A 230,686-nucleotide genomic window follows, 5' to 3' on the forward strand; every position below is an offset into this window, starting at 1 on the left:
ACAGAGGCCACGAAAACTATCGAGGACGATAAAACGCTGGGATTGATTCATACAAATTTCGGTCAATTTAACGCGGTGGCACACAACAATGGCGCCATTGTAGGCGTAAAGTAGCGCAACAGGTAAGCAATCCAAAAAGGGTGGTTTGTAAACTGATCAATGGTGTATGCATGCTATGCGGTTCGACTGGTTTTACAGCACGAGGAACTAGGCGGAATAAAGCGCGCAATAATCGAGTGAGATTTTAGTTTTGCAGTAGGTATATTGATAAAAACAATATAAATAAATGCTTATGGAGCTATACCCCGTCAAAATTTAGGTGTGTGCTGTTCGGCTCAGCGGTGTTGTTTTTTGTGGATTTTCTTTCTTAATAATGACAAGTGATTTAACGCGTATCGAAGAAGAGCTATGCTATGAATCTATGAATCGCTAGCACACAGCAAGGAAGCTTCGATGACCCGCTCTACGCGTTCTAATGTTCCGTTTTATATCCACATCAGCTATTTATTTATCGCTCTATTGCTTGGTTTTGCGCTGATTAGTGGCTGGAATCAATACCGCGCGACCAGTGTGATTTTAAAGCAGTCGGCGGATCAGCAATTTGGTTTGGCGGTCAAAGGTGCGGAAGATGAATTGCGGCTGGTTTTCAATAGCGGGATGCGTTCGGTGCAATTATTGGCACAGCAACGCGTGATGAATGCCCAAACCTTGGATGAGCGGCTAGATAGCCTTAGTTTTATTACTGCTGCGCTTAAGCATGATCCTGTCATTTCCTCGCTCTATATTGGTTACGACACGGGGGACTTTTTTTTAGTTCGCCGTTACTTGGGAAACCCAAAAGTTCAGCAGCGTTTTAATCCCCCACCCAAAACCCAATGGATTGTGCAAAGCATCACCTATCCGCAAGGGCAAATGCGGGGGGAGTATTTGTTTTACAGCGCCGATTTGCAGCTGCTTGAACATCGTGCTGATCCACAATATCAATACGATCCACGACAACGTAATTGGTATCAAGCCAAAGAAAAGCCTAATCAGGTCAGCATTACCGCGCCTTATTCGTTTGCATCGGATGGTTTGGCTGGGCTGACTTTTTCGCAGCAGACGGCGAATCAAAAAGGCGTAGTGGGGGGCGATATTCAATTAGGGCGCTTGAATGATTTTTTAGTACGTCATCGCATTACACCTGATACCCGGCTTGCATTTATCACGTCCCAAGGGCGGGTGTTGGCTAGCCACCAAGGTCAGCCAGCTTTGGTGAAGGAGGCCGATGGCAAGGAGTACCTACCGAAACTGGAAGCGTTCGACGCCCCCGTGTTGAAAAAACTGATGGGGGTAGAGCAGGGCAAACAGGGGAATGCCAGTACTTTTTCGTCTGAGGACGGTGAGCACTGGGAAGGGATGGTGAGCAAAATAGCCTTGGGCCCGCACGTTTATCTGACCTTGGCGATGGCAACGCCGCATGGGGAGTTGCTCTCCGCAGCCATTGCCGAGCGTAATCAATCGATGTGGATCTCGCTGATTTTGATTGCGTTGGGGATGCTGGTTGCCATTTGGTTATCACGTCGCGCCTCCAAGCCGATAAATGCCTTAACCGAAGAAGTGCAAAAAATTGAACAATTTCAATTTGACGCACCCGTTGCCGTACATTCAAAAATTCAAGAAATCGATCGTCTTGCCACTGGCTTGGGGGGGATGAAGCAAACGATTTCGCGCTTTATGTCGCTCTCGCAGGCCTTGGCGGCAGAAAAGAATTTTGATCGTCTGTTGGCCAAAATTTTGGATGAGCTCGGTGCAGTCAGCCATGCAGAGGGTGGGGTCATTTATATTACCCACGGCGCAAATGGGGCGGACTATTTAGAATCGGCACAATACTTCTGGCACAGCCCCGCACAAGCCGCGCGGCCAGAGGATAGGTTGCCCATTGATCTACAGGGCGAACACGTAGTGGCCACCGCGCTGCGAGATGATGTGGCCTTACGAAACTTATCGGCGGCCGAATTTGCCACCAACTTTCCGCTCTTGCCCAAGATTGAACAGACCTTAACTCAGCTGACGCTACCTCTGCGCAATCGTGATGGCACCTTGGTGGGCGCGTTGGCCTTGGCAATTGATGAAAACAAAAAGCCAAGTGCGGATTTGCTGGCCTTTGTGCAAACCATTGCGGCCACAGCCGCCGTGGCTGTTGATACGCAGCGTTTGATTAACGAGCAAAAAATTCTGCTTGAAGCGTTTATTCAGCTGATTGCAGGTGCGATTGACTCGAAAAGCCCGTATACCGGTGGCCATTGCCAGCGCGTTCCAGAGCTGACCAAAATGCTTGCCCGCGCCGCAGAGCAGCAAACTGAAGGGCCGTTTGCCGATTTCAAACTGAATGAAGAGCAATGGGAAGAGCTGCATATTGCGGCGTGGCTGCACGATTGCGGCAAGGTGACAACGCCCGAATATGTGGTTGATAAAGCGACCAAACTCGAAACGCTGTACGACCGCATCCATGAAGTGCGGATGCGTTTTGAAGTGCTGAAACGCGACGCGGAAATTGCTTGCTGGCAAGCGATTGCGGCTGGTGGTAATGCCGATGAACTGCGGGCGCAATTGGCCGCGAATTTGCAGGAACTCGACGACGATTTTGCTTTTATTGCCGCTTGCAATGAAGGCGGTGAATTTATGGCGCCAGAAAAAATCGAGCGACTGAAACAAATTGCTGCGCGCACGTGGCAGCGCACTTTATCTGATCGCATCGGTATTGCGCACGAAGAAAAAGAGCGCAAACAGCGCACGCCCGAACCACAATTACCCACCACCGAAGCATTGTTGGCTGATAAACCAGAGCATATCTTGGTCCGCGCCGAGCGCGATAAACTGGCTGACGATAATCCGTGGGGCTTTAAGGTGAAAGTGCCTGAGCACATGTATAACCGTGGAGAGCTTTATAATCTTGGCGTAGCGCGAGGTACCCTGTCAGAAGAAGAACGCTATAAAATTAATGAGCACATTATCCAAACCATTATCATGCTGGAAAAACTGCCGTTCCCACGGCATTTACAGCGCGTACCGGAAATTGCGGGCGGGCATCATGAAAAAATGGACGGCACCGGTTATCCTAAACGCCTGACGCGTGATCAAATGAGCCCAGCGGCGCGTATGATGGCAATTGCCGATATTTTTGAAGCGCTCACCGCAGTCGATCGGCCGTATAAAAAAGGCAAAACGCTGTCGGAGGCGATCAAAATCATGGGCTTTATGGTCAAAGATCAGCACATCGACGTTGAATTATTCCGCCTCTTTTTACAACAAGGTTTGCACCTCGAATATGCGCATCGCTTTATGAAACCAGAGCAAATTGATGACGTTGATCTTAGCCCGTATCTGGCTTAAAGCCACGCAAGCGCATGCTTAAGCTAGGACGATTGCGCAACCCCCTCATAGCCTTGGGCGTGGGGGTGTTGTTGTTATGGCAAGTGATCGCGCCCGCATGGTCGGGTTGGGATTTCAATCAATTGATTAAACTCGCGCAGCAACGTTATGGCGCGAATGCCGCCAAATTAATGAATGATGCGCAGCAAGTGATCAGTGGGGCAAAAACCCTCCCTGAAGCGGATAAACTCAAGCGCGTGAACGAGTTTTTCAATCGCCGCGTGCAGTTTCAAGACGATAGCCAGATCTGGCAGCAAAATGATTACTGGGCCTCGCCACTCGAAATGATCGGCAAGGGCGCAGGCGACTGCGAAGACTTTGCCATCATCAAATACATGGCGCTTAAAGAGCTGGGCGTCCCAGCCGAAAAACTGCGCCTGAGCTATGTGAAGGCCAAAATTGGCGGCAGCAATAGCACCGTGACGCAAGCGCATATGGTGCTGACGTATTACCCTAGTCCAGACGCCGAGCCCTTGATTTTAGATAATCTGATTACCGACATTCGCCCCGCCAGCCGCCGCCCCGATTTAACGCCGGTGTTTAGCTTTAATAGCGAGGGGATTTTTGCCGGCGGTGGTAATCAGCCATCGGCGTCGGTTGATCGTTTATCGCGCTGGAAAGATGTACTGCTGCGGATGAAAAGCGACGGCATCGAATTTTAAGGAAGATTTACCCATGTCATTATTTCGCCAAGTTTGGCTTATGATTCTTTGCTCTGCTTTGATGGCGTTTATCGTTGCGCTGTTAGTTAGCACGATCAATGCGCGCGATTATTTGCAAACTCAGCTCTATACGCAAAGCAGCGATAACGCCTCGTCGCTGGCGCTGTCGATTTCGCAGCAGGCGGATGATCCGGCGATGATTGAGTTGATGAGTAATGCGCTCTTTGATTCTGGCCATTTCGCGCTGATTCGCATTAGCGACCCGCACGGCAAGGTGATTCATGAGTTGCGCAATAAAGACCTCCCCAGCCAAGTACCCGCGTGGTTTATTGCGCAGTTTCCAATTACGGTGAGCCCCGGCACCGCGCTAATTAGTAATGGCTGGAAGCAGGCCGGCAAGGTGGAAATCCAAGCGCATTCGCGCTTTGCGTATGAATCATTGTGGAAAAGCGCTAAGCGTTTGTTATTGTGGATGCTGCTGGGGGGTATTATTACTGGTGCTTTGATGCAAATGTTGCTTAGGCATATACGTAAGCCTATCTTGCAAATGATGGAGCAAGCCGCAGCGATCAGCGAGCGCCGTTTTATCAATGTGCCACCGCCACGCTATATCGAATTACGCCCGATGGCCGATGCGATGAATAGCATGGTGAACCGCGTGAAAGCCATGCTGGATGAACAATCAGCACACATCGAGGCACTGAATCGCGACGCCAATCGCGATCCTGTCACGGGCTTGGCGAACCGTAGCTTCTTCTTAGGCAATGTGGCCAATGCCCTAAGTGATGAAGAAAGCTTGCCTAATGGGGCTTTGTATATGCTGCGCCTGAATGATTTGGCCAGCATCAACCGCGATTTGGGTCGTGCAGCCACCGATAAATTACTCACTGAATTAGCAACCGTGCTTGCTCACTGGGCCGATCAATACCCCGGCTGGCAAGCAGCTCGGTTAAACGGTGCCGATTTTGCCCTGTTTGCCCCAGGCCAAGCGCCAGATTTGGCGTTTGCCGAGCAACTGCTCGCCGATATTGCCGATTTAGCGCCAAGTATCAGCAAATTGTTGTCGATCGGCTATAGCGCGTATCAGCAGGGCGAGAGTGTTGGCGCTTTACTAAGCCGCACCGATGCGGCACTCGCACAGGCCGAGTTACAACCCCACAATGCCGTCGCCGGTGGCGCGCACACTGCGATCAAAGCCAGCCGACCCAATTCGGAATGGCTGCACATACTGCAAACGGCGATCGATCAGCAGCAGTTTGTGGCCGCCAGCTTTGCGGTGCTCGATTTTAACGGCCAGCTACTGCACAAAGAGCTGATGCTACGGCTACCCGACCGCGTCTCGGGTGAATTGCAATCGGCGGGTGTGTTTATGCCGTTTGCCACACGCTTTAATTTGTTGCCGGCGATTGATTTGGCTGCGGTACGGCTAGGCTTGGATTTATTGGCGCAGGAATCCGCTGACGTGGCGGTTAATATTGCCTCGCAATCGGTGTCGAATGTGCCATTTAGGCGCGATTTAGCCGCGCTACTAGCGCAGCAAACGCCTGAAACTTTAGCGCGCTTATGGCTGGAAGTGACCGAAAACGCCTTAGTGGAAGATCTAGAATCTTTGTCGACGTTTATTACCGAAATGCGCAAATTAGGCATCAAAGTGGGGGTTGAACATTTTGGCCGCCAAATTGGCAGCATGCCCAAGCTCTACGATTTACCGTTGGCCTATTTGAAAATAGACAGCAGTTATATTCACGAAATTGATCAACAGCCGGGCAATCAGCAGTTGATCAAAGCCGTGCTGGCGGTGACCAATACGCTGAATATCCGCAGTATCGCTGAATTGGTCCGCACCGAAGGTGAGTGGCAAACGCTGCAACAATTGGGGCTGACTGGTGCAACGGGGCCTTATACGAGTCAGGTGTTGCAACAATAGACTGCACTGCTGTGTTGCGGTGAAGGGCCATCTGGCCTTGCCGCAGCTGATTATGCCTGCCATGCTGCATAATAGATTGAGTGTGGAGAGCAGACATGAAGTGGCTTCTGAGTCTTTGCTGCCTTATTGTTTATCCTGCATTGGCGCTCGAGCCACTGCGCGTTGGCATTGGTGAAACCAAGCTACCTTATGTGTCATCCGAGACGCAATCGGGCATCGAGTACGAAATCATCCAGCAAGCGTTTAAGTTGGCTGGGATTCCGATTCGGTTTGAGCACATGCCCAATAAGCGAGCGCAATTGCTCCTGAGCCTCAACCAGCTCGACGCGGCGATTAATACCAAGGGCCAGATTGTTTCCGAACCCTATATCGTTTACCAAAATATGGCGATTAGCCGCTGCGCGAGCCAATTCAATATCCAGCAGGTGAGTGATCTACAGGGCAAATCAGTCGTGGCCTTTCACAATGCCAACCAGTTTTTGGGTGAAGAATTTGCCCAACTGGCACGGGATAAAGCGCATTACCAAGAAATCTCTCCGCAGCAATTGATGAATCGCATGCTGCTGTCCGAACGTGTGGACGTTGTGATCAGCGACATCAATATTTTCCGCCATTTCAACCTAGAGCTTGATCCAAAAGGCAGCCAAAAAATCTGCCCCTTTGCCATTTTCCCGCCTACGCGGTATCGCTTGGAATTTAACGATGCCGTGATACGTGATCGCTTTAATCTAGCGTTGCAGCAACTTAGCCAAAATGGCTTCTATGAAAAAATGGCACAAAAATATTTACCTTCCTTCTCTGGCAACACCGCTAAAAAGCCATCGTTTCAACCCTAATGGTAGGCAGAGCAGCGATGCGCGTTGCGACATTGAGCTTCTCCTTGGCTACAGCAAGGTGGGGTTATTCTGTAACGGATTGACGAAAAAAAGCTGAAATAATTCCTTGTCTGTTATTTCTTGTGTAGTAAGATTGGTGGCATAAAATTTGCACAATCTACTGAAATTGCATAAGGAACCATCATGCGTATCGTCCAAATTATCATCGCTAGTGTCTGCGCTCTTGCCTTAACCCAGCCCGCGCTGGCGGGATGTAAAAAAGAAATCAAAGAAACACGCGAATTGATTGAGCGTGATAAAGACCAATACACCCTAGTTGCCAGAAATAAAGCTTTGGCCGATTTATTAAGCGCCGAAGCTAAACTGATCGACTTAAACCCATTGCTTGATTTGGATTGCCTAAAAATGGTTCGCAAAGCGAAAGCTGAGTTACGCAAAGGTAAGAAAAAGTGAGTTAGTTGTATGCATAGCCTGCTGGCGCAGGCGGTGAACCGGTGGCTTCGTCCGCCGGACGACGTGATGGAGCGTGCCTGATTGACGCGAAACCCCGTCCAACAATTGGAAGGGCGCCGCAAGACTCGCTGCGCTAGCTTGGGTTTTATCCGGCTACGCCGCGATGTTTGAATGCGCGTTCCGCCGCGCTACCCTCAGTCGGTCGTGAGCCAAACAAAAAACTGTTTGTCTCACTCCACTCCCTCGGCGATGGGCGACAGGGGATTTAAGCCCCAGACCAACGAGCGCGTACAAGATGGATATTGGGTATATCCGCCAAAGCCAGTTGAGATATAGTTTTTAGGGCAACACCAAGGCATGTATTTCCTGAAATCGTTGGGCTGCACCAATTCCCCTACGTCTGCGCCGAGCGAGGAACAAGCGGCAAGGGAATTCGGCGGGCTCTGTTTTGTTAAAGCCCGCCGCCTTGCCGATTGTCCGCAGTCGAGGCGTGACGGAGCTTGGCAGCTTGCTGCCTTAGCGTAGGCCGTGGCCTAAGGCCAGCATCGGCGTAGCCGACGCAGATGTGGGGTCGCCTTCCTTTGCTTACTTTCCTTGGCGAGGCAAGGAAAGTAAGTGCAGCGGCGCATAGCCGCTAATCCGTGGTGGATGGCACATTGCAGGTAAAGAAAAACACCGTAGGGCGTGGTTAGCCGAAGGCGTAACCCGCCAATTAGGTTGTGAATCAACAAACATTGCTCAGCGCGGGTCAAGACCCGCCCTACACGGCTTTGCTTACTTTCCTTGGCGAAGCAAGGAAAGTGAGTGCCGCGGCGCACAGCCGCCAATCCGTGGTGGATGACGTATTACAGGCAAAGAAAAACCGCCATAGTTGGCGGTTTTGGAGTTTGTAGCATGCGGCGTAATGCCTTCGGCGATTACGCCCTACCGTACTGGCACATCGATGCCGTATTAGGAGAAAGAAGTCCATCCGATTGCCCTACATTGCTAATATAAAAGGTTTGGATTTCTTGATAGATAATCTTGCGCCCAAACCGATAAACGATAGCCATGCTTTTGGTCTTGTCTAATGGTCCCTGTTGGGTACATTAATTTGCATGCGGTCAACCAATCAATACTTGTATCTTTGGGGTTAAAAAAATATTCATTTGATTGTTCAAGGATAAATTTACTCAGAATTAATTTATCAGAAGGCTTCAAGATTTTTAAAATTCGGATTACTTTCTTTTTTTGCAAACTCTCTGATATAGAAGCCTTAGCCCATTGCGAAATGTCTTTGCAGGTGTCGTAAAGAGATCCTGCTAGAAGTATTGCATAAAACAAAACCCAGTAAGTGTAATTGTTTGAAATGTAAATCGATAGTTTTTTATCGATATTAATTAAATAAAAAAACCAAATGATAGTGGTTAGGAGTAATAAAAATTGGCAGGATAACTTTACGTATTTCATTGCGAGAAAATCTCTTGGAGAAGAATGATTTAATTTCGTGTTAGGTTGATTTTAGAATCTGGGCTTGTGGCCTAAATCTGCCCAGTCCCAATTATGGGCTGTGTTGATACTTTTAATTGGGCCACACAACTATGTTGATCGCTAATAGATATATTACAGTTGCCAGCCAAACATCAGACAATCCTAATGCCTAGCCGTCGTGCACTTGCAACAGTGCGATAAGGCGTAATCGCCATAGGTATTACGCCGCAAGTGACGATGTGCATTTCATTCGGCGTATTGCCGCTTAGCGGCAATACGCCCTACCTAATTAATGCGCCTCTTCCCAATTTTCCCCAACCCCCACTTCCGCCAATAACGGCACTTTCAGCGTCGCTACATTGCCCATAATCTCCGGCAATTTAGCTTTCACCAATTCCAGCTCCCCCTCGGGTACTTCCAAAATCAATTCATCATGCACCTGCAACAGCAGCCGACTCTGCAATTTTTCCGCAATCAGCCAATTATTCACCGCCACCATCGCTAGCTTGATGAGGTCAGCTGCCGTGCCCTGCATCGGCGCATTGATCGCTGCGCGCTCGGCGCCGGCGCGTTGCGCGCCGTTGGATGATTTGATCGCCGGCAACCACAGGCGGCGCCCGAACACGGTTTCTACATAGCCCGCATCACGCGCGGCGGCGCGGGTGACTTCCATGTATTCGGCGACGCCGGGGAAGCGATTGAAGTAGCGTTCGATAAAGGTTTTCGCCGCTTCGCGAGTAATTTCGAGCTGGGCGGCGAGGCCAAACGCGCTCATGCCGTAGATCAGGCCAAAGTTAATGCTCTTGGCGTAGCGGCGCTGCTCGCTGGTCACTTCATCCAGACCCACGCCAAACACTTCGGCGGCGGTGGCTTTGTGAATGTCGAGACCCTGCTCAAAGGCGCGGATCAGCGCGGCATCGCCCGATAGATGCGCCATGATGCGCAGCTCGATCTGCGAGTAATCGGCTGACACAATTTTGCTGCCGGCGGGCGCGATAAAGGCTTCGCGGATTTTGCGGCCTTCCGGCGTGCGCACCGGGATGTTTTGCAGGTTCGGGTCGGACGAGCTCAGGCGGCCTGTGACCGCCACGGTCTGGTTAAAGCTGGTGTGCACGCGGCCGGTGGCGGCGTTGATCATCAGCGGCAGCTTGTCGGTGTAGGTGGATTTGAGTTTGGCGAGGCTACGGTGTTCGAGCAGCACTTTCGGTAGCGGGTAGTCTTTCGCCAATTCGCTAAGTACTTCTTCGTCGGTCGATGGCGCGCCTTTTGGCGTTTTTTTGATCACCGGCAGTTTCAATTTGTCGAAAAAAATCTCGCCAAGCTGTTTCGGTGAACCGAGGTTAAACGGTTGGCCGGCCAGCTCGTAGGCTTGCTGTTCCAACTCGATCAGGCGCAGGCCGATGTCGTGGCTCTGGCGGTTCAGCTTATTGGCGTCGACCAAAATACCGTTGCGTTCCATCACGTACAGCACTTGGCGCGACGGCATTTCGATCTCGCGGTAAACGTAATTTAGCCCCGCATTGGCTTGCAAGCGCGGCAACAGGGTATGGGCTAGGCGGCCAGTAATATCCGCGTCTTCCGCTGCATACGCGGTGGCGGTATCCAGATCAACCTCGGCAAAGCCAATTTGCTTGGCGCCTTTGCCGCAAATGTCTTCGTATTTAATCGTCGTTTCACCGAGCTCGCGCGCGGCTTGGTCGTCCATATTGTGCTTTTCGTGGCTGGCCAGTACATACGACATTAGCAGCGTATCGTCTTCGATTCCCGCCAAATTAATGCCTAAATTCGCCAAAACGTGCTGATCGTATTTTAGATTTTGGCCGACTTTTTTATGCTCGGCGGATTCCAGCCACGGTTTTAGTTGCAGCAGCGTAGCGTCAAACGGCAGCTGCTCAGGGGTATCAGCACCGTGGTGCGCCAGCGGCAAATAGGCGGCTTCGCCCGCTTGCACCGAGAACGACATACCGACCAAGCGCGCCTGCATTTGATCGAGGCTATCGGTTTCGGTGTCGAACGCCGTCATTGCTGCGGCGTTGATTTTATCTATCCACTTGGCGAGCAATTCGGGCGTGTTAATGCATTCGTAATGGCGCTCAACCGGTGCGGCGGGTTCGCTTGATACTGCGGCAGGTATTGCTGCGGGAGCTTCTTCTGCAAATAGGTCTGAGGTAATACCCTTGGGTGCTTCGGGTTTGGCCGCTTGGCCGACTTTGCCTTCCATCTCGCGCACCCAAGTGCGGAAATTAAAGCGGGTAAACAGCTGCAATAGCGTCGCGCTGTCCTCGTCTTTCGGCGCCAGATCGCTTAGGCCATTGGGCAGCTCGGCCGAGAGATCAACGTCGCATTTGATCGTTACCAGCTCTTTCGCGGTGGGTAGCCATTGCAAAGTATCGCGCAGATTTTGCCCGACCACGCCTTTGATGGATTCGGCGTTGGCGACCAGATTATCGAGGTTGCCGTATTCGGCCAGCCATTTGGCGGCGGTTTTTGGGCCGCATTTGGGCACACCCGGCACGTTGTCAACGGTGTCGCCGATCAGCGCGAGGTAATCGACAATCTGCTCGGGCCAGACGTTGAATTTGGCAAACACGCCATCACGGTCGAGTACTTCTTCGGTCATGCTGTTTTCAATGCGCGCATGTTCGTCCACGAGCTGCGACATGTCTTTATCGCCGGTCGACATAATTGTCGTGATGCCTTGCGCGGAGGCTTGCCGCGCCAGCGTGCCGATCACATCGTCGGCTTCGACGCCTTCGAGCATCAAAATCGGAATACCAAACGCGGCGACGGCTTGGTGGATCGGTTCGATTTGCACGCGCAGCTCGTCTGGCATTGGCGGGCGCTGCGCTTTGTATTGCGGGTAAATGTCGTCGCGGAAGGTTTTACCTTTAGCATCGAACACGCACGCGATATAATCAGCGTGAGTGTGTTGGCGCAGCTTTTTGAGCATGTTCACAAAGCCAAATAGCGCATTGCTCGGCGTGCCGTCGGGTGCGGATAGCTCTCGAATGGCGTGAAAGGCGCGGTAAAGATACGATGAACCGTCGATTAAAAGCAGCGTCGCCATGCGGGAGTTCTCTATACTGTGATTGGGTGTGCCGCCCATTATAAACGAGCAATGAACCTGTTAAGGGAGTGAACCATGCGCCATTTATTGATTGCGATGTTGCTCGGTGCGGCAATAGCACCAACTTATGCCGAGGTGGTGGCTGATATGCCGCCGCCAATGCCAACCGAAGATACCCCTGCTGCGGTTGAGCCTGGCGCCCCAGAAGTGCGCATTATCCAAAAAAGCGATGCCACGATTGCCGAATACCGTTTACACGGCAAGTTGTACCAAGTGAAAGTTACGCCGAAAGTGGGTAAGCCCTACTATCTGATTGATCCAACTGGCAAAGGCGAATTTATGCGCCGCGAAATTGGCGACAATATCGCCGTCCCAACTTGGGTATTGCTGGAATTTTGAGATAAGTGAATGTCTGTTTTTACAACTGTAAGTAGCGAAGATTTAATTCCATTTTTACAGCGCTATTCTTTGGGTCAGCTGGTGGATATTAAGGGTATTGCCGCAGGAGTCACGAATACCAACTATTTCGTGACCACTACCCACGGGAAGTATGTGCTGACGCTGTTTGAAACGCTGCGCGCGGATGAGCTGCCGTATTACGTGAATTTAATGGTGCACTTGGGCCAGCACGGCATCGCGATAGCCGCGCCGATTGCTAATTTAAATGGCGAATACATTGACGAGTTGAACGGCAAGCCGACGCTACTGGTGCCTTGCCTGCCTGGCGCGGTGACCGATAGCCCGAATGCTGAGCAGTGCAAACAAGTGGGCGAAATGCTGGCGCAAATGCACCGCGCCGCAGCGAGCTACGCTGGCGTGATGAGCAACCCGCGCGGACCGCAATGGTGGTCGGCCACGGCGCAAGAGATGTACCCATTTATGGGTGAAGCGGAAGCGGCATTGTTGCACGCCGAGGTCAAACTTCAGTCGGAACACAAATTCGATCAATTACCGAAGGGCGTGATCCACGCTGATTTATTCCGTGATAACGCCTTGATGAACGGCGATCAGGTTGGCGGATTTATCGATTTTTACTACGCGTGCAACGATATTTTGCTGTACGACTTGGCGATTACATTGAATGACTGGTGCGTGCTGGACAACGGCGATATTGACGCTGAACGTGCCAAAGCGATGCTGGCAGGTTATCAATCGGTGCGCCCACTCACTGATGACGAAGTGGCCGACTGGCCAATTATGCTGCGTGCTGCAGCGCTGCGTTTCTGGGTATCGCGGCTGCTCGATTTCCACAAGCCAGCCGCAGGCGAAATGACTTTTGCCAAAGATCCAGGTCATTTCCAGCGTGTGATCGAGCATCATCAGCAGCGGACGGATTTCTGGCTGTAGTCCAGACTCAAGGTGCTGTCGTCTTGGGTTTTGCGGACTGCGTTTGTACGTCTTTTGCCCTGAGGCAAGGCATGAAGTGCGCCGCATAGTCATTCTATGCCAGCGCTTAATAACGCAGCATCAGGGCAAAAGACGACAAACCGAGCCTTTGGTAGCAAAAATTCGGCTGGGCGCCTTTTTCAGCCACTCGGCGTTACGACAGGCTGACATAGAACGACTATGTTGCGCCTGCCGCGCCTTGATTGGCTGAAAAATGCGCTCCAGCGCAACCGTAAAACTCAAGACGACAGCACCTAGGATTTTGAATGAGTTTTTTACAGCAATTGCAGCAATGGCAAGCTTCGCATGCCATCCTATTTGGCGCCGATACGGCGCCTTATTGTTTGGATCAACGCCGCCGTTACCAAGGCCAAGCCTTGGCAGTGGCGCGCCCAAATTCGACTGAACAAGTTCAGCAATTGGTGCGCTTGTGCGCCGAGCATGGCGTAGCAATCGTGCCGCAAGGCGGCAATACCAGCTTGTGTGGCGCCGCAACGCCGCTGAATGACGGCCAATCGCTGATTATCTCGCTCGAGCGGATGAAATCCATCGTGCAGGTCGATGCGGATAACAACACGATCACGGTGCAAGCGGGCGTGACCTTGGCGCAGGTGCAGCAAGCGGCACTGAACGTGAAACGCTTGTTCCCCGCCAACTGGGCCGCAGCGCAAAGCTGCCAAATTGGTGGTGCGCTGGCAACCAATGCTGGCGGCGTCAATGTGCTGCGCTACGGTAATATGCGCGAGCTAACGCTGGGGCTGGAGGTGGTTCTTGCGAGTGGCGAAGTGTGGGATGGCCTGCGCGGTTTGCGTAAAGACAACACGGGCTACGATCTAAAACAACTATTTGTTGGCTCGGAAGGAACGCTCGGTTTGATCACGCAAGCGGTGCTGCGCCTGTATCCGCTGCCCACCGCGCATGCCACAGCCTTGGTGGCGCTGGAGAACCCCGCTGCCGCTGTGGAATTATTACGTGGCTTGCAGGCCGAGGTGGGTGATAGGGTCACCTCATTCGAGCTGATTTCTGCGCCGTGTCTGGCCCTGCTCAAGCAACACTTTCCGCGCTTGGCGCAGCCGTTTGATGTGCTGCCAACTTGGTGCGTGTTGATTGAGTTGTCGGATGGTGGTGATTCAGACGCGCTAACTGATCGCTTGGCGCAATATTTGTTTGATCATGGTTGCATGGATGCTTATGTGGCGCAAAACATGAGTGAAGCGGCTGATTTTTGGGCTCTGCGAGAGTCAATCCCTGAGGCGCAACGCATTGATGGCGTAAGTATTAAACACGACATCAGTTTGCCCATTGGGGCAATACCTGACTTTCTTGAAAAGTGCGATACTGAGATGCTGTCGTCATTTGCTGGTGCGAAAATTGTCGCTTTTGGCCATTTGGGCGATGGTAATTTGCACTACAACTTGTTCTTGGCCGATAAAAGCGCGGCGGTGTATCAGCAGGAACATGCTGTGAACGAGTTGGTTTATCGGCATGTGGCGTCCTACAACGGCAGCATCAGTGCCGAACATGGTATAGGCCAATTGAAGCGTGAAACTTTGCAATCGGTACGTTCTGAGCTTGAATTGAATTTAATGCGGCAAATCAAGCAAACATTAGATCCTCAAGGTTTGTTAAACCCCGGCAAGGTACTCAGCCCGTAATAAAGTGTGAATCGAGTTATTTCATCGTTTAAGGTTTTTCATGACGCAATCGAATTTAGCCCAAGCAAATCACGAATTTGGTTGGCATGTTTCAGAAAGTCAGGTCCATTTTGACTCCTTACTTGATTGCTTGGTGGAAATTACGCGTTTGCATGGCGAGCCTTGGACTGCGCAGGCCTTAGCCGCTGGTTTGCCGCTAGTAGATAACCGCCTAACTCCCTCTTTATTAAGCCGTGCAGCTGGGCGCGCTGGCTTATCTTCCCGCGTTTTGCGCCAGACACTGGGGCAAATTCCGGTCCGTCTGTATCCAACCATTTTATTGCTGCATGATCAGCGTGCTTGTGTGCTGCTAGAAAAACTCGACGATGGCCGCTATCGGGTACGTTTGCCGGAGGCTGGAGAGGCGGTTGAAATTTTCACCGAGGATGAGCTAGCCGCCCAGTATGCTGGGATTGCAATTATTGTTCGCCCACGATTTCGCTTTGATCAGCGCACGCCAGAGTTGGGGCAAGTGCGTGAGCGCCACTGGTTTTGGGGCGCGATGTATGACAATTGGCGCCTGTACCGCGATGCGCTGATTGCAGCTTTATTGATCAATATTTTCGCCTTGGCGATTCCGCTATTTTCGATGAATGTGTACGACCGGGTCGTGCCGAATCATGCGCTGGAAACCTTGTGGGTTTTGGCGCTGGGTGCGGGTTTGATTCTCGGTTTTGATTTTGTGCTGCGCACCGCGCGTGGTTACATCTTGGATGTGGCGTCCAAACGCATTGATGTCTCACTTTCTGCGCTGATTATGGAGCGAGTATTGGGCGTGAAAATGAGCGCAAAACCGGCTTCGGTCGGCTCATTTACCGCCAATTTGCGTGCGTTTGAATCGGTGCGCGATTTTATCGCGTCGGCGTCGATCACGACTTTGGTCGATTTACCGTTTGTGCTGATTTTCTTTTTGGTGCTGATCTGGATTTCGCCGTGGCTGGTGCTGCCGCCTTTGATTGGCGCGATTTTAATTGTTGGTTTTTCGTGGCTGGCGCAGGCCAAGATGAACCAAATGGTTGAATTAACGCAGCGTGCAGCAGCACAACGCAATTCAACCTTGGTTGAGAGCATGGTTGGCCTTGAAACGATCAAGATTATGGGCGCAGAAGGCGAGATGCAGCGCCGCTATGAACGTGCTACGCGCTTTTTGGCGCAAATTGGCGGCCGCTTAAAACTGCTATCGACGACGACGGTCAATTTTGCTCAAGCTATATCGCAATTGGTATCGATTGTGATCGTGATTGTCGGCGTGTATTTACTCGTTGATGGGCAAATGACGATGGGTGGCATTATTGCTGCGTCGATGCTGGCGGGGCGTGCAATGGCACCATTGGGCCAAGTGGCCGGCTTATTGATGCAATATCAAAATGCCAAAACATCGCTGAGCGCGGTAGAAAGCCATATGCAGTTGCCCGTTGAGCGCCCTGCAAACAACTCCTTTTTGCACCGCGAGTCATTCCGTGGCGAAATCGAGTTTCGCAATGTCACTTTTAAATACCCAGATCGGGATGATATTGCGCTCAATAATGTTAGCTTCAAGCTACGTGCCGGCGAAAAGCTCGGCATAATTGGCCGAGTGGGATCAGGCAAAACAACGATAGAAAAACTAATTTTGGGGCTGTATCAGCCGGACGAGGGCGCTGTGCTTGTCGATGGGGTCGATACCCGCCAAATCGACCCGGCCGAGCTGCGTCGTGCGATTGGTTTTGTGCCGCAAGATCCGTTGCTGTTTTATGGCACGCTCAAACAGAATATTGCCTTAGGAAATGCCGCTGCCGACGACGCGCAAGTGCTGGCTGCGGCTGAATTGGCGGGAATTGCCGAGTTTGCCAACGCCAACCCACGTGGTTTTGATATGCAAATCGGTGAGCGTGGTGAGTCGCTATCGGGAGGTCAGCGCCAAGCCGTATCGATTGCACGCGCCGTGTTGAATGATCCACCGATGATGATTTTGGATGAGCCAAGTAGTGCGATGGATCATCAAAGCGAAGAGCAGTTGAAACAACGTTTGCGCACTTATCTAGCGGGTAAAACGATGTTACTGGTGACGCACCGCACCTCATTGCTAGAGCTGGTGGATCGCTTGATTGTGATCGACCAAGGCCAAATCATGGCCGATGGCCCGAAAGCGCAGGTTGTTGAGGCTTTGCAGCAAGGCCGAATTAATAAAGCAGGAGGTGCGGCATAATGAATCAGCCATCAACAGCTCCTCGCAAGCCTAATCTATTTCAGCGTATTTGGACGCGTATCAGTGACGCGTTTAATCTTTTCTTTGATCGCTTTATCTTCTTTGCCGACGAAAAAGATCTCATTGATGATCGTGATTATATCGCTGATGCCAATTTAACGATTGTCGAACAAAGTCCGCACGGCGCTCGCGTATTGATTCGCGTGGCTGCGCTGGCGGTCGTCGTACTCTTACTATGGGCGGCGTTTGCTGAGCTCGATGAAGTCACCAAGGGTGAAGGGCGCGTTGTGCCATCAAGCCAGTTACAGGTAATTCAGAGTTTGGACGGCGGTAGCGTGCAGCAAATTTTTGTTCGTGAAGGCCAGCAGGTCAAAAAAGGACAATTATTGCTCAAAATTGACTCGACTCGCTTTGTCTCAACGCTCAAAGAAAGTCGCGCCCAGTATTTATCGCTGAAAGCTAAGGCCGCCCGTTTGGATGCGCTGGCAAACGGCAAAGCATTTACCGTACCCGATGATGTACTCAAAGAAGCGCCCGATATCGCCAACCAAGAGCAGATGCTGTACGAGTCGAAGATGTCTGAGTTGGATGCCAGCGTAGGGGTGGCTCGCCAGCAAATGAATCAACGTAGCCAAGAATTAAACGAAATTCGTGCGCGTCGTGAGCAGGCCGCACAAAGCTATGAATTAACTAAAAAAGAGCTGGATGCGACGCGGCCTTTGCTGAAAAGCGGTGCGGTGTCTGATGTGGAGGTATTGCGTTTGGAGCGCGATGTGTCGCGTTATCTAGGCGAGCGCAACAGTGCTAGCGCCCAAATTCCTCGCGTTCAGGCTTCGATTTCTGAAGCTAGCCGCAAAATCCAAGAAGTTGAATTGGTTTTCCGCAATCAAGCGCGTACCGAGCTGGCTGAAACCAGCGGCAAGCTCAGCTCGCTGTCTGAGGGTAGCGTGGGTTTGGCTGATCGCGTGAAGCAATCGGAAATTCGCTCGCCAATGGATGGCACGGTGAAGCAATTGTTTGCCAACACCGTTGGTGGCGTGGTGCAGCCAGGCAAGGACATTATCGAGATCGTGCCATCGGGCGAGAGCTTGGTGCTGGAAGTGAAAATCCAGCCGCGTGATATTGCCTTTTTAAGCCCCAAACAGCCCGCGACGGTGAAATTCACCGCCTATGATTTTTCGGTGTATGGTGGGCTTGACGCCGAAGTCGTGCAAATCGGTGCTGACACCGTTAAGGATGAAAAAGGTAATGTGTTTTATTTGGTGCGGGTCCGTACCCAAGAGGGGTTCTTGCAAAAAGATGGCAAACGTTTGCCGATTATTCCGGGTATGGTCGCCGAAGTGGATGTGTTGACTGGCAAAAAGACCGTTCTCTCATATTTGTTAAAACCGGTATTGCGCGCTAAATCGAGCGCATTGAGCGAGCGTTAATCAGAGTGATTTATTTAATTACGCAAGACAATCAAGTCCGCGCGCACTGGCAAGCCGCATTACACGGTAGTGAGCTGCAAAATGATTGGCCGACCGCAAAGAATGCGCTGATCTTGTTGGATGAGCAGGCGCAAGATTGGAGCGCTTTGCTGGGGTGCGCGCAGCTGGCAGAACAGCGCGTTGTTTTGGCCAGCTCAACGCCGAATGATGAGCAAGGCTATCGTGCTTTGCAGGGCGGTTTTAGCGGCTATTGTCATGCGTATGCGCCAGAAGCTTTGCTCAGACAAGTGATCGACGTGGTACGCGCAGGCGAGATCTGGGCGGGGCGCTCTTTGGTGCAGCGCTTGGTCAGCGCGGTCAATCGTTTGCCTAGCCAAGCGCCAGTGCTGCAGTCTTTGTCCGAGCGCGAAGCGCAAGTGGCGCAACTGACCGCCAAAGGGCTGAGCAATAAAGAAATCGCTCGGCAACTGGAAATTACCGAGCGTACGGTGAAAGCGCATTTAACGCTGATTTTTGAAAAACTGGGTGTCAGCGATCGCGTGCAGCTGGTGCTGCGCGTCAATGGTTTGGCTTAAGTTATTTCTTTGGTGTTTTAAGCTGCTCGGCGATGCGCTGGCGCGCTTCGGCGCTGAGCGTGTGATCGGCCTGCGCGACTTCATGCTGCGCTTCTTGATCGAGCCAATCGCGCATTTGGCGCAATTGGCGGCGATGACGGCGGCAGTTATGGCAAATCGCCAAATGCAATGTGACCGCAACTTGCCGATACGCGTTTAAGGGTTGTTCGGTTTCCAGCGTTAGAAGCCGCGTTACTTCACGACATTTCAGCATGACGACCTCCTTCGCTTAAACACAAGCGCAAACCTTGGCGCGCCCGATACAGCAATTGATACAAATTGGCGCTGCTAATACCCAATTGATCGCAAACCTGTTCGGCTGGCTCGTCGTTCAATTCGCGCAGCCAGAAAATTTGCGCCATGCGGCGCGGTAGCCGCGCCAAACATTCATCGATTTGGCGGCGCAATTGTTTGCTGTCGAGTAAACGCGCCGGGTCTTGCCATTCCACCGGGGGCACCGCCCAATGGCCGGTGTCGTCGAATAAATCATCTTCGCGTATCGCACCCATTTCCAGCTGATCGTCGTCCAGTTGCGTGGTTTTTTGTTGGGCGCGAAATAGATCGATAATTTTGAATTTCAAAATGCCAATCAGCCAAGTGCGCGGACTCGATTGCCCGCCAAAGCCAGCCGGGTTTTCCAGCGCGGCAAGAAGCGTGTTTTGCACCGCTTCTTCGGCCAAATGTGGGTCGCGCAAACGGCGCAGCGCAAAGCTATACAGCACATCACCATGCTCGCTGAGCCAATCCAGTGCTTGAGTCATTACACTTACCTTGCTGCGTTAAGATTGGGGCTCATCTTCGCAAACTGCGTCGCTGCGGTCTGCCTTCAGCAGTAAATCTTGGCTAAATAACCACAACAACACTTGATTCACATTGGTGTCGGCTTCAACCATTAGGGCAGCATCAAGCGCCGCGTTGACCGTCGCCCCTTGCACCAGCGCGTTCAATAGGGCCCATTGGCCGCTGCTGATCGCTTGCCATTGGTTGCGGCTAATCAGTAATTGCTGTCCGCCGGTATTCAGATCGGCCGCTGCTCCACCTTGATGCATCGCCAAAATATCGGCCAGCGGCCACCGGCTGGATTGCACTAATTGCAGCGACGGATGCGGCGTGAGGCGATAAGCGCCAAAATCGTCTTCGGCCAGCGTGGCTAAATCGCTGATTTGCAGCGCCTGAACATCGTCGGCCAAATGCGCCAGCCAGCGCGCCCAATCGAGGCGGGCGACATCGCTTAAAAAGGGTAGCGACTCGGAGGGGGCAAATTGCGCAATAAACGCAGCAAAATCATCGCCCATGGCGTGTAAATTGGCCGAACTTGCTGGCGTGTCGTCCACGTATTCGCGCGCCATCGCGCGAAAGAATTCGTCGCCAACTAGTTGGTTCACGGTGCTGAAGGTGGCTTGTAGCGCGGCGATGCGGTTGAGGCGGCAATTGGCGCGGTAATGGCGCATGCGTTCAGCGTACCGCAGTTGCTCGTGGCTGGCGGTTTCATCGACTAAATAATGCGCAAATTGCGCGATGGCGTCGGCGTAACTCATGCATACACCTTGCTGGTATTGCCCTGAAGAGTATTCATATATTGATCTAGCGACCGATACTCATGGTATAGATCGGCAAAGCTGCTGAGATTGGTATCGCGTTCCAGCAATACTGGTTTGGCGCCCCATTGGCGCTGCGCTTGTTGCAGCAGTGCAAAAACTTCGGCACTGATCGGCGCGCCATGCGTATCGACCGCGGTGCCGTCAAACCACTCAAAGCCCGCGACGTGAATTTCCTCAACGTATTGGCCGGGAATCTGCGCTAGCTCAGCAGCGGCATCCAGCCCCAGATTGAGTGTATTGACGTGAAAATTGTTTAAATCCACCAAGAGGCCACAGCCGGTACGGCGCGCCAACTCGACCATTAATTGCGCTTCGCTGAGCATTTCATCGGCAAAGCCGACGTAGGCTGAAACGTTTTCGATCAAGATCGGCCGTTGCAGGGCGGTTTGGACTTGATCAATGCGCGTAGCTAAATGCTCGATCACGCCTTCAACGCGCGGTACGGGGAGTAAATCGTTGAAATGGCGTTGCGCAAAGTGATTCCACGCCAAATGTTCGGACACTGCGGCCGGTTCAATCCGTGCAACGAGTTGCTTCAGCTGCGCCAAATGCGCGGGATCGAGCGGATCTAAACGCCCTAAACCCATACCAACGCCGTGCAGGCTAATCGGATAATCTTGGCGTAATTGCGTTAAGGCCGTGATGGCGGCGCCGCCGGTTAGTTCGCGCGACGGCGTCGCGCCGCCCGAGACGGCAAAGTAATTTTCGCTATGCACTTCCCACCATGCCACCGCTGGGCGTTCAGCCAAAACGGTTTCGATATGCGGGGCGCGCAGGCCAAGGCCACAAGCAGTAGGTAGGGCGGTTTTCATGGGTATTGTGTTCAGGTGTATTGCTAATATGCTTTGGGGGGCAATACCAGGGAGAGTATTGCCCCTCCACAGTATTACATCGGTTTGAGCGTGCCTTTCATTTCTTCGCAAGTGCCTTTGGCTACGTATTTCCATTCTTTGCCATGGTGATCAACCTTAGCTTGACCTGCACAAGCATGGCCATTGGCCGCGCAATCATTTTTACCCGCCATCGCTACGCCGTAGCATTTTTCTTTTTCGGCAGCGACAACCGTACCAGAAACACCAGCAGCCAAAACAGCAGTTAATGCAGAAGTCAAAATGAGTTGCTTATTCATGATCGAATCTCCGTAGTTTGAGTGTGATGTTGTGTTCAACATCTAAACCTTAGTCGTCTTGCCGCGGGCAATCTAACAAAACAATGGCTTATTTTCTTTGCTGGTTATTTAAGTGTTTGATATTGAAACAAATATTATTTTTGATGAGTCGTTTTTGGTGATGTGGCAATGAAAAAGTCCTGTGTGATCTAGGACACTGTACTTCGGTACAGTCGCTATTGATATGCCATTCAAGTAAATTCAGCCATTAGGAAAATCTTATCTTGTTGGAGTAGGGCTCATGGCTGAAACGATCATCACTGGCAGCGATACACAGAAAGGCAACAACACCATCGTCGTTGTTGCGGGCGAAGCGTTTATTCGCGATGCCAGCGGTAAAGTCACCCCCATCGCAGCCGGAGATCAACTCCAAGAAGGCCAAGTGATTTTCACCTCCGCCACCGGCCACGTCACGCTAATGCTGCCCAACGGCCAAGTGATAGAACTGGGCGCAGATCGCAATTTATTGCTCGATGGTGATTTAGCCGGCACGCAAGCGACCGATGCAACAGAAGCCAAAGTGGCCAATGCCGCGGAAAGCGCAGACCAAATCATCAATGCGCTGAACCAAGGTAAAGATCTTTCCGACGAACTCGAAGCCACTGCCGCCGGTTTGAACGGCGCAGGCGGTGAAGGCGAAGGCAGCGGTTTTGTGCGCCTGCTGCGGATTGCTGAAAATGTTGACCCAGTTAGTTTTGAGTTTGCCAGTGCCGCAGAGCCAATTGATCCATTCGTGCCTGTGGTGGCCGAAGCCGCGCCACAAATCGATGAGCCAGTGGCGAATCAGAAACCCGATTTTGTGGGAAGTAATGGCAGCCCATTGGGTGACAATGTTAGCGTCACCACGCCAGAAGATACGCCGGTCAGCGGTCGCCTGGCGGCAGTCGACGCCGATGGCGATACGCTGACCTTTGGCAAAGTAAGTGAGCCTATTCATGGCAGTGTCAGCGTACAAGCCGATGGCAGCTGGACCTATACGCCCAATAAAGATTACAACGGCAGCGATAGCTTTAAAGTACAGGTCTCTGATGGTAAAGGCGGTGTGGATACGCTGACCGTCAATATTGGTGTAACGCCAGTCAATGATGCACCCGATGCAATCGATGACAGCACCAATACCAATATCAATACCCCAGTAGTGAATATCAATGTACTCGGCAACGACAAAGACATTGACGGCGATACCCTCTCTGTTACTCGTGCCGAACTGCAAGACCCAAGCAAAGGCAGCGTGAGCATTAACGCAGATGGCACGCTTAACTTTACCCCTGCGACCAATGTACTCGGCCCAGTGGTGATTAACTACACCATTAGCGACGGTAAAGGCGGTACCGATACCGCCCAACTCACCATCAATGTGAGCGATGTGCCTACGCCACCGATTTCAAAAATCGAAGTAGGACAACCAGGGCCACAAGACGATAGCGTTGTTGAAGGCAATAAACTGGTATTTAACGTTACAATCAGTGCCGCAAGCCCGAAAGCAGAGAGCTACAGCTTTAACTTGGGTGGTGGCAGCGCCGCCGAAGTTGATTTCGAACGTGTGAATCTAAGCTTTAGCAACGGCGTTACTTATGATGCAGCAACAGGCAAAATTACTGTACCTGCTGGTGTAACGAGCTTCAGTGTCACGCTCCCGACTGTCGATGACACCTTGGTCGAAAGTGGAGAAACTGTACCTCTGAATATTGGGGGTATCTCAGCCACCGGCAACATCGTTGACAACGACACGCAAGGCATCACGATTGTGGGCGCAGGCAACGGCACAGGCACCGGTGACACCGTGGTCTTTGAAGGCAGCGCAGCGGTCTTCACCGTGAAACTGGATGCGGCCGCCAGCAGCGACACCACCGTCAAACTGAGCCTGACCACCGCGGGTGGCGCAGGCCAAGCCAGCGCAGGCGACGTGGGCGCACTCGAATACTTCAACGGCAGCAGCTGGACGCCGGTGGTGAATGGTCAAGTGACGATTCCAGCCGGCAGTACCAGCGTCCAAGTACGCGTACCGACCACGGTAGACAGCGTATTTGAAGGTGCAGAAAACTTCACGCTGAACGCCACCGTAACGGGTGTCGGCGCAGCAAGCGGCACGGGCACGATCGTCGACGACGGCCGCACGGGCCCAACGCCACCGACCGGCACGCCAGACGACGACCGTCCACACGTGAGCATCACGGGTGTGAGCGATGGTAAAGAAGCGGGTCAAGTGGGCATTGTGTACAGCCTGAAACTGGATCACATGAGCACGACCGCCACGACGGTCACGCTCGACCTTAAGAATGGCAGCGCGACTTTGGGCACCGACACCGGTGCAGTGGAAGTGAGCTTCGACGGCGGCAAGACGTATGTTGCGGTCAGCGGCAACAGCATTAGCGTGCCAGCCAATACCACCGATGTCTTGGTGCGAGTGGCGGTGACGGACGACGCGCTGGTTGAAGGAACAGAAAACATTACCCTGGCGGTAAAAGGCCAATACGACAGCGCCTTCACAGCGCCAGTGAGCGGCAACATCGTTGACAACGACACGCAAGGCATCACGATTGTGGGCGCAGGCAACGGCACAGGCACCGGTGACACCGTGGTCTTTGAAGGCAGCGCAGCGGTCTTCACCGTGAAACTGGATGCGGCCGCCAGCAGCGACACCACCGTCAAACTGAGCCTGACCACCGCGGGTGGCGCAGGCCAAGCCAGCGCAGGCGACGTGGGCGCACTCGAATACTTCAACGGCAGCAGCTGGACGCCGGTGGTGAATGGTCAAGTGACGATTCCAGCCGGCAGTACCAGCGTCCAAGTACGCGTACCGACCACGGTAGACAGCGTATTTGAAGGTGCAGAAAACTTCACGCTGAACGCCACCGTAACGGGTGTCGGCGCAGCAAGCGGCACGGGCACGATCGTCGACGACGGCCGCACGGGCCCAACGCCACCGACCGGCACGCCAGACGACGACCGTCCACACGTGAGCATCACGGGTGTGAGCGATGGTAAAGAAGCGGGTCAAGTGGGCATTGTGTACAGCCTGAAACTGGATCACATGAGCACGACCGCCACGACGGTCACGCTCGACCTTAAGAATGGCAGCGCGACTTTGGGCACCGACACCGGTGCAGTGGAAGTGAGCTTCGACGGCGGCAAGACGTATGTTGCGGTCAGCGGCAACAGCATTAGCGTGCCAGCCAATACCACCGATGTCTTGGTGCGAGTGGCGGTGACGGACGACGCGCTGGTTGAAGGAACAGAAAACATTACCCTGGCGGTAAAAGGCCAATACGACAGCGCCTTCACAGCGCCAGTGAGCGGCAACATCGTTGACAACGACACGCAAGGCATCACGATTGTGGGCGCAGGCAACGGCACAGGCACCGGTGACACCGTGGTCTTTGAAGGCAGCGCAGCGGTCTTCACCGTGAAACTGGATGCGGCCGCCAGCAGCGACACCACCGTCAAACTGAGCCTGACCACCGCGGGTGGCGCAGGCCAAGCCAGCGCAGGCGACGTGGGCGCACTCGAATACTTCAACGGCAGCAGCTGGACGCCGGTGGTGAATGGTCAAGTGACGATTCCAGCCGGCAGTACCAGCGTCCAAGTACGCGTACCGACCACGGTAGACAGCGTATTTGAAGGTGCAGAAAACTTCACGCTGAACGCCACCGTAACGGGTGTCGGCGCAGCAAGCGGCACGGGCACGATCGTCGACGACGGCCGCACGGGCCCAACGCCACCGACCGGCACGCCAGACGACGACCGTCCACACGTGAGCATCACGGGTGTGAGCGATGGTAAAGAAGCGGGTCAAGTGGGCATTGTGTACAGCCTGAAACTGGATCACATGAGCACGACCGCCACGACGGTCACGCTCGACCTTAAGAATGGCAGCGCGACTTTGGGCACCGACACCGGTGCAGTGGAAGTGAGCTTCGACGGCGGCAAGACGTATGTTGCGGTCAGCGGCAACAGCATTAGCGTGCCAGCCAATACCACCGATGTCTTGGTGCGAGTGGCGGTGACGGACGACGCGCTGGTTGAAGGAACAGAAAACATTACCCTGGCGGTAAAAGGCCAATACGACAGCGCCTTCACAGCGCCAGTGAGCGGCAACATCGTTGACAACGACACGCAAGGCATCACGATTGTGGGCGCAGGCAACGGCACAGGCACCGGTGACACCGTGGTCTTTGAAGGCAGCGCAGCGGTCTTCACCGTGAAACTGGATGCGGCCGCCAGCAGCGACACCACCGTCAAACTGAGCCTGACCACCGCGGGTGGCGCAGGCCAAGCCAGCGCAGGCGACGTGGGCGCACTCGAATACTTCAACGGCAGCAGCTGGACGCCGGTGGTGAATGGTCAAGTGACGATTCCAGCCGGCAGTACCAGCGTCCAAGTACGCGTACCGACCACGGTAGACAGCGTATTTGAAGGTGCAGAAAACTTCACGCTGAACGCCACCGTAACGGGTGTCGGCGCAGCAAGCGGCACGGGCACGATCGTCGACGACGGCCGCACGGGCCCAACGCCACCGACCGGCACGCCAGACGACGACCGTCCACACGTGAGCATCACGGGTGTGAGCGATGGTAAAGAAGCGGGTCAAGTGGGCATTGTGTACAGCCTGAAACTGGATCACATGAGCACGACCGCCACGACGGTCACGCTCGACCTTAAGAATGGCAGCGCGACTTTGGGCACCGACACCGGTGCAGTGGAAGTGAGCTTCGACGGCGGCAAGACGTATGTTGCGGTCAGCGGCAACAGCATTAGCGTGCCAGCCAATACCACCGATGTCTTGGTGCGAGTGGCGGTGACGGACGACGCGCTGGTTGAAGGAACAGAAAACATTACCCTGGCGGTAAAAGGCCAATACGACAGCGCCTTCACAGCGCCAGTGAGCGGCAACATCGTTGACAACGACACGCAAGGCATCACGATTGTGGGCGCAGGCAACGGCACAGGCACCGGTGACACCGTGGTCTTTGAAGGCAGCGCAGCGGTCTTCACCGTGAAACTGGATGCGGCCGCCAGCAGCGACACCACCGTCAAACTGAGCCTGACCACCGCGGGTGGCGCAGGCCAAGCCAGCGCAGGCGACGTGGGCGCACTCGAATACTTCAACGGCAGCAGCTGGACGCCGGTGGTGAATGGTCAAGTGACGATTCCAGCCGGCAGTACCAGCGTCCAAGTACGCGTACCGACCACGGTAGACAGCGTATTTGAAGGTGCAGAAAACTTCACGCTGAACGCCACCGTAACGGGTGTCGGCGCAGCAAGCGGCACGGGCACGATCGTCGACGACGGCCGCACGGGCCCAACGCCACCGACCGGCACGCCAGACGACGACCGTCCACACGTGAGCATCACGGGTGTGAGCGATGGTAAAGAAGCGGGTCAAGTGGGCATTGTGTACAGCCTGAAACTGGATCACATGAGCACGACCGCCACGACGGTCACGCTCGACCTTAAGAATGGCAGCGCGACTTTGGGCACCGACACCGGTGCAGTGGAAGTGAGCTTCGACGGCGGCAAGACGTATGTTGCGGTCAGCGGCAACAGCATTAGCGTGCCAGCCAATACCACCGATGTCTTGGTGCGAGTGGCGGTGACGGACGACGCGCTGGTTGAAGGAACAGAAAACATTACCCTGGCGGTAAAAGGCCAATACGACAGCGCCTTCACAGCGCCAGTGAGCGGCAACATCGTTGACAACGACACGCAAGGCATCACGATTGTGGGCGCAGGCAACGGCACAGGCACCGGTGACACCGTGGTCTTTGAAGGCAGCGCAGCGGTCTTCACCGTGAAACTGGATGCGGCCGCCAGCAGCGACACCACCGTCAAACTGAGCCTGACCACCGCGGGTGGCGCAGGCCAAGCCAGCGCAGGCGACGTGGGCGCACTCGAATACTTCAACGGCAGCAGCTGGACGCCGGTGGTGAATGGTCAAGTGACGATTCCAGCCGGCAGTACCAGCGTCCAAGTACGCGTACCGACCACGGTAGACAGCGTATTTGAAGGTGCAGAAAACTTCACGCTGAACGCCACCGTAACGGGTGTCGGCGCAGCAAGCGGCACGGGCACGATCGTCGACGACGGCCGCACGGGCCCAACGCCACCGACCGGCACGCCAGACGACGACCGTCCACACGTGAGCATCACGGGTGTGAGCGATGGTAAAGAAGCGGGTCAAGTGGGCATTGTGTACAGCCTGAAACTGGATCACATGAGCACGACCGCCACGACGGTCACGCTCGACCTTAAGAATGGCAGCGCGACTTTGGGCACCGACACCGGTGCAGTGGAAGTGAGCTTCGACGGCGGCAAGACGTATGTTGCGGTCAGCGGCAACAGCATTAGCGTGCCAGCCAATACCACCGATGTCTTGGTGCGAGTGGCGGTGACGGACGACGCGCTGGTTGAAGGAACAGAAAACATTACCCTGGCGGTAAAAGGCCAATACGACAGCGCCTTCACAGCGCCAGTGAGCGGCAACATCGTTGACAACGACACGCAAGGCATCACGATTGTGGGCGCAGGCAACGGCACAGGCACCGGTGACACCGTGGTCTTTGAAGGCAGCGCAGCGGTCTTCACCGTGAAACTGGATGCGGCCGCCAGCAGCGACACCACCGTCAAACTGAGCCTGACCACCGCGGGTGGCGCAGGCCAAGCCAGCGCAGGCGACGTGGGCGCACTCGAATACTTCAACGGCAGCAGCTGGACGCCGGTGGTGAATGGTCAAGTGACGATTCCAGCCGGCAGTACCAGCGTCCAAGTACGCGTACCGACCACGGTAGACAGCGTATTTGAAGGTGCAGAAAACTTCACGCTGAACGCCACCGTAACGGGTGTCGGCGCAGCAAGCGGCACGGGCACGATCGTCGACGACGGCCGCACGGGCCCAACGCCACCGACCGGCACGCCAGACGACGACCGTCCACACGTGAGCATCACGGGTGTGAGCGATGGTAAAGAAGCGGGTCAAGTGGGCATTGTGTACAGCCTGAAACTGGATCACATGAGCACGACCGCCACGACGGTCACGCTCGACCTTAAGAATGGCAGCGCGACTTTGGGCACCGACACCGGTGCAGTGGAAGTGAGCTTCGACGGCGGCAAGACGTATGTTGCGGTCAGCGGCAACAGCATTAGCGTGCCAGCCAATACCACCGATGTCTTGGTGCGAGTGGCGGTGACGGACGACGCGCTGGTTGAAGGAACAGAAAACATTACCCTGGCGGTAAAAGGCCAATACGACAGCGCCTTCACAGCGCCAGTGAGCGGCAACATCGTTGACAACGACACGCAAGGCATCACGATTGTGGGCGCAGGCAACGGCACAGGCACCGGTGACACCGTGGTCTTTGAAGGCAGCGCAGCGGTCTTCACCGTGAAACTGGATGCGGCCGCCAGCAGCGACACCACCGTCAAACTGAGCCTGACCACCGCGGGTGGCGCAGGCCAAGCCAGCGCAGGCGACGTGGGCGCACTCGAATACTTCAACGGCAGCAGCTGGACGCCGGTGGTGAATGGTCAAGTGACGATTCCAGCCGGCAGTACCAGCGTCCAAGTACGCGTACCGACCACGGTAGACAGCGTATTTGAAGGTGCAGAAAACTTCACGCTGAACGCCACCGTAACGGGTGTCGGCGCAGCAAGCGGCACGGGCACGATCGTCGACGACGGCCGCACGGGCCCAACGCCACCGACCGGCACGCCAGACGACGACCGTCCACACGTGAGCATCACGGGTGTGAGCGATGGTAAAGAAGCGGGTCAAGTGGGCATTGTGTACAGCCTGAAACTGGATCACATGAGCACGACCGCCACGACGGTCACGCTCGACCTTAAGAATGGCAGCGCGACTTTGGGCACCGACACCGGTGCAGTGGAAGTGAGCTTCGACGGCGGCAAGACGTATGTTGCGGTCAGCGGCAACAGCATTAGCGTGCCAGCCAATACCACCGATGTCTTGGTGCGAGTGGCGGTGACGGACGACGCGCTGGTTGAAGGAACAGAAAACATTACCCTGGCGGTAAAAGGCCAATACGACAGCGCCTTCACAGCGCCAGTGAGCGGCAACATCGTTGACAACGACACGCAAGGCATCACGATTGTGGGCGCAGGCAACGGCACAGGCACCGGTGACACCGTGGTCTTTGAAGGCAGCGCAGCGGTCTTCACCGTGAAACTGGATGCGGCCGCCAGCAGCGACACCACCGTCAAACTGAGCCTGACCACCGCGGGTGGCGCAGGCCAAGCCAGCGCAGGCGACGTGGGCGCACTCGAATACTTCAACGGCAGCAGCTGGACGCCGGTGGTGAATGGTCAAGTGACGATTCCAGCCGGCAGTACCAGCGTCCAAGTACGCGTACCGACCACGGTAGACAGCGTATTTGAAGGTGCAGAAAACTTCACGCTGAACGCCACCGTAACGGGTGTCGGCGCAGCAAGCGGCACGGGCACGATCGTCGACGACGGCCGCACGGGCCCAACGCCACCGACCGGCACGCCAGACGACGACCGTCCACACGTGAGCATCACGGGTGTGAGCGATGGTAAAGAAGCGGGTCAAGTGGGCATTGTGTACAGCCTGAAACTGGATCACATGAGCACGACCGCCACGACGGTCACGCTCGACCTTAAGAATGGCAGCGCGACTTTGGGCACCGACACCGGTGCAGTGGAAGTGAGCTTCGACGGCGGCAAGACGTATGTTGCGGTCAGCGGCAACAGCATTAGCGTGCCAGCCAATACCACCGATGTCTTGGTGCGAGTGGCGGTGACGGACGACGCGCTGGTTGAAGGAACAGAAAACATTACCCTGGCGGTAAAAGGCCAATACGACAGCGCCTTCACAGCGCCAGTGAGCGGCAACATCGTTGACAACGACACGCAAGGCATCACGATTGTGGGCGCAGGCAACGGCACAGGCACCGGTGACACCGTGGTCTTTGAAGGCAGCGCAGCGGTCTTCACCGTGAAACTGGATGCGGCCGCCAGCAGCGACACCACCGTCAAACTGAGCCTGACCACCGCGGGTGGCGCAGGCCAAGCCAGCGCAGGCGACGTGGGCGCACTCGAATACTTCAACGGCAGCAGCTGGACGCCGGTGGTGAATGGTCAAGTGACGATTCCAGCCGGCAGTACCAGCGTCCAAGTACGCGTACCGACCACGGTAGACAGCGTATTTGAAGGTGCAGAAAACTTCACGCTGAACGCCACCGTAACGGGTGTCGGCGCAGCAAGCGGCACGGGCACGATCGTCGACGACGGCCGCACGGGCCCAACGCCACCGACCGGCACGCCAGACGACGACCGTCCACACGTGAGCATCACGGGTGTGAGCGATGGTAAAGAAGCGGGTCAAGTGGGCATTGTGTACAGCCTGAAACTGGATCACATGAGCACGACCGCCACGACGGTCACGCTCGACCTTAAGAATGGCAGCGCGACTTTGGGCACCGACACCGGTGCAGTGGAAGTGAGCTTCGACGGCGGCAAGACGTATGTTGCGGTCAGCGGCAACAGCATTAGCGTGCCAGCCAATACCACCGATGTCTTGGTGCGAGTGGCGGTGACGGACGACGCGCTGGTTGAAGGAACAGAAAACATTACCCTGGCGGTAAAAGGCCAATACGACAGCGCCTTCACAGCGCCAGTGAGCGGCAACATCGTTGACAACGACACGCAAGGCATCACGATTGTGGGCGCAGGCAACGGCACAGGCACCGGTGACACCGTGGTCTTTGAAGGCAGCGCAGCGGTCTTCACCGTGAAACTGGATGCGGCCGCCAGCAGCGACACCACCGTCAAACTGAGCCTGACCACCGCGGGTGGCGCAGGCCAAGCCAGCGCAGGCGACGTGGGCGCACTCGAATACTTCAACGGCAGCAGCTGGACGCCGGTGGTGAATGGTCAAGTGACGATTCCAGCCGGCAGTACCAGCGTCCAAGTACGCGTACCGACCACGGTAGACAGCGTATTTGAAGGTGCAGAAAACTTCACGCTGAACGCCACCGTAACGGGTGTCGGCGCAGCAAGCGGCACGGGCACGATCGTCGACGACGGCCGCACGGGCCCAACGCCACCGACCGGCACGCCAGACGACGACCGTCCACACGTGAGCATCACGGGTGTGAGCGATGGTAAAGAAGCGGGTCAAGTGGGCATTGTGTACAGCCTGAAACTGGATCACATGAGCACGACCGCCACGACGGTCACGCTCGACCTTAAGAATGGCAGCGCGACTTTGGGCACCGACACCGGTGCAGTGGAAGTGAGCTTCGACGGCGGCAAGACGTATGTTGCGGTCAGCGGCAACAGCATTAGCGTGCCAGCCAATACCACCGATGTCTTGGTGCGAGTGGCGGTGACGGACGACGCGCTGGTTGAAGGAACAGAAAACATTACCCTGGCGGTAAAAGGCCAATACGACAGCGCCTTCACAGCGCCAGTGAGCGGCAACATCGTTGACAACGACACGCAAGGCATCACGATTGTGGGCGCAGGCAACGGCACAGGCACCGGTGACACCGTGGTCTTTGAAGGCAGCGCAGCGGTCTTCACCGTGAAACTGGATGCGGCCGCCAGCAGCGACACCACCGTCAAACTGAGCCTGACCACCGCGGGTGGCGCAGGCCAAGCCAGCGCAGGCGACGTGGGCGCACTCGAATACTTCAACGGCAGCAGCTGGACGCCGGTGGTGAATGGTCAAGTGACGATTCCAGCCGGCAGTACCAGCGTCCAAGTACGCGTACCGACCACGGTAGACAGCGTATTTGAAGGTGCAGAAAACTTCACGCTGAACGCCACCGTAACGGGTGTCGGCGCAGCAAGCGGCACGGGCACGATCGTCGACGACGGCCGCACGGGCCCAACGCCACCGACCGGCACGCCAGACGACGACCGTCCACACGTGAGCATCACGGGTGTGAGCGATGGTAAAGAAGCGGGTCAAGTGGGCATTGTGTACAGCCTGAAACTGGATCACATGAGCACGACCGCCACGACGGTCACGCTCGACCTTAAGAATGGCAGCGCGACTTTGGGCACCGACACCGGTGCAGTGGAAGTGAGCTTCGACGGCGGCAAGACGTATGTTGCGGTCAGCGGCAACAGCATTAGCGTGCCAGCCAATACCACCGATGTCTTGGTGCGAGTGGCGGTGACGGACGACGCGCTGGTTGAAGGAACAGAAAACATTACCCTGGCGGTAAAAGGCCAATACGACAGCGCCTTCACAGCGCCAGTGAGCGGCAACATCGTTGACAACGACACGCAAGGCATCACGATTGTGGGCGCAGGCAACGGCACAGGCACCGGTGACACCGTGGTCTTTGAAGGCAGCGCAGCGGTCTTCACCGTGAAACTGGATGCGGCCGCCAGCAGCGACACCACCGTCAAACTGAGCCTGACCACCGCGGGTGGCGCAGGCCAAGCCAGCGCAGGCGACGTGGGCGCACTCGAATACTTCAACGGCAGCAGCTGGACGCCGGTGGTGAATGGTCAAGTGACGATTCCAGCCGGCAGTACCAGCGTCCAAGTACGCGTACCGACCACGGTAGACAGCGTATTTGAAGGTGCAGAAAACTTCACGCTGAACGCCACCGTAACGGGTGTCGGCGCAGCAAGCGGCACGGGCACGATCGTCGACGACGGCCGCACGGGCCCAACGCCACCGACCGGCACGCCAGACGACGACCGTCCACACGTGAGCATCACGGGTGTGAGCGATGGTAAAGAAGCGGGTCAAGTGGGCATTGTGTACAGCCTGAAACTGGATCACATGAGCACGACCGCCACGACGGTCACGCTCGACCTTAAGAATGGCAGCGCGACTTTGGGCACCGACACCGGTGCAGTGGAAGTGAGCTTCGACGGCGGCAAGACGTATGTTGCGGTCAGCGGCAACAGCATTAGCGTGCCAGCCAATACCACCGATGTCTTGGTGCGAGTGGCGGTGACGGACGACGCGCTGGTTGAAGGAACAGAAAACATTACCCTGGCGGTAAAAGGCCAATACGACAGCGCCTTCACAGCGCCAGTGAGCGGCAACATCGTTGACAACGACACGCAAGGCATCACGATTGTGGGCGCAGGCAACGGCACAGGCACCGGTGACACCGTGGTCTTTGAAGGCAGCGCAGCGGTCTTCACCGTGAAACTGGATGCGGCCGCCAGCAGCGACACCACCGTCAAACTGAGCCTGACCACCGCGGGTGGCGCAGGCCAAGCCAGCGCAGGCGACGTGGGCGCACTCGAATACTTCAACGGCAGCAGCTGGACGCCGGTGGTGAATGGTCAAGTGACGATTCCAGCCGGCAGTACCAGCGTCCAAGTACGCGTACCGACCACGGTAGACAGCGTATTTGAAGGTGCAGAAAACTTCACGCTGAACGCCACCGTAACGGGTGTCGGCGCAGCAAGCGGCACGGGCACGATCGTCGACGACGGCCGCACGGGCCCAACGCCACCGACCGGCACGCCAGACGACGACCGTCCACACGTGAGCATCACGGGTGTGAGCGATGGTAAAGAAGCGGGTCAAGTGGGCATTGTGTACAGCCTGAAACTGGATCACATGAGCACGACCGCCACGACGGTCACGCTCGACCTTAAGAATGGCAGCGCGACTTTGGGCACCGACACCGGTGCAGTGGAAGTGAGCTTCGACGGCGGCAAGACGTATGTTGCGGTCAGCGGCAACAGCATTAGCGTGCCAGCCAATACCACCGATGTCTTGGTGCGAGTGGCGGTGACGGACGACGCGCTGGTTGAAGGAACAGAAAACATTACCCTGGCGGTAAAAGGCCAATACGACAGCGCCTTCACAGCGCCAGTGAGCGGCAACATCGTTGACAACGACACGCAAGGCATCACGATTGTGGGCGCAGGCAACGGCACAGGCACCGGTGACACCGTGGTCTTTGAAGGCAGCGCAGCGGTCTTCACCGTGAAACTGGATGCGGCCGCCAGCAGCGACACCACCGTCAAACTGAGCCTGACCACCGCGGGTGGCGCAGGCCAAGCCAGCGCAGGCGACGTGGGCGCACTCGAATACTTCAACGGCAGCAGCTGGACGCCGGTGGTGAATGGTCAAGTGACGATTCCAGCCGGCAGTACCAGCGTCCAAGTACGCGTACCGACCACGGTAGACAGCGTATTTGAAGGTGCAGAAAACTTCACGCTGAACGCCACCGTAACGGGTGTCGGCGCAGCAAGCGGCACGGGCACGATCGTCGACGACGGCCGCACGGGCCCAACGCCACCGACCGGCACGCCAGACGACGACCGTCCACACGTGAGCATCACGGGTGTGAGCGATGGTAAAGAAGCGGGTCAAGTGGGCATTGTGTACAGCCTGAAACTGGATCACATGAGCACGACCGCCACGACGGTCACGCTCGACCTTAAGAATGGCAGCGCGACTTTGGGCACCGACACCGGTGCAGTGGAAGTGAGCTTCGACGGCGGCAAGACGTATGTTGCGGTCAGCGGCAACAGCATTAGCGTGCCAGCCAATACCACCGATGTCTTGGTGCGAGTGGCGGTGACGGACGACGCGCTGGTTGAAGGAACAGAAAACATTACCCTGGCGGTAAAAGGCCAATACGACAGCGCCTTCACAGCGCCAGTGAGCGGCAACATCGTTGACAACGACACGCAAGGCATCACGATTGTGGGCGCAGGCAACGGCACAGGCACCGGTGACACCGTGGTCTTTGAAGGCAGCGCAGCGGTCTTCACCGTGAAACTGGATGCGGCCGCCAGCAGCGACACCACCGTCAAACTGAGCCTGACCACCGCGGGTGGCGCAGGCCAAGCCAGCGCAGGCGACGTGGGCGCACTCGAATACTTCAACGGCAGCAGCTGGACGCCGGTGGTGAATGGTCAAGTGACGATTCCAGCCGGCAGTACCAGCGTCCAAGTACGCGTACCGACCACGGTAGACAGCGTATTTGAAGGTGCAGAAAACTTCACGCTGAACGCCACCGTAACGGGTGTCGGCGCAGCAAGCGGCACGGGCACGATCGTCGACGACGGCCGCACGGGCCCAACGCCACCGACCGGCACGCCAGACGACGACCGTCCACACGTGAGCATCACGGGTGTGAGCGATGGTAAAGAAGCGGGTCAAGTGGGCATTGTGTACAGCCTGAAACTGGATCACATGAGCACGACCGCCACGACGGTCACGCTCGACCTTAAGAATGGCAGCGCGACTTTGGGCACCGACACCGGTGCAGTGGAAGTGAGCTTCGACGGCGGCAAGACGTATGTTGCGGTCAGCGGCAACAGCATTAGCGTGCCAGCCAATACCACCGATGTCTTGGTGCGAGTGGCGGTGACGGACGACGCGCTGGTTGAAGGAACAGAAAACATTACCCTGGCGGTAAAAGGCCAATACGACAGCGCCTTCACAGCGCCAGTGAGCGGCAACATCGTTGACAACGATGCAGCGAATAAGCCGACCATCACACTCGACGCCAATATCTCCGCGGATGACATCATCAATGCGGCGGAAGCAGCGCAAACGATTGCAGTGACAGGTCGCGTTGGCGGTGATGCCAAAGTGGGTGACACGGTCACACTGACGATCAATAACAAAACCTTCACGGGGCTGGTAACGACAGGCAATGTGTTTAGCATCAATGTACCGGGCTCGGATCTGGCGGCGGATGCAGATCGCACGATTGATGCCGCGGTGACGACGACCGATGCGGCGGGTAATACGGGTTCAGCCAGCGACACAGAAGGTTATGCCGTCGATACAGCAGCACCGACCGTGGTGGTGGATATTGTATCGGGTAGTCTCAAAGCGGGTCAGACCAGTGAAGTGACCTTCACCTTCAGCGAAAAAGTGATGGGTTTTGATGCCAGCGACCTAACAGTAACAGGCGGCGCAATTAGCGGCATGGTGACGGCCGACGGTGGTAAAACGTGGACGGCCACATTCACACCGACAGTGGGCTTTGAAGGGACTGGCAGCGTTGCAGTGAAAGATAAGTCATACACAGACTTAGCAGGCAATGCGGGTGGACCGGGTAGCGACAACGTGCCGGTAGATACGAAGGCGCCAGTACCAACCATCACACTCGATGCCAATATCACCGCGGATGACATCATCAATGCGGCGGAAGCAGCACAGACGATTGTGGTGACAGGTCGCGTTGGTGGTGATGCCAAAGTGGGTGACACGGTCACACTGACGATCAATAACAAAACCTTCACCGGTCTGGTAACGACAGGCAATGTGTTTAGCATCAACGTACCGGGCGCGGATTTGGCGGCGGATGCAGATCGCACGATTGATGCCTCGGTGACGACGACTGATGCGGCGGGCAATACGGGTTCAGCCAGCGACACAGAAGGTTATGCCGTAAATCTTAATGTGCCGACAGTAAGTAATGGCTCGGCAACAGTGTCTGAAGAAGGCTTGAGTAATGGTTTGAAAGACACCAGCGGTACTTCGGATACCACGGACTTGGTGTCGCGCTCTGGCACGATTGCTATGGCGGATGCAGATGGCAATTCACTCTCTGTGACTTTGCTGCAGCCAACTGAAGCGTTAACTTCCAATGGTCAGGCTATCACGTGGTCAGGTAATGGGACGCAGACTTTGGTGGGCTCTGTCGGAGGTACAGTTATCGCTACCATTACGATCAATAATTCAGGTCAGTACAATGTGACTTTGTCAGGCCCAATTGATCATGCGAACGCAGGTGTTGAAGATGTTAAATCCTTCAATGTGGGTGTAAGAGCTTCTGATGGTGTGAATATTGGAAGTGGTACTCTGACTGTGAATGTAGAGGATGATGCGCCAGTCAGTGTTAGTCAGACTGTTGATGTTCAGATGCCATATATCAGCACCAATCTCGTACTGACGCTGGATATCTCTGCAAGCATGACCGATTCTAGCGGAATTTCAGGCAAGACACGTCTGCAGGTGGCTAAAGAGGCGCTGACCCAGTTGATCAATGATTATGACAATGTGGGCGACGTTAAAGTTATGCTGGTCACGTTTAGCAGCAATGCCACTGTTAGAGGAAACTCAACCTGGATCAGTGCAACAGAGGCCAAAACCCTGCTTGCAGGTCTAACTGCAGGTGGCAATACTGACTACGATGCCGCATTGCAGCAAGTGACCAGTCGTTTTGATGACGCAGGTAAATTGCAAGGGGGGCAGAATGTTGCGTACTTCTTCTCTGATGGCGTACCTACTGAGAACAACGGAACCGGTAGCAATGGTATTGTAGGAAGCGAAATTACTGCTTGGACTAACTTCCTCAATAGCAAGGATATCAATTCGTTGGCAATTGGTTTGGGTTCTGGTGTGTCTGGTAGCAATCTGGATCCAATTGCTTATAACGGCGCTGGTACAGGCAGTGAGGCCAATTCGATTATTGTCACTGACTTGTCTCAATTGCCGCCGATTTTGCGTGATACAGTCTTGACGCCATCTTCAGGTCAGATCGCGGTAAGTGGTAGTGCATCTAGCTTGTTTGGTGCCGATGGTGGACATATTAACGATGTATCGGTCGATGGTTTCAAATTCACGTTTGATACCAGCAGCAATTCGATTTTGACTTCTGCTCCAGGAACAAAATTCACGTTTGATGCTGTCACGCATGTACTCAAAATCAATACAGCGTTGGGTGGCCTTTTTGTCGTAGACATGGATGATGGTAAATACACGTATACGCCGCCGACTAACCTAACAGCCAATGCGCAGGAGAAATTTGGCTATACACTGATTGATAATGATGGCGACAAAGATACGTCAAATAGCGTATTAACGCTAAATGTAATCCCACCGCGCTATAACACGGCGCCAATTGCAGTGGATGACTACACCTACGCGCGCGTAGGGCAGGCGGTTACGTTTAACGTCATGGGCAATGATACTGATTTGCAGGGCGACAAGTTGAGCATTTCAGGTGTACCGACCGCCAGCAATGGCACGGTGAAAGTCAATGCCGACGGATCGCTGACCTTTACACCGACTGCAGGTTTTGTGGGGACCGCAAAAGTGACTTACACCATCTCTGATGGATATGGCGGCTTTGATACAGCTGATTGGTACATTCAAGTTGTACCTGCAAAAGATGTGATTGGTGGCAGTGATTTGAACGACCAAATTACCGTGATGTGGGGTGAGAGTCAGGCTGGGAAGACGATTTATGCATCCTTGCAGGCTGGAGATTCCGTTAAAGATATGTATGGCAATGTTGTTAGCAAGCCAACGGCCAGCCTTGTGGATACTGAAAGTACTAGCCAAGTGTTCTTTGCTGGTGCCTCCAATGATCACGTTGAGGGTGGCGCTGGTAACGATCTTATCTATATGGGTGAAACGCTACCTAATAGTGCCAATCCAAGTGTGACTCAAGCTACCTTGCTGGGCTTGACCGTGATGACGACCGATAGTGAAAGTGCGTTGGTCGACACCTCAAATACCAGCCTGACATCTATTTCGACGCCAACACAGAATATCGCCGATTATTCTAATGCGGGTTCTGGTGATGATGTGGTGTTTGGTGAAGGCGGCACCGACGTGCTGTATGGTAATTCGGGCGATGATAAGCTTTTTGGTGGCTTGGATAACGATGCATTGCGTGGCGGAGATGGCAAAGATCTACTGGTCGGCGGTGCTGGCAATGATGTGTTGCGTGGCGATGCGGGTTCGGATGTATTTAAATGGACCTTGGGCGACCAAGGTACGGCCGGAGCTCCTGCCCGTGACATCATTATGGATTTCAATAATGCGAAGTCCGGCAATGCTGCAGGCGAGGTAGATTCGCTAGATTTGCGTGACCTACTCCAAGGCGAAAACAGCGGAACCTTGACGCAATACTTGCATTTTGAAAAATCAGGTAGCGATACCATTGTGCATATCAGCAGCAAGGGTGAGTTTAGCGGTAGCAATTGGACGACAAAAGAAGATCAGGTTATTACCCTGCAAGGCGTTGATTTAACGACTGCAGGAAATGATCAGGCGATCATTGCGGATCTGCTCAAAAATGGCAAATTAATTACCGATTAATGGCCTTATAGCGTCAACTAGCAGACTTACCTCAGTATTCTGAGGTAAGTCAGCATGATGGCTATGCCAATTGGGCAAAAACAAGATACACTTGCGCGCTAAAAGTAGTTTTAATGAAAAATATCGTTAATATTCTGTAATTTAGCGCGTTCTAATGAAGGTTCAGGATGAAAATTAAACACCTAGTTCTAATGATGTTGGCAGCGACGACTTCTGCTAGCTTTGCTGCAACCAGCATGAAAGATGCGGTTGAACAAACCATCCTTAAAAACCCTGAAGTTCGTGCCAAATGGTTGCAGTACAAAGCCTCTGGCGAAGAACAAAATGCGGCTAAAGGCAATTACTACCCACGCGTTGATTTGAATGGGTATACCGGCTTAGAGAAGCAAGAGCGCCCATTTCCGAATAAAGGCGATACCTCTTTTAATCATTACGGGGTGAATTTAGAACTGCGCCAAATGCTGTTTGATGGCTTTGCAACGCAAAGCGAAGTGCGCCGTTTAGGTTATGGCAAACTCACTCGGTATTACGAATTACTTGCAGCCAGCGATATGGCAGCGCTGGAAACGGTGAACGCTTATCTTGATGTGCTGCGTTATCGCGAGCTGGTGAGCTTGGCCAAAGAAAACTATGCCATCCACAAAGAAACTTACGATCAAATCGCCGAGCGCGTGAACGCGGGTGTTGGTCGCCGAGTCGATTTGGAAACGGCAACCGGTCGTTTGGCGTTGGCTGAATCAAATTGGCTAACGCAAGCGTCGAATCTGCACGATGTTTCGGCGCGTTACGAGCGCTTAACTGGCGCTGTGCCAGACGCGGAAATGAGCAAGCCCGCTGGCTTTGCCCGCAATATGCCTGCTGATGCGGCGGCATTGAAATCGCAATTGGGCAATAATCCGCAATTTAAAGCTAGCGTCTTTAATATTCGCGCTGCGCGGGCCGATGCTGAAAACAAGAAAAGCGATTACTACCCCACGTTTGAATTGCGTGCTAGCCAAGGCTTAGATTGGAATCGCGACAATATCGACGGCAGCTACAAAGACGGCGCGGTGCAGTTGGTGATGAATTACAACCTGTTCCGTGGTGGTGCGACCAAAGCGCGTGCCAGCCAATACGCCGAGCAATTAAATATTGCGTATGAAATGCGCGATAAAACCTGTCGTGATATTCGCCAAACCACGCAAATTGCGTGGAATGATACGTTCCGCTTGAAAGAACAGTTGGGTTACTTGGATCAACACGCGCTGGCAACCGAAAAATCGCGCGATGCCTTCCGCCGCCAGTTTGATATCGGCCAACGTTCATTGCTCGATGTGCTCGATACTGAAAACGAGTTGTTTGAAGCCAAAATCGCAGTGGTAAAAGGCGATTACGATTATTTGCTGTCGCACGCCCGCGTGCTGGCGCAAACGCATCAATTGCTTGCGGCCCTGCAACTCGCACCGCTGGAGAGCACTGGTCCAGAAGACGATCTTGGTGACAACATCACCGATGACGAGCGCATTGCGTGTTCAGGAGCCATGATCGAAAGCGTCAAACTTGACCGTGATGCGGCAATGGCTGCTCGACCACCGCGTGCGGCTACTCCAGTGCCAACACCAGAAGTCACCCCGGCACCAACTGCTGGCACATGCGATAAAGCGATTACCGATTTGGTCGGCAACTGGTCAGCGGCTTGGTCAGGCAAACAGCTTGATACCTATTTGGGATTCTACGCGCAGAAATTCGAAGCCAGCGGTGGCCGCACCCGTTCCGATTGGGAAGCGAAACGTCGTAGCCGTGTGAGCAAAGAAGGCGCGATCACGTTGAAACTGGAAAACCAAACTTGCGCGATGAGTGGCAAAGAGCGCGGTGAAGTGACATTTACCCAGCACTACACGTCGAAAGACTACAGCGACACGGTGCAAAAAACCTTGGAGCTGGTGCAAGAAGGCGGCAAGTGGAAAATCGGCCGCGAACGCGTTACCAGTGGCCGTACTGAATAATACCTGCTAGGTATTGCTCGATGGGTTAGCTAATAATTAATTAATAGAGATATACCCATTAATGGCTCACCGCTCAGGTGAGCCATTTTTATTTTGCTGTGCGCATTCTGTTACCATCGCTATCACTGCATCCAGACCATTTGCTATGAAACTGAATATCATCGCCGTCGGCCACAAAATGCCCGATTGGATTTCTGAAGGCTACAACGAATTTGCCAAGCGCATGCCGCGCGATTTTGCGCTGACGCTGACCGAGCTCAAGCCTGATAAACGCATCAGCGCACGCACGCCGCAGCAGGTGATGGCCGAAGAAGCCGAGCGTATTTTGGCCGCGATCCCTCATGATGCGCGCGTATTGGCGATGGATGAGCGCGGCGCGAACTGGACGACGATGAAGCTGGCTGAAAACATGAAGCAATGGCAAATCGACGGCCGCGAAACGGTGTTTATCATCGGCGGCACCGACGGGCTCGACCCAAAAATCAAGCAGCGTGCCGATCAATTGCTGCAACTGTCGGCGATGACGCTGCCGCACGGCATGGTGCGCGTGATGCTGGCCGAGCAGCTGTATCGGGCGGTATCTATTCTCAATAACCATCCCTATCACCGCGAATAAAGCGGCTGCAAAGTTCGAATACGGCGTTAAAAAATCATTCAAAATCCTCATTTACTTGATGTAAATTCCGGTTTTTCATGATTTTTTGCCTTGTCTTCGATCTTTTCGCTACGCTTTATTGCGAGCGCAATCGTGCTAAGGACTAACATGACCCAACTCTATCTGGCTTCCGGCAGCCCACGCCGTAAAGAATTGCTGGCGCAAACCGGCGTGATTTTCGAGCGCATTGCCGCGCCGATTGATGAAACGCCGTTGACCAATGAAAACCCACGCGATTATGTGATCCGCATGGCGGTCGAAAAAGCAGAATCGGGCTGGCGCCATTTGCAGGACATGGGCTTGGCACTGAAACCGGTGTTGGCTTCCGACACGTCGGTGGTGTTGGGCGATGAAATTTTAGGCAAACCGCTCGACGCCGCCGACGCGACGGCAATGCTGCAAAAGCTCTCGGGCCGCACGCATGAAGTGATGACGAGCTTGGCGCTGCGCACTGAAAGCGGCGTTGAGACGATGCTTAATATCAGCCGCGTGACGTTTGCACCTTTAAGCGCGGCGCAAATCGCAGCCTACGTTGCTAGCGGCGAGCCGATGGATAAGGCCGGCGCGTACGGTATTCAAGGCGTTGGCGGTTTGTTTGTCGCGCATCTGGAAGGCAGCTACACCGGCGTGATGGGCTTGCCGCTGTATGAAACGGCGCAATTGATCGCTAAGCAAGGGTTGGGCTTGATGGCGGTCTAATTTGCCCCTATACCCAAGCTTGTATCTTATTAAAAGCCTTTCTGATAAAGGCTTGTGTTTATATACCCTTAAGGAGGCAAAATGGCTAAGCATGTTTTTGAATTACGCCACGAACACATCGCGCTGTGCGATTTACTGAAAGCCGTTGCCATCGCGCCGTCGGGCGGCATCGCGAAAATGATGATTGCCGCAGGTGACGTGCAGGTCGATGGCCAAGTTGATACGCGCAAAACCGCCAAAATCCGCGCTGGCATGGTCGTTTCTGCCTTGGGTGAAACGATTGAAGTGGTGCAAGCAAAATAAGTAATCCGCGGCGATTTGCTTAGGGCTGTTTTGCGATGTCGAGTGATGGCCAATTTTTTAGGTAATTGGCCATTGCGTCGCCCATGGCAAACTGAGGATTCGATGGGCGGATGCCAGCTAGGCTTTCGCGCCTTTTGATCTTGCGAGTGGTATCTAGGTAAATCGCAGACCAGTCGATGGGTTGCGAAAAGTCGCGATCATCCAGAAATTCGCGGCCAAAATACGTGTATTTATAGCCAAAGCCGCAGCCAAATGATGTATTTTCGGCGTCAGCCGCGGTCATGATCAGTGTTTTGTCGCCTTTCAGGCTGTCGTGATAAACACCTGAATAGCAGGCCGAAACAAATACCGCGCGCCATTGCACGCCAGCCTGCTCAAACGCATCTTGCAAGCCTACAACTTCCGACAATACGGGTTGATCTGTTCCGCGTTTTAGCGCGAGGCCTTGTTTGGAACCGTGTGAAACGAGGTAAATGGCAAATAAATCCTCGTCTAAATTCATTTTGTTAGCCAGCTTTTGAATGGCTAGCTTGAGCATAAATGGGCTGACCTGTGGCAGTGTCTCCGCATCTTTACGATTATTGCTCAAGCGCAGAATGCGATTTTGCACATTAAACGCGCCACCAATTTTTGTTGCGGCTAAATGCAGCTCATTACTAAAAACAGCGGGTTCATCAAAACCTGCGACAACGAGTAAGAAGGCCTCTTTTTTGCCCGCAACCCCTTCCGGAATCTGCGCTAATTGTTGATCAATCAGTTTTTCCATTTGCGAAACGCTTTGTGGCGGAATGCTGGCGCAAGCGCTCAGTAGGCACAAAGATGCGAGGCTAAGGCATTTTTTCATTATCGTGACCCGTTGAATTTTTCATATTCTAACGCCACAAGTAAGCAAATATTAAATTATTTTTCATCGAATTATTGTTTGGAAAAACCTGACGATTGCTTCGAGTAAGCCGAATAGTCCTCTTTAAACCATTGGCATAGACTGATCTTCGTGGCCGACGCACTGGGCGGCACGCAGACAATCAAAATGCTAGGAGAGGAAAATGAACGGATTACGCGATATTCGTATCGTTGGTGGTGTTGCCGCGCTGGTCGGTTTGGGTTTTGCCGTGAATGCTTTTGTGGCTTCGGTGGCGGCAAACCATGTGGGCGTTGAATTTAACCGCATCGACGGCAAGGTGGAGCCGGTGCCCTTATCCAGCGGTTGGCATATTATCGGCATCGGTACCAGCGTCGTCGAATTTCCGACGTTTACGCAAACCTACACGTGGACGCAATCAAAATCGGAAGGCTCGCCAACCGATGAGTCGATGAATTTTCAGGTCGCGTCGGGTGTCGTGATCAACGCGGATATCAGTATTTCGTACAGCATTGATTCGAGCAAAGCGCCAGTGCTGTACCAGAAATACAAACGTGGTTACGAGGAAATCACCAGCCAGATTATCCGCAATGCGATTCGTAACGCGCTCAATAGTTACGGCACAGCGTACGATGCGGAAGGTTTACTTGCCGGCGGTAAGATACGCCTAGCCGAACAAGTGCGCGGCAAGATTAATCAGGAAATGAATCAGTACGGCATCGTCGTTGAGCAATTTGGTTTTGTAAACGAAATGCGCTTGCCGCCGAATATTCAAAGTGCGATCAACGCCAAGATTCAAGCCACGCAAGAAGCACTGCAATCAGAAGCCTTGCTGCGCAAAAACCAAGCCGATGCAGCCAACGCGGTAGCGGTAGCGAAAGGTAAGGCCGAGGCGAAAATCGCCGAGGCGGAAGGTGACGCCAAAGCGCTGGAAGTCGTTGGTGAGGCGATTAAAAAATACGGCGCCGAAGCCGCGCAAGTGAAAAACCAAACGTTGTGGATCGAGAAATGGAATGGCCAATTGCCTACGACGAGTTTGGGCAATAACACCACGGCGATGGTGGGCGTGAAATAAATCTGGTTGTGTCAATTTCAAATGACCCCTGCCGTCAATATCGGTAGGGGTATTTCTATTTGGACCTTGATGAGGTTAGGCTTTGTCTATATACCCATGATATAGGCTATGAGCGAATGGTGTTGGCAATGTGCGCAGATCCTACGGTCAAACCGCAATACGTATCCTGATCAATTTCGCGAATTTCTGTCCGCAATTGGGTGCTGATGGTCGCGCTCCAATCGTTATGTGATGCCAATGTTTGGAGCAGGCCCTCAGATAATTCGCGCCGCGTTTCAACGCTTCTGCCGCGCAAAATCGACAGCGTAGCATGAACAAAAGCGCTGTTTTGCGCAGACCCGCCAATCCGAAAATCGTGCAAGGCGATTGCGCGGCTTTTGATTTCAATTTCTTTAAATAGGCCAGTCTCAATCAGGTATTGATTCAGGCTGGCCAGATTTTTGACCGCGTCAAAATCGCTGAGGTTCGCGGTGTATTCAAGCGTTAAATTAGGCATCTTGCTAGTCGCTAAGGCTATTCCAGAATTCCCTCGTCCACATTCGCCCACGGGCTATCTTCCACATACACCTGCTCGCCTTTAAATTTTAATTTCAGGCTGTAGTGCGTGTATTCCTCAGGGGGGAAGTGTTCGATCAACAGCGTCGTTTGATCTAGCCATTGCATCCGCGATGCGTATTGGCTGTTGGGTGCCGACTTGCGCCATTCATCGTTGACTGGATATTGATAGGTGGAGTATTTCCAATCACCTGCAAAACCAGTTGAAATTTTTTCGCTATCTTGTGGCGTCTCTCTGTTGCGATATTCAATGACTGCTTGGTCTTTATCCAGCGTGAATTTGATTTTAGATAGCCAGAAATCATTAAAGCGGATCGATTTATTGTGCAATTTCTTTTCCAGCGGTGAGCGCAAAGTGCTTGCCGCAGTGCCTTTTTCAAATTGGCTGATCTGCTGTGCTAATTGTTGCTTGGCTGCTGGATCGCTGGCGGCTGATGCATCGCTTTGTAAAAAGCGCTGATGCAGCTGATCAAGCCCGATCGCATTCATTTCATTGAGCTGGTTTTTGGCCGTCATCACCATGGTGATGTTTTCTTTCGGAAAGACCGCAATCGTTTGCCCACCCCAGCCCATCGCGGCATACCAACCATTACCCACCCACCATTGTGCGCCGTAGGCTGGAATAAACGAAAACTTACTGCCAGTGCCGACCCGTTTTTCGGTGCTATAGGCTACCCATTGCTGAGGAATAATTTGCTTACCCTGCCATTGACCTTGTTGGCGATAGAGCTCGCCAAATTTCAACATATCGCGCGGCAAGATATACAAGCCGCGCCCGCCACCGTAGCGACCATCGCGCAATTGCACCCAGCGCGTGTTCTTGATCGCCAGCGGCTTAAACAGTTTGGCTTCGGCGTAGTCGGCCAATGGCATACCCGTCGCGGCGCTAATCAATGCGCCGAGCAGATCTGATTCGGCGCTGTTGTAGTTAAATTGACCGACTTTATCGGGATTAATCGGGTAGCTTAAATACGCTTTGATCCAATCGTCCGCCTCGCGCACTTTGCCCCAGTCGTTCAAACCGCCAAAGAATTCGCTGTCCCACTCAACGCCGGTCGACATGCTGGCCAATTTCTCAACTGTTAGGGTTTTGCCATTTGGCAAATTCGCATACTGCGGCAGGATGTCGGCGACTGTGTTGCTCAATTTCAATTTACCCTCGCCAATCGCAATCCCGAGCAAGGCCGACATCACACTTTTTGTTACTGAATTGACCTGATGCACGATGTCGCCGCGGTTGGGCGCGGCGTAGGTTTCCAGCACGATCTGGCCGTTGCGGGCGACGATGACGCTATCGACATTGGTGCCCGGCGTCTGCAAATAAGTCAGCATTTTGGCCAATTTGGCCGAGCTAAGCCCTTGGCTTTCTGGGCTGACTTGATCGACTGATGCGGCAAAAATAGGCTGTGCGTACAGCAGTGAAAACGCGCTCGCAATCAGGAAGGGCTTCATCGGCAAAGGCTCTTTGGCTGTCATTAAAATTTCACAGGTATTTTGCTGTGTTTAATATTAATCAGCAATCGCCGAGTTTAAATTCATCGCTAAGTGCTTGATCAAGCGCGTAATAGTACATTGTGAACTAAATATCTATTTGGTCTAATTGGAAGGGTAATCATTACAAATTGTTATATTTGATGTACTGCCCAAATGTCTTGTTTGGGCAGGCATCTGATTTTTTTATTCATAATCAAATGGCTAGCCTCTGCCGATAGGGCACAGGCTATCGAATCAATTATGAAATGCAATTAGCTCTTATTGCGATCTCACTCTACAGTAAACCCATCACAGTTCTAGTGCAGGAGTAGCAAAATGACTCAAGAATCTAAATGCCCATTCGCCCACGGTGGCGTTAAAAATGTTCAGGCCGCAGCGCCGTCCAACGCCGATTGGTGGCCGAATCAACTCAAGCTCAATATCTTGCATCAACACTCTAGCCAATCCAATCCAATGGGCGAGAGCTTTAACTATGCCGAAGAATTTAAAACGCTGGATCTGGACGCGCTAACGAAAGATCTGCGCGAATTGATGACCGATTCGCAAGACTGGTGGCCAGCCGATTGGGGCCATTATGGTGGCTTGATGATCCGCATGGCGTGGCACTCGGCCGGTACTTACCGCACTAGCGATGGCCGTGGTGGTGGCGGTACCGGCAACCAGCGTTTTGCGCCACTCAATAGCTGGCCCGATAACGGTAACTTGGATAAAGCGCGCCGCTTGCTGTGGCCAATTAAACAAAAATACGGCCGTAAAATTTCTTGGGCCGATTTGATGATTTTGGCGGGCAATGTTGCGCTCGAATCAATGGGCTTTAAAACCTTTGGCTTTGCCGGCGGTCGCGAAGACATTTGGGCGCCAGAAGAAGACATTTACTGGGGCGTAGAAAAAACTTGGTTGGGGGATGAGCGCTATTCAGGCGATCGCCAACTGGAAAATCCGCTGGCCGCAGTGCAAATGGGCTTGATCTATGTAAATCCAGAAGGTCCGAACGGCAACCCAGACCCAGTCGCTTCAGGCCGTGACGTGCGCGATACTTTCGCACGCATGGCGATGAACGACGAAGAAACCGTCGCCTTGGTTGCGGGTGGTCACACCTTTGGTAAAGCACACGGCGCGGGCGACCCAACTTTGGTCGGCCCAGAGCCAGAAGCTGCGCCGATTGAAGCGCAAGGCTTGGGCTGGATCAACCAATTGGGCAGCGGCAAAGGCGTACACACGACGACCAGCGGGATCGAAGGCGCGTGGAAACCCAACCCAACGACTTGGGATAATGGCTACTTTGATATGCTGTTCGGCTACGAATGGGCGTTGACGAAGAGCCCAGCGGGCGCACATCAATGGGTGGCGCAGAACGTGAAACCAGAACACATGATTCCGGATGCGCACGATCCAAGCAAAAAACATCCACCGATGATGACAACGGCAGATTTGTCGCTGCGCTTTGACCCAGCATTTGAAAAAATTTCGCGTCGTTTCCACCAAGACCCACAAGCATTTGCCGATGCCTTTGCCCGTGCTTGGTTTAAATTAACGCACCGCGATATGGGCCCACGTGCGCGTTACTTGGGCGCATTGGTGCCGAAAGAAGAATTGATCTGGCAAGACCCGATTCCAGCCGTTAACCACGCATTGGTCGACGACGCAGACATCGCGCAACTGAAAGCCAAAGTATTGGCATCGGGTTTGAGCGTGTCGCAATTGGTTGCCACTGCTTGGGCTTCGGCGTCGACTTTCCGCGGCAGCGATAAACGCGGCGGCGCGAATGGTGCGCGGATTCGCTTGGCGCCGCAAAAAGATTGGGCGGCGAACCAAGGCACGCAAGTGGTTATCGCCAAACTCGAAGCGATTGCGAATGAATTTAACGCGGCGCAAACGTCGGGCAAAAAAGTATCGTTGGCCGATTTGATCGTGTTGGCGGGTGGTGCGGCGATTGAAACGGCGGCGCAAAAAGCGGGTCACAGCATTACGGTGCCATTTAGCGCCGGCCGGATGGATGCGTCTGCCGAGCAAACCGACGTTGAATCATTTGCCGTACTCGAGCCCAAAGCCGATGGTTTCCGTAATTACGCCCAAGCAGGTTTGGAAGCGTACGCGGCCGAACTATTGATCGACAAAGCGCAATTGTTGACCCTGAGCGCGCCAGAAATGACGGTGCTGATCGGTGGTTTGCGTGCCTTGAATATCGGCCAAAATGCGCACGGCGTATTCACGCAGCAAGCTGGCGTATTGAGCAATGATTTCTTTGTGAATCTGCTCGATATGAATACGCAATGGAAAAAATCGGACGCCGCCGGTGTGCTAGTCGGTACAGATCGCAAAACCGGCCAGCAAAAATGGACTGCCACGACGGTTGATCTGGTGTTCGGTTCAAACTCGCAATTACGCGCCTTGGCCGAAGTGTACGCAGCAAGCGACGCGCAACAAAAATTCGTCAATGATTTCGTCGCCGCTTGGGTCAAAGTAATGAACTTGGATCGCTTCGATTTGCGCTAAACACTACTTAAAGTTTGCTGCATTAAAAAAGGGCTGCATTTGCAGCCCTTTTTATTTTGACTTTGAATCAGACTCGATGCTCAAGGCGTGACGGTAAACCATTCCTTGGCTAGTTTTTGGGTTTCGCCTTTGCGCTCTAATTGCGATAGTGCATTTTCTAGCGCTTTTTGTCGCTCCAGCGAAATGTGCTTGCCAACTAGGAGGTAAAACGGCACCGAATCAAGCGGTGGATAAATAATGCGCAGCTCATTTTGGAGTTGCATGTCTTTCATCGTTTTAAGTGCCACCCGATGAGCGTGAAAGGTGTAACGACCGCGATGAGCCATGAGTTTGCGAAAATTAGCCTCAATATCAATCGCTTCGGAATCCACATGCGTGACGCCTATTTTTTGTAAATAGCTAACAAAAGGACCGTCCCGATTTAATAAAATAATGGCATCTTTACCCATTGCTTTGATTTCATCCCAAGATTTGGGCGATACGGGATCATCTCGACGGGCAACGAGCACATAATCTTGGCGATAAATTGGGATATTAATAAAGCTATAGCTCTGCTCTCTGGCTTCTGTTTTTGCCAGACCACACATTAAGTCGAGCTCACCCGATTTGATCCAGTATTCGATGCGTTTCTGGGGCACAAATTCGGGTACATATTCAATGGTTTGGCCTTCTTTATTTAATAAAGCAAATAAAGCTGGGCAAAAACCTTCCTTTGGTGTTTTCCACTTTAAGATGGAGTCTTCTTCTGCGGCTGTGCGCCAAGTTGGCCCCGTTGCAGAGGTGTGCAGCGAAACAATTAAACCAATGAGCAGAACCAAATAGCGCATGATGATCCCTCTCTATCCGCATCTAACTCTAGTTTATAGTTGCTAAGCTTATACTCACCTTGGGTGATTGCTTAGCAGGACGCGTTTTTCGGATTGGCGGTTGTGTTATTGAATGCGGGGGTTTAGCTTGTTGAATCAGCCATCGGGATAAATGCGTTGACCCACGCTCATCCCGATATGCACGGCGATTAAACCGCAGAGCTTACACGACCGAGCGAAGCAATCATGCTGGAGCGCTTTTGTTGAGTATTTTAAAAGGGCTGCTTGCTATGCAACCCTTTATGTATATGTCTGAACACTAGATAATATCTAGCCTACAACGTTATACACCTGCCCAGTTTGTTGGCCTTCTACGCTTTTGCTAAAGGCGCGCGCTACTTTGGCGGCGGCGACGGGTTCAAAACCGCGGAAGTATGGGCCGTAGCTGGGGAGCGATTCGATCAAAACGCTGGGGCTAATCGCGTTGATGCGCAAGCCACGCGGCAATTCGATCGCCGCTGCACGCACAAAGCTTTCAAGCCCGCCGTTAACGAGGCTGGCATTGCTACCGTACACGATGGGGTCGTGAGTCAGTACGCCAGTAATCAGCGTGAAACTGCCTCCATCATTGAGTAGGTGTTGGCCTGCCAATACCAAATTCACTTGCCCCATTAATTTATCAGCCAAACCGATGCCCATTAGCTCGGGGCTCATGTCGGCGAGCGTACCAAAATGCACATTGCCCGCGGCGGAAATCACCGCATCCACCGCCCCGGCTTGGGCATACATCGCCTGCACGCTGGCAAAGTCTTTTAAATCCACTCGAATATCGCCGCTATTGCGCCCAGCGGTAATGATGTCGTGCCGCGCTGCGAGTTCTTGGTGTACCGCTTGGCCTATGGTTCCATTGGCGCCGATCAGTAGAATTTTCATGGTGTAGCTCCTTGCTCCGTGTTATTCATGAATCAATGGTAATGCGGTGCAATTTGGCGATAAACTAGCTAGAAATGGACTCATTGTTTACCTATTGGAAACAATATGACGGACTGGCTACAACTGCAGCAACATTGGCCGTGGGCAATGGCTTTTGCCGCCGTGATGCAGCACGGCAGTTTCACCAAGGCGGCCCAAGCGTTGGGCGTTTCAAAAGCCTTGCTGAGCAAACAAATTCAGCAACTGGAACACGCGCTGGGTACGCAATTGTTGTATCGCACCACGCGGCGTCTTCATTTGACCGAAGCGGGCAAGCTGTATCTGGCGCATTGCCAAGATTGGCAGGCGCGGCTGCAAGCGGCGCAATTGGAATTGGCCGAACAGCGGCAAACGATCGCGGGGCATTTGCGCATCACGGTGCCGACCAGTTTTGGTGGGGTGTTTATGGCCAAGGCTTTACTGGCATTTCGTGCGCAATATTCGCTGCTCAGTATTGAATTGGATTTATCCACCGTGCCGCGCGACTTAGAAGCCGAAGGCTACGATTTAGCAATCCGCGCCAATTTGCCGCCACCTGAGCGGCTTATTTGTCGCCCTTTGGCGATGGTGCACGATTGGTTGGTGGCAACGCCTGAATGTTTGGCAGCGCAGCCGCCGCTAGCGCAAGTGGCCGATTTGGCGCAGGTACCGTGCTTACTCAATAGCCATTTCGCGCAGGCGCAAGTGTGGGAGATGACGCGCGATGGGCAACTGTTTAGCGTGACTGTTTCTGCGCCATTTCAGGCCAATGATTACGCCTTGATTCGCAATTTTGCTTTGCTCGGCGCAGGTGTGGCGCGTTTGCCGGGCTATTTAGTGGCAGGCGACGTGGCCGCGGGGCGACTGATACGTGTATTGCCCGAGTATCAATTGCGCGGATTGCCGATGTATATGATTTATCCGCAACGTTTGCCACAACCGGCGAAGGTGAAGGCCTTGGTCGACTTTCTCGCTCATTGGTTTGCTGCGCCCGAGCAAAGCCAAATGCTTAATTAAGCCCAAGCCCAATCAGACAAAAGCCAGACAAGGCACGCTGTGCGCTGTCTGGCTTTTGGAGATGCAGTGAATAGGGGTTGCGACTATTCAACCATCTCTTTGTACGCATACCAAGTGGCGTGCCCCAAGAGCGGGAAGATCACGACGAGGCCAATTAAATAGGTAGCAAAACCAATCGCGGTGAGGGTAACGATCAAGGCTGCCCACACGACCATGGTGCCGATGTTTTCGGCCACGGCGCGCAAGCTGGTCATCATGGCGGTGACGCTATCTACTTCGCGATCGGCCAGCATCGGGATCGAGACGGCAGACAATGCAAATACAAAGCAAGCCAGCACAAAACCCGCGGCGACCCAAACCAAGGTGAAGTTGAGGTATTCGCCTGTCAGTGCGCTGATAATTGATGTTCCGGCAGGTACTTGCCCACCGTATAGCAGAGCAAATAAAATCGCCGAAACGCGTTCCCACGCAATCGCCACCATGCCCAGAATCACACCCAAAAATGCAATCTGGCTCAGGTTTTTACCCATATCGTGCAATGACTGCATAAATGAAGTTTCACGACCTTCTTCGCGCTCGCTCGTTAGCTCGTAAATCCCCGCCGCAGCCAGTGGCGACAATAATAAAAAGCCGGTAACCAAGGTTGCGAAAAAGTGCCCGTTCGGGTCGACCATGGAAAGCATCAACCAACCCACCACGGTAACGATGCCGCCGTAGGTGAGGCTAGGGCCCGGGTGTTGCAATAAATCGGCCATTCCCATTTTTAGCCAAGCGATAGGCCGATCTGCGCCGACTTTGCGCGTCTTTGGAATCGTAAAGTGTTGATCCAATTCGGAAAGGTGCATGTCCATGATCCTTCTCCCTGAAAGGATGGTAATAGTTCTTGTTAGACTGTTTTGGCATTTATTGGATTGTTGATCCGATAGACGGCTTTGTTGCGACGCACAATTTTAGTCTTTATAAATCAATAACTTGGAATCCTTGAGAAAGCTGAAAAGTTTGCTAGCGTAAAGAAACACAGTGGCTAGCGGGGTGCAGCGATGCTGGGAAGAGCAAGACTAGGGTTAATCGGTTTGGCGGGCTGCACGCAGCTGGCCAAAGCGGAAGGGGAGTTTTGGACTTTCCAACCCCCAGCCAGCCAGATTGCTTGGCAAATTGAAGGGCTGCACAGCTATTTAATGATCATTATTTTGATCATTTTTGTGGTCGTTTTTGGCTTTATGTTTTACGCGATTTTACGCCACCGCAAATCGCTAGGGCACGATGCCAAACCCTTTCATGAAAACACCACCGTTGAAATTTTATGGACCTTGATCCCCGCGCTGATTTTGCTCGGCATGGCCTGGCCTGCCGCGAGTGTGGTGCTGGCGCAAAAAGACAGCCGTGGCGCGGCGATGACGATTAAAGCGACCGGTTTTCAATGGTTTTGGGCGTATGAATACCTCGATTATGGCTTCGGTTTTAAAAGCAAACTTGCCACGCCGCAGGCGCAAATTGATAACCACAATGGCCAAGAAAGTAGCAAGAACGAGCATTATTTACTCGAAGTTGATCATCAACTCGTCGTCCCCGTCGGGCAAAAAATTCGCATTTTAACAACGGCAAACGATGTGATTCATAGCTGGGGCGTGCCCGCGTTTGGCGTGAAGCAAGACGCGATTCCCGGCTTTATTCGTGATACTTGGTTTAAGGCCGACAAAATTGGGACTTATCGTGGCCAATGCGTTGAGCTGTGCGGTAAAGGCCATGCGTTTATGCCGATTGTGGTGAAAGTGGTCAGCGAAACCGATTTCAAACAATGGATTGCCGAGCAGCAAGCGCGCGCCAAAGCGCAGCAGGACGACCCAAATAAAGTGTGGAGCGACGCCGATTTAATCACGCGTGGCCGCCAAGTGTATGAAGCCAATTGCCAAACTTGCCACCAAGCCGATGGCAAAGGCAGCGGCCCATTCCCGGCGCTGGCGGGGTCGAAAATCGCCAGCGGCAACAAGGCTAATCATTTGCACATCGTGCTCAACGGCAAAAATGCGATGCCAGCGTGGACCAGCTTATCGGACGTTGAAATCGCCGCCGTGATTAGCTACGAGCGCAATAGCTGGGGCAATAAGGCCGATGTCGTTCACCCGCAAGAAGTTAAAACAGCACGAGGCGCCAAATGATGACTAGCCTTGCACACCCACATACCCATAGTGAGCATAGCGCTGAACATCATGCTGGATGGGCGCGCTGGCTATATGCCACCAATCATAAAGACATCGGCACGCTGTATTTATGGTTTGCTTTTGCGATGTTTATTACCGGCGGCGTGATGGCGCTATGCATTCGCGCCGAACTGTTTCATCCCGGAATGCAGTATTGGCAGCCGGAGTTTTTTAACCAGCTCACCACCTTGCACGGCATCATTATGGTGTTTGGTGCGATCATGCCCGCGTTCACTGGCTTGGCCAATTGGATGTTGCCGCTGATGCTCGGCGCGCCCGATATGGCGTTTGCGCGGATGAATAACTGGAGCTTTTGGCTGCTGCCGCCCGCAGCGGCTTTGCTGTTAATTTCGCTATTTGTACCTGGCGGCGCACCAGCTGGCGGTTGGACTTTATACCCGCCATTGTCGGCGCAAGCGGGGATGGGGATGGATTTGGCGATTTTCAGTATTCACTTGCTCGGTTTGAGCTCGATTATGGGCTCGATCAATATCATCACGACGATTTTGAATATGCGCGCGCCGGGCATGACGATGCTGAAAATGCCGCTCTTCGCGTGGACGTCTTTGGTCACCGCGTATTTGCTGATTGCCGTAGCTCCGGTGCTGGCGGGCGCGGTGACGATGCTGCTGACCGATCGGCATTTCGGCACGCATTTCTTTAACGCGGCAGGTGGCGGCGATCCGGTGCTGTTCCAGCATATTTTCTGGTTTTTTGGCCACCCCGAGGTCTACATCATGGCGCTGCCCGCGTTCGGGATTGTTAGCCAAATTATTCCGACTTTTGCCCGCAAGCCGCTGTTTGGCTATGTGTCTATGGTTTACGCAACCTGCTCGATCGCGATTTTGTCCTTCATGGTCTGGGGCCACCATATGTTTGCCGTCGGTATGCCAGCGACGGCGCAGCTGTTTTTTATGTTTTTAACCATGCTGATCGCCGTGCCGACCGGCGTGAAAGTCTTTAACTGGATCGCTACGATGTGGCAGGGCAGTATGACGTTTGAAACGCCAATGCTGTTTGCAATTGGCTTTGTCTGCCTATTTACCGTCGGCGGCTTTTCGGGGCTGGTGCTGTCGATTGCGCCGATTGATACGCAAATGCAGGATACGTATTACGTTGTGGCGCATTTTCACTATGTGCTCGTCGCCGGCGCGCTATTTAGCCTGTTTGCCGCCGTGTATTACTGGCTGCCGAAATGGACTGGATTTATGTACCACGAAGGGCGCGGCAAACTGCATTTTTGGTGGTCGATCGTGTGGTTCAACGTGACGTTTTTCCCAATGCATTTCTTGGGCCTGGCCGGTATGCCGCGCCGGATACCTGATTACGCGCTGCAATTTACCGACTTTAACGCGGTGGCCAGCGTTGGTGCATTTTGCTTTGGCCTTGGCCAGCTACTGTTTTTTTATAACGTCATCCACACGATACGCGGTGGCGTTGGGCCCGCACCAGATAAACCTTGGGAAGGCGGCAATACTTTGGAGTGGGAAGTGGCTTCACCAGCGCCGCACCACACGTGGGAATCGCCACCTGATATCGAGCTAGTGCGTCGGGGTCTGATTGCGCAGGCCGTTGAGCACGAAGAGGAGGGCGATGCGCGATGAGCCAAAACCTAAAAACCGCGCTGAAATTATTGCTATTGGCCTTGGTGTTTTTTGTATTTGCCATCTTTCGGCAGTTATGGGTATCTGTTTGAAGGTTAATAGATAAATTGCTTACTAGGCGATACATGGATGGGTATATGGAAAGCCGCGTAATTTCAATGCAGCAAAAAAACCAGCGCCTTGCGCTTAAATTGGCATTGGCGGCCTTGCTGATGTTTGGTTTTGGCTATGCCCTCTCGCCTTTTTATGCCGCGTTTTGCCAGTTTCTGGGCATCGATCGCGCCAACGCCAGCTTAACCAGTGCAGGCGCGGCTTTGCGGGTTGAGTTTGACGTCAATGTTGCGCCCGAAATACCGGTGACGATGCAGGCTTTAGACGGCGTACAGGTCGCGCATGCGGGCGGGCAGGTCAGGGCACGGTTTTTATTGCGTAATGAATCGGATCAAACGGTTTATTTGCGCGCCCTACCCAGTTTTGCGCCGGTACGCGCAGCGGGTTTATTGCAAAAACTGGAATGTTTTTGTTTTAACGCGATGAGTTTGGCAGGCAATGAGCAGCGCGAAGTGACTGTGGTGCTGATGGTGGCCAATCAATTGCCACCGGAAATGGGCGCGGCCACTTTGTCGTACAGCTTGCAAAAAATCGACCCTGGTCAGCTGCGGGCGATGTAAATGTTACGCGCGATTTTGGCTGTGTTTGCCGCATTTTTTGGCGTGCGCAGCCGCAAAAATGCGCTACAGCGCGTGAAATTGTGGCAAATCGTTGTGGCGGGATTGCTGTGTGCTGCGGTATTGACTGCGCTGGTCGGTTTGCTAGTTCGCTATTTGGTCTCTGTGCCGTAGTGGGGAGGTGAATGATGAATGTTGAAAACGGAGTTCATGATGCGCATTATTTTGTGCCATCTCCTTCACGCTGGCCGATTGTGGGATCGGTGGCGCTGTTTTGTATGGGGCTAGGTGCTGCGCTGAGCATCAATAATGTGAGCGGTGGGGTTTGGGTGCTGATTGCTGGATTTGCGATTTTGCTGTGGATGATGAGCGGCTGGTTTGGCGATGTGGTGCGCGAGTCCGAGCGCGGCAATTATGGCCAGCAGGTGGATTACTCGTTCCGCTGGGGGATGAGCTGGTTTATCTTTTCTGAGGTAATGTTCTTCGCGGCATTTTTCGGTGCGCTGTTTTATACGCGGCTAATTTCGGTGCCTGAATTGGGTTTGCCCAGCGATACGCAATTTCATTTGTGGCCCAATTTTCAAGCCGAATGGCCGATCTCTACCGGGCCTAAGTCCCCCGATTATCAATCGATGCACGCCTTTGGCCTGCCAGCGATCAATACCGCTCTGTTGTTAACGTCTGGCGCGACGCTAACTTGGGCGCATTGGGGTTTATTGCAGCAAAACCGGCGTGTTTTAAGCCGAGGCTTGGCTGCGACCATTGCTTTGGGCGCGCTGTTTTTAAGCCTGCAAGCGTATGAATATCACCACGCGTGGACGAGTTTAAATCTGACGTTAGCTTCCGGCGCGTATGGCGCGACGTTTTACTTGTTAACTGGCTTTCACGGCCTGCATGTGCTGGTAGGTACGCTGATTCTGATCACGATGTGGCTGCGCGTGCAGCGCGGGCATTTTACGCCGCTGCACCATTTTGGCTTTGAAGCGGCGGCGTGGTATTGGCATTTTGTCGATGTGGTGTGGTTGATGCTGTTCTTATTTGTGTATGTGATTTAACCGTCCGTTGAAAACTACTACGAGACTCAAATACGGCGTTAAAAAATGGCTCAAACTCCTCATTTACTAGCGGTAAACTCCGAGTTTTCGCCATTTTTTGCCTTGTCTTAGAGTCTCTCGCTACCTTTTCAACGGACTGTTAAACGCGCTTTGCTACGGTGTTTACCTTAGTCAATTTGTGAGCTGCACCAGTTAAATCCGCACTATAAAAAAGTATGCGTGCTAGCTCTGCCAACGGGTGCACAGCAGCACGATAAACAAAGTAATTGATAGGCCGACGCGCCAGGCCAGCATTTTCCACATCGGCTGTGATGCGCCACGAATCAGACTAAGCAAGGCCTGCGCTAGCGAGAACAGCAAGGCGAGTAGCAGGATGCCGCTGAGAAGGAGCAATAAAGTGGCAACGATATTCATACCCAACCCTCCACATCACCAGCCTAGTCATCATTGGGCGCTTTTGCGCGAAAAACACGCGCGGGGTGCGTTAATGCTAATGGCGCTGATCGCTTTGACGGTATTTTTAGGCGTTTGGCAGCTGTGGCGCGCACAGCAAAAAAGCCAATTATTGGCCGAAATCGCCCAGCAGCAAGCTTTGCCGCCACTCGCTTGGTCGCATGGTGTGCCGCCTGCGTGGCGGCGCGTGCAATTGCAGGGGCAGTGGCTTAATCAATACGAAATTTGGCTCGATCATCGTATTCACGAGGGCCAAGTCGGCTATCAGATCGTGACGCCATTTCGACTTAAAGACGGCTCAATCATTATGGTGAATCGCGGTTGGTGGGCGGCAGGAGAGCAAAAACTGCCTCTGCCAGCCAAGCAAGCGCCTATGGTGCAAGTACAAGCATGGCCGCGTTATTTGTCGTTGGGTAGTAGCGCGGTCGATGGGCGGATTTTTCAAAATATGGACCCGGGCCGTTTTGCTGCGTGGGCATATTTGCCGCTACCTAGCGCATATGCCATCGCGATGCAGAACGACACCGGTTTAGCTGCCATCGAAGCAGAAAGGCCCTTTGGTGTAGAGCGGCATCTAGCGTACGCGCTATCGTGGTTTTTGATGGCGATGTGCGGCTGGTTTTTACTGCGACGATACTATTTAAAGGCCTAGGTATGTTGGCAAAAAGCAATCCCCGGTTGGTGCTGGTGGCAATACTCTCTATCTGTATTCTGCCATTGCTGCTGGCGCAAGCCGCGTGGCAGTGGGCGAGGCCACAAGGCGGCCAAAGCTATGGCCAATTGATTGCTGAGCCACTACTCGCTCCTGATGCGGTTGCGAAATGGCAGTTGCTGCCGCATACCGCGAGTACGTGTTCGGATCGCGATGCTGAGTTCGCACAATTGCTGCAATCAGCCCAGCATTTGCAACGCGCGCAAGGGCGCGATCAAACACGGCTCATCGTTAATTCATGCCCAGTTTTTAGCAAAACCATGCCCAATGGACTGTACCTGATCGACCCGCACGGCAATGCGGTGCTGCGTTACTCCTTGGCTCAGCTGCAAGACGCGAAAGGGCGGCAAACCGCGCTGCGGGAAATCGGCAAAATCCTCAAAAATAATCAAGGATTGGGTTAATGCGCTTTAGCCAACGTTTGCTCATCGTCGCCATCATTTGGACCGCCTTGTTGATGACTTTGGGCGCGTATGTGCGTTTGCAGGATGCCGGTTTGGGCTGTCCAGATTGGCCTGGCTGCTACGGCCATTTCACCGTGCCCGATGAGCACCACGAAATCCGCCATGCCGAGCAGCATTTTGGCCTTGCAGTCGATGTGGCCAAAGGCTGGAAGGAAATGATTCATCGCTATGTGGCTTCAGGCCTAGGCGTGCTGATCATCGTGTTGAGCCTTGTACTTTGGCGTGAACGGTGGCGCGCTGGTCGTAATCCTTGGCTTGCATTATTGCCCTTAGTGGTGATTTTGCTGCAGGGCGCTTTTGGTATGTGGACGGTGACGCTCAAATTAATGCCCGCTGTCGTCACCGGCCATTTAATCGGTGGGATGAGCTTATTGATCTGCTTAATTGTGCTGCTGGCGCGCGAACAGCAGCCTTGCGTGCTCGATGTGCGTTGGCGAGGATTGTGGCGTTTGGCGATCGCCTGCGTGGTGGCGCAAATTATTTTGGGCGGCTGGGTGTCGACCAATTATGCCGCGCTCGCTTGCAATGGCTTTCCGCAGTGCCAGGGCAGTTGGGCTATGCCATCGGGCTTGAGCGAGGCTTTACGCCCTGATCGTGAGCTGGGTTTGAGTGCCAACGGCGTGGCGCTGAATATTGAGCATTTGGCTGCGATTCATTATCTGCACCGCATCGGCGCCATGCTGGTGCTGGCTGTAGTTGGCGCGCTGGCTTGGTGTCTACGCCATCGCCTGCCTTTGTTTGCCTGCACCTTGGCGGCCGCTTTGCTGCTGCAAATTGCTTTGGGAATTAGCAATGTGTTGTTGTCGCTGCCTTTGCCCTTGGCGCTGGCACATCATGCCGGCGCAGCATTCTTATTGAGCTGTTTGGTGTATTCCTACTCGCGTTCAAGCTTTGTAGTGCAAACGCGCGCGATGCCAAATTTCAATCCGCAATTGCCTGCTGCCAGCACCATGGCAAAAGACAGTATTTAACGGGGGCATGCTCGATGCAAACTCTAATTTTAAGTAGCCCGCCACATTGGCGAGAACTCTACCGCTTGGGCAAACCGCGCGTGGTGATGCTGATTGTGTTTTGTGCATGGATAGGGATGTTGTTGGCAGGCGTGAACCAGCAAAACTGGCCGACGATGCTGGCCGCGGTACTGGGAATTGCGCTGATCGCCAGCGGAGCCGCGGCGGCCAATTGTTTGTTTGAAGCTGATCGTGATGCTCAGATGCTACGCACGCATTTACGCCCGCTGGCGCGCGGCAGCGTTACCCCGCAATGGGCCGCGCTGTATGCGATGAGTTTAACGCTGTTCGGTGCCATGCTGTTGGCTGTCTTCGTAAATACACTCTCCCTGTATTTAACGCTAGCTACCTTTATTGCTTATGCTGTGGTGTATACCCGTTGGTTAAAACCAGCTAGCCCGCAAAATATTGTGATCGGTGGTGCTGCGGGGGCGATGCCGCCAGTGCTGGGTTGGGCTGCGATGAGCGGCGGTGTTTCCGCTGAAGCGGCTTGTTTGTTTTTGATTATTTACGCGTGGACCCCGCCGCATTTTTGGGCGCTGGCTTTGTATCGCATTGATGATTATCGCAAAGTGGGGCTGCCGATGTTGCCTGTAACGCATGGGCGATCATTTACGCGCTTGGCGATTTGGTTGTATAGCTGGATTTTGGTGGCGACGACTTATCTGCCCGTGGCGTTAACATTCTCAGGGCTGATTTATGCGCTTGCCGCGACGGCGCTTAATGTGTGGTTTTTGTCCGCGGCTTGGCGCGTGTATCGGCACAGCGCTGACGATCTGGCCGATCAAGCAGCGCGGCGTTTATTTCGGGTTTCGATTGCGTATTTAGCGTATTTATTTGCCGCGTTATTGCTTGATCATTATGCTGCGGTCTTGGCTAGAACAAGCTAATCATTTCTTGGCAGGCTTCGTCCATTTCAGCGCGCAAATCAGTGTATTTAGCGTATTGCAGTTCTTCAGGCTCGACGAGGTCGGGAATGTCGAGCAATTTCATTTCATCAAAGCCACCAGCAAATAAATTGGCAACATAAATGACATCGCCTAAGTTGCGTGGATTTTCAACAAAGGCGCGCGGGTGGTCGATTTCAGTGACAGCCTCGACAATTTCGCTGGGTAAACCTAAAGAATCAAGCAAGATGGTGCCGATGCTTTCGTGCCACTGCCCAACCAGAAATTCAACCGTTTTGGGGCGCTCGGATAATTCTGCATAGCGGCCAGCACGATCGAGCATAAAGAAAGCACCTAGATCGTGTACCAGACCCGCTAGCATGGCGACTTCGGGGTTGACCCGAGTCAGCCGTCGGGCGATGACCCGTGCAATCATCGACGTTTTCAAGCTATGCAGCCACAGGCGGTTTGATATGTCTTCAAACGCAGTTAAATCGCGAGAGCGAATTAATTGCTGCATCGCGCAGGCCAGCGCTACCGAGCGTGCTGTTTCCATTCCGACTCGAGTTAGAGCCGCGTTTAAATCAGAAATGGTTTTTCCCATCGGGTTGTACACAACCGAGTTCGCTAATTTAAGCAGCTTAGCCGTGATTAAGGGGTCTTTTTGAATCTCATGCGCGACGCGTTGTAACGATGCGGTTTTGCTTTTCATCACCGTGCTAATTTGCACCGATGCATCAAAGCAAATCGGGAAAATCACATCGCCTTCGAGTTCTTTGGCGATATCAACCAGCATGGCAAGGCGTTCGTCATGTAGCTGATCTGCGGTTTTGTTGGCAAATTGCAAAATAGACATGGTGTTCAAACAAAGGCCGACGACTTATTAAGCATAGGCGATGGTTTGAACTAGTTCAAAGCCGCATTATTGAATGGGGAAAATGATCTTGTTTGACTGCGCGAAGAATCAAGACACCGCCGAAATAGGACATGTATTTCGGCGGCTATACTTTAGGCGGGAATCGTTTCGATATGATGGCAAGCAATCATGCGATTGGCCAGTGGGCGCAATTGCGGTACTTCGGCTTTACAGCGCTCGTTTGCGTACGGGCAGCGTGTGCTAAACGCGCAGCCGGTTGGCGGATTCAGTGGTGATGGCAATTCGCCGGTGAGTTTAATTTTGGCGCGCCGATCTTCCTGGCGAATCGCTGGTGTTGCCGACATTAAGGCGCGGGTGTACGGGTGTAGCGGCTGGGCAAAAATCGTCGCTTTATCGCCGTATTCAACGGTGCTGCCAAAGTACATCACCATCACATCGTCGGCGATGTGTTCAACCACGGCCAGATTATGGCTAACAAACACGTAGGCCGTTCCCAGCTCGTCTTGCAAATCCATAAACAGATTCAAAATCTGTGCTTGAATCGACACATCGAGCGCCGAAGTCGGCTCATCGGCAACCAAAATCGCTGGTTTGAGCATCATCGCGCGGGCAATCGCAATCCGTTGGCGCTGACCGCCGGAAAACATATGCGGATAGCGATGATAATGCTCAGGACGCAAACCGACGATTTTTAGCATCTCGCGCACGCGCGCTTCGCGTTGCTCGGCGTTTAAATCAGTGTTGAGCAACAGCGGCTCGGCGAGCATGGTGCCGATTTGTTTGCGCGGATTAAGGCTGGCGAATGGGTTTTGAAACACCATTTGCACTTTTGGGCGTAGCGATTTGAGCGTGGCTGAATCGGCTTTTGCTGTATCGACACCATCAATCAGTAAGTGACCAGCGCTAGGCTCTTCGATCAAAGTCAGCTGGCGCGCCAGCGTTGATTTACCACAGCCCGATTCGCCAACGACGGCCAGCGTTTTACCCGCAGCCAGTTTGAACGACACGTCGTTCAAGGCTTTGACCGTCGCGTGGCCTTTCAAAAAGCCTTTGCTCACGGCGTAATGGCGCGACAGCGATTGCGCCTCTAGGATGGTTTTTTCTGCTACTTGATTATTCATGAGTAGGTATCCCGTTGGCGTCCAATGGAGTAAAGCAACGTACGCTTGTACTGCCTATGGGTAATAGGGCGGGTTTGCTACTGCGACAGGTGTCGGTCGCGTAAGGACAACGTGGGCTGAGCAAGCATCCGTGTGGTCGATCGTATTGCCCTGGCACGACACCAGCCAGCGTCGACAGGCGACGCGCGCCTTTGCTGTGCTCAGGAATCGACGACAGCAGCGCTTGCGTGTACGGGTGGTGCGGGCGGGCAAACAGCTCGTCGGTATTGCTGCTTTCAACGACTTCACCGGCGTACATCACGACCACGCGCTGCGCAACTTCGGCGACGACAGCCAAATCGTGCGTAATCAAAATCAGCGCCATATCGTTCTGCTTTTGCAGATTGACGAGCAACTCCATGATCTGCGCCTGCACCGTTACGTCGAGCGCAGTGGTTGGCTCGTCGGCGATCAGTAGTTTGGGTTCACAGGCGATTGCCATCGCGATCATCACACGTTGACTCATCCCGCCCGACAGTTGGTGCGGATAAGCGTCGAGCCGTGATTTGGCATCTGGGATTTCAACTTGCTCAAGTAATTCCAGCGCGCGGCGTTTGAGTGCTGCGCCACGCAGGGGGGTATGCAGCCGCAGCGTTTCCATTAATTGGAACCCAACGGTATACGCTGGGTTTAAGCTGGTAAGGGCGTCTTGGAATATCATCGAAATATCACGGCCAATAATTTGGCGCTTTTGTGATGATTTCATCGTCAGTAAATCTTGGTCGTTAAACTGCAATTGATCGGCAGTTACGCGGCCCGGCGCATCAATCAGCCCCATCATCGCCAACATCGTCACCGACTTGCCCGAACCCGATTCGCCAACAATACCGACGACTTCACCGCGGTTCACGGTTAGATCAAGGCTAGAAACAGCGTGAAAAGGCTGGGCGCTATTGCCAAAGCTGACGTTTAAATTGCGAATATTTAATAAACTCATTTGTCAGTCACCCTTACGCCAGTTTCTTCAGTTTCGGGTCGAGCGCATCGCGCAAACCGTCACCCAACAGATTCAGTGCCACAACCGTCAATAGGATGGTGACACCCGGCATTGTCACGACCCACCATGCGCTGTCGATGTAATCACGCGCTGAGGCGAGCATCGTGCCCCATTCTGGCAGTGGTGGTTGTGCGCCTAGGCCCAAAAAGCCCAGTGCTGCGGCGTCCAAAATCGCCGACGAAAAGCCCAAGGTGCCTTGTACGATCAGCGGTGCCATGCAGTTTGGTAATACTGTGTTAAACATCAGACGCAATTTGCCTGCGCCGGCGAGGCGGCTGGCCACAACGTAGTCCTTATTCAGCTCCGTCATCGCTGAGGCGCGCGCCAAACGCACATACGATGGCAAGGAAACGATTGCGATCGCCAGTACGGTATTGAGCAGACCAGGACCTAAAACGGCAACAACTGCAACGGCGAGCAACAATGATGGTAGCGCCAACATAATGTCCATCAAGCGCATAATGCCGTTACCAAGCATTTTGGGATAAAACGCGGCTAGCAAGCCGAGCACAATGCCGGGCAACATCGATAGCGCGACAGACACCAAGCCGATCATCAAACTTAAACGTGCGCCGTGCATCAGGCGCGACAAAATATCGCGACCTAATTCGTCGGTACCCAGTACGTGATTCCACGTGCCGCCAGCAACCCACGCGGGAGGTGTCAGCAGCGCATCGCGGTATTGTTCAATAGGGGAGTGCGGCGCTAACCACGGCGCAAACAGCGCCGCGATCAGCAATAGACAGAAAAAGAACAGCGCAATCAGCGCGCCACGGTTGCTGCTAAATGATTGCCAAAACTCTTTCAGCGGCGATGGGTAGCTCATCGCGCCGCCGAGGTCTTGTTCGATTTTTTGGGTTTGCATGCTTGTACTCATCATTATCTCGCGTGGCGAATGCGGGGATTGATCACTCCGTACAGAATGTCGACCAGCAAGTTAACGGAAATCACCAAGGTGGCGATCAGCAAAATACCTCCTTGCACTACGGGGTAATCGCGACGAGAAATTGAATCGATCAGCCATTTACCAATGCCAGGCCAAGAAAAAATGGTTTCGGTTAAAACCGCCCCAGCCAGCAGCGTGCCGACTTGCAAACCAATCACTGTCACCACCGGCATCAAAGCATTGCGCAAGGCATGCACGATTACGATGCGGGTGCGACCCAAACCTTTGGCGCGAGCGGTGCGGATATAGTCTTCGCGCAATACTTCGAGCATGGCCGAGCGCGTCATCCGCGCAATCACCGCCATTGGGATTGTTCCGAGTACCACGGCAGGCAGCACCAGATGATGTAGCGCAGATTTGAAGGCGCCTTCTTCACCCGAAAGCAGCGTATCGATCAGCATAAAGCCAGTAACGGGCGGGATATCGTATTCAAGCGCGATGCGGCCCGATACTGGCGTCCAGCCCAAATGGACCGAGAACAGCATAATCAGAATCAAGCCCCACCAAAAAATCGGCATGGAATAACCCGTCAGCGCACCACCCATCGTCACGTGGTCAACCACGGTGCCGCGGCGTGTTGCAGCCAACATGCCTGCGGGTAAGCCGAGTAAACAGGCAAAGACCATTGCACAGAATGACAGCTCTACGGTCGCAGGAAAAAGCGTGAGGAATTCTTTGAGTACTGGTTCGTGCGTGACGATGGATTGGCCAAAATCGCCTTGCAATAAATTAAGCAAGTAATGGCCGTATTGCACATACAGCGGTTGATCCAAGCCCAAGCGCTTAATCGCAGCTTGATAAAATTCAGGGTCAATCTGGCGCTCGCCCATCATGACTGAGATTGGGTCGCCAGGAATCATATGAATCAGCGCAAACGCCAGCAGCGTCACGCCGAGAAAAGTCGGTATTACGACCGCAATGCGGCGCAATATAAAGTTAAACATGAATCAACTCCCCCGAGTTGTTGGCGGTAGTGGCGACGATTTGGTTGCTTGTGCCCGCGTGTTGAAGTAAAGCATGGCCAGTCACTGACGTAGGAGATTGACGTGAGACTGTGTACTTAGCGGTTGACTTGCTGCGAACGTTGCTCGCTTTGCCTTTGGGCGCTAGTTGGACTAATTGTCACCAGCCTAACAAGCGATTGACAAACAAAATTCGTCCCTGCGCAGTTTGATTTGTTATTTGTAATCGTAGGTCTGCGACCAGTACAGTGTTATTCGGATTTTCCCGTATCAGTTGCTTTTTCCCCTCATTTTTAGACGACGTTGATTCTAAACGCATAAAAATAGTTGATAAAAAACAATGTGTTGTAATTATGAAACGCAGTGTGTATTCATGTTTTGCAATGTGATATACGGTAATATTGATGCAGTGTACTGATTTCTAATGGGTTTTTGTTTTGTGTTTGTAGTTTTATTACGCAATTGGCATGTGGCTACTGGCGATTACCCTAATGTGACAATCGTGTTTCGCAATGGAAAAATGCAACTCAGAGATGTGAATAATGCCGCTCTGGCTTGTGTAAATTTTAATTAATGAGAGATGTGATTATGCGTATGAAACCTATGATCGGCTTTTTGGCTGCGGCTTTGGTGGCTGGTGCTGCACACGCTGAAGTTAGCGTAAGCGGTGCTATTGGCTTTGAATCTGGCTACAACACAAACAGTGATACAGGTGTTGTTTACCTGCTAGATAACGGTTCGCACATCAGCTTTAAAGGTAAAGACAAACTTGATGGTGGCGCGACATTAAGCTGGGAAGTATCTTCATGGTTGGGCGTGAGCGATGATGGCTCATTCGGTAGCCGTAAAGCCTACATCCGCTACGGTACTGAACTGGGTTCGTTCACATTTGGTCGTGATGATTCTGTAATGCGCATGGCAACGTCTAAATACGATATTTTCGAAGGCTACACGTCTTTGGGTAATATCTTAGAGCGTGGTGCAACTAGCCGTCCAACGAACCAAATCAAATACGTTTCACCACGTATGGGTGGTTTGGCAGTCGCTGCTGCAACCATCATCAACTCATCTAAAAATGGCGAGCCAAAAGAAGGCTACGCAGCTGGCGTTGATTACAAATTCAACGACGCTTTGAACTTCGATGTGGCTTACAGCGTTGACGTGAACCTGCAAGCTAAAGACGCATTCGTGGGCAAAAAACGTGAAACCATCGCCGCTGGCGTCAACGGTGAATTCGCTGATGGCTTCTCATACGGTCTGCGTTACTCAGATTACAGCAACCGCGCAACTTACAGCGCTGCGGATGTTGATTCATGGGCGGCGGGCGCAACTTTGGCGTACGCATCGGGTAAAAACGCATTCCGCGTAGGCTACACTTACGCTTCAGGCGACTCGTCTAAAGACGGCGTTGAAGGCCAATTGGCAATCGTAGGCTATACCTACAATTTGTCTAAACAGTCTTACATCTACACTGAATTGTCTAGCTTCATCAACGGCGACAACCGTCAGTCGTTCGGCGAAGCCGGTCCAAGCAAAGAGCCAGCATTGGGTGATAGCTCAACGACGCTAGCGGTTGGTATGGTAACTAGTTTCTAATCTTGGCTGTTTAAACGGCTAAATTAGAAAGGGTCATTCATGCCCCAAGAGGGCATGGATGATTGTAAGCTAGGGTATTCCCATATAGCCATTTGTTTTTGCTGTTTGTATGGTCATACCTCTGCGCAAAATAATTTGCTCATCAATGAGAGGCGAAAATGAACTGGACTATCAAATCAATTACTTTGGCAGTGGCCCTTGCTGTTGGTGGCACTGCATTTGCTGCCAACGTACCAAAAGGCGTGCAACTGCACCCAGTACAAGAATTAACGCGCACGAATGGTTCTGAGCCAGAAACGCTCGATCCAGCCAATGTTGAAACCGTTCCTGCAGCGAATATCGCGATTGATCTGTTTGAAGGTCTGACGGCGATTGATGCATCAGGCAAAGTTGTGCCAGGCGTGGCAGAAAGCTGGAAACGTGTTGATGACACGACTTGGACTTTCAAAATCCGCAAAGACGCGAAATTTAGCAATGGCCAAGCCATTACTGCGGATGATTTTGTCTATTCATTCCGCCGCTTTATCGATCCAAAACAAGCATCCAACTACAGCACTGCATTTGGTATTTTCTTTGTCAACGGCAAAGAAGCAGCCGAAGGCAAAATGCCAACCGACAAGTTGGGCGTGCGTGCAGTAGATAAAACTACTTTTGAAGTTAAAACCAATGGTCCAGTGGCATTCTTGCCAGAACTATTGGCAAACCCAAACTTTGCGCCAGTACACCGCGCAACAGTGGAAAAATTCGGTAAAGACTGGGTAAAACCAGGCAACCTCGTTGGTAACGGCGCTTATGTGCTGAAAGAATGGAAAGTGAACAGCAAACTGGTTGCGGAAAAGAACCCGAACTACTGGAACGCTAAAAACATTCCAATTACCAAAGTAAGCTACTTGCCGATTGAATCGCAAGATGCAGCGCAAAAACTCTACCTGTCTGGCGAAGCTGACTGGACTTTAGAAATCACGCCAAACAGCTATACCAAACTGAAGGCAGAAATGCCAAAAGATTTGCGCAATTCACTCGGTCTTGGTATTCGCTACTACAGCTTGAATAACCAAGACCCATTGCTCAAAGACGTGCGCGTTCGTAAAGCGTTGAACTTGGTTCTGGATCGCGATTTGCTGGCGAATAAAGTCACTGCTGATGGCCAACCACCTGCGTACAGCGTGATGGTGAATGGCGTGGCTGGTGCGAAACCTGTTCCGTACGAATGGGCAAAATGGCCAATGGCAAAACGCGTTGATGAAGCGAAAAAATTGCTGGCTGCTGCGGGTGTAAAACCTGGCACCAAGCTCAATTTCGTTTACAACACTAGCGAATACCATAAAAAAATGGCGATCTGGGCCGCTTCTGAGTGGAAATCTAAACTCGGTTTAGATACTCAAATGGAAAACCTGGAATTCAAAGTGTTGGTGAAAAAACGTCACGATGGCGACTACCAAATTGCGCGTAACGGCTGGGTTGCTGATTACAACGACGCAACGTCATTCACTACGTTGATCGAGTGTGGCTCTGATCAGAACGACAACAAAAACTGCAACCAAAAAGCGCAGGAGTTGTTTAAGCAAGCAGCAGCAACAACTGATCAAGCTAAGCGTAGCCAATTGCTGACCGAAGGTACGCGTTTGGTGATGGAAGATTACCCAATTATTCCATTGCTGCAATACACCTACCCACGTTTGGTGAAACCGTATGTGGGTGGTTATGATCAGAAGAACGTGACTGAGCGTCGCCGTACGCAAGATCACTACATCATCAAGCACTAAGCTCGGTTATTTGGTTTACCCAAGCCCCGGCCACTATAGTGGCTGGGGCTTGTTTTTATCTGCGCCTCTGATTGATGCTGTTCGGGATACTACTTAGGAGTATTCCCCAATCGGAAACGTCACAATTTGCTCGGGGGTATATACCCTGTAGTGTTTTGTCTTAAATGCGCAGAAAAAATGTCGACTTTTACCGAAGTTTTAATCCTGCGCAAAGTAAATAGTTGCACTAAATAGTACAAAGTAAATGAGGCTTGGTGATCCATTACAGCCTGCCAAGTTTCAGTAACTGCTTTCGTGCCATAGAGTAATCAGGCCCACTTCAACCAGTGTTTGCCTTTTTTCGGAGTATCCCTATGTGGTCCTATGCGCTACGTCGCTTGTTGGCGACGATCCCGACCATGCTGGCGGTGATTACCGTCTGTTATTTGCTGCTACACGCAACTCCCGGTGGTCCATTTGATACCGAGCGTAAGATTTCTGAAGCGGTGTTGGCCAATTTGAACGCCAAATACCACTTGGATTTGCCCTTGTGGCAACAGTATTTGTACTACCTCAAAGGCCTGCTACAAGGCGATTTGGGCGCGTCATTCCGCTACGCCGACTGGTCGGTAAATGAACTTGTTGCTGCAGCCTTGCCAGTATCGTTGGCCATTGGTGGCATCGCGATGGCCTTGGCCCTGCTAATCGGCACTGTGTTGGGTATTACCGCGGCTCTGCGCCAAAACAGCATTATCGATTACTTCGTGATGTTCCTCGGTAACTTGGGTAGTGCAGTGCCATCGTTTGTAATCGGTCCGGTCTTGGTGCTGGTATTCGGTGTGTGGCTGCATTGGTTGCCTGCGGGTGGTTGGCAGCACTTTGAAGTGCAATACATGATCTTGCCGATCGCTTTGCTCACCGTCATTAATATGGCCACGATTGGCCGCGTGATGCGCGGCAGCTTGATCGAGGTGCTCAATAGTAACTTTATCCGCACCGCGCGCGCCAAAGGCTTGCCAACGCGCACCGTGATTTTGCGCCACGCGCTCAAACCTGCGATGTTGCCTGTGGTTTCAGTGATGGGCCCGCTAACGATTTCGTCGATAGCCTCTGCGGTGGTGACTGAGACTGTGTTCTCGCTGCCAGGCTTGGGTAAATTGATCGTCAACGGCGCATCGAACCGTGACTACACCTTGGTGCTGGGCTTAGTCGTGCTCGTTACCGTGTTTGCAGTATTGCTCAATCTGATCGTCGATCTGATTTATGCAATGCTCGATCCGAAAATCCGCTACTAAGGGCTGGCCGTATGTTAATGAATAAAAATAAAGAGATTTTGGAAGCTGCCGCCGACGTCATGGCGGCGCCGCAGATCGCTAGCCGTAGCCCATGGGCCGATGCACGCCGCCGCTTTTTGCGCAATAAAGCAGCCGTGCTCAGTTTGGTGCTACTGTCTTTGATTACCTTGGCCTGTGTGATCGGCCCGATGATCTTGCCGCATGAATACGATGCGACCGATTGGGACGCGATGGGCATTGCGCCGACGCTGCAAAATTGGCACTTATTCGGGACCGATGAAATGGGGCGTGATTTGCTGGTACGTACCCTGATGGGTGGCCGCGTTTCGCTCTTTGTGGGTTTGATGGCGACTTTGGCATCGGTCACGCTCGGTATTTTGTGGGGCGCAACGGCCGGTTTTCTTGGCGGTAAAGTCGACAGCTTTATGATGCGTATCGTCGACATGATGTACGCCGTGCCTTATCTGTTGATCGCGATTTTGATGGTGACTTTGCTCGGTCGCGAGTTCTATCTGGTCGTTCTGACGATTACCGTATTTAGTTGGATGGATATGGCCCGTGTAGTGCGCGGTCAAACGCTGTCGCTGAAATCCAAAGAGTTTATCGAAGCCGCGCGCTGTATCGGCGTACCGACGTATAAATTGATTTTGCGCCATATCGTGCCGAACTTGCTGGGTATTGTCGTGATCTACACGACGATTACCGTGCCCGGCGTGATTTTGACTGAATCGGTCTTGTCGTTCTTGGGCCTTGGCGTGCAAGAGCCAATGACGAGCTGGGGCGTGTTGATTCACGACGGCGCTGCGGTCATGGAAAACACGCCGTGGATGCTGCTGTTTCCGGGTGTGATGCTCAGCTTAACGCTGTACTGCGCGAACTATATTGGCGACGGTATGCGCGATGCGCTTGACCCGAAAGATCGTTAAGGAAAGACCATGACTTTATTATCTGTAAATAATCTAGGCGTGGACTTTGGCACGCACGATGGTGTGGTCAGCGCAGTGAACGGCGTGTCTTTCGAGCTTGATCGCGGCCAGACCTTGGGTATCGTTGGCGAATCAGGTTCAGGTAAAAGCCAGACTGTATTGGCGATGATGGGTTTGTTGGCCAAAAACGGTAAACCAAGCGGCGAAGTGCTATTCGAAGGCAAAAACCTGCTGACGATGCCAACGCGTGATTTAAACCGCATTCGCGGTAATCGCGTCGCGATGATTTTCCAGGACCCGATGACCTCGCTCAACCCGTATCTGACGGTTGAACGTCAGATGACCGAGGTGTTGGAGCTACACAAAAACATGACGCGCCGCGCGGCCAAAACACGCGCGATTGAATTGCTCGAAGCGGTGAAAATCCCTGAAGCTGCGCGCCGAGTTGATATGTATCCGCACGAGTTTTCGGGCGGTATGCGTCAGCGTGTGATGATCGCGATGGCGTTGTTGTGTGAGCCTGAAGTATTGATTGCGGATGAGCCAACGACGGCGCTCGACGTGACCGTTCAAGCGCAGATCATTAGCCTGATGCGCGATTTGCAGCGCGATTTTGGCACCGCGATTGTGATGATTACGCACGATTTAGGTGTTGTCGCTGGTTTGTGCGATCGCGTGATGGTGATGTACGGCGGCCGCGTGATGGAGCAAGGCACGGCTGATCAAGTGTTCTACCAGCCAAGTCATCCGTACACCGTCGGTTTGCTGGGCGCTTTGCCGCGACTGGACCACGATGGTGATAAGCTGGTGTCAATTCCGGGCAACCCGCCGAATATGGCCCACATGCCGAAAGGCTGTGCCTTTAGCGAACGCTGTACTTTGGTTGGCGCACAATGCCATGACGAGCGACCAAGCCTGATCCAATTACCAAACGGTGTACAGCGCGCCTGCCATAAATCACTGGAAGAAGTGGTCCAGCTAAAGGAGTTAAGCCATGTCCGCTGAACGCAAGCCTATTCTGTCGATTCGTGATTTAAAAGTTCACTTTAGAGTAAAAAGCGATAAAGGCTTTTTCCAACCAACGCGCACGCTGAAAGCCGTGGATGGTGTGTCCTTTGATTTGCACGAAGGCGAAACGCTCGGCATCGTCGGTGAATCGGGCTGTGGTAAATCGACTTTATCGCGCGGTATTTTAAATTTAATTCCCGCCACCAGCGGCAGCATTGTGTGGATGGGCAAAGAGCTGAACCAAGCCAGCGCCAAAGAATGGCAAGCCGTGCGCCGCGAAGTGCAAATGATCTTCCAAGACCCGCTCGCCTCGCTCGACCCGCGGATGACGGTGGCGCAAATTATCGCCGAGCCGCTGCACACGCATTACCCTGAACTCGGTAAAGAAGAAGTGATGAGCCGCGTGCGCGCGATGATGAAGCGCGTCGGCTTGACCGAGCAGCAAATCAACCGTTATCCGCACGAATTCTCAGGTGGCCAGTGCCAGCGTATCGGTATTGCGCGTGCGCTGATTTTGCAACCGAAGTTGATTATTTGTGACGAGCCAGTATCGGCGCTCGATGTATCGATTCAGGCGCAGATCATCAACTTGCTCAAAGAATTGCAGCAAGAAATGGGCTTGGCGCTGATCTTTATCGCGCACGATCTGGCCGTGGTGAAGCATATTTCTGATCGCATTTTGGTGATGTATTTGGGCCGCGAAATGGAGTTGGCTGAAAAACACGCCTTGTACGATCATCCGCGCCACCCGTACACCAAGGCGCTGTTGTCGGCGATTCCGATTCCCGATCCAGAATTGGAGCGCAGCAAGGTGATCCAAATTCTGCACGGCGATCTGCCTTCGCCGATCAACCCGCCAAGCGGCTGCGTCTTCCGCACACGCTGCCCACGTGCGCAAACGATCTGCAGCGAGCAAGTGCCACAACTGCGCGTTGTAGACGATAGATCCCAAGTCAGCTGCTTGATTTCTGACTAATAAAAAAGGACGCTAAGGCGTCCTTTTTTATAGGTATAGCTTTGTAGCTAATATCAGATATGGCCTGTAGGTATATACCTTAGCTTAATGCTTTGCTTAGTGCCGCGACCGAGGCTGAATCAGGCAGGTGAGCCAATGAACCTAAAAACGCTTGGCGAATATTGTCACTTCTTTGCGTGAGTACTTCTTCGCTGACAGCCAATTGGTCAGCGAGGTGCTTAAGTTGTGCTTTTTCTTCCGCGCTATAGTTGCCGTCGGCAAAAGCGCAGGCCAGACATAAATCGATGACCAGTTCACGATCGGCGGGTGCTGGTAAATGGCTGGGGTCAAATGGTGCAGGCTGGGCTGGATCAAATGTGCCTAGCTCGGGAGCGCTGCTCCAGAATTCGGCAATCAGGGCAGTTTCTGCAGGATGCAGGCCGTGAAGACGTGCGACGCTGAGCATGGCGTAACAAGCTTGGCGAATTTGTTCGGCATTTAAAGGATCGATTTGAGCGTTTTGCATAATGGGTTTCCTAATTCAGTAGCGTACTAAGTTGGGATAATTCAGCGCGAAGTTCAGTTAAATCAGCCGATTTCATCGTTGTCGGCAACCACGAGCGGCGCGAGCTTTCAAAGACAGCCAAGAGCTCCATCATGCGTATCATTTGCGCATTATTGGGGCGAATAAAATCATTCGCCGCTTGCTGCAATAATGGCGTGCTCAGTGTCACTGGCTGGGTTTCAAACAGCGACGCCGCGAGCAAAACGACGGCTTCTAAATCGGCATTAGAGTAATTGGCAATGCTCTCGCCCAGCTCATCGAGCGAGCCGGCACTTGCATCAAAAGCAATGGCGTGGCGTTTAAGCAGTGACTGTAAAATCAGGCTGCGCTCGGCGACGGTTTGTGCATAAAAAAACGGAATTTTCACGTCCAACCGACCCGGGCGTTTAATATCACCGTCCAATTTATCGGGGCGATTGGTCATTAAAATTGTCAGCACATTGCCGCGATTGTCGGTGTCCGACATAAACGTTTTCAAGCGGGCAATCACGCGCGAGCTGGTGCCGCCATCGTTGTCTTCGCTGCGCGAACCAAAGCTGCGATCACCTTCATCAATAATCAAGGCCACAGGCCCCATGACTTTGAGTAGCGATAAAACACGTTCGAGGTTGGTTTCGGTGGCGCCAACCCATTGTGAGCGGAAGTTTTTCAGCATAACGCCAGTTAAACCCGCCGATTTCAAAAAGGCGTTGATAACAAAGGTTTTACCCGAGCCCATCGGCCCAACTGCCAACACGCCCATCGGCGCACGCTGTAAATCATTGGCGCGTAGCGTTTGGGCAATACGCATTAGCTCATCGCGAATGGCTTGATTGCCGCCAACTACGCTTAGATCATGCTTGGGCTGAATAATTTCGATCAGTCCGGCGCATTCTTTTTCTAAAATTTCACGCTTTCTTTGCTGGATGATGGTTAAAAACGCATCTTCTTGCTGTGGTGAACTTTGCTGCGGCGCGATCAGTTTTTGAATCGCTTGTGGGCTCATCCCTGCCGTGACTTTGGTGTACGTTTGCGCTCGCGCTTCGGCATCGGCTGAATCTTTGAGTAGATTCAGAATCAGCGCGTAACGCTCTTGCTCAGCCAAGGTGTTAGTTTGTGCGCCTTGGCTGACTATGCTGCCAATTTGCACCAAGCGCAGCCCTGCGGTATGCGCCGCAATGCGGCTAATTTCATCGCTACTCATGCCAGCCGCTTGGACGGACAAGGCTTGCTGGCGCAAGGAAAGGTTGGGGAGTGCAATATCGATCGCGACGATGCGCGGATTGCTGAGCAAAGCTGGCGCGAGAGTCGATAAAGATTCGGCAACTAAAATCACAATCGAATCGGCCGCATCTAATTCGGCAGCCAATGACCAGCGATGCAAGGTGGTAATGGCCCCGCGTTCGTCGAACGATAGGGCATGCGTTTCGGCGGCTGGGAATATGGTTTCGGCGTACGGTACGATTAGGCCGATATTGGCGTTTTGGGCTTGCATTTGATTTTCAAGATAATCAAATGCACCCATAAGCGAGCGATCGTCACCGCTAGGGGGCTTTATGCTGGGTGCTGCGCGTACCGTGCGGATGCCTTGGGCTAGCGTTAACTCGAAAACGCCCGCTTTTTTTTGTAGCAACTGATCGAGCACTTGCTGCATTTGGCACAGCTGATTGCCTAGCAAATATTGGTCAAACACATTGCCGTGCAGAATAAAAACGCTGGCTTCACCGGCTTGGTAACGCTCGCGGATTTCTGTGGCCCAGTCGGGTAAGGTTTGCTTGTCCATGTGTTTTTGGCTTACAGCGTTTTATTACTGCTGGCTTGGCTATTGCCTGCGCGAGCTTGCTTTAGCTGATCCAATTTGGCGCGCGCGTTAATGCTGCCGCTGGTTTGGCGTAGCTTGGCCAATTGTGTGTCCAGATCAGATTCTTTTAACTCATCGCCTAATTTTGCGCGCGCAACGGTATTGTTGATGTGCTCGCGTACATTATCCAAGGCGCGTACTTCGGCATCGATCGAGAGGCCTTCGAGTTGATCTTGAATTTGAATACGCGCTTGAGCGCTTTGAAATTTCGCCAGCATCGCATCGCGTTCGGCATTCAGTTTTTGGATTTCAGCCTTCATGCTATTGAGCGAAGCCTTGGCCTCATCGGCATCTTTTTGCGCTTCGGCCAAATCCGCGCTGAGCGCTTGAATAGATGCTTCAAGCGCTTCTTTTTTCTGAATCAAGATCATCGCCAGTTCATCTTGGTTGGTCGCGAGCGCAGCTTCCAAATCCGCAGCAACCTGCGTGAGCTCGCGCTGTGCTTTGTTTAAATTAGCATCAATGGTTTCGCGGCGGCGAATGACAGCGGCGGTGACGTCTTTTAGGCGAGAGTGTTGGCTCATCATCGCGTCAATGCGATTTTGATACGCAATTTCTGGGTGCTGCTTTTCTACATCGGTAATCCATAGCGACATAAAACCACGAAATAAATTGGCCAGTCGCGCCGCTAATTTGATGTCAGACATAATCAACCCTCTAATTTAAATTGGTTCAACGTTGAGCTTGCTTGGTGCGAGCCATGGTTTTATTGGGTGTAGCTTCGAGATTGAAATTGAGCTCGTCGGCGATTTCGTCTTCAATTTCTTGGCGCAATTGCAAATTACTAATCGCATCGGTCAGGCGGATGCCATCTCGCTCTGATGAGTTACTCATCACCAATTGGTAAATTTCAGCCAGCTGGTCCGGCAGCGTTAACACTGCCGCTTCAATCGCACTGCGCCGACTGAGCATGCGCTGATGGCGGGCTAATAAATTTTGGTATTCATCGCGCGCACGCGAGAGCTGCCGCACATCCGCGCCCAGTGCCGGTTTGCTGATTTGGGCATTGAGATCGTTCAGTTTGGCACTGATCTTACGTAAATCTACCGAGGCGGCACGTTCATCAATGCTGAGTAGCGACAGCCTTAAACTCAGATATTGTGTCGGTACGCTCTGAATTTTTTGTAAATCAGTGCCATTCAAAATCCCCGTTTGTTCTGAAGCGTGTTCAATCAAGCTGCGAACTTGTTGCCCCAGCATGGCGAACATTTGCTCAATTTCACGGGCGGTTTGTTTACTGCCACATTTGGCGAAAATTTCATCGAGCATGCGCTCGCTACTCATTGCCGTTTTTTGTTGCAGACGACGCTGATTGGCCCAAGCTCTAAAACTGGGCATATCAGGAATAAACAAACAGGCCAACGTTTCAAGTGCAACCGTGGCTAATAAAGGAAAAGCAGCGCCAACGAGGCCAAATGGAAACGAACAAATGACAGCGGTGGCTAGCCCCGCGAGCAACAGCGTAATGTTGCCCGGGCTCTGAATAAAATCAGCTAAATAATTGCGAGAGTCTGCCATTGTCGGAATTAGATTTTCGGTAGAACGAGTTTCTGACCGACTTGAATCAAATTAGGGTTAGGCAGGTTATTGCGCGCTTCAATTTGACGATAGCGGTTTTGATCACCCAGCTCTCGCGTTGCAATCAAAGAGAGCGTATCGCCTGATTTAACCACGTAGATTTTTTCCCCATTCGCAGCTGCGCCCGCTTGAACGACTTTGCTACTGATAAAGTATTTGCGCAGCAAATTCAGGTATTCATTCGATTCTTTAACTTTGCTAATGGCCAGATTGAGGTTTTGCAGTAATTCGCTGTCATTCGCACGAACGCCGATTTTGTAACGCACGTCCGAGTTAGGCAGCTTAGAAATCGCCATCACCAAATCGGTATTTTCAACCTCGGAAACACCAAACGGGTAGTCATAAATAATCGCGTCGACTTGCCCGCTGTGAATGGCTCGCGCCATCCAATCGCGTGCGCCATTGGTCGTCGCATCGCTAAGTTCAATCAACTGTGCGCCGGGTAAATTTTTCTGCGCATAAGCTTTTACGTCTGGGTCGCCCTGCAAAATGCCGATTCGTTTACCCGTAACATCGGCGATATCACGGATAGTAGAACGAGGTCCGGTGATCAGCGTGTAACCAAAGTCCGAAATATAAGGAACGGTGTAAACCACCCCCGCCAAATCGCCATCGGCAAAGGTGAGGCCATCAATGGCGATGTCGACACTTGGATTGCCACGATTATCCGTTTTGATTAACTGCTCAGGAACTTCGGGATAGGTGTCGACGGCGTGATCGGTGTCGATCACGATTTGTTTAGCATTTTTCGTAAATTCAGCTTGCGCAAACAGTAGGCGCATAAATTCAACGTTAAAACCTTTCGCTATGCCATTATCGGTATAAAAGAATGGCTTGGCGGGCGATTGCACGCTGACACGAACTACGCCTTTGTTAATGATGGATTGATAGGTATTGAAGTTATTTTGCGTGTTTTTAGCTTCGGTGCTTTGAGGGGCTGTGTTAGGGGCAGTTTCAGCGTTGTGCTTGGCAACTGGCGCAGCACTCGTCACAATTTCAGTGCTTTGTTCTGCCTGAGCAGGATTATTCGACTTATATAAATTCCAAGCGACTGATCCCACCGTGCCCAACACGATGACGGCGATCAGGCCTTTAGCCAAAGGTGTGAGTTGCATGACAATTACCTATCTGGATAAACAAAAAACTAGCTGAGCGTTCCACCGAGTTTGCGCGAGATGCTTTCAAGTCGTTGGATTTCTGATTGCAAACGCACTTGTTCCTGCTGTGTGGCCGCGACAGTGCTATTCGCTTGAGTGTGCAATTCTTGCAATGCCTTGGCATGATCAGCTGAGGCCAACTCGGCGGCGGCGTGCAATTGGGCAATTTGCTCGTTAATGTCTTTGCGCAATGCTTCATATTGCTGATTGAGCGCGTTTTCCTGCGCAGTTTCGGCATCGCGAGTCGAGATGATGTTCGCATTGAGCGTATTGCCATGGTTACGTAATGCAGTGACTTTTCGATTGGCATCGTCTAGTACTTCAGCCAAATCCCAAGAGTCATCGGCCGCATCCATCGCCGCTACTGCTGCCCGCTGGTTGGCTGGATCCATGGCGCCTAAACCATCGAGGATTTTTAGTAGGCGCTCTGCCGGGAAAGCAATGCTCGCTACGCCTTGCTGCTGATAAATATCATTCAGGCTTTGCTCTCTGGGCTGTGTTTCAGTGAGGTTGATCTGCTCGGCGCTGTTAATGGGGGCCGCGATCTCAACTTGATCGGCGACGGAGTTTGGTTCTGTTTCTGCAACTACCAGCCCAGCTTTCACTAGTAACGATTTCAAGCCCACGATTTATCCCTTGAACAGTGTAAGCAAACTATTTAAATAGCTTTCTTATGGTTGCGTTTATTCAAATGGATTGTACAAGAATGTGGCGGGAGGGTTAATTGCGTTGCGGTGAAGTGTGCAACACCGCAGCGATAACTTGCGGACTAGTAGTTTGGCGTGCTTGCGTTGCGGCTGGGTGAGTAGTGATCTGGGCGTAAGTGTGCGATCCACATGCTTGCATGATTGCTTAGGGTATTGCCTTGTAACTATGTATAGATAGGATCTATGAATTGATACTGACTGGGGTATGTGTGGATTTATTTTGAGGCGGGTTCTTGGATCGTGGCCACCATGCGTTGAACAGTCACTTCAGGAAAACTGTCTAAAGCTTTAAAATGCGGTGTGAAGCGAAACCCCATACTTTGATATAAGCTGGTTGCGCTGATATTCAGTGGGGAAACAAACAAAGCCACTTCTGCCGCACCTGCCGCTGCAGCCAATGCCAGAACTCGCTCAATCAGCGCTTTACCAATTCCGGTTCCGCGATGAGTAGGCGCTACCCACATGGCGATTAGATTAAATTCCTCAGCAGTTTTCACTCCCCCGACGAGCCCGGCCACTTGCTCACCCACGCGGGCGATGAAGTAGGTTGGCGGCGTGCGATTGGCTGCGCGGTCTTGCCAATCGGCATCGCTATAGGCGGCGACGGTGGCATAACTGAGGCCAAATGCGGTCGGTGCATCGAGTAGTGATTGCAGTCGGACCTGTTTCAGATCGCGCCAGTCGTTTTCTGTGCAAGCTTGAATTTCGAAAGACATCAGTTCGCCAGTGGCTTTAAGCCGAGTTTTCTTTTGCACCCAAGCGCCAACAATGACGGTGGGTAAGCAGATTAAAAAACCCAACCACCAGTTACTGCCAGTCTCGGCGACAAAAATCGAGCCTAAAGTACCGCTTGCGGCGGCGTGTAGTAGGGGCTGGCTGATGGCCAGTTGGGCGGTGAGATAGCCTGCCATTAAAAAGCTAAGCAATCGAAAGGATAACAGCATGATGCTGGCACTGGCAGCAATCAAGTGGTTTTCCGCCGCTTGAGCCCAAAGCAAAGTCAGCAAGCCAAAAAAGAAGGCGACAAAGCTTGCGACCACCATCACCAAAAGCCCGCTGGCAATTGCTGAAAACTTGATGTGTGAGAACATTTTTCCCCCTGCTCTTGAGCTCGTCAGCCGCAGCACATGCGGCCCTGATTTGGGTAATACGTCATTTCTTACTGCGTTTTAATAGCGTAGATATAAAAAAACCGGCGCTAAGCGCCGGTTTTGGATTGAACTGATCAACGTGACAGGATAATTAAAATGGATAAGTGGGCGTTTGGTTGGCCAAATTGAGCCATTGACCTGTTGTAGGCTGATTATGCTTGCCTTTGGCAAGGGCATAAAACTCCTCAGGCAAAATCGGCAAGCCCAGCGCCGCGACCGAATCGAGCGCGGTGGCAGAAACGCTCATACCGTACATCGCAAAGATCTTGCGCAAATCTTTGCCGATGATTTTGGAGCTCAACACATACAGCAGATCTGGGTTGCTGATGGTGTTATTGCTAAACAGACCCATTGCGTATTTGTCTTTGCTATTGGCATCCCAAGCGCGGGCGACGAGTCGATCGCCTTTGGTCAGCAGCGTGAAGTAATCCAGGCTGGCTTCCATGCTTGGAATCGCCTCTAAAGCGCGGTATTTGGTAAATAGGAAGGCCAACTGGAAGTGAACGGCCCGCATTGGGTCTTGCCCTTTGTTCATATCCCACAAGCTTTCTTGCATCTGCAAAAGCTGCGTATCGCCACTGGTTCCGCTATTGCGGTTCGTCACTATGCGCTGATATAAGCCAGGATGATCAGTGGCATGGCCGGTATCGACACCCAGCGTTTTAAATTGGCGCATCATTTGGATGCTGGCCAGAATATTGTTATCGCATTCGACCACGCAACCTTTGCCGTTAAAGGTAATGCGCATCACCCTTTGTACTGTGTTATGTCCCAGTTCATGCGCATGACCCCAGCCAGTGCCGCCGATTCCCGAAAAACCATCGGAAGGATTGCCCGAACACAAGAAACCACAAGCTGCGATCCAACCAATGAAATGCTGCACGCCCGGCGCACGATGGATGGGGCCGCTACAATCCCAGCCAAATTGGGTACACAACACCGATACATTGTTGCTCATTGGCATATTGTTGTAGCCGTTGGCAATGTGATTCGAGTCAAACAGACTACCTTTGACTTGGTCCACAATCACTTTGCGCGGGTCTTCATTCCCCATGGCTTTTTTGGCATACGCGATGGTTTGTTGAATCTCACCGCCAACGAATTTGGACGTTTGCCAACCAAAATCACCTCGATTTAGCGCCGCGACTGCTTCGGCAATGTCGGCGTCACTTTGCGGTTTGGTAAAGTCAAAATGTGCGTATTTGGCCGCACCACGGATGCGTAAAGTAATGCTTTGCCCCGCGGTTGCACCGCTATATCTCAGCATTAATGGCCCGCCAAATGGCGTGATAAAGCTGTTCTCTACACCGTTTTCAAGCGGAATCGGGAAGGATTGTGGTTCCCGTGGGCGTTTATAGCCTTGGCTTTCATTGTCGGTTAGCGGATTGCCATAAGCGCGTACATAGCTGGTTTGCACAAATAATTGGCCCGCCTCGGCTTTATCGACCACCTCGATATACACCGGCTTGCCTGGAATAGCGCCGCGCCCAATTGCGGTAATGCCCGAGCCTTGTGCAATCGTTACTTCAATCGTTTCAGCTGTGCTGCTAACAGGGATTTGTTGTGCGGCTGCAGGCATATAATCGCCTTGGCCACTGGCGCTGACTGTAGTTGAGTTGCGGTTATAGGCAACCCATGAATCCGCCGCGAAAGTGTTGAGGAATTTGACCGGCTGAGTGCTGCGGGAAATGGTGCCGTACTGAACCGTTGGGCGATATAAATCAGCCCATTCAATAAGCAAACGGTGCAAATCAGTGCTGCTGTCGGCAAAAATATTAATGCCCCGTTTTTGCATTAATGCCATTTCATCTTGGAGCTGTGAAATCGCATTTATGGCGTCGGTTTCTGAATTCACGGTGAAATTAGGATTACTACCCACCATTAAATTCAACGCCTTGATCAGTGCCCCCATTTGATCTGCTCGCTGAATCGAAGCGGCCACCGTCCGATCTGCGCCGACTGCAAAACCAGCGGTAGGAGCATAGTAGTTGCCGGGGTAGCCGCCCAACTCCATGCCTATGCCTTGCACAACTTTACGCCCACCTGCAGAGTCGCCCCAGCTAGGATGCATATAAATAATCGCTTTGCCCTGCGCTTGATATTTGCGAACTTGTTCACTCAGAGCCGGATCGTCTTTGACGCTTGCACCAAAAACCAGTACGTCGGCGTTTTGCCAGCAGGTGTTATTGCTCGCGACCAAATCGCATGAAATGGCGAGCGGAGTTTTGCCGAGTAATTGAATAAAGCGGCTGACCGTAGGTGCATCATAACCGGCGGTGGCAAAACGAATGGTCGTAGGGAGCGGTCCGCTCGCTTTGCCGGTGACAACCCAATTAAACGCGCGAGTGAAAAACGGTAAATGCTGGGTTTCGCGCGATTGCGTCGCCATCCAGCTGAGGACATTGGCGCCATAGGCCAGTGCGCGTCCAGCGCCAAACTGCGAAATGGCCGCCATCCCACTGCCATCATCGGCAACGATTAACGGTTGTGCCGAGATAGAGTTGGAACGGAAAATCTCAATACTATTTTTGGTGTGATTCAGCGCTAAATTAACGCTGTTATCGCCATAAATATCATTAATCGCCGCCGATTGTTGTTGCTGATAGCTGCTGGCACGTTGAGTCGCCAAGGCAAGCGCTTGCGCCAGCCGATCTGATACTGGGGCTGGTGTCGGATTAATGCCGCTGCCGGGATTGGGTGTGGCCTCAGGCGTATCGTCTGGCGATTGTGTGACGACAGAGTGGGGTGTACTGCTCGGCGTTGGGGTGGTGCTGACTATCGGCGAATTGGTCGGTTCTGGTATGGGTGACACAGTAACCATAGGGATTGCTGTTACAATCGGTCTTGGTTTCACTGTGGGTTTAGGTGTACTGCTAGTTATCGGTGGCGTACTTGCACCTGCAGTCGGGCTTGGTGTGCTTCCCGGTTTTGTCGCCGGGCCAGCTGTGGCAACGCCATCGGCTGAGCTACAGGGGCCTAAGTCGATCCAGTTTCTCGAGTCCTTGCGTTTTCTCCAATATTTATCGCTGAAAATATTCGTGCTGACCCGCTTTGGGTTTTTATTCGCATTCGGATTTTTTGCTTGATAGTTTTTCCCCGCAAATGATACCTGTGCACCCGTGGCGTACTGTAAGCTGCCAGACCAAGTAGCCGCACATTTTTGTACCACACTCATGATGACAGCTGGTGGAGTGGAGCTCGCCGTAACGGGGGTGATTGCTACACCATAATTGCTCGACTTGACCTGGAGCCGAGTGGCGGTTGCTTGAGGAGTTGTTATTACGCTTGCGGTTGCACTACCCGTTAGTTCACTGACTGTGCTTGCTAGTGTGCTAGTTGTGACTAGGTGGTTGACTGATTCCTGGTCAGCGGCCTGCTGCTCGATGGCTGGCGCAGCCTCGAAGGAGGATGGGTTTGTGTTATCAGTAGCGGTTTGCGCAGTGACTAAAGTTGGGATTGCTTGATTCGTGTCGCTGATGGTACTGGCGGTACCAATTTCCCGCCATAAGCTTGGTGAGCGATTGGGTAGCCAACTTGGGGCTGTAATGTGGCTTTTGAGTGCTTGGTAATCACGGCCCTCAAAGGTCACAATATCGTTGATTTGATATGCGCCATTGTTTTGCCATAGCGGGGCGGCTAATGCCAGATTGGATATCAACAGTAATGCTGCACAGGTCAATCTTTGTGGAGGGAGGGGGATCATGTTTGCGTACTAATTTATTGATTTATTTTGGGGGTAGCATCGGTAGCTAGATTGTTTTTTGCTATACTAAGCTGAATCCGGTTGCTGGCATGGCATGAGAATTTCAACGTAAGTTGTTTGTTTTCCAAATGGCGCATCTTACACAAAATTAGATAATGCTAATATTTAAATGGTATGAACGGCTAATTGCCTACATATTGAAGTGAAATAGATCACTGTTGCGTTGGAAGAGACGAAAAAAAACCGACGCTGCGCGCCGGTTTTTTATTGAAGTAGTAACGTTATTATTTAACGCTAACACCGTAGAACGAATTCAGACCAAATGGGCTGATTTTGAAGCCTTGCACTTCTTTGCGCATTGGTTGGTAAACCGTTGAGTGAGCAATAGTGGTGATTGGCAAATCAGACTTGATAATGGTCTGTGCTTTTTCGTAGATCTTCACGCGTTCAGCTTGGTTCATTGTCGTACGACCTTTCACCACCAACGCTTCAAACTCTTTATTGCACCATTGAGCGTAGTTGCTACCGCCAATTGCTTCGCAGCTCATGTTCGGGCCAACCCAGTTGTCTGGATCACCATTGTCACCAGTCCAGCCGATTAAGATTGCGCCCGCTTCACCCGCTTTCGCGCGTTTGATGTACTCACCCCATTCGTAAGTCACGATTTTGGCTTTGATGCCGATCTTAGACCAGTCGTTCTGGATCATTTCGGCCATCAATTTGGCGTTCGGGTTGTATGGGCGTTGTACTGGCATTGCCCACAGCGCGACTTCAGTGCCTTCAGCTACGCCGGCTTTTTTCAGCAATTCTTTCGCTTTTGCTGGATTGAATGCCGCGTCTTTCAGGTTTTTGTTGTACGACCATTGCGTAGGAGGGAACAAGCTCGTTGCTGGCTGGCCCGCGCCTTGGAATACCGCATCGATGATCGACTTTTTGTTGATCGCCATATCAAGTGCTTGGCGAACTTCAAGCTTATCGAATGGTTTTTGCTTCACGTTGTAGCTCAACCAACCAGTATTAAAGCCCGCTTGGGTTGGCACGGTCAGCTTAGGATTGGTTTGCATCGCTTTCAAATCAGCTGGTTTTGGGTAGGCCATCACGTGGCACTCGCCTTTTTGCAGCTTTTGGTAGCGAACCGAGGCATCGGTTGTGATTGCGAAAATCAGTTTGTCGACTTTCACATCACCCTTGCGCCAGTATTCTTTATTGCCGTCAAAACGGATGTTCGCGTCTTTTTGGTAAGAGCGGAATACAAATGGACCAGTACCGATAGGTTGCGTATTCAATTGTGCGGCTTTACCGGCTTTAAGCAAGCTGTCTGCGTATTCGGCTGACTGGATTGACGCGAATGACATCGCTAAGTTTTGCAAGAATGCCGCATCGACTGATTTGAGCTTAAAGCGAACGGTATTGGCATCCACTTTTTCAACCGCAACGATATTGGCATCCATGCCCATATCCGATGCATATGGGAAATCGGTTGGCGCTGCTTTATTAAAGGCGAAATCTTTATCGGTAAAGCGTTTGAACGTAAAGATCACGTCGTCAGCGTTGAAATCGCGTGTTGGTTTGAAGTACGACGTAGTGTGGAATTTCACGCCTTTGCGCAGGTTGAAAGTGTATGTGAGGTTGTCTGCACTCACCGACCATTTTTCAGCCAAAGCTGGGCGGATTTGCGTTGAGCCAGGCGTAAACTCAACCAAGCGGTTAAAAATCGTTTCAGCAGAAGCATCAAACGTGGTACCAGTTACATAGCGTGCTGGGTCAAAACCCTCTGGGCTACCTTCCGAGCAATAAATCAAAGTACCAGCAGCACTTGCAGTACCCGCCATCAAGGCGATGGTGCTACCGAGCACCAATTTACGCATTTTCAACGTCATCTTTTTCTCCATGGAGTGCGGCGCACTCTTTGCTATTTTGCTTAGACTTACCAATCGTAGACGTAGCGGTAGCGATCTGACATTCGGGTTATCCCGCACAATTGGCTTGTGGTCGTTCGCTGAGAGCTTTAATTGAAATAGCTCGAGAATGCGTCACTTGCAATGCCAAAACGGGATTTGCCGGTCTAGATGGGAAATGAACAGTTGGTGTCCAGTACGGTATGCTGGTGGTTTAGTGTTGGGGCATGTTTTAAGGCAGACGAATTGACTGAGCTCATAGCTATACTATTTTGGGTATATCTATGAGCCTTATTCTTGGTGAGGCTTGTGGAGATATACTGCTATTTTTTACCCAGTGTTAGTTTGGCCTCTCGCCCATGCCCTTGTGTTAAGACCGGCTGAGGTTGGCTTTTCATAATCACGCGGCCATTTTGGACGAGTTTGGCAAGAACAACATAATGTAACTTTGGGTTGATTGCTGCAGGATCAAATCGTAGGACGACGGGCTTAGGATTGCCTTTGTCCAATATTTGCCGCTGCCTAGCGACTAATTCCCCGAGTTTGTCGTTTTCTTGCACATATAACTCAATTACCTCTTCACTCCCCGGGCGTAAAGCACGGTCCAACCAATTGACTTTGACGCTCACCGTCTCGACAGCCTGATTGATTACGACGCCATACATTGAAAATGCTTGGCGCACTTCATCGGCGGAGCTACGAAGTTGGGCGAATTGTTGGGCTGCGTCGCTATCCGCTACAAAGTTGCTGGTGGTCGCTATCTGTGCCAAGTATTCGCGCTGCCCATCGCTACCCAAATATATGCTATTGCTTGCAGGGGTAATTCTAGCAAATTCGCCTTGTGGGAAGACCCAGAAGGTTAGCAAGGGAGAGCGTTCGCCCTGTGCATTTTGCAAGCTATAGGTGAATTCATATGTGGCGCGTTTAGTATATTGCTTGATGTCTGACCCGACGACCGCGCTGAGTTTGACGTCTTTGGCGAGCCAGCGCTCAGGAGGAATAAACACGATGCCGCTAGAGGCATCGCGAATGGGAGTTAATGGCTCGCTATCACGCGATGCGCTACAGCCGTGAGCGATTTGTTGTTCCCCGCGAAGCAATAAAGCCTCATCGCCTTTGAGCCATACACTGTATTCACCATTACTGTATTTGGCGCCGGATGCGCTAATGACTTGTTCCAGTGTTAAACGAGTAGGGCCATCAACGGGTTGATACAAACCGCGTTGTAGCACGACTGTTTGCTGGCCTGCGCTTTGAACTTGAAAGATTTCGCCGCTAGTACAGCGAAAAGTAACATTGAAATCGTTCTGAGCCAGTGCCAGGCTGCTCACAACTAAGCCAGTGAGAAATACGATTGTTTTCATGCAAATGCAATCCAATGCGGCAAAGTGCTAAAAACGCGCTTCGCCATTAAAGGTGGCGGGAGTAGACGGTGCTTGTAGCAAACTACGTGGTACCTGCAAGATTAACATGAGTTTGCGCACGTTTTGCTGGCTTTGCAGCACTAATTCGCTGATCTCGATGGGCATTTCGTCGCCTAGACCGCTAGCGATAATGCCCATCGAATCAACCGTCATCATGTGTTTTTCTAAAGTAAGAATATCGGGCGTAGCGGCTAATTCGGTGATAAATAACTCACATAGCCCATCTGGGCCGCGTGCGACATTGCATTCTTGTAGCGATTGAGTCAAATCCTGAATTCGGGCGTGTTGATGCTGATACTCCGGTGTATGGGGCTTCGCCATGCGCAACATGGTGCGTGCATTCAATAGTTCAGAATCAAGGCGGGCTTTTTCTTCATCAAGGGCATTGATTCGAATATTGGTTTGCGCAGCAACGATTTCCAAAATGCGCCGTGGCCCTGCTTGGATGAGTTCAGCGCAGGTTCCTGCTGGGGTATGGACGCGATAGCCGGCAAATTGCAATACTTGCTGGGGCACATCCTGCCGAATTTGGCCGCCCTCTTCCACCATGCCGTAACGCATTTTCTGGCGCGAATCAGCCGTGAAAACGACAAAGCATTCATCCACAAAGGGGTTAAGTGCGAACCATTGGTGCAAACCGGGATTTTGGCCAATTAGTTCGCCCATCCGGGCGGGTGTGGCAAACAGCAATTGCAAGATGCGCTGATGACGCCAATTTTCGGTATTTAATGCGATCGGCTCTGGCCATTGAGTAGTAAATTGAGCCGCATGGCTTTGCGCCCAGTAGACATACGGCGATAAGCGCTCTTGATATTTACGTGCCAATTTTATATTTGGGTTGGCAATTTCAACGAGGAAATCAACCAACTCGGCAGGGGCACGAGGTTGCTCCGCTGCTTTACTAAATAGCTTTTTGATCGCAGAAAACATATTAGGGATTTTTCGCGTAAAGAGTAGTTTCGTCAGGCGGTGTTAGTTGCCGCACGACTTGGGCTGGATTACCCACGGCCAGTGAGCAAGGCGGAATATCGCGTGTAACCACGCTGCCCGCTCCAATGACACAATGATCACCAATGGTGACGCCAGGACAAATAATCGCACCTAACCCGATCCAAACATTTGATCCAATCGTGATTGGTTTGGCCCAAAAAGCCCATTGCTGGCGCTCGGTGGGATCGACTGGGTGCGTGCCGGTTTGAATTTTAACGTGCGGACTAATTAAGGTGTGATGACCAATCGTAATCGGCGCAGCAGCGGCAATCTCTACATCAACGTTAATAAATACTTTGCGCCCCAAGCTGATGAGTTGCCCACCGACAATATTGAGTTTCCCGTTGATGGTCACTTCATCGGCTTGGGCAAAAATTTGTTTGAGTAAACGTTGACGTTCGTCGGCTTGATCGTACACCAATGCATTATATTGTTGAATAAGCTCCCGCTCGTTTGAAAAATCACGTTTACCAATATCTTCAAAAGCGAACTTACGAATTAGGTCTGACATACTCACCTCGTATAAGAGAAGTCTAATGTGTCGTATAATCGAGCCAATACAGTATATGCTAGCAACTAGCGTAAGAATTGGTGAATTTCACCATAGAGGGTAAGCCAATGATGAAAAACTGGGGTGTTAAAACACGCTTGATGGCCGGTTTCGGTTTGGTGTTGATTTTGCTTGTGGTAGTCACAATGGCGGCGATGGTGGGCTTGGCCACGGTGAAAGGCAAGATTAATGAACTAGTTGGCGAGCGCTACCCTTCCGCGGTGGCTGCCAATGAGCTGATTACGGTGGCCTACGAAACAGATTTACTCTTTCGCAACGCGACGTTGGCCGAAGATTATGACGAGATGGATAAAGAGCTGAAAAAGCTCATTACGCTAGGGCAAACAGAAGAAGCGTTGCTCACAAAACTCAAAGGTATGAAGTTGGATGCGCAATCGCAGCAGCAACTGCAGCAAATCTTGACGCTGAATGAGGCGATGGACAAGCAGAAAAAAACGCTGGTGAGTCAATTTCAACTTGATCGCACAACGGGCGCCGCCTTTATTAGCAATACTTATGCTCCAGTTAGTAACGCCTACCGCGATGCCGTGATTAAATTAGTGCAATTGCAAGGGCAGGGCATGGAGGCTGGAAAAGGGCATGTCAGTGCAAGCTCTGCAGCGGCTTCCAGCATTATTTTAATTGTCGCCGCAATTGCGATTGTAGTGGGGCTATTGTTGGCTTGGTTTATTGGCAATCAAGTGATCAATTCTTTGCGGGCAGCGAACGACGTTGCGGAGAAAATCGCGGCAGGTGATTTAACGCATAACTGGCAAAACCAACAACTTGGCTCCGACGAAATTGGCATTTTGTTGACTTCGTTGAAGAAAATGCAAGATAACCTGACGCAAATTATTGGCCAAATTAGTGACAACGCCCATGCGGTTGCGAGCGCAGCGCGCACTTTGAGTGAGGCTTCGCAACAAATTCATACCGGCACCGACACTCAGTCCGAATCTGCTAGCAATATGGCGGCCTCGGTTGAAGAAATGAGCGTTAGTATGGATCAGGTCGCGCACAACTCCGTTGAAGTTGAGCAAAAAGCTCGCAGCGCAGGATCATTGGCTAAAACGGGTAGTGGTGATGTAATTGCTGCGGCCAATGAAATGCAGGCCATTTCAAGTGAAGTGAGCAGTGCTGCGGCACAAATTGGTGAGTTAGGCCGCAGTATTGAAGAAATTGGCAGCATTGTGGTGGTGATTAAAGATGTCGCTGACCAGACCAATTTGCTAGCCCTCAATGCTGCAATCGAAGCCGCCCGCGCAGGGGATATGGGCAGAGGTTTTGCTGTCGTGGCTGACGAGGTGCGCAAATTGGCTGAACGCACTACTCAATCTGCATCGCAAATTACTGCGATGGTTAGTGCGATTCAAGGTAGCGCTCAAGAGGCGGTGATAAAAATGAGCAACGGGTCGCGTCGGGTGAACGATGGGCTTAATTTGGCTACGCAAGCTAGCAATAGCATTGGTTTAATCAACGACAGTAGCACAGAGGTAGTCCAATCGGTTTCAGGGATCAGCGAGCAAGTTCAGGAGCAAAGAATGGCCGCGCGTGATTTAGCGGTCAATGTCGAACAAATAGCGCAAATGGCGGAGGAAAATTCCTTAGCCGTGCGCAATATGGTTGATTCGATTACGCAGCTCGAATCAATGTCGAGCCAATTATCGCAAACGGTATTGCGATTTAAAATGCGTTAAGTGAGATGTCGAGACTTGAATCGCCAGCGGATGCTTAGCGAAACTGGCTAATTGATGCGGCGATTTGGTCTAGTGGCAAAATATCGCGCGTTGCGCCTTGGCTAATGGCCTCTTTGGGCATGCCAAACACGACGCAACTTGATTCATTTTGGGCAAAAGTTTTTGCGCCCATCTCCAGCATCTCTTTCAAGCCCTTTGCGCCATCGTCGCCCATTCCGGTCAAAATATAGCCAACGCCGTTGCGTCCGGCGGCACAGGCTACTGAGCGGAAAAGTAAATCGACCGAAGGACGGTGACGATTAATCATCGGTCCTTGTAGGACATCAACAAAATATTGCATGCCGTTGCGCCGCAATACTAAATGACGGCCACCCGGAGCAATTAGCGCAAGGCCTGCTTCAACCCGATCATGGCTGCGTGCCTCTCTGACCTCAATTTCACACAAGCTATTTAGGCGGTTGGCAAAGCTGGTGGTGTATTTTTCCGGCATGTGTTGAACGATGACAATCCCGGCACAGGTCTTTTTAAGCTTCGGCAGAATCACCTCGAGCGCTTGTGTGCCACCTGTTGACGAACCAATCGCGATGACTCGCGCCGTAGGCGGAATACGTTGCGAGGGGTTCGGGGCGGGCATAATCGCATCGGCATTGAGCTTGGCCGAATCCATTCGCTCTAGCAGACTCGCCTGCACTGAGCCGCTGGGATGAGATGTGCTTGCTGCCGGTGCCGCGCGTGCACTAAGCTGCGCCGCTAAGCCTGAATATGTCACATTAACTCCCATTATGCGGCGTCAAACCCACAGAATATGCTGAACTGGCAGAGTGAGTATGGATAAAGCTTCGCCGTGAATTGCTAAAAATTGAATCGCATGACTACTTCTTGTCATAGCAGACTGTTTGTCAGTGCGCAGAAGTGAGATACGTTTCACCTGCGCGTCATTAACTCAATAATGGTTATTCTTTTTTACTAACAATCCAAATCCCGAACAGTACAATCGCCGCCCCTAACCATTGGACTGGGGTGAGGTATTCGCCCAAAATACCCAAGCTAAAAATGATCGTCAGTACGGGGCCAAAGCTACCAAGTAGCGCCGTGCGGCTGGCTCCGATTCGCTGCAGGGCTGCATTGGTGGCATAAATGGGCAATATGGTTGAAAACACTCCCATCAATAGCGCGTAGGCCCATACTGCCGCGCCTTGCTTAAGTAGTGTCTCGATAGGGCGTAGTGTGAGATATTGCGCAAACATCGCCAAGCTCGAGACAGTTAAGGCCAATTCGGTAAAGCGCATTGAGCCCACCTGTTGAATAACTGTGGGGCTCAGGCTCATATACAGCGCAAAACAGAGGGTGCTTGCCACAACAAATGTCACCCCAACCCAATCGGCTTTCGCGTGCGCCAAGTCAGGCAACAAAACCAGCGCCATCCCACCGTAGGTGAGGGGTAATGCCTTTTTGACGCGCCGAGATATTGGAGTACCAAAAATAGCAAAACTAAACAGCACGGTAAAAGTAGGGTACAGGCAAAGGATGAGGCGCTCTAGGCTCGCGCTTACCGATTGCAGACCAATAAAATCGAGCGTACTTGATAGGAAATAACCGAGTAGCCCAAGCCCCAAGAGCGCCCATTTTTGGGGGTGAGTTAGTTTCTCGCCATGCTCAGTGCGCCATAGCCTGATCACCTGTAATAGCGCCAAAGCTACAATCATCCGCATCGTTACTAACGTAATGGCATCAACGCCATGTCGATAAGCCAGTTTGACGAAAATGGCTTTGGCGGCAAATCCAGTCGCGGCAAAGATCGCTAGAAATACCCCAATTTGAAATTGGCTAAAACGAGTAGTGAGGCGCTGCAACATCATGAAACTCCTTTAGTGGAATAGCCACCGAGGAGGGATCGCCAACCGCGGTGGAAGGATCCGCGGTAACGAAAGCAATAGGCTATCGCTAGCGCGCAGGCGCGACTAGCAACCATGCTGCTGCATGGGCGTGAAGGGCAAGAATATAGGTGCTATGGGCTTTCATCCTTTGATAATGCATTCTGCATGTGTAAGCCGTCAATCGGATTAACTGTAACCATTTGTTATGATCGGGGGTGTATTTGCCGCAAGTAAGTAAAGTTGCCAGAATAGCCGCTCTTTTTGGGGAATGCGATGCGCATAGTGAATGACTTTTCGCTGTCGGCCGTGCTGGCGGGGTTGATTACTGTGCTGGTAGGGTTTACCAGCTCAGCGGTGATTGTGTTTCAAGCGGCGCAAGCCCTGCATGCGACGCCTGAGCAAACTGCGTCGTGGATGTGGTCGCTCAGTATCGCTATGGGGTTGACCTGTATCGGCTTGTCGTTACGTTATCGTGTCCCCGTCGTCACTGCGTGGTCGACGCCGGGCGCTGCGCTTTTGGTAACCAGTGTGGCTGGCGTCAGTATGCCTGAAGCGATTGGCGCATTTATGCTGTCGGGTGCACTGATGATGCTGGCGGGTGTCAGCGGCTGGTTTGAGCGCGCGATGAAGCGCATTCCAATGGCCTTAGCGTCGGCGATGCTCGCGGGGGTATTACTGCGCTTTGGCTTTGCTGCCTTCACTTCGCTGCAAACACAATTGCTCTTGGCCTTGGGGATGCTGGCGACGTATCTGGGATTACGGCGCTATCTGCAGCGCTACGCCATTCTTGGGGTATTGCTCGTTGGGCTATTGATAGCTGGGATCCAGGGGCAATTACACCTTGGGGGTATTAATCTCGAGCTGGCTGCGCCAGTTTGGGTTACGCCAAGCTTGAGTTGGCAAAGTATCGCCAGCGTCGCCTTACCTTTGTTTTTGGTGACGATGGCTTCGCAAAATGTGCCAGGCGTTACCGTGTTACACGCCAATGGCTATCGGCCACCGATCTCGCCGATCATCGGCTGGACCGGATTGACCACCGTGGTGCTGGCGCCATTTGGCACCTTTGCGATTAATTTGGCGGCAATTACCGCCGCCATTTGCATGGGTAAAGATGCGCATGAAGATGCCAATAAACGCTACATTGCAGCGATGGCTGCCGGCGTGTTTTATCTACTAATTGGCTTGTTTGGCGCCACCGTTGCGGCGCTGTTGGCTGCTTTTCCGAAAGAGCTGGTGCTAGTGGTGGCAGGATTGGCCTTGCTCAATATCATCGGCAATGGCTTAGCGCTGGCGGTGCGTGAAGAAGCACACCGGGAAGCCGCGATCATCACTTTTGTCGTCACCGCCTCGGGTGTCACTTTGTTCAGTATTGGCTCGGCTTTTTGGGGCTTAGTGGCGGGAACGATTGCTACGCTGGTGCTGCGCAAGGGCTAGGCACTAAAGCCAAAATTCCCCGCCAATTTTTGATAGTTTTAAGCGAGTTGGCCTTTGAGCGCGGCATCAATCAGGCGATGCGCCAAACTGTATGCGCTTGGTAAATCGGGGAGTACATCGAGCGCAAACCATTGCGCATCTTCGATTTCACCCTCTTGGCACACGATCTCGCCCGATTGGTAATCGGCGACAAACGCCAGCATCAGCGAATGTGGAAAAGCCCAGCTTTGGCTGGCGAACCAGCGCAGGTTTTGGATTTTAACGCCGACTTCTTCGAGTACTTCACGGTGCGCGCATTGCTCCAAACTCTCACCTGGTTCGACAAAACCAGCCACCGCGCTATACATACCAGCGCGAAAATGCGGCGAACGCGCCAAGAGTAGTTCTTCGCCGCGCTCGCCGGCGCGGCGAATCAGCACCATCACGGCGGGTGAAATGCGCGGCCAGACGCGATGGCCGCAGCTCGTGCATTCACATGCGGCTTCTGTCTCGAGCGCTTGGGTTGCTGCGCCGCAAAGGCCACAAAAGCGATGCGTGCGGTAAAACGTAGCGATCTGGCTCGCACGGCCAGCCAGCAGCCAATTTGTTTCGCCAATTAATTCGTAGCTGGCGCGTAACTCCATGGTGTTTAGTGTTGGCGGCAGCTGTGTCGATTCTGGCCAAACGACCATTTGGACTTTTTGTGATTCAAGTTGGCCCAGTGTGATCTGGTAGCTGGGTGTAGGAAGAGTTTGGAGAGTTCTGATGCTGGCCAGATTGCCATGCTCAAGAATAAGGGTATTGCCATGCAGGGCAATTAGAATATGATTTTCATCTAGATACCCTTCTTGCTTGTGCAAGGGCGTGAATGCAGTGGGCAACATGAAAAGGCCTTATGCCTTAAATAGCGTCATTTTGCATGAGTGGCGGCGAATCCACCACTGTTTTCAGTTTACTTAAAAACCCGGGGTAAATTTGTTGGAGGCTAAATAAAAACGTCATCAAATATAAATGTATTTGTAATCTTTGGCTCATAAAATCAATGCAATAAAAGCCCGAGCTGACAGGGCTGATAACCTCGATTATTACAGATGAGTGAAGCCATGAAACAAATTAAGCTGATTGCAACCCTGTTGACGGTTGCCGTTTTATCAACTGCTTGCAGCTCAATGGCTGAGAAAAAAGCCGCTGCACCTGAAGCGCCAAAAGTTGTTGTGGCCGATGCGGCAGCAGTGGCTGCGACGGTGAAAGCGGCTCTGGATGCCGATGCAAGTTTAAAACCTTTTGATCTGAAAGTAACAGGCGCAAACGATAAGAAAAATCCAAGCAAAGTGGATGTGACCATCGATGGCAGTGTTGAAATCGGTGAGCAAATGGCACAAGCGGGGATGATTGCCCAAGAAGTGAAAGGCGTGCAGTATGTCTTTAACAATATTATGCCGAAGAACTAAGCACTGCTTAACTCGGAAAAAAGCCTCGCCGCGGTGCGAGGCTTTTTGTTATTGTGACGCAATGATTTTTCAGCCTGTGCCGTGAAGAGTATGCAGCCTTGGTATGTTTATCTTTTGAATTGCCAAGATGGCAGCCTCTACACCGGCGTCGCGGTCGATGTCGCCAAACGTTTTGCTGCGCATCAAGCGGGCAAAGGGGCGAAATACACCCGCGCGCATCCGCCTGAGTCGATTGCTCTGATCTTAAAATGCGCTAATCGCAGCGTGGCGCAAAAGCTGGAATACGCGATCAAGCAACTCTCTGTTGCGGCAAAGCGCCGCTTGATTGCGGGTGAAACGGCAGCATTAGCCGAGCGATTTTACTGTGATGCAGATGGTATATGGTTGATAGCCTCGCCAAATAATGCTGCTGAAGCTATACCTGGCGATGCATCTGAGTTAGCCGTTTAATCGTCGAGCGGGATATCCTTGGGGGCGTCCAGCGCACGCAGTGTTTTGCGCAAATACCAAACCAAGGCCAGCCCCGGCCACGCGACCAGCATCGAGAAGAAAAAGAAATCCGCCCAACCGAGCGCGACAACCAAATAACCCGAAGCAGGGCCGACATAAACGCGGCCAAAAGCGGCCAAGGCGGAGAGCAGCGCAAATTGCGTTGCGGTAAAGCGTGGATTGCACAGGCTCATTAATAGCGCAACGATGGCCGTCGTACCCATGCCGCCCGCTAAATTCTCGCCTCCGATCGCAAGATACAGCAGCGGCACACTCGGTGCGCCGTGCAGCGCGATTAGCCAGTAACCCAAATTGGTCATTGCTTGCAGCACGCCGAATACCAGAAGCGATCGAAATAAGCCCCAGCGCACCATCAACACCGCGCCAGCAAAGCCGCCAATGATGGTCGCGATCATGCCAAACACTTTATTGGCCGAGCCAATTTGCGTTTTCACGTAGCCCATATCGAGCAGGAATTTGGTCGATAAGCTGCCGGCAAACGCGTCGCCCAGTTTGTACGCTACGACCAGTACCAATAATAAAATTGCCCCGTCACGGCTAAAAAACTCATGCAGCGGCTCGATAATTGCTTCGCGTAGCGACTTAGGCGCTTGGTGTTGCACTTCTGGCTCGGGCGACAGTAAAGTCACCAGTGCCATGCCAGCCATCAGCGCCGCCATCACCCAATAGGTTTGCTGCCAAGTGAGCAAACCATCTGCCAAAATCAGCGCCAGCGCACCCGAGGTCAGCATCGCCATTCGATAGCCAAAAACGCCGACCGCAGCGCCCGCGCCGCGCTCGTTTTGGTGCAGCGTTTCGGTTCGATACGCGTCGATGACCACGTCTTGCGTCGCCGAGAAAAACGCGACCAATAGCGCTAGCACGGCAAAAGTCGCCAAATGCGTTTGTGGGTCCAAGCCGCCCATCGCGGCAATCGTACCTGCGAGTGCCAACTGTGCCAGCAAAATCCAGCCACGACGACGGCCGAGAAACGGCATTGGAAAACGATCAATCAGCGGCGACCACAGGAATTTCCATGTATATGGTTGCCCGACCAAGGTAAACCACGCAATCGTTTTAATATCCAGACCTGCGTCGGACAGCCACGCTTGCAGCGTTGAGCCGGTGAGCGCCAGCGGCAAGCCCGAGGCAAAGCCCAAAAACATCGCCGCGGCGATACGGCGGTTACTAAATACCGCGAGGTAATTATTCAAATTCATGGGTATATTGCTCTGGGTATTGTTGGATCTGTTTTACAGGGCGATACAGCGCTATGTATTTATGCCAAGGGATAGTCGTAATCGACAATCAATGGTGCGTGATCGGAAAACTTTTCATCTTTATAAATGCTGGCCGCCGTAGCTTTGGCTGCCAGCGCTGGCGTGGCGATTTGGTAATCAATGCGCCAACCGACGTCTTTGGCGTAGGCTTGGCCGCGATTGCTCCACCACGTGTAACCGGGGATTTCTGGATAGAGCGTGCGCCAGGTATCAACCCAACCGCTCTCAAGTAATTGCGTGAACCATGCGCGCTCTTCGGGTAGAAAACCCGAATTTTTCAGATTGCCTTTCCAGTTTTTCAGATCGATCTCATTGTGCGCGATATTCCAGTCGCCCATGATGATGACGTCGCGGCCCGATTCGCGCAGCTCATTCAGGCGCGGCCAGAAGCGCTCGAGAAAACTAAATTTCACATCTTGCCGCTCTTCCGACGACGAGCCTGACGGTAAATAAAGTGAAACAATTGATAAATTGCCAAAGCGCACTTCCAAATAACGCCCTTCAGCATCGATGTCTTCAATGCCGAGCCCCGTAATCACTTCGTCGGCTGGGCGGCGGCAGTACAGCCCAACACCGCTGTAACCTTTCTTTTCGGCGTAATGAAAATAAGCATGAAACTCAGCGGGCGTATGTTCCGGCTTGATATCTGCTGCTTGCGCTTTTAATTCTTGTACGCCAATCACGTCGGCGTTTTGGCTCGCTAGCCAGTTGAAAAAGCCCTTGGTCGTAGCGGAACGAATCCCATTCAAATTGGCAGAAATAATGCGCACGCGGCGTATCCTTGTTCAATCAATGCTATGCTTACGGTTATTGTGAAATAAAGCTTTAGGACTACGCCCATGACCAACTTCCGTCAAGATTTCATCCGCTTTGCCGTTGAGCAGAAAGTGCTCTGTTTCGGCGATTTTATCACCAAAGCGGGCCGTAACTCGCCGTACTTCTTTAATGCTGGGCTGTTTAGCGACGGTACGTCGGTCGGTGAATTAGCGCGTTTTTATGCGCAAGCGGCGTTAGCGTCTAAAGTTGAATTTGATGTGCTGTTTGGACCTGCCTATAAAGGCATTGTGCTTGCCTCGGCAACTGCTGTTGCACTGGCCAACGCGGGCCACAATGTGCCGTTTGTATTTAATCGCAAGGAAGCAAAAGATCACGGCGAGGGTGGTGTATTAGTGGGTGCGCCGCTGAAAGGCCGCGTGATGATTATTGATGATGTGATTTCTGCGGGAACATCGGTGCGTGAATCGGTGAATATGATCCGCGCGGCGGGTGCTGAGCCAGCGGGTGTTTTGATTGCATTAGATCGGATGGAGCGTGGTCAAGGCCAGCTGTCTGCCGTGCAAGAAGTTGAGCAGCAGTTTGGTATCCCAGTTATTCCTATTGCATCTTTGCAAGATTTACTCAGTTTCCTTGCTGATCAAGAAGGGATGACCGAAAATCTGGCCAAAGTACAAAATTACCGTGCTCAGTACGGTATTGAACAGGGTTAATTACAATGCGTCAGTGGCTTTTCTATCTTTTGCTCGTCAGTACTGCCTCTTTTTCGCACGCGGCTGTTTATCGCTGGGTCGATGAAACCGGCAAAGTGCAATACAGTGATAAGCCACCCGCAGGGCAGTTTAAAGGCGGTATTACCGAATTGGATAAGCAAGCGCGGGTACGCAATGCGAGTAGCTCGATGAGCGAGGCTGAGCGTTCCGCCGAACAAGCGCGTAAGCAAAAAGAAATTGAACAGCGTCGCAAAGATCGCGCTTTATTGCAGTCTTTTTCAAAGCCTGAAGAGGTCGATCTACTGCGCGATCGCCAAATTGAAGCCGTAGCTGCTGCGCAACAAACGAATCGGCTACGTCTACAAACATTGCAAGAACGCCAAAACAAATTAAATCAGCAGGCCGAGCGTCATACCAAAGCGAAAAAGCCAATTCCAAGCGATTTACAAACAGAACTTGATCTAAATCGAGAAGAGATTAAGGCGATTAATGAATCATTAGCACGTCAGGACCAGGACGTGGCCAAAATTAAAGAAAAAGCGGAAGCGGATAAAGCGCGATTGATTCAGTTGCGTCAGGTTCAGCCCAATTAAGCTATACGGGTTTTAACGTGTTGGTAAGCAAGTCTGTTGCTGGCAAACTCAAGCTAAATCTTTTTTGATGAATTCATTATGACGACTGTAAACGCTTCTCGTATTGTTTTGGGCATTGACATTGGCGGCACCGGTATCAAAGGTGCACCAGTCAATGTCGATACCGGTGAATTGGTGGCTGAGCGTCATCGCATCGAAACCCCCAAGCCTGCTACACCCGAGGCAGTAGGCAAGGTTGTAAAGCAAATCGTAGAGCACTTTCAGTGGCAAGGCCCTGTTGGCTGCACTTTTCCTGCGATTGTGCACAATGGCGTAACGCTGTCGGCGGCTAACGTCGATCAAAGCTGGATTAATGCTCCTGCGCAATCAATCTTGGCCGATGCCACTGGCTTGCCATTAATCGTATTGAACGATGCGGATGCCGCGGGCGCGGCTGAAGTCGCATTTGGCGCAGCCAAAGGTCGTGGCGGTAAAATCATCGTTATTACTTTGGGTACAGGGATTGGTAGCGCGCTGATTGTTGATGGCAAACTGATCACGAATACCGAATTTGGTCACCTGATTTTCCCGAAAGACATGATTGCCGAAAAATACTGCTCGGCTAAGGTCAAAGAAGACAAGGATATGAGCTGGAAAGAGTTCAATCCGCGTTTGAATGCGTATCTTGAACACCTTCAGCTCTTGTTTTCGCCTGATTTAGTGATTATCGGCGGTGGCGTGAGTAAAAAGGCCGAAAAATTCATACCCGAGATGAAAAACCTGCGCTTTGAATTGGTTGCGGCCACTTTGAAAAATGAAGCTGGTATTGTCGGTGCAGCTTTAGAAGCGGCAAAGGCCTTTGATATTTAGAGGGTATATTGCTGTAGGTATTGTTTGATTTGGATTTACAGCGTATACATGGTAGAAGGCCCGTCTTTACGGGCCTTTTTTATTGTGTTTAGGTTTGAAATACCGAGACTGCCGAATCAAGTCGCTGAGTTTGTGACATCATTTCGCTCGAGTTTTGCGATAGTCGATTCGAGAGCGCTCTGTTTTCTTGCACATCCGTATCAATGGCCGCAATCGATTGACTCATTTCATTCACGCCCATGCTTTGTTCGCGTGATGCATGGTCAATTTCCTTCAGCATATCGGTAAGGCTACGAACCTGATTGACGACATCATGGACTTGGGTTGCGGATTGTGTCGCCAACTGATGGCCTTGATGAATCTCGGTAACAGAGGCATCTATAAGGGTTTTGATGTCTTTAGCGGCACTGGCTGAACGTTGCGCTAGATTTCGTACCTCTGCGGCAACGACAGCAAAGCCACGACCCGAATCACCCGCCCGAGCTGCTTCTACGGCGGCATTGAGTGCCAGAATATTGGTTTGAAAGGCAATGCCATCGATTAGACTGGTGATGTCCGCAATTTGACGCGCGCTTTGCGTCAACCTAGCCATTGCATTGGTCACTTGATCCATGGTTTCACGCCCAGCATTCGCTTGTTTCGAGGCGGTACTGGCCAATTGGCTGGCTGATGCCGTAGTTTCTGCGTTGCTTTTCACCATTGCGCTGATTTTGGCGGCAGTTTGGGCTGTCTTTTTCGATGCTTCTGCTTGTCGATGGCTGCGTTCAGTCAGTTCGGTATTGCCACCAACTAAGGAATTGACGCTGTCGGCCACCGCACTAGATGCGCCACGAATCTCAGCAATAATTTGGCTCAGTTGGCTAATCGTGGTGTTCGCATTTTGCTGTAACTCGTCAAATATCCCTTTGCGTTGACCGGTCATTTCTTGTGTTAAATCGCCACGGGCCAAAGCGGCTAAGATTTGATTAATGTCGGAAAGACCCTGTTCATTGGTGTTTAATAATTGATTCAGGTTTTGCCCAAGTTCGGCAAAAAAGCCGGTTTTCCCGGTTAAATCGATGCGGCCTGATAAATCGCCATTGGCTGCGCGATTGACCAAGGTTGCAATTTCGTTCGCGGTTGCTAGTTCATCGGTGCGGTCTTGCCATTCAACCACTTGCCCGACGATCTTTTCTTCGGTATCAAGAATTGGGCTGAGCGTCACCGTGTATGTGCCTGTACCAAGGCGTACATCCGCACTGCGTGTGTGTTTGACCATGCCTTGTAATTGATTGGCGTGCTGTAGCAAGGAATTTAAGCGAGTGTGTAATAAGTCGCTAACGTTATTTAAGCCGGCATGTTGCGCAAAACGGGCTTTGCAAGCGAGGTTGTAATACATAATTTTGCCTTGCTCATCAGCGATTTGCACCGGAGTGGAGACTTGATCAAGTGCTTGTTTTACTCTGAGTGTAAATTCCGCTTCTGATGCAGCTAATTCCATCCGCTCTCGAACATGATCGATTTCGGTTGAAATCATTGCTTTTAAGCCTTTCATACTATCCATATGCAGGCTGTACTCACCTTGGGTATATAGGCTAGTGAGCGCCACCATTTTCATTTGAATGCCCGTGTGCGAGCGAACGAGCTCGTTAACACGCTCAACCATTTCTCGATAGCCTCCGCTAAATCGTTCGCTATTCATAATGCAATGAATATCACCATTTTCATGGGCATTTGCCATATTGATTTGTTCAGCACTAAAGTCACGCAAGTTTTCCACAAGTCGTCCTAAGCCGACGTTGAGTTCAGTCAGCTCATCATTGCCCGACAGCGCTTGCGGGATTGAAAAATCTCCGTCTGCGACATTTTGAAATGCCGTTTTTAGCCGTTGTAAATTTCGCTGCGTAGAGAGATAAAAACCAGTTAATAACCATGCGGCGCTTAAAAAAGCGATGAGGGCGGTCGAGAAGGCCACGAGTAATTTAATTCGCCGCCCCTCAATGCGTTGCTTGAGTAATAAATCAAGTTGTTCATAGCCCAGATTGCTCAGCTGATTGGCTGCCTCAATTACTGCGGTGCGCCGCCGTTTAAGTTCGCCCTGATTTGGGGTCGGTAGCTGCTGACTTTGTAATGGTTGAACAATTTGTCGTTGATATTGCGCGCTATATTGCTCGAGCTGCTGAGAAAGGATTTGAAATGCACTTTGCAATTGCATGGCAACGGCAGGCTCGCTTCCGTTTACTTTACGAATGGCGCTCTCGATTTGTTGGCGAGTTGCATTGAGCCGATCAGGTGCCGTTAATAAGATGAGCTGAGTTTTTTGCTCATTAAACTGTCCTTGTTCAATCTGCAGTTGCGCCTGAGTTAAATCATTGACGAGGCTAGGTAGTTTTCCGATGGTGAGGTCGCCAACATAATAGCTGGCGGTTTCCGGATCTAGGATCAAATTGGAGTTGTCATTAATTTGGGCGATTAAATCAAATAGCTTGCTGCTCACAGAGTCGGTTGCGCTTGAGCTGGTCGATTCAAGTTGCAATGCGACGGCCGTTACTTCTTTCGCTACTTGCAAATCCTCGCCAACTTCGGCATTGCTCTGCTGAAGCGCTTTTAAATGGATTGAGCTCGGGCTTGAGCCTGCCGCGGGTGTATCTAGGCTGCTAACCCAGAGTGGATAGAGGTGTTTTAGCAATTCCACCCCACGCCGCTCTTGCTTGGCAAAGGCGATATCATCTATTGCAGCAAACCAGACAAAAAATAGTAAAACAAGGGTAGGAGCGGCAAAAAGTACTGAAACAATTAGGAATTTTTTCGGGTATCTTAACTGTGCCATGAGGCGGGTAGCGACGTTGAACACACTTCATCCCTCATATAAAAACGGTTCTTATTACTGTAGAGCAAGTTTGCTGCGCTAACTGAAAATTTCATGGTGAGTATGAGTAACTATCATGCTTACCCAAGTACCTGTTTTGGCGTAGAATATTGCCCCTTTACCGCTGTTTGGGGCCGTGTGCCATGCTTTACCCTACTCGTTATGATGTGATTGTTGTTGGTGGCGGCCATGCCGGCACCGAAGCTGCGCTCGCCAGCGCGCGCATGGGCCGCAAAACTTTGCTGCTGACGCACAATATCGAGACGCTTGGGCAGATGAGCTGCAACCCGTCGATTGGCGGGATTGGCAAAGGCCATTTGGTCAAGGAAGTGGACGCGCTCGGTGGCGCGATGGCCTTGGCGACCGATATGAGCGGTATCCAGTTTAAAACACTGAACTCCAGCAAAGGCCCAGCGGTTCGCGCGACGCGCGCGCAGGCTGACCGTGTACGCTACAAAGCCGCGATCCGCCATATGCTGGAAAACCAAGAAAACCTCGACCTATTCCAGCAAGCGGTGGATGACCTGATTCTGGACGGCGACAAAGTCGTTGGCGCAGTTACGCAAATCGGCATCGAGTTTCGCGCCAGCGCCGTGGTGCTAACGGCAGGGACTTTCCTTGGCGGCAAGATTCACGTTGGCCTCGAAAATCACGTTGGCGGTCGCGCTGGCGATCCAGCGTCGATTACCTTGTCGCAAAAGCTGCGCGAATTGCAATTACCGGTGGGCCGCTTGAAAACTGGCACGCCGCCGCGCATTGATGGCCGCACAATTAATTTTGACGTGCTCGGCATTCAGCCGGGCGACACGCCAGAGCCGGTGTTCTCCTTGCGCGGTACGCGCGACATGCACCCGAAACAATTGCCGTGCTGGATCGCGCATACCAATCTAAAAACGCACGACATTATCCGGAGCGGTTTTGATCGCAGCCCGATGTTTACCGGCAAAATCGAAGGCGTAGGCCCGCGTTATTGCCCAAGTATCGAAGATAAAATCAACCGTTTTGCCGACAAAGAAAGCCACCAGATTTTCCTTGAGCCCGAAGGCCTTGATACCAACGAATTCTATCCAAATGGCATTTCGACTAGCTTGCCGTTTGATATTCAGCTCGCAGCTTTGCAGTCGATTGAAGGCTTGGAAAACGCACGCATTCTGCGTCCAGGCTACGCGATTGAATACGATTATTTCGACCCGCGCGCGCTGAAAAACACTTTTGAATCGAAAGCGATCAAAGGCCTGTATTTTGCTGGTCAAATTAACGGCACGACCGGTTACGAAGAAGCCGCAGCGCAAGGTTTGTTTGCCGGTTTGAACGCCGCGCTGTATGCGCGTGATGAAGCGCCGTGGTGTCCGGGTCGCGATGAAGCATACCTAGGGGTATTGGTCGATGACCTAATCACCAAGGGCGTTACCGAGCCATACCGTATGTTTACCAGCCGCGCCGAGTTCCGCTTGCAGCTGCGCGAAGACAACGCTGATTTGCGTTTAACCGAACACGGCCGCCGCCTGGGTTTGGTTGGCGACGAACAATGGAAGTTATTCAGTGAAAAACGCGAGTCGATCGCCAAAGAATTCGAGCGCCTAAAATCAACGTGGGTTAACCCCCGCATTCTGGCCGCCGCCGAAGCAGAGCGCGTTCTCGGTAAAGCGATTGAGCGCGAATACACGCTGGCCGATTTGCTGCGCCGCCCTGAAGTGACTTATCAAAGCCTGATGAGCTTGGAAGTGGCTGGCCCGGGCGTGAGTGACGAAAAAGTCGCCGAGCAGATTGAAATTCAGGTGAAGTACCAAGGTTATATCGAGCGTCAGCAAGGCGAAGTGGCCAAACGCGATACGTTGGAAGACGTTGAGTTGCCAGAGGGTTTCGATTTCACGCAAGTGCCAGGCTTGTCGAAAGAAATTCAGCAAAAACTCAGCACGCAGCGCCCGCAAACACTCGGGATCGCGTCGCGCATTTCGGGCGTAACGCCCGCTGCGATCGCGCTATTGGTTGTGTACATCAAGAAAAGCCGCATGTTGGACAAGGAAGCAAAATGAGCACAGTGATCGACAATAATCTGGCAACGATGCTGAGCCAAGGCTTGGCGGCAATGGGCCTTGCCTTAAGCGAGCCGCAACAAGAAAAATTGCTCGCCTATGTGGCCTTGCTGCAAAAATGGAATAAAACCTACAGCCTGACCGCGATTCGCGAGCCAGAGCGCATGGTGACACACCACTTGCTCGATTCATTGGCGCCGCTGAAATACTTGCCAGAAAGCGCGCTGTGCATGGTTGACGTTGGCTCGGGTTTTGGCACGCCGGGTATTCCGTTTGCGATTGCGCGCCCTGATTGGCAACTGACCTTGCTCGATTCCAATCACAAGAAAACGACTTTCTTGCGTCAAGCAATTTTGGAATTGCAATTGCCGAACGTCAGCATCATCACCGGTCGCGTTGAGGCGGTGCAGCCGGAGGCAAAATTTGACGTGATTACCTCACGCGCCTTTGCTGACCTGAACGATTTCATCCGTTGGACCGAACATTTACTGGCAGATGGTGGCGAGTGGGCGGCGCTCAAAGGGGTATATCCTTACGAGGAAATCGCACAAATGCCTGCCAGCGTATACGTCGATCATGTCGATGCTTTGCAAGTGCCGGGGCTCGAAGCCGAACGCCATTTAGTCCATATTCGCAAAGTCGTTTAAGCAACGTTGAGCCGATAGGGCGGCAGATGACGATCAAAAAGTCATGATCTGCAGGTAAACTATCGGCTTTGCCGCAAATCGTGCGCGAGTAGGGAAGAATCAATGAAAATTTTAGCCATTGCGAATCAGAAGGGCGGGGTCGGTAAAACGACGACGGCCGTCAATCTCGCGGCGAGTTTGGCTCATTTGGGCAAACGCGTGCTCTTGGTTGATCTTGATCCGCAAGCTAACGCGACGATGGGCGCCGGCATCGATAAAACCAAGCTGCGCCATTCTGTGTATTCTTTGCTGATTGGCGAGTCGCAAATGAGTCAAGCGGTACTCAATTCTGAATCGGGTGGATTTGATGTCCTGCCCGCCAGCCGCGATCTGGCTGGCGCCGAAGTCGAGTTAGTCGATGCCGACGCGCGCGAAACGCGCCTGAAAGTGGCGTTGGCGCAAGTGGCAGGGCAGTATGATTTTGTGATTCTCGATTGTCCGCCGGCGCTTAATTTATTGACGCTCAATGGTTTGGTCGCTGCCGATGCGGTAATGATTCCAATGCAGTGCGAATATTATGCGCTCGAAGGCTTGTCCGATTTAGTGAATACCCTCAAGCGCATTAAGCAGAACCTCAATCGCAAAATCGAAATTGAAGGTTTGCTGCGCACGATGTTTGACCCGCGCTCGACTTTGGCGCAGCAAGTGTCGGATCAACTCGTTAAGCACTTCACCAGCAAGCTTTATCACACGGTGATCCCGCGCAATGTGCGCTTGGCCGAAGCACCGAGTTATGGTCGCCCAATTTTGGCCTACGACAAATCATCGAAAGGCGCACAAGCCTATTTGGCCTTGGCCGAAGAATTGCTCGCTCGACACGGTGAGCAACAGGCAATGCCTGTGATGTAATGCGCTGCAGGCTAGTTGCAGATTGCTCTAGCAGTAAATACCCCAATAACTAATCAGTGGAATTACCATGGTGAGTAAGAAATTCAAAGGCTTGGGCCGTGGTCTGGACGCGCTAATGGGCGAGCCAGCACTCGGTGATGAACTGAAAACCCTAGGTGTTGAACAATTACAGCCGGGCAAATATCAGCCGCGGACCTTGATGAATGAAGAGGCGCTGGAAGAGTTGGCGAACTCAATCCGCGCGCAAGGTTTGATGCAGCCCATTTTGGTGCGAGAAATCGGTTTAGATCGCTTTGAGATTATCGCTGGTGAGCGCCGCTGGCGCGCAGCGCAACGCGCAGGTTTGAGTGAAATCCCCGCTTTGGTGCGTGAAATTGCCGACGAAGCGGCGCTGGCGATGGCGCTGATCGAAAATATTCAACGCGAAAATCTCAATCCACTGGAAGAAGCGATCGGCATTCAACGCTTGGTCGACGAGTTTGGTTTGACGCAAGAGGCCGCAGCGCAAGCACTGGGTAAATCGCGTTCTGCGGTTGCTAATTTATTGCGCCTGCTGAATTTGCAAGCTGAAGTGCGCGAGCTGCTGATGGCTGGAGATTTGGATATGGGGCACGCACGTGCCTTGCTGCCGTTGGCCGAAGGAGCGCAGCTTGAGGCGGCCCGCTTGGTCGTGCTCAAGGCCATGTCAGTGCGTGAGGTGGAAAACCTCGTTAAGAAAATGCTGGCCGAACCACAGATTAAGCCCGAGCCGCAGGTTGATCCAAAAATAATCGCGCATCAGCAGAACCTTTCGAATCGTCTGGGGACCAAGGTTCAGATTCAAGCGAGCAAGAAAGGGCAGGGCAAAATCACGATTGAGTTTGCCAATCAGGCACAACTCGAAGCTTTGCTCGCCAGAATGTAAGTTAGTGCATGGAATGCACCAAAACTGGGTTGCTTGCTGAATTAATCTTTACTGCATTGAAAAGAATGATTTTTTGTTTTACCCGTTCGGCATGAATTCGAAAATAAATGCCGTAAAGTCAATGTGTAAAATTGACGTAGGGCAAATCTACTCCGTATAATCGCGGGGTTTCGCTGATGGTGGAATGATGGTTAGGACTGCACAGATTCGGGGCGTGATTCGCTTGCAGGTGGCGATCACCGTAGTACTCGCTGTAGCGCTCCTCCTTATTTTGGGACGATCGGCAGCAATTGCAAGTGGATTGGGTGGTGTTATCGCAGTTTTTGGCAGCGTACTCTATGCAGTAATTGCATACGGTGCGATTGGTGGTTTGAAGTTTGCGCCCCCCGCTGAAATTATGCGCCGCCACTTTGCTGCAGAGATGGCCAAGCTTTGTGTGACGTTGCTGAGCTTTGCGGCGTTATTTGTTTTGTATCGGCAGGCAGCTTGGTTGTGGGTATTTGTTGGATACCTCGCAGCCGCCAGCGCCTACTGGTTTGGGCTTTTAATTCAATTTGATGGTAAAAAGTAGATCATGGCACAAGATGCAACTAGTTATATCCAGCACCATTTGACCCATGCCAAATCCGCCGGCGTCCACCTGGATACCTTTTGGATTGCGCTGATTTTGGGTCTGGCTTTTGTCGGTTTGTTTGCTTACGTAGCTAAGAAAGCAACTCCAGGTGTGCCAGGTCGTTTGCAAAACTTTGTAGAATTGATCGTTGAAATGGTTGATAGCCAGATCAAGGACGCATTCCACGCTAAATCTAAAGTCATCGGCCCATTGAGCTTGACGATTTTCTGCTGGGTGTTCTTGATGAACGCGATGGACTTCTTGCCAGTTGATTTGTTGCCAATGGCTGCGCAATGGATTGGTTACACTTTCTTTGGTGCTGATCCTCACCACGTTTACTTGCGTGTTGTACCGACTGCTGACGTAAACCAAACATTTGCAATGTCTTTAACTGTGATGTTGCTGATCGTTGGCTTCTCGATTTCTGCTAAAGGATTGTTTGGCTGGATTAAAGAGTTGTTCACTGCGCCTTTCCACGCTGATGGTTTGGTAATGACGATCATTTTGGCGCCAGTTAACTTCGCGTTCCAATTGATCGAGTTGGCAGCTAAACCAATCTCTCTGGCACTGCGTCTGTTCGGTAACATGTACGCCGGTGAGTTGATCTTCATCTTGATCGCCTTGTTGCCATGGTGGATCAACTGGGTGCTGGGCGCACCATGGGCGATCTTCCACATTCTGGTTGTAACGCTGCAAGCCTTCGTATTCATGATGTTGACCATCGTTTACCTGAGCTTGGCTGTAGAAGACCACTAAGATTTCTGTCCGGTGGCGTGTGTCGGTTGGGTGCACGACGTCGGACAAAGATTTACCCAACCTAGTAACTTTTGATTTAAACCTTAGGAGTATCAAAATGGCTGCACCTGAAGTAATTGCTTCCGTACAAGGCATGACTGTAATCGCTGCTGCGATCATCATTGGTCTGGCTGCGATCGGCACTGCACTCGGTTTCGCGATTCTCGGCGGTAAATTCCTCGAGTCTTCTGCTCGTCAACCAGAAATGATCCCAGTTTTGCAAACTAAACTGTTCATTATTGCTGGTCTGTTGGACGCGATCTCTATGATCGGCGTTGGTGTTGCAATGCTTTACACCTTCAACAACCCATTCCTTGCTGCCCTGACTGCTGCTCACTAATCCTTTGATCAGCCTTTAAGGAGGACATTCAGCGTGGAATTTAATATGTCTCTTGTGGGTCAGATGATCACTTTTGCGATCCTGATCTACTTCACGATGAAATTTGTTTGGCCTCCGCTGACCAAGATGATGGATGAGCGTGCCAAGCGCATCGCTGATGGCTTGGCTGCAGCTGATCGCGCAAAGCAAGATCTTGAGAATGCTGAGAAAAAATCAGCAGACAAACTGCGTGAAGCTAAGCAACAAGCAGCTGAGATCATTGCACAGGCTGAAAAGCGTGCTGCACAACTCGTCGAAGAAGCTAAGAGCAATGCCAAAGTTGAAGGCGAACGCCTGATCGCTGGTGCTCAAGGTGAAATCGAGCAGCAAATTCAACATGCAAAAGAAACTTTGCGTCAGCAAGTGGCTACTTTAGCCGTTGCCGGTGCTGAGAAGATTCTGCAGCGCGAAGTCGACGCTGCGAAGCATGCTGATATGCTGACATCTATCAAAGCGGAATTGTAAGACAGTCATGGCAGAACTAATAACCGTCGCTAGACCCTATGCTGAAGCGGTATTCCGCTTGGCCAAAGAGAGCAATACCTTGTCTCTCTGGTCGGACGTGCTTGCCAACCTCGCGACTATCGCAGGTAGCAAGGATGCCCTTGACGTAGTGGCTAATCCAAAGTGTTCTGCAACTCAGGTTCAGGAGCTGTTGGTCGGGCTCCTGGGCGTTGATGCTAACGCAGAGGTTAAAAACTTCCTGGCAACAGTAATTGAAAATGGTCGCTTCACAGCCCTACCGGCGGTTGCTGACCTTTTCGAAGAACTGAAAGCGGCAGATGAAGGTGTAGCGCAAGCGCACATCGAATCTGCTTTTGCTGTGACTGATGCCCAACTGGCCGAACTGACGGCTACGCTCAATCAGCAACTCAAGCGCAAGATCACAGCCGATGTGACCGTGAACCCCGATCTGATCGGTGGTGTGAAGGTTACCATTGGTGATCTGGTTATTGATGCCTCTGTACGTGGCAAATTAACTGCTCTTGCAACGAGCCTGAAGAGTTAGGAGAAATCATGCAACTTAATCCGTCCGAAATCAGTGAACTGATTAAAGCTCGGATCCAGAATCTGCCACAAGGCGCACAGGCTAGCACGACTGGTACTGTAGTGTCGGTAACTGACGGTATCGTGCGCGTGCACGGCTTGTCTGAAGTTATGCAAGGCGAGATGCTGGAATTCCCGGGTAATACCTACGGTTTGGCGCTTAACTTGGAGCGCGATTCTGTTGGTGCCGTAATTTTGGGTGACTACAAACACATCGCCGAAGGTGATGAGGTTAAATGTACTGGCCGCATTCTGGAAGTTCCAGTGGGTCGTGAGTTGGTTGGCCGCGTTGTTAACGCGTTGGGTCAGCCTATCGACGGTAAAGGTCCTTTGGGCACTACCGAATCAGCTCCGATCGAAAAAATTGCGCCAGGCGTAATTGCTCGTCAATCTGTATCTCAACCACTGCAAACCGGTATCAAATCAATCGATACTATGGTTCCAGTTGGTCGTGGTCAGCGTGAGTTGATCATTGGTGACCGTCAAACCGGTAAAACTGCCGTTGCATTGGACGCGATCATCAACCAGAAAGGCACTGGCGTAACGTGTATCTACGTTGCGATCGGTCAGAAAGCTTCTTCGATTGCGAACGTGGTTCGTAAATTGGAAGAGCACGGCGCATTGGCTCACACTATCGTGGTTGCTGCTGCCGCTTCTGAATCTGCTGCTCTGCAATACATCGCGGCATACTCTGGTTGCACGATGGGTGAATTCTTCCGCGATCGCGGTGAAGACGCATTGATCGTTTACGATGATTTGTCTAAGCAAGCTGTTGCTTACCGTCAAATTTCGTTGCTGTTGCGTCGTCCACCAGGTCGTGAAGCCTTCCCGGGTGACGTATTCTATCTCCACTCTCGTCTGCTTGAGCGCGCTGCGCGTATCAACGCTGATGAAGTTGAGAAATTGACTAACGGCGCTGTGAAAGGCAAAACTGGTTCTTTGACTGCATTGCCTATCATTGAAACCCAAGCAGGTGACGTATCTGCATTCGTACCAACGAACGTAATTTCGATTACTGACGGTCAGATCTTCTTGGAAACTGACTTGTTCAACGCGGGTATTCGCCCAGCGATGAACGCGGGTATTTCGGTATCACGTGTAGGTGGCGCGGCTCAGACTAAAGTCATCAAGAAATTGGGTGGCGGTGTACGTCTGGCTCTGGCTCAGTACCGTGAATTGGCTGCGTTTGCACAGTTCGCGTCTGACTTGGACGAAGCGACTCGTAAACAGTTGGAAAACGGTAAGTTGGTCACTGAGTTGATGAAACAAGCTCAGTACAGCCCACTGAAAGTCGGCGAATTGGGCGTGACCCTGTTGCTGATCAACAAAGGCGTATTTGCTGATGTTGCAGTTGACCGTGCTCTGGCATTCGAAGCTGCGTTCTTGAGCCACCTCAAGGCTAACCACGCTGATGTATTGGCACGCGTTGATGAGAAAGGTGAACTTTCTTCTGAAGACGAAGCGGCCATCCTGAAAGCTGCGGAGTCCTTCAAGGCCGGCGCTGCTTACTGATTTGAGACGTAGATAAAAGGATCAGATCATGGCAGGCGGTAAAGAGATTCGTACCAAGATCAAAAGCGTAAAAAATACGCAGAAGATCACCCGCGCCATGGAAATGGTTGCCACGTCGAAAATGCGCAAGGCTCAGGAACGTATGAAAGCGGCCCGCCCCTACGGTGAAAAAATCCGTAGCGTGGCCGCCCACCTGAGCCAAGCTCTTGTCGACTATCAGCACCCATATCTCCAAAAGCGCGAAACCGTCAAACGGGTTGGCCTGATTATGGTGACCTCAGACAAAGGCTTGTGTGGTGGTTTGAACACCAACTCGCTGCGTCTGGCTTTCAATAATATGAAAGACTGGCATCAAAAAGGCGTTGAGACGGTTGTAACTGCAATCGGCAATAAGGGTTATGGGTTTATGAACCGCAACGGCGCGAAGCTTGTATCTTCCGTTGTTGGTCTTGGTGATACCCCACACCTGGAACAGCTGATTGGCCCGATCAAAGTAATGATCGATGCTTATATCGCTGGTGAAGTGGATGAAGTTCATATCGCTTACACGCGTTTCGTCAATACGATGAAACAAGAGCCAGTGCTTGAGCAATTGTTGCCATTATCGAGCGAAACATTTGAGCCGGCTAACAAGCCTGCGCGTACTCATAACTGGGAATACCTGTATGAGCCAGATGCGAAAACTGTGATCGATGACTTGATGAACCGCTATATCGAGGCACTGGTTTACCAGTCCGTAGCGGAAAACATGGCATCTGAAAATGCAGCTCGTATGGTCGCAATGAAGGCCGCAACCGATAACGCTGATAAGGTGATCGGCTCCCTGCAACTGCTGTACAACAAAACGCGTCAAGCTGCGATTACGAAAGAACTTTCGGAAATCGTATCTGGTGCAGCAGCAGTTTAATTGGGCCCTGACGGATTAACTGGATTAGGAAAAACGATGAGCCAAGGTAAAATCGTACAAATCATTGGACCAGTTGTTGACGTGCAATTTCCACGCGACAACCTGCCCAAGGTGTATGACGCGCTCAAACTAGTCGACATCGACCTGACGCTGGAAGTTCAGCAACAGCTCGGCGACGGCGTAGTGCGTGCCATTGCCATGGGTACTACCGATGGTATTAAACGTGGTACTAGCGTAAACAATACTGGCGCACCAATTTCGGTGCCAGTAGGTAAAGCAACGCTAGGCCGTATTATGGACGTATTGGGCAACCCAATCGACGAAGCAGGTCCTGTGAACGCTGAGGCAACTCGCGCTATTCACCAAACTGCTCCGAAATTCGATGAGTTGAACCAAACGATTGACCTTTTGGAAACAGGTATCAAGGTAATTGACTTGGTATGCCCGTTTGCGAAGGGTGGTAAAGTTGGTCTGTTCGGTGGTGCCGGTGTAGGCAAAACCGTAAACATGATGGAATTGATCAACAACATCGCTAAAGCACACAGCGGTTTGTCTGTGTTCGCTGGTGTAGGTGAGCGTACTCGTGAGGGTAACGACTTCTACCACGAAATGAAGGACTCTAACGTTCTTGATAAAGTGGCGATGGTTTATGGTCAGATGAATGAGCCTCCAGGCAACCGTTTGCGCGTAGCGTTGACTGGTTTGACCATCGCGGAACAATTCCGTGACGAAGGCCGTGACATCCTGTTCTTCGTAGACAACATCTACCGTTACACACTGGCCGGTACTGAAGTTTCCGCTCTGTTGGGCCGTATGCCTTCAGCGGTAGGTTACCAGCCAACATTGGCTGAAGAGATGGGTGCTCTGCAAGAGCGTATCACTTCAACCAAAACTGGTTCTATTACGTCGATTCAAGCCGTATACGTACCAGCGGATGACTTGACTGATCCGTCTCCAGCTACAACGTTCGCTCACTTGGACGCGACAGTTGTATTGAGCCGTGACATTGCATCTTTGGGTATCTACCCTGCGGTAGATCCACTGGATTCAACTTCACGTCAGCTGGATCCACAAGTGGTTGGTGAAGAACACTACTCAGTAGCACGTGGTGTTCAGTCTACGCTGCAAAAGTACAAAGAATTGCAAGACATTATCGCGATTCTGGGTATGGACGAGTTGTCTCCAGAAGACAAACTGGCCGTATCACGTGCTCGTAAAATCCAACGTTTCTTGTCTCAGCCGTTCCATGTTGCTGAGGTATTTACTGGTTCACCAGGCAAGTACGTTCCGCTCAAAGAAACCCTCAAGGGCTTCAAGGGCATCTTGAATGGCGATTACGATCACCTCCCAGAGCAGGCCTTCTACATGGTTGGCGGCATCGAAGAAGCGATCGAAAAAGCCAAATCAATGCAATAAGGGGTTAAGCTATGGCCATGACCATGCATGTGGACGTAGTTAGCGCTGAAGAGCTGATCTACTCGGGTACCGCTGAGTTTGTCTCGGCGCCTGCCGACAAGGGTGAGATCGGTATCTTGCCGCGTCACGCGCCGCTGTTGACCCGCATTCGCCCGGGCGCGATCCGTATCAAGATCGCGAACTCGAATGAAGACGATGTCATCCTGTTTGTATCAGGTGGCATGCTCGAAGTTCAGCCGGATGGGGTTACGGTATTGGCCGACACTGCGATTCGTGGTGCAGACATTGATGAAGCCAAAGCGCAAGAAGCGAAGCGCAAGGCAGAAGAAGCGTTGCGCAATCACGCTTCGTCAATGGACTTTGCCATGGCGCAGGCCGAATTGGTCGAAGCAGTTGCAAAACTTGCTGTCATCGACAAGATCAAACGGCGCGGCCACTAATCATCGCTTTGCGATGGTTTTGCAAGAAACAAAAAACCAGCCTACGGGCTGGTTTTTTTATGGGTATTGCTTTGTAGGTCATTTTGGTGGCTGGTTGCAGGTCAATACCCCTTATTGATTTAAACGGCGCACGAAGTGCAAATGACCCATTTCACGGATGTAGCCCATTTTCTGGTACAGGCGATGCGCGTTTACATTTTCTGGTGAAGTTTGCATCGTTAGCATGCCGACCCCAATCGCTTTCGCTTCGCGCTCAACGTGCGCGAGCAGCGCGGCACCAATTTTTTGACCACGCAGTTCTGGTAGCACATACAAATCGTTGAGTACCCAGCAGCGGCACAAACTCATCGACGAAAAACTCTCAAACACCTGAGTAAAGCCAATCGCTTTGCCTTCGGTATCACGCACCAAGTACAAGCGTGAATCGCCTTGGCTTAAACGCTGTGCCAAGAATGCACGGGCTTCTTCAACATCTTGCGAATAGTTGGCATAGCGCAGCGAAGTCTCAATGTAAAACTGGCGATATGCAGTGAATAAAGGGGCCAGATCATCAAGATCTAAAATGCCCGCATTGCTAATGGAAAATGAAGTTTCTGGCATAGTCTCGATCAACACAACTTGCTCACAGGTGGATTGGCTTACTGAATGTTACAAAAAAACCGAGCTATAAGCTCGGTTTTGCTAAGGCCTGTTGTAAATCGAGAGGCCCGGAACGGATTAGATCCCGTCCTGTGGGTTATTCATTTGTAATCGTGACTCAAGATCCGCCACTCGTGCTTCGAGCTGGGTGAGTGTTTCGCGCGTGCGGGCCAATACTTCTTGTTGAATCTCAAATTCTTCGCGAGTCACTAAATCGAGCTTATTGAAGGCGCTGCCCATCATGGCGCGGACATTTTTTTCCATGTCTTTGGCGGGGCTTGCAGCAATCGCGTCTGAGATTTTGCCGGCGATTTCATCAAAAAACTTATCTTTTAGCATGGCTTACTCCTTGGCGGGCTAAGTGTTGAGCATCTGTGTATGAGTTTAGCAGATCGTGAAAGCTGCAAGGGGAAGATTGATGCACACAAATGGTGCTTGAGCTTCCTGAGGCGTTTTAATGCTGTGTCAAAGTAGTGCCCTTCACGCACCATATTGTCATATTTCATTGATATTGTTGGATAAATTTACTTGGCACGCTTTATGCTAGGTACTGAACTGTCCAAATGAAATCTGTGATCAAGGAGCAAGTCATGAAATTTGTTGCTGCGATTATTAAGCCTTTTAAGCTTGATGAAGTTCGAGAAGCACTCTCAGAAATTGGTGTGCAAGGTTTGACTGTTACCGAAGTAAAAGGTTTCGGCCGTCAGAAAGGGCATACCGAGCTTTACCGCGGCGCGGAATACGTGGTCGATTTCTTACCAAAGGTGAAGGTTGAAATTGCGATTAGCGATGATCTGCTTGATCAAGCGATCGAAGCCATCGAAAAAGCAGCGCACACTGGCAAAATTGGTGATGGCAAAATTTTTGTGTACGAGTTAACGCATGTGGTGCGCATTCGTACCAGCGAAACAGGCGAAGCGGCTATTTAAGCCTTGATTGAGTACTGGAGAGAAGCAAAATGATAAAATTATTCAGCGCATTAGCTCTATTTGGGGCGATGTTATTTGCTGCACCGACTTTTGCCGAAGAAGCATCTGCGGTGGCATCGAGCGTCGAAGCCGTTGTCGCTAGTGAAGTGAAAGCAGCGGTTGCATCTGCCGTTGATGCTTCAAGCGCATCGGTAGTGGAAGCAGCTCCTGCAGCAGCGCCCACGATCACGATTAATAAAGGTGACAATACTTGGTTATTCGTTGCGACGACCTTGGTGATTTTAATGTCGATCCCAGGATTGGCTTTGTTCTACGGCGGCTTGGTGCGGGCGAAAAATATGCTCTCGGTGCTAATGCAAGTGTTTACGCTGTTTAGCTTAATCACGGTGCTGTGGGTGCTTTACGGCTACAGTGTGGCGTTCACAGAGGGCAATGCGTTCTTTGGTTCTTTCTCTAAGGTACTGTTGGCTGGTGTAACGCCAGATTCGATTGCAGCTACTTTTAGTAAAGGCATTGGTATTTCTGAGTTGATCTATGTGGCCTTCCAAGGTGCATTTGCTGCGATTACTTGCGGTTTGATCGTGGGCTCATTTGCGGAACGTATCAAGTTTTCTGCGGTGCTGGTGTTCTGCGTAATTTGGTTTACTTTCAGCTACCTGCCAATTGCTCACATGGTTTGGTACTGGGCTGGTCCTGATGCCTACATCAACGCAGCAGCAGCGGAAGCGGCGACTAAAACCGCTGGTTTCTTGTTCCAAGATGGTGCTTTAGATTTTGCCGGCGGTACTGTTGTTCACATCAATGCGGCGGTAGCAGGGTTGGTCGGTTCTTACTTTGTGGGCAAACGCATTGGCTACGGCCGTGACCCAATGACACCGCATAGCCTGACGATGACGATGATTGGTGCATCATTGCTGTGGTTTGGCTGGTTTGGTTTCAATGCAGGCTCTGCGCTGGAAGCCAATGGTACTGCGGCGTTAGCGTTTGTAAATACTTGGGTTGCACCAGCAGCAGCAGCGATGAGCTGGTTGGTGGCTGAGTGGATCTTAAAAGGCAAACCTTCATTGCTGGGTGCGGCATCAGGTGCGGTAGCCGGTTTGGTGGTGATTACGCCGGCGGCAGGTTTTGTCGGTATTGGCGGTGGTCTAGTAATGGGTCTGATCGCTGGTGTTGCCGGTTTGTGGGGCGTCCATGGTCTGAAACGTCTGCTGGGTGCCGATGACTCTCTCGACGTATTTGGTGTGCACGGTGTGTGCGGTATCTTGGGCGCGATTTTGACCGGCGTTTTTGCTAGCCCAGATTTAGGCGGCACAGGCGTGTGGGACTATGTAGCCAATGGTGTTGCATCGGGCTACAGCATTGCCACGCAAGTGAAGATCCAAGCAATTGGGGTGGTGGTGACCATTGTTTGGTCTGGCGTTGTTGCTGCCATTGCCTACAAGCTGGTGGATATGACCATCGGTCTGCGCGTGAAAGAAGATGAAGAGCGCGAAGGCTTGGATGTAACGAGCCACGGAGAGAAAGCATATAACATGTAAGAAAGTTGGGGTTTAGTCCTGTAAAAGCTTCATTGACCCGCTGCATCGTCGGATGCCGCGGGTTTTTTTTCGGCAAGCTGTGCGTAATTTGCTAGATTAAAGTTCTAAGTCTCTGCGGAGTGTGCGGCAATGAAACAAATCCAAATTCGGCATTGGCTGTTTATTCTGGGTTTGACCGTAATTGCAGGCTTATGCGCTTTAGCGGTCAATAGCTGGCTTAATCAGCGCCAGATTTCTGAGCAAGTTAATCAAGCGAGCTTGCTGGCGCATCAAAGTAATGTGCTTGAGCAATTGCGTACTCAAGTCGTCGAAATCACCTTATTAGCGATGGATAATATCGTTGATAAAGACGAGGGCAAGGTTCAGGTCGAGCGGGTCCAAGAAGGTAAAAATCTTGCCGCGAGCATCGAGGCCGCCCTTAATCATGTGGCCGATCAGAATGTCCAAGAACAAATGAGAGTGCAATTTGCGCAGTTAAAGCAAGCCACTCTGCTTGAGTTGCCAAACTTAATTGAATCGCGTGCGGACGAAGCCGCTTTTGCCGCGATGGATGACAAAATTGATGGGGCAGGGTCGACCTTATCCCAACTAATTGAGACGCATAATGTAAAAATTCAAACTGCTTTTGCAGACGCTCAAGCGAAAGAAAAAACGATCCTCCAACAAACGACCGCGAGTAACTTCATATTATTTGGCATTGTGGGGGTTTTGGTTTGTGCAGCACTAATGTGGATTGCGCGAAAAATTTATCAACCGCTAGAAATCGAGCCCACTGATTTATGCCAATTGGTGGGGCAAATTGGCGCGGGCGATCTGAGTCAGAAAATTATCTATCGTCACCCTGAATCGGTATTAGCGGGTGTGTCACAAATGCAAAGCCAGTTGCAGAGCGTAGTGACGGCGATTCGCCAAGTCTCCGATCAATTAGCGCAATCGGCACAAGGGCAGGATGTTCGCGTGCAGAATTTATTAATTCGGGCTGAATCCATGAATCAAGCCGTGTCGGGCATTCAGCACAGTATTGTGCAAACGCATGATGGTTTGCAGCAAATGAATGATGGTACGCATGGCGCGATTGATTTGGCTCGCTCTGCCGGTAATTTTGCTACTGCTGGGATTGATCGGGTAAAAACGGTGGCCGCTAGCTTGCAAACCCTGGCGGGAGGTATCAATACCGCAGCCTCGGCGGTGCAGCAGTTGGGTAATAAAACGGAATCTATTTCAAGCTTGGTAATTAGTATTCGCGAAATTGCCGAACAAACTAATTTACTGGCGCTCAATGCCGCGATTGAGGCCGCGCGGGCGGGTGAGCAAGGGCGTGGCTTTGCCGTGGTGGCGGATGAAGTGCGCAAGCTAGCCGAACGCACGACGCAGGCTACGCAAGATATTGTGTCCGCAATTAGCACGATACGTGAACAAACCGTGCAAGTGGTGCAGGGGATGAGCCAAAACGTTAGCTTGGCAGATCAGGGGCTCAGTGAGACCGAAAGTGCGGAATCCACCATGAATCAGATCGTTCAAAGTAGTCAAGAAGTCGTGCATGCGGTGGATGATCTATTGCGGATTATGGCAATACAAACCGAGCAAAGTAATGCCGTAACACGCTATGTCGATGAAATTGAGCGCAATGCCCAAGAAAATCTAAGCACCTTTGCTTCGGCAGCCGAGCAGGCCAAACACTTCAACCAGCAGGCCAAAGACTTGGCAACTGCGGTCGCACGATTTAGGTTTTAGTGACAATGTGCTCAATGCCTGTTGATGAATGTGCTTAGTGCCTTTGGCATCGTTGTTTACCGTCGCCATCCGCAACGGGGATTTACTTCTCTTGAGATCTTTTATATTCAGTGCCCAAGAGAAGTACGCAAGAGCTGCTGATCCGCAGCGAAATCGACTCGCCGTGCTGGCCTCAGGACACGGCGTTCGCCACGCTTTCTCGTCGCATGCCTAGTCTCACTCCTCTTTCTGCCTTGGCTTTAACGGGAATTCAAGCCCCAAACTCATCGCGAATTACTGATCAACACACAATGAGAACATTGCCGTTTTGCTTTGGGTATGTAGTTGTGTGCTATATAAATCAGAATATTTGTTGATATACCCTGCCATTCAAGCATGTTGATGTTTTTGCTGCACCAAAGCATCCAGTGATTGAAATAATTTCTGGCTGGCGTGTTCTACAGATTGAAATTGGTGCTGAATTTGTTGTTGGCGTACAGGCTCATCGGGCCAATTGCCAGCAGAAAGCGCCAGTACTTCATGCATCGCCTCGTACAAATGTTGCTGTGGTGAGGCCAGCTCGCGAAACGCGCTGTACTGATTGTAATCGCGGTTATGGCTAATCGTAGTGTGCCACAGGCCAAACACGCTTTCGTTGGCTTGCATTTGTAAATGCTGTTTGGCTTGCCGCGCCAAATCACCGCCCATAATGCTGATATAACCATTTTGTTTAAAGTACAAAATTTCCACCTTGGCTTGCGAGGCATGGCAAACGTCTTGCACGTAGGCAATCCGCTGCAAAGCTTGTTTTGCGCGCTGCTCGCTGGTTTGAAATCGCTGCTCTATGCCGCTAACGTGTTCACCCGATTCATGCGCCATTTGCCGCATACTGCTGCTAACGCGACTAATACTGCCGGCTTTATCCTGTAAATCATTCATCACCGACGCAATCTCACCTGAGGCCATTTTGCTGCGTTCGGCCAATTTGCGCACTTCATCGGCTACTACGGCAAAGCCGCGCCCTTGCTCACCGGCCCGCGCGGCTTCAATCGCCGCATTGAGTGCCAATAAATTGGTTTGGTCTGACAAATCAGCAATCATTCCGACCGAAGAGCTCACTTTCGCAGCTAGCGTGCCAAAGTCGTCGACGGCAGAGCTGGTTTCATCTATATGCTCAATCATCGCCATTAAAGTGTTGATAAGCTGAATCACCTGCTGGCGACTTTCTTCCGCATCAGCAACGTTTTGGCTTGAAAGTCCTGCCAGATCGTCCGTTGCGCTGGCAATCCCAACCATATCGCCCTGCGTCATTTCCAAATTAGCCAATAAGTTGCGCGTATTGAGTTCGCCTAATTGTGACAGCAGCCCATTGCGGCGCTCTTTTAAGGCATTTTTTTCCAGTACGACCAGCGATTGATTGGTGCGATCGAGCGCTTCACGAAATACGCCGTGCAAACCGACTGGCTGCGCTTTGCGGAAAAAACGCCCTTGGCTGGCCATTTGCAAAGTAGTTTGCTGTTCCCGAAAACAGGCTTCAAGTTGATCTAGCATGTCGTTGATCGCCCAGCTAATACGGCCAAACTCGTCCATATTCGGAATTTGCAAAATACGCCCACCGACTTTACCTGCGGCGACGTCGTTGGCAACGCGTTCAATTTGTTTTAACAAAGCCAAATCGGTGCGCGAACGCAATACATATAGATGGCCTGTAATGATGCCGCCCAATAAGGGCAAAGTCGCCCACACACTAAAACCATGAATAAAGGTATCAATTAAAAAGCTAATGCCAAGCAGGCTGCATAAAAAAATCACCACCAAGGTGACCCTAGAGTGAAAGGACAAGTTCTTCATAGCTCACCCCGTGTTGTTGTAATAGCGAATTGAGGATGGCCAGCGAGGCATTACACGCATCGCGTGGCCCTGCTGCTTGCTCGGCGGCTAACATTTTCTGATATAAACCCGTGCAGGTATCGACCGCAGATCTTTTTGGACAGCGGCGTACAGATAGATACCCAACGATATTGCCGTTGCTGTCGTAGTCTGGCGTCACATTGGCGAGCACCCAGTAAAAGCTGCCATCTTTGGCCATGTTTTTAACGTAGGCGAATACTTCTTGCCCGCTGGCAATCGTGTCCCATAAAAATTTAAATACGCCGCGTGGCATATCGGGGTGGCGAATAATATTGTGTTGCGCGCCGAGTAGCTCTTGCTCGGTATAGCCCGAAAACTCAATAAAAATGCGGTTGCCGTAGGTAATGCGCCCCTTGGTATCGGTTTTTGAAACGATAAAATCGTTCTCGCGCATCAATTTTTCATGGCTGGTGGGAATAATTCGATTCTTCATCGTGCACCTCAAACAGTCGCAATCAGCGATTGGTGTGCCATTTGCCAAAACTCGACCAAATCTAAGCTTTCCTGCCGCTGTGCTTGGATTCGAGCCGCTTCAATCGTCGCTAAATTGCTGCGTAATGCGTTGATCACCAGCGGGTCTAGTTTGCCTTGGCGCTGTTGCTCATCGAGCATGGCCAAGACGGCTTCAGGTTCGAGACCTGAGCGGTAAGGGCGCTGCTCGGTGAGTGCGGTATACACGTCGGCAACCGCCACAATGCGTGCTCCCAGCGATAAATCGGCACCCTTGCGGTGATAGGGGTAGCCACTGCCATCGAGCCGTTCGTGATGGCAAGCTGCCCATTCGGCGACGTCTTCAAGGCCTTTGATCATGCTCAGAATATCGAGCGTTAAATAACTGTGCGAGCGAATACGCGCCATTTCACACTGGTCTAACTTACCTTGGCGTTCGATCAATTCGCTGGGGATCGCTAACTTGCCCAAGTCGTGTAAATAGCCCGCCATGCGTAATTTGATGCATTCTTGCTCGCTCATCCCTAAGTTGCGGGCAATGGATTCAGCGGTGATTGCCACGCCCGCCGAGTGCGTTGCGGTGAAATGGCTGCGCGAGTCGATGACCAAGGCAAAAAACTGCGCAAATTGCAGCATTTGCTCCATATTGAGGTCGATATTATCGAATGGCGCTAAATCCATCAGAATGCGGTCGAGGTTTTTCGAAAAAATATCCAGCCAGAAGCTCTCTTGCTGCGCAGTTTGGCAGAAGGCATCGACAAACATGGGGTGAAATTTGCGCCCTTTGGCGGCACAAATTTGCGCCACAATACTGGGTGCCGCACCCAAAATATTGTCTTTTCCTTGCGCTAATACCTCGATGCGATCAGCCAAATAGATTAAATGGCTCATCAACGGTACTTTGCGCCCGTCATGATATTCACCTTCGCCGTTTTGCCATTGCACATGATGACAATTAACGAGTGGTGCGTAGCGATAAAAGCCGGGAAAGCGTGAGAGTAATTGTGCCCCCATCCGAGCATGGGTGTGGGCGTCCTGCTCTTCAAAATCAAGCATAGACAGGCGATCAATCAGGCCAATTGCGCCAATATCATGGAAAATCGCCGCGCCAAAAACATCTTGGTAATCCTCGTCTTCAAGTCCCATGCTGCGTGCGATATGGACTGCAATTAGACAGGTGCGCTTTTGATGCGAGCCCAAGGCGGGGTCCAGTAAATCCAGCGCGGTCGACAAGGCGCAAATCATGTCGAAAAGGCGAATGCGAAACGTTGAAATCGCGTCGCCGGTGACTTCGTGGTTATACATAATTAACCTAAATATAGAGTCGCATGCTATTTGTTTTAGTCAAAAAATGGCGGTGCTCCCAATTAAAAAATGTAAATACTGTGTCTCTCTGCTGTAAAACAAGACCTAGATAAACTGCTGTGAGTTTTGTCATTATTCATTCAGCAAATCATTGAGATACTCTGAAGCTTCGAAGGGAAGGGATTACATAATGAAAAAATTGGGCATTGGGATCTTGGCGGCATTGGTGAGTGCCTCGGTTTTGGCCGCAGGCGTGTGGCGCGAAGGCGTGTACTACGCCAAAGGCGTGCGAGTGCAATACCACGGGCAAATGTATGAAGCGCTGCAAGGCCATGAAGCAACTAAAGGCGCGAATTGGAACCCCGAAGCAGTGGCGTCTCTGTGGCGAAAAATTGATTGGCAAGAACAAGCGCCGGGCAATGGTAGCTGGCGCGAAGGGATGAACTACAGCAAAGGCCAGCTGACGAGTTATCGCGGCCGCATGTATCGTTGTTTGCAAAGCCATAAAGCCGAAAAAGGCGCGGGCTGGAGCCCTGATCGCGCACCTAGCTTGTGGGAAAAGCTCGATGAAAAGCCGTATCCACAACCACGCTAAGATGGGTATATGATGCTGGGTTAATCTAGTATTGATCTTGATTGATATACCCTTGGTGAGTGTCGCATGTCCAAATTATCGGTGAAATTAGCGCAGGAAATCGCCCGTCGCACGATGGCGCTGCTGCCGTACAACATCAATGTAATGGACGAGCATGGTGTGATTTTGGCCAGCGGTTTGCCCGATCGGGTCGGGCAGCGGCACGAGGGCGCGATTTTGGCGATTGGCCAAGGCCGTGTGCTCGAAATCGACGCCGCCACCGCAGCGCACTTGCAAGGGGTCAAGCCCGGCGTGAATTTGCCGCTGTATAGCCAAGGCCAGATTGTCGGCGTGATCGGCATTACGGGCGACCCAGACGTGGTGCGGCCGATGGGCGAGCTGGTGCGGATGTGCGCCGAAATGATGCTCGAACAAAAAGCCATGTTGCGCAGCATTGAACGCGACGCGCGCCTTTACGAAGACTTGGTGCTGCAATTGATTCAGCGCCAAAGTATTTCCGATCAATCCTTGGCGCGCTGGGCCGAGCGTTTGGGCGTTGACTTAAGCGTGCCGCGCGTTGCGCTGGTAATTCGTGCCAGCGGTAATATGCTCGATAGCGAAGCGGGTCTGACCGCGCTGCAGCAGTTGCAATACCAATTACTGCATTTTGAAGCCACGCCCTTATTGGCGCGGCATAGCTTTGACGAATTTGTTTTACTGCGCCCCGCGCTGGACGAGTTAGGCCGCTGGAATCCCGCGGCGCAGCGCCGCCAATTAAGCGGTGCAATAAATGATTTACAGGCCAAAACGCCGCTGAAATTACGCGCCGTGCTCGGGCATTATTTTATGCAAGAGGGTGGGTTGGCGCTGTCGTACCAAACCGCGTGCGCCACCTTGCAGCAAGCGAATAGCGACGACATTTTGCAGCTATTCGATGAAGAGCGGCTGCCCGTCTTGCTCGCACCGTTAGCGCAAGGCTGGCAGGCAGAGCTGTTATGCGCGCCGATTGAGCGAATTCGCGCGCACGACAGAAAAGGCGTTTATCTGGCAACGCTATCGTGTTGGTTTGCCCACGATTTAAATCTGCAAACGACGGCGCAAGCGCTCAATATTCACCGCAATACACTAGATTACCGCCTCAGTCGCATTGCCGAATTAAGCAAACTTGACCTGAGTCGGCTTGAAGATCGGGTACAAATCTATATCGCACTACAACTTCCCGCGCTATCAAATCGTTAATTTTGTAGATTTGCACAAAACAATCTGCATATAAGGCCTTTGTTTTTGGATTTATTCCGAGGACATGCGCTACGAGCCCTCATAAGATGTAGTCATTAATTTTGACTTACCTTTTGGGAGTGTCGCGATGGATACGATCAGTACCCTCGGCGCGATGGTGGCCTTAGCCGTCGCCATTGGTTTGATTTTGAAAAAAGTATCGCCCACCTACGGCATGGTGGCAGGTGCTTTGATTGGTGGTTTGGTCGGTGGCGCTAGTTTGACCGAAACCGTCACCATTATGATGGACGGCGCACGCAATATTATTCCAGCCGTGTTGCGGATTATTGCCGCTGGTGTATTGGCTGGCGTGCTGATCGAATCGGGCGGTGCGGCGCGCATTGCCGATACCATCGTTAAAAAGATGGGTGAAGTGCGTGCCTTGCTCGCTTTGGCCTTGGCCACGATGATCTTGACCAGCGTTGGCGTCTTTGTCGACGTGGCGGTGATTACCGTTGCACCGATTGCCCTGATGATCGCTGAACGCGCAGGTATTTCGCGCTTTGCCGTGTTGCTGGCGATGATTGGCGGTGGTAAAGCCGGTAATGTGATGTCGCCCAATCCAAATGCAATTGCAGCGGCGGATGCATTTCAACAACCCTTAACGTCGGTGATGATGGCCGGCATTATTCCGGGCTTGGTGGGCTTGGGCGTGGCCTATTTCTTGGCACGTCGTGTCACAGCCAAAGGCAGCATGATTTCTGCCGACGAAGTGCACGATCACGGCAATCAAAACCTACCTAGCTTTGGTGCTGCGATGGTTGCGCCGCTAGTCGCGATTGGCTTACTGGCACTGCGCCCGATTGCCGATATCAAAATCGATCCGCTGATCGCCTTGCCAGTAGGCGGCATTTTGGGTTGCTTGGCGATGGGCAAAATCGCCAAAATCAATGAATACAGTATTGCTGGTTTGCAGCGCATGATGCCGGTGGCAATTATGTTGCTCGGTACCGGTACTTTGGCCGGCATTATTGCTAACTCTGAATTGAAAAACCTGTTGATCCACGTGATTGGCGGCATGGGCTTGCCGGCGTATGTATTGGCGCCTGTGGCGGGTATTTTGATGTCGATGGCCACCGCGTCGACCACCGCGGGTACAGCAGTAGCATCACAAGTATTTGGCGCCACGCTAATGACGTTGGGCGTTCCTGCTTTGGGCTCTGCCGCAATGATTCACTCAGGTGCGACGGTGCTTGACCATTTGCCGCACGGTAGCTTCTTCCATGCCACCGCTGGTGCAGTCGGCATGAATATGAATGAACGTCTGAAATTGATTCCGTACGAAACCGCCGTTGGTTTGGGCATTACCGTGACTGCCACCGTGATCTACGGCGTGATTGGTCTGGCTTAAGGAGCGCAGCAATGAAAAAAATCGTGATTGCACCTGATTCATTTAAAGAATCACTCAGCGCCAAACAAGTTGCTCATGAAATCGCGCAAGCCATCGCCAGTGTGATGCCACATGTGCAAACCGTGCAAGTGCCGATGGCCGACGGTGGGGAGGGGACGCTCGAGGCTTTGGTCGACGCCACCGGTGGCCAGTTTCATCGCAGCTTTGTCCGCGGGCCGATGGGCGATGTGGTCGACGCACAATGGGGGATGCTCGGTGATGGACGTACCGCGGTCATCGAGATGGCCGCAGCCAGCGGCTTGGCCTTGCTGACTATCGAGCGCCGCAACCCGCTGCTGACCAGCACCGAAGGCACAGGCGATTTGATCAAAGCCGCACTCGATGCGGGTGCGCGCCGCTTTATTCTGGCGATTGGTGGCTCGGCAACCAATGATGGCGGTAGCGGCATGCTGCGTGCGCTTGGCGCGCGTTTTCTGGATGCGCAAGGCCGTGAGCTGGCGCGCGGTGGCGCGGCATTGGCGCAGTTGGCAAGCATCGATTTGCGCGATTTAGACCCGCGCCTATTGGCCAGCGAGTTTGACGTGGCGTGCGACGTGGATAATCCGCTAACCGGCCCGCGTGGTGCGTCGGCGATTTTCGGCCCGCAAAAAGGCGCTACGCCAGAGATGGTGCAAACCTTGGATGCCGCCTTGGCGCATTACGCGCATATCATTCGCGAGCAGCTTGGCCGCGATGTTGAACACGCCGCTGGTGCTGGTGCAGCCGGAGGCATGGGGGCCGCTGCCTTGGCGTTTTTCACCCATTGTCGTCTACGGCGCGGCGTTGATATCGTGCTCGATGCGACGGGGTTGGCGCAGCACTTGGCCGATGCTGATTTAGTGATTACCGGTGAAGGCCGCCTCGACGGGCAGACGATTTTTGGCAAAACGCCAATTGGCGTGGCGCAACTAGCCAAACAATATGGTTTACCGGTGATCGGCATTGGTGGCTGCTTGCGCGAAGATGTGCATGAAGTGTACGAGCACGGCATCGACGCGGTGTTCTCATGCGTGCATAAAGCGATGGATTTGCAAGAAGCCCTCGCCGGTGCGCAACAAAATCTAGCTCGCACCGCACGTAACGTGGCCAGCGTGATTCATTTGATGAAGAGGTGAGTTGGGGTGGGTATGTCTATGTAGTCAATTGCGGGATTGTTTTACATTGATATACCCACACTCACACAGATCAATCGTGATGAGTGCTGTTATATGGCTCTGCTTGCTGAGCTTAGGCGATAGACTTTAGAGGTTTCGTCCTGCGCGCCATTGGTTGGCGCGCTGAGTCGCAATAATGTCGTGCGGTGTTGGTGGACTATAGTTTTGCAATAACTCAATCGCATCCCGATCTTGTTGCGATGCGGCGATTTTGAGCCATGTTAAACCATCGATCATGTCTTGCTCGCTCGGCGAATTGGCGGGGTTTAGTAAGGAGCGACCAAGACGATATTGTGCATCTTCATTCCCTGACACAGCAGCCGTTTGATAATACTGCCTTGCTAATTCTAAGCTTTGCGCAACGCCGATGCCTTTTTCATGCATATAAGCTAGGCTGACCATCGCATAGCTATCTTGTCGTAGACCTTGTTGATCAGATGCCGCTTGTTTGAGCAGACTTTGTGCCTTGCTGGTGTCGACGGCCACGCCGTATTTACCAAATAAATATACCCAGCCCAGATAGCCCAAGGCTTTCGGATGCGATGCCGACGCGGCTTGATTCAGCCATTTGAGGCCTTCAGCCTCATTCAATGGCGTGCCCAACGCTTTGAGATGGATATACGACAAAGCCAACATACTACTGGCATCACCTTTATTGGCGGCGCGTTGATAGTAATCGATCGCCAGCGGTACATTGCTGCTGCAAATGCCGTCTTGTTTATTATAAAGGCCAACATTGTGCTCGGCTTCGCGCAGGCCAGTATCGGCGGCTTCTTTAATCAGCTTGCAGCCTTCAGCCTCATCGCGTTGCACGCCACGCCCTTCGATCAATAACAGGCCATAACCGTTTTTAGCGTAAGCGTAATCTTGCTTAGCAGCTTTTTTGTACCACATCGCGGCTTGAAATGGATCGGCTTCAACGCCAATGCCCAGATCGTATAAATAAGCGACGCGACTTTGCGTATCGGCGTCGCCACTGAGCGCGGCTTTTTCCGCCCACGCAAACGCTTGCTCGGGTGATTGCTCAACGCCATTGCCATCCTCGTAGCGGTAGGACAACTCAAGCGCAGCGTCATAGTCGGAGCTTGCTTTTTGCTGCAGCTCGGCGACACTCATATTTCGCAGGGCAGGCTCATTCGAATAAAACTGCTTAATTTTTTCTAGCCCCGCCCCGTCGTCTCGTAGCAGGGTATAGGTAGCAAAAAGGGCGCTGGCGCACAGGAAAATGGATAGAAAGCGAGAAGGCATCGTTGCAAAGCGAAGTTGACAATATTTCCGTTAGCTTACCACTTCATTTTGATTGTGTTGGTTTTTACGACGTAAAGGATCTCACACCCGCAATTGGGGGCGATAAAAACCTGCGCCCTTGGGTGGGCGCAGATTTGGTTTAGGTGCGGAATTTGGCGACCAAATCGGACATTCGTTTGGCGGAATTGTCGAGCGATGTCACCGAGTTGGCCACTTCATTGATCGAGAAGTTATTTTCTTGCGCCATATTGCTGATGTGTTCGATGTTTTTCGCTATGTCGGTGCTGGCTGCGGCTTGTTCGCGCGTGGCGTCGGCGATGATGGCGACGTCATTGATTAATGCGCGCGTTTCGCCAGAGACATGGCCGATCGCGTCGCTTGCTTGCTGCGAAATCGAGATGCAACTGCTGATCTGCGTGCGCGTACGCTGCATGTTTTGATCTGAACTCGCGATCTCACCTTGAATATCGTTGACGATATGGCTGATTTCCTGCGTCGCCTCGCCTGTGCGGGCCGCAAGTTTGCGCACTTCATCGGCGACAACGGCAAAGCCACGGCCTTGCTCGCCAGCGCGTGCCGCTTCAATCGCAGCATTCAATGCCAGCAAATTAGTTTGATCGGCAATGTCTTTAATCGCACTCAAAATGCTCTCTACTTTGGCCGATTGCTGGTTCAGTTTGCTCATTGAATCGGATAGCGCATCCACCGTTTGATTCACTTGCTCAATCTGCGTCGACACATTGTGCACCAACTGTTGGCCTTGTTCGGTCGCTTGGCCGGTGTTATGCGCGCTTTGCTCAAAACGATGCGCGCTTTCGGCTATGTGTTGAATGCTCACCGTCACTTCTTCAACGCTGGCGGCGGTTGCGCTGGAGGATTCGGCTTGCTGATGCGAGGCGTTGGTCACTTTATCGGCGACCGAGCTTAGCTGTCGTGCGGCCACGCCAACGGCTTCGCTTTCTTGGCGTACTTGCACAAACATCGCACGCAGTTGCTCCATAAAGCGATTAAAGGCTTCGCTGGTGCGGCCAATTTCATCGTTGGATTGTACTTCAAGCCGGCGAGTGAGATCGCCTTCGCCGTTGGCTAGCGTTTCCATGGCCCGCGCCAAACGGGCCAATGGCGCCGTGAGCACCGTTAAAATGGCGGCTAACACGGACAGCAAGGCCAGACCCGCGATCACGCCAGTAATAATGGCGCTATTGCGCGCTTTTTCCGCGTCGGCCACGATGACCGCTTTCGGAATCGACACGCCCAAGCCCCAATATTGATCGGTATTGCCCACTTTAATTGCGTGCCAAACGTGTAATTCGCCGTCGCGTTCAAAATCCAGCGTCTTTCCGGCCTGAATTTGGGCCAGTAGATCGGCGGGGTAGCGCTCAGTGATGAGCGGCTTACCCAGCAATTGGCTGTCGCTGTTGACGACATACTGGCCGCCATTCGAGATCAGCGTTAGATAGCCCACGCCAAACGGTTTGTATTGGCTAAAGATCTGCTGCAAACGATCGAGTGGCAAATCGACCGATGCGACCCCGGCAAAGGCGCCGGTGGTTGTTTTCATCGCCACCGATAGCGTCGACATCAAGATGCTCTTGCCTTGCACATCGTAAGTGGTCGGCTCGGTTACGGTATCGCGCTGGCGCGATTTGGGAATAAAGTAAAAATCACCCCAGCCTGCTTCTTCATAGCGTGGTTTATAGCCCGCAGGGTTAGATCGAAATGGCTCGGCTTCAGCTTGTTGCTTGCTGCCGAGCATTACATCTTGTGCCACTTTGTCGCCCGAGCGCGTGATATACGGCATATAGCGACCGGTTGGATCGTGCCGTGGCCAATCGCTGGCGTATTCGGCGTCTTTGCCATCGAGCGCATTGGGCTCCATCAGCATCCACAGGCCTGAGGCATCAGGGTAGCCGCCGAGTAATTTAATAATCATCTGATCGATGGCTTGGCGTTTGGGAAAATGCTCGCCTCTCAAGCCTTCCACCGCATCGGCTAAATGGCGCGGTAGCGCAAAGCCTTGGGCAAATTTCGCTTCAATTTGCTGGGCATAGGCTTCGGTTTGCTCATAGGCCCGCGCTTTACCAACGCGCTCGGCATCGGCATACACTTGGCTGGAAATAACCCAGATCATCGCCGTGACCCCCAGTGTGATGGCCACTGTTGCTGCGATCAAAACTTTGCTGCGCATCTGTAAGTGTGCAAACTGCATAAGTGTTCCTCAATGACGAGATCCGGAAATGATGTTTAAGTCATATTCTTTTCGGCGAGTTTAAGCATTTGCTTATGAATATGGCATTGCTTTTATCCCTAAGCATAGGTCAAGCCGAGTGAAAAAAAGAAATAGCTTGAGCTCATTTAGCAACGGTTGGTGGTGTTAATAATAAAAAAAGAGCGCTTTGCAAACAAAGCGCTCAATTTATTTAAATACGATGGCTTGGTATTGGCCTGTATTGCTTATTGAATAGGTGATATTGAGATATACCCAGCGTGATTATTTAATAGCCAGCAATTCCACTTCAAAAATCAGTGTGGCATTGGCAGGGATTACGCCCGGTACACCGCGCTCGCCGTAGGCCAATTTTGGTGGGCAAACCAGTTTAGCCTTACCGCCTACTTTGATTTTCTGTACGCCTTCAGTCCAGCACGGCACCACGCGGCTCAGCGGGAAAGTCGCAGGCTCGCCGCGTTTGTACGAGCTATCAAATTCTTTACCATCAGGCAAAGTGCCACGGTAATGCACGCTGACCGTATCAAGCGCTTTGGGATTCGCGCCTTTGCCTTCTTTTAGCATTGTGATTTCGATGCCCGATTCGGTTTTGATGGCCTTGGCCGCACTGCTGGCGCTGCTAGCCGCTGGGGCTGCGACGGCGTTGAAAGTGAGTGCGGCAAGCGCGATTGCGAGGTATTTCATCGTAGGTCCTTAATGGGTATAGGCTAATAAATAACATACAGCATGCTTTACAGGTAAATACATTGGCGGGTATTTAAACCACTTGCCCCATCCGCAGCAATGGGCGCGGTTCGACCAGTACATTGTGCGTGTTATCCGACACCCACGTTTGGCCGTCTTGAATCGTAAATTGCAATTGCATCGTGCGCTCGGTCATTTTGGCCAGCTCAGCCAAGGTTTCGGCGTCGATGCCGACGACGTTCAGATGGTCAAAGCGGGTCAGTTGGCCTTTGATGCCGTCAAACCAAATATCCACCACGCGTGCGCCGTAGGCGTAAATCCACACGCTCGCTGAGCGACCGCAGGCTTTTTTGATCCGTTTTTCGTCGGGCATCCCCAAATCGATCCAGTTTTCGATTGCACCAGTTAGATCCATTTGCCAGATATCAGGCTCGTCGTCCGCACACAGGCCGCGCGTGAGTTCGAGCGTTTCGCTGGCGTGCTGCGCAAAAGCCACCAGCCGCAACATCATGCGCTCATCGGTTTCGGAAGGGTGGCGCGCCAATGTCAGATGATGGGTCGCGTAATAATTGCGATCCATATCGGTGATATTCAGTTCGGCTTTAAAAACAGTGGATTTCAGGGCCATGATGCATGCTGCGGCAGGAAAAACAGTAGTTTAACGCGTTCATCGCGCGTAAGACAGCAACTTACATTCTGCCCTGTCGTGATTGGCACTACGGGATAATTGGCGAGCTGAATACGACTTTTGTGTCGCCTTTGATCGTTTAGCGCAAAAAAAGCGACATTTTTTGCACCTAGCGTTTGTTTTTTCGACTAAATACTCTGTAGAATCCGAGTTTTAGCGCCCAACCAATCGGCGCGCCGTAGCGCAGCGTTCTAGCTGGCCGGCCTCTCTCATCAATTTACCTAAACCTGCCCTGGATTGGTATCGCGCCCGCGATAGGCCGCAGCAGGAATATTCAATGTCTGATCTGACTTTTGCCGATCTTAAATTGGCCGAGCCGCTATTGCGCGCTGTGGCTGAAACTGGTTACACCTCGCCTACGCCGATTCAGGCGCAAGCGATTCCTCAAGTGATTTTAGGCGGCGACTTACTCGCCGCAGCGCAAACCGGCACCGGTAAAACCGCCGGTTTTACGCTACCGATTTTGCAACGCCTGATTGAACGCGGTGCACCAAGCAGTGAAAAAGGCGCGCCGCGCGTACTGATCTTAACCCCGACGCGTGAACTGGCCGCGCAGGTGGAAGAATCGGTGCAAACCTACGGCAAATACCTGCCGTACACGTCGATGGTGATGTTTGGCGGGGTGAATATCAAACCGCAATTGCGTCGCTTGCATTCGCCACTGGATATTCTGGTTGCTACGCCGGGTCGATTGCTCGATCACGTCGGCCAGCAAACGGTTGATTTATCCGCCGTCGAAATTCTGGTGCTGGATGAAGCCGATCGCATGCTCGATATGGGATTTATCCACGACATCAAAAAGGTGCTGAAACTCGTACCTGAAGAGCGCCAAAATCTGCTGTTCTCGGCCACATTCAGCGACGAAATCAAAGAACTGGCCGATAAGCTACTGAATAACCCAGCGCTGATCGAAGTCGCTCGCCGCAATACCACCAATGAATTGGTGAGCCAGCGCGTGCACTTGGTCGATCGCGATAAAAAGCTGCCGCTGCTGACGCAATTGATTAAAGAAGGTGATTGGCATCAGGTCTTGGTGTTTATGCGCACCAAGCACGCGTGTAACCGCATCGCTGAAAAACTGAATAAAGACGGCATTACCGCGATGGCAATTCACGGCAATAAGAGCCAGAACGCCCGCACTGCGGCACTGGCGCAATTTAAAACTGGCGAGCTGCAAGTGCTGGTCGCGACCGATATCGCCGCGCGCGGTTTGGATATTGAAGAATTGCCACACGTGGTGAATTTCGAATTGCCGAATATTCCAGAAGACTACGTACACCGCATTGGCCGTACGGGTCGCGCTGGCTGTACCGGCGAAGCGCTGTCGCTGGTGTGCGTTGACGAGATGGAATACCTGAAAAACATCGAAAAGCTGACCAAGCAATCGATTCCACAATTTACTGTACCCGGTTATGAAGCCGATTTAAGCGTCAAGCCAGAGCCGATTGTGCGTGGTGGCTTGGGTCGTGATCGCCCGCCGCGCAACCCGCGCAATGCCAACTCTCGTCCGCCGAAAGGTTGGAACAAAGCCAACGCTGAAGCGCTGCAGGCGGAAAAAGACGCAATGCTCGCAGCGGGCGCAACGCCGGAAGAAGTCGCCAAAGTGATGGCGGCGAAAAAAGCTGAGGCCGAGAGCAAAGCCCAACGCAGCCCACGTAGCGGTCAAGGTCGTCGTCGCAACGATGCGCGCGCTGAAGGCCGTGCAGACACGGTAGAAACCGCAGCAGTCAGCGCCGATGGTGACGCGCCGCAAACGCGTGCACCGCGCCAGCCGCGCGAAGGTCAACAGCGCGGCCGTGGTCGTCGCCCAGCGGATGAAACACGGGTAGATGGCGAACAGCCAAGCCGCGCACCACGCCAAGAACGAGCACCGCGTGATGGTGCGCCTCGTCAGGAATGTGGCCCACGCAATGACGAGCGTCGCGGTCCACGCGGCGAAGGCCGTAGCAATGAGCAACGTCGCCCACGCGCGGAATCGCGTGATGATGCAGGCCGTGCGCCACAACGCGCACCGCGTGAGCGTATGGATTATGACGAGCGCCAACCAGTATCCAATGCCAACGCGCTGCCTGCCGAATTGATGCAAGGTGGTCGTCGTGGCTGCGGTCAACAGCGTCGCAGCAACGGCAACGCGGCTTACGATCCACTCGGCGGCTTCCCACCGATTCCACGCCAAGGCGGTTATTACGATAAACCAGACAGCGGCGGCCGTGGTGGCCCGCGTGGCGATAGCCGTGCTCGTCCAGCAGGGCGCGATGGTGCTCGTAGCGATACGCGTGCGGATACACGCACCGATACACGAGGTGGCCGCCCACCAGCTCGCGACGGTCGCCCCGCCGCGCGTGATGGCCGTTCGGCGCACGACGCGCAACGCAGCGATCATCGCAAACCGCAAAACCACACCGCGCATTCGGAAGGGCACCGTGGTCAGCCACGTCGTCGCCCAACGCAAACCGCCGCCTTGCTCGGTGGTGGCAAACCACGTGATGAAGAGTAATTTCTTCAGCGCTTAAAAAAGGCTGCCTTGGCAGCCTTTTTTTATGCCGGTAGCGCACAGGCTGCACTTTCTGGCTGTATTTGCTCCGCCAACGCCGAGCGGCATTGCTGTAAAAATTGCGTGAGCTTGGCTGGGTAATCGGGCTGCACGGCGCCGATGATCGACGCGCGTTGGCGCAGGGCTTGGTGCCATGCGTTGACTTTGGGCGTGCTGCGCAAGAAATCAAAATCCGTCACTTGCTCAAACACGTCAAAGTAGCGAAACACCGGGCCAAATACCGCGTCAACCAAGCAGAACTGCGCGCCAGCAAAATACGGCGTGTGATGCAATGCCGACTCCAGCGTCGCCAGCTTGCCGCGAATTTCCTCCGCTTTCGCCGCCAAAGCCTCAGTACTGCTGGCGCTGTAAAAACCGGCAATGCTATTGAGTAGATTGGAGGCAAATTCAATCCAGCCGCGGTGTTGCGCCCGCAAGATGGCATCGCTGGGGTGCAGCGCCGGGGCGATGGTTTCGTCCAGATATTCGCAAATCACTGCCGATTCAAAAATCGCTTGGCCATCGACCAGTAGTACCGGCGTTTTACCCAGCGGCGAAATTTGCAAAAACCAGTCTGGCTTATTCGCAAGATCAATATCAACGCGGGTAAACGGGATGTTTTTCTCCGCCAACACAATCGCCGCGCGTTGTACGTAGGGGCACAGTGGATGGCTGATCAGGGTGAGCTTAGGCAACATGATGCACTCCTTAAACTTGTGGGCACAGGCGCTGGCTGCGGCGCAGGCTAAATGCGCCATCACCCAGCAGCCACAACACCAGTGAAGCAATGGTTAAAAAGACCGGATATTCCCAGCCGCCGCCCGGGCTGGTATGTACCCAGCCATTGCCAAAATGCACCGACGCGGCGGCGGCCATAATCGGCACTAGCAATAAAGACACTTGGCGCGCATACAGCCCCAAGATCAGCGCCAAACCGCCGAGCAATTCGAGCGCAAAAACCGGGTAGGCCAGTACGCCGGGTATGCCGACGCTTTGGAAAAACTGCGCCGTGCCGGGCAGCGTAAACACCATCAGTTTGAGTAAAGCGTGGGCGATCCACATTGTGCCCAGGCTCACGCGCAGTAAGGTAATGCCCAGCTGGCTATGGGCGGGTAAGGCAGTGTGTGACATGCTAATTTCCTGCTTGAGTTGAACATAGCGCTACTCTAGTATTGCGTTAATGCAATATAAATAAGCAGGTTTGCAAGCTATGAATGCAAAAACGCAATACAAGCTCGAAGCAGCTGATTTAGCCTTGATCCTCGCCTTGGTGCGCACGCGCAAATTAGCCGACGCGGGCGAGCGTTTGGCGCTCGATTCGTCTACGGTATTTCGCGCCTTGCAACGCATCGAGCGCGGGCTGGGCGTGAATTTGTTCGAGCGCTCGCGCCATGGCTACGCGCCGCTGGAATTGGCGCTCACCTTGGCCGAACAAGCTGAACAGCTAGAAATGGTGCTGGAAAACGCGCGCAGCACGGCGCAGCAACAGCCCGATCACATCGTCGGCACAGTGCGCATCACCACCACCGACGGCATTTTGCACCAGCTAGTCGCGCCAGCCTTGCCCAATTTATTGCAGCAGCACCCGCAACTGGTGTTCGAATTGCACACTGGCAATGAGCTCGCCAGCCTCACGCGGCGCGACGCTGATATTGCCGTGCGCGCCACGCAGCGCCCGCCAGCGCATTTAATCGGTAAAAAGCTCGGCCCAATCCGCATGGCACCGTTTGCCGCCCGCGACAGCGGTATGAGTTGGGAGGATGCACTCAATGGGCGCGCGATGTGGATCGCCCCCGACGACGGACTGCCCGAACACCCCTCGGTGGTGTGGCGCAAACGGCAGCACCCCAAAATCAACCCGCAATTTCGCGTCGGCAGCATTATGACGGTGATGGAATTGATCGCGCTGGGGCTTGGCGTTGGCTTATTGCCGCTGTTTATGGCGCAACAGCATCCGCACTTGCGCCAAATTGGCGACGAAATCGGCGAATGCCAAACCGAGCTCTGGCTACTCACCCACGCCGAAGCGCGCCATCTGCGGCGCGTGTCGTCGGTTTACAGCTATTTGGCCGAGCAGATTCAATTAAGTTGATGGGGTATGTTAATCTAGCTAAATTTCCTATTTGCCTACCAATTAATACCTAGGGTAAGTATTGATGTATAGCGCCACCTTTATTTTTACCGCCAAACAATACGACGACGAATTTCACGCGCTCGACGCGCTAATCGCCACCGCCGCCAAGGAATCAGTCGGCTATCTCGGCGAAGAGGCATGGGAAGACCCCAAAACCGGCCGTATCGCCAATGTGTATTACTGGGAAAGCGAAGCCGGCCTGAAAGCGCTAATTGCCCACCCCAAACACATCGAGGCGAAAAAGCGCTATAGCGAATGGTTAGGCGGCTATCAGGTGATTATTTCGCAAGTGCTCAAAACCTATGGCGACGGGCAGTTGGGGCATGTGCTAACGGCTTAATTCGCCGGCGTGGCGGCAAACGCCTGCGCTAGATACGTCGGCAGCTGTTTGCGCTCAATGTCCTGCTCGCTGGTGAGCTTGATATGTCGGCGAAATTTGCCCGCGCCTTCCAGTACCGCAAATTCATCACGCAACTGCGCGCCGTGGCTAAATTCAACTGACACATGCGCGGTGTAGGAAAAAATCCCGCAAAACGGCTGAGCAGCAGACTTGGCTGAACCTCCCGCCGAAAACAAGATCCCGCCGTATTTGATCTCCTCGCTCACCCCCGCATCCAAGCCCAAAATCAACGCGTGAATTGCGCTAATCAGTTGATGTCGCTCGGGGTTGATAAGGGCAATGTCATCGAGAAAGGCGCGGACTTTGGTGTTTGGCGGTGTGGTGTTGGTCATTGAGCTGTCCAATTGGCTGATCACAGCAAGTGTTGAAGCATTTTATTTTTCGGGCAGAGTCGCCTGACGACCCAGTGCTGCCGTATTCTCATTCAGACTTACTATTGTTATTACTCTTAATAAACGATGAAATTGATTTGGTTACATCATCAGCCAAAGGGAGTAATAAATTTGAATATGTTTTAATATTTTCATTCCTATCGTCACTCTTTACAGTTTTTAATACATGGTTGGTATCTTTTAGAAAGATAAGCTGTGAATTTAAATTAGCTTTTTTCAATAGCTTTGCATCAGCAACACCCACCTGAATGTCACGCAAACCCTGCAAAATGAGTATTGGTTTCTTGATATTTCCGATTAGTTTTGCGGGGTCGAATGTTAGCTCATTAATAAGGAACCCTTGTACCTCAGGATGAAACAAAGAAAGCAAAGCCGAATTGATTTTAGACTTGTCAACCTTATGGCCACTTTCTAGTTTTTCTAATATTGATATTGCATCCTTTAGAATTGGCGCATTGGCGGGGTTTGATTTTAGTTGCTCTCTAATAAGAACTCCTAGTGGCCTGCCAGCGGAAGCAACAAGTACCAAGCCACAAATATCTTTTGAGCGCTGAGCCGTCACTAAAGACACCAAACCGCCTTCGCTGTGACCAATCAGCCATACACATTTAGCATCCGTTTGTTGACGAAGTGCTGATATCCAAGACTGAACATCCGATGCATAGTCATCAATTGTGACTGCATTCGGATTGGAGATTGCTTTTTCGCTACCAAACATACCTCGTTTATCAATGCGGAGTGTTGTTATCCCTTGAGCAGCCAATTCTTCTGCAAGTAATTTGTATGTATTTGTATTTAAGCCAAATGGGTTATTGCCGTCACGGTCGGTAGGGCCAGAACCGGGAATAATTAAAGCAGTGATTGAATTTGGATTTTGAGCTGTAGTTAGAGTTCCCCGCAGTAGGCCTTCTGGTCCGGCCGTTTGAATTTCGGCTTGGCTAGCAATTGAATGGGGGGTAATTAATCCAAGGGTCAAAGCCAATGTCATTTCCTTTAAAATTCCCATTGAAATCACCTCAAATTAGTCCGCTATTAGCCGATTGAAGCCAATTTAATTTCAACGATTGTAATGATTTTCAGTGCCTACGGCACGATGTTTTTGGTGCGCGTTCCGCCGCGCAGACGGGCAGGGGTGTTTGCTTCTGCAAATACCCCTGCATCCCAAAGCAGCCCCCGGCATCCGCGTCGGCTACGCCGATGCCCTCGCTGCGGACAATCGGCAAGGCGGCGGGCTTTAACAAAACAGAGCCCGCCGAATTCCCTTGCCGATTGCTCCTCGCTCGGCGCTGATGCAGGGGAATCCATGTAGACCAACGATTGCGGCATATACGTGCCATTGTATTGCTCTAATGATCAATTCTTTTATTGGCTTGGTTGATATACCCCATGCTCTTTAGTACGTATTGCCCGTGGAGCCGCGCCGCTTGAAAATGACTTGGCGAGGCATGGCGTAGCTTGGCGGCTTGCCGCCTTAGAGGAGACTGTGGCCTTGGGCCATTTTAAGCCGCTACCTGTTTGCGACCGAAGGAAGTCCAGACGGAAGCCACGCGACGGTAGCGCGCAGCGAGTTTTGCGGCGCCTCGCCGTGGCTTTTTCAAGCGGGAATTCGCGGCGATCGGGCGCGCGGGGGTTGTTAGGGGTGGGGCAGGACCCACCCCTAACTCGTCCGGCGGGCGAAACCGCCGGTTTATCGCCTGCGTCAGCAGGCCATGCAATCGTTGATTTGTAAATCCAGTATGTAGGTCGGTTGAGTTTAGTGTTAGCCGACAATTCGATGTCGGCTCAGGCCTCAATGCTTGCCACGCTGCAATTCGATTGGCACCTGCTGCGCCAGAAAATCATATACCGCGCGAATTCGGGCGCTGCTGTTGAGTTCTTGGTGTACGGTCAGCCAGATTGGTAGCTTGGGCAGGGCAAGCTCGGGGAGGACTATTTGCACTTCGGGGTCGGTGTTGAGCAAGAATTCGCTGGCAAAGCCCAGCCCCATTCCGGCGCGTACCGCTTGCCATTGGGCTTGGATGTCGTCGCTGCGTAGCCCGTAGCGTAGCTGGTCAATCGCGAAGCCTTGCGCGGATAGCGCGGGGCTGACTTCGTCGAGCGCGTCGCCGGTGATTAAATCGTGGGCGATGACATCGGCGATGGTTTGCGGCGTGCCGCGCTGCTGCAGATAGCGGGGATGCGCGCAGGCGTGTATCGGGATGTCGGCGATTTTTTTGGCGATCAGATTGCTTTGCTGCGGGCGCACCATGCGCAGTGCAATATCGGCTTCGCGCCGCAATAGGTTGACTACGGCATTGCTCACGACCAGCTCGATTTCAATTTCGGGGTACAGCGTGCGCAGTTGTGCCAACATTGGCGGCAGCAACACGTAGGCGACGGTTTGGCTGGCGCTGACGCGCACACGGCCTTGCAGCACGCGCTCGGCACCGGTGGCCAGTCGCCCCAGTTGCGCGGCTTGTTCGGCCATGCTCCGCGCGGTATCGGCCAGCCGCAAGGCGTGTGCGGTGGGCGTCAGGCCGCGGCCGGTGCGCTCGAATAATACGGTTTTCCAGCGGCTTTCTAATTCGGCAATGTGGCGGCTCAGTGTCGGCTGGCTAATGCCGCTGGCGCGCGCCGCCGCCATTAAGCTGCCGTGCTCCAAGGTGGCGAGCAAGGACTGCACATGATCCCACGGAAAGTCGTATTCATTCATTTTTAAATAGCTGCTGTGAAAGTTGATTCTATTGTAAATAGCTAACTGCCATCTCACAATCAAGGGATTGATTAGGTGGAGAAAATCATGAATCGGCGACAATGGTTACGGTTAATGGGCAGCGGTGCTTTGGTGGCGGCGACGCTGCCGCTGCTGGGGTGTACTAGCAATATGCCGCCAGAGGCGATTGCAGCGTGGCAGCCGCCCGCAGCTGATTTGGAGTTGCGGCGCTGGGTGTTATCGCACGCAATTTTGGCGCCGCATTCGCATAATTTGCAGTCGTGGTTGGTCAATCTGGAGATGCCCGACACCATTTTGCTGCGCATGGATCAAAGCCGCTTGCTGCCCGAAACCGACCCGTTTGGGCGGCAAATGGTGATGAGCCAAGGCACGTTTATTGAAGTGTTGGCGATTGCGGCGCAGCAGCGCGGCTACCACGCCGAGGTCACGCCGTTTCCCGACGGCGAGTTTGATCCGCGCCGCGTGGACGAGCGCCCCACTGCGCGCATTCGGTTGATCGCCGATGCCAGCTTGCAACCCGACCCGCTGTTTGCGCAGATTTTCCAGCGCCGCACCAATCGCTCGCCGTACGCGGCAACACTGCCTACGCCAGAATCGCTGGCGGCGATTGCAGACAGCATGCGCGGCTTGCCGATTCGCTGCGGCTTTATCACCGCGGCGGATGCGCAAATCGAGCGGCATCGCCAGATTGCCAACGAGGCGTGGCGCATCGAGTTATCGACCCCGCGCACTTTGCTTGAGTCGTACAAAGTGCTGCGCGTCGGCCCGCGCGAAATTGCTGAGCATCGCGATGGCCTGTCGCTGAACGAGCCCTTCGTGCGCGCGCTAACGGCGCTTGGCCTGTTTGACCGCAGCAAAGCGTCCAGCCCTGATAGCGCAGAAATCAAAGGCCAAATCGACAAATTTGCTGCCAAAATCGCTGCCACGCCGGCGTTTTTTTGGATGATCAGCGAGGCCAACGATAGGGTGACGCAACTGCAAGCCGGCCGCGCCTATGTGCGCGCGCAATTGGCCGCGACGGCGCAGGGGCTAGCTATGCAGCCATTACAGCAAGCATTGCAAGAATACCCAGAGGTGTATAAGTCCTATAACCAAATTCATCAATTGCTAGGGGCAAATACCCCTGGGCAAACGGTGCAGATGTGGGCGCGGCTCGGCTACGCACCCGCAATTGAGCCCGCGCCACGGCGCGGTTTGGCGGCGCATTTGGTTTAAACAACTTCGAGCACGTCGGCCACTGCGCGGCGGGGTTTTTGTGGCCAATTTTGCTCGGCGGCGCGGCCAACGGGGATCAGCATCACCGGGATTTCGTCGTTTGACAGCCCAAAGGTTTGCGCCACGCCTGCTGCGTCAAACCCCGTCATCGGGCAACTAGCCAGCCCCATGCCCTGCGCGGCCAAAATTAAGCTCATCGCCGAGAGCGAAGCAGAGCGGATCGCTTCGTCGCGCTGGTTTTGCGGCTGATTGCCAAACGCCTCGGTCGCGTAATGCACCATATTGGCGACTAATTCGGCGCTCATGATCCCTGCCGCGAGGCTTGGGGCAAGGTTTTGCGCCAATTGCGTGTGCAAATCCAGCCGCCCGCAAACAATAAAGCACACCGCTGCATCGGCGACCTTTTGCTGGCCGTAGGCGTGTTGCAGTACTTGCTGTTTGCCTTCTGGCGATTGCACCGCGATAAAGCGCCAGTTCTGGCCGTTGTAGGCACTGGGCGCGAGCGTGGCTAGGCGGATTAGCTCGCTAATTTGTGCTGCGTCCAAGGTGTGAGTCGGGTCGAAATAATTGCAAGAGATACGTTGTTCCAATAGTTGCGTGATCGTCATGGTGTGTCCTTGATGGTAGCGTTGAAGTTCGAGATAAATACATTGTTATGCAAATCATAATGACGATAAATGCGGCTAGAATTAGTTCATTCAAAACTTTTGGTTAGTAATAATGGACAAATTGCGCAGCATGGCGGTGTTTGTGGGGGTGGTGGAGAGCGGCAGTTTTAGCGCCGCCGCCGATGCGCTGAATATCTCGGCAGTAATGGTGGGCAAGCATATTGCGCAGCTGGAGGCGCTGCTCGGCGTGCGGCTATTGGAGCGCACCACCCGCAAACACAGCCTGACCAGCGCGGGGGCCAATTACTATGACAATTGCAAAAAAGTGCTCGAGCAAGTGCGCTGGGCTGAAAGCTCGATTGAAAGCCTGCAAGCGCAGCCGCAAGGCCTACTGCGCATCAGCGCGCCGATCAATCTGGGCGCGACGGTGATTGCGCCCTTGGTGGCAGGCTATCTGGCGCAATACCCGCAGGTCAAAATCGAACTGATTTTAAGTAACACCCGCGTTGATCTGATTGAAGACGGCTTTGATCTGGCGATACGTACCGGCGATTTGGGCAATAGTGATCTGGTCGCACGCGCCTTGCCCAATTATCAACTGCGCCTGTGCGCATCCCCCGCGTATTTGCAACAATACGGCAAGCCAGAGCACCCGAGCGAGCTGCAACAGCATTACTGTGCAACGCACCTAATCTGGGGCAATCGCCATGAATGGCCGGGCTTGCGCCTGCGCGATCAGCAAATCTGGCCCTGCAATAGCCGCTTTGCCAGCAACGACAGCCGTGCGCTGCTACAAGCGGCGCTCAATGGCACCGGGATTATTTTTCAGCCTGAAGTCTTATTGGGCGAAGACATCGCCGCAGGGCGCTTAGTAGCGATACTGAATGATTACCTGCCTCCGGCTACGCCAGTCCATCTCGTCTATCTATCCGACCCACGCCCCAGACCCAAGCTCAATAGTGTGGTGGAGTATTTGCTGGCGAATTACCCACGTCCATGATGGTGAGCCGAGATGGCTTTAACCCTAGGGTCAGCGTATTGCTAGCGCTAAATGATCAATTTCGGGGCGGGCAAAGTAAAAGCCTTGAATCAGCTCGACCCCCATCTCGGCCAAGGTGTGATATTCCGATTCTGTTTCGACGCCTTCGGCAATCACGCGAATATTGAGTTGGCGGCAAGTGAGTAGTATGCCTGCCAAGATCGCTTGGCGACTGCTGCTCTGGTCAATACCTCGGGTAAGTTCCATATCGATTTTGATGACATCGGGTTGAAATTCGGCCAGCAAATTGAGCCCAGAATACCCAGCGCCAAAGTCATCAATCGCGGTGGTGAAACCATGGCGGCGATAGGCCTCGAAAATGCCAACCAAATGATCGCTATCGCTGACTTGCTCACCCTCGGTGACTTCAAACATCAGCCGATTTGTGGGAAAGCGAAAACGCTCGGCGGCCTCCAAGGTGGCGCGAATACAAGTTTCAGGACGATACACTGCATTGGGCAGGAAATTGATCGATAGCAGGCAATCGGGTTGATGATGCAGCCCCAGTGTGGCGGCCAATTCAATCGCTTTTACGCGGCAGGCTTGGTCGAAACGATAGCGATTACTGTCGTTCACTTGCGCCAGAATGCTGGCCGCAGGTTCGCCATTGATGCCGCGAACTAGCGCTTCATACGCATAGGGGCGTTTCTTTTCCACATCCCAAATCGGCTGAAACGCCATGGTAAATTCGAAGCCCAATCCCTTTAAATCACGACATTGGTCACACGCAATCGCGTGGAAGGGTTTCGCAAAGATGGTTTGATTGGTTTTGAGTAGCATAGTGCGCTGCGCCTAGAGGGGTACTGACAGCCTAGAAAGCGAAACAGCACATTGCAAGACCGTAGATTGGATCAATGTCAATTCGCCGGCAAGTTTCGGCAGATGATCTAGGCAGGCCAACGATTTTTCTGTTCCGCCGCTGATTGCATTACTTCGCCGAGAATCTGCGCGGTTTCTCGCTAAATCAGCGTAAAATCCCGGCAAACGATCACGAGTCTGCTTATGTCTACCAATCTGCACACCAAAATCACCCAGCGCCAATCCGGTATCTTGCTGTATGGCATTACGCCACCGAAGGCGAACAATACGCCGGAGAAAATCGCCGAGATTGCCGCCTTGCAAGTCGAGCGCATTGCGCCGCTGAATGTCGATGGGCTGGTGCTGTATGACATTCAGGATGAAGCAGATCGCACCGACGCGGCGCGGCCGTTTCCGTTTTTGGCGACGCTCGACCCGCTAACCTATAGCCGCGATTATCTGGCGGCGCTGGATATTCCAAAAATAAACTACCGCTGCGTCGGTAAATATACGCCCGAAGCTTTTCGCGCTGATGTGGCCGCGATGGGGCAGGGCGTGTCGGTGTTTGTCGGCGCCGCATCACGTGAACAGCAAGTCTCGCTATCGGTCGCGCAAGCGTACGCACTGCGTCGCGACACCAACGCCGATTTGCTCGTCGGCGGCGTTGCGATTCCGGAGCGACATTTGGTTAAAAACGACGAACACCTGCGCGTTGCGCACAAGGTTGCTGAAGGGTGTTCTTTCTTTGTGACGCAGTGCGTTTATAACGTCGAGGCGGCGAAAAATTTCCTGTCGGATTACTACTATGCTTGCCAAGCGAGCGGCACGCCTATGGTGCCGATTATTTTCACGATCACGCCGTGTGGCTCGGTGAAAACCTTGGAATTTATGAAGTGGCTGGGGATTAGTATTCCAAAATGGCTGGAAAACGATCTCATCCATTCGGGTGATATTTTGGCCAAATCGCTCGATGTATGTAAGGGTATCTTCGCGGAGCTATTGCAATATGCTAATGAGAAAGGAATACCAGTAGGGTGTAATGTAGAAAGCGTCGCGATTCGCAAAGACGAAATTGAGGCGTCGCTGCAATTAGTGCGCGATGTGCAGGCGATGTTTGCCGCGAGTGTGGCGCGCTAGTGGGTTTGAATGGCGCAGCTGCGCAGATTCAGGCTGGCTTTGGCATAGCCATTCTTTGAAGTGCTGATGGTGAAGAATGATCGCTCGGTGTATATCGCTCAAAGCCACCCGCATAACCAGCCTGACTACACCGTACAATTGTAACTAGCGAACCATTCTCGGCGCTGGCGATTCGCACCATAGCCCCTGCAAGCCTGCGCTTGAGGGGCTATTTCTTATGGTTAAAAGTGAGCGAGCCCTATTTTCATGCAAGGCGAAGTGACACCGTGCAGGGACATTGTTTTTGCGACATAGGCCAGTTTGAAATCGGGAGTGAGTGATGAAGCTATTAATTGTTGGCGCCACGGGCGCGGTAGGGCAGGCGGTCTTGCAGCAAGCTTTGGCCGATTCACGCATTAGTGCGGTAATTGCGCCCACGCGCCGCGCGTTGCCCAGCCATGCCAAATTGGAAAATCCGCTCCTCGACTTTAAGCAATTGCCACCCGATGCGGCGTGGTGGGCGGCCGATGGGCTGATTTGCGCCTTGGGCACGACACAAAAAATCGCCGGCTCGCCCGAGCGATTTGTCGCCATTGATCGTGATTTGGTGATCCGCGTGGCTGAGCTGGCGCGCCGAGCTGGGGTACCTTATCTGGCGCTCAATTCCTCGCTCGGCGCCAGTTTGCAGGGCAATCTGTATTTGCGTACCAAAGCCGAGGCCGAGCAAGGCGTGCGGGCCTTGGGTTTTCCACGCCTATTGATTGTGCGGCCCTCGTTGATCAACGCGGTGCGCACGCCACCACGGCCAGCGGAACATATCGGTTTGTGCGTCAGCCGACTATTGGGGCCGCTGATTCCCCGTCGCTATCGTCCCGTGACGCCCGATACGATTGCCGCCGCAATGCTCAATGGCCTGTTTGCCGATGGACAAGGGGAATGGATTTTGGAGTCGGATCAGTTGTAGCATCATCGTGCGAAGTAAAATTCAAGTGTTGCCTAAAACTCAGCAGCAGGAGACGGGATGTATATCGGTGAGTTAGCCAAAATCACAGGTCTGAGTATTAAGGCCATTCGGCACTATGAAGAGATTGGCTTGATTAAAGCCCCGGCCCGAAAGGGGCAATATCGCATATACGATCAGAGCTATGTGCCGGTCTTGGGCATGATCACCTTGGCCAAAAGCCTTGGTTTTACATTGCTTGAGTTGCAAACGATAGTGCAAGCCAAAACACAGCAAGGCTTAGTGCCGATCGATTTATTGCGAAACGAAATCGGAGTTAAACGAGCAGCGCTCACGAATCAACTAGAGCAAATCAATGGCATGCTCAATGGATTGGCACAGCTAGAGCAAAGTGTGATTCAACATAATCAATGTTTGCTGCAATCGTTGCAAAACCCGCTTGACTCTCCTCTTTAGGGGAGAGTTTATGCTGATGGCTCGATTCAGTTTATGGGAAAACCCAACATGAAAACGGCCTTTATCACTGGTGCAACTTCCGGTATTGGTTTGGCGATGGCGCAGCAATTGTCACAGCAAGGCTACGCATTAATTATTCATGGGCGAGATGCCCGCAAGCTCAGTGAGCTACAAAAAACGCTGCCGAACGTGCGCCATACGATCGTGGCCGATTTGGCCGAGCTGGCACAGCAAGATCGCTTGCTCGCCGAGCTAGCGCAATACCCTGGGCAAATTGATGTAGCCATCAATAATGCGGGTTTCGGTTTGTATGGCAAATGCCTTGAATTATCGGCATCAGACGTTGATGCCATGTTGGCGGTTAATCAAACAGCTGTTCTTAAACTGAGTCGGTATTTTGCACGGCGGATGAGCCAGCAAGGGGGCGGCCACATTCTGAATGTGGCCTCAACGGCAGCTTACCAGCCCCAACCCTTCATGGCGGCTTATGCCGCGAGCAAAGCCTTTGTCGCGCATTTTACTGAAGCTTTCGCAATGGAAATGAAGCCGCTCGGTGTTCATCTGATGGTCTTGTCGCCTGGCCGTACCGATACGGGATTTTTTAAATTGAATGGTCGAGATCTTGCGCGGAATGGTCATGGCACCTTTGCGGCTAAACACCGGATCTCGCCTGCAACCGTGGCACGAATTGGTCTAAGGGCTTTGTTCAAAGGGCAGTTCCGCGAGATTCCAACGTTTGAAAATAAGCTCTATGTTTTTTTAAATCGCTTGTTACCTAAGACGTGTGTACTGAATATTTACCATAAGGCCATGCAAAATACTTGATCTGGACGCGAATGGATTTGATCACGTATGGCTTGTAGATCGCCGCCGTGAAGCGGTTTGGCGGCGCGGATGAAAAACAGGGCGAAATGCAATCGCATTTTGTCCAGCGAGCGCTGCCTTTTGATTCGGCCTATTGAAGTTTTAACTCCGTTCGGCCTGAGCCTGACGAAGGGCTTGAATTCATTCATGGTTCGACGAGCTCACCATGAACGAATTCAAACCTCAGAGGGCCGGATCAACGAGCGCGGCCTAGGCGCCCATTGCGTAGTTGCGCTTAGAACGTGTATTTACCACCCAATTCAAACGAGCGCTCAGGACCAATGTAAATGCCTTGGCGCAAGCTGGAAATATAGCGTTCATTTGTTAGATTTTTCACGCTGCCAAACACCGAGAATTGCTTATTCACCGCATAGCTCGCAGTCAAATTTGCCGTGGTATAGGCGGCGATTTCACCGGTAAAGAAGCCGCTGGTGTTTTGCTTGAGCTCTTTGGTATTGGCGGTATCGGTAAATTGCGAACTGGTGTGGTTAATCGTCAACGCAGTATTCAGATTGCCTAAGCGATAGCCCAGCGTTAGATTCGCGATCCACTCTGGCGTGTAGGCGATGCGATTGCCGTCTGGCGTCGTGATTTTGCCTTTGCTGTCGTAGCGGTTGCCGACAAATTCGGCGGTAGGTACGTAGGTGGTGTTGGCATCGATGCTAAAGCCATTTTGGAATGCATAACCGAGCGTGAATTCCAAACCTTGGTGCAATGTTTTGCCGCCATTGGTTTGCTGGAATTGGCTATTGCTATTGGCCGGAATAACCTGATTAGCAAAATCCATGCGGAACGCGGTCACTTCATAGCGCAATTGCTGGGCCTGACCACGAACACCGATTTCATAATTGATCGAGCGCTGCGCTTCAAGCTGTTGATCGATCATGCCCGATAATGAATCGCCATTGAGCGCCGGGGCAAACGCTTTATGCACGCCACCAAAGACTTGCGCGCTTGGTGCGGCGTTATAGGTAAAGCCGATGCCCGGAATATATTCGGTATTGCTGGTGTCAGCTTCGTTGTTCTTCGTGCGCTGCAAATCGGTGCGGCTTTGGGTGTAGCTTTCGACGCGTAATCCCGGCGTGATGGCCAGTTTATCGCCCAAGGCAAAGCGGTTTTGCCCGAAGAAGGCAATGCTGCTTGCTTCATCAATCGTATCTTTGGTGAGTTTGCCGCTGCGCGGGTTGGCGCGCGTTGCCGCGATGGTTTGGTCGTGCATTTCTTCTTTCATTAAACGCAGACCTAGCTCGGTTTCATTTTGAATGCCAAAGCTATTGTGTTGAATATTTAGGCGGGTTTCAGCACCAATGCGATCGAAGGCGCGGTTATTGCCGTTCAGCGTATTGCCGAAGTTCCATTGCGTTAAGCCGTCGACTTTTTTGGTCGGTTTGCCTGAAACGAGGTTGTAGCGCCAGTAATCGCGGCTCATTTCGCTCCAGTAAATCACGCTTTTGAGCTTGGTTTGCGCGTTAATCGCCCATTCGTGGTTCAGATCAACTGAATTGCGATCGGTTAGGTACCAATCGTCTGGCGCCGGGTTGAAATCAGCACCGGCTTGATACGCATCGAGGAAATGGCCACGATAAGAGATATTCGCGTCATTGCTGTAATGCGTGGCTTTCAGCGCCAGCCATTGATTATCGCCAATCGCTACGCCGCCTTTCACCATCAGGTCGCGCATTTTAAAGCCTTTATCCAAAAAGCCATCGCTATGCGCTTCGGTGTAAAACACGCCACCAATTGCGTTGCCCGATTTTGCGGCCATGCCCGCTTCCAGATTGGCTTCTTTATAACCAAACGAGCCCACGCGCCCGCCGACAGAAACACCTTCTTGCGGCATTTTGGTTTGATAATTGATCACCCCACCAATCGTGCTTGGGCCGTAGCGCAGCGATGCGCCGCCTTTGAGTACTTCAATGCTTTCCATGCGCTGAATACGTGGGTTGTAGTAGCGGCCATTACCGACAAATAGGCCCGGCGCGACGGGCACACCGTCTTCCAAAATCAGGCTGTAGTAATCGGCCGAGCTTAACCCGCGCACGCCAATATTGGCGACAATCGCGCTTTCTTCTTCAGGTTTGATCGAAATACCCGCGACGGTTCTCAAGACATCTTCGGTCGATTGTGGCTGCAGGCGTTCAATTTCTTCGCTGTTAACTACAACAATCGAGCCAGGAATTTTGGCGATATCACCTTGCTCGTTGCCGACGACTTCAATCGACGGCAGTGTGGTTTGGGCAAATACGGCGGGGCTGAAAAAAGCGGCAAAAATCAGGGCTGATAAGGGGCGTAACTGAGGGGCGCTGCTCATACAAATCCTTCTGGGGAAAGTGCTAATCGGTCTGAAAAGAATCAACCCTCACTCGGCGAGCAAGGGTAATGTGTACTATTGATAGTGATTATGAGAATTAGTTCCATTTGCATTTAAAAATATTTCACTGTGTTTTTTGTTGCGGCAATTGCCGCTGAGTGAGGTACGATAGTGGCGACATCTCGCCTTACGGGTATGCCCTTGTAAGCCTTTAATTAATTGATCTTTGTGACGATACGCAGCCAGTGTATCTATGGGGTTAAACATGAAAAATCGCAAAACATCACTTTGGCAGCGCCTATTGATCACGAGCCTGCTGGCGGTGAGTTTTCAGGCTGGAGCCCAGTGCTTGCCAGAACCGGTGATGCCGACGGCCGAAGACATGCCGGCTATGCTTGAAAAAGCGGTTGATCGAGGGTTTTTGTGGAAAATTAGTAAAGATGGGCAAAGCTCTTGGCTGTACGGCACGATTCATGCCAATCGGCGTGAGGCTTTAGTGCCTGGTCCGCAAACGCGCGCGGCGCTATTGGGTAGCGATGCGGTGGCCGTTGAGCTTGATATCACCGATGCGGCGACGATGGGCGAAGTGATGCAGTTGGCTAAGCAAGCCGTGGTACCGATTCCGGCCCCCTATGATGCGCGCTTAAAAGCGCAATTAAAGCAGCGTTGCTTACCCGCAGAGTTGACCGATCAAATGCATGCATCGCTGATTTTTTCGGCTCTGATGATGGTTGACGCGCGGCAAGATGGCATTGAGGCTGGCTTTGGAACTGAGATCTTTTTACTCGGTGCAGCGCAAGGCGCGAAGAAAAAAATCATTGCACTGGAAACCCCGGCCGAGCAAATGCAGGCGATTTTGGACGATGGCAAAACCACGGCCAAGCAATATCAACAAGCATTGAAATTGCTCGAGTCAGGCAAGGCACGCCAGCAAATGAATAAGCTAGTCGATGCGTGGAATCGCAGCGATTTTTCGGTATTGGAGCGCTACTCGCAGTGGTGTGAATGCATGGAGACTGCAGAAGATCGTGCAATGATGAAGCGGGTGATCGACGATAGAAACGAGTTGATTGCGCAGCGTATCGCCCGAAACCACCGTGTTGATCAAGCTGTATTTATTGGCGTTGGCAGTTTGCATATGGTTGGTAAAAAAGGCCTACCCAATCTGTTGCGCCAGCAAGGCTTTACTGTGGAGCGGGTAACATTTGCCCCTTAAAAACTCAGCTAGGCCGTGTAGATCGCGGCCTTTTCTTTGCAACAACTACCCCTTAATTTCCACGTGAGATTATCTAGTTGATTTAATTGGGTAAATTGTTGGTTTTCTGCACAAAAAAATCCATTTTTTGTGTGCCTATCATCCCCGTTTTACTGTCCGGCTTGCCTTGGCTTGGGGCAGCTAATTTCGCCGCCTATAACGATAGAGCAGAATTTGATCGTAAGAGGGCAGGCGATGACATTAAGTACTAAAAGCAAACTGATCCTGATGGGGGCGATCCCCGCACTGGCCTTGATAGTCTTCTCACTGATGGCGGTGAAGGAAAAAATGGCACAAGTTGCTGAATTACAGCGGCTTGAGGCTTTGGTGACACTGTCGGTGACCATCGGTGATTTAACGCACGAATTGCAAAAAGAGCGTGGCATGAGTGCAATGCTGATTACCAGCCAAGGTAAGCTTAATCAGCGTGAGCTGGGTGAGCAGAGGGCTCTGAGCGATCAAAAAATCAAAACCTTGCAAACCGCGTTAACGCAATTTGATCGCAAATTGTACGGGGCCGATTTGGATCGTACATTAAGCCAAGCCAGTGATCGTTTGGCGCAAATTGACGCAAAACGCCAAGCAATCAGTGCGCTATCGTTGCCTGCGGCAGAATCTGCCGCGTATTACACTGGCTTAATTACGGCGTTTCAGCAAATGCCTGCGATGGTGTCGCAATTGAGTAGTCACGGCGAAGTAGCCCGCTTAAGTGCGGCGTACGCTAATTTGTTGCAGGCCAAAGAGCGAGCAGGGCGCGAACGCGCGATGTTGTCTGCCGTGTTTACTACCAATCAATTTAGCGCCGCCACGCTTAACAGTTTTTTGCAAAATTGGTCCGCGCAGCAAGTGTATCTGGACGAATTTGCGCACTATGCACTGGATGAACAAAAAGCATTTATGCAGGCTACGCTGCAAGGTGATGCGGTCAATGACGTAACGCGCTTGCGCCAATTTGCACTGGATAATTCCAGCGCAAGCGAGCTGGGTATCGATCCCAAGCAGTGGTTCAAAGTATCGACGGGCCGCATTGAATTAATGAAGCAAGTTGAAAGCCGCATGGCCAATGACCTGCTCAACCGCCAAGCTGAACTTGCTGCCCAAGCTCAAGCCAATCAAAACCTGTATCTGATCATCGCCGTCGTGGCCATTGCGCTGACTGCGGGGCTTGTGGTTTGGGTAACGCGTAGTATTTTGCGCGAATTGGGGGGTGAACCCGATTATGCTGCACAGATTACGCGACGAATTGCGCAGGGCGTGCTCGATAGCGAGGTGAGGTTGCGTCCCAACGACCAACATAGCTTGCTGTATGCCATTAAATCCATGCAGCAGCAATTACGCGAGCGCATCAATGCCGAGAAAAAAACAGCGGATGAAAATCTGCGGATTCGGATTGCGCTGGATAATGTAAGCACCGGTGTCATGATCGCCGACGCGCAGCGCACCATTATTTATGCCAATACCGCTGTCTGCAGCATGCTTAAAGAAGCGGAAAATGATTTACGCAAAGTCTTGCCAACCTTTAACGCCGATCGCTTGATCGGTGAATGTATCGATCAATTTCATAAGCAGCCTAGCCATCAGGCGCAGCTGTTAGCGAGTTTGAATAAACCGTATACCGCCAATCTTAAAGTCGGTGTGCGTCATCTAGAGGTAATCGCCAATCCGGTGATAAATTCAGGCGGCGAGCGCTTGGGCGCGGTGGCTGAATGGCGCGACCGCACCGCTGAGCTGGCGGCCGCCGAGCGTGAAGCGGCGTTGGCAGCAGAAAATCTACGGGTACGGATTGCGCTCGATAATGTCAGCACCGGTGCGATGATTGTCGATAATGAGCGCAAAATTGTGTACGCCAATAAAGCGGTAACGCAAATGCTGCAATCGGCTGAAAGTGCCATTCGCTCACAAATTCCTGGTTTTGACGCCAGCCGATTGATTGGCACCAATATTGATAGTTTCCATAAAAACCCATCCCATCAAGCCAAACTTTTGGCTGAATTTGTTCGCCCCTACACCGCCGATTTGGTGATTGGCGGTCGCAATATGACGGTGACCGCCAATCCGGTGATTAATGAGCAAGGCGAGCGTATGGGCGCGGTCGCCGAATGGGTTGATCGCACCTTGGAAGTTCAGATTGAGCAAGAAGTCGAAGATCTGATTATTAACGCCGCGGCTGGTAATTTTGAGACCCGCCTACAGCTTGAAGGCAAAGTCGGCTTTTATCGCAAAATTGCCGAGGGCTTAAATCAACTCTCCTTAACCGTTGAAACCGGCTTAAATGATGTGGGTCGGGTACTTAAAGCCGTGACCGAGGGCGATTTGCGCTCGACGGTTGACGCGCATTACGAAGGTTTGTTTGGCGAGCTCAAAGACAACACCAATGCCACTATCTTGCACCTGCGCAGCGTGGTGGGGCATATTCAAAATGCGGCAGAGCAGATTAATACTGCGGCCAAAGAAATCGCAGCGGGCAATTCCGATCTATCTAGCCGCACTGAAGAGCAAGCGAGCTGTTTGGAAGAAACAGCCAGCTCGATGGAAGAGCTCAATAGCACTGTGAAACAAAATGCGGCCAATGCGGATCAAGCGAATACTTTGGCGCACAGCAGCAATCAAACCGCAGTCAATAGCGGGCAGATTGTGGGCCAAATTGTCACCACCATGAGCGGGATTGCCGAAAGTAGCCGCAAAATCGCCGATATTATCGGCGTGATCGACGGGATTGCCTTCCAAACCAATATCTTGGCGCTGAATGCCGCCGTTGAAGCCGCGCGCGCAGGCGAGCAAGGCCGCGGATTTGCGGTGGTGGCTACCGAAGTGCGTAATTTGGCATTGCGTAGCGCTACCGCCGCGAAAGAAATTAAAGATTTGATTCAAGAGTCAGGTGGCAAAGTCGATGCAGGTGCGCGACTGGTGAATCAAGCCGGCGGCGCGATGGACACCTTGGTGAGCAGTTTTGAGCAAGTCACCCAATTGGTCACAGAAATTGCCGGTGCCAGCAAAGAGCAAAGCAGCGGCATTGACCAAGTGACTGCTGCCGTTAGCCAGATCGATAGCGTTACCCAGCAAAATGCCGCCCTGGTTGAGCAAGCGGCGGCTGCAGCTGAAAGCTTGGAAGAGCAAGCACAAGGCTTGGTCGATGCGGTGGCCCGATTCAGATTGTCCTGATGGGTATCGGCTCACAATCTAGAATTGATAGGCGCTTTATTGGTATACATAACGGCGTATCTTATTAAGGCCATCTCGTAGCAGATGGCCTTTTTATTGCTTTCGCATCAAATGTCATCGCTGTCCTGCGATGACATAGTCCACGCGATGGGCGTGTATTTATGCATCTTTCTCGCCGTACCTCGTCCTCTAAGCTAGCGCTTATTTGACGAGAAATATCATGAAAAAAACCTTAATTGTCGCACTTAGCGCTTTGACGCTGACTTCAATGGCTCACGCCGGCTCTTTGGAAACCAGTATCGGCAGTGAATACCTTGGATTGGATTTCAATCATCAAGTCAGCCCCAACATCAGTGTAACGGCTGATTTGCTGCATAATTTTGACCATGACGATACGATGGCCAGCGTTGGGATGGGCTATACCATGCCTTTAGGCGCGGCCAGTGTCACTGTTGGAGGGCGCGCCAATTGGCTAGCGCTGGATGGACATAGCGATGAAATGACGGTATCGGTGGGCGGCGATTTGCAGATTCCATTAGGCGAATCCTTGGCGCTGTACGGCAACGCCTATTGGGGCCCTTTGGCAACAGGCAAAGTCGATTCTAGCTTTGACGGCCGCGTGGGCGTGAATTGGCGTATCAATAAAGCCGTCGCTTTGGACGCCGGTTATCGTTATTCAACCGTTGAATTTGATAACGGTCACCAACACGATCTGGCCGATGGCGCGTATGCGGGTGTTCGCGTGATGTTTTAATAAGTATATGGCTGCGAATCAATCTGCAATTGATTTTTAGCCATATACCTAAGTATTGCTAGTAATAGGGATGAGGCGTATTGGTTTTAATCACGCCCATCCCTTTGATCGTTGATGTGATGTTGGGCTCGTTTTTAAACGACACCGTGCCGATCCCAAACAACTTCACATCAGCCTTGGCGGCTTCGCCAACCGCGACGCTACCCGTTCCGCCGCTGACAATGTCGATCTTGTTGTGCACGTTGGGAATGTAAACCGAGCCGACTCCGAAGTTTTCTACCTCTGCACTGACGACATAACTGGTCAAGACATCGACGTTACCCGCACCGCGATTACTCACGCTGATGTGCTGCAGATTAGGGCATTGCACTTTGATGTGACCACTGCCGTTATTTTCAACCTTGTTTAGCCCATTCGATTGTCCTGTGCTTGGGAATGCCGAGTTAAAAATAAGGGCGGGCATTTGCTGGCCGACCTCCTGTTGCGTGAGCAGTTTGATAATGCCTTGGCTGAGAAGTTCTTGATCCAGTGCCTCAAGTAGTGCCGAGTCGACTTCAACGCTGGCCTTGGGTGCACAAAACTGTTTGATATTCACCGTGCCATAGTTTTGCAAAGTATCGCCAGACGTAGTCAGCGTGATGGTGACCATTTTGCCGCTAGGCTGAATCGCATCCTTGCTTTGCAGCGCAAAATTAAACGCCGCTGGACCACTATTGATCACAAAATGCGGGTTGGGTTTGGCCAACAAGACCGTTGCGCTACCGAGCGCCAATACCGCCAGCACACTGCCGGGAAAGAGCCATTTCTTCAGGTTTTTCATGATGAATTTCCTCAATTAAGCGCTTTGGCCGGTTTTGCGCCGCCAGATCAGCGCGGCGAGGCATAGGGCGCTGACGGTCAGCGCGATGGCAAAAGCCGGGTTGGTGACAAAGCGGGTGAGCGTAGTCATTTGCTCGGGCAGATTGATGTTTTCCGCGCCCAGAAAATCGAGGAGCTGGGCTTGCTCCATCACGCCAAACAGGCCGGAAAAATAGATCTCGACAAATTTACTGGCTGGCGCGTGGTTTGTTTGTTGAAACAGCAAGATCTGAAGTAGTAGCCCGCCAATCAGCACCAAGGCCATTCCCCAGCGGCGTATCACGCTATTGCCCAGCGCCAGCAGCAGTACCAGCGGCGAAAACCACAGCAAGGTCAGTAAGCCTTGCAAGCTGCTGCCGACGAAGGCCAGAACGAGATTTTTCGCCTGCACAATATTGATGCTGGCCAACCACAGTGGCGCAGACAGTAGTAAATTCAGCGCAATCGCCGACACAATCGCCATCAGCGGCAGCAGCAAGCCGTTCATCAATACCGGCGCGATGACGGCGGCGCGCTCATCGATCGGTAGCGAGCGCCAGAAGGCGAGCGATTTATCGTCTTTATCGCGGTACGGCAGGCCGGGTATCGTCAGCAGCACGCCGATCAGCGCCAGAAAAAACACGCAGGACGATTGCATATTAATGACCATGCTGGCGATTTTGATCGTATCGGGCAGCTCGGCGTCGTTCAACTGCGGAATGCCGCCATTGAGTAGCACCAGATACACCAGCGCCCACACCACCACGGGCGACCACAACCCCAAAATCAACCACGAACGACGATGCTGCATCCACTCGCGCAGCATAAGGGTTTTAAACTGTTGCATGACGCTCTCCTTGGCTTAGGGCGACAAATAAATCGGCTAGCTCAACGCGGAAGGTTTGGCCGAGTGAGGCCAGTTCAGTCGGGAAGTTGCCAGCAAAAATCGCGCATTCACCGCCCATTTGGCGAAAACGGTGCAGCGGCGCTGCGGCGGTGACTGCTTCGCTGTGCTCGGCGCCAAAGCGCAGGCCGATATAGCGCTCTTCCAGATTGCACAGCTGATCGTGCAGAACCAGCGCGCCGTGATGAATCATCATCACGTCCGACAATAGATTTTCGATTTCGTCGATTTGGTGCGTGGCGATCAGCACGGTGCGCTCGTCATTGCACCAGTCGCTAACCAGCATGTCGTAAAACGCTTTGCGCGCTGGAATATCCAGCCCCAAGGTCGGTTCGTCCAAAATCATTAATTTGGCGTCAATCGCGCTGATGATCGCCAAATGCAATTGCACAATCATGCCGCGTGATAGTTGTTTGACTTTGGATTCGAGCTTGATCGTCGTGCGCGCTAATTTTTGCTGCGCCAATTCGCGGTCAAATTTTGGATGTAGGCCGCTCATCAATTGCAGCAATTGCTGCACTTCAATCCACGGCGGCAAGATCGCGACGTCGGGGATGTAGCTGACGTGCTCTAGCATCGCTTCGCGTTGCGTGCGTGGGTTAAAGCCCAGAATATTGATCTCGCCGCTAAACGGAATCAGCCCCATCATCGCCTGCATCAAGGTCGTTTTGCCCGCGCCATTGCTGCCCAGCAGGCCAATAATGCGGCCACTTTCCAGTTGGAACGACACATCGTGCAGCGCTTTTTTGGCGCCGTAGCTCACGGATAAATTCTGAATCGTCACTAATTCGCTCATCACCTTACTCCTTATCCGTCCACTGCAAATCGCTGGGGCCTAGCCCAAGACGACGTAATTTGGCGGCCAACAGCGGCCATTCGCTGCTTAAAAACCGTTCACGCTCGGTGGCGCGCAATCGCTCGCTGGCATTGGGTAAGACAAACATGCCCAAGCCGCGACGGCTCTCCAGCAAACCGGCGTCGACCATAGACTGCAAGGCTCGGTTGACTGTTAATGGGTTCAGTCCGTACTCGGCCGCTAGCACGCGCACCGATGGCATCGCTTCGCCTTCGGGTGGTATGCCATCGAGCAAAGCCTGCCCCAAGCGATCGGCCAGCTGCAGATAGATCGGCGATTGATTATTCCAGTCCGTCATTGATCTGTGCTTGTGTGTTAGTTATGTAGCACACTATATTTAATGCTGAATATGTTTGCAAGGAAAAGATTGCTTATCTTTAAATTGAAAGGGTATGTCTCTGTTGGTTTTTATAAACGTGCCGTATGGTTTTATACATATGGTGGGTATTTTGATGAAGCAGCTGCGCTGCAAGGTGTGCGCTGATAAGAAGGAGGGGGAAACAGGCGATCTGCAAAATCGCCTGTTGGATCAGCTTAGTTAGGCTGAAGCTAGGTAGCTGGTGCTTATGCAAAAATGCGCAGTGTATTGGCGTCGAAGTTGCTCATGCTCGGCAAGATAAGATCACGATCCGAATCGCTAGCGCCGAACCATTTGGCCAATGACCATGCCAGTTGATCGGTGGCAAAGTCGGGAATCAGGCGGCCCTGGCCAATATCATCCGGGCCGCCGACGCGAGGTTCAATTTTCCGGCCCCAGATTTGCCCGCCTTTGACTGCGCCGCCCATCACCAGATGGTGGCCGCCCCAACCGTGATCGGAGCCATCACCGTTGGACGCCAAGCTGCGGCCAAATTCAGAGGCCGTAAACGTGGTTACTTGGTTGGCTAAGCCCATGCTGTTGAGTGAATTGTAAAAGGCCAACATGGCATCGTTTACTTTGCTCAATAGTTCTGGGTAGTCGGCATTTAAGTCGTCGTGCAAGTCAAAGCCGCCGAGCGAAACCATAAAGACTTGTCGGCTATTACCCAGCATAGTGCGAGCAGAAATCATTCTGCTGACGGCTTTGAGCTGATCGGCTAATGAATTGCCTGCAGGAAAGCCACTCGGGTCAGTCACCGATTTATAGGTGTTGGCCAGAAAATCAGACGTTGCAATGCCGCGCTTGCACGTTTCGCTATACACATTGGATAGCTCATTGCTTTGCACTTGCGTCATTAAGCTCATCAAATCGTCACGGAAATTGGCATTGCCCCAGCGCGCATTGACGCCAGAGAGTAATTGGGTGGGTTTTGCTCCCGTGCCAATCGTGAACGCCGCAGTTTGTTTGCCGCTTAAAAAGACTTTGGCCCCGTTGACCATAATGCAGCTCAAAGCGGCATTGCTATTATTGCTTTGGTACAAATCGCCGATGCGCCCACCCCAACCTTGGCCGGCGCCTTCCGCGGCGCCCGATAGCCACACATTGGTTTGGTCATTGTGTGACATCAGTTTGGGTGGCAAAGGCACGGCATTATTGACAAATTGGCTTTTGCTCGTCGGCACGACTAAGGGGCCAATATTGCTAATCACGCCCAGTTGCCCGCTGTCATACAGCCCTTTCAAACCCAGTAGCTCTGGCGCCAAAGCCATTTGGCGGCCACTGCCATCGGGGGTATTTAGCGCGGTACTGCTAAGGCGATCGCGAGCAATCGCCAGCGATTGGCGAATGGAGGCGTATTGGCTGTGGCTGCTTAAATCGTAGGGAATCAGCAAATTGTGGCTGTCGCTACCGCCCGCAAGGTAGACGCAAACGAGGGCTTTATAATCGCTAGGGGTGGTCGCGGCGACCGCTTCGCCGAGGATAGATAAATTCAGTGCTAAAGGTGCCGCCGCTCCTGCCACGCCCAGCATGCCGGCACGGCGTAAAAATTCGCGACGAGATAGATTCATTTCCATGGGTATATCCTTGCTACTGCTTACTTCAGTACTTGAGCTTCTGGGCTCATCAAGACCAGCAAAATCGCTGCTTTAACTCGATTGAGTTGTTGTTTGGCCGGGTCTTTGTCGCTGATTTTGAGTACGCTTTGGCTGATGTGCGTTTTGCTGGTGCTGCTCAGTTGCCCTGCCAGTAGCAGCAGATTAAGGTGTTCGAGCAAATCATCGATGTTATTGACCAGATTTAATTCCGTGCTCAGATCTAGGCTTAAGCCAGTATTGGCTGTATCGCGTTGATAATTGCCGCCTGCATCGTAATACGTGCGGCAGGTATATGAGCCGACATCGTCTAAAATCAGCGCGTAATTATTGGCCTGATTGAGAACGCTTTGCTCGTTCATAATCTGTAGTTCAGGCGCTGCTTTTCCCTGATTCAAAAGGGCTGAATTGGGCGGAATATAGCCAGGGCGGAAAAAGTTAAACACGCTCGGTGCGTTAAGCGGCTGCTGGCCAAATGCATTGGCACGGGTTAAACGCCACTGCCCATCTGGGCTGGTAAATTTGAGTGAACGAAAGAACTGGCCTATCCGCACCATAGGCTCGATTGCTTTACCAGCGAAGGCATCGCTCAAATTGGGCGCGCTGCGCGCTTCAGAGTCTAGCAAGACGGCGATCAGCACCGCTTTTAAATCGCCGCGGATACCTTGGCCATTATCGGCAAAAGCCGCAGCAACACGGCTGATGTAGGCTGGGCTTGGGTTGCTGCAAACAAAACGCTGGATCAGTTGTTTGCCAATAAAGGGTCCCACATTCGGGTGATTAAATAAGGTGTCGAGCGCCGTTTTTAGCGAGCTTTGCCCATCGGTATTGGCCGCAATCCGAGCACCTAAGAAGTTCTTTTCTAAAGTGGAATGCCTTTTGGGGTCTAGCTGCATTGGGCGGCGAACCGGTTCTGGATCGGGCTGCGAAGATGAGTAATCCAGTGGCGAGCTCCAGCCGGTAAATACGCGCGCTAAATTGCTCACAGTGTCGAGCGAATAGGTTTCAATTGGCTGGCCTTGACCGTCATGCTTAATCGATCCATCTTGATTTAGTTCGTATAAACCAATGCTAAACAGCTGCATGATTTCGCGCGCATAGTTTTCATCGGGTTGGCGATTGGTTTTGAGATCTTCTTTTTGATTACCCCAGGTGCCCAGCATGCGACCCATAGCTACATTCAGTGTTACATCTTCCAATAGCTGCCTGAAATTACCAAAGGCATTGCGCTCTAATAAATCCATATACGCGGCAAGAGCGTGGACTTTGAGTGACATTGGCACTTTCACACCAGCCCAATTAACCACAAAAATTTCGGATAAGGCCAGCGTCATGCGTTGGCGAAGCACATCGGGAGAATTGGCGATACGCTTCCACAGCAAATTGTCGATTTGCTCGGTAAGCCGAGCAAAAGAGGTGGGATCGGTATTTTTGAGCTGCGTCGCCTCATCCCAGCGGCTTAAACCCTGAGGCATCCCCAATTGCTCGGTAAGCCACGACTCATAGCCATTAAGCATCAGCGCGCGGCGCGCATTGGCATCGCCGCCAAAGCCAGCTTGCGCCAAAAAGCGCGCAGCTTCAGCCTCTGTTGCTGGTTTGCTAATACGCTTAAGTGGGAGATAAGAGCTGTTATCGCCCCCACTCCCGCTAGTGCTGTTGGTTCCGTTATTGGTGCTAGAGCCGCTGCTGGTACTACCTAAGCTACTCTCACTTCCACCACCGCCACCACAGGCAGTTAGAATCGCGGCGGTACTGGCAATCCATGCTTTGGTATTAATCGATCCGGTTTCTTTGTTTAAAACAATTGCTTCATCTGACGACATGCGACGGCTGCTAATTTTAGATAATTAGCAAATACTAACACTTGGTATGGGGGTTTTTTATCGAGTCTCGGATATGCTTGTGAAATGGCACACATTGGCCGATTTTTGTAGCTTTAACCTTGCTAAGATATTGAAATTTAAACCATTTGCTTGGGTAAGGTTTTTTGTTTTATGTCACCGACTAGCTTTCTTTTTTTCAAGATTAGGGGCTGATTTTGGTAAGAAATGAAGGTGTAATTCAAGCTGAAGATAAGCTTTATATGTTAGTGAGAGTGAGCGCAGGTCTCGATTTATGATTAAAGCCATGGTCTGCTTGAAAGTTTCATAAACTATGCATAAATTTTGCTGCACGAGGTGAACAGTAGAGACCAAATCCTCGTTGACTCATTAGAGTCATCGGAAGGAGAAACGGCGAGCCTAGGCTCGCCGTTTTGGTTTTACAGTGCTGCGGTGAGGATTTGGCGGGCGATTTCTGGGGTGAGATCGCCTTTTTCACCAATCGCAGTCATGCCATGTTTTTCCAGCTGCGCGACGACGGCGTCGATGGCTTCCTTGCCAAGGCCGTAATCGGCCAGCTTGGTTTTGATACCCATCGCTTCAAAGAACTCGGCCGTTTTGGCAATCGCCGCATCGATGCGCTGCTCGTCGCTGCCATCACGGATGCCCCACACGCGTTCGGCGTATTGCAGCAATTTGGCGTGTTTGCTGGCGCGGCGTACATGCAAATTGCCTGGCAATACGATGGCTAAGGTGCGGGCGTGGTCGATGTCATACAGCGCGGTGAGCTCGTGGCCAATCAGATGCGTTGACCAATCTTGCGGTACACCGGCGCCGATCAGGCCGTTCAGCGCTTGGGTAGCAACCCACATTAAATTGGCGCGCAAGTCGTAATCGTTCGGCGCGGCGAGCACTTTGGGGCCGATTTCGATTAAAGACTGGAGCAGGCCTTCGGCAAAGCGATCTTGCACCATGCCATTCACGGGGTAGGTCAGGTATTGCTCGACGATATGCACGTAAGCATCAACGACGCCGTTGGCAATTTGGCGTGTTGGCAGCGTTAGCGTTTTGGTCGGGTCCAAAATCGAGAATTGCGGGAACACATGCGCGCTCATAAAGGCCAATTTGCTTTGCGTGGCTTTGCGCGTAATCACTGAGCCATTGTTCATTTCTGAGCCGGTGGCAGGCAATGTGAGTACCGTGCCAAACGGCATTGCAGCCTGAACCACTTGGCCGTGCGTGGTTAGGATATCCCACGGCTCGCCTTCGAACGGCACTGCGGCAGCAACAAATTTAGTGCCATCGATCACCGAGCCGCCACCGACTGCGAGCAGATAATCGAGCTTTTCGCGGCGAATCAGCTCTACCGCTTGCATCAACGTTTCGTAGCTTGGGTTGGGCTCAATGCCGTTAAATTCGAGCACTTCACGCGCGCCCAGTGCTGCGCGTACTTCGGCCAGTGTGCCGTTTTTACGCGCGCTTTCGCCGCCGAGCAAGATCAATACGCGGGCGTTGGCCGGTACGAGTTGGTCGAGTTTGGCGATTGTGTCGGTGCCAAAAACGATTTTGGTCGGGTTGTGAAATTCAAAATTAAACATCAGGGTTTTCCTTTAATAGACCAGTCGTCTAGTTTTTTAGTAAAAAATAAGACCGCAGTACACTGCGATCTACTTGCTAACTTGCTGCATGATTGATTCAGCCCATTGAAGTCTTAACCTCGTTCGGTCTGAGCCTGTCGAAGGCCTTGAATTCATTCATAGTTCGACAAGCTCACCACGAACGAATTCAAATAGCAGAGGGCCGAATCAATGGCTTGGCTCGAGTTGCAATAACTTCAATGTGCTGTCCATTGCGCACGCCAGTGAGCTGTCTTCACGGCGCACTTTGGCCAGCAGCGTAGCGCCTAGCCACATTTGGTATAGCGTTTCGGCTGTTCGCTGAGGGTTGAGTGCCGCAGTGAGCGAACCATCGGCGATGCCTTCCTCAATGCATTGCGCCAAGCGTTTAATCAGCTGATCGGTGCCGCGTTTTAAGCTGATTCGCATCGCTTCGGATAAATCAGACACCTCAGCAGCCAATTTCACCGTGAGGCATTTTTCTTCACAGCAGTCGCCCGCTTGCGTTTCCAGCCAACGATCCCAATACGCAACCAAACGCTGCGCTGCACTTTGATCGTTGGCGGCCAGCATCAGCTCTAGTCGGCCAAAATAATCGTAAAAATACGAGTCGAGCAGCGCGGCCCCAAATGCTTCTTTGGATTTGAAGTAATGATAAAACGAGCCTTTGGGCACATTGGCTGCGGTCAAAATCTCATTTAATCCCACGGCGGAAAAACCTTTGCCGAGGATAATGGGTTTGGCCACGTCCAGAATATGTTGGCGCATTGAGTGGGTTTCGTTCTGCATGGCCGCATGATAATGCCAAACTAGACCAGTCGTCTAGTGTGGTAATTGAGCATACTTTATTTGTCTACGGGTTTTAATACAGTGCCAGGGTATTCTTACGTGTGTAATTTATATTCTAGTCAACAGATGTATACCTATTGCTTGCATGAAATATTATTCTTCCTTCTTTTATATTTTTAATTAATTACTTTATTAGTAATTTATTTGTTGATTTTGAGCTTGTTTTTTGCTCAAATATATTTCACCGTCATTTTAATTTGGGGCTTGAAATGAGCAATACCGTAAAAAAAATCGCCTATGCATTGGCTTTGAGTGGTCTGTGTAGCGCCGCGCAAGCGGATGGCAGCATGAATGAATCAATTAACAAAGCACTGCAGCCGACCGGCAGCGAGACTTCTTCTTCCGTGGTGGTGATTTATCCGGCCAAAAAAATCATTACGATGGAAAAATCCCAAGCGACTGCCGAAGCCGTTGCGGTGATGGGCAAGCGAATTGTTGCGGTGGGTAGCATTGAGCAATTAAAGAAACAAGCAGCGCGACATCCACATACGGTTTATCGCATCGATAATAGCTTGAAAGATAAAGTGGTTATGCCGGGCTTTATTGACCAGCATTTGCACCCCATTTTGGGCGGCCTGACTTTGGCGACCGAAGTGATTGCGACCGAAGACTGGAATATGCCGGGCAAAACCTACAAGGCGGCGAATACACCAGAAGAATATCAATCGCGCCTGAAGACCGCTGAAAAGGCATTGTCAGACCCTAACGAGCCATTGATTAGCTGGGGCTACCATAAGCTATGGCATGGCGAATTAACGCGCGCGAAGCTCGACCAAATTAGCAGCACGCGCCCGATTATCATTTGGCAGCGCTCTGCTCACGAAGTAATCTTAAATACTGCGGCGCTTAAATTACTCGATATTTCGGCGCAAGACGTCATGGGTAAGGGCTCGGCCAGCGAGATGTCCAACTACGCAGAAGGCCACTTCTGGGAGCAGGGCTTTATGAACACGAAGGTGATGCCAAGTGTCTTGGGCTTGATTGCTTCGCCAGAACGTTTGCGCTTTGGTTTGAAGCAAATGGTCGCTTACACCCACGCCAACGGCATCACGGCGTATAACGAGCCGGGCGCGATTGTGACGCCTGAAATGTGGAAACTGTACGAAGAAGTCTTGGGCGCGCCTGACACCCCAATGTATTCGACTTTCTTGGCGGACGGTCGCGGGATTGTCGATGCGGTCGGCTTGGATAGAGCACTGGACGCGGTTGAAGAAACCGTGGCTAAAGCACCAGAAGGCAGCGGTAGCAAGCTGATGTTCTTCCCGAAACAAATCAAATTGTTTGCCGATGGCGCGATTATTTCGCAGTTGATGCAAATGAAAGAGCCCTACACCGATGGTCACAAAGGTGAATGGATGATTAATCCGGATGAGCTTGAGCGTCGCGCCAAATTATTCTGGGATGCGGGCTATCAGCTGCATATCCACGTGAATGGCGATTTGGGTGCTGAAGTGTTGTTGGCTACCTTAGAAAAGCGCATCAAAGAAACTCCGCGTCAAGATCACCGCTTTGTTGTGGTGCATTACGCCAATACGACAGAAGCTCAAGTCGGGCGCTTTGCTAAAAATGGCGCGATCTTTAGTGTGAACCCATACTACCCAGTTGGCTTTGCCGATAAATACGCGGCGGGCTTAGGTAAAAAACGCGCTGATGTGATGGTCAGAAATGCGTCGATTTTGAAACACACCCAGCATTTATCTTTCCACTCAGATTTGCCAATGGCGCCAGCTGATCCATTGTTTTTGGCTTGGTCAGGCGTGAATCGGATTACGCCAAGTGGCCGTGTGGCGGGGCCAGAACAGCGAATTGGTGTCGATGCAGCTTTGCGTGCGATTACGATTGAAGCGGCGTATTCATGGCGCAAAGAAGATCTGATTGGCTCAATCAAGCCAGGAAAGATTGCCAACTTTACCGTGCTTGAGCAAGACCCGTACAAAGTCGATCCGAAAAAACTCAAAGACATCCCTGTTTGGGGAACGGTGTTTGAGGGTAAATTATTCCCTGTACCTGCTGAAAATAAACGCAAACAAGCGAGCGCAGCGCCAGCGGCAATCGCTCCTATGGCGTTAAATGTGAATGCTGAAGATCAGCGGCGCATTAAGGCTGAAACGGATAATTGCCAGCTAGGTACATTGGCATCGATGGCGGCTACGGCGTATTCGCTCAATTTAGCCAAAGCCAAGTAAAGCGATTTACTCCCACAGCCCCTTGCTCGCAAGGGGCTTTTTGCTGCCTGTCGTTTCGGCATTAGTTAAGGCTAGCGAGGCAGGGAGGCAAGGTCTATATCCTGTTAGAGAACAGGAGAGCCGCATGAGCCCAGAACAAGCCCTGAAAACCATGCACGATTTATTGCGGATGATGATTCAGCATAAAGCGTCCGATTTATTTATTGCTGATGATTTCCCGCCTGCGATGAAGATTAACGGCAAGATGACGCCGGTGGGGCAGCAAAAGCTCAATGCCGTTGCAACGCGGGCCTTGGCTTACGCGATTATGCGGCCCGATCAGCGTGCCGAATTTGAAGAAGAATTTGAATGCAATTTCGCGATCAGCCCCGAAGGCATCGGGCGCTTTCGCGTGAATGTGTTTATGCAGCAAGAAAAAGTCGGCATGGTGCTGCGCACGATCACCAGCAAGATCCCCAATTTCGATGAAATGGGGCTGCCGAAGATTTTAAAAGAAGTGATGATGAGCAAGCGCGGGCTGGTGCTGCTGGTGGGCGGCACTGGTTCGGGTAAATCAACGACGATGGCGGCGATGATTGATTATCGCAATGAAAACAGCCACGGCCATATCATCACGATTGAAGACCCCGTTGAATACCTGCATAAAAACAAAAACTGTCTGATTACACACCGCGAAGTCGGGCGCGATACCAAGGGCTGGTTTAATGCGCTGAAAAACACGCTACGCCAAGCGCCGGATGTGATTTTGATTGGCGAGATTCGCGACCGTGAAACAATGGAATACGCGATGAATTTCGCCGAAACCGGCCATTTGTGCATGGGCACGCTGCACGCGAATAGCTCAAATCAGGCACTCGAGCGGATTGTGAATTTCTTCCCCGAAGAGCGCCACCCGCAACTGTATATGGATTTATCGCTGAATATGCGCGGCATTATCTCGCAACGCTTGGTGCCGACGCCCGACGGGAAGGGGCGCTGCGCTGCGATTGAGATTTTGCTCAATACGCCGCTGGTCGCCGATATGATTTTCAAAGGCGACGTTGGCGGCGTGAAAACCGCGATGCAAAAATCGCGCGAGCTAGGCATGCAGACCTTTGATATGGCGCTATTTGATTTGTACGAAGCGGGCAAAATCAGCATGGAAGAAGCGCTGAAAAATGCCGACTCGCTGAACGAATTGCGTTTGAATATTAAGCTCAATAGCAAGCATCATCGCAAAGAAGAGCACAGTAGCGGCTTGGATCATTTGTCGCTGGAAGTGCACGAAGAGCCTGAAGTGGTGGAAGAGGGCGCTGAGGGTGAGAAAAAAGAATAGGGGGTATGCGTTGCTAGGTTAATAAGGCGTTGATCTTTATTAATATACCTAATAAAAAAGCGATCTCTGTAGAGATCGCTTTTTTCTAACTAGCTACTTAGCGCCTTAAGCCAATTGGCCGTGGCACTGTTTGTATTTCTTGCCTGAACCACATGGGCATGGATCGTTACGACCTACGCCGCTGAACTGGATTTTCGGGCCGCCTTCTTGTTGCATTGCTGCCATCAAGACTTCACGGATTTTTTCTTCATCGCCGCTTGCCAATACCGCTTCGATATCAGCGTGGGTAAATTGCATTGCCGATTCCGGAATTGCGTGTTGCTCAACGGCTTGTACATCTTCAGGGCTACGTACTTGCACCGTCATCACGATCTGCAAGACATTGCGCTTGATTTGCTCGAGCAAGGCGGAGAACAGCTCAAATGCTTCGCGCTTGTATTCTTGCTTCGGATTTTTCTGCGCGTAGCCACGCAGGTGGATACCTTGGCGCAGATGATCCAAGGCCGACAAATGTTCGCGCCAGTATTGGTCTACGTGCTGCAGCAAGACTGAGCGCTCGAAGTTGCGGAAGTTGGTTTCCGATGCTTGCTCTACTTTCGCGTCGTACGCGGCTTTGGCAGCCGCCACTACGCGCGCTTTCATCTCTTCGATACTCAGCGTTTTCTCGTTCTCAACCCAGTCGCTAACGTTCACGCCAACGTGCAATTCGTTCATCGCACGCTCAAGGCCTTCGGCGTCCCACAACTCTGGCATTGAATCGGGTGGTAGGTATTGGTCAACGACCTCACTCACATAGCTATCGCGCATCGCGGCGATGGTAGCGGCCACTTCGCTGCTTTCCAGAATTTCATTACGCTGGCTGTAGATCGCTTTGCGCTGCTCGTTCGCGACATCATCGTATTCGAGCAATTGTTTACGCATATCGAAGTTACGGCCTTCGACTTTACGCTGCGCAGATTCAATCGCACGCGACACCATACCGGCTTCGATCGGCTCGCCTTCTGGCATTTTCAGCTTGTCCATCACGAAGGCCACGCGATCACCAGCGAAAATACGCAGCAAAGTGTCTTCGAGTGACAGGTAGAAGCGGCTAGAGCCCGGGTCACCTTGACGACCTGAACGACCACGTAACTGATTGTCGATACGACGTGAGTCGTGACGCTCGGTACCGATGATGTGCAAACCTCCTGCCGCCAACACCGCATCGTGCTTCACTTGCCACTCGGCTTTCAGTGCGGTGATTTGTGCCGCTTTTGCCGCTTCGTCTAGGCTTTCATCGGCTTCGATGTCTTTAATTTCACGCTCGATACTGCCGCCCAACACGATGTCGGTACCGCGACCGGCCATATTGGTAGCGATGGTGACCTGACCCGCGCTACCGGCTTGCGCGACGATTTGCGCTTCTTTAGCGTGGTGTTTGGCGTTCAAGACATTATGTGCGATGCCTTCTTTGGTCAGAATGTTAGACAGCAATTCTGATTGTTCAATCGACGTGGTACCAACCAGCGTAGGCTGGCCGCGTTCTACGCAGCCTTTAATGTCTTTGATGATCGCGTTGTATTTTTCGTTCGCAGTTTTGAATACCTGATCTTGTCTATCATCGCGAATCATCGGTTTATTGGTCGGGATAATCACCGTTTCCAAACCGTAGATTTGCTGGAATTCGTACGCTTCAGTATCCGCCGTACCGGTCATGCCCGATAGCTTGCTGTACATACGGAAGTAGTTTTGCAGCGTAACCGTCGCCAGTGTTTGGTTTTCTTGCTGGATTTCAACGCCTTCTTTGGCTTCAACGGCTTGGTGCAAGCCTTCAGACCAACGACGGCCCGACATCAAACGGCCCGTGTGTTCGTCAACGATGATCACTTCACCGTCCATCACCACATAGTGTTGGTCTTTCACGAACAAGGCGTGTGCACGCAGCGCAGCATTTAAATGGTGAATCAGGCTGATGTGCGCCGCGGCGTACAAGCTATCGCCCTCTGGCAACAAGCCCATTTGCGTCAGGATTTCTTCCACGTGCTCATGACCGCTTTCTGACAGCATGACCGTGTGCGCTTTTTCGTCAACCCAGTAATCACCTTCGCCGTCTTCAGCTTCTTGGCGCTTGAGTTGGCTAGGAATCGAGTTCATCGCCAAATACAAATCGGTATTGTCGTCCGCTGGGCCAGAAATAATCAGCGGGGTACGCGCTTCGTCGATCAGAATCGAATCCACCTCGTCGACGATGGCGAAATTCAAGCCACGTTGTACGCGTTCTTCAACGCTAAACACCATATTGTCGCGCAGGTAGTCAAAGCCGAATTCGTTATTGGTACCGTAGGTAATATCGCAGGCGTAAGCCGCCTTTTTGTCTTCGTGCGCCATTTGACCCAGGTTCACACCACAAGTCAGACCCAAGAAGTTAAACAACTTGCTCATCTGATTGCAGTCACGCTGTGCCAAGTAATCATTCACCGTAATCACGTGAACGCCGTTGCCAGTTAAGGCATTGAGGTAAGCGGCCAAAGTCGCCACCAGCGTTTTACCTTCACCGGTACGCATTTCGGAAATCTTGCCTTGGTGGTGCACCAGACCACCAATAAGCTGCACGTCAAAGTGACGCATGCCCAAAGCGCGCTTACCGCCTTCACGGCACACTGCGAATGCTTCGGGCAGAATTTGATCGAGGGTTTCGCCTTTAGCGAGACGAGCCTTGAATTCATCGGTTTTGCCACGTAGTTCGGCGTCAGATAAAGCGGAGATTGACGGCTCTAGCGCATTAATCTGCTTGACGATGGCACCGTATTGCTTCAACAAACGGTCGTTACGGCTTCCAAATACTTTTTTCAGCAGATTCGAGATCATATTGCTACCACATGACGGCCTCGATGAGGCTCAGTTTTTATTAATCGACAAAGGCCTATGCCCAATTGCGGGCTGGCTGACCTTAGTTGGCTCCACCCTGCCTATTTTTCAAGGCTTACTTAGTGACTTGTGCATAGTTGGATTGACCCGCGTCAAGAAAGCGCATTGGATTTTGCGCCACGCCGCGGTAGCGGATTTCAAAATGCAGGTGAGGCCCGGTTGAGCGCCCGGTGCTACCGAGCAAAGCCACTCTTTGGCCCACTTGCACCGTGTCTCCCACTTTGACCAACAGTTGGCTCGCGTGAGCATAACGGCTGGTTAAGTCTTTACCATGATCAAGCTCGACCATATTACCATATTGAGGGTGGTAAGCTGCATACACGACCCTACCTGTGGCGGCGGCTACAATAGGGGTGCCAGTATCACCCTGATAATCGATGCCTTCGTGAAATACTTGTGTGCCGCGAAATGGGTCAACGCGCCAGCCAAAGCTCGATGATTGAGGTGCGATCTTTAGTGGCGAATGGCGCGGTAAATAGCTCGCGTCGGGCGTCATTAAAATGGCTTCGGCGAGTGTGAGTTGGTCTATCATCGCGGCCATTTTGGCGTCGGTGTCTTGCAGCAATTGTCGCAGGCCAGACACCGCAAAAGGCTGGCCGTTGTACGCTAATCCGCCTTGCGGTGCATCGGTTTTGCTTAAAAAGGGTTTAATATCAATACCGGTTTTATCGCCCACCCGATTGGCTAAGCCATCAAGCCGCGTGAGTTTGGCTTGTAATTGCCCGACTTGGACTGCAAGTGCATCAATTTCATTTTGCCTTGCGTGTTGCCCGGGCATCAGACGCAATAGAGGTTCAACCCGATTGGGTGCAAATAACATACCCAGGCCAAAAGCGGCCGCACCGATTAATATCGTCAGCGCCAAGCCAATGATGCTGAGCTCGCGCGGCCCGAGTGAAATGGCTTTATCGAGCCGATGTGAGACCACAATGATATTCATTGGAATCCTTGTTAATGAGTAAAACAGCTAATTTTTCACAACTGGTCGATGGTGATTACCAGCTCAAACGCTTGGTAAAACAGCTTGATCAGTACAACCAGTTGCTCAATATTGTGCGCTCTGCCGTAGCGCCTGAATTAGCGCGAGTCTGCCAAGGTACGGCTTGGTCGGGTTCATCCTTGCTCGTTGCGGTGCCCAGCAGCGCGGCAGCGACGCGTTTGCGACAGGCTGAACCCGCTATTTTGGCCGCACTGGCCCAAGCTGGTGTGCACGCTACCGCAATCCGCGCCAAGGTGCAAGTGGCGCTGCAGCAAGGAAATCCGCTACAAACCAAGAGCTTACGAATGACTGCACCAGCGAAAGCGGCTTTTTCTGAGCTGCAATCTCAGGTTGACGACCCAGAATTAAAAGCCGCCTTGGCGAATTTACTGCGTCACCATAAATAAAATTTTGCGTCTGTCGCGGGCAAAAAAAACGGGCGCCGATTTTGCAAAAGGCGCCCGGTCAACAGGGAGGAGATGAGCAAAATGCACACTATGCATTGCACACTTAATGATCAGAGTATGGGCGTACCCCATGGTTCCCAAGGGGTGGTGTAAATATTCACGCATTGCCTTGTTCTGCCTTGTCGCGTTGTATTTATACCCACTTTCACCCGTCAAATTTGAATTAAATTTCAACCGCAAACTGCTTATTACGGCGTAGTTAAGACTATAATCGCGCCCAATTATTTGAAACTGCATAGGTAGGTCATGGATCCGATTTTATTGTTTCACTCCTTGATCATGGGTTTGGTCGAAGGGATTACCGAATTCCTGCCAATCTCGTCGACGGGGCATTTGATTTTGACCGGCGATTTGCTTAATTTCTTGAGCAAAGAAAAACGTGAAGTCTACGAAATTTTCATTCAGCTTGGCGCGATGCTGGCGGTGGTGTGGGAATACCGCGCGAAAATTGGAAATACCTTTAAAGGCGTGAGCCACCCAGGTAGCGAGCGCAATTTATTACTCGGCATTGTGATCGCGTTTATTCCCGCTGCGATCATGGGCAAATTGTTTTCCGAGCACATCAAAGCGGTGTTGTTTAACCCCATCGCCGTGTCGATTGCGTTTATCGTCGGTGGTTTGATTATTCTGTGGGCGGAAAAACGTCAGCACAAAGTAACCATTGAAACCGTGGATGATTTATCGCTCAAAGACGCGCTGAAAGTGGGGCTATGCCAATGCTTGGCATTGATTCCAGGGACGAGTCGTTCGGGCGCGACGATTATCGGCGGTATGTTTTTAGGCTTATCGCGTAAAGCGGCGACCGAGTTTTCATTTTTCTTGGGGATTCCAACGCTGGGCGCGGCGTCTTTGTATAGCTTGATCAAGCATCGCCATGTGCTCGATAGCGCCGACATTGGCATCTTTGCCGTTGGCTTTATTTCGTCTTTTATCTTTGCGTTTATCGCGATCCGCGCCTTGATTCGCTTTATTTCAACGCACACTTTCGTGGTGTTTGCGTGGTATCGCATCGCCTTTGGTTTGATCGTGTTGGCGACCTGGCATTTTGGTTTGGTGAATTGGAATGCTTAAGAGTATTGCTCTGTGACTTAGTTAGGGTAACTCCCTTGTTAATATACCCCACGCGATGCGTGGGTTTTTTATGTGCGTTTGATAGTAATGATGCTGGGGGCACGGGCTTTTGCTAATCCCTGTATGTGCACTGCGGTGATATAGTCGATCGACTATTTCAAAGGAGCTGGAAGATGGCAACAGCGTTTTATTCAATTGGTGAAGCTGGGCAGGCCTGGACAGCGGCAGACAAAGCGCTGTGGTTAAGTCGGCAACGCATTCAACGTAGTTATCAAGACGAAGTAGTAGCGCGCTTGCAAGCGGCTTTGCCTGATTCGGCTGTGTTGCTGCAATACGGGCAGCTCGATTATCAGCGTTTGGGTTTGCCGGTTTACCCCTTGTTTGCAGTGCGCAGCAAAACGTGGCGGGCTGATATGCCGACTGTTTTGGTCACTGGCGGCGTGCATGGCTATGAAACCAGCGGCGTGCAGGGCGCACTGCAGTTTATTGCCGAGCAGTTTGATCGCTATAACGCACAGGTCAATCTACTGGTGTTGCCGTGCATTAGCCCGTGGGGCTATGAAACGATTAATCGCTGGAATCCTGATGCGATTGACCCCAACCGCTCCTTTGTTCCCCATAGCCCCGCACAAGAGGCGGCTGCGGTGATGGCCTTGGTGCATGATTTGGCGCACGATGCGCTGCTGCACGTCGATTTACACGAAACCACCGATTCTGATAACAGCGAATTTTGCCCCGCCAAAGCGGCGCGCGATGGCGTGGATTACATCGAACACGATGTTCCCGATGGTTTTTATTTGGTCGGCGACAGCGAAAACCCCGCGCCCGAATTTCAGCGCGCGATTATTGCGGCAGTTCAGCAAGTCACGCACATTGCTTTGCCGGATGAAGAGGGCTGCATCATTGGTGAGCCCTTGCAGCAATTTGGCGTGATCAATTACGCGAAAAAAGCCTTAGGTTTGTGCGGCGGCATGACCGAGGCTCGCTTTGTGACAACCACCGAAGTTTACCCCAATAGCCCCACCGCCAGCCCTGCGCAATGCAATCTGGCTCAAGTGACAACGATTTGCACGGCGATTGATTTTGTACTGCAGCAAGCCAACTAGTTTGCGTTTGCGCAAACAAATGATGTTTGTACATTTGGTTACATTGCGTGGACTTAGATTTTTGCGCCATTTTCAACCCACAACAGATCATATCCTGATCTTGTCGCTACAAAATGGGTCAAATTTGCACTGAGCGCGGACTAAATTCAGTCAGATTTGACTCAAAACACGGCTAATTGCCGTGTTTTTTTTTGCCGATACGATGGCCTCATTCACTCATTCAGAGCCCCGCCCAATGCGCTGCAACCGATCGAGTGAAACCGATTAGGTCGACTTGATCGCGGTATTTATCGCCGCGATACACACGACCGATCGCTGACAGACATCTATCGGAGTACCTATTATGTTTAGCTTTTTCAAAACAGGGCCAGACCTTCCTCGGCGCGCAGGGACGCCCGATGAAATTCGTTCGACCTACGTCAAAATGCAGTGGCAAGTCTTTCTGGGCTTGATTTTTGGTTATGCGATGTTCTACGTCGTTCGTTTGGCATTGGGCGTCGTTAAGAAGCCAATGCTGGATGCGGGTATCGTCAGTCTCGAAGAGCTCGGTATGATGGGCTCGGCGTTCTTCTTTACCTATGCGATTGGTAAATTCTCCAATGGCTTCTTGTCTGACTACGCCAACATCAAACGCTTTATGTCAGTGGCGTTGGCGCTGTCAGGTATCGTGTCTATTTTCATGGGCATGAACACATCGGCCTTGTTCTTCACGATCCTGTGGGCCGCCAATGGTTGGTTCCAATCGATTGGTTCTGCGCCATCATGTGTATCGCTGTACCAATGGTTCTCACCAACGCAACGTGGTTCACGTTACTCAATCTGGGGTAGCTCACGTAGTTTGGGTGAAGCGATCACGTGGATTCTGACTGCGACTTTGGTGAGCTACTTGGGTTGGAAAGCAGGCTTTATCGGTGCAGGTATTGCTGCGATCGCCGGTGCTGCTGCCATGTACCTGATGCTGAAAGACCGCCCACAAACTTACGGTTTGCCAAGCCCAGCTGAAGCTTTTGGTGAAGAGCCAGAAATCAAGAAAGGCAGCACGCCTGCAGAAACTCGTCGCGCCCAGTTGTTCATCTTGACGCAAAAAACGGTATGGTTGATCGCTGCAGCGTGTGCCTTGATGTACGTATCTCGCTACGCAATGTCTTCTTGGGCGGTATTGTTCTTGCAAGAAGAAAAAGGCTACAGCCTGATCGACGCAGGTTTCGCGATGTCGACGTACCCAATCGCTGGGATGGTGGGGGCGATCGCCTCAGGTCTGATCTCTGACAAGATCTTCCGCGGTAACCGTCACATCCCAACTTTGATCTACGGTTTGGTCAATATCGCTGGTATGGTGTTGATGTTCTGGGGGCCAAACAACCGCGTAGTTGATGCTGTGGCGCTGGGTATGATTGGCTTCGCAATCGGTGGTTTGGTGGTGTTCTTGGCGGGTTTAACTGCTTGTGACCTGATGCCAAAAAATGCAGTGGGTGCAGTGAAAGGCTTCATCGGTTTGTGCTCTTACCTGGCTACATCAATCCAAGAATATGTTTCATCCGTGTTGATTACGGTGAACGAAGTGGATGGCGTTAAGCACTACGATTTCGGTAATGCGCATATCTTCTGGTTGAGCGCTTCAGTCTTATCATTGCTCCTGGCCTTGACCGTATGGAATGCGAAGAAAGTGGTTTCGATTGACGATGTGAAAAAGAACTAACTCATCAAAGTCGATTCGAAATAGCGAATTGCACGCACAAGCAAAAAGCCCCTGATGGGGCTTTTTGCTTGTTGGGTATATTGTTGTAGGTATTGATCGGTATGCTATTTGTCAATATACCCTTATTATGGCTTGTATTCTTTCTTGTCCAAATCGTGTTTTTTCATTCGCAAATAGAGCTTTTTGCGCGGAATATGCAAGTAATCGGCGGCCTCATTGATTTTGCCTTGGAACAGGCTGAGCGCCTCTTCAATCAAGTTTTTCTCAAACTCGTCAATTTGCTCGTCTAATGAGTTTTGCTCGGCATTGATGGGAATCGCTCGATTTAAACTGTCGATCCGTGCCAGCCCAATCGCGTACATATCGGCCACATTGCGTAATTCGCGCAAATTGCCGCTCCATTCGCCTTGCTGCAATTTTTCAACAAAGGCCTTTTTAATCTCGATCCGTGGTTTCTTCATGCGGCGGCAAGATTGCTGAACGAAATAGCGAAACAGCTGCGGAATATCTTCGCGGCGCTGCCGCAGCGGTGGAATATGAACGGTTGCAGTTGAGAGTGCGTAGTATAAATCTGGCCTTAAGCGCCCCTCGCTTACTGCTTGCTTTGGATCTGATGTGCTGATTGTTAAAGTGCGTACTTTGCGACCATTCACCGAATATGGATCGCTTTCTAGCAAGCAATTACAGAGCAAAGTTTGCAAGCGCTGCGGCAGGCGCTCAGGGTTGCTGATTAATAGTGTTCCGCCTTGCGCGGCGCTCCAATATTGTTCGCGCCAGATTGCACTTTGATCGCTGTGTGGCACGTCATTCACCAGCTCGGCGTCGAGCCAAACTAAAGGACCGTCTTTGCTGCGCCCCAATCGATGCAATTGTTCGGCGACAGTGCGACGCCCTGTACCAGCTTCACCGACGATAAAAATCGATAAGTCGGAATTGACCAAATGCATCAATTTTTCCCGCGCTTGTGTCATTGCCACGCTATTGCCAAGCAAACGCTCGCTCAATTCATGCTTTAAATAATTGCGATTTTCGATAATTTCTTGGCGCAAACTCAAGGCGCGATGAATGCATTCGATCAAGACATCCGGGGCTACGGGTTTTTCGAGAAACTCAAAAGCGCCGGCGCGAACGGCGCGAATCGCCATTGGAATATCACCGTGGCCGGTGATTAAAATGACCGGCAATTGTTCGTCTTTATGGCGCAAGGCTTCGAGTAGCTGCTCGCCGTCCATGCCTGGCATGCAAATATCGCTGACGATGACACCGGGCCAGTCGTTCAGCGCCAGCTCAAGAACGGGCGCGGCACTGCTCAAGGTGTAGCACGGCAAACGGCTGTGATTGAGAATTTTTTGCGCAGATTCTCGTACATCGGCGTCATCATCAATCAGTAATACTTGTGCGTGCTCAAGCTGCATCAGTAGCACTCGCTTCCATCGAAAGAATAAAAATTGCCCCGCCATCCAGTTGGCTCGCCATCCGAATATGGGCGTGGCATTCGCTGGCTAAGGATTGGCAAATGCTCAGGCCCAGCCCGAGCCCATCGGGTTTGGTGGTATAAAACGCTTGAAAAATATCGCCAACCGTTTCAGGTGAAAGGCCCGCGCCATTATCCATGATCATTAATTCTATATCTTGATCCAGACGAATTAAGGCCAATTCCAGCTGCGGCGACGGACAATCGCTCAGCGCATCTAAGGCATTGCTGACCAAATTTAAGCAAATTTGTTCTAAACGAATGACTTCACCCATAACCCAAGCATTTTGGATGCTAGGTAAAATCAGCGTGATGTGCTGTTTACGGATTCGGCTTTGCAGTAATTCAACGATATCATTAATGACATGCATGATATCGATGGGGTATAGCGCTGGAGATGCTGGTGCAGTGCGCCCTAGCGTGCGATACGATCGAATCAGCCGCGCCATGCGATCCAATACTTTCTCGCTTTGTGCCAGCGTCGATACTAAATCAGTGGCGTGTACATCTTCGGCGGATTTTTTAGCCAAATACATATAATTGGTCATCGCAGCTAACGGCTGATTCAATTCATGCGCCAAACTGGTTGTGGTTTGGCCCAGTACCGCAAATTTCGTGGCCTGAATCAAGCTGTCCTGCGCGCGTTTTCGGTCATCAATTTCTGCGCGCAGCGCCGCATTGCTTTCGTCAAGTGCGGCGGTTTTTTCTGCGACCATTTTGCCAAGCCACACGGCCGAGCGCATTTGGGCTGAGACATCGAACAACGTAACCATCAAACATTCGGTGTCTTTTTGCTGGAAAGTACGCGCTAAAAGGCGAACATAATTTTCATCGGCGATGGGGCCAAACGGCAAGGTAATATCGATGGCCTTATCTTGATCTAGTTGCGATAGATCGGGGCGAGATTCGGCAGGCCATAACTCGTTCAGTTCGTCGCCTACTTGCAAAGTCGGGCAGAAGCGTCGTGCGGCCTGATTAATTGAGATAATACGTCCAGCCAGATCGCAGATCAGTAAGGCCGCGTCGGTATGTTCGATTAAGGCTAGTGCATTGGTTCGCTCCAATTCGGTCATATGCTGCGCGAGATGCTGTACCTGCCGCCCCAATTGAGCGATTTCATCATGGCCTTCAGGCGTTTGCGGCAAGTGGTAATTGCCCTGTGCAATTGCGGCCATATTTTGGCCAAGCAAGGCCAAACGTCGGATCACGCGTTGACCGATCAGGCCAAACAAAATCCAGAGCATTAAACCCATGGCGGCCGTTGATGCCAGCGCCACGGACCAGCGCCCGCGTTCGCTGGTTTGTAGCGATTGTTGTAGCTGTTGCTGGGCATTGTCGCGGGCCAAGCGACTGAGTTTGGCCGCCTGTTGATTTTGACGTATCAATTGCTGCTCAAGCTCGGCGAGTTGCTCGCGCATTTGCTCGGTGCTGCGGTTAAATTGCGTCAATTTTTGGCTTAATTCGCCATCGACTGCCGCAATTTTAGCCAGCGAGCCAAATAACTCGTGCAAACTCCCTGATTGCGCCACAGGCAGTTGTTCGGCCAAGACCAATAATTTTTGCGCATCATCTTGTATTTGCTTAAATATGGCTTGGGATTTGGTTTTCTGGCTAGGCACCGACAGTGCCAGCATCGCGCGAGCCAAATCGTGTTCACCATTGCGCAATTGCTCCAATATTTGCAGGTAATGCAGTGCGCTGGCGAGTCGCGCTGAGCCCGGTGGATTGAGGCGGAGATGATATTCTTCGGTTAGTAATCGCAACTCATTTTCTAAATCGTCGTGCAGCCATTCAATGCGCATTTTGAGCATGCGTAAATGGCTTAAATCGGCTTGGTGTTGTTGTGCAATGTGGGCTAAAGCTTCGGCTGCGGCTCGCGAAATTTGGATCTGTTCGTTCAGTTGTGGTGCGCCATCGGGCTGACGGGCGATCAGTAGTTGTGCGGCTTTAGCCATCCGCCGCAACGATTGTTCGATCAAATTTTGCTGTTTGGCAATCGAGACCAAATCATCGGCTTCAACGAGCTGCTGCGCTTGAATTTGCAAACGGTTGGCTTCTTGCTCAAGTTGCGTACTTTCAAGAATGGTTGGAATGCTTTCGGTCACGACAGTTTGCATGTCTGAACCTTGCTGATACGTGGCAATAATACTAATGGCCCCGGTGAACAACACCAAAAAGAGCAGACTTGCACTAGCGAGCAGCAGCTTTTGCCCTAGATGTCCGCGAAAATGTTTGAACCATGCACCGCTGTTAATCATGGGAACTATTGACCAAAACGTGGCGCGCTAATTTGCCAGCTTGCGCTAATTGGGCTCGCCATACCTGTTGCCAGCGGCTGATTTCGTCCTTCGGTTGCCCCGCGCGAAATAGCGCTAAATAGCGCTCGTCGTTGGCTTGCGCAGCGGTGACTGGGGGAGTGCTGGCCAATTGCCGCGCTGTGATTAAATCTTGTTTTTGCGCTGTACTTAGATTTGGGCTTGCTTCGGCCTTTTGAATTAAGCCTTGAGTGTCGCGTAATAATTCAAAATTCAGCGTAATGAGTTGATCATAAAGCTGTTTGAGCAATTGCCCTCTTGCCAAGATTTGTTCGGTATTGATTAATTTTTGTTGCTGAAATAAGCGGCAAAGATGACCGTTTTGCTCAAGGCTGCCCTTGAGTGGTAGTTTGAAGTGTCGATCATTGAGTAAATTTCGCTGCCCTTGCTCTGAAAATAGGTATTGCACGAGTATTTTTGCTTCGCGGCTGTGTTGTCCGCCGCGTAATTGCGCCACGTACGACGGCATGACCGCAAAGCTGTTTAAGTACTGAAAACGATAGTTTGAATTGGCCGACATCGTTGGGCGTGCATGGGCATCGATCATGATGCTCACCATTGCGTCACCGCTGTGTATTGCCTCACTGACGGCAAAGCTACGTGATGCAATCAAGCTAAATTGACCGCCCAGTTGCAAAATCGTACGCCAGCCGTGATCCCAGCCCTCGTCTTGCAGAATTTTCTCCAGCATCATATGTGTGCTGCTGGAACGAGATGGCGTGCTCATCACCAACTGTCGATGCAAGGTGGGAATGAGCAAGTCTTGCCATGTTTTCGGCGCCGCAAGCCGCTGGCGGGTGTAAAAAGATTGATTCCATAACAGGCCAAACCCCGCTAAACCATAACTGGCATATTTGCGTTCCGAATCGCTGAGTAATAATCCTTTTGGTGCGCATGGGCTGCTGACTTGTGTGATCGGTAATGTGCGCAATTGACCATTATTTTTCAGGGCCTGCATCAAAAAAGGCGACGACGATAAAACGATATCGGCATTGCGCAAACTGCCTGATTTTACCCCTGATGGAATTAAGTCAACTCGTCGGTTGAGAATGGTGATCTTGATCTCGGGGTGAAGTTGGCGAAATTCATCCAATAAACTGCTGCTGGCATCTTCGGAATGAGTTGAAACCACGGTCAGCGCCCAGCTCGAAGGTAGGGGTAAGCCACAGATCAAGCTGAGTATGATTCGATGGGCTAGCGTGGTCATCATCAGGGTTTATACCCTCAAATAATACATAACGGATTGGGTAATACTTGCTGCAATTGCGCGCAAATAACTCAAAGAATTGATGCACGAACGCGTTAATACGGCCGACGGGTGCACGGCGATCATTGATTGTAAATATCTAATACCCATCTTGGTATTGCCTTAAACCCTAGCCTTAGTGTGCCTACGAAGGCTATACCTGATGATTTATTTTAGTTGTGTGATCAATTCCGCAATCGAAATCAATTCAGTCTATAACGTAGCATTCAAATGTGCAGGGGGCCGCCGATGTTTTTTAGCCGGGGCACAAAAGCAGAATTAGCAAAATTGAAGTCCAATGTTGCCGCTCAGCAAAAATCATTGCTGGCCAGCTTGCTCGCTTCAGCGTGGGTGGTGGAGGCGCGTGACCCGTACACTGGTGGGCATCTGTGGCGGGTTGCGATGCTCTCTGGCAAGTTGGCGCGGGCTTTGGGCTTGAGCGAGAGTGAAGCGAATCGGATTGCGATGGCGGGGTTTTTGCATGACCTTGGCAAAATTGGCGTTCCCGACGCCATTTTGCGTAAGCCCGATAAGCTCACTGACGATGAATTTGCTGTGATTAAAACCCACCCGAATATTGGTGCGCGTTTGATTGCATCACATCCGTTTTCCCCCTTGGTGATGAATGCTGTGCTGGGTCACCACGAAACGCCCAATGGCCGTGGCTATCCGCAAGGTTTGAGCGATGCTCAAATTGCGCTCGACGCTAAAATTGTCGGTGTCTGTGATGCCTTTGACGCGATGACCAGCTCGCGCCCGTATCGGCGCGGTATGCCGATTGAAAAAGCCTTGCAGATTATTGCCTCCGAGTTAGGGCAACAGTTTGATCGCCGTTGTGGTGAAGCCCTGATTGCGCTGCAAGGTACCGGCGAGTTGGAGCACATTGTCGGTCATTCTGATGAGGGGATTCCACTGGCGCAATGCCTGATGTGTGGGCCTACTTTGGTGCAAGTGCGCGGCTCGCATGCAGGGGGTCATCTGGCCTGCCCCAACTGTACCGCCGACTATGTGTGGGAAAGTGATGCCGCTGGGCATTTAGCCGCCAAACCCACAGGCAACAAAGCCAGCGCAGATGCTTTGGCGCCGGTGGCCGATGTGGTGCAAATCGAAGATTTAGCCACGCGCTGGGTTAGTGCGCTGGAGGTGCTACAAGCCCCGTAACAAGTCACGGGAAATTTGCTTGTCGCTATTCATTTACGGCACACTGCATGATTCACTTTCATGCTAGTTCGCCATGCTCTCGCCCCGTCAAAAAGGCTTATCCCTAATTATCTTATCGGCCATTGCTTTTGGCTGGATGCCAATTTTTGGTGTCTGGGCGTATGGATCGGAGCAGGGGGGGGTGAATACCCAAGGGCTGCTACTGATTCGGTTTTCAATTGCCGCGCTGGTGATGTTGGCGGTGATGTGCTGGCGGCGCGGACAATGGCCACGCGGAAGGGTATTGCTGGGCTTGGTGGCGATGGGCGGAGTGGGTTATGTGGGGCAGGCGTTTAGCTATTTTTCAGCCCTGCAATATGGTTCGGCCGCCTTAGCGGCATTATTGCTGTACCTCTATCCGGTGATCGTAACCTTGGCCAGCGCGTGCTGGTTTAAAGAAAAACTAACGCGTCGAACAATGGCAGCACTGCTGCTGGCCTGCATCAGTCTATTGCTGACCATTGGGCCAGCCGGTGGGCAATTAAGCGGCGTGATTTTTGGCCTGCTCGCGGCGCTGATTTATTCGGCCTATATCTTGGCGGGCAGCCGTTTAACGCCGCAAACGGGCGCGCTGCCTGCGGCTACAGTCGTGATGGTGTCGGCGGCCTTGAGTTTGTGGTTAACGACCTTATGGCATCAACCCTCGTGGCCGATTGGTGCGCACAGCTGGGCAGCAACGATTGCGATTGCGCTGATTTCGACGGTGATTGCGATTTTTAGCTTTTTAGCGGGCTTGGATTATTTATCCGCCAGCGAAGCATCAACCTTGTCGACGCTAGAGCCCGTGGTTAGCGTGTTGTTAGCGGCGTTGATTTTGGGTGAGCATTTATCGCTGCTGCAATGGATAGGTGGTGCGGGTATATTACTTTCAGCTTTATTAATTGCGCTATCTCCAGCTATACCAGCCCCGGAATAATCTCGCCAAAAAAAGTGCTTCACGAAGCTTTATGCCGACTATGCTAAAGAAGCTCCATTCATCGAGGAATTCTGTAATGTCGATCACTGCCCGCCAAATTCAATTAGTACAAAACAGCTTTGCTTTGGTCGAACCAATTGCACCGCAAGCGGCGCAAATGTTTTATGCCAAATTATTTGAATACGCGCCGCAAGTTCGTCCTTTGTTTAAAAAAGATCTGACCGCGCAAGGCAATATGCTGATGGCGACGATTAAGGTGGCGGTGAATGGTTTAAACGATTTGGATAAATTGGTGCCGGTATTGCATAAACTGGCCGAACGCCATGTCCAATATGGGGTGAAAGACGAACATTACACGCCGGTGGGTAATGCGCTGTTGTGGACTTTAAAGCAAGGCTTGGGGGAGAAATGGACGCCTGAGTTGCGTCAGGCGTGGGTCGATGTCTTTCGCTTGATGGCAACGACAATGAAAAACCACGTAGCCTAATTGGCCGGCATCGTGTGCATCATGATATCGGCTTCAATGCTGGTTACATCTGCTTCTTGGCTAATCGCGCTGAAATACGGCTGTAGCTCGGCTTCAGTTTTGGGCGGTTTGAGCGCTGCCACATAAAAATTCCCGCCCATCTCACGCTCAAGCATCAAACCCAATTGATGTTTTTGCGCCATTTGAGTAATGCGCTCGGCGGGATTGCTTGGCGCAGCTTTAAATTGCACGATCACCCGTTCAATCAACGGGGCTTGGCTGGCAGTGTTGCTCCCACCTGCACTGGCACAGGCACTCAGCACCGCGCAGCACGTCAACATACCAAGACGTTGCAAGGCGGTAATGGCTAGCTTCAGCATGGTCAACCTCATTATTCAGTGATTTTTCAGCATAAACCCACCTTGCGAACAAGGTGGGTTTTTTATCACGACTTATTTACGTTTGCTCACCGCATTAGCTTGCAATGCCCAAGGGCCCCATTGTGAAGCGCCTGGTTGCTCGCCCGTTGTCCACCATTTAGCGGTATAGACTTGGCCGTTAAAGCTCACGCATTTGCCTGCGGTGTAAACCGAAGAGCTGCTCCACACTGGGCAGCTTGGTGCCGCCGTTGGTGCTGCAGTGATGACTGGGGCAGTCGTCGGTTTTGCCGTTTGAATTGGCGCAACTGTTGGCGTCGGTACTGGCGCTACGGTTGGTTTTGGCGTTTGAATCGGTGCGGTGGTTGGTGCTGGTGTGCTAGAGCCCCCCGTGCACGCGCCGATATCTTGCCACAGCGTAATGCTGGCTTTTGGATTCCAATTGGCACCAATATGCGCTACGTGAGTGCTACGAGCCCGGTAGTTACGTCCGTCATAAGTGACTAAGTCACCAGCAACATACGTTTTACCTTCTGCCCAAGCGGTGTAGCAGCCAGTAACAGGTGCTGGTGTCACAACCGGTGGCTTCGGTGTGATGACGGGGGCTGGTGTTACCACAGGTGCTGGGGTTGGTGTCACCACGGGTGGTTTTGGCGTAATCACGGGTTCGGTATTGTCACCCGCTGATTGCTTGGCCAAACGCACAGCGCTGGCGGCATTCAAAATCCCTGAGCCGCAATTGCTGGTATTGCACGTGCTGCCCGCAGGGAAGGCGGTTGCCGATTGTTTGAGCAAGCTCACCACGTCGTTAAATTTTAGCTTTGGATTGGCGTTCAGCATCAGCGCCACCGCAGCAGCCACGTGTGGCGTTGCCATTGAAGTGCCGTTCATGCCGACATAACCCGCGCCATTGGCGGATAGATCAACGCGATCCAAGCTCTTATTCACGGTAGAGGTGATGCGTGTTGAGCCATTGCCACCTGGCGCGGCCAAGGTGATTTTGCTACCAAAGTTCGAATAGCTGGCCTTTTCACCCGCTTTACCGGTTGCAGCAACGGTAATCACGTTCGCGCAGTTGGCAGGTGTCGCTTGTGATGCATCGCGGTTTTCATTGCCACCGGCAACCACCACAATCGCGCCCGCATTGGTCGCGTCATTAATCGCGGCTTGGTAGTAGCTAGGGCAAGAGGCGGCGCTGCCACCCAAACTCATATTGATGACTTTGGCAGGGTTTGGATTTGGAATGCTAGGGTGAATACCTGCGGCCCAACGGATACCATCGGCAATATCAATGGCCGAGCCACCGCCTTTACCGAGTACACGTACTGGCAAGATTTTGGCGTTATAAGCGCCACCAATCACGCCGACACCGTTGTAACCAAGTGCGGCAATCGTTCCAGCAACGTGAGAGCCGTGGAACGAGCTAGTTTCAGTGCGCTGGCAAACGCGATTCGTTACATCGGCCGTGGTACACCAATCACCTTGATCGAGTGCGCCAGCAAATGGTGCAATCGTGCGTGCACCCGCAGTCCAGTCACACGTGCCTGCGCGGTAGCAATCAGAAATAAAGGTATAACCTGAAGAAACGTAGTTGCCTGACAGTGGAGCAAGTTGACCGAGATCTGGGTGCGGTACCGCGCCGGTGTCAATCACGCCCACGACTACACCAGTGCCAGTCACATATTCCCAAGCGCCGATAAAATCCGCGCCGTAGTTACTCGCAGGTGCAACGGCTTGCAGACCCCAGAGCGAATTCCACAGGCTATCAGTCGGTTGCGCCACGCCCATCGGCATCATCCAAACGTCGGCTTCCACTTCGTCAAATTCGCCACTGGCTTGCAGTTTTGCGATATACGCTTTGAGCTCGGCGTCTGACAAGCCTTTCGGCAATTGCAATACATGCGATTCGCCATCGGCCATGGTGAACGCATGCTTGGCTTTATTGCCGGCGACGGCTTGTACGGTTTGGCTGACGTTATCAGCACTCATGCTACGCATCATAAACGGTGATGATTTGAGTTTCACCACGACACGGTCGACAGTTTGCGCTTGGGCGCTCAGGGCCAATGACGCAAGTGCGCCAGCCACGAGCATCGCGCTGCGGGTTAATTGCATTTTGGATCTCCATCCGTTTTTTGGTAGATTTTCGCGCTCCCAATTGACTGGTTTGACAGTCTATTTTTCGCATCGTGGATTGGGAGTGAGTGCAGCATATTGCATTTGTCATATTGCGCTGCTTGGGGTTTTCCCTAATCCATACCAATGTGGCTAAATGGTGGCTAATACCAATAAAAACCAATGGGTATATTCTTGTATGCCAATCTGATCAATGATTATGTGTCTATACATTGCTATGTATCTTGGTTGATCATTATTGGCTAATACCAATTTGTTGGCTTCGTGCGGAATGTGGTGTAAAACACGTATTAAATCAAACGTTTAAATTTGACTGCTTGAGTGTGCTGGCTCACAATAAAAAACAAGCCCACCGATTGGTGGGCTTCAGCGTAATAAAAAAGTGGTAAAGCAACATTTTGAATATCTCGGCAATGCTGAACCTAAATAATTTGCCTATGAATTGCTAGCCTTTACGGTTTATCTCTCCCTTCCCGCTCGCTGAGGGGCCTCGCCTTGCAAAAGGGCTGTGTCACCCAAAAGCCCACCAACGACAGCTATGCTGAGTATCGGCGTTAGGCCGCGTGCGCGGCCTTGGTGCCGTGATTGCGGGGCCGCATTAAGCAGGCAACATCAATAAGGCCTTGTCTGCGGTATCCACGCGGGATACTTTGCTGATTAAGGCTTGTACCCCCTGTGGCATTTGTTGGCTTAATCTAAATACGCTCACCGCCTCAGACAGCGCATGCGCTTGTTCTTGTAGTGATTCGGCGGCGGCGGCAGCCTCTTCCACCAAAGCGGCATTTTGCTGGGTGACTTCGTCCATTTGCGTTACTGCTTGGTTTACTTGGGCGATCCCGGCGCTTTGCTCAACCGAAGCGTTGGCAATTTCACTAATTAACACGCGCACCCGCTCGATACTGTTCTCCACTTGTACCATCGTTTCTCCCGCTTGGTGGACCTGCTGGCTACCGTGCTCCACTTGCGTGACTGAATCATTAATCAGCACTTTGATTTCCTTGGCGGCGACGGCCGAGCGCTGTGCCAGGTTGCGCACCTCGGATGCGACCACCGCAAAGCCACGCCCTTGCTCACCTGCGCGTGCCGCTTCCACTGCGGCATTGAGCGCCAAGATATTGGTTTGGAAGGCAATACCGTCGATCACGCTGATAATGTCGACAATTTTGCGGGATGCATCCTGAATCGCCGTCATGGTTTCCACCACTTGGCGCACCATCACGCCACCTTCCTTGGTAATCTGCGCTGAGCTTTGAGCCAAGACATTGGCTTCTTTGGCATTTTCGGCATTTTGTCGCACAGTGCCGGTTAGCTCTTCAGTACTGGCGGCAGTTTCTTCTAAGTTGGCCGCTTGGGCTTCGGTGCGGCGCGACAAATCGGCATTACCTTGGGCAATTTCACTTGAGGCATGCGAGATGGTGATACCTGATTGTTGAATTTCGCCGACTAAATGCTGCAGATTCGCAACCGTGGTATTGACCGCTTCGCTGGTTTCGCCAAATAAGCCCGGGTATTGCTGCGTAATGGTTTGCGTTAAATCGCCATCCGCGAGTGCGCTGGCCACGCGCATTACATCGCGTAAACCGGTATCGGTCACGCTGGAGAGTTGATTGAGTTGTTCGGCCAGTTGGCGTGAAAAACCTTGTTTGTTCTCTAAGCTTAAGCGCGTGCTGAAGTCGCCCTCTTTCGCAGCGGCGCTGACCATCTGATTCACTTCGCCAATGATCTCATTTAACGTGGCCACCGTCGCATTCACACCCTGTTTGGTACGGCCAAACAAACCGGGATAATCTTTACTAATCGTTTGGCTAAGATCGCCTTGCGCCAAGGCTTCGGACACGCGCAGCACATCGTTAAAACCGACATCGCAGGTGATAATCAGCTGGTTTAAGTTTTCCAACATCGATTTGAACATATGCTGGTACTGGCTGGCATCGCAGCGCGGGCTAAAGTCACCATTCGCACCTGCAGAAGCAAGGCGAGCAATATCACCACTAATCGCCAGCAAAGCGCGTTTCACCTCACTAATCGATTGGGTGATTTTGATTTTCTCACCCGGTAATTGCGGCATGTCGGCGCTAAAGTTACCCTGTGAATATTGGGCGATGACATCGATGGTTTGCTCGATCACTGCAATGTGGCCCGCGACCAGCTCATTGGTTTGTCGCGCCATTTCACCAAAAGTACCCGGGTAGTCGTGCTCATTCATTCTGGCACTCATCATGCCTGCACTATGCTGTTGTGCCATGCTTTGTTGGGCGCCAACAAAGCTTTGAATCGACGTTTGCATCTGCTGCATGGCGCGCATCAGTTGCCCCGTTTCATCCTGAGAGCGGGTGTCAATTTGATTATTGAGTTGCCCTTGTGCAATGTTTTGCGCCACGGCGACAGCGCGCGAGAGCGGTACCGAAATTGCGCGAATCAATAAATAAGCCGATAAGCCCGCTAAAACACTGCCAAGGATGATCAAGGCAATCGAAATATTGCGCACTGTTTCGAAGGTTTTTTGTGATGCAGTGTATTCGGCTTTCGCGACCGATAGCTGTAACTCGATTAATTCCCCGACCTTGCCGCCTATCGGGTCGATGCTGGCATAGAGTGGCCCATCAAATTCATTCAGCTGGCCTTGCAAAGAGCCATGTTGCTGTTTGAGGAAGTTTTCGAGTTTTTTAACATCATGATCGGCCCGCTCAAACAGCGCTTCGGCTTCTTTGGCTAATTTGGCTTCGTCGCTGGTCAGCGTGGTGGCCATATAGGTTTTCCACAGGCTATCAATCTCGACGCTCGCCGCGTGGACTTTATTTAAGGTCGTTTCGGCATCGACTAGGCCGGCATTGGCTTTATTGACGGCATCGATCACGCTAACGGCATAATCATCCGCAATAAGTTTAAGTTGCTGCAAGGGGACGACACGATCTTCATAGACGGTTTTAAGCGATTGATTGCTTTGTCCAAGACTATATATCCCTAAACTGCCAATCCCAACGAGGAGGAGGGCGAGAAAAGCGACGGTGTAGATCAGACGTGATTTAATTGAAAGCTGCATTCGGATCACCTTTTCGAGCTCTTTTGAAACATCTAACAAGAGATCTTACTTTTTGAGAAATCTCCGGTAATCTTCGTGATAGTTTAGTTGCGCGCATTTTTCGATTGTCATATTTGCTACGCCGACAAGCGGTATTGAAATCTACTTCGTCCTAGGCATAGCAACGGCCAGCAGGGCGAGATATGCTGCGGTGCTTAGTGGGCAATCCGAGTTCGGTGATTGGTGTATAAGGAATTAAAAATGAAAACGAGTTGGTGCATGCTGTTGTTCGCGTTGACAACCGGTGCGGGAGCGGCGGAGGTTAAAGTGGCGGTAGCGAGTAATTTTGTTGCGCCGCTCAAGCAACTGGCGGCCGAATTTGAAAAAAGCGGCGGCCATCAGCTGCAAATTTCCAGCGGTGCGACAGGTAAATTATTTGCGCAAATTAGCAATGGCGCGCCATTTGAGGTGTTTTTAGCGGCCGACGACGAAGCGCCGCAGCGCTTAATTGCCAATGGCTTGGCTGTTAAAGATACTGCCTTTACGTATGCATCTGGCCGCCTTGTGCTATGGCGCGCTGATGGCAATACCCCTAATCAAACTACCTTAAAAACCACGCCGTTTAAACGCTTGGCGATTGCAAACCCCAAAGTCGCGCCGTATGGCCGCGCGGCGCTGGAATATCTGCAATCGCAAGGCTTGAGCAGCGTGACCGAAGGCAGACTGGTGTACGGCGAAAACATCGCGCAAACGCTGCAATTTGCATCCAGCGGCAACGCCGATTTGGCCTTGGTTGCGGCATCGTTAGTGACGATGAACGGGCAAATTACCCAAGGCCGTGGCTGGCTCGTTCCGGCGCAATACCATCAACCCATTAAACAAGATGCGGTATTGCTGAAAAAAGGGCAGGATAATGCCGCAGCGCGTGCCTTTTTACAGTATTTACAATCGGGCGCAGCGCAAAAAATCATCCGGCAATATGGTTATCAATAATGTGGTTTAGCCCCGAAGACATCGCCGCGATTGGCCTAACGCTCAAACTCGCTGCAACGACAACGCTGTGCTTGCTCGTACTCGCCACGCCGCTGGCGTGGTGGCTCGCGCGCAGCCACAGCGTGCGCGCCAAAATTGTCGGCGCGATTGTCACTTTGCCGCTGGTGCTGCCGCCGACGGTGATTGGTTTTTACCTGCTCGTCGCGCTCGGCCCCAATAGCCCTGTGGGGCAATTGACCGAAGCGTTGGGCATTGGCCTGCTGCCGTTTACGTTTTGGGGCTTGCTGATCGCGTCGATTATTTATTCGCTGCCGTTTGCCGTCCAACCCTTGCAGCAAGCCTTTGCCGCGATTGGCGCACGCCCGCTGGAGGTCGCCGCCACCTTGCGCGCCTCGCCGCGCGATACGTTTTTCAGCGTGGTGTTGCCGCTGGCGCGGCCCGGCATCATCACCGCCGCGGTGATGAGTTTTGCGCATACGGTCGGCGAATTTGGCGTGGTACTGATGATAGGCGGTAATATCCCGTATGAAACGCGCGTGATCTCGGTGCAAATCTACGATCACGTCGAAGCCTTGGAATACACGCAAGCGCACGCCTTATCGCTAGCGATGTTGGCGTTCAGCTTTATCGTATTGTTTGCGCTGCATTTTTTTAATAAGCCTGCGCGCTAAAACTCCAAGGCTTTAAACCCGCAGCCCAATTATTTTGAATCAGGAAATCTGTAATGAGCACTGCCGAAGTAGAAGTTAGCCAGTTTTACCGCGAAGTCGCGCAAACCCAAACGATCTGGAGCATTAAAGACGACGTTGGCTTTCCTGCGCCGATAGGCGGCAAAGGCAAACGCGCGATGCCGTTTTGGTCATCGAAAGCGCGCGCCGAAGAAGAGATCGCGAATGTGCCCTCATTCAAAGGCTTTGAACCCGTGGCGATTGCGTGGGAGGTTTTCACGCAGCAAATGGTGCCCGGCATGGAGCGCGATGGTTTGCTGGCTGGCGTGAATTGGTCGTCGATCCGCGCCGTGTCGGTCGATGTAACGCCGACGGAATTGCAAACTCAAGTTCAGGCGCAGCAAACGGCGCAATAATGACTAGCGATTCGGCTTCGTTCCTGATCAAACTGAATGCACAGTTGGATCAATTCGGTCTCGATATTGATCTAACCTTGCCCGCGCGCGGCGTGTCGGTATTGTTCGGCCCGTCGGGTTGCGGCAAAACGACGGTGTTACGCGCGATTGCGGGGCTGGCGCCGCAGGTGCGCGGCGTGGTGAATATCGCCGGTGAAGTGTGGCAGGACGAGGCGAGATTTGTGCCGCCGCATTTGCGCGGCGTTGGTATGGTGTTTCAGCAGCCGAGTTTATTTGCGCATTTATCGGTCGAGCAAAACCTGCTGTTTGGCCTCAAACGCACGCCGGCCGAGCAACGGCGGATTGCGCCCGAGCAAGCGATTGAATTACTTGGCATTGCGCATTTATTGGCGCGTAAACCCGCGCTGTTATCGGGTGGCGAGCAACAGCGCGTTGCGATTGCGCGTGCTTTGCTGGCCTCGCCCAAATTACTGCTGCTCGACGAGCCACTGGCCGCGCTCGACGCGCCGCGTAAGGCCGAGCTGTTGCCCTATCTGGCCAAGCTTAATCGCGAACTCGATTTGCCCATGGTGTATGTCACGCATGCGATGGACGAAGTGAGCCAATTGGCCGATTTTCTCGTGCTGATGAATCAGGGTGGGGTGGGTATGCAGGGGGCGCTCTCATCTGTATTGTCTCACCCAGATATACCTAGTCAATTTTCCGATGAGTTATCGACGATTGTTGATACGCACGTAGTCGCGATCGACGAGCAATTTCATCTCAGTACGCTCGCCTTTGGTCGCGACGGCGCGTGCGCGCAATTACACGTGCCGACAAAAAACCACACTGTTGGTCAAGCGCAACGGCTGCGGGTATTTGCGCGCGATATTAGTTTGGCGCATAGCGAGCATCACGACAGCAGTATTGTGAATCGCCTGCCAGCGACGATACTCGCGCTAATCCCGACCACACATCCAGCACATCTCTTAGTGCAACTAGACGTGGCAGGCCTCACTTTTATTGCCCGGATTACTGCTTATTCACAAGCAAGCCTGCAACTTGCGGTTGGTCAGCCAGTGTGGGCGCAAATTAAAGCGGTGGCGCTGCTCTAGGCAACATTCGAAGGTAGTGTTGCGTGTTTTCATGTTGGTTGCATATTCCATACAGGCGCCGTAATTGCTTAAATCCCTAATATGTCGCCATCTGTAAGTATTGGCATATTGGAATGCCCATCGAATCGGTTAAGGTTTGCCGTGAAAGTTTTTCCCTATCGTTTGCATGCATGGACCTACTTGGCTGCACTGCTATTTTTGGGGTTTGTAACCACCAGCATGGTGAGCTATTGGGTGTCGCATAAGGAAGTGCAGCAAAGCTTAGTGCACGAGGCTTTGCCGCTGACAAGTGACAATATTTACAACGAAATCCAGAAAGATATGTTGCGCCCAGTGTTACTGGCTTCACACATGGCGCACGATGCATTTGTTCGCGATTGGTTGCTCAGTGGCGAGCAAAATCGCAGTGAAATGATTCATTACCTCACCGAAGCGAAAGAAAATAACGGACTGTTTACCAGTTTCCTAGTGTCAGATCAGACGCACCATTATTATCACGCTGGTGGCATGTTAAAAAATGTCAGCGCCAGTGAGTCGCGTGATCGTTGGTATTTCCGTTTGCGGGCCATGAATGAGCCGTTTTCCATCGAAACAGAAGCTGATATTCCTGATCGTGAGCGCGTCACTTTCTTTGTTAATCACCGTATTGTAGATGAGCAAAATCGCTTTCTTGGCGCGATTGGGCTTGGTATCAAACTCGATACATTAACGGCACTCTTAACCCGTTACGAGCAGCGTTTTGGGCGGCGGATTTATTTTGTCAACACCGCTGGTGAGGTGATGCTCACTGCACAAGATAACCCCATGCATGGTTCCTTGCAGCAAGCCTCTGGGGTGAAAACGGTGGCTGCGCAAATATTGGCTCAACAAACTAACCCAAGTGCCTTGAGTTACCGACTTGATGGACAAAAAATAGAACTGCATGCGCGCTTTATTCCTGAATTAGGGTGGTATCTGCTGGTGGAGCAAAATGCCAGCGAAGCCTTGCGCCCATTTCAACAAGTTTTGCTGCTTAATTTGCTGATTTGCGGTGCTATTACGCTGATTATTGCGGTACTCGCACGCTACCGCATACAGCCCACCTCCAGTGGGCAGCCCCAATTGGCCTTTGTTAATCCGATTACTTCTCTTCCATCCCGTCCGGCCTTAGACGTGCTCTTAAGCCAAAAATTAAGCGAATTAAACCGCAACCCACGCCCCATTTCGGGTCTATTGATTGATATCGATTGGTTTGCTGATCTCCAGCAGCAATGTGCTCAAGGCAAAATGGCCGAGGTATTACAAGAGTTGGCCGACTTACTTCGCGCCGCTTCACGTGCCAGTGACATTGTTGCCCATATTGGACGCAGTGAATTTATGATGGTCTTGGATGATTGTGAATTACTGCATGCGACTGAATTAGCCGAGCGTTTGCGACACACCGTGGAACAACACCGTTTTGCCGTGGCTTTACCCGCGGCGCTAACGATTAGCGTTGCTGTCGCGCAATGGCAGCGGGGCGATGCGATTGAAATATGGTTACTGCGTTTGGATGATTTGCTCGAGCAAGCGCAGAGTACGGGCCGTAATCAAGTAGTTAGCGATGATGGCGCCGATGTCATCCTCGTTTGAAGCTTGGGTTGGGGTAATAGCCTAATCTACACGGGTAGTTTTTCTTCATGCCACTGCCATTTCGGCAAGATGCGCCCAGTGCTGTGCATATAAGCTAAGTATTCCGCCCCAAAATGCTTTAACAGCATGCGCTCTTCGTTTGGCATGCGTACCGAATAAAGAACGGCAAAAGTAGCCAGCCCACTGAACCCGGTCAACCAGTTTTGCAGCATCATGGCTTGGGCTAATCCCCAGAGCCAGAAGGCGGCATACATTGGATGGCGAATATGTTGATAGATGCCCGATTTAACTAAACGCTGCCCGGTGTGTAATTGCCACGTTGTGGTGCCATGGCCGGCCAAATCATATTGGCTGCAGCACAACATCCACAGGCTTAGCAGCATCACACCAGCGCCCATCAAGGCCATGAGCGGGCTAAAACTCCAATTGAAGTGCGCAAAGAGCGAGTCCGTACTGGCTAGAAGCGGTGTAAGTAGCATGCCGCACACCGCCATACCATGACCGATCCGTTCGGGCCAATCAGATTGGTTTGCGATGGGCTGTAGTCGCCGCTGGCGCAGAAGAACAGGAAGGCGAATGCAGATCAGCGCCAATGCGGCGAAGATAAACAGCCGCTGCGCGATGTCTAGATTCATTTCAATACTCATAACTTCTTCCTTGCATATGGGCGTACTCAAATAATAAGTTTAATGATAATCATTATCGAATGAATGTGCAATTTGGTGTGTAAATATGCAGCAAGCTATACCGTAAATAATCACTAGGGCTTACGATCAAAACACGTTATGCTTTTTGCATCTTGAGTAAGGAGTGGGATATGAAAAATTTGCCAATGTGGTGTGTTGTGGCTGCGCTGACTTCTGGTACGGTATTGGCTAGCCCTGATCCAATGAAGGCTTTTCCTGAAGCGGAACCAGGTTATCAACGAGTGGTGATTCAGTTGCCCCAAGTGAAGGATCCGGATTTGCGCCGCGTGCAGCTTATCCCAGGTAAAGTCATTGAGGCTGACTGCAATACGCGTGGCTTGCGAGCCACCATTGAGGAAAAAACCGCTGCAGGTTGGGGTTATAACTACTGGGTTGTAGGGCCGGTCACGACGGGGCCTACGACGATGATGGCCTGCCCTGAAGGTAGCGCGAAGAAGAAATTTGTCCCTGTCTATTCAGAAACCTTGCTGCGCTATAACCCCAAATTACCGTTGGTGGTGTACGTACCGAATGATATCGAGCTGCGCTACAAAATTTGGAGCGCACCAACGAAGGCAAAAGTGGCCAAATAGTAAAGGTATAAAGCTGTAGATCAATATTTGTAATGTGCTAATGGCAATACCGTTATGGGTATTGCCATTTTTATTTTATAAGCTTTGATCGGATACGCTATTGGCTAAACCGTGCTGATTTGTTACGCAGGTATCGAACCTGCGTTTTTCTGCTCTACACTGGATCAATACTGGTTTGCGGGTGAGGGGCTTATGTTGCGCTGGCTATTGATGCTATTTACTTGCGCAACGGTGCATGCGCAGCAGTTAGTGGTGATGTACGGCGATGAAGCTTATCCGCCGTATTCCTATGTGGAAAATGGGCAATTCAAAGGGATTTATGTCGATTTTTTGCGCCATGTGAGTGAATTGATGCCGGATTACCGCTTGGAGTTACGACCCAAGCCGTGGAAACGAGCGCTAGTAATGGTGAAAAGTGGTGAGGCCCTAGCGATTTTTCCGCCTTATCAATTTAGCGAGCGGGGTTTCATGGTGCCTTACTCGGTGCCGCTGCACACGGAGCGTGTTGTGATTATGTGCGAGCGACGCGTAATGAAAAAACCTCGGCCAAATTTTCCGCAGGATTTTGCCGATGTGGTCATCGGCATTAATCGCGGATTTTTATTAAGCGATGCGTTTTGGCATGCGGTGCAAGATGGGAAAATTAAAATTGATGAAGCGGCCAATAGTGAAGTGAATTTACGTAAATTGGCGGCGGGCCGCATCGATTGTTATGCCAACGATCAATTTGCGGTGCAATTTGTCTTGCGCAAACTACAACTGGAACCCAAGGCTGAGATGTCGCTTAAAAATCTCGACCTGCTCGAAGCGTATGAATTGCAGCAGCGTACCGCGCATATTGGTTTTAGCGCCTACGATAATCCAAGTTACAAGGCCGATTTTATCAATCAACTGAATGCGGCGATTGTATTAGGGCTGCGTCAGCAGTTGATGCAGCAGGCCATCGACGCTTATCTTCCTTCCCAATAAAAAGACCGCGCATTTTGCGCGGTCTTTGGGTAGATCAATCTGCTTATTTTCTATGGTCTGGCTCGACGGCGTTATCCGCACGATGGACCCAATAATCGGCGTTTTCAATCCCTAGCGCGCGTGGATCAAATTCTGGCTCCAGACCTTTGGCCTGTTGTGCTTCGTAATCATTTAGCGCTTTCAGTGCTGGTTTTTGCAGCAGTAAAATCGCAATAATATTGAGCCAAGCCATTAAACCTACGCCAATATCGCCCAAGCCCCACGCCAAGTCAGACGAGCGCACTGCGCCGTAAACTGTGGTGGCCAAGAGTGCAAATTTAAGCGCGAACAATGCCACCGAGCGTGCTTTTTCATTGCGCAGCAAATAGGCCACATTGGTTTCGGCGATGTAGTAGTAAGCAATAATTGTCGTGAATGCAAAGAACAGCAAAGCCACGCCAACAAACATTGCACCTACGCCGGGGAAGATGCTTTCAACGGCGGATTGCGTGAATCCGGCGCCTGCCTGTACCCCCGCCAAGCCGCTAAACAAAAAGCCGCCTTCAGGATTGACGACATTGTATTTGCCGGTGATTAAAATCATAAACGCCGTGGCCGAGCAGACAAATAGCGTGTCGACGTAAACGGCAAAAGATTGCACGATACCTTGTTTGGCAGGGTGGCTTACTTCGGCCGCCGCGGCAGCGTGCGGGCCAGAGCCTTGGCCGGCTTCATTCGAATACACGCCACGCTTCACGCCCCATTGAATCGCCAAGCCGATCATCGCGCCAAAACCAGCGTCAAAGCTCAGCGCCGAGCTAACGATCAAGCGGATTACTTCAGGCAAATCGCTAATGTGCAGCGCCACCACGACGCCCGCCATCAAGATATAACCAAGCGCCATAAACGGCACGATGATTTCAGCAAAGCGCGCAATGCGTTTGACGCCACCAAACACGATCAGGCCGAGCGCCAACACAACGCCGAGCGCAGTGGTTTCTGCTGGAATACCAAAGCCGTTGCTCAGGCCGCTGGCGATCCCGTTCGCTTGCATGCCTGGCAGCAAAATGCCGCAGCCTAAAATTGTCGCCAAGGCAAAAGCAATCGCGTACCAGCGCATGCCAAGGCCGCGTTCGATATAGTAAGCGGGGCCGCCGCGCAGTTGGCCGTCAACGCGCTGTTTGTAAATCTGGCCGAGTGTACATTCGATGTAGGACGTGCTCGCGCCCAAAAACGCCATCATCCACATCCAGAACACCGCACCAGGGCCACCAAAGGCGATGGCGGTCGCAACACCGGCGATATTACCGATCCCGACGCGGCCCGACAGTGTCATCGTCAAAGCTTGAAACGATGAAACGCCTTCGTCGCTGGCCTTGCCATCAAACATCAGTCGTATCATTTCGCGCAAATGGCGCACCTGCATAAAGCGGGTACGAATTGAAAAATAGACGCCCACACCCAAGCACAGATAGATCAGTGCTGGGCTCCAAATCAAGCCATTCAGGCTATTGACGATGTCCTGCATTCCTCACACTCCAGATTGATGAAACACGTTTTATTAATAATTTTTAATGATTGTCTCAGGATCGTGAGTCTGCGCTATCAGGGAAATCGGAAGCAGGAAATACCCTAGCTGTGCTGTGAGTGCTCGACCGAGCGGATAATACTGGCCAGTGTATTGGCTTGTAGCCGAATCTGATCGTTGCTGAGCGACGCATACCCCATGAGCCAGCCTTCAATGCTCGGTGTTTGACTAAAAAACTGGCTTAAAGGGCGCAAGGCCAAGCCGCGCGCGAGGCCCGCATTGGTCCACTCGGACTCCTTACCCTGCGGTATGCGGACCGTAAATTGCAGCCCGGCACTGGTATGCAGCGGCAGCAATTGCGGGCAATGCTGCGCCAGCTCGCTAATTAATAAATCGCGCCGACTTTTATACAGCGTGCGCATTTGCCGCAAATGGCTGGCGAAATGGCCGCCGTGGATAAAATCGGCTGTCACTGCTTGGAGCAATTGATTGCTGTGCCCATCAAATGCATTGCGCGCGCTGCTAAATGCGGCGACCAAATCAGGCGGCAACACGATATAGGCGAGGCGCAAAGAGCCAAACAGCACTTTGCTAAACGTGCCAACATAAATCACGCGCCCTTGCGTATCGAGACCTTGCAGCGACGGCAGCGGGCGATGCTCGTATTGAAATTCGCCGTCGTAATCGTCCTCGATAATCCACGCCTTGAGTGCTGCCGCGCGTTCGAGTAATTGCATCCGGCGCGGCAAGCTCATCGCCATACCTAGCGGGTATTGGTGTGAAGGCGTTGTGTAGATAAGCCTTGGGCTTGGATACTCCCCATTGATATTGATGCCTTCGTCATCAACCGGAATCGGACAAATGTGCGCACCCGCGCTGTGCATCGCATTGCGCGCGCCCGGATAGCCCGGCTCTTCCAGCCAAACATGGTCGCCGACGTCGATCAGCATTTGCGCGATCAGCTGAATCGCTTGCTGCGAGCTGGTCAAAATCAGCACCTGATTGGCGTCGCACTGCACATTGCGCGATTGCGCCAAATAGCCAGCAATCGCCGCGCGTAATTCGGGCAGGCCTTGCGGGTCGCCGTAGCGCATTAGCTGCGCACCGTCTTTTTTCCAGCGTTGCTGCATCAGCTTGCCCCACATTTCTTGCGGAAAAGCATTCGTATCGGGCTGGCCAGTAAAAAACAGCGGTGTATTAAACAAATCATCTCGACATGCGCCCAGCTCGGCAATCGCCTGCCCGCGTTGCGACAAACCGGCCGCCGCCTTGGCCGACTTGCTGGCTTTGGACTTTGCGCTCGCTTGCGCGTCAATCGCCACAAAACTGCCGGCGCCGGTTTTTCGCGCCAGATAACCTTCCGACTCCAGCCGCGCATACGCCAGCTCGACCGTGCTGCGCGACAGTTGCAAATCCTGCGCTAAAGTGCGCGTTGCTGGCAGTTTGCTGGCACGCGGCAAATAGCCATCCAAAATCGCGCGCCGCAGCGTGCGAACGAGTTGTTCGTGCAAGGGCAAATCGGCCTGCGCTTGGTCGGCAAAGAGGGTGGGGAGTGCGGACATTGGTCTGGCCTTGGCTGGAAAATTGGTTTGCAGTGAAAGACCATTATGCAGCTACAGTGCAGACATTGAAAGTCATCAACAACCTAGATTGGATTGCGCGGCATGATGTTCCGAGATTTATTGCTAACCCTGCATTTTGTTGGCCTGATTGTCGGTGCGGGCTCTGGCTTTGCCTTGTTTGTGATTGGTTTTCTGTTGCCACGCTTCGCTGAGCGTGAACGCGCTGAAATCGCCATCGGACTTTATACATTGCGCTATATGTCGTATGCCGGATTGCTGTTGTTGGTGGTGACGGGGATTTTGATGTTGCAAGCACTTTGGCAAGGCGTACAGGACTCGCTGTGGTTATGGGGTAAGTTGTTGGCGGTGGCGATCATCGTGGTGTGCGCTGTCTTCGGAGTCCAAGCGATGCGTCGGCCTCGGCCCGATGCTGCCGTTTTCCGCCGCTTGGCCTTGCTCGGCAAAATTAGCGTCGCTGCCAGCTTATGGGTGGTGATTTGTGCGGTACAAAGTTTTCATTAAAGAGAATGGCGATGCAAATTCGGTTTGCTCAGAAACACGATGCCGCCGCGATTGCCGCTTTACACGTACAAAGCTGGCAGCAAACCTATCGCGGCACGCTGAGTGATGATTATTTAGATCATCACGCCGCAGGCGAGCGTTTGGCGCAGTGGCGGCAACGTTTGGCCTCGCCCACGCCACAGCAGCGCGTGTGGCTGCTTGAACAAGATCATCAACTAATCGGGTTTTGCTGCGCTTATTTAAACCATGATGCGCGCTGGGGTTCGTATATTGATAATTTGCACGTGGCTCAAGCCGCGCAAGGGCAGGGCTTGGGTTCGCTGCTGTTAGCTAAGGCGGCGCAAGCAGTGCTCGATGAGTATATGCATCAAGGCATCTATTTATATTGCAATCAGAGCAATACGGCAGGGCGGTATTTTTACGAGCGCCGTGGTGCGCAGTGTGAAGGTGAACACGAGTGGTTGGCGCCCGATGGTAGTCGGGTGGCGACATTGAGATATGTTTGGCCCAAGGCGAGCCAATTATTAAGTCGACAAGGAGTATGAATATGAGCGCAGTTTTATCTTCTGGTTTGGCCAGCCCACAAGAGTCGGCCGCATTTTTTGCCGAGCAACTCAAATACCGTACCGATCCGGCTGATCTGGCGGCGGACCTGCTGGCGCGCAATGAACAGATCGTCGTGCTTGATACCCGTTCCCCACGGCATTATCAGACTGCGCATATTCCCGGTGCGATCTCGTTCCCGCACCGCACGATGAATGAAGACACAACGGCGCAGCTGGATCGCAGCAAAGTGTATGTTTGTTATTGCGACGGCATCGGCTGCAATGGCTCAACCTGGGGCGTATACAAAATGGCACAACTGGGCTTTCAGGTGAAAGAGTTGATCGGTGGTATTCACTGGTGGCAACAAGATGGCTTGGCGATCGCGACCGGTGATGAGCCGGGGGTATTAACTGAAATCTCAATCCAATGTGCGTGCTGATATGTATACCCCTAATCATTTTAAATCGCCCGATCGGGCAAGCGATCTGCAACTGATCCGTGATTATCCGCTGGCGACTTTGGTTGCGCAGGGCGAGGCTGGATTGGATGCCAATTTGATTCCGCTGTATTGGTATGACGATGGCAGCGAGTTTGGCGTGCTGCGTGGCCACTTGGCACGCGCCAACCGCTTGGCACTGTGCGCGGGCCGTGAAATTCTGGCGCTGTTCCAGTCGCGAGGCGATTACATTTCGCCGAACTACTATCCGAGCAAAGCGCGCGACCCGCGCGTGGTGCCGACATGGAATTACTCTGCCGTGCAGATTAATGGCGTGCTGGAAGTCATGGATTCGCCTGAGGCGCTGCGGCAATTGCTCAGTCAAATGACCGAGCATCACGAGCAAGGGCAGGCACAACCGTGGGCGATGAGCGATGCGCCAAGCGATTACTTGGAGAAAATGCTGGCGGCCGTGGTCGGCATTGAAATCCGTATTCAGTCTATGCAGGGCAAATTTAAACAAAGCCAGAACCAAAGTGCGGAAAATCAGGCTGGCGTGCGTGCTGCTTTGGCGTAGCGAGGAACAAGATGCAGCGCGATATATATATTAACGAATTTGGCCAGCCGCTCGGCCCCATCGTCGAAAACTGGCAAGGCGCGACTTTTCCCACTCCCAAAGTGATGGAGGGTTGGGGCTGTCGGCTGGAGCCACTGAACGCGGCACAACACGCCGCCGACTTATGGCAAGCGTTTAGTGCCGATAGTGGCGCGCTGTGGTCCTACTTCACTGCAGGCCCCTATGCCAGCGAAGCAGAATTTGCTGCGGCGTTGGCTGAGCGCGCGCAGCAGCGTGATCCACAGTATTACGCCATTATCGATGCCGCCAGCGGCAAGGCGCTGGGCTTGGCCAGTTATTTGCGCATCGACCCGCAAGCAGGTTCGATTGAGGTGGGCTGGTTACACTTCTCACCAGCGCTGCAGCGCACACGGCTCGCAACAGCTGCGATGGTTTTGATGATGGCTTATGCGTTTGAGCTTGGGTTTCGGCGCTACGAGTGGAAATGCAATAACTTAAATGCGCCATCTAAGCGCGCAGCTGAACGGCTAGGGTTTACCTTTGAAGGTATTTTTCGCAATGCAACGGTATCGAAAGGGCGTAGTCGCGATACAGCGTGGTTTTCTATCATTGATAGTGAGTGGCCGACATTACGAACAGCCTACCAAACATGGCTCGCGGAAGAGAATTTCGACGCGAAGGGGCAGCAATTGCGAAAACTCAGTGAATTCATGCCCGCAAAACAGTAAAACAAAGCCCGCGGCAGCGGGCTTTGTGCTTTTTGTGCTTGGTTTTGGGGTTTTGCTATTCGGCTTGTTGGTGCAGTCCGCTGCATATTGATTGGCTAGGCTCAAATGGCTAAAATTGAGTTTCCTTTGTTATCAATTACTTATCGCCTTTGTTCGCTTTTCTTTGTCGATAAGTGTTGACGTGTTTCAGGCCGGTGGGTATAGTTCGGCCTCTCTGCTGATGACGCAGCGAAACGAAGTGATGTTTCTCTCTGTCTCGCACCGATCTTTAACAAATTACAGCCGATGAGTGTGAGTGCTTGATTCGTAAGTCGAAACAAGTGCTTGCACTCAGATGATAGGAAATAAACAAGACGAACTTAATTGTTCATCTCGTTTCTTTCTTTGAGTATTGAAGTACAAGCCAAGTAGTAAAAATAGCAGAGATTAAACGAAAGAGTTTGATCCTGGCTCAGATTGAACGCTGGCGGCATGCTTTACACATGCAAGTCGAACGGCAGCACGGACTTCGGTCTGGTGGCGAGTGGCGAACGGGTGAGTAATACATCGGAACGTACCCAGTAATGGGGGATAACTATCCGAAAGGATAGCTAATACCGCATACGCCCTACGGGGGAAAGAGGGGGATCGCAAGACCTCTTGTTATTGGAGCGGCCGATGGCTGATTAGCTAGTTGGTGGGGTAAAGGCCTACCAAGGCAACGATCAGTAGCGGGTCTTAGAGGACGATCCGCCACACTGGAACTGAGACACGGTCCAGACTCCTACGGGAGGCAGCAGTGGGGAATCTTGGACAATGGGCGCAAGCCTGATCCAGCAATGCCGCGTGCGTGAAGAAGGCCTTCGGGTTGTAAAGCGCTTTTGTCAGGGAGCAAATCCTTGTGGCTAATACCCACCGGGGATGAGAGTACCTGAAGAATAAGGACCGGCTAACTACGTGCCAGCAGCCGCGGTAATACGTAGGGTCCAAGCGTTAATCGGAATTACTGGGCGTAAAGCGTGCGCAGGTGGTTTGTTAAGCACGATGTGAAATCCCCGAGCTCAACTTGGGAATTGCATTGTGAACTGGCTAACTAGAGTACGGCAGAGGGGGGTGGAATTCCACGTGTAGCAGTGAAATGCGTAGAGATGTGGAGGAACACCGATGGCGAAGGCAACCCCCTGGGCTGATACTGACACTCATGCACGAAAGCGTGGGGAGCAAACAGGATTAGATACCCTGGTAGTCCACGCCCTAAACGATGTCTACTAGTTGTTGGGCTTTTCGGAGCTTAGTAACGCAGCTAACGCGTGAAGTAGACCGCCTGGGGAGTACGGTCGCAAGACTAAAACTCAAAGGAATTGACGGGGGCCCGCACAAGCGGTGGATGATGTGGATTAATTCGATGCAACGCGAAAAACCTTACCTGGTCTTGACATGTACGGAATCCTTTAGAGATAGAGGAGTGCCTTCGGGAACCGTAACACAGGTGCTGCATGGCTGTCGTCAGCTCGTGTCGTGAGATGTTGGGTTAAGTCCCGCAACGAGCGCAACCCTTGCCACTAGTTGCTACCATTCAGTTGAGCACTTTAGTGGGACTGCCGGTGACAAACCGGAGGAAGGTGGGGATGACGTCAAGTCCTCATGGCCCTTATGACCAGGGCTTCACACGTCATACAATGGTCGGTACAGAGGGTCGCTAACCCGCGAGGGGGTGCCAATCTCACAAAACCGATCGTAGTCCGGATTGCACTCTGCAACTCGAGTGCATGAAGTCGGAATCGCTAGTAATCGCGGATCAGCATGTCGCGGTGAATACGTTCCCGGGCCTTGTACACACCGCCCGTCACACCATGGGAGTGGGTTTCACCAGAAGTAGGTAGGCTAACCGTAAGGAGGCCGCTTACCACGGTGGGATTCATGACTGGGGTGAAGTCGTAACAAGGTAGCCGTAGGGGAACCTGCGGCTGGATCACCTCCTTTCAAGAGAAAAGACCTTCGGGTCAAGTACTCACACTCATCGGCTGTAGAGTTTGAAGATACAGAGAAAGTAGCTGAGCAATGAAGCAATTCATTGCAGGGTTACGGACTTGGTTGGAAGCTGGGTCAGTAGCTCTGGCGGCGTAGATTATCTAAAAGTAATCGCGAAGTTAGAGATGATCTAGTGAAGACAAAAGCTGGGTCAGTAGCTCAGTCGGTTAGAGCACCGTCTTGATAAGGCGGGGGTCGCTGGTTCGATTCCAGCTTGACCCACCATTGATTCATCAGTGGAAACAGCTTTGTAATGCCAGATTGGGGGATTAGCTCAGTTGGGAGAGCACCTGCTTTGCAAGCAGGGGGTCGTCGGTTCGATCCCGTCATCCTCCACCAATCACAAGAGTTCAGAATTCAGTGAGCAAGCAGATTTATTCTGGTTTGTTTATTTTGTTCTGGTTTCTTAAATCAGAATGCCTTTGGCATCTGTATCGTTCTTTAACAAAATAGAAGAAGTAATATCTCCTAATTAAACAATGTGAGCATCAAGGCAACTTGGTGTGAACAGTAAATAAATTGGGTTGATTGTATCTCTGATCGAAAGATCAGCGTTGAATGACGTGAGAACTCATTCAACAAGTCGTAAATACCGATACTCTAAACCGATGATACGGTAAAACGTGTTTGAGGTTATAGGATCAAGCGAATAAGTGCATCTGGTGGATGCCTTGGCGATGATAGGCGACGAAGGACGTGATAGCCTGCGATAAGCGTGGGGGAGCTGGCAAAGTGCTTTGATCCCACGATTTCCGAATGGGGAAACCCGGCCCTTTTGGGTCACTCATCACTGAATACATAGGTGATGTAGAGCGAACGCGGTGAACTGAAACATCTAAGTAACCGCAGGAAAAGAAATCAACCGAGATTCCCAAAGTAGTGGCGAGCGAAATGGGAAGAGCCTGTACGTGATAACAGTCGTGTTAATAGAACGGAATGGAAAGTCCGGCCATAGTGGGTGATAGCCCCGTATATGAAAACACAATTGTGGTACTAAGCGTACGATAAGTAAGGCGGGACACGAGAAATCCTGTTTGAAGATGGGGGGACCATCCTCCAAGGCTAAATACTCATCATCGACCGATAGTGAACCAGTACCGTGAGGGAAAGGCGAAAAGAACCCCGGGAGGGGAGTGAAATAGAACCTGAAACCGGATGCATACAAACAGTGGGAGCAGACTTGTTCTGTGACTGCGTACCTTTTGTATAATGGGTCAGCGACTTACGTTCAGTAGCAAGCTTAACCAAATAGGGGAGGCGTAGGGAAACCGAGTCCGAATAGGGCGCATAGTTGCTGGGCGTAGACCCGAAACCAAGTGATCTAGCCATGGCCAGGATGAAGGTGCGGTAACACGCACTGGAGGTCCGAACCCACTGACGTTGCAAAGTCAGGGGATGAGCTGTGGCTAGGGGTGAAAGGCTAAACAAACTTGGAAATAGCTGGTTCTCCTCGAAAACTATTTAGGTAGTGCCTCATGTATCACTGACGGGGGTAAAGCACTGTTATGGCTAGGGGGTCATCGCGACTTACCAAACCATGGCAAACTCTGAATACCGTCAAGTGCGAGCATGGGAGACAGTCCTGGGGTGCTAACGTCCTGGGACAAGAGGGAAACAACCCAGACCGCCGTCTAAGGTCCCAAATGATCAATTAAGTGGAAAACGAGGTGGGAAGGCATAGACAGCCAGGATGTTGGCTTAGAAGCAGCCATCATTTAAAGAAAGCGTAATAGCTCACTGGTCGAGTCGTCCTGCGCGGAAGATGTAACGGGGCTCAAATTGATAACCGAAGACGCGGATATGTACGATGTACATATGGTAGAGGAGCGTTCTGTAAGCCTGTGAAGGTGTCTTGAGAAGGATGCTGGAGGTATCAGAAGTGCGAATGCTGACATGAGTAGCGATAAAGGGGGTGAAAAGCCCCCTCACCGAAAACCCCAGGTTTCCTGCGCAACGTTCATCGGCGCAGGGTGAGTCGGCCCCTAAGGCGAGGCAGAAATGCGTAGTCGATGGGAAACAGGTTAATATTCCTGTACTTGGTATTAGTGCGATGTGGGGACGGAGAAGGTTACCTCAGCCAACGGTTGGAAGAGTTGGTTTAAGCGTGTAGGTGTGTGGCTTAGGCAAATCCGGGCTGCTTTAACACTGAGGCGTGATGACGAGTCTACTTGTAGACGAAGTGAGCGATACCCTGCTTCCAAGAAAAGCCACTAAGCTTCAGCTAATATCGAACCGTACCGCAAACCGACACAGGTGGGTAGGATGAGAATTCTAAGGTGCTTGAGAGAACTCGGGAGAAGGAACTCGGCAAATTGACACCGTAACTTCGGGAGAAGGTGTGCCTCTAGTAGGTGAAGGTGTACAACTGGAGCCCAATGAGGCCGCAGAGAAATGAGGGCTGCGACTGTTTATCAAAAACACAGCACTGTGCTAACACGAAAGTGGATGTATACGGTGTGACGCCTGCCCGGTGCTGGAAGATTAAATGATGGGGTGCAAGCTCTTGATTGAAGTCCCAGTAAACGGCGGCCGTAACTATAACGGTCCTAAGGTAGCGAAATTCCTTGTCGGGTAAGTTCCGACCCGCACGAATGGCGTAACGATGGCCCTACTGTCTCCTCCCGAGACTCAGCGAAGTTGAAGTGTTTGTGAAGATGCAATCTCCCCGCTGCTAGACGGAAAGACCCCGTGAACCTTTACTGTAGCTTTGCATTGGACTTTGAAGTGGTTTGTGTAGGATAGGTGGGAGGCTTTGAAGCAGGAACGCCAGTTTCTGTGGAGCCGTCCTTGAAATACCACCCTGACCCCTTTGAGGTTCTAACCTAGGTCCGTTATCCGGATCGGGGACCGTGCATGGTAGGCAGTTTGACTGGGGCGGTCTCCTCCCAAATTGTAACGGAGGAGCTCGAAGGTCGCCTAGGTACGGTCGGACATCGTACTGATAGTGTAATGGCAAAAGGCGGCTTAACTGCGAGACCGACAAGTCGAGCAGGTGCGAAAGCAGGACATAGTGATCCGGTGGTTCTGAATGGAAGGGCCATCGCTCAACGGATAAAAGGTACTCCGGGGATAACAGGCTGATTCCGCCCAAGAGTTCACATCGACGGCGGAGTTTGGCACCTCGATGTCGGCTCATCACATCCTGGGGCTGTAGCCGGTCCCAAGGGTATGGCTGTTCGCCATTTAAAGTGGTACGTGAGCTGGGTTCAAAACGTCGTGAGACAGTTTGGTCCCTATCTGCAGTGGGCGTTGGAAGTTTGAGGGGGGCTGCTCCTAGTACGAGAGGACCGGAGTGGACTGACCTCTGGTGTACCGGTTGTCACGCCAGTGGCATTGCCGGGTAGCTAAGTCGGGAATAGATAAGCGCTGAAAGCATCTAAGCGCGAAACTAGCCTCAAGATGAGACTTCCCTAGGTCTTTAAGACCTCTAAAGGATCGTTCGAGACCAGGACGTTGATAGGTCGGGTGTGGAAGCGTAGTAATACGTTAAGCTAACCGATACTAATTGCCCGTGAGGCTTGATCCTATAACCTGAGACGCGTTAAGCGACAGGTGCAATCGACCCGATTGTGAATGTTAAAGTTAAGAGAAATAAGATTACTTCTTCTATTGATTTCGAGTGATTGCAAACCCAATGGGGTAAGCAGTTAACTCACCCAGTTTTGTCTGGTGACCATAGCGAGGTGGTCCCACTCCTTCCCATCCCGAACAGGACAGTGAAACGCCTCAGCGCCGATGATAGTGCGGATTGCCCGTGTGAAAGTAGGTCATTGCCAGACTACCCTATTCAAATACCCAGCTCGTTGAGCTGGGTATTTGTTATTAAGTAAAAGCAAGATAGCAAAAGCAAGATAGCAATTTAAACAAAATTTAGTTTTTGGTGCGCCAGAATATCGGACACGAGAGACAACCAGTTTTGTTTGGTGACCATAGCGAGGTGGTCCCACTCCTTCCCATCCCGAACAGGACAGTGAAACGCCTCAGCGCCGATGATAGTGCGGATTGCCCGTGTGAAAGTAGGTCATTGCCAAACTCCCCATACAGACCCAGCTCGATGAGCTGGGTCTTTTGCTATGTAGCTACACATTAACATTCCAAATAAAAAAGCCCAACGCATCGCGTTGGGCTTTTGTGCTTTATATGCCAAATCGAAGTCGGATCGGCCGCGGGATTTTTTCGAATAGTGGCGAAAAGTCAGTCGCATCCATCAGGTTTTTTAACTGCAGCCCTAGCTCGGTATCGCCTGAGATTGTTAAGCGGCGCTGGAAAAATAGCGTGTCTGGATCTTCCTGGCGCCGGGCAATAATCCAATAATCGGCTAGGCTAGCGCCAAAGGTGACATCGGGCTTAGCGCTGCTGGCGACAAAACGGCCTTGGCGAAAACTATACGAAAAGCCGCAGCCGATATCGCTGGCCAGTAGCCGTACGGTGCGACCTTCTAACCAGCTAAAGTCTTCCTCAGGCCAGAGCTGATTTTTGACCAAGTTAAGTGCGGTCACCACGCCAAATGCAGGCGGCGTTTCGGGTAAATGCTGCAATAGGCGTACTACTGGTTGTGGGATATTCATCGTAACTCCTGATGGGCAATACCGGCTTGGCCATGCCAGTAGCCATTGACTAGACCTTCTGGGTTAATGCGCGACCAGTTTGCTGCGTATGTATGGGTATTGAGCTGTGATTTATATGCTGCAATGATTTCATCCGTATACTCTGCTTGTGGGCTGATGCGCAAATACTCAATGTTTTGCAAACCAGCGATGTCATCGATCAGCGCGTGACAGGCAGCCGATTGGGTTTGGATGCCGTTAATGCGCAAAAAGTCTTGTCCTTCACGCGTTTTCAGTAGCATGCCGTCGGCGTGCTCGATACATTTAAACTCACATGCGTCTTTGCTTAGATCGTAATGGCGTGCGGTGAAGCAGCGTGCCGAGAACGCCAGCGGCAAGCGGCCGTGTGCGAACACTTCGGTGTCGATCGCTGCTGTTTTTTCGGCGATCGTCGCCGCGACCATCTTGGCGCTGGCTTCCAGCGGGGGCACCCAACGTACAGCGCCTGCCTTGGCGTGCCAATCGAGTGCTGGGCCGTTGTAGATATTCAGGTGGGGGCCCGCAACGTAAGCGATGCCGGCTTCGCGCGCGACGCGAATCGCGCCCAGATCATTGGCTTCAATCAAACCACCCGCTTGCGCCAGTTTGCGCAGGCTAGATAAATCCGAGCCCGACTCCAACACCGCTTGCGAGCTGTAAATAATCTGTTTGCCACTCTGCGCCAATTCAGCGCCGAGCGCCAGCCAATCGGCGGTGCGCAATTCATGGCGGCGTGCGCAAACGACTTCGCCCAGATAAATCGTAGCAAGCGGCCAATCGGCCGCTTGCGCGTAAAAATCGATGATTTGCTGCTTAGGCCAGTAGTACAGCAGCGGACCAAGAGTGAGTTTCATCTTACCTCCATGGGCGGCTGTAAGCGCCGAGGGTTTGTTGATGGCCTTCGGAAACTTTGTTCAGCGCTTGCTGCCACGCCGGTTTCACCGAATAACGCGCGTCGCCCGCAGCGTCGATCGCAGCGCGTAGCGTTTTGGTGACTTCGGCGGTGTAGGCTGGGCTGCGTTGGCGGCCTTCGACTTTGATGGCTTTGACGCCAATGCGAAGTAGCTCGGGCAGCACGGATAGCGCGTTCAGGCTGGTCGGCTCTTCCAATGCGTAATAGGTCGCCTCATTCACTTCAAAACGACCTTTGCATAGCGTGGGGTAACCGGCAGGTTCGCCCGCTTCAAAATGATCGATCAAAATGCCGTTCAGACGCGTATCCATGGTATTGCCCTGTGGTAGCCATTGAACATGACTTGCAGGTGAACACACCCCATGGGTATTGGGCGATTCGCCGGTCGCGTAGCTCGATAAAATGCAGCGTCCTTCGGCCATTACACACAGGCTGCCAAAGCCAAAGACTTCAATTTCAACCGTGGTGTTTTTAATGACGTATTCAACTTGCGGCAAAGTCAGCACGCGCGGCAGCACCGCGCGGCGAATGCCGAAATAATCTTGCGCTAGGTTCACCGCTTCAAAATTGGTCGCCGAGCCTTGCACCGACAAATGGCGATTGAGCTGCGGGTGCACGCGCGTAGCGTAGTCGAGCAAGCCCAAATCGGCCAAAATCACCGCATTCGCACCGGCATCGGCGGCGGCGTCAATCGCGGCGTACCATTCTTTGACACGACCTGCTTGCGCGTAGGTATTGATCGCGACCAGCACTTCGCTGCCGCGCGATTGGGCGTAGTCGATACCGGTTTTGATTTGCGCATCGGTAAAATTAAGCCCGGCAAAATTGCGGGCGTTGGTGGCATTTTTAAAGCCAAGGTAGACCGCATCAGCGCCGTGATCGACGGCGGCTTTGAGTGCCGGCAGACTACCGGCAGGGCAGATCAATTCGGGCAAATGTGCAGGCATGGCGGCGTCCAGTTTGCAGATAGTGCAGCTTAGGGTGACTTGGATTGTGCCGCCTTAACACAGGTCAAGGTTTGCATGACTCATTTCTGCGCTTTAGAGGTAGGCAAAAAGCAGCAAAATGCCGAAAGAATGTGAAAATCACAGGCTTTTTTCAAAATTAGGTAAATTAATTAGGCAATTAGTGCAAAAGCGGCTTGGCGTTGACGCTATCTTGCTAGAAAATACGGGTACTATTATTGGCAAAAGGCACACCCCGGCTACCCGTCGGCGGTTGGACACCTAGAAGGGACTACACAATGAATATCGCAATGATCGGTTTGGGCAAAATGGGCGGCAATATGGCGCGCCGTCTCGCGCGTGGCGGAGCCAATGTGTTTGGCTTTGACGTGAGCGCTGAGACTCGGGAAGGTTTGGCAAAAGAAGAAGCCAACTTCCGTGCTTTTGCGTCTGTACCTGAATTGATCGCTGCATTGCCAACGCCGCGCGTGGTGTGGTTGATGTTGCCGTCGGGTGATATTTCCGAAGCGGCTTTTGCTGAAATGAAAACGCTGCTCGCACCTGGTGATTTGATCATCGACGGCGCGAATGCAATGTACAAAGACAGCCAACGCCATGCGCAAGAACTTGCTGCGTTGAACATCAAGTTTGTTGATGCTGGCGTATCTGGTGGCGTTTGGGGGCTGCAGAATGGTTATTGTTTGATGTTCGGTGGCGAGCAAGACGCAGCCGATATCGCCACGCCATTTATGAAAATCTTGGCGCCTGCCGCTGATCGCGGTTGGACGCACACAGGCCCAGCGGGCTCAGGCCACTTCACCAAAATGCTACACAACGGTATCGAATACGGCATGATGCAAGCGTTCGCTGAAGGCTTTGCAATGCTGAAGGCGAAAAAAGAATTCGATTTGGATGTCGCTGAAATCGCTGAAACTTGGCGCCACAGCTCTGTCGTGCGCTCTTGGTTGCTCGACTTGGTGGCGGAATCGTTCTCGCACGATACTGAACTTGAATCACTCAATCCGTTCGTTCCAGACTCAGGCGAAGGTCGTTGGTCAGTGCTGGAGTCTGTTGAGCTAGGTGTTCCTGCGCCTGTGATGGCCACTAGCTTGTACTCGCGCTTCTCTTCACGCGGTAACGACGATTACGCGATGAAGATGTTGTCGCTGATGCGCAATGCCTTTGGCGGTCACGCGATGTCTAAGAAATAAAGGTCTTATGGCTGCTCGCCTATAGCAGCCAAGGCAAATGAAAAAGCACCTTAATTGGTGCTTTTTTTATGGCTGCTCGAATTCAGCCGAGTATTGATCAGTAATTTTCTGCAAGCTGCCATCGCTACGCATGCGCTGTAGTGCGGCCTTTAATTTTGTAATGTGTGATGCTGACGTGCTTTTACTGCACCCTAAATACAAATCAGCCGTATGAAATATGTATAGCGGTTTGATTTTTTGCGGGTCGGCGCCAATTGATTGCGCGATCAGTTTTGCTGTAAATAAACCACCAGCAACAAGATCAATGTGACCCGCATATAATTTCTTCATTGATTGCTCTTCCTCCGCCGCAAGATCAACAGTGAAACCATTGCTTTCCAAAAATTGTACTTTACCGTCTTTTCTTTGCCCGCCAATCGAGTATTTTCGCGCGTCATCCAGTGTTTTTATCGTTAGATTTCGCTCTCTGAGTGCGAAAAAAGTCCATTTGTTCTGTGCTAACGGACCGATCCAAATAAAAGCATCCTCCCTGATCGGTAGGCGTGCCAAACTAAAAATGCAGGTATCCGTTTCAGTTTGTGCGGTTGAAAGTGCTCGGGCCCAAGGATATTGAACAAATCTATATTTCAGCTCTGCGTATGACATCAATTGCTCGATGATGCTGACAACCATCCCACTGGCCTTTTCGTTTTGTATGTCATTGAATGGTGGATTATTGCCGACAATCAGCGTTAGGTTGGCTCGAGCCTGAGCTGGCGCGAACAATAGTGTGAGTGAAAATAGCAGCAGAAATAAGACCCGCATAATCTATTCCGATAATTTATGTCTATCGGTATAGCACTTGCCTGCTTATTGATCCAATCCAAACGGGCGGGGCGAAGCGATGTGTTTAAAGTGATTGAATCCACCAAGTGATAGCAGGAACATGAATGATATTGAAGATTTACTTTCAGAAAACCTCACATTTTTTGCGCCATCATCTCGCCATTTATTCTTAATCCCGCGATAATTGCGACTCTTTGATTTTCTTGTGGAAACCGCTGCGATGATTCATCAGCACATGCTCAAATCTTATGTTTATCACGGCCTGACTGCGGGCCCGAAGCTGGTGGTGCTGGGGGCTGTGCATGGCAATGAGATTTGCGGGCCGATCGCGATTGAGCGGATTATGCGCGAGCTCGATGCGGGTGAATTGGTGCTGCAGCGTGGCCAAATTACCTTTATTCCAATTACCAATCCATTGGCGCACGCCAAGAATGAACGTAATGGCGATCGTAATTTAAACCGCAATCTACGCCCCAATGCTTTGCCGCATGATTTTGAAGATCGCATCGCCAATATGCTGTGCCCGATTCTGGAGCAGCAAGACGTGTTGCTCGATTTACATTCAACAACTAACCCGCCGGGCGAGCCTTTCATCATGCTCGGGCCAGAAAACAACGATGGTGAATTGTCGCCATTTGCCCGCGCTGCTGAAGAAGAAGCGCTGGCAGTGCGCTTGGGGCCAAAACGCATTGTAGAAGGCTGGTTGGAAACCTACGCCGAAGGCGTCAAACACCGCCTAGCCAATAGTAATGCCAGCGAGCGTGCCCAGATGCTCAGTACCGATCCAAGCTACGGCGTTGGCACGACAGAATACACGCGCGCGCACGGCGGGATTTCGCTCACGCTCGAATGTGGTCAGCACCTAGACGCTGATGCACCCGAAGTCGCCTATCAAGCCATTCGCAATACCATAGCGCAACTGCACCTGGCCGATTTGCCTGCGCCGCAAGTGCAAACCGAGTTTGAATTACTCAAGCTCACTCAAGTGATCGACCGCCATGATGTGGGCGATGCGTTCGTCAAAACCTGGGCTAGCTTTGATAAGCTACAGGCCGGTGAAATCATTGGTCATCGTGCTGACGGCAGTGCGGTAACGGCACCAGCCGATGGCTATATTTTGTTCCCCAATCCCGCGGCCAATCCGGGTAATGAATGGTTTTACTTTGCCCAGCATAGCGATCGCTTGGTTGATGGTATGAAATCTACGCGTTATAGCTAGGTATATGTCTATAGGTTATTAGAAATAAAGTTTGTAGCGCTATACATCTAAGCCGTGGTCGTTGACCACGGTTTTTTTTTTGCGACTCATTGCGCGATATTGATTGCCATTTTCCTGTTCCCTCCATCGATTGGTGAGATTTGTCAGCACCACTAAAAATGCTCTGCTAAAACTTTGAGGTAGAGAGTCATTTTGAGGTGATGTCATGTCGAGCAAACGCACCATTAGCGCAGGGATTGGATTGGGGCTCGTTTTAGCAGTTAGCGCTGTTTTGATGGGCTCGCCGTGGGGGGTTGCGGTCTTGATCGTATTGGCGATGACTGGGTTTGCGGTGTGGGCCGCTAGCCAGTCGCTGCCGATCGCCTCTTTGGTCGGCGAAGAAAAACCACATGCATCCCCATTGGATGAGTTTGCTCGAACTTGGCAGGACTTATTGCGCGATTTATTGCCAGTTTGGCGGCGTAATATCGAAACCAGCCGCGAGCAAACGGAAAATGCCATTGGTAATTTGGCAACACGTTTTAGTGAAATCAATCAGCAATTGCATCGTGCGGTGCAGTTGTCGAGCGGTGGCCAGGGTGGCCAAGGCGCGATTCAGCAGATTATTACTGATGCGCAAACTCAGCTTAGTGCCATCGTGACTTCGCTCAATCAATCGGTGCAAGCTCGCGAATCGATGCTGAACGAGATTCATGGATTAGCTAGCTTTACCGGCGAATTAAAAAACATGGCCAGCTCGGTCAGTGCCATTGCTAATCAAACTAATCTCTTGGCGCTCAATGCCGCCATTGAGGCGGCGCGGGCGGGGGAGTCCGGGCGTGGTTTTGCAGTGGTGGCCGATGAAGTGCGCAAATTGTCTAATCTATCGGGCGACACTGGTAAACACATCACCAGCAAAGTAGAGCTGATTCATCAGGCGATGAGCAACACGCTATCGATGACGCAGCAACTCTCCGAGGAAGAAAGCCGCATGATTGCGAACGCCGAATCAGTGATCGAAGGCGTGATTGCCAGCTTTCAGCAAGCGGCAGTCTCACTCAATGAAAACGTGGCAATGCTGGAGGCCGAAAGCCGCGCAGTGAGTCACGAAGTTGAAGATGTCTTAGTCAATTTGCAGTTTCAAGATCGGGTCAGCCAAATTCAAGGCCACGTAGTCGCCAATATGAATAAATTGCACGAGCACATGAGCCAAGCCGATTTAAGCCGCGCTCAATTTGTTTTGCCCGATAAGCAACAATGGCTTACCGAACTAGAGCGCACCTATACCACCATGGAGCAAAAGGCGCTGCATCATGGTTCATCAGGCTCAACGAGCAATACCCCTGCAACATCGGTTGATTTCTTTTAAGGAGGCAGTATGGCAAAGACCATTCTGATTGTGGACGATTCATCCAGCTTGCGCACCGTGGTCAGTATTGCCCTCAAAGGCGCGGGTTACGATGTCATCGAGGCGTGTGATGGCAAGGACGCATTAAGTAAATGCAACGGCCAGAAATTCAATCTGATCGTTTCCGACGTCAATATGCCCAATATGGACGGCATTACCTTTGTTAGCCAATTGAAACAAATGGCAGCCTATAAATTCACCCCCGTGATTATGCTGACCACCGAGGCCGACGAGAGCAAAAAAGCTGCGGGTAAAGCTGCAGGTGCCCGCGCTTGGGTCGTTAAGCCATTTCAGCCGCCAATCTTGCTCGATGCCATTGCCAAATTGGTTTTGCCATAGGGGGTTGTCATGCTGAAAACCATTACGCTTGACGGTGAGCAAACCATTTATCAAGCAGGTGAAACGCACCAACTGTTTGTACAGGCGTTGAAAGATTCGGAGCAAGAGATTGTGGTCGATTTATCGCACATTACCGAGGCCGATAGCAGTTTGCTGCAAATCTTGATCTGGCTGCAACACGAAGGTGTGCGTCTCAATCGACCTGTGCAATTGCTCAACCCATCGCATGCCATAAAAGACGTGATCGGCTTGCTAGGGCTGCACGCCTCGTTCCCGGCTGATTTTGGAGCTACATCATGAGTCAAGATTATGATCACGCCATCCCCGCTTTTCTGGATGAAGCCAACGAGCTACTGATCGCGATGGAAAGCATCTTGATGGAGGTGCAAGGCAACCAGCCCGATGATGAGCAGCTCAATGCTATGTTCCGGGCCATGCATACCATCAAAGGCTCATCGGGTCTGTTTGGCCTAGAGCCGATTGTGTATTTCACGCACGAAGCAGAAAATATTTTGGATGCACTGCGTTCGGGCGAGCTGCAATTTGACGATGAGCTCAGTGGCTTATTGCTGCAATGTCACGATCATGTAAAGGCGATGTTGGCCGTGATTGATGATCGCGTGCAGCTACAAGCCATTCAGCATCCGCCCTTAATCGAAGAGCTGAAAGAATATTACCAACGCCATACCGGCGTAACTGCCGCTGCCGACGTGGTGCAGAGCGAGCCTACTGAGGCGGTGGCGGCGCATAGTTGGCTGTTGTCCTTGCGCTTTGCAGGGGATGTGCTGTGTAACGGCATGGATCCGCTGTCGTTTATTCGCTATCTCAAATCGATCGGCCAAATCTCTGCCATCGAGCCGGTTCTTACGCGTTTTCCGCAGGGTGAAGCATTCGATCCCGAAGTGAATTATTTGCGCTACGAGCTGATTTTTGCCGGCGAAGTGGAATTAGCAAAGTTATACGACGTGTTCGAGTTCGTGCGCGAAGATAGCCAAATCCATATTATTCCCTTGCATGAGGCAGCCACCTCGTTCCAATTGATTACGGCTGGTCAATCGCCCGAGGAGTGCCAGGCCGTGGCTGAGGCGTGGCTGAAGTTGGGAATTGGCGTTGATCATGCGGTGGCATTTGCGCCAACGCCGTCGGCGATGGCGAGCGAAGACGCCGTCGCACCTGAACGCACCTTTGCGCTAGCGGCCAAAATTGCTAGCGGTGCCGTGGTGGTGAAAACCGAGCAAAAAGTGGCTAAGCCCAGCGAGACCAAGTTCATCAAAGTTGAAGCGAGCAAGCTGGATAATTTGATTAATTTAATCGGCGAGTTGGTCATTGCTGGGGCAGCCGCGAATCTGATCGCGCGCAAATCGGGGCAAAGTGCGCAAATTGAATCGACAGCCACCATCGCCAGCTTGATCGAGCAAATTCGTGCCGGCACTTTATCGATGCGTATGGTGCAGATCGGCGAGATTTTTGGCCGTTTTCCACGCGTGGTGCGTGATGTATCCAAAGAATTAGGCAAAAACATCGAGCTACATATCAGTGGAGCGGAAACCGAGTTGGATAAATCGATGGTGGAAAAGCTGGGCGATCCACTAATGCACATTGTGCGCAACGCGATCGATCACGGCATTGAAGCGGCCGATATGCGCGAGCAAGCGGGTAAGCCGGTAGTTGGTAATGTCTGGCTCAATGCCTACCACGAGTCAGGCAGTATTGTGATTGAAGTGGCCGACGATGGTGGCGGCCTGCGTAAGGACAAAATTCTCGCTAAAGCCATCAGCAATGGCTTGATCAGTGCAGATCAAGTATTGAGCGATAGCGATGTGTATAAGCTGATTTTCGAGCCTGGGTTTTCTACCGCCGAGCAAGTGAGCAATATTTCGGGTCGTGGCGTCGGGATGGATGTTGTCAAACGGGGCTTGGAAGCATTGCGCGGCACGATTGATATCGATTCTGTTGTGGGTGAAGGCACGCATTTTCGGATTCGCCTGCCGCTAACCTTGGCGATTATCGACGGCTTCTTGGTGCAGATTGGCAAATCAACCTTTGTGATTCCGCTCGAAGTCGTCGTCGAATGTATCGAGCTGCCAGACGACATTAGCTCGGACGGCACCCACGCTTACCTGAATTTGCGCGGCGAAGTTTTGCCCGTCTTGAACCTGAGCGAGTTTCTCGAATTGGGTGAGCCGCCGGGCAAGCGCCAAAATGTGGTCGTCGTCAATTATGGCGAGAGCAAAGCAGGCTTGTTGGTTGATAGTTTGTTGGGCGAATTCCAGACCGTGATTAAGCCACTTGGCACCCTCTTTAGTCATCTACGGGCAATTAGCGGCTCAACCATTTTGGGCTCGGGCGAAGTGGCACTGATTTTAGACGTTCCCTCATTGATTCAATTTGCAACCCAAAAAGAAAGTGAAGCTTTTAATCATTCAGCTGAAGTATCGAAGTAAAAGATAGCCAACGGGTATATCTATATATGCCTTTATTTTATTGGCTTGTTGGCTTATACCCAATGAATATAATCTGGTTTTGGAGATGAACATGAACAAGCAAATGTCGGTTGCCACCCGTTTGATTTTGGGCTTCGGTATTGTACTGGCCCTATTGGTATTGTGTGTTTTTGTTGCCATGCGCGGATATAGCTCGCTCAATGAAAGCTTGAGTGAAATTGTGAATGACAATAACTACAAAATGGCCAACGCCAGAAAGATGGTTGCGGCAGGGCAAGAAATGCGCGCGCATTATCGCACCGTGATCATTGTGACCGATGATGAGGCGGCCAACCAAAAAGCCGTTGATTCGTACAATAAAGCCAAAGCGCGTTGGGACGAAGGTTTAAAAAATCTAAAGGATAAAATTTCTCAGACGGGACGACCTGATGAAAAAGAAATCCTTGCCGAAATTGAAAAATTATTGCCTGAGGCGCGTGCGTCTGCGGATCAAACTATTGTATTAGGGGCGCAAGATCGTACCGAAGAAGCAAAGGCCTTATTGCTTGCTAAATCGAGCCCACTGAATGCAACTCTAAATGACGCTGTTGATAAAATGGCAGATTTAGAAACCGCGATTAATGACGAAGCGGCAAAAGAAGCACAACTCCAATACAACTCCTCAGTCAATCAATTAATCACCGTGGCCGCAGTCGCCATTGCAGCCGCTTGTTTGATCGTATTCCTGATTGTGCGCAACCTGACTCGCACCTTGGGCGGCGAGCCGCATTATGTGGCCGAAATTATGCGCGAATTTTCGAATGGCAATTTGATGGTTAAGGTTGATTTAAAACCGGGAGACAACTCCAGCTTGGCTGCGTCGATTGCCCAAACCTTGGAAAAGCTGCGCAATATTATTAGCGATGTGAAATCCAGTGCTGATAATTTGTCGTCTGCCTCGATTCAGCTGAGCTCAACCTCGCAATCGCTGTCGCAAACGTCGGCGCAATCGGCGGCCAGCGTGGAGCAAACTTCGGCCTCGATCGAGGAAATGTCTTCATCCATCAATCAAACCAGCGACAACGCCAAAGTTACCGAAAGCATCGCCAATAAAGCCGCGCGCGAAGCGGCTGACGGTGGCGAAACTGTGCGCCATACCGTGACTGCAATGCGCCAAATCGCCGACAAAATCAGCATTATCGATGACATTGCCTATCAAACGAATCTGCTCGCGCTCAACGCCGCGATTGAGGCTGCGCGTGCTGGCGAGCAAGGTAAAGGCTTTGCCGTGGTAGCGGCCGAAGTGCGTAAATTGGCCGAGCGCAGCCAAGTGGCGGCGCAAGACATTGGCGAGGTGGCCAGCAGCAGCGTGAAACTGGCTGAACGCGCCGGTGAATTGCTCGAAGAGATGGTGCGCTCTAGCTCGAAAACGGCTGATTTGGTACAGGAAATCTCCGCCGCCGCCACCGAACAAGCCACTGGGGTGAATCAAGTTAATTCGGCTGTGCAGCAAATTAATACTGCCACCCAGCAAAACTCGTCTTCGAGCGAAGAATTGGCATCTACCGCAGAAGAGTTGAGCGGTCAGGCCGAGAACCTGCAAGATTTGATTTCCTTCTTCCGCATTGATGACACCCCAATGCGTCGGCGTAATGGTGCGCGTCGTAGCAATGCGAATAACGGCTCCACCGCGGTGACAAAAAGTTATGTGCTAGGTAATAAAAGCAGTTCGGATGTGGATGAAGGTGATTTCACCCGTTTCTAATGATGGTCAAGCAAGCGGTGCGCGAGTTGCACCGCCACGATTTGCACATCAAACAGGAGAAGCATGATGGGAGCATTAGCCCTCAAAACGGGAAAAAATCAAAGCGCAGCCACTGAAGTGCATTTGGATATTTCCCAATATTTAACCTTTCAATTGTGCGGCGAAACCTTTGCCATCGGTATTTTGGCGATCAAAGAGTTATTGGAATATATGCCAATGACCCAAGTGCCAATGATGCCTAGCTTTGTGCGTGGGGTGATGAATTTGCGCGGAGCTGTCGTGCCGGTGATTGATTTATCGCTGCGCTTTGGCAAGGGTGAAACCATGGTACAACGCCGTACTTGCGTGGTGATTGTTGAAGTTGAGCACGAAGGACAGCAGCAATATTTTGGTGTGTTAGTGGATGCTGTGCATGAAGTACTGGCGATTCCCGATTCAGACATCGTTGCCGCGCCGCAATTTGGCAATCACATTCGCAGCGACTTTATTGCTGGCATGGCAAAGGTGCAAAACAAGTTCGTTGTATTGCTTGATTTGAGTCGTGCCTTGTCGGTGGAAGAAATGTCGCAATTGGCGATGATCGATGAGGCTAGCTTGGAGTTCGCCGAGGAGATCGCGAGTGAGCATGGCAATGCGGAGCATGATGGGCTATGAATTTGAGCGATGCGACGTTTCAGCGCTATAGCCAGTGGATGAAGGCACAAACAGGCGTACACCTGGCCGACATCAAAAAAACCTTGGTCAATCAGCGCTTGATGCGTCGCCTGCAAGCACGCAAAGTCGATACGTTTGAAGCCTATTTTCGGATTTTGACGCACAAAGATGAAGAGGCCGAGCGACAAATCGCGCTGGATTTACTCACGACCCACGAAACATTTTTCTTTCGAGAGCCCAAGCATTTTGAATGGCTGAGGCTATTCCTAATGCGTCCACGCCCCAATTCGCAAGTTTTGCGGATTTGGAGTGCGGCGGCTTCCAGCGGGGAAGAGGTCTGGAGCATTGCCATGATGCTCTCTGATTGCATGGGAATGAATGGCAATTGGCAATTGTTGGGCACCGATATTAGTCAGCCCGTTCTGGATAAAGCGCGGGCGGGCCATTACGTGATGAATCGCTGCGATGGTATTCCACGCAACTATTTGAAAGAGTATTGCTTAAAAGGGCAGGGTAAGCAGGCGAATACCCTGTTAATCATGCGGGAATTACGTCACCGTGTTGATTTTAAAGTGATCAATTTGAACGAAGATTTGCCCAGTATGGCGCCATTTGATGTGATTTTCTTGCGCAATGTGCTGATATATTTTGATGCGGACACCAAAATGAAAGTGGTGCAACGGTGTCTGCAAAGGCTGCAGCCCAATGGTTATCTCATCATTAGCCACTCAGAAAGTATTACGGGGATATTTTCCAATTTAAAACTGATTCAAGCTGGAATTTATCAAAAAATACAATAATCCCCTGCAATGTGATGCCCGCATTGGGGGAGGGGAAGCAAAATGGCGATACAAGTCATGCTGGTCGATGATTCGGCCGTGGTGCGGCAGGTGCTGACTCAGGTATTCAATAGTGCCAGCGGCATTGAGGTGATGGATGTGGCGCATGACCCCATCATGGCAATGGAAAAACTGAAAAAACGTTGGCCCGATGTGATTGTGCTCGATGTGGAAATGCCAAAAATGGACGGCATTACCTTTTTGAAGCATTTGATGAGTACTCACCCCACGCCAGTGGTGATTTGTTCCTCGCTCACGCAAAAAGGCGCAGACGTCAGTATGCAGGCCTTAGCGGCTGGTGCTGTCGATGTGATTGCCAAACCCACGGGTGGGGTGAAGTCTTTTCTGGAAGAAAATAGCAAAATGCTGATTGATGCAGTGCGCGGCGCATCAATGGCAAAAATGAGTCAAGTTCATGCCGGATCGACTGCCAAATTAGTGAATAAATCAACGGATGGTGCGGCGGCGGTCATTCCGAATGTCCGCGCTAAACTCAGTGCCGATGCAGTATTGGCTGCGCCAACGGGCAAGGCAGTGTTTTCTACGACCGAGCGGATTATTGCGATTGGAACGTCGACGGGGGGCACACAAGCGCTGGAGTCGATCTTGACCCAATTACCCCGTACCTGCCCCGGTATTGCGATTGTGCAGCATATGCCAGAGCAATTTACTGCGGCCTTTGCCAAACGTTTGAATTCAATTTGCCAAATTGAAGTCAAAGAGGCGGTTGATGGAGATCGGATCATCCCGGGACGCGCGATTATCGCCCCTGGTGGCCGCCATATGACGATTAAACGCAGTGGCGCTTTTTATCATGTCGAGGTAATTGATGGCCCGCCGGTGAGCCGCCACCGCCCTTCGGTGGATGTATTGTTTCGCTCTGCCGCGAAATCGGCTGGCCGCAACGCCTGGGGCATCATCATGACCGGAATGGGGGATGATGGTGCGAAAGGTTTAAAAGAAATGCACGACGTCGGAGCACACACTATCGCGCAAGATGAGAAAAGCTGCGTTGTTTTTGGGATGCCTAAAGAGGCGATCAAATTGGGTGCCGCGGCAGAAGTGATGCCATTGGCGCAAATTACGCAATCCATTGCAAAACTCGGCTAATCCAAGGTGAAACGGGACATGCCAACCCCACATCCGCAATTAAAAACGGTCATTGTGGTCGATGACTCCAAAATCCAAAACCAACATGCGGCAGAGGTCTGCCAAGACTGTGGGTTACAGGTATTGGGCGTCGCTTACGATGGTCTGCATGCCTTGGAATTATTGAAATCAATGCCATCGTTGCCTGACCTAATGATTGTCGATCTGGATATGCCGGTGATGGATGGCATTTCGCTGATTCAGAAGTTAGCCGAAACGAATCAATACAGTGCCTTGCTGATTCTCAGTGCCCGTGAAATTGCCTTATTGTCGTCGGTAAAAACGATGGTGAAGGCTTATGGTTTGCCGGTCGTGGATGCATTACAAAAACCATTGAATAGCGATGAGTTAAACGCCGCTTTAACACGTTATCGTCAACGCGTGATTCCAAAAGCCCCGCTTGTGCATCAGCCTAAAGTCGTCGTGACGGTTGCAGATATTGTGCATGCGATTGTCAATAAAGAATTTGTCGCCTATTTCCAGCCCAAGATTTTTTTGAAAAATGGCATGATCAAAGGTGTAGAGGCGCTAGTTCGTTGGCAACATCCAGAGAAAGGGATGATTTACCCTGACGACTTTATCCCAATGGCTGAAGAGCATGGCTTGATTCATGATATCACCCTGCAAATGCTCGAATACACCTTGCACTGGCTCGATTATTGGGCGAGTTATGGCTTAACGTTAACCGTTGCGATCAACCTATCGGCGGGTGCTTTGACCGATTTATCCTTGGTCGAGCAAATTAGTTCGATGGTCGAAAAGGCTGGCGTGTCCCCAAAACAAATTACGCTGGAAATTACTGAAACTGCAGTCATGGCCGATGTGGCCTTATCGTTGACCACTTTAGCGCGGCTGCGCTTAAAAGGCTTTGGTCTTTCAATTGATGATTACGGCACCGGTTTTTCCTCAATGCAGCAGTTATCACGGATTCCATTTACTGAGCTAAAAATTGATCGCTCTTTTGTCGATGGCGCCAGTGAAAGCTTGCAGCTAGAGCATATGGTGAATATCGCGATTGATACCGCACGTACGATGGGGTTGAGCTGTGTGGCCGAAGGCGTAGAAACGCCGGCAGATTGGCAGTTATTAAAAGATTTGGGTTGTGATATTGCACAGGGTTATTTAGCGGCAAAACCAATGCCTGGTGAAGCCTTGATTCCTTGGATTAAATCTGAAGGTAAACGGCTGCGAGATCTATAGGTATTGCTATCAATGCATTGCCAATACTGATCTTTGGTTGCATACCTTAATGGGGTAGTGATGAACAGATTGAGCTTAAAGGCGAAGTTCTGCGGTTTGGCGCTCCTCAGCCTGATATTGATGTTGCTACTGGGATTATTCGCTCTCTGGACTTTCCAACAGCTGCTGGATCGTGAAGAAGCTCGCCAAGAACATATGCGTGTGATTACTCAAGCCGACAAAGCCTTGCTTGATGGCGGCTTAATGTTTAAGCAGCAAGTGCAGAGTTGGAAAAATATGCTGCTGCGCGCATCAAAGCCGCAGGAATATGCCACACAGAAAGATAAATTTATGACTTTTGAGCGGCAAGTGCAGCACGCTCTAACAAGCGCCCGCGACATGGCCGGCTTGACCCGACAGCAGCAACAGGACTTCGATGCCTTAATACTGGCGCACAAGCATTTGGGCGAATCGTATCGGCAAGCTTTGCAGCGCATCGATGTGAATAACCCCGCATCCGCGCTGGAGGTGGATAGCTTAGTCAAAGGCATTGATCAGCCCTTTACCGACGCATTGCAGGCGCAAATTGCAACCCACGCTCACAGCTATGCAGTGCTACAGTCGCAAGACGCCAAAGCCACCTTGGCAGATTTAGCACAGGCGCGGCAGCAAATAGTGCGGCTGATTATCTTGTGCATTGTGCTGTTATTTTTGGCCTTGTACTTTATTTTATCGAGCGTACTACGCCAAATTGGTGGAGAGCCGCGCTATGTTGAAGTCATCGCAAAATCGGTGGCCGAAGGTGATCTCACCGTTAAAATTCCCAATCATTATTCGCCAAGTATTTTGTCGCATTTGCAGACTATGGTGGAGCAACTCTCCGATCATATCGTGAATGTCATTCACACCAGCCGAGCGCTTGAGAAGCTTTCAGGGCAGGTGGATCAGGCCGCGGCAGAATTGGCGCGTAATGCCAATGAGCAGGCGATTGCTGTCGAGCAAAATAGCTCGGCGCTCGAGCAAACCTTGGTGACGGTGCATCAAAACACTCGGCACAGCCAGTTATTATCACGCTTGCTTGATATGTCGCCCGAAGTGGCCGACCTGATCGATGAAATTAACTATGCATCGAAAGAGCAAACCAGTAGTTTGCAGCATGCAAGTCATAATCTGATGCGATTGGCGCAAGTAACGCAACAAAATGCCCAGCAATCTGAAAAGCTCAGTTTGGCTGCGAGTAGCTTGGCGGCGCAAACGCGGGATCTTGATGACTTAATCGGCCGCTTTAAAACCAACCGTCATCATGCGCGGGAGAAACGACATGGCCATTAAAGTCATGATTGTCGATGATTCATCAATCGTGCGGCAGTTAGTGCAGGAAGTCCTCAGCAAAGAGCGTGATATTGAAGTGATTGCGACCGCATTTGACCCAATTTTTGCTCGGGAAAAAATGAATAAGCAATGGCCTGATGTGTTATTGCTTGATATCGAAATGCCGCGCATGGATGGAATTACCTTTCTTAAACAAATTATGGCGGAGCGTCCCACGCCCGTGGTGATTTGTTCGTCGCTTACTGAAAAGAATGCTAATTTGACCATGCAGGCACTTTCTGCTGGCGCCTTGGGGGTGATCAACAAGCCCGCTATTGGGTTTAAGGATTATATTCAAGATTCGAGTGCCGATTTAATCACCGCAATTCGTGCCGCTGCGCAGGCCAAAATGTCACGAGTGCGTACCGAAGCGCTCGTTCCTCCCCCCAGTAAACCCAAGCCGCTACCGACGAAACCTAGCCCAAGCGATCCTTTTAAGCGCGCCACGCCAGTGGCCCCAGCTTCGGCTTCCAGCTCCAGTTTTGCCCAGCAAGCAGCGAGTAAATTTAGCGGCATGAATGAGCGCATGGGCTCACCCAAATTGAGCGCCGACTCGCTACTCCAAGCCCCCAGTCAGGCGGAGCGCATCCCCGCCACGGCCAAAATTATTGCGATTGGTACATCAACGGGCGGAACGCAGGCCTTGGAAGCGATTTTGCCCAGATTGAAGAGCAATTGCCCCGGCTTGGCGATTGTGCAGCATATGCCCGAACGTTTTACCGCCAGCTTTGCCACCCGGCTCAATAGCTTGTGCGAGATCGAAGTGCGTGAAGCGCAAAATAACGACAAAATTTTGCCCGGTTTGGCCTTAATTGCGCCGGGGGGGAAACATTTAGTGATTCGGCGCAGTGGGAGTCAATACTATGTGGAGGTGATGGATGGGCCGCTGATTACCCGTCATCGCCCATCGGTCGATGTGTTATTTCGATCTGCCGCCTTAGCGGCAGGTCCCAATGCTGTGGGCTATATTTTGACAGGCATGGGCGACGATGGCGCGAAGGGGTTGAAGGAAATGAGCGATGCTGGCGCGATTACGTATGCGCAAAATGAAGAAACCTGTGTGGTGTTTGGTATGCCTAAAGAGGCCATTTTACAAGGCGGCGCCTCAGAAGTGATCGCCTTGGAAGAGGTTGCCAATTCGATTGCTCGTTATCGTTAACAATCAGCAGTGATTGACTCAATTCACTGTATTTTCATCTATATTGAATGACCGCTTGATCGGAGTGCAACAGTGAGTATGCCTGAGCTATCGAACAATCAACCGATGCGCATCATGGTGGTTGACGATTCAAAAGTACAACTTCAGTTCGCTGTAGATCTGTGTACTGCACAGGGCTGGTCGGTTGTTGAGATGGCTTCCGATGGGCTGGAGGCATTGCTAAAATTAAAGCAATTGGGTGATGAGTCGCTCGATTTGTTATTGCTTGACTTAGAAATGCCTGGCTTGAATGGGATTGATTTATTGCAAGAGCTTGCTCGGTTAAAGCTGACCTTACCCATCTGCATTTTGAGTTCACGTGAATTGGGATTACTTGAATCGGTTAGCCAAATGGGCTTGCAGTTGGGCTTGAACATTATTCAAGCGATTCAAAAACCGCTACAAGAGCAGGCCCTTAAATCATTGCGCTTCTCGCCACAAGTGCAGATAAATGCGGCAATCACAAGTCTGAGTTCCGAAGATTTTCAGGCGGCGCGTGGTAATTTACAAACTCGCTATACACCATGCGTATCGCTCGATACAGGGCTCATCCATCATTTAGTGGCCCGTTTGGTTTGGATTCATCCGCAGCTTGGTATGCTCAGCCCACGTCAATACGCGCTTGAAATTCAATCCGACCGACTTTTTCTGCAAACAATGCAGCAGCATCATGAAGAAGTATTCGCGCAAATTCAGTCTTGGAAGTCGAGTGGATCTTCGATGGCTGTACAGCTCGATTTGCCATGGCAAAGTATGAGCCGAGCGCTGCACGCCCGTAATTTACTCAACCAAATTCAGGATTTAGGTATTCTGGAAACAAAGTTGACTTTTGAAATCGAGATGCCGCTGAATGATGGTGAATTTACCCAGCATTTAAGTGCTCTTAATTTATTACGCATTCAAAATGTGGGCTTGGCGATTCGCGATTGCGCATTGGAATTTGATTGGGTCAAGCAAGTACGGCAAGTGCCGTTTAATCACTTGGTCTTGGCTTGCGATGCCTTGGCTCAGCGTGAGCATGATTCGCTGCTGCCCATTTTGCTCGAGAATACAGTTCGTTTAGCGCGGCAGCTGAATATGAACGTGCACGCCGAGGGACTCAATACACTCCAAGACTGGACATTTTTGCGTCAAATGGGTTGTCACTCAGCCCAAGGCGCCTTGGCGGGTAATTTAATGCGCGCTGAAGATGTGATTCCATGGATGAAAGAAAACTTGGCTTCACTGCGGCAGTTGGCTGAGCAAGCGCATTCGGTGCCGAGCAGCATAGCGCATCATTAACCATAGCGTTGCTGAGCAACCACAGCTAAACCACATCCCACACTGCCAAAGTGATCCCCTTCAACAGTACGCGCGCTTGGAAAGGCTGCTGCTAAGGTATGGCGTAGCGCCGGTACGGCTGACGAGCCGCCAGTGAAGAACAAGGTGTTGACCGCTTCAGGGGCAACACCGGCTTGGCTCAAGGTTGCCAGCGCGGCGTTGCAAACGCGACGTGTCTCTTGCGCAATTGCATTTTCAAACGTACCGCGACTAATTTGTGCCACCAAACCTTTTTCAGCTTCTGCCAAATCCAATTCGGTCATCAATTGATCGGATAGTGCAATTTTGGCCGCTTCAACGCGCATCGCCAAATGATGACCCGCTTGATGTCGTACCACATTCAATAGCCGCTCAAAGCGAATTTTATCGACGACTTCGGGCGAAATATCCTGAAAAGTGCGCCACATTTTGCGTGTATAGGCAAAATTGATGGTATGCCATGTGGCGAGTTGAAAAAATACGCTATTGGGAAATTCGGCGTTATTGCTCAGTAAAGAGCCCATGCCTAGCTCTGGCATCACGCCAGAGAGTGATAGGCGCTTATCAAAATCTGTACCCCCAATATGTACCCCGCCACTAGCCAACAAATCTGATGATCGGTCGGCCATACCCCTGCGTTCAGGTGATAGACGCACGAGTGAGAAATCGGAAGTGCCGCCGCCAATATCGACAATCAGGACTAATTCTTCTTTTTCGATGCGTTGTTCGTAATCATGCGCCGCAGCAATCGGCTCGAACTGAAAGCTGACTTCTTTAAAACCTAGTCCACGCGCAATTTCTTCCAATGTGGCTTGAGCTTGATCGTCTGCAGCTTGATCGTCATCGACAAAATGAACTGGGCGGCCTAGCACCACAGCATCAAACTGTTGAGATGCCGATTGTTCGGCGCGGCGTTTTACTTCACCGATAAGTTGGCCAATCAAATTTTTGAATGACAAATGGCGCCCGCCAATTTCGGTACCGGCATCCATCAAGCTGCTGCCGAGTAGGCTCTTCATCGAGCGCATTAAGCGGCCCTCATAGCCCTCAAGGTATTCAGCTAGCGCTGCTCGCCCAAATGCCATGGTGTCTTCTTCTACATTGAAGAAAACAGCAGAAGGTAAAGTTAATTTACCTTCTTCCAGCGCTAGCAAATGTGCGCCACTGGCGGCCACTATCCCTGCGGTTGAGTTGGAGGTGCCAAAATCGATACCGCAAGCAGAAGCAAATTTTTGAGTCATGTGAATAGACGCGCGCGCAAAAGAAATGCGGATTGCATTCTTTGGCAACGAAAACGAACAATGGAAAGGGCGTGGAAGCCTACGCTGCTTACGCAGTAACGTCAAATCGGCCAGCTTAGCGTGATCGCGACTCCTTGAGTCCAGCTAAATAGAGACTTACGCGGTTTTGATGATGATTTACAGTGAATTGAGCATCTGACACTACTATTTTTGCAATACAATAGCATTTGGGCTGATATTGGATTTGGGCAAGCGATGATTTTCTTCTGTGGCGACACGCATGGTCGGTTTGAGCATGTGATCCGCGCGGTGCGTGAGCATCGACCGGACGCCATTGTATTGCTTGGCGATATTCAAGCACCAAAACCTCTGAATGAGGTACTGGCCGAAATTTTAGACCTCACTGAGGTGTGGTATATCCACGGAAACCACGATACAGATACCTTTTACGACTATACCAATCTGTTTGACTCCAAGTTGGCCGATCGCAATTTGCATGGTCGCGTGGTTGAAATTGCAGGTGTACGCGTAGCGGGGCTGGGGGGGATTTTTCGTGGCCAAATTTGGATGCCGCCCGCGCATCCAAATTACCCAAGTCAGGCACATTATTTAGCGCATTGCGGGCAAAGCAATTACTGGCGTGGCGGTTTGCCGCGCAAGCATCGTAGTACGATTTTCTATACGGACTACCAAGCGCTCGCGCAAGAACAAGCTGATATTTTGGTCACGCATGAAGCGCCTAGCTGCCATCCATATGGTTTTCATGCGCTCGATCAGTTGGCGCATAAGCTGGGGGTGAAAAAAACTTTTCACGGCCACCAGCACGATTGCCTTGACTATCGTCCGCACGATTTGCGCTTGGGCTTTCAGGCGTATGGGGTCACTTTGCGTGGCATCACCGACCAGAATGGCAAGATCATAGACGTTGGCATTTTGCCTAGCGACTAAGTGTACCGCAGTATCTCCTCGCGTCATCTCCTGCTTCTTTGAGTGTGTTAGCGCTCACATCGGCTATTCATCCTCGATTCAGCTTCCCTTACGGATAATGGGCCGAAACACTTGAAGGAGAACGATGATGCGAATTTCATCGATCAAGGTGGCTTTGACCGCCTTTGTTTTATCGCTACTCACCGGTGCCGTATTTGCCGCCGATATTGGTGTTTCAGTCCGGATTGGCGACCCGAATTTTTACGGGCAAATTGAGTTAGGTGATCGCTATCGTCCGCGTGTCATTTACGAGCAACCGATTATTGTTCATCGCGCCCGCTATGCCTATCCGCCGATGTATTTGCGTGTACCTCCTGGTCATGCCAAGCATTGGAATCGGCATTGTGATCGCTATGGGGCTTGTGCGAGGCCGGTCTATTTTGTACAAGATCGATGGTATTACGACACGTATCGCCGCCACGATAAAAAATGGCGTAAATACGATGACGATGATTATCGACCACGCCGTCGCCATCACCATGATGATGACGATTAAGCGGCAATCACCAGATGGTTATCCCACTTTTGTTGGGTATAGCCATCTAGCGCTTTAAGCGTCTGATCTTGTGGTTGATACTGGTAGATGCCC

188 protein-coding genes, 2 tRNA genes, 4 rRNA genes and 5 pseudogenes (2 of these 199 only partly in view) are annotated in these 230,686 nt (G+C 51.9%); 118 read left to right on the forward strand and 81 right to left on the reverse strand.

Annotated features, from left to right (window positions below):
• A protein-coding gene (locus NT239_09770) for an acyltransferase (protein ID XGA70079.1) crosses the window boundary here: on the reverse strand, positions 1-51 show its 5' portion. It extends 1,092 nt beyond the left edge of the window; the window shows 51 of its 1,143 coding nt (coding positions 1-51); its start codon is at positions 49-51; its stop codon lies beyond the left edge, outside the window.
• A 402-nt stretch (positions 52-453) separates the two neighbouring features.
• Between NT239_09770 and NT239_09775 the strand changes: the two genes are divergently transcribed.
• The 5 genes from NT239_09775 to NT239_09795 all read left to right on the forward strand — a co-directional run bounded on the left by NT239_09775 (position 454) and on the right by NT239_09795 (position 7,292).
• Positions 454-3,375 (forward strand): GAF domain-containing protein, encoded by a 2,922-nt coding sequence (locus NT239_09775; protein ID XGA70080.1) that lies wholly within the window; start codon positions 454-456, stop codon positions 3,373-3,375.
• A gap of 14 nt (positions 3,376-3,389) precedes the next feature.
• A complete protein-coding gene (locus tag NT239_09780) occupies positions 3,390-4,076 on the forward strand; it encodes a transglutaminase-like cysteine peptidase (protein XGA70081.1) in 687 nt (228 codons plus the stop codon).
• Between the two features lie 13 nt (positions 4,077-4,089).
• Complete coding sequence (locus NT239_09785) at positions 4,090-6,003, forward strand: EAL domain-containing protein (GenBank protein ID XGA70082.1); 1,914 nt, start codon at positions 4,090-4,092, stop codon at positions 6,001-6,003.
• A 95-nt stretch (positions 6,004-6,098) separates the two neighbouring features.
• Positions 6,099-6,839 carry a transporter substrate-binding domain-containing protein gene (locus tag NT239_09790; protein ID XGA70083.1) on the forward strand — a complete coding sequence of 247 codons (741 nt, stop codon included), beginning with the start codon at positions 6,099-6,101 and terminating at the stop codon, positions 6,837-6,839.
• Between the two features lie 183 nt (positions 6,840-7,022).
• Positions 7,023-7,292 (forward strand): hypothetical protein, encoded by a 270-nt coding sequence (locus NT239_09795; GenBank protein ID XGA70084.1) that lies wholly within the window; start codon positions 7,023-7,025, stop codon positions 7,290-7,292.
• A gap of 987 nt (positions 7,293-8,279) precedes the next feature.
• On the opposite strand, the gene NT239_09800 is transcribed toward NT239_09795, so the two are convergent.
• Both NT239_09800 and polA read right to left on the reverse strand, forming a co-directional pair.
• Positions 8,280-8,741: a hypothetical protein gene (locus tag NT239_09800; GenBank protein XGA70085.1), complete on the reverse strand. Its 462-nt coding sequence runs from the start codon at positions 8,739-8,741 to the stop codon at positions 8,280-8,282.
• Between the two features lie 310 nt (positions 8,742-9,051).
• Positions 9,052-11,829, reverse strand: a complete 2,778-nt coding sequence (gene polA / locus NT239_09805) for a DNA polymerase I (protein XGA70086.1) — start codon at positions 11,827-11,829, stop codon at positions 9,052-9,054.
• Between the two features lie 75 nt (positions 11,830-11,904).
• Here polA and NT239_09810 point away from each other — a divergent pair, with 75 nt between their 5' ends.
• The 6 genes from NT239_09810 to NT239_09835 all read left to right on the forward strand — a co-directional run bounded on the left by NT239_09810 (position 11,905) and on the right by NT239_09835 (position 19,102).
• The gene (locus NT239_09810; protein ID XGA70087.1) at positions 11,905-12,228 is read left to right on the forward strand and encodes a DUF2782 domain-containing protein; all 324 of its coding nucleotides are present in this window, start codon (positions 11,905-11,907) and stop codon (positions 12,226-12,228) included.
• A 9-nt stretch (positions 12,229-12,237) separates the two neighbouring features.
• Complete coding sequence (locus tag NT239_09815) at positions 12,238-13,176, forward strand: homoserine kinase (protein XGA70088.1); 939 nt, start codon at positions 12,238-12,240, stop codon at positions 13,174-13,176.
• A 305-nt stretch (positions 13,177-13,481) separates the two neighbouring features.
• On the forward strand, positions 13,482-14,870 hold the full coding sequence (locus tag NT239_09820) for an FAD-binding oxidoreductase (GenBank protein XGA70089.1): 1,389 nt from the start codon (positions 13,482-13,484) through the stop codon (positions 14,868-14,870).
• A 40-nt stretch (positions 14,871-14,910) separates the two neighbouring features.
• The gene (locus tag NT239_09825) at positions 14,911-17,097 is read left to right on the forward strand and encodes a type I secretion system permease/ATPase (protein XGA70090.1); all 2,187 of its coding nucleotides are present in this window, start codon (positions 14,911-14,913) and stop codon (positions 17,095-17,097) included.
• Positions 17,097-18,527, forward strand: a complete 1,431-nt coding sequence (locus NT239_09830) for an HlyD family type I secretion periplasmic adaptor subunit (GenBank protein XGA70091.1) — start codon at positions 17,097-17,099, stop codon at positions 18,525-18,527. The genes NT239_09825 and NT239_09830 overlap by 1 nt, the downstream gene beginning before the upstream one ends.
• 5 nt (positions 18,528-18,532) lie before the next feature.
• Positions 18,533-19,102 carry a response regulator transcription factor gene (locus NT239_09835; protein XGA70092.1) on the forward strand — a complete coding sequence of 190 codons (570 nt, stop codon included), beginning with the start codon at positions 18,533-18,535 and terminating at the stop codon, positions 19,100-19,102.
• Between the two features lies 1 nt (position 19,103).
• Here NT239_09835 and NT239_09840 read toward each other — a convergent pair whose 3' ends face one another.
• The 5 genes from NT239_09840 to NT239_09860 form a co-directional block, all read right to left on the reverse strand.
• Positions 19,104-19,355: a hypothetical protein gene (locus NT239_09840; protein ID XGA70093.1), complete on the reverse strand. Its 252-nt coding sequence runs from the start codon at positions 19,353-19,355 to the stop codon at positions 19,104-19,106.
• Positions 19,339-19,902 (reverse strand): sigma-70 family RNA polymerase sigma factor, encoded by a 564-nt coding sequence (locus tag NT239_09845; protein XGA70094.1) that lies wholly within the window; start codon positions 19,900-19,902, stop codon positions 19,339-19,341. The genes NT239_09840 and NT239_09845 overlap by 17 nt, the downstream gene beginning before the upstream one ends.
• An 18-nt stretch (positions 19,903-19,920) precedes the next feature.
• Positions 19,921-20,679 carry a putative DNA-binding domain-containing protein gene (locus tag NT239_09850; protein XGA70095.1) on the reverse strand — a complete coding sequence of 253 codons (759 nt, stop codon included), beginning with the start codon at positions 20,677-20,679 and terminating at the stop codon, positions 19,921-19,923.
• A complete protein-coding gene (locus NT239_09855; GenBank protein ID XGA70096.1) occupies positions 20,676-21,554 on the reverse strand; it encodes a DUF692 domain-containing protein in 879 nt (292 codons plus the stop codon). The genes NT239_09850 and NT239_09855 overlap by 4 nt, the downstream gene beginning before the upstream one ends.
• Before the next feature lie 74 nt (positions 21,555-21,628).
• Positions 21,629-21,874 (reverse strand): DUF2282 domain-containing protein, encoded by a 246-nt coding sequence (locus NT239_09860; GenBank protein XGA72794.1) that lies wholly within the window; start codon positions 21,872-21,874, stop codon positions 21,629-21,631.
• Positions 21,875-22,151: 277 nt separating this feature from the next.
• Here NT239_09860 and NT239_09865 point away from each other — a divergent pair, with 277 nt between their 5' ends.
• The 5 genes from NT239_09865 to NT239_09885 all read left to right on the forward strand — a co-directional run bounded on the left by NT239_09865 (position 22,152) and on the right by NT239_09885 (position 43,586).
• A complete protein-coding gene (locus tag NT239_09865; GenBank protein ID XGA70097.1) occupies positions 22,152-39,944 on the forward strand; it encodes an Ig-like domain-containing protein in 17,793 nt (5,930 codons plus the stop codon).
• 167 nt (positions 39,945-40,111) lie between these two features.
• A complete protein-coding gene (locus NT239_09870; protein ID XGA70098.1) occupies positions 40,112-41,929 on the forward strand; it encodes a TolC family outer membrane protein in 1,818 nt (605 codons plus the stop codon).
• 145 nt (positions 41,930-42,074) lie between these two features.
• On the forward strand, positions 42,075-42,545 hold the full coding sequence (gene rlmH, locus NT239_09875) for a 23S rRNA (pseudouridine(1915)-N(3))-methyltransferase RlmH (protein XGA70099.1): 471 nt from the start codon (positions 42,075-42,077) through the stop codon (positions 42,543-42,545).
• Between the two features lie 147 nt (positions 42,546-42,692).
• Positions 42,693-43,283 (forward strand): Maf-like protein, encoded by a 591-nt coding sequence (locus NT239_09880; GenBank protein XGA70100.1) that lies wholly within the window; start codon positions 42,693-42,695, stop codon positions 43,281-43,283.
• An 81-nt stretch (positions 43,284-43,364) separates the two neighbouring features.
• Positions 43,365-43,586, forward strand: a complete 222-nt coding sequence (locus tag NT239_09885; GenBank protein XGA70101.1) for an RNA-binding S4 domain-containing protein — start codon at positions 43,365-43,367, stop codon at positions 43,584-43,586.
• A 19-nt stretch (positions 43,587-43,605) separates the two neighbouring features.
• Here the strand turns inward: NT239_09885 and NT239_09890 are convergent, their stop codons facing one another.
• Positions 43,606-44,352 carry a C13 family peptidase gene (locus NT239_09890; protein ID XGA70102.1) on the reverse strand — a complete coding sequence of 249 codons (747 nt, stop codon included), beginning with the start codon at positions 44,350-44,352 and terminating at the stop codon, positions 43,606-43,608.
• 280 nt (positions 44,353-44,632) lie between these two features.
• On the opposite strand from NT239_09890, the gene NT239_09895 reads away from it, so the two are divergent.
• Complete coding sequence (locus tag NT239_09895) at positions 44,633-45,523, forward strand: SPFH domain-containing protein (GenBank protein XGA70103.1); 891 nt, start codon at positions 44,633-44,635, stop codon at positions 45,521-45,523.
• A 106-nt stretch (positions 45,524-45,629) separates the two neighbouring features.
• Here the strand turns inward: NT239_09895 and NT239_09900 are convergent, their stop codons facing one another.
• Complete coding sequence (locus NT239_09900; GenBank protein ID XGA70104.1) at positions 45,630-46,019, reverse strand: 5-carboxymethyl-2-hydroxymuconate Delta-isomerase; 390 nt, start codon at positions 46,017-46,019, stop codon at positions 45,630-45,632.
• A gap of 17 nt (positions 46,020-46,036) precedes the next feature.
• Positions 46,037-47,554, reverse strand: coding sequence for a beta-lactamase family protein (locus tag NT239_09905; GenBank protein XGA70105.1), 1,518 nt, complete (start codon positions 47,552-47,554; stop codon positions 46,037-46,039).
• Between the two features lie 333 nt (positions 47,555-47,887).
• On the opposite strand from NT239_09905, the gene katG reads away from it, so the two are divergent.
• Entirely contained in the window at positions 47,888-50,068 is a 2,181-nt protein-coding gene (katG, locus tag NT239_09910) for a catalase/peroxidase HPI (protein ID XGA70106.1), read from the forward strand.
• An 80-nt stretch (positions 50,069-50,148) separates the two neighbouring features.
• Here the strand turns inward: katG and NT239_09915 are convergent, their stop codons facing one another.
• Both NT239_09915 and NT239_09920 read right to left on the reverse strand, forming a co-directional pair.
• On the reverse strand, positions 50,149-50,895 hold the full coding sequence (locus tag NT239_09915) for a transporter substrate-binding domain-containing protein (GenBank protein XGA70107.1): 747 nt from the start codon (positions 50,893-50,895) through the stop codon (positions 50,149-50,151).
• Between the two features lie 309 nt (positions 50,896-51,204).
• The gene (locus NT239_09920; GenBank protein XGA70108.1) at positions 51,205-51,807 is read right to left on the reverse strand and encodes a short chain dehydrogenase; all 603 of its coding nucleotides are present in this window, start codon (positions 51,805-51,807) and stop codon (positions 51,205-51,207) included.
• A 105-nt stretch (positions 51,808-51,912) separates the two neighbouring features.
• Here NT239_09920 and NT239_09925 point away from each other — a divergent pair, with 105 nt between their 5' ends.
• Positions 51,913-52,842, forward strand: a complete 930-nt coding sequence (locus NT239_09925; protein XGA70109.1) for a LysR family transcriptional regulator — start codon at positions 51,913-51,915, stop codon at positions 52,840-52,842.
• An 83-nt stretch (positions 52,843-52,925) separates the two neighbouring features.
• Here NT239_09925 and NT239_09930 read toward each other — a convergent pair whose 3' ends face one another.
• Entirely contained in the window at positions 52,926-53,693 is a 768-nt protein-coding gene (locus NT239_09930; GenBank protein XGA70110.1) for a DUF2189 domain-containing protein, read from the reverse strand.
• 189 nt (positions 53,694-53,882) lie between these two features.
• On the opposite strand from NT239_09930, the gene coxB reads away from it, so the two are divergent.
• From coxB to NT239_09955, 5 genes are all read left to right on the forward strand, one after another.
• A complete protein-coding gene (gene coxB / locus NT239_09935) occupies positions 53,883-55,001 on the forward strand; it encodes a cytochrome c oxidase subunit II (GenBank protein XGA70111.1) in 1,119 nt (372 codons plus the stop codon).
• Positions 54,998-56,647, forward strand: coding sequence for a cytochrome c oxidase subunit I (ctaD, locus tag NT239_09940; GenBank protein XGA70112.1), 1,650 nt, complete (start codon positions 54,998-55,000; stop codon positions 56,645-56,647). Before coxB ends, ctaD begins: the two co-directional genes overlap by 4 nt.
• A gap of 137 nt (positions 56,648-56,784) precedes the next feature.
• Positions 56,785-57,318 (forward strand): cytochrome c oxidase assembly protein, encoded by a 534-nt coding sequence (locus NT239_09945; protein XGA70113.1) that lies wholly within the window; start codon positions 56,785-56,787, stop codon positions 57,316-57,318.
• Positions 57,319-57,489, forward strand: coding sequence for a DUF2970 domain-containing protein (locus NT239_09950; protein XGA70114.1), 171 nt, complete (start codon positions 57,319-57,321; stop codon positions 57,487-57,489).
• 14 nt (positions 57,490-57,503) lie between these two features.
• Entirely contained in the window at positions 57,504-58,370 is an 867-nt protein-coding gene (locus tag NT239_09955) for a cytochrome c oxidase subunit 3 (protein ID XGA72795.1), read from the forward strand.
• Positions 58,371-58,592: 222 nt separating this feature from the next.
• Here the strand turns inward: NT239_09955 and NT239_09960 are convergent, their stop codons facing one another.
• Positions 58,593-58,784, reverse strand: a complete 192-nt coding sequence (locus NT239_09960; protein ID XGA70115.1) for a DUF2909 family protein — start codon at positions 58,782-58,784, stop codon at positions 58,593-58,595.
• Between NT239_09960 and NT239_09965 the strand changes: the two genes are divergently transcribed.
• From NT239_09965 to cyoE, 4 genes are read left to right on the forward strand one after another with little or no spacing between them, the layout of a single operon-like run.
• Entirely contained in the window at positions 58,768-59,475 is a 708-nt protein-coding gene (locus NT239_09965) for an SURF1 family protein (protein ID XGA70116.1), read from the forward strand. The genes NT239_09960 and NT239_09965 overlap by 17 nt on opposite strands.
• A 2-nt stretch (positions 59,476-59,477) precedes the next feature.
• Complete coding sequence (locus NT239_09970) at positions 59,478-59,939, forward strand: hypothetical protein (GenBank protein ID XGA70117.1); 462 nt, start codon at positions 59,478-59,480, stop codon at positions 59,937-59,939.
• Entirely contained in the window at positions 59,939-60,970 is a 1,032-nt protein-coding gene (locus tag NT239_09975) for a COX15/CtaA family protein (protein XGA70118.1), read from the forward strand. Before NT239_09970 ends, NT239_09975 begins: the two co-directional genes overlap by 1 nt.
• 14 nt (positions 60,971-60,984) lie before the next feature.
• Positions 60,985-61,899: a heme o synthase gene (gene cyoE, locus NT239_09980; protein XGA70119.1), complete on the forward strand. Its 915-nt coding sequence runs from the start codon at positions 60,985-60,987 to the stop codon at positions 61,897-61,899.
• Here the strand turns inward: cyoE and NT239_09985 are convergent.
• The 5 genes from NT239_09985 to NT239_10005 form a co-directional block, all read right to left on the reverse strand.
• Positions 61,886-62,752 carry an HDOD domain-containing protein gene (locus tag NT239_09985; protein XGA70120.1) on the reverse strand — a complete coding sequence of 289 codons (867 nt, stop codon included), beginning with the start codon at positions 62,750-62,752 and terminating at the stop codon, positions 61,886-61,888. The genes cyoE and NT239_09985 overlap by 14 nt on opposite strands.
• 152 nt (positions 62,753-62,904) lie before the next feature.
• Positions 62,905-63,894, reverse strand: coding sequence for an ABC transporter ATP-binding protein (locus NT239_09990; protein XGA70121.1), 990 nt, complete (start codon positions 63,892-63,894; stop codon positions 62,905-62,907).
• On the reverse strand, positions 63,887-64,870 hold the full coding sequence (locus NT239_09995; GenBank protein XGA70122.1) for an ATP-binding cassette domain-containing protein: 984 nt from the start codon (positions 64,868-64,870) through the stop codon (positions 63,887-63,889). Before NT239_09995 ends, NT239_09990 begins: the two co-directional genes overlap by 8 nt.
• A gap of 13 nt (positions 64,871-64,883) precedes the next feature.
• Entirely contained in the window at positions 64,884-65,795 is a 912-nt protein-coding gene (locus NT239_10000) for an ABC transporter permease subunit (GenBank protein XGA70123.1), read from the reverse strand.
• A gap of 14 nt (positions 65,796-65,809) precedes the next feature.
• Positions 65,810-66,820: an ABC transporter permease subunit gene (locus NT239_10005; GenBank protein ID XGA70124.1), complete on the reverse strand. Its 1,011-nt coding sequence runs from the start codon at positions 66,818-66,820 to the stop codon at positions 65,810-65,812.
• 606 nt (positions 66,821-67,426) lie between these two features.
• On the opposite strand from NT239_10005, the gene NT239_10010 reads away from it, so the two are divergent.
• The 6 genes from NT239_10010 (at position 67,427) to oppF (ending at position 74,384) form a co-directional block, all read left to right on the forward strand.
• Positions 67,427-68,434, forward strand: coding sequence for a porin (locus NT239_10010; GenBank protein ID XGA70125.1), 1,008 nt, complete (start codon positions 67,427-67,429; stop codon positions 68,432-68,434).
• Between the two features lie 158 nt (positions 68,435-68,592).
• Complete coding sequence (locus tag NT239_10015) at positions 68,593-70,200, forward strand: peptide ABC transporter substrate-binding protein (protein XGA70126.1); 1,608 nt, start codon at positions 68,593-68,595, stop codon at positions 70,198-70,200.
• A 353-nt stretch (positions 70,201-70,553) separates the two neighbouring features.
• Positions 70,554-71,474 (forward strand): oligopeptide ABC transporter permease OppB, encoded by a 921-nt coding sequence (gene oppB / locus NT239_10020; GenBank protein ID XGA70127.1) that lies wholly within the window; start codon positions 70,554-70,556, stop codon positions 71,472-71,474.
• A gap of 11 nt (positions 71,475-71,485) precedes the next feature.
• Positions 71,486-72,400 (forward strand): ABC transporter permease subunit, encoded by a 915-nt coding sequence (locus NT239_10025; GenBank protein XGA70128.1) that lies wholly within the window; start codon positions 71,486-71,488, stop codon positions 72,398-72,400.
• Positions 72,401-72,409: 9 nt separating this feature from the next.
• Positions 72,410-73,405, forward strand: coding sequence for an ATP-binding cassette domain-containing protein (locus NT239_10030; protein XGA70129.1), 996 nt, complete (start codon positions 72,410-72,412; stop codon positions 73,403-73,405).
• Positions 73,395-74,384, forward strand: coding sequence for a murein tripeptide/oligopeptide ABC transporter ATP binding protein OppF (gene oppF / locus NT239_10035; protein ID XGA70130.1), 990 nt, complete (start codon positions 73,395-73,397; stop codon positions 74,382-74,384). The genes NT239_10030 and oppF overlap by 11 nt, the downstream gene beginning before the upstream one ends.
• A gap of 79 nt (positions 74,385-74,463) precedes the next feature.
• On the opposite strand, the gene NT239_10040 is transcribed toward oppF, so the two are convergent.
• From NT239_10040 to NT239_10075, 8 genes are all read right to left on the reverse strand, one after another.
• Complete coding sequence (locus NT239_10040; GenBank protein XGA70131.1) at positions 74,464-74,889, reverse strand: hypothetical protein; 426 nt, start codon at positions 74,887-74,889, stop codon at positions 74,464-74,466.
• A gap of 10 nt (positions 74,890-74,899) precedes the next feature.
• Positions 74,900-76,690: an AAA family ATPase gene (locus NT239_10045; GenBank protein XGA70132.1), complete on the reverse strand. Its 1,791-nt coding sequence runs from the start codon at positions 76,688-76,690 to the stop codon at positions 74,900-74,902.
• An 11-nt stretch (positions 76,691-76,701) separates the two neighbouring features.
• Positions 76,702-77,415: a PspA/IM30 family protein gene (locus NT239_10050; protein XGA70133.1), complete on the reverse strand. Its 714-nt coding sequence runs from the start codon at positions 77,413-77,415 to the stop codon at positions 76,702-76,704.
• Between the two features lie 25 nt (positions 77,416-77,440).
• On the reverse strand, positions 77,441-78,286 hold the full coding sequence (locus tag NT239_10055) for a hypothetical protein (protein ID XGA70134.1): 846 nt from the start codon (positions 78,284-78,286) through the stop codon (positions 77,441-77,443).
• A gap of 8 nt (positions 78,287-78,294) precedes the next feature.
• Positions 78,295-79,461, reverse strand: coding sequence for a transporter substrate-binding domain-containing protein (locus NT239_10060; protein ID XGA70135.1), 1,167 nt, complete (start codon positions 79,459-79,461; stop codon positions 78,295-78,297).
• Positions 79,462-79,490: 29 nt separating this feature from the next.
• The gene (locus tag NT239_10065; protein XGA70136.1) at positions 79,491-80,129 is read right to left on the reverse strand and encodes a hypothetical protein; all 639 of its coding nucleotides are present in this window, start codon (positions 80,127-80,129) and stop codon (positions 79,491-79,493) included.
• A 296-nt stretch (positions 80,130-80,425) separates the two neighbouring features.
• Positions 80,426-81,301, reverse strand: a complete 876-nt coding sequence (locus NT239_10070) for a GNAT family N-acetyltransferase (GenBank protein ID XGA70137.1) — start codon at positions 81,299-81,301, stop codon at positions 80,426-80,428.
• A gap of 151 nt (positions 81,302-81,452) precedes the next feature.
• Positions 81,453-84,182 carry an ImpA family metalloprotease gene (locus tag NT239_10075; protein ID XGA70138.1) on the reverse strand — a complete coding sequence of 910 codons (2,730 nt, stop codon included), beginning with the start codon at positions 84,180-84,182 and terminating at the stop codon, positions 81,453-81,455.
• Between NT239_10075 and NT239_10080 the strand changes: the two genes are divergently transcribed.
• Positions 84,163-84,447: a hypothetical protein gene (locus NT239_10080; protein XGA70139.1), complete on the forward strand. Its 285-nt coding sequence runs from the start codon at positions 84,163-84,165 to the stop codon at positions 84,445-84,447. The two genes, NT239_10075 and NT239_10080, sit on opposite strands and share 20 nt — an antisense overlap.
• Positions 84,448-85,348: 901 nt before the next feature.
• Here NT239_10080 and NT239_10085 read toward each other — a convergent pair.
• The 4 genes and pseudogenes from NT239_10085 to NT239_10100 form a co-directional block, all read right to left on the reverse strand.
• Positions 85,349-86,944 carry an ABC transporter substrate-binding protein gene (locus NT239_10085; GenBank protein XGA70140.1) on the reverse strand — a complete coding sequence of 532 codons (1,596 nt, stop codon included), beginning with the start codon at positions 86,942-86,944 and terminating at the stop codon, positions 85,349-85,351.
• A gap of 341 nt (positions 86,945-87,285) precedes the next feature.
• Positions 87,286-88,326, reverse strand: a complete 1,041-nt coding sequence (locus NT239_10090) for an MliC family protein (protein XGA70141.1) — start codon at positions 88,324-88,326, stop codon at positions 87,286-87,288.
• A gap of 27 nt (positions 88,327-88,353) precedes the next feature.
• On the reverse strand, positions 88,354-89,316 hold the full coding sequence (locus NT239_10095) for a hypothetical protein (protein XGA70142.1): 963 nt from the start codon (positions 89,314-89,316) through the stop codon (positions 88,354-88,356).
• Between the two features lies 1 nt (position 89,317).
• Positions 89,318-89,515, reverse strand: a pseudogene (locus NT239_10100) (acyltransferase).
• A 479-nt stretch (positions 89,516-89,994) separates the two neighbouring features.
• On the opposite strand from NT239_10100, the gene NT239_10105 reads away from it, so the two are divergent.
• Positions 89,995-91,623, forward strand: a complete 1,629-nt coding sequence (locus tag NT239_10105) for a methyl-accepting chemotaxis protein (GenBank protein XGA70143.1) — start codon at positions 89,995-89,997, stop codon at positions 91,621-91,623.
• Between the two features lie 34 nt (positions 91,624-91,657).
• On the opposite strand, the gene NT239_10110 is transcribed toward NT239_10105, so the two are convergent.
• Both NT239_10110 and NT239_10115 read right to left on the reverse strand, forming a co-directional pair.
• Entirely contained in the window at positions 91,658-92,392 is a 735-nt protein-coding gene (locus NT239_10110) for a chemotaxis protein CheB (GenBank protein XGA70144.1), read from the reverse strand.
• A 184-nt stretch (positions 92,393-92,576) separates the two neighbouring features.
• Positions 92,577-93,482 (reverse strand): DMT family transporter, encoded by a 906-nt coding sequence (locus NT239_10115; GenBank protein ID XGA70145.1) that lies wholly within the window; start codon positions 93,480-93,482, stop codon positions 92,577-92,579.
• A 291-nt stretch (positions 93,483-93,773) separates the two neighbouring features.
• Between NT239_10115 and NT239_10120 the strand changes: the two genes are divergently transcribed.
• On the forward strand, positions 93,774-94,934 hold the full coding sequence (locus NT239_10120) for a benzoate/H(+) symporter BenE family transporter (protein XGA70146.1): 1,161 nt from the start codon (positions 93,774-93,776) through the stop codon (positions 94,932-94,934).
• Positions 94,935-94,972: 38 nt separating this feature from the next.
• Here the strand turns inward: NT239_10120 and nudC are convergent, their stop codons facing one another.
• Entirely contained in the window at positions 94,973-95,797 is an 825-nt protein-coding gene (gene nudC / locus NT239_10125) for an NAD(+) diphosphatase (GenBank protein ID XGA70147.1), read from the reverse strand.
• 219 nt (positions 95,798-96,016) lie between these two features.
• Between nudC and NT239_10130 the strand changes: the two genes are divergently transcribed.
• Entirely contained in the window at positions 96,017-96,364 is a 348-nt protein-coding gene (locus NT239_10130; GenBank protein ID XGA70148.1) for a BON domain-containing protein, read from the forward strand.
• A gap of 90 nt (positions 96,365-96,454) precedes the next feature.
• Positions 96,455-96,814 carry a GIY-YIG nuclease family protein gene (locus tag NT239_10135; protein ID XGA70149.1) on the forward strand — a complete coding sequence of 120 codons (360 nt, stop codon included), beginning with the start codon at positions 96,455-96,457 and terminating at the stop codon, positions 96,812-96,814.
• Here the strand turns inward: NT239_10135 and NT239_10140 are convergent.
• Both NT239_10140 and NT239_10145 read right to left on the reverse strand, forming a co-directional pair.
• Positions 96,811-98,073 (reverse strand): MFS transporter, encoded by a 1,263-nt coding sequence (locus NT239_10140; protein ID XGA70150.1) that lies wholly within the window; start codon positions 98,071-98,073, stop codon positions 96,811-96,813. The genes NT239_10135 and NT239_10140 overlap by 4 nt on opposite strands.
• A gap of 59 nt (positions 98,074-98,132) precedes the next feature.
• Positions 98,133-98,903, reverse strand: coding sequence for an exodeoxyribonuclease III (locus tag NT239_10145; GenBank protein XGA70151.1), 771 nt, complete (start codon positions 98,901-98,903; stop codon positions 98,133-98,135).
• Positions 98,904-98,972: 69 nt separating this feature from the next.
• Here NT239_10145 and pyrE point away from each other — a divergent pair, with 69 nt between their 5' ends.
• The 3 genes from pyrE (at position 98,973) to NT239_10160 (ending at position 101,062) form a co-directional block, all read left to right on the forward strand.
• On the forward strand, positions 98,973-99,620 hold the full coding sequence (pyrE, locus tag NT239_10150; protein ID XGA70152.1) for an orotate phosphoribosyltransferase: 648 nt from the start codon (positions 98,973-98,975) through the stop codon (positions 99,618-99,620).
• 5 nt (positions 99,621-99,625) lie between these two features.
• The gene (locus tag NT239_10155; GenBank protein ID XGA70153.1) at positions 99,626-100,213 is read left to right on the forward strand and encodes a DUF4124 domain-containing protein; all 588 of its coding nucleotides are present in this window, start codon (positions 99,626-99,628) and stop codon (positions 100,211-100,213) included.
• Between the two features lie 78 nt (positions 100,214-100,291).
• A complete protein-coding gene (locus tag NT239_10160) occupies positions 100,292-101,062 on the forward strand; it encodes an ROK family protein (GenBank protein ID XGA70154.1) in 771 nt (256 codons plus the stop codon).
• A gap of 88 nt (positions 101,063-101,150) precedes the next feature.
• Here the strand turns inward: NT239_10160 and NT239_10165 are convergent, their stop codons facing one another.
• Positions 101,151-103,871: a methyl-accepting chemotaxis protein gene (locus NT239_10165; protein XGA70155.1), complete on the reverse strand. Its 2,721-nt coding sequence runs from the start codon at positions 103,869-103,871 to the stop codon at positions 101,151-101,153.
• 182 nt (positions 103,872-104,053) lie between these two features.
• Here NT239_10165 and mnmG point away from each other — a divergent pair, with 182 nt between their 5' ends.
• The 13 genes from mnmG (at position 104,054) to NT239_10230 (ending at position 115,494) form a co-directional block, all read left to right on the forward strand.
• Positions 104,054-105,946 carry a tRNA uridine-5-carboxymethylaminomethyl(34) synthesis enzyme MnmG gene (mnmG, locus tag NT239_10170; protein ID XGA70156.1) on the forward strand — a complete coding sequence of 631 codons (1,893 nt, stop codon included), beginning with the start codon at positions 104,054-104,056 and terminating at the stop codon, positions 105,944-105,946.
• A complete protein-coding gene (rsmG, locus tag NT239_10175) occupies positions 105,943-106,593 on the forward strand; it encodes a 16S rRNA (guanine(527)-N(7))-methyltransferase RsmG (protein ID XGA70157.1) in 651 nt (216 codons plus the stop codon). The genes mnmG and rsmG overlap by 4 nt, the downstream gene beginning before the upstream one ends.
• 102 nt (positions 106,594-106,695) lie before the next feature.
• Positions 106,696-107,481, forward strand: coding sequence for an AAA family ATPase (locus tag NT239_10180; protein ID XGA70158.1), 786 nt, complete (start codon positions 106,696-106,698; stop codon positions 107,479-107,481).
• 67 nt (positions 107,482-107,548) lie between these two features.
• Complete coding sequence (locus tag NT239_10185) at positions 107,549-108,385, forward strand: ParB/RepB/Spo0J family partition protein (protein ID XGA70159.1); 837 nt, start codon at positions 107,549-107,551, stop codon at positions 108,383-108,385.
• A gap of 229 nt (positions 108,386-108,614) precedes the next feature.
• Positions 108,615-108,956: an ATP synthase subunit I gene (locus NT239_10190; GenBank protein XGA72796.1), complete on the forward strand. Its 342-nt coding sequence runs from the start codon at positions 108,615-108,617 to the stop codon at positions 108,954-108,956.
• A gap of 3 nt (positions 108,957-108,959) precedes the next feature.
• Positions 108,960-109,754 carry a F0F1 ATP synthase subunit A gene (gene atpB / locus NT239_10195; protein ID XGA70160.1) on the forward strand — a complete coding sequence of 265 codons (795 nt, stop codon included), beginning with the start codon at positions 108,960-108,962 and terminating at the stop codon, positions 109,752-109,754.
• A 97-nt stretch (positions 109,755-109,851) separates the two neighbouring features.
• Positions 109,852-110,133 (forward strand): F0F1 ATP synthase subunit C, encoded by a 282-nt coding sequence (gene atpE / locus NT239_10200; protein ID XGA70161.1) that lies wholly within the window; start codon positions 109,852-109,854, stop codon positions 110,131-110,133.
• Positions 110,134-110,166: 33 nt separating this feature from the next.
• Complete coding sequence (locus NT239_10205) at positions 110,167-110,637, forward strand: F0F1 ATP synthase subunit B (protein XGA70162.1); 471 nt, start codon at positions 110,167-110,169, stop codon at positions 110,635-110,637.
• A 7-nt stretch (positions 110,638-110,644) separates the two neighbouring features.
• Positions 110,645-111,181: a F0F1 ATP synthase subunit delta gene (locus tag NT239_10210; protein ID XGA70163.1), complete on the forward strand. Its 537-nt coding sequence runs from the start codon at positions 110,645-110,647 to the stop codon at positions 111,179-111,181.
• An 8-nt stretch (positions 111,182-111,189) separates the two neighbouring features.
• Entirely contained in the window at positions 111,190-112,731 is a 1,542-nt protein-coding gene (gene atpA, locus NT239_10215) for a F0F1 ATP synthase subunit alpha (GenBank protein XGA70164.1), read from the forward strand.
• A 28-nt stretch (positions 112,732-112,759) separates the two neighbouring features.
• Positions 112,760-113,638: a F0F1 ATP synthase subunit gamma gene (atpG, locus tag NT239_10220; GenBank protein XGA70165.1), complete on the forward strand. Its 879-nt coding sequence runs from the start codon at positions 112,760-112,762 to the stop codon at positions 113,636-113,638.
• 36 nt (positions 113,639-113,674) lie between these two features.
• Positions 113,675-115,054 (forward strand): F0F1 ATP synthase subunit beta, encoded by a 1,380-nt coding sequence (gene atpD, locus NT239_10225; protein ID XGA70166.1) that lies wholly within the window; start codon positions 113,675-113,677, stop codon positions 115,052-115,054.
• An 11-nt stretch (positions 115,055-115,065) separates the two neighbouring features.
• Positions 115,066-115,494, forward strand: coding sequence for a F0F1 ATP synthase subunit epsilon (locus NT239_10230; protein XGA70167.1), 429 nt, complete (start codon positions 115,066-115,068; stop codon positions 115,492-115,494).
• Between the two features lie 111 nt (positions 115,495-115,605).
• Here NT239_10230 and NT239_10235 read toward each other — a convergent pair whose 3' ends face one another.
• Together NT239_10235 and NT239_10240 are read right to left on the reverse strand one after the other, a co-directional pair.
• On the reverse strand, positions 115,606-116,094 hold the full coding sequence (locus NT239_10235) for a GNAT family N-acetyltransferase (protein XGA70168.1): 489 nt from the start codon (positions 116,092-116,094) through the stop codon (positions 115,606-115,608).
• A gap of 117 nt (positions 116,095-116,211) precedes the next feature.
• Complete coding sequence (locus tag NT239_10240; protein ID XGA70169.1) at positions 116,212-116,472, reverse strand: accessory factor UbiK family protein; 261 nt, start codon at positions 116,470-116,472, stop codon at positions 116,212-116,214.
• A 251-nt stretch (positions 116,473-116,723) separates the two neighbouring features.
• Here NT239_10240 and glnK point away from each other — a divergent pair, with 251 nt between their 5' ends.
• From glnK to NT239_10255, 3 genes are all read left to right on the forward strand, one after another.
• Entirely contained in the window at positions 116,724-117,062 is a 339-nt protein-coding gene (glnK, locus tag NT239_10245) for a P-II family nitrogen regulator (GenBank protein ID XGA70170.1), read from the forward strand.
• Positions 117,063-117,091: 29 nt separating this feature from the next.
• On the forward strand, positions 117,092-118,600 hold the full coding sequence (gene amt / locus NT239_10250; GenBank protein ID XGA70171.1) for an ammonium transporter: 1,509 nt from the start codon (positions 117,092-117,094) through the stop codon (positions 118,598-118,600).
• 129 nt (positions 118,601-118,729) lie between these two features.
• Positions 118,730-120,334 (forward strand): methyl-accepting chemotaxis protein, encoded by a 1,605-nt coding sequence (locus tag NT239_10255; protein ID XGA70172.1) that lies wholly within the window; start codon positions 118,730-118,732, stop codon positions 120,332-120,334.
• A gap of 369 nt (positions 120,335-120,703) precedes the next feature.
• Here the strand turns inward: NT239_10255 and NT239_10260 are convergent, their stop codons facing one another.
• The 3 genes from NT239_10260 to NT239_10270 form a co-directional block, all read right to left on the reverse strand.
• Positions 120,704-121,609: a methyl-accepting chemotaxis protein gene (locus NT239_10260; GenBank protein XGA72797.1), complete on the reverse strand. Its 906-nt coding sequence runs from the start codon at positions 121,607-121,609 to the stop codon at positions 120,704-120,706.
• A gap of 529 nt (positions 121,610-122,138) precedes the next feature.
• On the reverse strand, positions 122,139-122,657 hold the full coding sequence (locus NT239_10265) for a PAS domain-containing protein (GenBank protein ID XGA70173.1): 519 nt from the start codon (positions 122,655-122,657) through the stop codon (positions 122,139-122,141).
• A gap of 8 nt (positions 122,658-122,665) precedes the next feature.
• A complete protein-coding gene (locus NT239_10270; GenBank protein XGA70174.1) occupies positions 122,666-123,979 on the reverse strand; it encodes an HD domain-containing protein in 1,314 nt (437 codons plus the stop codon).
• A 190-nt stretch (positions 123,980-124,169) separates the two neighbouring features.
• On the opposite strand from NT239_10270, the gene NT239_10275 reads away from it, so the two are divergent.
• The 4 genes from NT239_10275 (at position 124,170) to NT239_10290 (ending at position 128,336) form a co-directional block, all read left to right on the forward strand.
• Positions 124,170-124,574 (forward strand): hypothetical protein, encoded by a 405-nt coding sequence (locus NT239_10275; protein XGA70175.1) that lies wholly within the window; start codon positions 124,170-124,172, stop codon positions 124,572-124,574.
• A 66-nt stretch (positions 124,575-124,640) separates the two neighbouring features.
• The gene (locus NT239_10280) at positions 124,641-125,792 is read left to right on the forward strand and encodes a helix-turn-helix domain-containing protein (GenBank protein ID XGA70176.1); all 1,152 of its coding nucleotides are present in this window, start codon (positions 124,641-124,643) and stop codon (positions 125,790-125,792) included.
• Between the two features lie 127 nt (positions 125,793-125,919).
• On the forward strand, positions 125,920-127,182 hold the full coding sequence (locus tag NT239_10285) for a GntP family permease (GenBank protein XGA70177.1): 1,263 nt from the start codon (positions 125,920-125,922) through the stop codon (positions 127,180-127,182).
• Between the two features lie 11 nt (positions 127,183-127,193).
• A complete protein-coding gene (locus NT239_10290) occupies positions 127,194-128,336 on the forward strand; it encodes a glycerate kinase (GenBank protein XGA70178.1) in 1,143 nt (380 codons plus the stop codon).
• Positions 128,337-128,462: 126 nt separating this feature from the next.
• Here the strand turns inward: NT239_10290 and NT239_10295 are convergent, their stop codons facing one another.
• From NT239_10295 to NT239_10310, 4 genes are all read right to left on the reverse strand, one after another.
• On the reverse strand, positions 128,463-129,623 hold the full coding sequence (locus tag NT239_10295; GenBank protein XGA70179.1) for an SEL1-like repeat protein: 1,161 nt from the start codon (positions 129,621-129,623) through the stop codon (positions 128,463-128,465).
• Between the two features lie 139 nt (positions 129,624-129,762).
• Complete coding sequence (locus tag NT239_10300) at positions 129,763-131,832, reverse strand: methyl-accepting chemotaxis protein (protein ID XGA70180.1); 2,070 nt, start codon at positions 131,830-131,832, stop codon at positions 129,763-129,765.
• 282 nt (positions 131,833-132,114) lie between these two features.
• The gene (locus NT239_10305) at positions 132,115-132,534 is read right to left on the reverse strand and encodes an FKBP-type peptidyl-prolyl cis-trans isomerase (GenBank protein ID XGA70181.1); all 420 of its coding nucleotides are present in this window, start codon (positions 132,532-132,534) and stop codon (positions 132,115-132,117) included.
• A gap of 73 nt (positions 132,535-132,607) precedes the next feature.
• Entirely contained in the window at positions 132,608-133,162 is a 555-nt protein-coding gene (locus tag NT239_10310; protein ID XGA70182.1) for a YaeQ family protein, read from the reverse strand.
• Between the two features lie 337 nt (positions 133,163-133,499).
• Here NT239_10310 and NT239_10315 point away from each other — a divergent pair.
• Positions 133,500-134,681, forward strand: a pseudogene (locus NT239_10315) (DEAD/DEAH box helicase).
• Between the two features lie 1,079 nt (positions 134,682-135,760).
• Here the strand turns inward: NT239_10315 and NT239_10320 are convergent.
• Positions 135,761-136,453, reverse strand: coding sequence for a glutathione S-transferase family protein (locus NT239_10320; protein XGA70183.1), 693 nt, complete (start codon positions 136,451-136,453; stop codon positions 135,761-135,763).
• Positions 136,454-136,463: 10 nt separating this feature from the next.
• Complete coding sequence (locus tag NT239_10325; GenBank protein ID XGA70184.1) at positions 136,464-136,886, reverse strand: DoxX family protein; 423 nt, start codon at positions 136,884-136,886, stop codon at positions 136,464-136,466.
• Between the two features lie 79 nt (positions 136,887-136,965).
• Here NT239_10325 and NT239_10330 point away from each other — a divergent pair, with 79 nt between their 5' ends.
• Together NT239_10330 and NT239_10335 are read left to right on the forward strand one after the other, a co-directional pair.
• Positions 136,966-137,847: a LysR family transcriptional regulator gene (locus NT239_10330; GenBank protein XGA70185.1), complete on the forward strand. Its 882-nt coding sequence runs from the start codon at positions 136,966-136,968 to the stop codon at positions 137,845-137,847.
• Between the two features lie 64 nt (positions 137,848-137,911).
• A complete protein-coding gene (locus NT239_10335) occupies positions 137,912-138,229 on the forward strand; it encodes an antibiotic biosynthesis monooxygenase (GenBank protein ID XGA70186.1) in 318 nt (105 codons plus the stop codon).
• Here NT239_10335 and NT239_10340 read toward each other — a convergent pair.
• The 3 genes from NT239_10340 to NT239_10350 all read right to left on the reverse strand — a co-directional run bounded on the left by NT239_10340 (position 138,226) and on the right by NT239_10350 (position 141,373).
• A complete protein-coding gene (locus NT239_10340; protein ID XGA70187.1) occupies positions 138,226-138,621 on the reverse strand; it encodes a DUF1801 domain-containing protein in 396 nt (131 codons plus the stop codon). The two genes, NT239_10335 and NT239_10340, sit on opposite strands and share 4 nt — an antisense overlap.
• Before the next feature lie 88 nt (positions 138,622-138,709).
• Positions 138,710-139,687, reverse strand: coding sequence for a lysophospholipase (locus NT239_10345; protein XGA70188.1), 978 nt, complete (start codon positions 139,685-139,687; stop codon positions 138,710-138,712).
• Between the two features lie 783 nt (positions 139,688-140,470).
• Positions 140,471-141,373, reverse strand: coding sequence for a LysR family transcriptional regulator (locus NT239_10350; protein XGA70189.1), 903 nt, complete (start codon positions 141,371-141,373; stop codon positions 140,471-140,473).
• Positions 141,374-141,460: 87 nt separating this feature from the next.
• Between NT239_10350 and NT239_10355 the strand changes: the two genes are divergently transcribed.
• On the forward strand, positions 141,461-142,609 hold the full coding sequence (locus NT239_10355; GenBank protein XGA70190.1) for a hypothetical protein: 1,149 nt from the start codon (positions 141,461-141,463) through the stop codon (positions 142,607-142,609).
• On the opposite strand, the gene NT239_10360 is transcribed toward NT239_10355, so the two are convergent.
• Complete coding sequence (locus NT239_10360) at positions 142,606-143,217, reverse strand: nitroreductase family protein (protein ID XGA70191.1); 612 nt, start codon at positions 143,215-143,217, stop codon at positions 142,606-142,608. The genes NT239_10355 and NT239_10360 overlap by 4 nt on opposite strands.
• 112 nt (positions 143,218-143,329) lie before the next feature.
• On the opposite strand from NT239_10360, the gene NT239_10365 reads away from it, so the two are divergent.
• Positions 143,330-144,217 (forward strand): LysR family transcriptional regulator, encoded by an 888-nt coding sequence (locus NT239_10365; protein XGA70192.1) that lies wholly within the window; start codon positions 143,330-143,332, stop codon positions 144,215-144,217.
• A 30-nt stretch (positions 144,218-144,247) separates the two neighbouring features.
• Here the strand turns inward: NT239_10365 and NT239_10370 are convergent, their stop codons facing one another.
• Positions 144,248-145,036, reverse strand: coding sequence for an EAL domain-containing protein (locus NT239_10370; GenBank protein ID XGA70193.1), 789 nt, complete (start codon positions 145,034-145,036; stop codon positions 144,248-144,250).
• Between the two features lie 222 nt (positions 145,037-145,258).
• Between NT239_10370 and NT239_10375 the strand changes: the two genes are divergently transcribed.
• From NT239_10375 to NT239_10390, 4 genes are all read left to right on the forward strand, one after another.
• Positions 145,259-146,191 (forward strand): methylenetetrahydrofolate reductase, encoded by a 933-nt coding sequence (locus NT239_10375; GenBank protein XGA70194.1) that lies wholly within the window; start codon positions 145,259-145,261, stop codon positions 146,189-146,191.
• 319 nt (positions 146,192-146,510) lie between these two features.
• A complete protein-coding gene (locus NT239_10380) occupies positions 146,511-147,134 on the forward strand; it encodes an NAD(P)H-binding protein (GenBank protein XGA70195.1) in 624 nt (207 codons plus the stop codon).
• Positions 147,135-147,191: 57 nt separating this feature from the next.
• Positions 147,192-147,587, forward strand: coding sequence for a MerR family DNA-binding transcriptional regulator (locus NT239_10385; GenBank protein ID XGA70196.1), 396 nt, complete (start codon positions 147,192-147,194; stop codon positions 147,585-147,587).
• 48 nt (positions 147,588-147,635) lie between these two features.
• On the forward strand, positions 147,636-148,412 hold the full coding sequence (locus tag NT239_10390) for an SDR family oxidoreductase (GenBank protein ID XGA70197.1): 777 nt from the start codon (positions 147,636-147,638) through the stop codon (positions 148,410-148,412).
• A 274-nt stretch (positions 148,413-148,686) separates the two neighbouring features.
• On the opposite strand, the gene NT239_10395 is transcribed toward NT239_10390, so the two are convergent.
• The gene (locus NT239_10395; protein ID XGA70198.1) at positions 148,687-150,762 is read right to left on the reverse strand and encodes a TonB-dependent receptor; all 2,076 of its coding nucleotides are present in this window, start codon (positions 150,760-150,762) and stop codon (positions 148,687-148,689) included.
• A gap of 265 nt (positions 150,763-151,027) precedes the next feature.
• Here NT239_10395 and NT239_10400 point away from each other — a divergent pair, with 265 nt between their 5' ends.
• From NT239_10400 to NT239_10415, 4 genes and pseudogenes are all read left to right on the forward strand, one after another.
• The gene (locus tag NT239_10400) at positions 151,028-151,978 is read left to right on the forward strand and encodes a TraB/GumN family protein (GenBank protein XGA70199.1); all 951 of its coding nucleotides are present in this window, start codon (positions 151,028-151,030) and stop codon (positions 151,976-151,978) included.
• A gap of 327 nt (positions 151,979-152,305) precedes the next feature.
• A pseudogene (locus NT239_10405) lies at positions 152,306-154,120 on the forward strand (nitrate- and nitrite sensing domain-containing protein).
• Positions 154,100-155,179, forward strand: coding sequence for a methyl-accepting chemotaxis protein (locus NT239_10410; GenBank protein XGA72798.1), 1,080 nt, complete (start codon positions 154,100-154,102; stop codon positions 155,177-155,179). Before NT239_10405 ends, NT239_10410 begins: the two are co-directional and overlap by 21 nt.
• 220 nt (positions 155,180-155,399) lie before the next feature.
• On the forward strand, positions 155,400-155,933 hold the full coding sequence (locus NT239_10415) for a YfaZ family protein (protein ID XGA70200.1): 534 nt from the start codon (positions 155,400-155,402) through the stop codon (positions 155,931-155,933).
• Positions 155,934-155,991: 58 nt separating this feature from the next.
• On the opposite strand, the gene NT239_10420 is transcribed toward NT239_10415, so the two are convergent.
• From NT239_10420 to NT239_10455, 8 genes are all read right to left on the reverse strand, one after another.
• Positions 155,992-156,753 (reverse strand): hypothetical protein, encoded by a 762-nt coding sequence (locus NT239_10420; protein XGA70201.1) that lies wholly within the window; start codon positions 156,751-156,753, stop codon positions 155,992-155,994.
• 15 nt (positions 156,754-156,768) lie between these two features.
• Positions 156,769-157,617 carry a hypothetical protein gene (locus NT239_10425; GenBank protein ID XGA70202.1) on the reverse strand — a complete coding sequence of 283 codons (849 nt, stop codon included), beginning with the start codon at positions 157,615-157,617 and terminating at the stop codon, positions 156,769-156,771.
• Positions 157,604-158,470 carry an ABC transporter ATP-binding protein gene (locus NT239_10430; GenBank protein ID XGA70203.1) on the reverse strand — a complete coding sequence of 289 codons (867 nt, stop codon included), beginning with the start codon at positions 158,468-158,470 and terminating at the stop codon, positions 157,604-157,606. The genes NT239_10425 and NT239_10430 overlap by 14 nt, the downstream gene beginning before the upstream one ends.
• A gap of 4 nt (positions 158,471-158,474) precedes the next feature.
• Positions 158,475-158,828: a GntR family transcriptional regulator gene (locus NT239_10435; GenBank protein XGA70204.1), complete on the reverse strand. Its 354-nt coding sequence runs from the start codon at positions 158,826-158,828 to the stop codon at positions 158,475-158,477.
• A gap of 266 nt (positions 158,829-159,094) precedes the next feature.
• Positions 159,095-160,465, reverse strand: a complete 1,371-nt coding sequence (locus NT239_10440; protein XGA70205.1) for a DUF1501 domain-containing protein — start codon at positions 160,463-160,465, stop codon at positions 159,095-159,097.
• Between the two features lie 20 nt (positions 160,466-160,485).
• On the reverse strand, positions 160,486-162,306 hold the full coding sequence (locus NT239_10445) for a DUF1800 domain-containing protein (protein XGA70206.1): 1,821 nt from the start codon (positions 162,304-162,306) through the stop codon (positions 160,486-160,488).
• Between the two features lie 437 nt (positions 162,307-162,743).
• Entirely contained in the window at positions 162,744-163,901 is a 1,158-nt protein-coding gene (locus NT239_10450) for an iron-containing alcohol dehydrogenase (protein ID XGA70207.1), read from the reverse strand.
• A 207-nt stretch (positions 163,902-164,108) separates the two neighbouring features.
• A complete protein-coding gene (locus NT239_10455) occupies positions 164,109-164,687 on the reverse strand; it encodes a TetR/AcrR family transcriptional regulator (protein XGA70208.1) in 579 nt (192 codons plus the stop codon).
• 290 nt (positions 164,688-164,977) lie between these two features.
• Between NT239_10455 and NT239_10460 the strand changes: the two genes are divergently transcribed.
• Positions 164,978-166,954, forward strand: coding sequence for an amidohydrolase (locus tag NT239_10460; protein XGA70209.1), 1,977 nt, complete (start codon positions 164,978-164,980; stop codon positions 166,952-166,954).
• 124 nt (positions 166,955-167,078) lie between these two features.
• A complete protein-coding gene (locus NT239_10465; protein ID XGA70210.1) occupies positions 167,079-168,269 on the forward strand; it encodes a PilT/PilU family type 4a pilus ATPase in 1,191 nt (396 codons plus the stop codon).
• A gap of 105 nt (positions 168,270-168,374) precedes the next feature.
• On the opposite strand, the gene secA is transcribed toward NT239_10465, so the two are convergent.
• Positions 168,375-171,113 carry a preprotein translocase subunit SecA gene (gene secA / locus NT239_10470; protein ID XGA72799.1) on the reverse strand — a complete coding sequence of 913 codons (2,739 nt, stop codon included), beginning with the start codon at positions 171,111-171,113 and terminating at the stop codon, positions 168,375-168,377.
• 118 nt (positions 171,114-171,231) lie between these two features.
• Entirely contained in the window at positions 171,232-172,116 is an 885-nt protein-coding gene (locus tag NT239_10475; GenBank protein ID XGA70211.1) for a M23 family metallopeptidase, read from the reverse strand.
• Positions 172,117-172,130: 14 nt separating this feature from the next.
• Here NT239_10475 and NT239_10480 point away from each other — a divergent pair, with 14 nt between their 5' ends.
• From NT239_10480 to NT239_10495, 4 genes are all read left to right on the forward strand, one after another.
• Positions 172,131-172,562 carry a DUF721 domain-containing protein gene (locus NT239_10480; protein XGA70212.1) on the forward strand — a complete coding sequence of 144 codons (432 nt, stop codon included), beginning with the start codon at positions 172,131-172,133 and terminating at the stop codon, positions 172,560-172,562.
• Between the two features lie 306 nt (positions 172,563-172,868).
• Positions 172,869-173,693, forward strand: a complete 825-nt coding sequence (locus NT239_10485; protein XGA70213.1) for an undecaprenyl-diphosphate phosphatase — start codon at positions 172,869-172,871, stop codon at positions 173,691-173,693.
• Between the two features lie 173 nt (positions 173,694-173,866).
• Positions 173,867-174,799, forward strand: a complete 933-nt coding sequence (locus NT239_10490) for a M14 family metallocarboxypeptidase (protein XGA70214.1) — start codon at positions 173,867-173,869, stop codon at positions 174,797-174,799.
• Positions 174,800-175,142: 343 nt separating this feature from the next.
• On the forward strand, positions 175,143-176,498 hold the full coding sequence (locus NT239_10495; GenBank protein ID XGA70215.1) for an MFS transporter: 1,356 nt from the start codon (positions 175,143-175,145) through the stop codon (positions 176,496-176,498).
• A 125-nt stretch (positions 176,499-176,623) separates the two neighbouring features.
• Here NT239_10495 and NT239_10500 read toward each other — a convergent pair whose 3' ends face one another.
• From NT239_10500 to NT239_10510, 3 genes are all read right to left on the reverse strand, one after another.
• The gene (locus NT239_10500; GenBank protein XGA70216.1) at positions 176,624-177,913 is read right to left on the reverse strand and encodes a sigma-54 dependent transcriptional regulator; all 1,290 of its coding nucleotides are present in this window, start codon (positions 177,911-177,913) and stop codon (positions 176,624-176,626) included.
• Entirely contained in the window at positions 177,903-180,089 is a 2,187-nt protein-coding gene (locus tag NT239_10505; GenBank protein XGA70217.1) for an ATP-binding protein, read from the reverse strand. Before NT239_10505 ends, NT239_10500 begins: the two co-directional genes overlap by 11 nt.
• 133 nt (positions 180,090-180,222) lie before the next feature.
• The gene (locus NT239_10510; GenBank protein ID XGA70218.1) at positions 180,223-181,497 is read right to left on the reverse strand and encodes an ABC transporter substrate-binding protein; all 1,275 of its coding nucleotides are present in this window, start codon (positions 181,495-181,497) and stop codon (positions 180,223-180,225) included.
• A gap of 285 nt (positions 181,498-181,782) precedes the next feature.
• On the opposite strand from NT239_10510, the gene NT239_10515 reads away from it, so the two are divergent.
• The 3 genes from NT239_10515 to NT239_10525 all read left to right on the forward strand — a co-directional run bounded on the left by NT239_10515 (position 181,783) and on the right by NT239_10525 (position 184,136).
• Positions 181,783-182,694: an HD-GYP domain-containing protein gene (locus NT239_10515; protein ID XGA70219.1), complete on the forward strand. Its 912-nt coding sequence runs from the start codon at positions 181,783-181,785 to the stop codon at positions 182,692-182,694.
• A 73-nt stretch (positions 182,695-182,767) separates the two neighbouring features.
• Positions 182,768-183,649: an EamA family transporter gene (locus NT239_10520; protein XGA70220.1), complete on the forward strand. Its 882-nt coding sequence runs from the start codon at positions 182,768-182,770 to the stop codon at positions 183,647-183,649.
• A gap of 76 nt (positions 183,650-183,725) precedes the next feature.
• Positions 183,726-184,136 carry a globin domain-containing protein gene (locus tag NT239_10525; protein XGA70221.1) on the forward strand — a complete coding sequence of 137 codons (411 nt, stop codon included), beginning with the start codon at positions 183,726-183,728 and terminating at the stop codon, positions 184,134-184,136.
• On the opposite strand, the gene NT239_10530 is transcribed toward NT239_10525, so the two are convergent.
• From NT239_10530 to NT239_10545, 4 genes and pseudogenes are all read right to left on the reverse strand, one after another.
• Positions 184,133-184,495 (reverse strand): hypothetical protein, encoded by a 363-nt coding sequence (locus NT239_10530; GenBank protein XGA70222.1) that lies wholly within the window; start codon positions 184,493-184,495, stop codon positions 184,133-184,135. The two genes, NT239_10525 and NT239_10530, sit on opposite strands and share 4 nt — an antisense overlap.
• A gap of 72 nt (positions 184,496-184,567) precedes the next feature.
• Positions 184,568-186,607 carry a S8 family serine peptidase gene (locus tag NT239_10535; GenBank protein XGA70223.1) on the reverse strand — a complete coding sequence of 680 codons (2,040 nt, stop codon included), beginning with the start codon at positions 186,605-186,607 and terminating at the stop codon, positions 184,568-184,570.
• 619 nt (positions 186,608-187,226) lie between these two features.
• A pseudogene (locus NT239_10540) lies at positions 187,227-188,030 on the reverse strand (methyl-accepting chemotaxis protein).
• A 612-nt stretch (positions 188,031-188,642) separates the two neighbouring features.
• Positions 188,643-189,671, reverse strand: a pseudogene (locus NT239_10545) (MCP four helix bundle domain-containing protein).
• A gap of 240 nt (positions 189,672-189,911) precedes the next feature.
• On the opposite strand from NT239_10545, the gene modA reads away from it, so the two are divergent.
• The 5 genes from modA (at position 189,912) to NT239_10570 (ending at position 194,432) form a co-directional block, all read left to right on the forward strand.
• Positions 189,912-190,643 carry a molybdate ABC transporter substrate-binding protein gene (modA, locus tag NT239_10550; GenBank protein ID XGA70224.1) on the forward strand — a complete coding sequence of 244 codons (732 nt, stop codon included), beginning with the start codon at positions 189,912-189,914 and terminating at the stop codon, positions 190,641-190,643.
• On the forward strand, positions 190,643-191,314 hold the full coding sequence (gene modB / locus NT239_10555) for a molybdate ABC transporter permease subunit (GenBank protein ID XGA70225.1): 672 nt from the start codon (positions 190,643-190,645) through the stop codon (positions 191,312-191,314). Before modA ends, modB begins: the two co-directional genes overlap by 1 nt.
• 53 nt (positions 191,315-191,367) lie before the next feature.
• Positions 191,368-191,727 carry a DUF2750 domain-containing protein gene (locus NT239_10560; protein XGA70226.1) on the forward strand — a complete coding sequence of 120 codons (360 nt, stop codon included), beginning with the start codon at positions 191,368-191,370 and terminating at the stop codon, positions 191,725-191,727.
• Entirely contained in the window at positions 191,727-192,821 is a 1,095-nt protein-coding gene (gene modC / locus NT239_10565; GenBank protein ID XGA70227.1) for a molybdenum ABC transporter ATP-binding protein, read from the forward strand. Before NT239_10560 ends, modC begins: the two co-directional genes overlap by 1 nt.
• Before the next feature lie 141 nt (positions 192,822-192,962).
• Positions 192,963-194,432, forward strand: a complete 1,470-nt coding sequence (locus NT239_10570) for a diguanylate cyclase (protein XGA70228.1) — start codon at positions 192,963-192,965, stop codon at positions 194,430-194,432.
• A gap of 26 nt (positions 194,433-194,458) precedes the next feature.
• Here the strand turns inward: NT239_10570 and NT239_10575 are convergent, their stop codons facing one another.
• Complete coding sequence (locus NT239_10575; GenBank protein ID XGA70229.1) at positions 194,459-195,079, reverse strand: protein-S-isoprenylcysteine O-methyltransferase; 621 nt, start codon at positions 195,077-195,079, stop codon at positions 194,459-194,461.
• A 170-nt stretch (positions 195,080-195,249) separates the two neighbouring features.
• Here NT239_10575 and NT239_10580 point away from each other — a divergent pair, with 170 nt between their 5' ends.
• Both NT239_10580 and NT239_10585 read left to right on the forward strand, forming a co-directional pair.
• A complete protein-coding gene (locus tag NT239_10580) occupies positions 195,250-195,711 on the forward strand; it encodes an ecotin family protein (GenBank protein ID XGA70230.1) in 462 nt (153 codons plus the stop codon).
• Positions 195,712-195,822: 111 nt separating this feature from the next.
• Complete coding sequence (locus tag NT239_10585) at positions 195,823-196,680, forward strand: transporter substrate-binding domain-containing protein (GenBank protein ID XGA70231.1); 858 nt, start codon at positions 195,823-195,825, stop codon at positions 196,678-196,680.
• 43 nt (positions 196,681-196,723) lie between these two features.
• Here NT239_10585 and NT239_10590 read toward each other — a convergent pair whose 3' ends face one another.
• Positions 196,724-198,187 carry an alanine:cation symporter family protein gene (locus NT239_10590; protein ID XGA70232.1) on the reverse strand — a complete coding sequence of 488 codons (1,464 nt, stop codon included), beginning with the start codon at positions 198,185-198,187 and terminating at the stop codon, positions 196,724-196,726.
• A 104-nt stretch (positions 198,188-198,291) separates the two neighbouring features.
• Complete coding sequence (locus tag NT239_10595; protein XGA70233.1) at positions 198,292-199,749, reverse strand: PLP-dependent aminotransferase family protein; 1,458 nt, start codon at positions 199,747-199,749, stop codon at positions 198,292-198,294.
• Between the two features lie 102 nt (positions 199,750-199,851).
• Between NT239_10595 and NT239_10600 the strand changes: the two genes are divergently transcribed.
• From NT239_10600 to rrf (NT239_10650), 11 genes are all read left to right on the forward strand, one after another.
• The gene (locus NT239_10600) at positions 199,852-200,271 is read left to right on the forward strand and encodes a hypothetical protein (GenBank protein ID XGA70234.1); all 420 of its coding nucleotides are present in this window, start codon (positions 199,852-199,854) and stop codon (positions 200,269-200,271) included.
• An 11-nt stretch (positions 200,272-200,282) separates the two neighbouring features.
• Positions 200,283-200,816 (forward strand): GNAT family N-acetyltransferase, encoded by a 534-nt coding sequence (locus NT239_10605; protein ID XGA70235.1) that lies wholly within the window; start codon positions 200,283-200,285, stop codon positions 200,814-200,816.
• Between the two features lie 2 nt (positions 200,817-200,818).
• Positions 200,819-201,256 carry a rhodanese-like domain-containing protein gene (locus NT239_10610; GenBank protein ID XGA70236.1) on the forward strand — a complete coding sequence of 146 codons (438 nt, stop codon included), beginning with the start codon at positions 200,819-200,821 and terminating at the stop codon, positions 201,254-201,256.
• Between the two features lies 1 nt (position 201,257).
• Positions 201,258-201,830: an FMN-binding negative transcriptional regulator gene (locus NT239_10615; GenBank protein ID XGA70237.1), complete on the forward strand. Its 573-nt coding sequence runs from the start codon at positions 201,258-201,260 to the stop codon at positions 201,828-201,830.
• Positions 201,831-201,841: 11 nt separating this feature from the next.
• Positions 201,842-202,558, forward strand: coding sequence for a GNAT family N-acetyltransferase (locus NT239_10620; GenBank protein ID XGA70238.1), 717 nt, complete (start codon positions 201,842-201,844; stop codon positions 202,556-202,558).
• A gap of 428 nt (positions 202,559-202,986) precedes the next feature.
• Positions 202,987-204,520, forward strand: a 16S ribosomal RNA gene (locus NT239_10625).
• Between the two features lie 196 nt (positions 204,521-204,716).
• Positions 204,717-204,793 (forward strand) — tRNA-Ile (locus tag NT239_10630).
• Positions 204,794-204,831: 38 nt separating this feature from the next.
• Positions 204,832-204,907: transfer RNA gene (locus NT239_10635), tRNA-Ala, on the forward strand.
• Between the two features lie 300 nt (positions 204,908-205,207).
• Positions 205,208-208,094, forward strand: a 23S ribosomal RNA gene (locus NT239_10640).
• A gap of 139 nt (positions 208,095-208,233) precedes the next feature.
• Positions 208,234-208,347, forward strand: a 5S ribosomal RNA gene (gene rrf / locus NT239_10645).
• Between the two features lie 140 nt (positions 208,348-208,487).
• Positions 208,488-208,601 (forward strand): 5S ribosomal RNA (rrf, locus tag NT239_10650).
• The 16S, 23S and 5S rRNA genes sit together here with 2 tRNA genes alongside, the layout of an rRNA operon.
• A 103-nt stretch (positions 208,602-208,704) precedes the next feature.
• On the opposite strand, the gene NT239_10655 is transcribed toward rrf (NT239_10650), so the two are convergent.
• From NT239_10655 to NT239_10665, 3 genes are read right to left on the reverse strand one after another with little or no spacing between them, the layout of a single operon-like run.
• On the reverse strand, positions 208,705-209,136 hold the full coding sequence (locus NT239_10655; protein ID XGA70239.1) for an SCP2 sterol-binding domain-containing protein: 432 nt from the start codon (positions 209,134-209,136) through the stop codon (positions 208,705-208,707).
• Entirely contained in the window at positions 209,133-210,008 is an 876-nt protein-coding gene (locus tag NT239_10660) for a U32 family peptidase (GenBank protein ID XGA70240.1), read from the reverse strand. The genes NT239_10655 and NT239_10660 overlap by 4 nt, the downstream gene beginning before the upstream one ends.
• Position 210,009: 1 nt before the next feature.
• Positions 210,010-211,014 carry a U32 family peptidase gene (locus NT239_10665; protein XGA70241.1) on the reverse strand — a complete coding sequence of 335 codons (1,005 nt, stop codon included), beginning with the start codon at positions 211,012-211,014 and terminating at the stop codon, positions 210,010-210,012.
• Between the two features lie 296 nt (positions 211,015-211,310).
• Between NT239_10665 and gnd the strand changes: the two genes are divergently transcribed.
• Complete coding sequence (gene gnd, locus NT239_10670; GenBank protein XGA70242.1) at positions 211,311-212,222, forward strand: decarboxylating 6-phosphogluconate dehydrogenase; 912 nt, start codon at positions 211,311-211,313, stop codon at positions 212,220-212,222.
• Between the two features lie 66 nt (positions 212,223-212,288).
• Here gnd and NT239_10675 read toward each other — a convergent pair whose 3' ends face one another.
• Entirely contained in the window at positions 212,289-213,026 is a 738-nt protein-coding gene (locus NT239_10675) for an ABC transporter substrate-binding protein (protein XGA70243.1), read from the reverse strand.
• Positions 213,027-213,267: 241 nt separating this feature from the next.
• Here NT239_10675 and NT239_10680 point away from each other — a divergent pair, with 241 nt between their 5' ends.
• The 13 genes from NT239_10680 to NT239_10740 all read left to right on the forward strand — a co-directional run bounded on the left by NT239_10680 (position 213,268) and on the right by NT239_10740 (position 227,851).
• Positions 213,268-214,266, forward strand: coding sequence for a succinylglutamate desuccinylase/aspartoacylase family protein (locus NT239_10680; GenBank protein XGA70244.1), 999 nt, complete (start codon positions 213,268-213,270; stop codon positions 214,264-214,266).
• Positions 214,267-214,471: 205 nt separating this feature from the next.
• Positions 214,472-215,614 carry a methyl-accepting chemotaxis protein gene (locus NT239_10685; protein XGA70245.1) on the forward strand — a complete coding sequence of 381 codons (1,143 nt, stop codon included), beginning with the start codon at positions 214,472-214,474 and terminating at the stop codon, positions 215,612-215,614.
• Between the two features lie 9 nt (positions 215,615-215,623).
• The gene (locus tag NT239_10690) at positions 215,624-215,992 is read left to right on the forward strand and encodes a response regulator (protein ID XGA70246.1); all 369 of its coding nucleotides are present in this window, start codon (positions 215,624-215,626) and stop codon (positions 215,990-215,992) included.
• Between the two features lie 9 nt (positions 215,993-216,001).
• The gene (locus NT239_10695) at positions 216,002-216,292 is read left to right on the forward strand and encodes an STAS domain-containing protein (protein ID XGA70247.1); all 291 of its coding nucleotides are present in this window, start codon (positions 216,002-216,004) and stop codon (positions 216,290-216,292) included.
• Positions 216,289-218,436 (forward strand): chemotaxis protein CheA, encoded by a 2,148-nt coding sequence (locus NT239_10700; protein XGA70248.1) that lies wholly within the window; start codon positions 216,289-216,291, stop codon positions 218,434-218,436. The genes NT239_10695 and NT239_10700 overlap by 4 nt, the downstream gene beginning before the upstream one ends.
• A 91-nt stretch (positions 218,437-218,527) precedes the next feature.
• Positions 218,528-220,180, forward strand: a complete 1,653-nt coding sequence (locus tag NT239_10705) for a methyl-accepting chemotaxis protein (GenBank protein ID XGA70249.1) — start codon at positions 218,528-218,530, stop codon at positions 220,178-220,180.
• A gap of 63 nt (positions 220,181-220,243) precedes the next feature.
• Entirely contained in the window at positions 220,244-220,834 is a 591-nt protein-coding gene (locus NT239_10710) for a chemotaxis protein CheW (GenBank protein XGA70250.1), read from the forward strand.
• Positions 220,831-221,634 (forward strand): SAM-dependent methyltransferase, encoded by an 804-nt coding sequence (locus NT239_10715; GenBank protein XGA70251.1) that lies wholly within the window; start codon positions 220,831-220,833, stop codon positions 221,632-221,634. Before NT239_10710 ends, NT239_10715 begins: the two co-directional genes overlap by 4 nt.
• 42 nt (positions 221,635-221,676) lie before the next feature.
• Positions 221,677-222,783 carry a chemotaxis response regulator protein-glutamate methylesterase gene (locus tag NT239_10720; protein ID XGA70252.1) on the forward strand — a complete coding sequence of 369 codons (1,107 nt, stop codon included), beginning with the start codon at positions 221,677-221,679 and terminating at the stop codon, positions 222,781-222,783.
• An 18-nt stretch (positions 222,784-222,801) separates the two neighbouring features.
• The gene (locus NT239_10725; protein XGA70253.1) at positions 222,802-224,022 is read left to right on the forward strand and encodes an EAL domain-containing response regulator; all 1,221 of its coding nucleotides are present in this window, start codon (positions 222,802-222,804) and stop codon (positions 224,020-224,022) included.
• A gap of 60 nt (positions 224,023-224,082) precedes the next feature.
• The gene (locus tag NT239_10730) at positions 224,083-225,333 is read left to right on the forward strand and encodes a hypothetical protein (protein XGA70254.1); all 1,251 of its coding nucleotides are present in this window, start codon (positions 224,083-224,085) and stop codon (positions 225,331-225,333) included.
• Positions 225,323-226,531 (forward strand): chemotaxis response regulator protein-glutamate methylesterase, encoded by a 1,209-nt coding sequence (locus NT239_10735; protein XGA70255.1) that lies wholly within the window; start codon positions 225,323-225,325, stop codon positions 226,529-226,531. Before NT239_10730 ends, NT239_10735 begins: the two co-directional genes overlap by 11 nt.
• 78 nt (positions 226,532-226,609) lie before the next feature.
• Positions 226,610-227,851 carry an EAL domain-containing response regulator gene (locus tag NT239_10740; GenBank protein ID XGA72800.1) on the forward strand — a complete coding sequence of 414 codons (1,242 nt, stop codon included), beginning with the start codon at positions 226,610-226,612 and terminating at the stop codon, positions 227,849-227,851.
• Here the strand turns inward: NT239_10740 and NT239_10745 are convergent.
• Positions 227,848-229,110 (reverse strand): Hsp70 family protein, encoded by a 1,263-nt coding sequence (locus NT239_10745; protein XGA70256.1) that lies wholly within the window; start codon positions 229,108-229,110, stop codon positions 227,848-227,850. The two genes, NT239_10740 and NT239_10745, sit on opposite strands and share 4 nt — an antisense overlap.
• Positions 229,111-229,365: 255 nt before the next feature.
• On the opposite strand from NT239_10745, the gene NT239_10750 reads away from it, so the two are divergent.
• Together NT239_10750 and NT239_10755 are read left to right on the forward strand one after the other, a co-directional pair.
• Positions 229,366-230,058 (forward strand): metallophosphoesterase, encoded by a 693-nt coding sequence (locus NT239_10750; GenBank protein ID XGA70257.1) that lies wholly within the window; start codon positions 229,366-229,368, stop codon positions 230,056-230,058.
• 124 nt (positions 230,059-230,182) lie between these two features.
• Positions 230,183-230,593, forward strand: a complete 411-nt coding sequence (locus NT239_10755; GenBank protein XGA70258.1) for a hypothetical protein — start codon at positions 230,183-230,185, stop codon at positions 230,591-230,593.
• Here the strand turns inward: NT239_10755 and NT239_10760 are convergent.
• Positions 230,590-230,686, reverse strand: partial view of a DUF1513 domain-containing protein gene (locus NT239_10760; GenBank protein ID XGA70259.1) — the 3' portion only. It continues 977 nt past the right edge of the window; 97 of the gene's 1,074 nt are visible here — the last part of the coding sequence; its start codon lies beyond the right edge, outside the window; it ends in the stop codon at positions 230,590-230,592. The two genes, NT239_10755 and NT239_10760, sit on opposite strands and share 4 nt — an antisense overlap.

Source organism: Chitinibacter sp. SCUT-21 (genome assembly GCA_041874755.1).
GTDB lineage: Bacteria > Pseudomonadota > Gammaproteobacteria > Burkholderiales > Chitinibacteraceae > Chitinibacter.

Coding starts and splice junctions, on each gene's coding strand:
- NT239_09775 (XGA70080.1), top strand. CDS start 454: ATGACCCGCTCTACGCGTTCTAATGTTCCGTTTTATATCCACATCAGC.
- NT239_09780 (XGA70081.1), top strand. CDS start 3,390: ATGCTTAAGCTAGGACGATTGCGCAACCCCCTCATAGCCTTGGGCGTG.
- NT239_09785 (XGA70082.1), top strand. CDS start 4,090: ATGTCATTATTTCGCCAAGTTTGGCTTATGATTCTTTGCTCTGCTTTG.
- NT239_09790 (XGA70083.1), top strand. CDS start 6,099: ATGAAGTGGCTTCTGAGTCTTTGCTGCCTTATTGTTTATCCTGCATTG.
- NT239_09795 (XGA70084.1), top strand. CDS start 7,023: ATGCGTATCGTCCAAATTATCATCGCTAGTGTCTGCGCTCTTGCCTTA.
- NT239_09800 (XGA70085.1), bottom strand. CDS start 8,741: ATGAAATACGTAAAGTTATCCTGCCAATTTTTATTACTCCTAACCACT.
- polA (XGA70086.1), bottom strand. CDS start 11,829: ATGGCGACGCTGCTTTTAATCGACGGTTCATCGTATCTTTACCGCGCC.
- NT239_09810 (XGA70087.1), top strand. CDS start 11,905: ATGCGCCATTTATTGATTGCGATGTTGCTCGGTGCGGCAATAGCACCA.
- NT239_09815 (XGA70088.1), top strand. CDS start 12,238: ATGTCTGTTTTTACAACTGTAAGTAGCGAAGATTTAATTCCATTTTTA.
- NT239_09820 (XGA70089.1), top strand. CDS start 13,482: ATGAGTTTTTTACAGCAATTGCAGCAATGGCAAGCTTCGCATGCCATC.
- NT239_09825 (XGA70090.1), top strand. CDS start 14,911: ATGACGCAATCGAATTTAGCCCAAGCAAATCACGAATTTGGTTGGCAT.
- NT239_09830 (XGA70091.1), top strand. CDS start 17,097: ATGAATCAGCCATCAACAGCTCCTCGCAAGCCTAATCTATTTCAGCGT.
- NT239_09840 (XGA70093.1), bottom strand. CDS start 19,355: ATGCTGAAATGTCGTGAAGTAACGCGGCTTCTAACGCTGGAAACCGAA.
- NT239_09845 (XGA70094.1), bottom strand. CDS start 19,902: ATGACTCAAGCACTGGATTGGCTCAGCGAGCATGGTGATGTGCTGTAT.
- NT239_09850 (XGA70095.1), bottom strand. CDS start 20,679: ATGAGTTACGCCGACGCCATCGCGCAATTTGCGCATTATTTAGTCGAT.
- NT239_09855 (XGA70096.1), bottom strand. CDS start 21,554: ATGAAAACCGCCCTACCTACTGCTTGTGGCCTTGGCCTGCGCGCCCCG.
- NT239_09865 (XGA70097.1), top strand. CDS start 22,152: ATGGCTGAAACGATCATCACTGGCAGCGATACACAGAAAGGCAACAAC.
- NT239_09870 (XGA70098.1), top strand. CDS start 40,112: ATGAAAATTAAACACCTAGTTCTAATGATGTTGGCAGCGACGACTTCT.
- rlmH (XGA70099.1), top strand. CDS start 42,075: ATGAAACTGAATATCATCGCCGTCGGCCACAAAATGCCCGATTGGATT.
- NT239_09880 (XGA70100.1), top strand. CDS start 42,693: ATGACCCAACTCTATCTGGCTTCCGGCAGCCCACGCCGTAAAGAATTG.
- NT239_09885 (XGA70101.1), top strand. CDS start 43,365: ATGGCTAAGCATGTTTTTGAATTACGCCACGAACACATCGCGCTGTGC.
- NT239_09890 (XGA70102.1), bottom strand. CDS start 44,352: ATGGAAAAACTGATTGATCAACAATTAGCGCAGATTCCGGAAGGGGTT.
- NT239_09895 (XGA70103.1), top strand. CDS start 44,633: ATGAACGGATTACGCGATATTCGTATCGTTGGTGGTGTTGCCGCGCTG.
- NT239_09900 (XGA70104.1), bottom strand. CDS start 46,019: ATGCCTAATTTAACGCTTGAATACACCGCGAACCTCAGCGATTTTGAC.
- NT239_09905 (XGA70105.1), bottom strand. CDS start 47,554: ATGACAGCCAAAGAGCCTTTGCCGATGAAGCCCTTCCTGATTGCGAGC.
- katG (XGA70106.1), top strand. CDS start 47,888: ATGACTCAAGAATCTAAATGCCCATTCGCCCACGGTGGCGTTAAAAAT.
- NT239_09915 (XGA70107.1), bottom strand. CDS start 50,895: ATGCGCTATTTGGTTCTGCTCATTGGTTTAATTGTTTCGCTGCACACC.
- NT239_09920 (XGA70108.1), bottom strand. CDS start 51,807: ATGAAAATTCTACTGATCGGCGCCAATGGAACCATAGGCCAAGCGGTA.
- NT239_09925 (XGA70109.1), top strand. CDS start 51,913: ATGACGGACTGGCTACAACTGCAGCAACATTGGCCGTGGGCAATGGCT.
- NT239_09930 (XGA70110.1), bottom strand. CDS start 53,693: ATGGACATGCACCTTTCCGAATTGGATCAACACTTTACGATTCCAAAG.
- coxB (XGA70111.1), top strand. CDS start 53,883: ATGCTGGGAAGAGCAAGACTAGGGTTAATCGGTTTGGCGGGCTGCACG.
- ctaD (XGA70112.1), top strand. CDS start 54,998: ATGATGACTAGCCTTGCACACCCACATACCCATAGTGAGCATAGCGCT.
- NT239_09945 (XGA70113.1), top strand. CDS start 56,785: ATGGAAAGCCGCGTAATTTCAATGCAGCAAAAAAACCAGCGCCTTGCG.
- NT239_09950 (XGA70114.1), top strand. CDS start 57,319: ATGTTACGCGCGATTTTGGCTGTGTTTGCCGCATTTTTTGGCGTGCGC.
- NT239_09955 (XGA72795.1), top strand. CDS start 57,504: ATGAATGTTGAAAACGGAGTTCATGATGCGCATTATTTTGTGCCATCT.
- NT239_09960 (XGA70115.1), bottom strand. CDS start 58,784: ATGAATATCGTTGCCACTTTATTGCTCCTTCTCAGCGGCATCCTGCTA.
- NT239_09970 (XGA70117.1), top strand. CDS start 59,478: ATGTTGGCAAAAAGCAATCCCCGGTTGGTGCTGGTGGCAATACTCTCT.
- NT239_09975 (XGA70118.1), top strand. CDS start 59,939: ATGCGCTTTAGCCAACGTTTGCTCATCGTCGCCATCATTTGGACCGCC.
- cyoE (XGA70119.1), top strand. CDS start 60,985: ATGCAAACTCTAATTTTAAGTAGCCCGCCACATTGGCGAGAACTCTAC.
- NT239_09985 (XGA70120.1), bottom strand. CDS start 62,752: ATGTCTATTTTGCAATTTGCCAACAAAACCGCAGATCAGCTACATGAC.
- NT239_09990 (XGA70121.1), bottom strand. CDS start 63,894: ATGAATAATCAAGTAGCAGAAAAAACCATCCTAGAGGCGCAATCGCTG.
- NT239_09995 (XGA70122.1), bottom strand. CDS start 64,870: ATGAGTTTATTAAATATTCGCAATTTAAACGTCAGCTTTGGCAATAGC.
- NT239_10000 (XGA70123.1), bottom strand. CDS start 65,795: ATGCAAACCCAAAAAATCGAACAAGACCTCGGCGGCGCGATGAGCTAC.
- NT239_10005 (XGA70124.1), bottom strand. CDS start 66,820: ATGTTTAACTTTATATTGCGCCGCATTGCGGTCGTAATACCGACTTTT.
- NT239_10010 (XGA70125.1), top strand. CDS start 67,427: ATGCGTATGAAACCTATGATCGGCTTTTTGGCTGCGGCTTTGGTGGCT.
- NT239_10015 (XGA70126.1), top strand. CDS start 68,593: ATGAACTGGACTATCAAATCAATTACTTTGGCAGTGGCCCTTGCTGTT.
- oppB (XGA70127.1), top strand. CDS start 70,554: ATGTGGTCCTATGCGCTACGTCGCTTGTTGGCGACGATCCCGACCATG.
- NT239_10025 (XGA70128.1), top strand. CDS start 71,486: ATGTTAATGAATAAAAATAAAGAGATTTTGGAAGCTGCCGCCGACGTC.
- NT239_10030 (XGA70129.1), top strand. CDS start 72,410: ATGACTTTATTATCTGTAAATAATCTAGGCGTGGACTTTGGCACGCAC.
- oppF (XGA70130.1), top strand. CDS start 73,395: ATGTCCGCTGAACGCAAGCCTATTCTGTCGATTCGTGATTTAAAAGTT.
- NT239_10040 (XGA70131.1), bottom strand. CDS start 74,889: ATGCAAAACGCTCAAATCGATCCTTTAAATGCCGAACAAATTCGCCAA.
- NT239_10045 (XGA70132.1), bottom strand. CDS start 76,690: ATGGACAAGCAAACCTTACCCGACTGGGCCACAGAAATCCGCGAGCGT.
- NT239_10050 (XGA70133.1), bottom strand. CDS start 77,415: ATGTCTGACATCAAATTAGCGGCGCGACTGGCCAATTTATTTCGTGGT.
- NT239_10055 (XGA70134.1), bottom strand. CDS start 78,286: ATGGCAGACTCTCGCAATTATTTAGCTGATTTTATTCAGAGCCCGGGC.
- NT239_10060 (XGA70135.1), bottom strand. CDS start 79,461: ATGCAACTCACACCTTTGGCTAAAGGCCTGATCGCCGTCATCGTGTTG.
- NT239_10070 (XGA70137.1), bottom strand. CDS start 81,301: ATGTTCTCACACATCAAGTTTTCAGCAATTGCCAGCGGGCTTTTGGTG.
- NT239_10080 (XGA70139.1), top strand. CDS start 84,163: ATGGGTGACACAGTAACCATAGGGATTGCTGTTACAATCGGTCTTGGT.
- NT239_10075 (XGA70138.1), bottom strand. CDS start 84,182: ATGGTTACTGTGTCACCCATACCAGAACCGACCAATTCGCCGATAGTC.
- NT239_10085 (XGA70140.1), bottom strand. CDS start 86,944: ATGACGTTGAAAATGCGTAAATTGGTGCTCGGTAGCACCATCGCCTTG.
- NT239_10090 (XGA70141.1), bottom strand. CDS start 88,326: ATGAAAACAATCGTATTTCTCACTGGCTTAGTTGTGAGCAGCCTGGCA.
- NT239_10095 (XGA70142.1), bottom strand. CDS start 89,316: ATGTTTTCTGCGATCAAAAAGCTATTTAGTAAAGCAGCGGAGCAACCT.
- NT239_10105 (XGA70143.1), top strand. CDS start 89,995: ATGATGAAAAACTGGGGTGTTAAAACACGCTTGATGGCCGGTTTCGGT.
- NT239_10115 (XGA70145.1), bottom strand. CDS start 93,482: ATGATGTTGCAGCGCCTCACTACTCGTTTTAGCCAATTTCAAATTGGG.
- NT239_10120 (XGA70146.1), top strand. CDS start 93,774: ATGCGCATAGTGAATGACTTTTCGCTGTCGGCCGTGCTGGCGGGGTTG.
- nudC (XGA70147.1), bottom strand. CDS start 95,797: ATGTTGCCCACTGCATTCACGCCCTTGCACAAGCAAGAAGGGTATCTA.
- NT239_10130 (XGA70148.1), top strand. CDS start 96,017: ATGAAACAAATTAAGCTGATTGCAACCCTGTTGACGGTTGCCGTTTTA.
- NT239_10135 (XGA70149.1), top strand. CDS start 96,455: ATGCAGCCTTGGTATGTTTATCTTTTGAATTGCCAAGATGGCAGCCTC.
- NT239_10140 (XGA70150.1), bottom strand. CDS start 98,073: ATGAATTTGAATAATTACCTCGCGGTATTTAGTAACCGCCGTATCGCC.
- pyrE (XGA70152.1), top strand. CDS start 98,973: ATGACCAACTTCCGTCAAGATTTCATCCGCTTTGCCGTTGAGCAGAAA.
- NT239_10155 (XGA70153.1), top strand. CDS start 99,626: ATGCGTCAGTGGCTTTTCTATCTTTTGCTCGTCAGTACTGCCTCTTTT.
- NT239_10160 (XGA70154.1), top strand. CDS start 100,292: ATGACGACTGTAAACGCTTCTCGTATTGTTTTGGGCATTGACATTGGC.
- NT239_10165 (XGA70155.1), bottom strand. CDS start 103,871: ATGGCACAGTTAAGATACCCGAAAAAATTCCTAATTGTTTCAGTACTT.
- mnmG (XGA70156.1), top strand. CDS start 104,054: ATGCTTTACCCTACTCGTTATGATGTGATTGTTGTTGGTGGCGGCCAT.
- rsmG (XGA70157.1), top strand. CDS start 105,943: ATGAGCACAGTGATCGACAATAATCTGGCAACGATGCTGAGCCAAGGC.
- NT239_10180 (XGA70158.1), top strand. CDS start 106,696: ATGAAAATTTTAGCCATTGCGAATCAGAAGGGCGGGGTCGGTAAAACG.
- NT239_10185 (XGA70159.1), top strand. CDS start 107,549: ATGGTGAGTAAGAAATTCAAAGGCTTGGGCCGTGGTCTGGACGCGCTA.
- atpB (XGA70160.1), top strand. CDS start 108,960: ATGGCACAAGATGCAACTAGTTATATCCAGCACCATTTGACCCATGCC.
- atpE (XGA70161.1), top strand. CDS start 109,852: ATGGCTGCACCTGAAGTAATTGCTTCCGTACAAGGCATGACTGTAATC.
- NT239_10210 (XGA70163.1), top strand. CDS start 110,645: ATGGCAGAACTAATAACCGTCGCTAGACCCTATGCTGAAGCGGTATTC.
- atpA (XGA70164.1), top strand. CDS start 111,190: ATGCAACTTAATCCGTCCGAAATCAGTGAACTGATTAAAGCTCGGATC.
- atpG (XGA70165.1), top strand. CDS start 112,760: ATGGCAGGCGGTAAAGAGATTCGTACCAAGATCAAAAGCGTAAAAAAT.
- atpD (XGA70166.1), top strand. CDS start 113,675: ATGAGCCAAGGTAAAATCGTACAAATCATTGGACCAGTTGTTGACGTG.
- NT239_10230 (XGA70167.1), top strand. CDS start 115,066: ATGGCCATGACCATGCATGTGGACGTAGTTAGCGCTGAAGAGCTGATC.
- NT239_10235 (XGA70168.1), bottom strand. CDS start 116,094: ATGCCAGAAACTTCATTTTCCATTAGCAATGCGGGCATTTTAGATCTT.
- NT239_10240 (XGA70169.1), bottom strand. CDS start 116,472: ATGCTAAAAGATAAGTTTTTTGATGAAATCGCCGGCAAAATCTCAGAC.
- glnK (XGA70170.1), top strand. CDS start 116,724: ATGAAATTTGTTGCTGCGATTATTAAGCCTTTTAAGCTTGATGAAGTT.
- amt (XGA70171.1), top strand. CDS start 117,092: ATGATAAAATTATTCAGCGCATTAGCTCTATTTGGGGCGATGTTATTT.
- NT239_10255 (XGA70172.1), top strand. CDS start 118,730: ATGAAACAAATCCAAATTCGGCATTGGCTGTTTATTCTGGGTTTGACC.
- NT239_10260 (XGA72797.1), bottom strand. CDS start 121,609: ATGGTTGGGATTGCCAGCGCAACGGACGATCTGGCAGGACTTTCAAGC.
- NT239_10265 (XGA70173.1), bottom strand. CDS start 122,657: ATGAAGAATCGAATTATTCCCACCAGCCATGAAAAATTGATGCGCGAG.
- NT239_10270 (XGA70174.1), bottom strand. CDS start 123,979: ATGTATAACCACGAAGTCACCGGCGACGCGATTTCAACGTTTCGCATT.
- NT239_10275 (XGA70175.1), top strand. CDS start 124,170: ATGAAAAAATTGGGCATTGGGATCTTGGCGGCATTGGTGAGTGCCTCG.
- NT239_10280 (XGA70176.1), top strand. CDS start 124,641: ATGTCCAAATTATCGGTGAAATTAGCGCAGGAAATCGCCCGTCGCACG.
- NT239_10285 (XGA70177.1), top strand. CDS start 125,920: ATGGATACGATCAGTACCCTCGGCGCGATGGTGGCCTTAGCCGTCGCC.
- NT239_10290 (XGA70178.1), top strand. CDS start 127,194: ATGAAAAAAATCGTGATTGCACCTGATTCATTTAAAGAATCACTCAGC.
- NT239_10295 (XGA70179.1), bottom strand. CDS start 129,623: ATGCCTTCTCGCTTTCTATCCATTTTCCTGTGCGCCAGCGCCCTTTTT.
- NT239_10300 (XGA70180.1), bottom strand. CDS start 131,832: ATGCAGTTTGCACACTTACAGATGCGCAGCAAAGTTTTGATCGCAGCA.
- NT239_10305 (XGA70181.1), bottom strand. CDS start 132,534: ATGAAATACCTCGCAATCGCGCTTGCCGCACTCACTTTCAACGCCGTC.
- NT239_10310 (XGA70182.1), bottom strand. CDS start 133,162: ATGGCCCTGAAATCCACTGTTTTTAAAGCCGAACTGAATATCACCGAT.
- NT239_10320 (XGA70183.1), bottom strand. CDS start 136,453: ATGTTGCCTAAGCTCACCCTGATCAGCCATCCACTGTGCCCCTACGTA.
- NT239_10325 (XGA70184.1), bottom strand. CDS start 136,886: ATGTCACACACTGCCTTACCCGCCCATAGCCAGCTGGGCATTACCTTA.
- NT239_10330 (XGA70185.1), top strand. CDS start 136,966: ATGAATGCAAAAACGCAATACAAGCTCGAAGCAGCTGATTTAGCCTTG.
- NT239_10335 (XGA70186.1), top strand. CDS start 137,912: ATGTATAGCGCCACCTTTATTTTTACCGCCAAACAATACGACGACGAA.
- NT239_10340 (XGA70187.1), bottom strand. CDS start 138,621: ATGACCAACACCACACCGCCAAACACCAAAGTCCGCGCCTTTCTCGAT.
- NT239_10345 (XGA70188.1), bottom strand. CDS start 139,687: ATGGGAATTTTAAAGGAAATGACATTGGCTTTGACCCTTGGATTAATT.
- NT239_10350 (XGA70189.1), bottom strand. CDS start 141,373: ATGAATGAATACGACTTTCCGTGGGATCATGTGCAGTCCTTGCTCGCC.
- NT239_10355 (XGA70190.1), top strand. CDS start 141,461: ATGAATCGGCGACAATGGTTACGGTTAATGGGCAGCGGTGCTTTGGTG.
- NT239_10360 (XGA70191.1), bottom strand. CDS start 143,217: ATGACGATCACGCAACTATTGGAACAACGTATCTCTTGCAATTATTTC.
- NT239_10365 (XGA70192.1), top strand. CDS start 143,330: ATGGACAAATTGCGCAGCATGGCGGTGTTTGTGGGGGTGGTGGAGAGC.
- NT239_10370 (XGA70193.1), bottom strand. CDS start 145,036: ATGCTACTCAAAACCAATCAAACCATCTTTGCGAAACCCTTCCACGCG.
- NT239_10375 (XGA70194.1), top strand. CDS start 145,259: ATGTCTACCAATCTGCACACCAAAATCACCCAGCGCCAATCCGGTATC.
- NT239_10380 (XGA70195.1), top strand. CDS start 146,511: ATGAAGCTATTAATTGTTGGCGCCACGGGCGCGGTAGGGCAGGCGGTC.
- NT239_10385 (XGA70196.1), top strand. CDS start 147,192: ATGTATATCGGTGAGTTAGCCAAAATCACAGGTCTGAGTATTAAGGCC.
- NT239_10390 (XGA70197.1), top strand. CDS start 147,636: ATGAAAACGGCCTTTATCACTGGTGCAACTTCCGGTATTGGTTTGGCG.
- NT239_10395 (XGA70198.1), bottom strand. CDS start 150,762: ATGAGCAGCGCCCCTCAGTTACGCCCCTTATCAGCCCTGATTTTTGCC.
- NT239_10400 (XGA70199.1), top strand. CDS start 151,028: ATGAAAAATCGCAAAACATCACTTTGGCAGCGCCTATTGATCACGAGC.
- NT239_10410 (XGA72798.1), top strand. CDS start 154,100: ATGGGCGCGGTCGCCGAATGGGTTGATCGCACCTTGGAAGTTCAGATT.
- NT239_10415 (XGA70200.1), top strand. CDS start 155,400: ATGAAAAAAACCTTAATTGTCGCACTTAGCGCTTTGACGCTGACTTCA.
- NT239_10420 (XGA70201.1), bottom strand. CDS start 156,753: ATGAAAAACCTGAAGAAATGGCTCTTTCCCGGCAGTGTGCTGGCGGTA.
- NT239_10425 (XGA70202.1), bottom strand. CDS start 157,617: ATGCAACAGTTTAAAACCCTTATGCTGCGCGAGTGGATGCAGCATCGT.
- NT239_10430 (XGA70203.1), bottom strand. CDS start 158,470: ATGAGCGAATTAGTGACGATTCAGAATTTATCCGTGAGCTACGGCGCC.
- NT239_10435 (XGA70204.1), bottom strand. CDS start 158,828: ATGACGGACTGGAATAATCAATCGCCGATCTATCTGCAGCTGGCCGAT.
- NT239_10440 (XGA70205.1), bottom strand. CDS start 160,465: ATGGAAATGAATCTATCTCGTCGCGAATTTTTACGCCGTGCCGGCATG.
- NT239_10445 (XGA70206.1), bottom strand. CDS start 162,306: ATGTCGTCAGATGAAGCAATTGTTTTAAACAAAGAAACCGGATCGATT.
- NT239_10450 (XGA70207.1), bottom strand. CDS start 163,901: ATGTTTAATTTTGAATTTCACAACCCGACCAAAATCGTTTTTGGCACC.
- NT239_10455 (XGA70208.1), bottom strand. CDS start 164,687: ATGCGCCAACATATTCTGGACGTGGCCAAACCCATTATCCTCGGCAAA.
- NT239_10460 (XGA70209.1), top strand. CDS start 164,978: ATGAGCAATACCGTAAAAAAAATCGCCTATGCATTGGCTTTGAGTGGT.
- NT239_10465 (XGA70210.1), top strand. CDS start 167,079: ATGAGCCCAGAACAAGCCCTGAAAACCATGCACGATTTATTGCGGATG.
- NT239_10475 (XGA70211.1), bottom strand. CDS start 172,116: ATGAATATCATTGTGGTCTCACATCGGCTCGATAAAGCCATTTCACTC.
- NT239_10480 (XGA70212.1), top strand. CDS start 172,131: ATGAGTAAAACAGCTAATTTTTCACAACTGGTCGATGGTGATTACCAG.
- NT239_10485 (XGA70213.1), top strand. CDS start 172,869: ATGGATCCGATTTTATTGTTTCACTCCTTGATCATGGGTTTGGTCGAA.
- NT239_10490 (XGA70214.1), top strand. CDS start 173,867: ATGGCAACAGCGTTTTATTCAATTGGTGAAGCTGGGCAGGCCTGGACA.
- NT239_10495 (XGA70215.1), top strand. CDS start 175,143: ATGTTTAGCTTTTTCAAAACAGGGCCAGACCTTCCTCGGCGCGCAGGG.
- NT239_10500 (XGA70216.1), bottom strand. CDS start 177,913: ATGCAGCTTGAGCACGCACAAGTATTACTGATTGATGATGACGCCGAT.
- NT239_10505 (XGA70217.1), bottom strand. CDS start 180,089: ATGCAAACTGTCGTGACCGAAAGCATTCCAACCATTCTTGAAAGTACG.
- NT239_10510 (XGA70218.1), bottom strand. CDS start 181,497: ATGATGACCACGCTAGCCCATCGAATCATACTCAGCTTGATCTGTGGC.
- NT239_10515 (XGA70219.1), top strand. CDS start 181,783: ATGTTTTTTAGCCGGGGCACAAAAGCAGAATTAGCAAAATTGAAGTCC.
- NT239_10520 (XGA70220.1), top strand. CDS start 182,768: ATGCTCTCGCCCCGTCAAAAAGGCTTATCCCTAATTATCTTATCGGCC.
- NT239_10525 (XGA70221.1), top strand. CDS start 183,726: ATGTCGATCACTGCCCGCCAAATTCAATTAGTACAAAACAGCTTTGCT.
- NT239_10530 (XGA70222.1), bottom strand. CDS start 184,495: ATGCTGAAGCTAGCCATTACCGCCTTGCAACGTCTTGGTATGTTGACG.
- NT239_10535 (XGA70223.1), bottom strand. CDS start 186,607: ATGCAATTAACCCGCAGCGCGATGCTCGTGGCTGGCGCACTTGCGTCA.
- modA (XGA70224.1), top strand. CDS start 189,912: ATGAAAACGAGTTGGTGCATGCTGTTGTTCGCGTTGACAACCGGTGCG.
- modB (XGA70225.1), top strand. CDS start 190,643: ATGTGGTTTAGCCCCGAAGACATCGCCGCGATTGGCCTAACGCTCAAA.
- NT239_10560 (XGA70226.1), top strand. CDS start 191,368: ATGAGCACTGCCGAAGTAGAAGTTAGCCAGTTTTACCGCGAAGTCGCG.
- modC (XGA70227.1), top strand. CDS start 191,727: ATGACTAGCGATTCGGCTTCGTTCCTGATCAAACTGAATGCACAGTTG.
- NT239_10575 (XGA70229.1), bottom strand. CDS start 195,079: ATGAGTATTGAAATGAATCTAGACATCGCGCAGCGGCTGTTTATCTTC.
- NT239_10580 (XGA70230.1), top strand. CDS start 195,250: ATGAAAAATTTGCCAATGTGGTGTGTTGTGGCTGCGCTGACTTCTGGT.
- NT239_10590 (XGA70232.1), bottom strand. CDS start 198,187: ATGCAGGACATCGTCAATAGCCTGAATGGCTTGATTTGGAGCCCAGCA.
- NT239_10595 (XGA70233.1), bottom strand. CDS start 199,749: ATGTCCGCACTCCCCACCCTCTTTGCCGACCAAGCGCAGGCCGATTTG.
- NT239_10600 (XGA70234.1), top strand. CDS start 199,852: ATGATGTTCCGAGATTTATTGCTAACCCTGCATTTTGTTGGCCTGATT.
- NT239_10605 (XGA70235.1), top strand. CDS start 200,283: ATGCAAATTCGGTTTGCTCAGAAACACGATGCCGCCGCGATTGCCGCT.
- NT239_10610 (XGA70236.1), top strand. CDS start 200,819: ATGAGCGCAGTTTTATCTTCTGGTTTGGCCAGCCCACAAGAGTCGGCC.
- NT239_10615 (XGA70237.1), top strand. CDS start 201,258: ATGTATACCCCTAATCATTTTAAATCGCCCGATCGGGCAAGCGATCTG.
- NT239_10620 (XGA70238.1), top strand. CDS start 201,842: ATGCAGCGCGATATATATATTAACGAATTTGGCCAGCCGCTCGGCCCC.
- NT239_10655 (XGA70239.1), bottom strand. CDS start 209,136: ATGAATATCCCACAACCAGTAGTACGCCTATTGCAGCATTTACCCGAA.
- NT239_10660 (XGA70240.1), bottom strand. CDS start 210,008: ATGAAACTCACTCTTGGTCCGCTGCTGTACTACTGGCCTAAGCAGCAA.
- NT239_10665 (XGA70241.1), bottom strand. CDS start 211,014: ATGCCTGCACATTTGCCCGAATTGATCTGCCCTGCCGGTAGTCTGCCG.
- gnd (XGA70242.1), top strand. CDS start 211,311: ATGAATATCGCAATGATCGGTTTGGGCAAAATGGGCGGCAATATGGCG.
- NT239_10675 (XGA70243.1), bottom strand. CDS start 213,026: ATGCGGGTCTTATTTCTGCTGCTATTTTCACTCACACTATTGTTCGCG.
- NT239_10680 (XGA70244.1), top strand. CDS start 213,268: ATGATTCATCAGCACATGCTCAAATCTTATGTTTATCACGGCCTGACT.
- NT239_10685 (XGA70245.1), top strand. CDS start 214,472: ATGTCGAGCAAACGCACCATTAGCGCAGGGATTGGATTGGGGCTCGTT.
- NT239_10690 (XGA70246.1), top strand. CDS start 215,624: ATGGCAAAGACCATTCTGATTGTGGACGATTCATCCAGCTTGCGCACC.
- NT239_10695 (XGA70247.1), top strand. CDS start 216,002: ATGCTGAAAACCATTACGCTTGACGGTGAGCAAACCATTTATCAAGCA.
- NT239_10700 (XGA70248.1), top strand. CDS start 216,289: ATGAGTCAAGATTATGATCACGCCATCCCCGCTTTTCTGGATGAAGCC.
- NT239_10705 (XGA70249.1), top strand. CDS start 218,528: ATGAACAAGCAAATGTCGGTTGCCACCCGTTTGATTTTGGGCTTCGGT.
- NT239_10710 (XGA70250.1), top strand. CDS start 220,244: ATGATGGGAGCATTAGCCCTCAAAACGGGAAAAAATCAAAGCGCAGCC.
- NT239_10715 (XGA70251.1), top strand. CDS start 220,831: ATGAATTTGAGCGATGCGACGTTTCAGCGCTATAGCCAGTGGATGAAG.
- NT239_10720 (XGA70252.1), top strand. CDS start 221,677: ATGGCGATACAAGTCATGCTGGTCGATGATTCGGCCGTGGTGCGGCAG.
- NT239_10725 (XGA70253.1), top strand. CDS start 222,802: ATGCCAACCCCACATCCGCAATTAAAAACGGTCATTGTGGTCGATGAC.
- NT239_10730 (XGA70254.1), top strand. CDS start 224,083: ATGAACAGATTGAGCTTAAAGGCGAAGTTCTGCGGTTTGGCGCTCCTC.
- NT239_10735 (XGA70255.1), top strand. CDS start 225,323: ATGGCCATTAAAGTCATGATTGTCGATGATTCATCAATCGTGCGGCAG.
- NT239_10740 (XGA72800.1), top strand. CDS start 226,610: ATGCCTGAGCTATCGAACAATCAACCGATGCGCATCATGGTGGTTGAC.
- NT239_10745 (XGA70256.1), bottom strand. CDS start 229,110: ATGACTCAAAAATTTGCTTCTGCTTGCGGTATCGATTTTGGCACCTCC.
- NT239_10750 (XGA70257.1), top strand. CDS start 229,366: ATGATTTTCTTCTGTGGCGACACGCATGGTCGGTTTGAGCATGTGATC.
- NT239_10755 (XGA70258.1), top strand. CDS start 230,183: ATGATGCGAATTTCATCGATCAAGGTGGCTTTGACCGCCTTTGTTTTA.